This is a genomic window from Bartonella sp. WD12.1 (assembly GCF_002022415.1).
In the GTDB taxonomy this organism is placed as follows: domain Bacteria; phylum Pseudomonadota; class Alphaproteobacteria; order Rhizobiales; family Rhizobiaceae; genus Bartonella.
Genome location: NZ_MUBG01000001.1, coordinates 230,685 through 461,370 on the forward strand (window position 1 = coordinate 230,685; position 230,686 = coordinate 461,370).

181 protein-coding genes, 3 tRNA genes and 11 pseudogenes (2 of these 195 only partly in view) are annotated in these 230,686 nt (G+C 36.1%); 127 read left to right on the forward strand and 68 right to left on the reverse strand.

Going from position 1 to position 230,686, the window contains the following annotated elements:
* Both nrdE and nrdF read left to right on the forward strand, forming a co-directional pair.
* A protein-coding gene (nrdE, locus tag BWD121_RS00800) for a class 1b ribonucleoside-diphosphate reductase subunit alpha (protein ID WP_078662974.1) crosses the window boundary here: on the forward strand, positions 1-1,215 show its 3' portion. The gene continues 936 nt to the left of window position 1, outside the view; the window shows 1,215 of its 2,151 coding nt (coding positions 937-2,151); its start codon lies off the left edge, out of view; the stop codon is at positions 1,213-1,215.
* A gap of 14 nt (positions 1,216-1,229) precedes the next feature.
* Positions 1,230-2,204 (forward strand): class 1b ribonucleoside-diphosphate reductase subunit beta, encoded by a 975-nt coding sequence (nrdF, locus tag BWD121_RS00805; protein ID WP_078662975.1) that lies wholly within the window; start codon positions 1,230-1,232, stop codon positions 2,202-2,204.
* On the opposite strand, the gene prmC is transcribed toward nrdF, so the two are convergent.
* From prmC to secA, 4 genes are all read right to left on the reverse strand, one after another.
* Complete coding sequence (gene prmC / locus BWD121_RS00810; RefSeq protein ID WP_078662976.1) at positions 2,201-3,067, reverse strand: peptide chain release factor N(5)-glutamine methyltransferase; 867 nt, start codon at positions 3,065-3,067, stop codon at positions 2,201-2,203. The two genes, nrdF and prmC, sit on opposite strands and share 4 nt — an antisense overlap.
* Entirely contained in the window at positions 3,064-4,143 is a 1,080-nt protein-coding gene (prfA, locus tag BWD121_RS00815) for a peptide chain release factor 1 (RefSeq protein ID WP_078662977.1), read from the reverse strand. Before prfA ends, prmC begins: the two co-directional genes overlap by 4 nt.
* A gap of 183 nt (positions 4,144-4,326) precedes the next feature.
* A complete protein-coding gene (locus BWD121_RS00820) occupies positions 4,327-4,743 on the reverse strand; it encodes a Fur family transcriptional regulator (protein ID WP_078662978.1) in 417 nt (138 codons plus the stop codon).
* 15 nt (positions 4,744-4,758) lie between these two features.
* Entirely contained in the window at positions 4,759-7,476 is a 2,718-nt protein-coding gene (gene secA / locus BWD121_RS00825) for a preprotein translocase subunit SecA (RefSeq protein WP_078662979.1), read from the reverse strand.
* Positions 7,477-7,888: 412 nt separating this feature from the next.
* Between secA and BWD121_RS00830 the strand changes: the two genes are divergently transcribed.
* The 4 genes from BWD121_RS00830 to BWD121_RS00845 all read left to right on the forward strand — a co-directional run bounded on the left by BWD121_RS00830 (position 7,889) and on the right by BWD121_RS00845 (position 12,543).
* A complete protein-coding gene (locus tag BWD121_RS00830) occupies positions 7,889-8,839 on the forward strand; it encodes a peptidylprolyl isomerase (protein WP_078662980.1) in 951 nt (316 codons plus the stop codon).
* Between the two features lie 100 nt (positions 8,840-8,939).
* Complete coding sequence (gene argJ, locus BWD121_RS00835; RefSeq protein ID WP_078662981.1) at positions 8,940-10,178, forward strand: bifunctional glutamate N-acetyltransferase/amino-acid acetyltransferase ArgJ; 1,239 nt, start codon at positions 8,940-8,942, stop codon at positions 10,176-10,178.
* A gap of 133 nt (positions 10,179-10,311) precedes the next feature.
* Entirely contained in the window at positions 10,312-10,725 is a 414-nt protein-coding gene (gene mutT, locus BWD121_RS00840; protein WP_078662982.1) for an 8-oxo-dGTP diphosphatase MutT, read from the forward strand.
* Positions 10,726-11,187: 462 nt separating this feature from the next.
* A complete protein-coding gene (locus BWD121_RS00845; protein WP_078662983.1) occupies positions 11,188-12,543 on the forward strand; it encodes a cation:dicarboxylase symporter family transporter in 1,356 nt (451 codons plus the stop codon).
* A 31-nt stretch (positions 12,544-12,574) separates the two neighbouring features.
* On the opposite strand, the gene BWD121_RS00850 is transcribed toward BWD121_RS00845, so the two are convergent.
* A complete protein-coding gene (locus BWD121_RS00850) occupies positions 12,575-13,453 on the reverse strand; it encodes a methyltransferase domain-containing protein (RefSeq protein WP_078662984.1) in 879 nt (292 codons plus the stop codon).
* A 233-nt stretch (positions 13,454-13,686) separates the two neighbouring features.
* Here BWD121_RS00850 and BWD121_RS00855 point away from each other — a divergent pair, with 233 nt between their 5' ends.
* Entirely contained in the window at positions 13,687-14,433 is a 747-nt protein-coding gene (locus BWD121_RS00855; RefSeq protein WP_078662985.1) for a ComF family protein, read from the forward strand.
* Positions 14,434-14,480: 47 nt separating this feature from the next.
* Positions 14,481-14,735 carry a glutaredoxin 3 gene (gene grxC, locus BWD121_RS00860; protein ID WP_010703447.1) on the forward strand — a complete coding sequence of 85 codons (255 nt, stop codon included), beginning with the start codon at positions 14,481-14,483 and terminating at the stop codon, positions 14,733-14,735.
* A 22-nt stretch (positions 14,736-14,757) separates the two neighbouring features.
* On the opposite strand, the gene ubiG is transcribed toward grxC, so the two are convergent.
* A complete protein-coding gene (gene ubiG / locus BWD121_RS00865) occupies positions 14,758-15,504 on the reverse strand; it encodes a bifunctional 2-polyprenyl-6-hydroxyphenol methylase/3-demethylubiquinol 3-O-methyltransferase UbiG (RefSeq protein WP_078662986.1) in 747 nt (248 codons plus the stop codon).
* Between the two features lie 187 nt (positions 15,505-15,691).
* Between ubiG and BWD121_RS00870 the strand changes: the two genes are divergently transcribed.
* Positions 15,692-16,945 carry an aspartate kinase gene (locus BWD121_RS00870; RefSeq protein WP_078662987.1) on the forward strand — a complete coding sequence of 418 codons (1,254 nt, stop codon included), beginning with the start codon at positions 15,692-15,694 and terminating at the stop codon, positions 16,943-16,945.
* A 384-nt stretch (positions 16,946-17,329) separates the two neighbouring features.
* Here the strand turns inward: BWD121_RS00870 and nhaA are convergent.
* Positions 17,330-18,690 (reverse strand): annotated as a pseudogene (nhaA, locus tag BWD121_RS00875) (Na+/H+ antiporter NhaA).
* Positions 18,691-18,815: 125 nt separating this feature from the next.
* A complete protein-coding gene (locus tag BWD121_RS00880) occupies positions 18,816-20,507 on the reverse strand; it encodes a hypothetical protein (protein WP_078662988.1) in 1,692 nt (563 codons plus the stop codon).
* 358 nt (positions 20,508-20,865) lie between these two features.
* Here BWD121_RS00880 and BWD121_RS00885 point away from each other — a divergent pair, with 358 nt between their 5' ends.
* From BWD121_RS00885 to BWD121_RS00920, 9 genes are all read left to right on the forward strand, one after another.
* A complete protein-coding gene (locus tag BWD121_RS00885) occupies positions 20,866-22,638 on the forward strand; it encodes an SLC13 family permease (protein ID WP_078662989.1) in 1,773 nt (590 codons plus the stop codon).
* A 96-nt stretch (positions 22,639-22,734) separates the two neighbouring features.
* Positions 22,735-22,896 (forward strand): hypothetical protein, encoded by a 162-nt coding sequence (locus tag BWD121_RS08275; RefSeq protein ID WP_158078242.1) that lies wholly within the window; start codon positions 22,735-22,737, stop codon positions 22,894-22,896.
* A gap of 742 nt (positions 22,897-23,638) precedes the next feature.
* Positions 23,639-24,310: a tetratricopeptide repeat protein gene (locus BWD121_RS00890; RefSeq protein WP_078662990.1), complete on the forward strand. Its 672-nt coding sequence runs from the start codon at positions 23,639-23,641 to the stop codon at positions 24,308-24,310.
* A 4-nt stretch (positions 24,311-24,314) separates the two neighbouring features.
* Positions 24,315-25,724 (forward strand): ribosome biogenesis GTPase Der, encoded by a 1,410-nt coding sequence (gene der / locus BWD121_RS00895; protein WP_078662991.1) that lies wholly within the window; start codon positions 24,315-24,317, stop codon positions 25,722-25,724.
* Between the two features lie 1,199 nt (positions 25,725-26,923).
* Positions 26,924-27,346 carry an AtpZ/AtpI family protein gene (locus BWD121_RS00900; RefSeq protein ID WP_078662992.1) on the forward strand — a complete coding sequence of 141 codons (423 nt, stop codon included), beginning with the start codon at positions 26,924-26,926 and terminating at the stop codon, positions 27,344-27,346.
* Positions 27,347-27,353: 7 nt separating this feature from the next.
* Positions 27,354-28,112, forward strand: coding sequence for a F0F1 ATP synthase subunit A (locus tag BWD121_RS00905; RefSeq protein WP_078662993.1), 759 nt, complete (start codon positions 27,354-27,356; stop codon positions 28,110-28,112).
* A 52-nt stretch (positions 28,113-28,164) separates the two neighbouring features.
* A complete protein-coding gene (locus BWD121_RS00910) occupies positions 28,165-28,395 on the forward strand; it encodes a F0F1 ATP synthase subunit C (RefSeq protein WP_007477984.1) in 231 nt (76 codons plus the stop codon).
* A 136-nt stretch (positions 28,396-28,531) separates the two neighbouring features.
* Positions 28,532-29,107, forward strand: a complete 576-nt coding sequence (locus tag BWD121_RS00915) for a F0F1 ATP synthase subunit B (RefSeq protein ID WP_078662994.1) — start codon at positions 28,532-28,534, stop codon at positions 29,105-29,107.
* On the forward strand, positions 29,104-29,598 hold the full coding sequence (locus BWD121_RS00920; RefSeq protein WP_078662995.1) for a F0F1 ATP synthase subunit B: 495 nt from the start codon (positions 29,104-29,106) through the stop codon (positions 29,596-29,598). Before BWD121_RS00915 ends, BWD121_RS00920 begins: the two co-directional genes overlap by 4 nt.
* 359 nt (positions 29,599-29,957) lie before the next feature.
* Here BWD121_RS00920 and glyS read toward each other — a convergent pair.
* The 4 genes and pseudogenes from glyS to BWD121_RS00940 all read right to left on the reverse strand — a co-directional run bounded on the left by glyS (position 29,958) and on the right by BWD121_RS00940 (position 36,020).
* Positions 29,958-32,179 (reverse strand): annotated as a pseudogene (glyS, locus tag BWD121_RS00925) (glycine--tRNA ligase subunit beta).
* Positions 32,179-33,123: a glycine--tRNA ligase subunit alpha gene (locus BWD121_RS00930; protein WP_078662996.1), complete on the reverse strand. Its 945-nt coding sequence runs from the start codon at positions 33,121-33,123 to the stop codon at positions 32,179-32,181. The pseudogene glyS and the gene BWD121_RS00930 overlap by 1 nt, the downstream one beginning before the upstream one ends.
* 61 nt (positions 33,124-33,184) lie before the next feature.
* Positions 33,185-34,909 carry a tetratricopeptide repeat protein gene (locus BWD121_RS00935; RefSeq protein WP_078662997.1) on the reverse strand — a complete coding sequence of 575 codons (1,725 nt, stop codon included), beginning with the start codon at positions 34,907-34,909 and terminating at the stop codon, positions 33,185-33,187.
* 94 nt (positions 34,910-35,003) lie between these two features.
* The gene (locus BWD121_RS00940; protein WP_078662998.1) at positions 35,004-36,020 is read right to left on the reverse strand and encodes a polyprenyl synthetase family protein; all 1,017 of its coding nucleotides are present in this window, start codon (positions 36,018-36,020) and stop codon (positions 35,004-35,006) included.
* Positions 36,021-36,268: 248 nt separating this feature from the next.
* Here BWD121_RS00940 and BWD121_RS00945 point away from each other — a divergent pair, with 248 nt between their 5' ends.
* From BWD121_RS00945 to BWD121_RS00980, 8 genes are all read left to right on the forward strand, one after another.
* Positions 36,269-37,060, forward strand: coding sequence for a methyltransferase (locus BWD121_RS00945; protein ID WP_078662999.1), 792 nt, complete (start codon positions 36,269-36,271; stop codon positions 37,058-37,060).
* A 96-nt stretch (positions 37,061-37,156) separates the two neighbouring features.
* Positions 37,157-38,008 carry a S49 family peptidase gene (locus BWD121_RS00950; protein WP_078663000.1) on the forward strand — a complete coding sequence of 284 codons (852 nt, stop codon included), beginning with the start codon at positions 37,157-37,159 and terminating at the stop codon, positions 38,006-38,008.
* Between the two features lie 80 nt (positions 38,009-38,088).
* Positions 38,089-38,268, forward strand: a complete 180-nt coding sequence (locus tag BWD121_RS00955) for a hypothetical protein (RefSeq protein WP_078663001.1) — start codon at positions 38,089-38,091, stop codon at positions 38,266-38,268.
* Positions 38,265-39,173, forward strand: a complete 909-nt coding sequence (locus BWD121_RS00960) for a 4-(cytidine 5'-diphospho)-2-C-methyl-D-erythritol kinase (protein WP_078663002.1) — start codon at positions 38,265-38,267, stop codon at positions 39,171-39,173. The genes BWD121_RS00955 and BWD121_RS00960 overlap by 4 nt, the downstream gene beginning before the upstream one ends.
* Before the next feature lie 629 nt (positions 39,174-39,802).
* Entirely contained in the window at positions 39,803-40,474 is a 672-nt protein-coding gene (locus BWD121_RS00965) for a ribonuclease HII (protein ID WP_078663003.1), read from the forward strand.
* On the forward strand, positions 40,471-41,433 hold the full coding sequence (locus tag BWD121_RS00970) for an L-threonylcarbamoyladenylate synthase (protein ID WP_078663004.1): 963 nt from the start codon (positions 40,471-40,473) through the stop codon (positions 41,431-41,433). Before BWD121_RS00965 ends, BWD121_RS00970 begins: the two co-directional genes overlap by 4 nt.
* Before the next feature lie 2 nt (positions 41,434-41,435).
* Positions 41,436-42,845: an FAD-binding oxidoreductase gene (locus BWD121_RS00975; RefSeq protein ID WP_078664036.1), complete on the forward strand. Its 1,410-nt coding sequence runs from the start codon at positions 41,436-41,438 to the stop codon at positions 42,843-42,845.
* A gap of 144 nt (positions 42,846-42,989) precedes the next feature.
* On the forward strand, positions 42,990-43,520 hold the full coding sequence (locus tag BWD121_RS00980; protein ID WP_078663005.1) for a DUF6101 family protein: 531 nt from the start codon (positions 42,990-42,992) through the stop codon (positions 43,518-43,520).
* 396 nt (positions 43,521-43,916) lie between these two features.
* On the opposite strand, the gene purD is transcribed toward BWD121_RS00980, so the two are convergent.
* Positions 43,917-45,191, reverse strand: coding sequence for a phosphoribosylamine--glycine ligase (gene purD / locus BWD121_RS00985; RefSeq protein ID WP_078663006.1), 1,275 nt, complete (start codon positions 45,189-45,191; stop codon positions 43,917-43,919).
* A gap of 90 nt (positions 45,192-45,281) precedes the next feature.
* Here purD and ubiA point away from each other — a divergent pair, with 90 nt between their 5' ends.
* Positions 45,282-46,286 (forward strand): 4-hydroxybenzoate octaprenyltransferase, encoded by a 1,005-nt coding sequence (gene ubiA / locus BWD121_RS00990; RefSeq protein ID WP_078663007.1) that lies wholly within the window; start codon positions 45,282-45,284, stop codon positions 46,284-46,286.
* A gap of 91 nt (positions 46,287-46,377) precedes the next feature.
* On the opposite strand, the gene pdxH is transcribed toward ubiA, so the two are convergent.
* Positions 46,378-47,001, reverse strand: coding sequence for a pyridoxamine 5'-phosphate oxidase (gene pdxH, locus BWD121_RS00995; RefSeq protein ID WP_078663008.1), 624 nt, complete (start codon positions 46,999-47,001; stop codon positions 46,378-46,380).
* A gap of 324 nt (positions 47,002-47,325) precedes the next feature.
* Between pdxH and BWD121_RS01000 the strand changes: the two genes are divergently transcribed.
* The 7 genes from BWD121_RS01000 to BWD121_RS01030 all read left to right on the forward strand — a co-directional run bounded on the left by BWD121_RS01000 (position 47,326) and on the right by BWD121_RS01030 (position 55,880).
* Positions 47,326-48,228 (forward strand): J domain-containing protein, encoded by a 903-nt coding sequence (locus tag BWD121_RS01000; protein ID WP_078663009.1) that lies wholly within the window; start codon positions 47,326-47,328, stop codon positions 48,226-48,228.
* 125 nt (positions 48,229-48,353) lie between these two features.
* Positions 48,354-49,172 carry an enoyl-ACP reductase FabI gene (gene fabI / locus BWD121_RS01005; protein WP_078664037.1) on the forward strand — a complete coding sequence of 273 codons (819 nt, stop codon included), beginning with the start codon at positions 48,354-48,356 and terminating at the stop codon, positions 49,170-49,172.
* A 143-nt stretch (positions 49,173-49,315) separates the two neighbouring features.
* Positions 49,316-50,410, forward strand: a complete 1,095-nt coding sequence (gene aroC, locus BWD121_RS01010; RefSeq protein ID WP_078663010.1) for a chorismate synthase — start codon at positions 49,316-49,318, stop codon at positions 50,408-50,410.
* Positions 50,411-50,420: 10 nt separating this feature from the next.
* Positions 50,421-51,533 (forward strand): 3,4-dihydroxy-2-butanone-4-phosphate synthase, encoded by a 1,113-nt coding sequence (gene ribB, locus BWD121_RS01015; RefSeq protein WP_078663011.1) that lies wholly within the window; start codon positions 50,421-50,423, stop codon positions 51,531-51,533.
* Positions 51,534-51,540: 7 nt separating this feature from the next.
* Positions 51,541-51,795, forward strand: coding sequence for an exodeoxyribonuclease VII small subunit (locus BWD121_RS01020; RefSeq protein WP_078663012.1), 255 nt, complete (start codon positions 51,541-51,543; stop codon positions 51,793-51,795).
* A gap of 222 nt (positions 51,796-52,017) precedes the next feature.
* Entirely contained in the window at positions 52,018-53,940 is a 1,923-nt protein-coding gene (dxs, locus tag BWD121_RS01025; RefSeq protein WP_078663013.1) for a 1-deoxy-D-xylulose-5-phosphate synthase, read from the forward strand.
* A gap of 695 nt (positions 53,941-54,635) precedes the next feature.
* Positions 54,636-55,880 carry a class I SAM-dependent RNA methyltransferase gene (locus tag BWD121_RS01030; RefSeq protein WP_078663014.1) on the forward strand — a complete coding sequence of 415 codons (1,245 nt, stop codon included), beginning with the start codon at positions 54,636-54,638 and terminating at the stop codon, positions 55,878-55,880.
* A 71-nt stretch (positions 55,881-55,951) separates the two neighbouring features.
* Here BWD121_RS01030 and tldD read toward each other — a convergent pair whose 3' ends face one another.
* Both tldD and BWD121_RS01040 read right to left on the reverse strand, forming a co-directional pair.
* Entirely contained in the window at positions 55,952-57,370 is a 1,419-nt protein-coding gene (tldD, locus tag BWD121_RS01035; protein WP_078663015.1) for a metalloprotease TldD, read from the reverse strand.
* A 112-nt stretch (positions 57,371-57,482) separates the two neighbouring features.
* Positions 57,483-58,019: an invasion associated locus B family protein gene (locus BWD121_RS01040; RefSeq protein ID WP_078664038.1), complete on the reverse strand. Its 537-nt coding sequence runs from the start codon at positions 58,017-58,019 to the stop codon at positions 57,483-57,485.
* A 398-nt stretch (positions 58,020-58,417) separates the two neighbouring features.
* On the opposite strand from BWD121_RS01040, the gene cyoE reads away from it, so the two are divergent.
* From cyoE to rnhA, 4 genes are all read left to right on the forward strand, one after another.
* The gene (gene cyoE, locus BWD121_RS01045; RefSeq protein WP_078663016.1) at positions 58,418-59,353 is read left to right on the forward strand and encodes a heme o synthase; all 936 of its coding nucleotides are present in this window, start codon (positions 58,418-58,420) and stop codon (positions 59,351-59,353) included.
* Between the two features lie 180 nt (positions 59,354-59,533).
* Positions 59,534-60,550, forward strand: coding sequence for a 4-hydroxy-3-methylbut-2-enyl diphosphate reductase (gene ispH / locus BWD121_RS01050; protein WP_078663017.1), 1,017 nt, complete (start codon positions 59,534-59,536; stop codon positions 60,548-60,550).
* 40 nt (positions 60,551-60,590) lie between these two features.
* A complete protein-coding gene (locus tag BWD121_RS01055; RefSeq protein WP_078663018.1) occupies positions 60,591-61,550 on the forward strand; it encodes a homoserine kinase in 960 nt (319 codons plus the stop codon).
* Positions 61,551-61,555: 5 nt separating this feature from the next.
* Entirely contained in the window at positions 61,556-62,023 is a 468-nt protein-coding gene (gene rnhA / locus BWD121_RS01060) for a ribonuclease HI (protein WP_078663019.1), read from the forward strand.
* 26 nt (positions 62,024-62,049) lie between these two features.
* Here the strand turns inward: rnhA and BWD121_RS01065 are convergent, their stop codons facing one another.
* Positions 62,050-62,928: a protein-disulfide reductase DsbD domain-containing protein gene (locus BWD121_RS01065; RefSeq protein WP_078663020.1), complete on the reverse strand. Its 879-nt coding sequence runs from the start codon at positions 62,926-62,928 to the stop codon at positions 62,050-62,052.
* A gap of 71 nt (positions 62,929-62,999) precedes the next feature.
* Here BWD121_RS01065 and BWD121_RS01070 point away from each other — a divergent pair, with 71 nt between their 5' ends.
* Complete coding sequence (locus BWD121_RS01070) at positions 63,000-63,584, forward strand: YqgE/AlgH family protein (RefSeq protein ID WP_078663021.1); 585 nt, start codon at positions 63,000-63,002, stop codon at positions 63,582-63,584.
* Between the two features lie 35 nt (positions 63,585-63,619).
* Here the strand turns inward: BWD121_RS01070 and BWD121_RS01075 are convergent, their stop codons facing one another.
* From BWD121_RS01075 to BWD121_RS01090, 4 genes are all read right to left on the reverse strand, one after another.
* Entirely contained in the window at positions 63,620-66,514 is a 2,895-nt protein-coding gene (locus BWD121_RS01075; protein ID WP_078663022.1) for an EAL domain-containing protein, read from the reverse strand.
* Between the two features lie 451 nt (positions 66,515-66,965).
* Positions 66,966-68,258, reverse strand: coding sequence for a pitrilysin family protein (locus tag BWD121_RS01080; RefSeq protein WP_078663023.1), 1,293 nt, complete (start codon positions 68,256-68,258; stop codon positions 66,966-66,968).
* An 82-nt stretch (positions 68,259-68,340) separates the two neighbouring features.
* Positions 68,341-69,738, reverse strand: coding sequence for a threonine synthase (gene thrC, locus BWD121_RS01085; RefSeq protein WP_078663024.1), 1,398 nt, complete (start codon positions 69,736-69,738; stop codon positions 68,341-68,343).
* Between the two features lie 282 nt (positions 69,739-70,020).
* On the reverse strand, positions 70,021-70,713 hold the full coding sequence (locus BWD121_RS01090) for an HAD family phosphatase (RefSeq protein WP_078663025.1): 693 nt from the start codon (positions 70,711-70,713) through the stop codon (positions 70,021-70,023).
* Between the two features lie 315 nt (positions 70,714-71,028).
* On the opposite strand from BWD121_RS01090, the gene BWD121_RS01095 reads away from it, so the two are divergent.
* On the forward strand, positions 71,029-72,165 hold the full coding sequence (locus BWD121_RS01095) for a site-specific DNA-methyltransferase (RefSeq protein WP_078663026.1): 1,137 nt from the start codon (positions 71,029-71,031) through the stop codon (positions 72,163-72,165).
* A gap of 81 nt (positions 72,166-72,246) precedes the next feature.
* Here BWD121_RS01095 and mutY read toward each other — a convergent pair whose 3' ends face one another.
* On the reverse strand, positions 72,247-73,305 hold the full coding sequence (gene mutY, locus BWD121_RS01100) for an A/G-specific adenine glycosylase (protein WP_078663027.1): 1,059 nt from the start codon (positions 73,303-73,305) through the stop codon (positions 72,247-72,249).
* A 74-nt stretch (positions 73,306-73,379) separates the two neighbouring features.
* On the opposite strand from mutY, the gene BWD121_RS01105 reads away from it, so the two are divergent.
* The 4 genes and pseudogenes from BWD121_RS01105 (at position 73,380) to BWD121_RS01120 (ending at position 78,881) form a co-directional block, all read left to right on the forward strand.
* Positions 73,380-73,880, forward strand: coding sequence for a DciA family protein (locus tag BWD121_RS01105; protein WP_078663028.1), 501 nt, complete (start codon positions 73,380-73,382; stop codon positions 73,878-73,880).
* Positions 73,881-74,003: 123 nt separating this feature from the next.
* The gene (locus BWD121_RS01110; RefSeq protein WP_078663029.1) at positions 74,004-74,618 is read left to right on the forward strand and encodes a DsbA family protein; all 615 of its coding nucleotides are present in this window, start codon (positions 74,004-74,006) and stop codon (positions 74,616-74,618) included.
* A gap of 195 nt (positions 74,619-74,813) precedes the next feature.
* Positions 74,814-77,479, forward strand: a pseudogene (gene ppdK, locus BWD121_RS01115) (pyruvate, phosphate dikinase).
* 1,327 nt (positions 77,480-78,806) lie between these two features.
* Positions 78,807-78,881 (forward strand) — tRNA-Gln (locus BWD121_RS01120).
* A gap of 163 nt (positions 78,882-79,044) precedes the next feature.
* On the opposite strand, the gene BWD121_RS01125 is transcribed toward BWD121_RS01120, so the two are convergent.
* Positions 79,045-79,290 (reverse strand): hypothetical protein, encoded by a 246-nt coding sequence (locus BWD121_RS01125; protein WP_078663030.1) that lies wholly within the window; start codon positions 79,288-79,290, stop codon positions 79,045-79,047.
* A gap of 762 nt (positions 79,291-80,052) precedes the next feature.
* Between BWD121_RS01125 and BWD121_RS01130 the strand changes: the two genes are divergently transcribed.
* Positions 80,053-80,655: a superoxide dismutase gene (locus BWD121_RS01130; RefSeq protein ID WP_078663031.1), complete on the forward strand. Its 603-nt coding sequence runs from the start codon at positions 80,053-80,055 to the stop codon at positions 80,653-80,655.
* 81 nt (positions 80,656-80,736) lie between these two features.
* Here the strand turns inward: BWD121_RS01130 and BWD121_RS01135 are convergent, their stop codons facing one another.
* The gene (locus BWD121_RS01135) at positions 80,737-82,830 is read right to left on the reverse strand and encodes a S9 family peptidase (RefSeq protein WP_197684869.1); all 2,094 of its coding nucleotides are present in this window, start codon (positions 82,828-82,830) and stop codon (positions 80,737-80,739) included.
* Positions 82,831-83,707: 877 nt separating this feature from the next.
* Here BWD121_RS01135 and BWD121_RS01140 point away from each other — a divergent pair.
* Positions 83,708-84,145: a MucR family transcriptional regulator gene (locus BWD121_RS01140; RefSeq protein ID WP_010703499.1), complete on the forward strand. Its 438-nt coding sequence runs from the start codon at positions 83,708-83,710 to the stop codon at positions 84,143-84,145.
* A gap of 99 nt (positions 84,146-84,244) precedes the next feature.
* Here the strand turns inward: BWD121_RS01140 and BWD121_RS01145 are convergent, their stop codons facing one another.
* Both BWD121_RS01145 and BWD121_RS01150 read right to left on the reverse strand, forming a co-directional pair.
* Entirely contained in the window at positions 84,245-84,652 is a 408-nt protein-coding gene (locus tag BWD121_RS01145) for a SufE family protein (protein WP_078663033.1), read from the reverse strand.
* 108 nt (positions 84,653-84,760) lie between these two features.
* Positions 84,761-85,144 carry a DUF5330 domain-containing protein gene (locus BWD121_RS01150; RefSeq protein WP_078663034.1) on the reverse strand — a complete coding sequence of 128 codons (384 nt, stop codon included), beginning with the start codon at positions 85,142-85,144 and terminating at the stop codon, positions 84,761-84,763.
* Between the two features lie 1,245 nt (positions 85,145-86,389).
* On the opposite strand from BWD121_RS01150, the gene BWD121_RS01155 reads away from it, so the two are divergent.
* From BWD121_RS01155 to BWD121_RS01215, 13 genes are all read left to right on the forward strand, one after another.
* A complete protein-coding gene (locus tag BWD121_RS01155; protein ID WP_078663035.1) occupies positions 86,390-87,250 on the forward strand; it encodes a peptidoglycan-binding protein in 861 nt (286 codons plus the stop codon).
* A gap of 1,184 nt (positions 87,251-88,434) precedes the next feature.
* The gene (locus BWD121_RS01160; protein WP_078663036.1) at positions 88,435-88,671 is read left to right on the forward strand and encodes a hypothetical protein; all 237 of its coding nucleotides are present in this window, start codon (positions 88,435-88,437) and stop codon (positions 88,669-88,671) included.
* Positions 88,672-88,691: 20 nt separating this feature from the next.
* Complete coding sequence (locus BWD121_RS01165) at positions 88,692-89,360, forward strand: response regulator transcription factor (RefSeq protein WP_078663037.1); 669 nt, start codon at positions 88,692-88,694, stop codon at positions 89,358-89,360.
* Complete coding sequence (locus BWD121_RS01170) at positions 89,357-90,769, forward strand: sensor histidine kinase (protein ID WP_078663038.1); 1,413 nt, start codon at positions 89,357-89,359, stop codon at positions 90,767-90,769. Before BWD121_RS01165 ends, BWD121_RS01170 begins: the two co-directional genes overlap by 4 nt.
* A 636-nt stretch (positions 90,770-91,405) precedes the next feature.
* Complete coding sequence (locus tag BWD121_RS01175) at positions 91,406-92,134, forward strand: tetratricopeptide repeat protein (protein WP_240536675.1); 729 nt, start codon at positions 91,406-91,408, stop codon at positions 92,132-92,134.
* Between the two features lie 191 nt (positions 92,135-92,325).
* Positions 92,326-92,823: a cytochrome c maturation protein CcmE gene (ccmE, locus tag BWD121_RS01180; protein WP_078663039.1), complete on the forward strand. Its 498-nt coding sequence runs from the start codon at positions 92,326-92,328 to the stop codon at positions 92,821-92,823.
* The gene (locus BWD121_RS01185) at positions 92,813-94,756 is read left to right on the forward strand and encodes a heme lyase CcmF/NrfE family subunit (protein ID WP_078663040.1); all 1,944 of its coding nucleotides are present in this window, start codon (positions 92,813-92,815) and stop codon (positions 94,754-94,756) included. The genes ccmE and BWD121_RS01185 overlap by 11 nt, the downstream gene beginning before the upstream one ends.
* 39 nt (positions 94,757-94,795) lie before the next feature.
* Positions 94,796-95,200, forward strand: coding sequence for a cytochrome c-type biogenesis protein (locus BWD121_RS01190; protein WP_078663041.1), 405 nt, complete (start codon positions 94,796-94,798; stop codon positions 95,198-95,200).
* 236 nt (positions 95,201-95,436) lie between these two features.
* Positions 95,437-96,942 carry a Do family serine endopeptidase gene (locus BWD121_RS01195; RefSeq protein ID WP_078663042.1) on the forward strand — a complete coding sequence of 502 codons (1,506 nt, stop codon included), beginning with the start codon at positions 95,437-95,439 and terminating at the stop codon, positions 96,940-96,942.
* A gap of 77 nt (positions 96,943-97,019) precedes the next feature.
* Entirely contained in the window at positions 97,020-97,772 is a 753-nt protein-coding gene (locus tag BWD121_RS01200; RefSeq protein WP_240536676.1) for a response regulator transcription factor, read from the forward strand.
* The gene (locus BWD121_RS01205; protein ID WP_078663043.1) at positions 97,702-99,084 is read left to right on the forward strand and encodes an ATP-binding protein; all 1,383 of its coding nucleotides are present in this window, start codon (positions 97,702-97,704) and stop codon (positions 99,082-99,084) included. Before BWD121_RS01200 ends, BWD121_RS01205 begins: the two co-directional genes overlap by 71 nt.
* A gap of 106 nt (positions 99,085-99,190) precedes the next feature.
* Positions 99,191-102,115 carry a bifunctional [glutamine synthetase] adenylyltransferase/[glutamine synthetase]-adenylyl-L-tyrosine phosphorylase gene (locus BWD121_RS01210; RefSeq protein ID WP_078663044.1) on the forward strand — a complete coding sequence of 975 codons (2,925 nt, stop codon included), beginning with the start codon at positions 99,191-99,193 and terminating at the stop codon, positions 102,113-102,115.
* Positions 102,116-102,194: 79 nt separating this feature from the next.
* Positions 102,195-102,737, forward strand: a complete 543-nt coding sequence (locus BWD121_RS01215; protein ID WP_078663045.1) for a methylated-DNA--[protein]-cysteine S-methyltransferase — start codon at positions 102,195-102,197, stop codon at positions 102,735-102,737.
* Between the two features lie 5 nt (positions 102,738-102,742).
* Here the strand turns inward: BWD121_RS01215 and BWD121_RS01220 are convergent, their stop codons facing one another.
* The 10 genes and pseudogenes from BWD121_RS01220 to BWD121_RS01265 form a co-directional block, all read right to left on the reverse strand.
* Entirely contained in the window at positions 102,743-105,061 is a 2,319-nt protein-coding gene (locus tag BWD121_RS01220) for a PAS domain-containing sensor histidine kinase (RefSeq protein WP_078663046.1), read from the reverse strand.
* 278 nt (positions 105,062-105,339) lie between these two features.
* Positions 105,340-107,966, reverse strand: a pseudogene (pepN, locus tag BWD121_RS01225) (aminopeptidase N).
* A 74-nt stretch (positions 107,967-108,040) separates the two neighbouring features.
* The gene (locus tag BWD121_RS01230; protein ID WP_078663047.1) at positions 108,041-108,871 is read right to left on the reverse strand and encodes a uracil-DNA glycosylase; all 831 of its coding nucleotides are present in this window, start codon (positions 108,869-108,871) and stop codon (positions 108,041-108,043) included.
* A gap of 430 nt (positions 108,872-109,301) precedes the next feature.
* A complete protein-coding gene (locus BWD121_RS01235; protein ID WP_078663048.1) occupies positions 109,302-110,060 on the reverse strand; it encodes a hydroxymethylpyrimidine/phosphomethylpyrimidine kinase in 759 nt (252 codons plus the stop codon).
* Positions 110,051-110,655, reverse strand: a pseudogene (locus BWD121_RS01240) (thiamine phosphate synthase). Before BWD121_RS01240 ends, BWD121_RS01235 begins: the two are co-directional and overlap by 10 nt.
* Entirely contained in the window at positions 110,652-111,425 is a 774-nt protein-coding gene (locus BWD121_RS01245) for a thiazole synthase (protein ID WP_078663049.1), read from the reverse strand. The pseudogene BWD121_RS01240 and the gene BWD121_RS01245 overlap by 4 nt, the downstream one beginning before the upstream one ends.
* 4 nt (positions 111,426-111,429) lie before the next feature.
* Positions 111,430-111,627 carry a sulfur carrier protein ThiS gene (thiS, locus tag BWD121_RS01250; protein ID WP_078663050.1) on the reverse strand — a complete coding sequence of 66 codons (198 nt, stop codon included), beginning with the start codon at positions 111,625-111,627 and terminating at the stop codon, positions 111,430-111,432.
* A 3-nt stretch (positions 111,628-111,630) separates the two neighbouring features.
* A pseudogene (locus tag BWD121_RS01255) lies at positions 111,631-112,580 on the reverse strand (FAD-dependent oxidoreductase).
* Positions 112,577-114,412: a phosphomethylpyrimidine synthase ThiC gene (gene thiC, locus BWD121_RS01260; RefSeq protein ID WP_078663051.1), complete on the reverse strand. Its 1,836-nt coding sequence runs from the start codon at positions 114,410-114,412 to the stop codon at positions 112,577-112,579. Before thiC ends, BWD121_RS01255 begins: the two are co-directional and overlap by 4 nt.
* 971 nt (positions 114,413-115,383) lie before the next feature.
* Positions 115,384-116,580: a porin gene (locus tag BWD121_RS01265; RefSeq protein ID WP_078663052.1), complete on the reverse strand. Its 1,197-nt coding sequence runs from the start codon at positions 116,578-116,580 to the stop codon at positions 115,384-115,386.
* A 328-nt stretch (positions 116,581-116,908) separates the two neighbouring features.
* On the opposite strand from BWD121_RS01265, the gene BWD121_RS01270 reads away from it, so the two are divergent.
* Positions 116,909-116,999, forward strand: a tRNA-Ser gene (locus tag BWD121_RS01270).
* Between the two features lie 625 nt (positions 117,000-117,624).
* Here BWD121_RS01270 and BWD121_RS01275 read toward each other — a convergent pair.
* The 5 genes and pseudogenes from BWD121_RS01275 to BWD121_RS01295 all read right to left on the reverse strand — a co-directional run bounded on the left by BWD121_RS01275 (position 117,625) and on the right by BWD121_RS01295 (position 123,945).
* Positions 117,625-118,419: a heme ABC transporter ATP-binding protein gene (locus BWD121_RS01275; RefSeq protein WP_078663053.1), complete on the reverse strand. Its 795-nt coding sequence runs from the start codon at positions 118,417-118,419 to the stop codon at positions 117,625-117,627.
* Complete coding sequence (locus tag BWD121_RS01280; protein WP_078663054.1) at positions 118,416-119,504, reverse strand: iron ABC transporter permease; 1,089 nt, start codon at positions 119,502-119,504, stop codon at positions 118,416-118,418. Before BWD121_RS01280 ends, BWD121_RS01275 begins: the two co-directional genes overlap by 4 nt.
* 20 nt (positions 119,505-119,524) lie before the next feature.
* On the reverse strand, positions 119,525-120,412 hold the full coding sequence (locus BWD121_RS01285) for an ABC transporter substrate-binding protein (RefSeq protein WP_078663055.1): 888 nt from the start codon (positions 120,410-120,412) through the stop codon (positions 119,525-119,527).
* 3 nt (positions 120,413-120,415) lie between these two features.
* Entirely contained in the window at positions 120,416-121,471 is a 1,056-nt protein-coding gene (locus tag BWD121_RS01290; RefSeq protein WP_078663056.1) for a ChuX/HutX family heme-like substrate-binding protein, read from the reverse strand.
* 252 nt (positions 121,472-121,723) lie between these two features.
* Positions 121,724-123,945, reverse strand: a pseudogene (locus tag BWD121_RS01295) (TonB-dependent hemoglobin/transferrin/lactoferrin family receptor).
* 245 nt (positions 123,946-124,190) lie between these two features.
* Here BWD121_RS01295 and BWD121_RS01300 point away from each other — a divergent pair.
* Positions 124,191-124,973, forward strand: coding sequence for a TonB family protein (locus tag BWD121_RS01300; protein WP_078663057.1), 783 nt, complete (start codon positions 124,191-124,193; stop codon positions 124,971-124,973).
* Between the two features lie 214 nt (positions 124,974-125,187).
* On the opposite strand, the gene BWD121_RS01305 is transcribed toward BWD121_RS01300, so the two are convergent.
* The gene (locus tag BWD121_RS01305) at positions 125,188-127,287 is read right to left on the reverse strand and encodes a lytic transglycosylase domain-containing protein (RefSeq protein WP_078663058.1); all 2,100 of its coding nucleotides are present in this window, start codon (positions 127,285-127,287) and stop codon (positions 125,188-125,190) included.
* Positions 127,288-127,533: 246 nt separating this feature from the next.
* Between BWD121_RS01305 and dapA the strand changes: the two genes are divergently transcribed.
* The gene (gene dapA, locus BWD121_RS01310; RefSeq protein WP_078663059.1) at positions 127,534-128,415 is read left to right on the forward strand and encodes a 4-hydroxy-tetrahydrodipicolinate synthase; all 882 of its coding nucleotides are present in this window, start codon (positions 127,534-127,536) and stop codon (positions 128,413-128,415) included.
* Between the two features lie 21 nt (positions 128,416-128,436).
* The gene (smpB, locus tag BWD121_RS01315) at positions 128,437-128,913 is read left to right on the forward strand and encodes an SsrA-binding protein SmpB (protein WP_078663060.1); all 477 of its coding nucleotides are present in this window, start codon (positions 128,437-128,439) and stop codon (positions 128,911-128,913) included.
* A gap of 46 nt (positions 128,914-128,959) precedes the next feature.
* On the opposite strand, the gene BWD121_RS01320 is transcribed toward smpB, so the two are convergent.
* Positions 128,960-129,628: a uracil-DNA glycosylase gene (locus tag BWD121_RS01320; protein WP_078664039.1), complete on the reverse strand. Its 669-nt coding sequence runs from the start codon at positions 129,626-129,628 to the stop codon at positions 128,960-128,962.
* A 489-nt stretch (positions 129,629-130,117) separates the two neighbouring features.
* Between BWD121_RS01320 and rpoZ the strand changes: the two genes are divergently transcribed.
* From rpoZ to panB (BWD121_RS01380), 12 genes are all read left to right on the forward strand, one after another.
* Positions 130,118-130,516, forward strand: coding sequence for a DNA-directed RNA polymerase subunit omega (gene rpoZ / locus BWD121_RS01325; RefSeq protein WP_078663061.1), 399 nt, complete (start codon positions 130,118-130,120; stop codon positions 130,514-130,516).
* Between the two features lie 123 nt (positions 130,517-130,639).
* Positions 130,640-132,868, forward strand: coding sequence for a bifunctional (p)ppGpp synthetase/guanosine-3',5'-bis(diphosphate) 3'-pyrophosphohydrolase (locus BWD121_RS01330; protein WP_078663062.1), 2,229 nt, complete (start codon positions 130,640-130,642; stop codon positions 132,866-132,868).
* A 17-nt stretch (positions 132,869-132,885) separates the two neighbouring features.
* Positions 132,886-133,464, forward strand: a complete 579-nt coding sequence (gene pyrE, locus BWD121_RS01335; RefSeq protein WP_078663063.1) for an orotate phosphoribosyltransferase — start codon at positions 132,886-132,888, stop codon at positions 133,462-133,464.
* Positions 133,465-133,559: 95 nt separating this feature from the next.
* The gene (locus tag BWD121_RS01340) at positions 133,560-134,150 is read left to right on the forward strand and encodes a DUF2062 domain-containing protein (protein ID WP_078663064.1); all 591 of its coding nucleotides are present in this window, start codon (positions 133,560-133,562) and stop codon (positions 134,148-134,150) included.
* Complete coding sequence (acpS, locus tag BWD121_RS01345) at positions 134,147-134,548, forward strand: holo-ACP synthase (RefSeq protein ID WP_078663065.1); 402 nt, start codon at positions 134,147-134,149, stop codon at positions 134,546-134,548. The genes BWD121_RS01340 and acpS overlap by 4 nt, the downstream gene beginning before the upstream one ends.
* Before the next feature lie 81 nt (positions 134,549-134,629).
* On the forward strand, positions 134,630-135,406 hold the full coding sequence (lepB, locus tag BWD121_RS01350; RefSeq protein WP_078663066.1) for a signal peptidase I: 777 nt from the start codon (positions 134,630-134,632) through the stop codon (positions 135,404-135,406).
* A gap of 9 nt (positions 135,407-135,415) precedes the next feature.
* The gene (rnc, locus tag BWD121_RS01355; RefSeq protein ID WP_078663067.1) at positions 135,416-136,123 is read left to right on the forward strand and encodes a ribonuclease III; all 708 of its coding nucleotides are present in this window, start codon (positions 135,416-135,418) and stop codon (positions 136,121-136,123) included.
* The gene (era, locus tag BWD121_RS01360) at positions 136,116-137,021 is read left to right on the forward strand and encodes a GTPase Era (RefSeq protein ID WP_078663068.1); all 906 of its coding nucleotides are present in this window, start codon (positions 136,116-136,118) and stop codon (positions 137,019-137,021) included. The genes rnc and era overlap by 8 nt, the downstream gene beginning before the upstream one ends.
* A 1-nt stretch (position 137,022) precedes the next feature.
* Positions 137,023-137,769: a DNA repair protein RecO gene (recO, locus tag BWD121_RS01365; protein WP_078663069.1), complete on the forward strand. Its 747-nt coding sequence runs from the start codon at positions 137,023-137,025 to the stop codon at positions 137,767-137,769.
* A 26-nt stretch (positions 137,770-137,795) separates the two neighbouring features.
* Entirely contained in the window at positions 137,796-138,641 is an 846-nt protein-coding gene (gene panC, locus BWD121_RS01370; protein WP_078663070.1) for a pantoate--beta-alanine ligase, read from the forward strand.
* 11 nt (positions 138,642-138,652) lie between these two features.
* Positions 138,653-139,480, forward strand: a complete 828-nt coding sequence (gene panB, locus BWD121_RS01375) for a 3-methyl-2-oxobutanoate hydroxymethyltransferase (protein ID WP_078663071.1) — start codon at positions 138,653-138,655, stop codon at positions 139,478-139,480.
* A gap of 149 nt (positions 139,481-139,629) precedes the next feature.
* The gene (gene panB / locus BWD121_RS01380) at positions 139,630-140,445 is read left to right on the forward strand and encodes a 3-methyl-2-oxobutanoate hydroxymethyltransferase (RefSeq protein ID WP_078663072.1); all 816 of its coding nucleotides are present in this window, start codon (positions 139,630-139,632) and stop codon (positions 140,443-140,445) included.
* 245 nt (positions 140,446-140,690) lie between these two features.
* Here the strand turns inward: panB (BWD121_RS01380) and BWD121_RS01385 are convergent, their stop codons facing one another.
* Both BWD121_RS01385 and BWD121_RS01390 read right to left on the reverse strand, forming a co-directional pair.
* Entirely contained in the window at positions 140,691-141,305 is a 615-nt protein-coding gene (locus tag BWD121_RS01385) for an HD family hydrolase (RefSeq protein WP_078663073.1), read from the reverse strand.
* Positions 141,305-142,171: a folate-binding protein YgfZ gene (locus BWD121_RS01390; protein WP_078663074.1), complete on the reverse strand. Its 867-nt coding sequence runs from the start codon at positions 142,169-142,171 to the stop codon at positions 141,305-141,307. Before BWD121_RS01390 ends, BWD121_RS01385 begins: the two co-directional genes overlap by 1 nt.
* A 64-nt stretch (positions 142,172-142,235) precedes the next feature.
* On the opposite strand from BWD121_RS01390, the gene BWD121_RS01395 reads away from it, so the two are divergent.
* From BWD121_RS01395 to pssA, 6 genes and pseudogenes are all read left to right on the forward strand, one after another.
* Positions 142,236-143,564, forward strand: a complete 1,329-nt coding sequence (locus BWD121_RS01395; protein WP_078664040.1) for a dihydroorotase — start codon at positions 142,236-142,238, stop codon at positions 143,562-143,564.
* A 1,174-nt stretch (positions 143,565-144,738) separates the two neighbouring features.
* Positions 144,739-146,247, forward strand: coding sequence for a cysteine--tRNA ligase (gene cysS, locus BWD121_RS01400; RefSeq protein ID WP_078663075.1), 1,509 nt, complete (start codon positions 144,739-144,741; stop codon positions 146,245-146,247).
* Between the two features lie 41 nt (positions 146,248-146,288).
* Positions 146,289-146,959 (forward strand): annotated as a pseudogene (locus BWD121_RS01405) (YetF domain-containing protein).
* Between the two features lie 123 nt (positions 146,960-147,082).
* The gene (locus tag BWD121_RS01410) at positions 147,083-148,969 is read left to right on the forward strand and encodes an ABC transporter ATP-binding protein/permease (protein ID WP_078663076.1); all 1,887 of its coding nucleotides are present in this window, start codon (positions 147,083-147,085) and stop codon (positions 148,967-148,969) included.
* 115 nt (positions 148,970-149,084) lie between these two features.
* Positions 149,085-149,783 (forward strand): phosphatidylserine decarboxylase, encoded by a 699-nt coding sequence (locus BWD121_RS01415; protein ID WP_078663077.1) that lies wholly within the window; start codon positions 149,085-149,087, stop codon positions 149,781-149,783.
* Positions 149,784-149,791: 8 nt separating this feature from the next.
* A complete protein-coding gene (gene pssA, locus BWD121_RS01420; RefSeq protein ID WP_078663078.1) occupies positions 149,792-150,631 on the forward strand; it encodes a CDP-diacylglycerol--serine O-phosphatidyltransferase in 840 nt (279 codons plus the stop codon).
* 65 nt (positions 150,632-150,696) lie between these two features.
* Here the strand turns inward: pssA and BWD121_RS01425 are convergent.
* The 9 genes and pseudogenes from BWD121_RS01425 to rpsF all read right to left on the reverse strand — a co-directional run bounded on the left by BWD121_RS01425 (position 150,697) and on the right by rpsF (position 159,666).
* Positions 150,697-151,445, reverse strand: a pseudogene (locus tag BWD121_RS01425) (SDR family NAD(P)-dependent oxidoreductase).
* Positions 151,446-151,447: 2 nt separating this feature from the next.
* Positions 151,448-152,938, reverse strand: coding sequence for an amidophosphoribosyltransferase (purF, locus tag BWD121_RS01430; RefSeq protein WP_078663079.1), 1,491 nt, complete (start codon positions 152,936-152,938; stop codon positions 151,448-151,450).
* Positions 152,939-153,058: 120 nt separating this feature from the next.
* A complete protein-coding gene (locus BWD121_RS01435) occupies positions 153,059-153,601 on the reverse strand; it encodes a CvpA family protein (RefSeq protein WP_078663080.1) in 543 nt (180 codons plus the stop codon).
* 154 nt (positions 153,602-153,755) lie between these two features.
* Positions 153,756-155,132, reverse strand: a complete 1,377-nt coding sequence (gene radA / locus BWD121_RS01440) for a DNA repair protein RadA (RefSeq protein ID WP_078663081.1) — start codon at positions 155,130-155,132, stop codon at positions 153,756-153,758.
* Positions 155,133-155,137: 5 nt separating this feature from the next.
* Entirely contained in the window at positions 155,138-156,637 is a 1,500-nt protein-coding gene (locus tag BWD121_RS01445; protein WP_078663082.1) for a replicative DNA helicase, read from the reverse strand.
* 640 nt (positions 156,638-157,277) lie between these two features.
* Positions 157,278-157,850, reverse strand: a complete 573-nt coding sequence (gene rplI / locus BWD121_RS01450; protein WP_078663083.1) for a 50S ribosomal protein L9 — start codon at positions 157,848-157,850, stop codon at positions 157,278-157,280.
* Between the two features lie 25 nt (positions 157,851-157,875).
* Entirely contained in the window at positions 157,876-158,856 is a 981-nt protein-coding gene (locus tag BWD121_RS01455; protein ID WP_078663084.1) for a hypothetical protein, read from the reverse strand.
* A 154-nt stretch (positions 158,857-159,010) separates the two neighbouring features.
* The gene (gene rpsR / locus BWD121_RS01460; protein ID WP_078663085.1) at positions 159,011-159,259 is read right to left on the reverse strand and encodes a 30S ribosomal protein S18; all 249 of its coding nucleotides are present in this window, start codon (positions 159,257-159,259) and stop codon (positions 159,011-159,013) included.
* Positions 159,259-159,666 (reverse strand): 30S ribosomal protein S6, encoded by a 408-nt coding sequence (gene rpsF / locus BWD121_RS01465; RefSeq protein WP_078663086.1) that lies wholly within the window; start codon positions 159,664-159,666, stop codon positions 159,259-159,261. Before rpsF ends, rpsR begins: the two co-directional genes overlap by 1 nt.
* Positions 159,667-160,016: 350 nt before the next feature.
* Here rpsF and BWD121_RS01475 point away from each other — a divergent pair, with 350 nt between their 5' ends.
* The 7 genes from BWD121_RS01475 (at position 160,017) to gmk (ending at position 166,217) form a co-directional block, all read left to right on the forward strand.
* The gene (locus BWD121_RS01475; protein ID WP_078663087.1) at positions 160,017-160,604 is read left to right on the forward strand and encodes an undecaprenyl-diphosphatase; all 588 of its coding nucleotides are present in this window, start codon (positions 160,017-160,019) and stop codon (positions 160,602-160,604) included.
* 74 nt (positions 160,605-160,678) lie between these two features.
* The gene (gene fabD / locus BWD121_RS01480; protein WP_078663088.1) at positions 160,679-161,623 is read left to right on the forward strand and encodes an ACP S-malonyltransferase; all 945 of its coding nucleotides are present in this window, start codon (positions 160,679-160,681) and stop codon (positions 161,621-161,623) included.
* Positions 161,624-161,641: 18 nt separating this feature from the next.
* The gene (fabG, locus tag BWD121_RS01485) at positions 161,642-162,379 is read left to right on the forward strand and encodes a 3-oxoacyl-[acyl-carrier-protein] reductase (RefSeq protein WP_078663089.1); all 738 of its coding nucleotides are present in this window, start codon (positions 161,642-161,644) and stop codon (positions 162,377-162,379) included.
* A 260-nt stretch (positions 162,380-162,639) separates the two neighbouring features.
* Positions 162,640-162,876 (forward strand): acyl carrier protein, encoded by a 237-nt coding sequence (locus BWD121_RS01490; protein ID WP_007477496.1) that lies wholly within the window; start codon positions 162,640-162,642, stop codon positions 162,874-162,876.
* Between the two features lie 114 nt (positions 162,877-162,990).
* Positions 162,991-164,253, forward strand: a complete 1,263-nt coding sequence (gene fabF, locus BWD121_RS01495; protein WP_078663090.1) for a beta-ketoacyl-ACP synthase II — start codon at positions 162,991-162,993, stop codon at positions 164,251-164,253.
* Between the two features lie 107 nt (positions 164,254-164,360).
* Complete coding sequence (gene mltG, locus BWD121_RS01500) at positions 164,361-165,470, forward strand: endolytic transglycosylase MltG (RefSeq protein ID WP_078663091.1); 1,110 nt, start codon at positions 164,361-164,363, stop codon at positions 165,468-165,470.
* A gap of 81 nt (positions 165,471-165,551) precedes the next feature.
* Positions 165,552-166,217 (forward strand): guanylate kinase, encoded by a 666-nt coding sequence (gmk, locus tag BWD121_RS01505; protein WP_078663092.1) that lies wholly within the window; start codon positions 165,552-165,554, stop codon positions 166,215-166,217.
* Positions 166,218-166,262: 45 nt separating this feature from the next.
* Here gmk and rsmA read toward each other — a convergent pair whose 3' ends face one another.
* The 6 genes from rsmA to lptF form a co-directional block, all read right to left on the reverse strand.
* The gene (gene rsmA, locus BWD121_RS01510; RefSeq protein WP_078663093.1) at positions 166,263-167,093 is read right to left on the reverse strand and encodes a 16S rRNA (adenine(1518)-N(6)/adenine(1519)-N(6))-dimethyltransferase RsmA; all 831 of its coding nucleotides are present in this window, start codon (positions 167,091-167,093) and stop codon (positions 166,263-166,265) included.
* Positions 167,084-168,097, reverse strand: a complete 1,014-nt coding sequence (gene pdxA, locus BWD121_RS01515; RefSeq protein ID WP_078663094.1) for a 4-hydroxythreonine-4-phosphate dehydrogenase PdxA — start codon at positions 168,095-168,097, stop codon at positions 167,084-167,086. Before pdxA ends, rsmA begins: the two co-directional genes overlap by 10 nt.
* Positions 168,078-169,088 (reverse strand): peptidylprolyl isomerase, encoded by a 1,011-nt coding sequence (locus tag BWD121_RS01520; protein WP_078663095.1) that lies wholly within the window; start codon positions 169,086-169,088, stop codon positions 168,078-168,080. Before BWD121_RS01520 ends, pdxA begins: the two co-directional genes overlap by 20 nt.
* A 92-nt stretch (positions 169,089-169,180) precedes the next feature.
* Positions 169,181-171,553 (reverse strand): LPS-assembly protein LptD, encoded by a 2,373-nt coding sequence (locus BWD121_RS01525; protein WP_078663096.1) that lies wholly within the window; start codon positions 171,551-171,553, stop codon positions 169,181-169,183.
* Positions 171,554-172,648, reverse strand: coding sequence for an LPS export ABC transporter permease LptG (lptG, locus tag BWD121_RS01530; RefSeq protein ID WP_078663097.1), 1,095 nt, complete (start codon positions 172,646-172,648; stop codon positions 171,554-171,556).
* On the reverse strand, positions 172,645-173,835 hold the full coding sequence (gene lptF, locus BWD121_RS01535) for an LPS export ABC transporter permease LptF (RefSeq protein ID WP_078663098.1): 1,191 nt from the start codon (positions 173,833-173,835) through the stop codon (positions 172,645-172,647). Before lptF ends, lptG begins: the two co-directional genes overlap by 4 nt.
* Before the next feature lie 398 nt (positions 173,836-174,233).
* On the opposite strand from lptF, the gene BWD121_RS01540 reads away from it, so the two are divergent.
* Positions 174,234-174,680, forward strand: coding sequence for a DNA polymerase III subunit chi (locus BWD121_RS01540; RefSeq protein ID WP_078663099.1), 447 nt, complete (start codon positions 174,234-174,236; stop codon positions 174,678-174,680).
* 200 nt (positions 174,681-174,880) lie between these two features.
* Entirely contained in the window at positions 174,881-175,105 is a 225-nt protein-coding gene (locus BWD121_RS01545; protein WP_078664041.1) for a hypothetical protein, read from the forward strand.
* Here BWD121_RS01545 and BWD121_RS01550 read toward each other — a convergent pair.
* A complete protein-coding gene (locus tag BWD121_RS01550) occupies positions 175,102-176,391 on the reverse strand; it encodes an MFS transporter (RefSeq protein ID WP_078663100.1) in 1,290 nt (429 codons plus the stop codon). The genes BWD121_RS01545 and BWD121_RS01550 overlap by 4 nt on opposite strands.
* A 508-nt stretch (positions 176,392-176,899) precedes the next feature.
* Between BWD121_RS01550 and bafA the strand changes: the two genes are divergently transcribed.
* The 3 genes from bafA to ndk all read left to right on the forward strand — a co-directional run bounded on the left by bafA (position 176,900) and on the right by ndk (position 181,210).
* Complete coding sequence (gene bafA / locus BWD121_RS01555; protein ID WP_078663101.1) at positions 176,900-179,545, forward strand: BafA family autotransporter; 2,646 nt, start codon at positions 176,900-176,902, stop codon at positions 179,543-179,545.
* An 822-nt stretch (positions 179,546-180,367) separates the two neighbouring features.
* Positions 180,368-180,550, forward strand: a complete 183-nt coding sequence (locus BWD121_RS01560; protein ID WP_143245241.1) for a hypothetical protein — start codon at positions 180,368-180,370, stop codon at positions 180,548-180,550.
* A gap of 237 nt (positions 180,551-180,787) precedes the next feature.
* Positions 180,788-181,210: a nucleoside-diphosphate kinase gene (gene ndk, locus BWD121_RS01565; RefSeq protein WP_010703579.1), complete on the forward strand. Its 423-nt coding sequence runs from the start codon at positions 180,788-180,790 to the stop codon at positions 181,208-181,210.
* 323 nt (positions 181,211-181,533) lie between these two features.
* Here ndk and pgsA read toward each other — a convergent pair whose 3' ends face one another.
* The 3 genes from pgsA to rlmJ all read right to left on the reverse strand — a co-directional run bounded on the left by pgsA (position 181,534) and on the right by rlmJ (position 185,465).
* Positions 181,534-182,115, reverse strand: a complete 582-nt coding sequence (pgsA, locus tag BWD121_RS01570) for a CDP-diacylglycerol--glycerol-3-phosphate 3-phosphatidyltransferase (RefSeq protein WP_078663103.1) — start codon at positions 182,113-182,115, stop codon at positions 181,534-181,536.
* A gap of 75 nt (positions 182,116-182,190) precedes the next feature.
* Positions 182,191-184,176 carry an excinuclease ABC subunit UvrC gene (gene uvrC / locus BWD121_RS01575; protein ID WP_078663104.1) on the reverse strand — a complete coding sequence of 662 codons (1,986 nt, stop codon included), beginning with the start codon at positions 184,174-184,176 and terminating at the stop codon, positions 182,191-182,193.
* A gap of 437 nt (positions 184,177-184,613) precedes the next feature.
* Positions 184,614-185,465, reverse strand: coding sequence for a 23S rRNA (adenine(2030)-N(6))-methyltransferase RlmJ (gene rlmJ, locus BWD121_RS01580; RefSeq protein WP_078664042.1), 852 nt, complete (start codon positions 185,463-185,465; stop codon positions 184,614-184,616).
* Between the two features lie 488 nt (positions 185,466-185,953).
* On the opposite strand from rlmJ, the gene nagZ reads away from it, so the two are divergent.
* From nagZ to BWD121_RS01620, 8 genes are all read left to right on the forward strand, one after another.
* Positions 185,954-186,988: a beta-N-acetylhexosaminidase gene (gene nagZ, locus BWD121_RS01585; RefSeq protein ID WP_078663105.1), complete on the forward strand. Its 1,035-nt coding sequence runs from the start codon at positions 185,954-185,956 to the stop codon at positions 186,986-186,988.
* A 1,302-nt stretch (positions 186,989-188,290) separates the two neighbouring features.
* Complete coding sequence (locus BWD121_RS08645; protein ID WP_346418108.1) at positions 188,291-188,398, forward strand: hypothetical protein; 108 nt, start codon at positions 188,291-188,293, stop codon at positions 188,396-188,398.
* A 209-nt stretch (positions 188,399-188,607) separates the two neighbouring features.
* A complete protein-coding gene (gene serS, locus BWD121_RS01595) occupies positions 188,608-189,885 on the forward strand; it encodes a serine--tRNA ligase (RefSeq protein ID WP_078663106.1) in 1,278 nt (425 codons plus the stop codon).
* Between the two features lie 133 nt (positions 189,886-190,018).
* A complete protein-coding gene (locus BWD121_RS01600; RefSeq protein WP_078663107.1) occupies positions 190,019-190,678 on the forward strand; it encodes a protein-L-isoaspartate(D-aspartate) O-methyltransferase in 660 nt (219 codons plus the stop codon).
* Between the two features lie 191 nt (positions 190,679-190,869).
* Positions 190,870-192,024 carry a M23 family metallopeptidase gene (locus BWD121_RS01605; protein WP_078663108.1) on the forward strand — a complete coding sequence of 385 codons (1,155 nt, stop codon included), beginning with the start codon at positions 190,870-190,872 and terminating at the stop codon, positions 192,022-192,024.
* A gap of 1,150 nt (positions 192,025-193,174) precedes the next feature.
* Positions 193,175-193,633 carry a preprotein translocase subunit YajC gene (yajC, locus tag BWD121_RS01610; RefSeq protein ID WP_078663109.1) on the forward strand — a complete coding sequence of 153 codons (459 nt, stop codon included), beginning with the start codon at positions 193,175-193,177 and terminating at the stop codon, positions 193,631-193,633.
* Positions 193,634-194,076: 443 nt separating this feature from the next.
* Complete coding sequence (locus BWD121_RS01615) at positions 194,077-194,463, forward strand: MTH938/NDUFAF3 family protein (protein WP_078664043.1); 387 nt, start codon at positions 194,077-194,079, stop codon at positions 194,461-194,463.
* Positions 194,460-195,320: a phytoene/squalene synthase family protein gene (locus BWD121_RS01620; protein ID WP_078663110.1), complete on the forward strand. Its 861-nt coding sequence runs from the start codon at positions 194,460-194,462 to the stop codon at positions 195,318-195,320. The genes BWD121_RS01615 and BWD121_RS01620 overlap by 4 nt, the downstream gene beginning before the upstream one ends.
* 105 nt (positions 195,321-195,425) lie before the next feature.
* Here the strand turns inward: BWD121_RS01620 and BWD121_RS01625 are convergent.
* Positions 195,426-197,311, reverse strand: a pseudogene (locus BWD121_RS01625) (peptidyl-prolyl cis-trans isomerase).
* Positions 197,312-197,462: 151 nt separating this feature from the next.
* Between BWD121_RS01625 and tpiA the strand changes: the two are divergent.
* The 13 genes from tpiA to BWD121_RS01690 all read left to right on the forward strand — a co-directional run bounded on the left by tpiA (position 197,463) and on the right by BWD121_RS01690 (position 210,831).
* Positions 197,463-198,227 carry a triose-phosphate isomerase gene (gene tpiA, locus BWD121_RS01630; protein WP_078663111.1) on the forward strand — a complete coding sequence of 255 codons (765 nt, stop codon included), beginning with the start codon at positions 197,463-197,465 and terminating at the stop codon, positions 198,225-198,227.
* A gap of 80 nt (positions 198,228-198,307) precedes the next feature.
* Positions 198,308-198,763, forward strand: coding sequence for a preprotein translocase subunit SecG (gene secG / locus BWD121_RS01635; protein ID WP_078663112.1), 456 nt, complete (start codon positions 198,308-198,310; stop codon positions 198,761-198,763).
* Between the two features lie 130 nt (positions 198,764-198,893).
* Entirely contained in the window at positions 198,894-200,522 is a 1,629-nt protein-coding gene (locus tag BWD121_RS01640; protein WP_078663113.1) for a CTP synthase, read from the forward strand.
* Positions 200,523-200,558: 36 nt separating this feature from the next.
* Positions 200,559-201,392: a 3-deoxy-8-phosphooctulonate synthase gene (kdsA, locus tag BWD121_RS01645; RefSeq protein WP_078663114.1), complete on the forward strand. Its 834-nt coding sequence runs from the start codon at positions 200,559-200,561 to the stop codon at positions 201,390-201,392.
* Between the two features lie 79 nt (positions 201,393-201,471).
* On the forward strand, positions 201,472-202,740 hold the full coding sequence (gene eno / locus BWD121_RS01650) for a phosphopyruvate hydratase (RefSeq protein WP_078663115.1): 1,269 nt from the start codon (positions 201,472-201,474) through the stop codon (positions 202,738-202,740).
* 121 nt (positions 202,741-202,861) lie between these two features.
* Positions 202,862-203,260 carry a TM2 domain-containing protein gene (locus tag BWD121_RS01655; RefSeq protein WP_078663116.1) on the forward strand — a complete coding sequence of 133 codons (399 nt, stop codon included), beginning with the start codon at positions 202,862-202,864 and terminating at the stop codon, positions 203,258-203,260.
* 163 nt (positions 203,261-203,423) lie between these two features.
* The gene (locus BWD121_RS01660) at positions 203,424-203,753 is read left to right on the forward strand and encodes a septum formation initiator family protein (RefSeq protein WP_078664044.1); all 330 of its coding nucleotides are present in this window, start codon (positions 203,424-203,426) and stop codon (positions 203,751-203,753) included.
* A gap of 128 nt (positions 203,754-203,881) precedes the next feature.
* On the forward strand, positions 203,882-204,922 hold the full coding sequence (pdhA, locus tag BWD121_RS01665) for a pyruvate dehydrogenase (acetyl-transferring) E1 component subunit alpha (protein ID WP_078663117.1): 1,041 nt from the start codon (positions 203,882-203,884) through the stop codon (positions 204,920-204,922).
* Positions 204,923-204,938: 16 nt separating this feature from the next.
* A complete protein-coding gene (locus BWD121_RS01670; protein ID WP_078663118.1) occupies positions 204,939-206,291 on the forward strand; it encodes a pyruvate dehydrogenase complex E1 component subunit beta in 1,353 nt (450 codons plus the stop codon).
* Between the two features lie 16 nt (positions 206,292-206,307).
* Positions 206,308-207,642, forward strand: a complete 1,335-nt coding sequence (locus tag BWD121_RS01675; protein ID WP_078663119.1) for a pyruvate dehydrogenase complex dihydrolipoamide acetyltransferase — start codon at positions 206,308-206,310, stop codon at positions 207,640-207,642.
* Positions 207,643-207,867: 225 nt separating this feature from the next.
* Complete coding sequence (lpdA, locus tag BWD121_RS01680) at positions 207,868-209,328, forward strand: dihydrolipoyl dehydrogenase (RefSeq protein WP_078663120.1); 1,461 nt, start codon at positions 207,868-207,870, stop codon at positions 209,326-209,328.
* A 76-nt stretch (positions 209,329-209,404) separates the two neighbouring features.
* Complete coding sequence (lipA, locus tag BWD121_RS01685; protein ID WP_078663121.1) at positions 209,405-210,358, forward strand: lipoyl synthase; 954 nt, start codon at positions 209,405-209,407, stop codon at positions 210,356-210,358.
* A gap of 11 nt (positions 210,359-210,369) precedes the next feature.
* A complete protein-coding gene (locus BWD121_RS01690; protein WP_078663122.1) occupies positions 210,370-210,831 on the forward strand; it encodes a type II toxin-antitoxin system RatA family toxin in 462 nt (153 codons plus the stop codon).
* A gap of 447 nt (positions 210,832-211,278) precedes the next feature.
* On the opposite strand, the gene BWD121_RS01695 is transcribed toward BWD121_RS01690, so the two are convergent.
* A complete protein-coding gene (locus BWD121_RS01695; RefSeq protein WP_346418159.1) occupies positions 211,279-212,490 on the reverse strand; it encodes a bifunctional 2-C-methyl-D-erythritol 4-phosphate cytidylyltransferase/2-C-methyl-D-erythritol 2,4-cyclodiphosphate synthase in 1,212 nt (403 codons plus the stop codon).
* A gap of 51 nt (positions 212,491-212,541) precedes the next feature.
* Positions 212,542-212,955 (reverse strand): iron-responsive transcriptional regulator RirA, encoded by a 414-nt coding sequence (gene rirA, locus BWD121_RS01700; protein WP_078663124.1) that lies wholly within the window; start codon positions 212,953-212,955, stop codon positions 212,542-212,544.
* A gap of 169 nt (positions 212,956-213,124) precedes the next feature.
* Between rirA and BWD121_RS01705 the strand changes: the two genes are divergently transcribed.
* From BWD121_RS01705 to BWD121_RS01735, 7 genes are all read left to right on the forward strand, one after another.
* The gene (locus tag BWD121_RS01705; protein WP_078663125.1) at positions 213,125-215,338 is read left to right on the forward strand and encodes a PAS domain-containing sensor histidine kinase; all 2,214 of its coding nucleotides are present in this window, start codon (positions 213,125-213,127) and stop codon (positions 215,336-215,338) included.
* Positions 215,339-215,377: 39 nt separating this feature from the next.
* Positions 215,378-216,733 carry a sigma-54 dependent transcriptional regulator gene (locus tag BWD121_RS01710; protein ID WP_078663126.1) on the forward strand — a complete coding sequence of 452 codons (1,356 nt, stop codon included), beginning with the start codon at positions 215,378-215,380 and terminating at the stop codon, positions 216,731-216,733.
* Between the two features lie 3 nt (positions 216,734-216,736).
* Positions 216,737-218,113: a Trk system potassium transporter TrkA gene (trkA, locus tag BWD121_RS01715; RefSeq protein ID WP_078663127.1), complete on the forward strand. Its 1,377-nt coding sequence runs from the start codon at positions 216,737-216,739 to the stop codon at positions 218,111-218,113.
* A 450-nt stretch (positions 218,114-218,563) separates the two neighbouring features.
* On the forward strand, positions 218,564-219,196 hold the full coding sequence (gene clpP, locus BWD121_RS01720; RefSeq protein ID WP_078663128.1) for an ATP-dependent Clp endopeptidase proteolytic subunit ClpP: 633 nt from the start codon (positions 218,564-218,566) through the stop codon (positions 219,194-219,196).
* 217 nt (positions 219,197-219,413) lie between these two features.
* Positions 219,414-220,688 (forward strand): ATP-dependent Clp protease ATP-binding subunit ClpX, encoded by a 1,275-nt coding sequence (clpX, locus tag BWD121_RS01725; protein WP_078663129.1) that lies wholly within the window; start codon positions 219,414-219,416, stop codon positions 220,686-220,688.
* 173 nt (positions 220,689-220,861) lie between these two features.
* A complete protein-coding gene (lon, locus tag BWD121_RS01730) occupies positions 220,862-223,285 on the forward strand; it encodes an endopeptidase La (protein ID WP_078663130.1) in 2,424 nt (807 codons plus the stop codon).
* A 233-nt stretch (positions 223,286-223,518) separates the two neighbouring features.
* The gene (locus BWD121_RS01735) at positions 223,519-223,797 is read left to right on the forward strand and encodes an HU family DNA-binding protein (protein ID WP_078663131.1); all 279 of its coding nucleotides are present in this window, start codon (positions 223,519-223,521) and stop codon (positions 223,795-223,797) included.
* A 458-nt stretch (positions 223,798-224,255) separates the two neighbouring features.
* Here BWD121_RS01735 and trmFO read toward each other — a convergent pair.
* A pseudogene (gene trmFO, locus BWD121_RS01740) lies at positions 224,256-225,656 on the reverse strand (methylenetetrahydrofolate--tRNA-(uracil(54)-C(5))-methyltransferase (FADH(2)-oxidizing) TrmFO).
* 176 nt (positions 225,657-225,832) lie between these two features.
* On the opposite strand from trmFO, the gene BWD121_RS01745 reads away from it, so the two are divergent.
* The 6 genes from BWD121_RS01745 to BWD121_RS01770 form a co-directional block, all read left to right on the forward strand.
* Positions 225,833-225,915: transfer RNA gene (locus tag BWD121_RS01745), tRNA-Leu, on the forward strand.
* A gap of 132 nt (positions 225,916-226,047) precedes the next feature.
* Complete coding sequence (tig, locus tag BWD121_RS01750; RefSeq protein WP_078663132.1) at positions 226,048-227,475, forward strand: trigger factor; 1,428 nt, start codon at positions 226,048-226,050, stop codon at positions 227,473-227,475.
* A gap of 121 nt (positions 227,476-227,596) precedes the next feature.
* On the forward strand, positions 227,597-229,096 hold the full coding sequence (gatB, locus tag BWD121_RS01755; protein ID WP_078663133.1) for an Asp-tRNA(Asn)/Glu-tRNA(Gln) amidotransferase subunit GatB: 1,500 nt from the start codon (positions 227,597-227,599) through the stop codon (positions 229,094-229,096).
* Between the two features lie 187 nt (positions 229,097-229,283).
* Positions 229,284-229,679 carry an NADH:ubiquinone oxidoreductase subunit NDUFA12 gene (locus tag BWD121_RS01760; RefSeq protein ID WP_078663134.1) on the forward strand — a complete coding sequence of 132 codons (396 nt, stop codon included), beginning with the start codon at positions 229,284-229,286 and terminating at the stop codon, positions 229,677-229,679.
* A gap of 83 nt (positions 229,680-229,762) precedes the next feature.
* The gene (locus BWD121_RS01765; protein WP_078663135.1) at positions 229,763-230,188 is read left to right on the forward strand and encodes a DUF2155 domain-containing protein; all 426 of its coding nucleotides are present in this window, start codon (positions 229,763-229,765) and stop codon (positions 230,186-230,188) included.
* Between the two features lie 103 nt (positions 230,189-230,291).
* Positions 230,292-230,686: the 5' portion of a hypothetical protein gene (locus BWD121_RS01770; protein WP_078663136.1), read on the forward strand. 109 nt of this gene lie beyond the right edge of the window; 395 of the gene's 504 nt are visible here — the first part of the coding sequence; the start codon lies at positions 230,292-230,294; its stop codon lies off the right edge, out of view.

Consider the following 230,686-nt stretch of genomic DNA (forward strand, 5'->3'; position numbering starts at 1 on the left):
CCTTATGACATCGAACGGGTTATGGGAAAACCTTTTAGCGACATTTCTTTGACGGAACATTATCGATCTTTTGTTGATAATTCAAAAATCCGTAAGAAGAAAATAAGTGCGCGTGTTTTTTTCCAGACATTAGCGGAAATACAGTTTGAATCAGGTTATCCATATCTTTTATTTGAAGATACAGCTAATAGAACCAACCCGATAGCGGGCCGTATTAATATGAGTAATTTATGCTCAGAAATTTTGCAGGTAAATGAAGCAAGTGAGCTGGAAGCAGATTTAACTTATCGTACAGTTGGGAATGATATATCGTGTAATCTTGGTTCAATGAACATTGCAAAAGCGATGGAAAGCAGTAATTTTGGTTGGACAGTGGAAACAGCTGTTCGTGCTCTTACTGCTGTTTCTGATATGAGTAATATTGCGTGTGTACCTTCTATTGCAAAGGGCAATTCCGAAAGCCATGCAATTGGTTTGGGACAAATGAATTTGCATGGTTTTTTAGCACGTGAGCGGATTTATTATGGATCGCCGGAAGCTATTGATTTCACTAATATCTATTTTTATACAGTGGCATATCACGTACTGCGTGCTTCCAATTTAATTGCACGCGAACGTCAGAAAGTATTTGTGGGATTTGAAAAGTCAGCTTACGCAGATGGCAGTTTTTTTTCAAAATATATTGAAATAGAATGGAAACCACAATTTCCACTTGTACAAGAGCTTTTTGAGCGTAATAACATCGTTATACCAAATCAAGAAGACTGGAAGGAACTCAAGAAATCAGTTATTGAACATGGGCTTTATAATCGCAATCTTCAAGCTATTCCGCCTACAGGGTCTATTTCCTATATTAATCATGCGACTTCTTCGATTCATCCAATTGCTTCAAAGATTGAAATTCGTAAAGAAGGCAAAATTGGACGCGTTTATTATCCTGCTCCTTATATGGATAATACAAATTTAGATTTCTATCAGGATGCTTATGAGATTGGGCCTGAAAAAATTATTGATACTTACGCTGCTGCGACGCAGCATGTAGATCAAGGTCTTTCGTTGACTTTATTTTTTCCTGATACAGCTACTACACGTGATGTTAACCGTGCACAAATTTACGCTTGGAAAAAAGGTATAAAAAGTGTTTATTATATCCGTCTGCGGCAAAAGGCATTGAGTGGAACAGAAGTTGATGGCTGTGTTTCGTGCAGCTTGTAGAAGGAAAATATTATATGACACGAATTTCAACTAAAAATCCTGTTATTTGCGCTGTAAATTGGAATAAGTTGCATGATGAAAAAGATCTTGAAGTTTGGAATCGTTTAACTGGAAATTTTTGGTTGCCTGAAAAAGTACCACTTTCCAATGATATTCCTTCATGGACAAGTCTAACAGAGGAAGAGCGCAAGCTGACAATTCGTGTTTTCACGGGGCTGACTTTGCTTGATACAGTTCAAAATACTGTAGGAGCCATTTCACTTATGGCTGATGCAATAACAGAACATGAGGAAGCTGTTTTGACAAATATTGCATTTATGGAAGCAGTTCATGCACGTTCTTATTCTTCTATTTTTTCAACCTTATGTTCAACAGCAGAAGTCGATGATGCTTTCAGATGGTCAGAAGAAAATGTTCATTTACAGAAAAAGGCAACGTTAGTGCTTGAACGTTATGAAGCAAGTGATCCGTTAAAGAAAAAAATTGCTTCGACTTTGCTTGAAAGCTTTTTATTTTATTCTGGTTTTTATTTACCTATGTATTGGTCAAGTCGTGCTAAGCTGACTAATACAGCTGATTTAATCCGGCTTATTATCCGTGATGAAGCGGTTCATGGTTATTATGTTGGTTATAAGTTTCAATTAGGGTTTGCTAAACTTGATGAAGCTAAAAAGCAAGAAATAAAAGACTTTGCTTTTAATATGCTGTTTGATCTTTACAGTATTGAATGTAAATACACTGAAGATCTTTATGACGCTATCGGATTGACAGAAGATGTTAAAGTTTTTATTCATTATAATGCAAATAAGGCATTAATGAATTTAGGTTTTGAGCCTCTTTTTCCACCTGAAGTTTGTCGAGTTAACCCTGCTATTTTGGCAGCTTTATCGCCAAATTCCGATGAAAATCATGACTTCTTTTCAGGTTCAGGTTCTTCTTATGTTATTGGTAAAGCAGTTGCAACCACAGATGACGACTGGGAATTTTAAGCATTAAGTGAAAAAAGAAGTGCGCGAGGTATGCCATTTAAATCTTTGCGCATTTTTAAATATTCGAAACCATTTTTTTTAAACAAATCGCAGACTTCTTTTTGCTGAGAATATCCAATTTCAACAGCGACATAGGCTTTTTCTTTTAGATAATTTGCTGATTCATGTGCGAGTTTTCGATAAAAATCAAGACCATCTTTTCCACCAACTAAAGCACGTAGCGGATCATGCAGACGCACTTCTTTTGCAAGGTTTTGAACATCTTTTTCTGGAATATAGGGTGGATTGGAAATAATAAGATCAAATTGGCCTGTAACGGCAGTAAACCAATCACTAAGCAAAGGTGTAAAGCGTTGCGCAATGTCTGCATGCTTCGCATTTTTTGTAGCTGTTTTTAAGGCATCTTCAGAAATGTCAACGGCTATTGCATAAGTTTGAGTAATTTGTTTGAGAATAGCAATAGCAATGGCACCACTTCCTGTTCCCATATCAAGCAAAGTTGCTTTTCCTGTTTTTTCTACCTGTTTTTTAAGAATTGGCAAAACAAGATCGACCAGTGTTTCTGTATCAGGGCGTGGCTCTAATGTATCTTGAGATAAAGCAAGTGATATACCATAAAAATCTCGTTTTCCAATAATGCGATGGGTGGGTTCTCCAGCAATACGGCGCTGTATGGCTTTTTCTAATTGTGCGATCTGTTTAGAGGACAGACGCATATTTGGTTGCAGAATTCGATCAGTAGTGTTTGTGCCCGTTACCCACGCAACAAGTAGCTTTGCATCAAGATTGGCTTCAGGAATTCCTTGATATTGTAACTTTTTCTGGATTTTCCGGATGGTACTGTTGAGAAAATGATCACTCACTTGTTATCATCCATTTCAGTAAGGAGTCCTGTCTGATGATTGGAAATAAGTGCATGAATAAGTTCATCAAGATCTCCCTCCATGACACGATCAAGCTTATACAAAGTAAGATTAATACGATGGTCAGTCACACGTCCTTGTGGGAAATTGTAGGTACGAATACGTTCCGATCGATCACCGGAGCCAATTTGAATTTTACGAGATTCTGAACGCTCATTTTCTGCTTTTTGTCGTTCAATATCAAATAAACGCGCGCGTAAAATTTGGAGTGCACGTGTTCGATTTTGGTGTTGTGATTTTTCTGCTTGTACAACCATAATTCCTGTTGGAATATGGGTGATACGTACAGCTGAATCCGTTGTATTTACATGCTGCCCACCTGCACCAGAAGCACGCATTGTATCAATACGGATATCTTCTGGGTGAATTGCAATGTCAATTTCTTCTGCTTCTGGGAGTACCGCAACGGTAGCAGCTGATGTATGGATACGTCCACCAGCTTCTGTTTCAGGGATTCGTTGTACTCGGTGAACACCTGATTCAAATTTAAGTTTGGAAAATACACCTTTGCCAGAAACGGTAGCAACAATTTCTTTATATCCACCAACATCTCCATCACTTAATGAAATAATTTCAACTTTCCAATTGTGAGTATTGGCATAACGTTCATACATGCGAAAAAGGTCACCAGCAAAAAGCGCTGCTTCCGATCCACCTGTTCCTGCTCGAATTTCAATAATAGCGCTTTTTTCATCAGCAATATCTTTGGGTAGAAGAAGAATTTGGAGTTCTCGCTCAAGTTGCTCAATTTGTTGGTATAATAATAACAGTTCTTCTTGAGCAAGATTACGCATTTCCACATCTGTTTGCTTATCACTAATGATGTTTTTGAGCTCTTCTATTTCTTTGTAGAGAGCATTTAATGTGCGTATAGGGGTAACAACTAGCTGTAATTCTGCATATTCAGAAGCTAATTTTATATAAGTTTCAGCATTTGGGCTTCCAGCCATTTGGCTTTCAATTATTTCAAAGCGCTTTTCAATCTGCTTTATACGGTTTTGCGGCAAAGAAACCATGGGCAATATTAGCCTAATTTTGTTATGATATAATATTAATGGTTCGTATAATCATCATATGGTAGAAGCTTGATCAAGTAAAAAAACGTTTTTAACTATGAAAACTGTAAAATTCTAAAGCGAATTTGTGTAAAACTGATTTTGCGTGAGCAATTTCTGGATGAGGCACATAAAATCACCAATCTAGGAATTACGTTTTTTTCCATAAAGTTCGAGACGGTGGTGAATTATATCGTAACCAAGAGAATGAGCGATTTCTTCTTGCAATTTTTCAATAATATCAGACTGAAATTCGATAATGTGTCCTGTTTCTACATCAATAAGGTGGTCATGGTGTTGGCCATTTGCTTGTTCAAAACGCGATGGTCCGCCACTGAAAGCGTGACGATGAATTGTTCCGTTTTCTTCTAATGTTTTCATTGTACGATAAACAGTCGATAGTGAAATACTAGAATCTATTTTGTTTGCACGCTGAAAAATTTCAAATGCATTGGGGTGGTCATCTGTATCAGTTAAAATATCGAGAATAATACGCCTTTGGCGTGTTATTCTTAAACCTGCAGCTCGCAATACTTGTTCATAATTTTGTTTTTTGTCCATCTTAACTGTCTACTTCTATATGAAGGAGCCATGACAATGTTTATATTTTTTTGCTGAACCGCAAGGACAAAGCTCATTGCGTCCAATTTTTCCCCATGTGGTTGGATCATTGGGGTTACGTTCAGTTGGATCAACAAACCTATTTTCTTGTGTTTGAGCCCACAAGAAAGTGTCATTTTTTTCATTTTGATTATCAGAAGTAGAATGATCAGCGCCGGTTTGCACAGGTGTTGCTGGTTCTGTAGGTTGTTGAATAACTTCAAAACGCATGAGTTTAGAAATAGCATTTCTACGTAGGTTTCTAAGCATGGTTTGAAAGAGTTCAAATGCCTCTGTTTTATATTCATTAAGAGGATCCCGTTGTGCATATCCACGAAAACCAATAATAGAACGTAAATGGTCTAAATTAACGAGATGTTCACGCCATAATGTGTCAATTGTTTCAAGTAATATAGCTTTATGAAAGTAAGCTATAATTTCTGGACGATATTGTTCAGTACGCTCATTTTCAAGTTTGGTAACTGCTTCTAATACACGTTCAAAAATTTGTTTTTCAGCAACTCCATCTTCTTTTGCCCATTCTTCCACTGGTAGTTCAAGATTAAAAAGCTGATGCAACTCTTTTTGCAGAGTTTTCGTATCCCATTTTTCAGAATATGTTCCAGATGGAATGTAGGCTTCTACCAAATTATCAACCACTTCATGTCGCATTTCACTAATTGTTTCCGTCAAATTTTCTGCATTCATAATTTCCATGCGTTGCTCAAAAATAACTTTGCGTTGATCATTCATCACATCGTCATATTTTAACAGATTTTTACGGATTTCGAAGTTTCGTGCTTCAACTTTTTTTTGAGCTTTTTCAAGCGCTTTATTAATCCATGGATGGATAATGGCTTCATCTTCTCTCAATCCAAGTTTTTGCAGTACGCTATCCATACGGTCGGAACCAAAGATACGCATAAGATCGTCTTGAAGTGAAAGAAAGAATTTTGAACGACCTGGATCGCCCTGACGCCCAGAACGACCACGAAGCTGATTGTCAATACGACGACTTTCATGGCGCTCGGTAGCAAGAACATAAAGACCACCGGCAGATAATGCTTTTTCTTTAAGTTGCTTGACGTCTTTTATAATTTCTTCAATTCTAGCAGTTCGTTCTGCTCCTTCAGGGATATCCTGTAACTCTTGTCGAATTCGCATCTCAACATTACCACCAAGCTGTATGTCAGTACCACGACCTGCCATATTTGTTGCGATGGTTAATGCTCCAGGAACACCAGCTTGTGCGATAATATATGCTTCTTGTTCATGGTAGCGGGCATTTAAAACTTTAAAATTGGTAATACCTTCTTTGCGTAAGCGTTCTGCTAGTTGTTCTGATTTTTCAATAGAAGTAGTACCCACAAGAATAGGTTGTCCTTTTTCGTGAGCTTGACGAATATCACGCACAATGGCACGATATTTTTCTTCTGCTGTTCGATAGATTTCATCATCTTCATCAAGACGTTGTACCGGAAGATTTGTAGGGATTTCAACAACTTCAAGGCCATAGATATTATTGAATTCTTCAGCTTCTGTTACAGCTGTCCCAGTCATGCCAGACAATTTTTTATACATACGGAAATAATTTTGAAAAGTAATAGATGCTAATGTCTGATTTTCTGGTTGAATGGCTACATGTTCTTTGGCTTCTAATGCTTGATGCAAACCTTCAGAATAACGCCGCCCTGGCATCATACGGCCTGTAAATTCATCAATAATAACGATTTCGCCATTACGGACAATATAATCTTTGTCCTGAATAAATAGTTTATGGGCTTTCAAGGCGTTGTTAATATGGTGAACAGTAGCAACATTTTCTATGTCATAGAGGCTTCCACTTTTAAGAAGCCCGGCTTGTTCAAGCATTTTTTCAATTTTTTCAGTACCGATTTCGGTAAAAATTGTTGTTTTTTGTTTTTCATCTATTTCATAGTCTTCTGGAGTTAGAGAAGAAATAAATGTGTCAATAAGATTATAGAAGTCGGTACGATCTTCTAGAGGACCTGAAATAATAAGAGGGGTACGTGCTTCATCTATGAGGATTGAATCAACTTCATCGATAATTGCATAATGATGTCCACGTTGAACCATTTGGTTAGGGCTAAAGGTCATATTATCACGTAAATAATCAAAACCCAATTCATTATTTGTCGCATAGGTAATGTCACATGCATAGGCTGCTCGGCGAGCATCGCTATCGAGATCATGTAGAATAACACCTGTGCTTAGACCCAAAAATTCGTAAATTTTGCTCATTGCTTCAGCATCACGGCTAGCAAGATAATCGTTCACAGTAACAACATGAACGCCTTTTCCTTCTAATGCATTGAGGTAAACTGGCAAAGTTGCCATTAATGTTTTACCTTCACCGGTACGCATTTCAGCGATGCCTCGATCATGAAGAACCATTCCACCGATGAGTTGTACATCAAAAGGACGCATGTTATAAACGCGTTTTGCTGCTTCACGGACAGTTGCAAAGGCTTTCACCAAGAGCGAATCAATAGTTGCGCCTTCGGTTAATCTTTGACGGAATTCGCTAGTTTTTTGGCAAAGCTGTGTATCACTTAATTTTTGGAATTGCTCTTCCAACGCATTAATTTGTACAACTTTTTGGCGAAAAGTTTTGATGCGACGCTCATGAGCCGAACCAAAAAGTTTGCGTACAAAAACACCTAAATTGACCATTCTGGTCCTTTCTTTTATTTATTACCATTGCGCTTGGTCGCTTCAATATCAAATATATTGCCCCTATTTTGTATCTCTTAAAGGTACTTGATACAATCAAAATGTGGGCAGTATTATCATATTTTTAGTAGGTAACTTTTTTATATTTAAATTTTACCGTAGAGATAAAAGGCTAAATTCATCGTGTCAACTTTAGGAATATTATTTAGTTTATAGAGTATAGAATGATTTAGGGTATAATATGACATTTTTCACTATGGTTATGGTATATATTATCCGAGTAAAACAAGATAAAAGGATAAATTCTGTGTTTTTTTAACAAAATTGCTGATTTATTTATCATGTTAGAGATTAAAGTGCTATGATAAAAATTGAAGCCTGGAAGTACATTCATTCTTAAGGGAGTATATTTATGAAATTCAAATTAACAACGCTCTTTGTGACATCAACTTTATTGGTAAGCACGAGTTTGAGTGTAGTGGCTCAAGATCACGTAAAATCTGCACCAAATGATTTGAATACTTTGGATAAAGCCTCAGCAAAGCCGATTGCACCTTCTCACGTTATGGCCATTATTAATGGGAAGAGTATTACAGCGGGTGAATTGGATGAGCTAGCACTTGAAATAAATCCTAATTTGGCACGTCTTACTGATGAACAGCGTCGTATAACAGTTTTAAAAGCCTATTTAGATATGCAAGCGCTTGCTAAAGCAGCAATTGAGAAAGGTATCGATAAGACAGAAGTTTATGATAAGCGTATGGCAATTATGCGCGATAATGTTCTTCAGCAACTTTATTTTAAACAGATGGTTGTTGATAAAATTCAAGATGCTGATTTGCAAGCTCTTTATGATAAGGAAGTTGCTGCTTTACCTAAAGAGGATGAGGTTAAAGCGCGTCATATTTTGGTTAAAACGAAAGAGGCAGCAGAAGCTATTATTAAGCGCTTAAAGAAGGGGGAAAATTTTGAAGAGATTGCAAAAAAAGATTCAACAGATGGTTCGGCTTCTGTAGGCGGTGATCTTGGTTATTTTAGTTATGGCCAAATGGTTAAACCCTTTGAAGATGCTGCATTTAATTTGAAAGTTGGTGAATACACTAAAAAACCTGTTGAAAGCCCATTTGGCTGGCATATTATCAAAGTGGAAGATCGTCGCCCCAAACAGCCTCCTGCATTTGATGATGTTAAAGAGGTATTACGTACACAGATTATGAAAGATCGTTATCATGCGTTAATCACTGATTTGCGTAATAAGGTAGATGTGAAATATCCTGATTCTCATATTGCAAAACTCATGCAATCACTTAATGAAAATAATGCAGCTCTTCCAGGTGAAACATCCAATGAAGAAGAGGAATAATATTTTTTCAATCTAGGTATTTGATGTTTTTTCTTTTTCAAAAATTTCAGCAATTATTTAATTGTATGAGATTTTATTGATTTTGACGGGAAAATACATAATGGCTGTACAGATATCGCCTTTATCTCCCAAAACAATACAAGAGCTTCCGCCATTATCTAGTGTACGAATAGCAACGGCGGAAGCTGGGATTAAATATAAAAATCGTACAGATCTTCTTTTAATCGTATTTGATGAGCCAGCAAATGTGGCAGGTGTTTTTACACGTTCTAAATGTCCGTCTTCTCCTGTGGATCATTGTCGTGCATCGCTTTCTCATGGAGTTGCAAGGGGTGTTGTTGTTAATTCTGGGAATGCAAATGCTTTCACAGGGTGTAAAGGTAAGCAAACAACAGATGCGATAGTACACACTGCAGCAAGTATCTTAAAGGCTAGAGAAAATGAAATTTTTGTAGCTTCTACTGGTGTTATTGGCGAATTAATGGATGCATCTTGTTTATTAAATCTTTTGCCCAATATGGCTGCTGAAGCAGAGGAAGGCAATTGGTTAGAAGCTGCAAAAGCTATTATGACAACTGATACGTTTCCAAAGCTTGCAACACGCAGATTTGACTTTGGGGGGAAAATTGTGACCATTAATGGAATTGCAAAAGGTTCTGGTATGATTGCTCCAGATATGGCAACAATGCTTTCTTTTGTAGTAACTGATGCGGCAATTGCTTCGGATATACTTCAATCTATGTTATCAGAGGCAGTTCAGGGATCTTTCAATTCCATTACTGTTGATAGCGATACTTCAACATCCGATACATTGATGGTATTTGCAACAGGGAAAGTAACAGGTAATTCCCTTTGTTTGACGAGTAAATCAGATCCGCGTTATAAGGTGTTTACGAAGCAATTGGGTGATCTTTTACATGAACTTGCATTACAAGTTGTCTGTGATGGTGAGGGGGCTCGTCATTTAATTGAGGTTAGTGTAACTGGTGCTACAACAGATAGTGCCGCTAAAAGCATTGCTCTATCAATTGCAAATTCACCACTTGTAAAAACGGCTATTGCGGGTGAAGATGCTAATTGGGGGCGGGTGGTTATGGCAGTTGGAAAAGCTGGTGTTGAAGCAAATCGTGATCTCTTAACGATTTGGTTTGGCGAACATCGTGTGGCTGTCAATGGAGAGCGTGATCCTGATTATAGTGAAGAGATGATTAGCACTTATATGAAAAGCCAATACATTACGATTCGTGTTGATATCGGTCTTGGAAGTGGTAAAGCAACAGTTTGGTCTTGCGATTTAACAAAAGAATATGTTGCAATTAATGGCGACTATAGAAGTTAATTGATATAATATAAATTCAGATATTAAGTATACATTCTCTTTTAATTATTAGATGCTCAAGCTTTTGCTATTCTTTAGGTGGGGGGGATAATAGAAGAGCTTAGAGTTATTATATTACTGTTGGAGACAAGTAATGCAGATAAAACGCTCACTTCTTCTTGTCGTTGCATGTGCATTGTTGGATCAAGATAATCGAGTTTTACTTGCAAAAAGGCCTCCAGGAAAATCAATGAGTGGTTTGTGGGAATTTCCTGGTGGAAAGGTTGAAGAGGGGGAAACACCAGAGGAATCATTGATTCGTGAATTAAAGGAGGAGCTTGATATTCATGTTCAAAAAAATGATTTTTTACCTTTAACATTTGCAAGTCATAGTTATGAAACATTTCATTTATTAATGCCATTTTATATATGTCGCCATTATAGGGGCATCCCTCAAGGACGAGAAGGGCAAAATTTAAAATGGATTTTTATTAACGATCTTGATAAATATTCTATGCCCGATGCTGATAAGCCATTAGTGCAGGTGTTGAAAAATTTTCTTCTGTAATATGTTTATGAGTGGAGAAAATATTAAAAAATGGACGTTTTGTTCATTAAATATCTTGATAAAAGGAGACTTTAAATAGATCTACCTCCGAAAAGGTGTTTTGTGATTATCCTCAAGGATTTTCTTGTTTCTTTTTTAAGATCAATTGCTCAATCATTACTGTTTATGGCTTTTATATATCGTTTTTCATTGAGATGCGGTAGTGATTGCATGTAGCTTATTATTTATGGAAGAAATATTATATTCTTTAAATAGAATTTTGCAGATATGTAAAAATCAGCTTATTTATTTTCTATTTTTATATAACTGTGAATAGGTGCAAATTCGTTTCTGGCCTATAACTAATAAAAAGAATGATTTTGTAAAAATGTAGTAAGCTCTATATTTTTTAAATATTACAAGTGAATTTTAAATTATATATTATTTTTTAATGTAAAGCACAAAAAATAGTAGGCATAAGCAATGACATTTAATTTTTTTATTAATTTATTTCTATTTATTATTTTTTTATTATTGCTTTCTCAAAGTAAAAAAATCAAATGGGGTTTTGCGCTACGTGTTATGCTGGGTCTTATTGTTGGCCTGATTTTTGGAAGTGCTTTGCAGTTTATTTATGGGGAAGGCGAGTCAACACTGTTAAAATCTGTTGAATGGTTTAACATTATTGGAGATGGTTATCTATTATTGTTGCAAATGATTGTTATGCCCTTAGTGTTTATCTCTATCGTTTCAGCGGTAGCACATTTGCATTCTTCTTATGCTGTTAGCAGAATTAGTGTAGTCACAATTTCAATATTACTTTTTACAACGTGTATTTCAGCATTGGTTGGTATTTTAGTTGTTAACTTTTTTGGGTTAACAGCGAATGGTTTGGTGCATGGAGGGGAGGATATATCTGCTGTTCTTGGTGGGAATACTTTTCAAGTTGGAGAAATAAATATACCAAAATTAATTTTATCATTTATTCCCCAAAATTCATTTGCTGACTTAATGGGATCTGAGCGTACATCGATTATTAGAGTTGTTATTTTTTCAGCGTTTTTAGGATCTGCTGTTCTTCTTTTAAAGAAAGATGACCCAGATAAAGGGGAGAAAGCTCTTTCGTTTATTCAAGTTATACAGTCTTGGGTTATGTGGTTGGTACGTATTGTAATTGCGTTAACACCTTATGGTATTTTTGCTCTTATGACTAAGGTGGGTGCAACCTCAAATGTTGCTGATATTTTTAAATTACTAGTTTTTATTGTTGCTTCTTATATTGGTATTGTTCTTATGTTTGGAATTCATGGTGTGTTGCTTGGTATATCAGGCATTAACCCATTTCGTTTTTTCAAAAAAGTTGTGCCTGTTTTGACATTTGCTTTTAGTAGCCGTTCAAGTACTGCTACTATTCCTCTAAATATTGAAGCGCAAACACAATGGATTGGTGTACCACAATCAATTGCAAGTTTTGCAGCTTCTTTTGGTGCAACGATTGGCCAAAATGGTTGTGCAGGTCTTTATCCAGCTATGCTTGCGACCATGATAGCACCATCTGTTGGTATTAATTCTTTCGACCCTATCTGGATTGCTACTCTTGTTGGGGTAGTAACTTTGAGTTCTATTGGAGTTGCTGGCATTGGTGGTGGTGCTGTTTTTGCTGCATTAATTGTTTTACCAATTATGGGGCTCCCTATTGCTTTGGTAGCCGTACTTATTTCTGTTGAACCTTTAATTGATATGGGGCGTACAGCTCTTAACGTTAATGGTTCAATGTTGGCTGGAGCTATGACAAGTCAAATATTACGCACAACGAATAAGAGCATTTTTGAAAAATGATTTTTCTATAAAATTTGCGGTTTTTTCATTGTTATTTTGATTGTTTTTCTAAAACATCAACAAGGGATATTTGCGCTGAACCAGGACGTAAGGGTTTTTGTTGATTTTGATCAGGCGCCCAGCCGGATAACCATATAAAAGAAAAATGCGCGCGAATACGACCATCTGGGTCACTAAATTGTTGTGCGTAAATTTCAGCAGCGCGAAGAAAAAAGCGCTTAGATACAGGGCGTTGTGAGCGGTTAATTAACGCATTTTGCATCCCCATGGCTTTAAGGTCATGCATGAGATCGAACATTGTATTATAGCGTATTGTGATATTTTCGACATCCACTACGGGTATAGCAAAACCAACACGTTGTAAAACAGCTCCTACATCACGAATATCGGCAAAAGGATAAATTCTTGGGCTAACTCCTCCATAAATTTCAAGTTCAGCTTGAAGCAAACTTTCTCGTAATTCTTTTAATGTTCCAGCTCCAGCCATAACTGCAAGGAATAGACCGTCTGGTTTAAGAATGTCCTTTATTTGTTTTAAAACACCAGGGGTATCATTGGTCAATTGTAGTGAGAGGAGCGAAACAATAAGATCGCAATAGTGTGGTGGAAAATCAAGAAATTCTCTGTGACGCAAATGAAATTTTTGATCATGACTTTGGTAAAGCATGTCAGTTTCAACACGTTCTATAGAGCTAATTTTGCCAGATTTTTTTAAGGCTTGTACAGCAATGTCTGTATGGCTATGTAAATCTAGAGCTAATGTGAATTGACGGTCAACAGTGCTTAAACGTTTATAAAGATCTTCAGCAACATAGGATAATAAAAAATCATATCCCTCTTTTGCTTTTTTAAAAGCGCGTTTGCGAAATTGTTCAATGCGGATATGGTCAAAAATAAAAGGATGAGACATATCGCTTACCATTTCCTGTTTTGGGGATATAGTTTTAAATAGGTTTATTATGATGCAATGCTATATCAAGCTTATGAGGAAAAAGGAACGACGAAATAGCTTGATAAAACTGAGTATTTTTGAAAAAATAAATTTTATAGATTTTGAAACGTAAAAAATTGTCTTATGCTACGAAGTTATAAAAGAATAAACTGATGAAGTGATACTTTTAAGATTTTTTTGAATAGGGGGGTATGTTGGGTAAATTCATTGAGTACTTAATAAAAATTTTATATCCACCGACTTGTCCTGGATGTAAGAAAATTGTTTCTGCTTATAGTACGGTTTGTTCTGATTGTTGGAAAGATTTTCAATTTATTACAAAACCTTATTGTCCTGTTATGGGGATTCCTTTTGCTTACGATATGGGAGAAGGTTTTCTTAGTGGTGAAGCAATTCAAGCTTCTCCTCCTTTTTCACGTGTTCGTTCAGTGGTTGTTCATAAGGGGTTAGCGCGACTTTTGACAATCCAATTGAAATATAGTGATCGTCTAGAATTAGCACGTTTTATGTCTAATTGGATGGTACTTGCAGGACGTGAGCTTCTTGATGATTGCGATGTTATTATTCCTATTCCATTGCATTTTCATCGTTTTTTCTGGCGACGTTATAATCAATCTGCTGAACTTGCCCGTTATGTTGCAGCAGCACGGAAAAAACCTTTTAAACCTGGCTGGCTTGTTCGTTGTCGGCATACTCGTCCACAGGTTGGTTTATCTGCTAAGGAACGAAAACTCAATGTGCAAAGCGTTTTTAAGGTACCTCATGAAATTAAAAAGCATTTAAAAGGGCGTTCTATTTTGCTGATTGATGATGTTTTGACAACAGGTGTGACAATTACTGCAGCAGCTGCAACATTAAAACATGCAGGTGCACAACAAGTTGATGCATTGACATTTTCGCGCGTATTGAAAGACGTTCCTGTTTTGTCTCACTCTTGAGAAGTGATTAAAGATTGATTATATCAAAAAAATATTGGAGAAATATTATGAAAGAAATAACACTTTATACACGTCCCGGTTGTCCTTATTGCACAAAAGCGCGTGCTTTATTTGATAAAAAGGGTGTCAAATATACAGATATTGATGCATCAACTTCCCTTCGTCAACAAATGGTACAACGAGCGAATGGGCGTAATACATTTCCTCAAATTTTTATAGGTGATTATCATGTTGGAGGTTGTGATGATCTTTATGCTTTAGATGCTGAAGGTAAACTCGACTGTTTACTCAAAAGTGCCTAATAGTTATCTGTTATGGTGGGCTTTATTTAAACCTTTTTGCAAGAAGCATATAGTTAACGTCCATATCTTTTGAGCGATTCCAACTATCATTCAATGGATTATAAGTAATGCCAATTTCATCAATAACGGTTAGAGTATTTTGAGATAATAGCTTTTTTAGCTCTTGAGGTTTTAGAAATTTTTTATAGTCATGAGTTCCTTTTGGGAGCCAACGTAGAATATATTCAGCACCGACAATCGCTAGTCCCCAAGCTTTCCATGTACGGTTAAGTGTTGCAACAAACATAAGTCCTTGTGGTTTGAGCATTTTGGCAGTGGCCGATATGAAAAGATTAACATCGGCAACATGCTCAACAATCTCCATGTTGAGAATCACATCAAATTGTTCTTCTTCATCTGCAAGTGTTTCTGCAGTGGTGGCGCGATAATCAATTGAAAGACCGCTTTGGATTGCATGGGTTTTTGCTACCTCGATATTAGTTTGCGAAGCATCAGCTCCTATAATAGTGGCTCCAAGACGTGCCATTGGTTCACATAACAGCCCCCCTCCACAGCCAATATCAAGAATCCTTAAACCTTCAAAAGGAGTAAGAGACATAGGGTTTCGATCAAATTCTAAACAGATTTTTTCTTTAATATAAGCAAGGCGTGTTGGATTGAATTGATGGAGGGGGCGAAATTTGCCTTGGGGATTCCACCATTCAGAAGCAATTTGTGAAAAATGATCAATTTCACTCTGATCAATCGTAGTATGAGCTTTATTTATCATATCACTCTCCTTTTGTTTTCATATTAACAAGTCAGGTAGATTTTTCTAAAGTCAAGAGTAAATTAACATAATCACGCTGGGCTTGCGAAAATTATAGATATTGGTTATGTCGAAAAGGAATTTGATACGGCGACAGGACCTTATTCTAACTGTCTCATTTGAAATAAGAAATATAAGAGTGTTATAAATGGCACGTATTGTCATGAAATTTGGTGGCACCTCTGTAGCAAACATTGAATGTATTCATAATGTTGCCCGACATGTCAAAAGAGAAGTAGATGCGGGTAATGAAATTGCAGTAGTAGTATCTGCAATGGCTGGTAAAACAAATGAGCTCGTTCAATGGACGCGTGAAGCTTCATCCATGCATGATGCTCGTGAATATGATGTAATCGTTTCTTCTGGCGAACAAGTAACAGCAGGTTTGTTGGCTATTACACTCCAAGCGATGGGAGTGAACGCTCGTTCATGGCTTGGATGGCAAATCCCTATTTATACTGATAATGCGCATAGTGGTGCACGGATTGTAGATATTGATGGATCTTTTTTGATACAGCGTTTTCAAGAGGGGCAGGTAGCGGTTATTGCTGGTTTTCAGGGATTAGCTCCAAATAATAGAATTTCTACCTTGGGACGTGGTGGATCAGATACAAGTGCTGTTGCAGTGGCGGCGGCTTTGCAGGCTGATCGTTGTGATATTTATACAGATGTAGATGGTGTTTATACAACTGATCCGCGGGTTGAACCTAAGGCACGTCGCCTACCAAAAGTGGCTTTTGAAGAAATGCTTGAAATGGCTTCTCTTGGGGCAAAAGTTTTGCAAGTTAGGTCTGTTGAATTGGCTATGGTCCATAAAGTTCGTACTTTTGTACGCTCAAGTTTTGAAGATCCCGATGCTGTGGACATGTGCAGTTCAGTTGATCCCCCTGGAACACTTATTTGCGATGAGGATGAGATTGTGGAACAACAAAATGTTACTGGTATTGCTTTTGCTAAAGATGAAGCACAAATTTCATTACGCAGGCTGGCAGATCGTCCGGGTATTTCTGCAGCAATTTTTGGTCCTTTGGCTGAAGAGCGTATCAATGTTGATATGATTGTGCAGAATATTTCTGAAGATGGTTCAAAGACTGATATGACTTTTACTGTACCATCAGCTGATGTAGATAAGGCTGTTGCACTTCTTGAGAAAAATCGTGCAGAAATTGGGTTTGATGTTATTCAGTCTGAGAGTGACCTTGCAAAAATTTCTGTTATTGGTGTTGGTATGCGCAGTCATGCAGGGGTTGCAGCTACAGCATTTAAGGCTTTGGCTGAAAAAGGCATTAATATTCAAGCAATTACTACGTCAGAGATTAAGATTTCTGTTTTAATTGATAGTGCTTATACTGAACTTGCAGTAAGAACCTTGCATGCTGTTTATGGTCTTGAGATAGGGTAAGTATTTTTAATTTTAAATATTTTCCCCGTAATTAGGCATATTTGGATTTTGTATATACAGTAGCTAAGAGCCTTGCTAAGATCGCTCCTTATTTTTTACATCAGATATTATGAGCATAAAGTTTTTCTTTATTTTGTTCTAAAATATAGAAAAGATATCTATTATTAAAATGTTATGTGATTTATTTACGCTTAATCAAGCTACATTGGTGTGAATGCAAATTATATGCACTTTTAAGAGATTCTTGTAGGTATAAATTACACTTTTTATTGCCTATGATGAGTGACAAAATCAAAAAACAATTATATGCAGTCATTCATTGAATGTAATTAAAGCCTTAAACTATTTTCAAAGGTTTAGCTTAAAGTAAAATCTATAGCTTGATTAATTGCAATTTGTGACACGCTTTTTATTATTTTTGATGTAAAAGAGGCCATATCCAAGGCCAATAAGGGCAGAAAGGCCAGACCCACAAAGTACACCAATTTTTGCAGAATCAAGTTGAACAACGTCTTTAAAAGCAAGCATTGAAACAAAAATTGACATTGTAAAGCCAATACCTGCTAAAAATCCAATTAATAATATACCCGCCCATGCTACATTAGGGGGAAGGCGGCATAGACCTGATTTTACTGCTAAATAGCTAGCTGCAATAATACCAAGCGGTTTACCAATACATAGTCCCATGATAATGCCGAGAACAATCAGCAATGATTTGTCGGAAGAGAGGTCAAAGTTTGCAAAGTTAACGCCAGCATTTGCAAAAGCAAAAATTGGCATCACGCCGTATGCTACCCATGGATGTAATGCTTTTTGAATCCGTGTTACAGGTGCGATTATATCGCGTTGTCCTCTACGCATTTTTTTTAATGTGGTTGAGATATGGTGAAGATCTGTGCTTGTGTTTTTTTCTTGAAGTGTTTCAACTGCGTTGCTTAACATTGTAAGCGGAGCTACAAGATTACGGGTAGGTAAAACTGGGGTCATCATGCCTAAAATTACGCCGGCAAGTGATGGATGAGCGCCTGTTATCATTAATCCCCACCAGATGATTGCACCAGGCAAAATATAAAGCCATGCTGATGCAAATCCAATCCATTGAAAAAATAAGACTAAAACAATACCTGCTGCTGCGATAGCTAAACCACTGGGATCTAAATTAGTTGAGTAGAAAAAAGCAATAATAAGAACAGCGATAATATCATCAATAATTGCTAATGATAAAAGAATGATATGAAGATTAGAAGGAATTGCTTTCCCAAGAAGTGCGAGAATACCTAGTGCAAAAGCAATATCGGTAGCTGTTGGCACAGCCCAACCATAAGTATCCCCCCATTTAGGTTAATGCTAAGATAGATAATTGCAGGAAGACAAACTCCACCTATTGCTGCTACAATTGGTAAAATTGCTTGTTTTAAATTAGCAAGAGCACCTTCGTGAATTTCACGCCGAATTTCTACTCCTGCTACGAGAAAAAACACAGTCATAAGAGCATCATTAATCCAAAAATGTAGATCCCATGATAAATTAAAATAGCCAAAATTAAAGCCAAGAGGTGTATGCCAAAATGCTTCATAGGAAGAAGAATATTTAGAATTAGCAAGTATGAGTGCAGTTGCAGCTGCCAATAAAAGAACAATACCACTTACAGCTTCAATGTGGAGAAAACGCTCAATTGCGGAAAGTGCCCGATTTGTGACAAGAGAGGCTCGATTTGGTAAGCGATTTGAGGATAAATCAGGCATAAAAAAACTCCAAATATCAATTTATTCATATATGCTTTGTTTATAAGCTATTCTCTGTATCGCTTATAGTATTTATATGAAAAAAAGGGGATGATAATTCTCCAATTTTAAAACCAATTATGTTTTTAATGAGATACTTCATTTTTAATAGTGAGACTCATTTTATTAAGAACAGCTGATAGATTATTTTGCAAAGCGGCTTCAAGATCAGATACTGTAAGCCCTTTATTATCTTTTGCTGCTATTTTTATTTTTAATGTTTGTGGATTTCTAGCAAAATTACCAAGGGCTTTCGAAATATTTTCAGCTTCATCATGATTTTTTAACAATATTTTGGGACTTTGGGTCATGATTAAATAAAAATTATCATAAAGTTCTTGTTTGAGATTATGGTTATTATCGTTAAGATTTTGTGCAAGATAAGAAAAGATTTTATCAATGAGACCAGTGTCTGTATAATATATGTCAATTTCAGAGATGCCAAGATTTTGAGAAGCAGCAATGATTGCATCTTTTTGACCAGAGAAGAATGTTTTATCAACATCAGTAACTGTAGCTGAGATTTTTCCAGAGCCAATGTTTTGTACGTTAAAAGACATTGCATTAAGCGAAAGGATACGCTCTTTTTCATTGTAAGAGATATCAAGCTTTCCTGAAACATCAAGGTATTCAAAGCCTGTATTTTTAAGAAAATCTAAGCCTTTTCTCTCCATTTTTTTAGGTAAGATTGAAAGGCCATTAAGGGAGAGCAAAAGATTTTCTGGTATGGCTTGTTGCCATTGGTCTGATTTTAATTGGAATGATTCAAGAGTTGTTTTTATCTGTGGTAGATCAACAACTACTTTATCAATTTTAGCGTCAGCTGAGGTAATAGCTGAAAGGCCGTTTATGAGAATGGCATTTTGTGCTGTTTGATTATTTGTTTTTTTTGCGTTGAGGTAATCTTGAACAAGTTTTTTTAGAGGTTGATTGAGAGGTTGTATTTTTAAACCAGATGTTTCAAATTTTCCAAAAGAGAAAGAAGCATTTTTTTCTTCTCCTTCAAAAATATTAGCTACTACATTACCCAATGTAATAGGTCCAATAACGGTTTTGCCTTGATTCTTGACGTTGTTTTTATCAGAAATGATAGAATAAGCATAACCCACATCAATATCATGGGCTTTTATTGGGTTACTTTTAACGGTTAGATATATCTGTTTGCTACTATCTGCAGCCGTCTTTGCAAGACTTATATTAGTAATTATATTTTTGATACCAACAGAATGAATACGTCCATTTTTAAGATTAGAAAGCTGAAAATTCTTTATATTAATTTTTTCAGTTGGTTTATTCTCATCCTCTATGAAAAGTAATATATTTGGTGCATTAATTGATGAAATATCAACACGCATAAACGATTGCAAAAAGGAAGACGTAATTGTAGCGTCTTTGTTTTTCAAGGATACATTATTAATAGAAATTTTGGGAACTTGTAGACGGAAATTCTTATATGTTAAATCAATATTATAAAGTGTGAAAGCACCAGGAATGAAGGCAATGGGAGGACGTCCTGAAATAGAACCAATTTTAAGTGATGTATCAGCAGGGGTTGGTACAGTGACATTAGTCAAATTGATTTTACCTAGAATACTGACTTCAGATGTTTCTGCATTGATAGAACGACGGGCTATTTCTTTTTTTACAAAGCTATCAAGGTGGGGTTTTGCCATATAAAAACCACCAATAACTATGATCGCTAAAATAGCAACAAATCCAATAATATACGTCAACCAATATTTTAGGTTATTGCGATACCAACTATTAAAATTGATCATTATTTTTTCTTTCAGTTTTGTTACTATATGCTGAGAGTATAAATAAATTTCTTTAAACAACGATAAAAGTTCAGATATGATGTATATCAACTAAATATCTGTCTATTTTCTTTGATGTAAGATCATCATAATTTTTTTTTCAACAAGCTTTTGTCAACTGTCACCAGTTTTTTTCAATATTTTACATGAAACTATAACCATAAATAAGGAACTATGCACTAATTATGACCTTATTTATCATGTTTAATCATTTTTAAGGAGTAAGTAATGTGTCGTTTTTTATGTCACTGACTAAAAGAACGATTAAAGAGAATATATGATGTTGGTGATTATAAGCTAACAGGGAGTCGTTAGTGTTATGACAGAAGATCAAATAATGGCTTTTTCTATTATTGGTCTCATGATGGCTGTTTTTATGTGGGGTCGGTTTCGTTATGATATCGTTGCTGTTTGCACATTGTTAATTGCTTGCACTCTCGGTCTTGTTAATCCGAAGGAAGCATTTAGTGGTTTTAGTAGTGATATTGTTATTATCGTAGGCAGTGCGTTTATCATCAGCACAGTTATGTCACGCTCTGGCATTGTGGAATATATTATTCAACGAATGTGGCCTGATGTAAAGTCAGTAAAACTTCAATTAGCTTTTTTAGTTATTTCTGTAGTTCTTTTATCAATGTTTGTTAAAAACATTGGGGCTTTAGCCATTATGCTTCCGATTGCTTTCCAATTTGCTCGCCGTTCTCGTGTTTCACCATCTGTGTTTTTGATGCCAATGGCATTTGGTTCTTTATTGGGTGGTCTCATGACGCAGATAGGCACTTCTCCCAATATTGTTGTTTCAGCTATGCGAGAACGTTTAGAGGGAATCCCGTTCACTATGTTTGATTTTATACCGGTTGGTGCAACAATTGCTGCTGTTGGAGTCTTCTATTTGGTGTTTTTTTCTTGGCGTTTACCTATCCGTACGCATTCAAACACATCATTTGATGATGCTGTTGATATTTGTAATTATGTTTCAGAAGTGCGTATTCCCGTTAATTCTCCCATTGTCGGAAAAACTATTATTGATCTCATTAAACCATCAGGCGGCGAAGTTATGGTTATTCAGGTCATTAGAAATGAAGTGTCCATTTCGCCATTACCAGATTTTGTTTTTGCCAAGGATGATACCATTTTGCTGGAAGGTTCACATACAGGGCTAGATACTGTGATTAATTCAGCTCGCTTAGAATTTGCTACTGGCCGTACTCTTTCTGTAAGTGATAAAGGTAGTCAGCTTGATATTGTTGAGGCTGTTATTACAGATAATTCTCCTCTTATTGGTATCAGTGCTAAAAGACTTTCGTTGTTTGATCGCTATGATGTAAATTTACTTGCTTTAAGTCGTCAATGTGAAAGGGTACGTGGTAGGCTTGGTGATGTTGTTTTCCGTCTCGGGGATGTAATTGTTTTGCAGGGGCAGGATATGGTTATTCCCAGCTTGTTACGGGAATTGAAATGTCTTCCTTTGGCAAAGCGCAATATTATGTTCGGTAATTTACGGCATGGACTTATGTCTTTAGCTATTTTATTTATAGCAATTATTACGACAGCTTTTCAAATTGTTCCGGTTGCATTTTCTTTTTTTTCTGCAGCTATTGCGATGGTTGTTTTTCGGATTCTTCCAATGCGAGATTTGTACCATGCTTTAGATGGACAAATATTGGTGTTATTAGCAACTCTTATTCCAGTAAGTGAAATATTGGAAAAAACAGGGTGCACGGATTTGATTGGTGGTTGGCTTAGCCAAGTAGCTGTATTTTTACCACCATCTGGTGCATTAGCACTTATTTTAATTACAGCAATGCTGATAACGCCATTTTTAAATAATGCAGCAACAGTGATGGTTATAGCACCAATCGCGTCAAGTTTTGCTCATTCTCTTCATTATAAACCTGAGGCTTTTTTAATGGCTGTTGCGATAGGCGCTGGGTGTGATTTTCTTACGCCTATTGGGCATCAATGTACTATGTTAGTAATGGGGCCTGGTGGTTATCGTTTTAGTGATTATGCACGTTTTGGTGCTCCGTTGGCAGTGTTGATAGCAATCGTTTCGGTTCCGATGTTAATGTGGGTTTGGCCATTACAATAGAATGGTAGGAAAGCCTTTAAATAGATTTTTTTCTGAGGTGAGGATAGGTAGAAAAGCTATGTTTTACGCAGAGATATTGTTAAGATGGGAGGATCTATGATAAAGCGCAAGCGTTTCCTTGGTATTATAGCAATGTTTGTCTATCTTTCTCCAGATATTCTTAGCTATGAAAAGCTGGGTATGTATAAATTGGTGAGGATTTTAATGAACATTTTAATTGTAATGTTGGCAGAGATAAGAATGATGTTTGTTGGTTGAAAATTTAATGATTACATCATTTTATAGAGTTGTTTCTCTAATTTGAGGCTATTGTAATTCACACTTGATGTATGAAAAACTATATTTTATACGTTGATTTTTAATAATATTTTTCTAATAGAAGCTATGGAGAGATGCAGTGTAATAGCTGTTATTTTAGGGTTTTAAAAGTTGTGATGTACATATAGAGTTTTAATACAGCTAAACAATGCTGCCCGCGAGATTGGTACTTAATCTATGCGTGTTAGATATTAAGGTGATTGTTGTTTAAATAGGTATATTGTTTCTGCATTGTTCTAACAAGTTTAATATTTTTTTTGTCTTTTTGTTATTTTGTAAATGCAAATAGATGGAATTTACAAGTTGCGAACACAATTGTTAGGTGATTATCTGGGGGGGTATAGTATGTTTGCAATTATCTGGTAGGTAATATAGAGCAGTATAGGCCAGATATTTTTCTTTTGTTTTGAGTTAGCAATAAGTTTACGTTAATGTGTAATAGGAGTTGAAGTGATTGAAAGTAACTTTACGCTTTTCAATAGGAATGAAGGGTGTAAAAAATCATGTCAATCAAAAGATAATCGCGAAGATTTTTTCGGTATAGTTATAAAAACAGTTGATAAGGGTGTATGTTAATTTAAAATCAACTGACAAAATTTAGGATTTTTAATGGATAGAACTCTATCTTTGTTCATTTATACGTAATAGTGTAGGAATTAAAATTCTTTCCAGGGTAGGGTACATGTCGTACGATAGTTTTATTCGTGAAGTTAATGAAGAGCTCCGTCAGGAAAAAGTCCGTGCTTTTTGGGAGCGTTATAGTTTCTTGATTATTGTTTCAGCTATTATTTTTGTACTAGCAATAGCTGTTTATCAAATTTATCATTATGGGCAGATGAATAAAGCTAGCAAGATTGGTGATACATTTATAACAAGTCTTAATTTGGCGGACTCACTTCAATTTGATAAGGCGATGAATCAATTAGAGAGTGTCAAAACATCTGATTTTGGAGGGTATCCTTTTCTTGCTCGTTTACGTGAAGCTTCTTTGTTGATGCAGCAAGGCAATGCTGTTAAGTCAGTAGAGGTTTTTGATGCGGTTGCGGCTGATAAGAATGTACCGCAGATATTACAGAGAGTTGCAAAAATTCGAGCGGCTTATATTTTAGTTGATATAGGCACATTTGATGATGTAAAAAAACGTGTCAAAGATATGGCAAATGATATCGATCCTATGCGCATGTCTGCAAGAGAAGTTTTAGGTTTAGCTGCTTATAAAGCTAATAAGATAGATGATGCGATTTATTATTTTCAAAAAATTTCTGAAGAAAATGTTTTAGGACTAAAAATAATTGATCGAGCAAAAATTATGCTTGAGCTTATTCAGTCTGAAAAAAAGGTGAATAAGGGGTAAATTAATGAGCCTCACCATTGCTATAGTTGGCCGGCCCAATGTTGGGAAGTCAACATTATTTAATCGTTTGGTTGGGCAAAAATTGGCTTTGGTTGATAATAAGCCAGGTGTAACACGTGATCGACGTGTCCATGAGGCAAAGCTTCAAGATTTACGTTTTAATGTAATTGATACAGCCGGTTTGGAAGATGCAAGTGATCAAACACTTGAAGGTCGTATGTTTTTTCAGACAAAGGTTGCTATTAAAGAAGCGGATCTTATCTTATTTGTACTTGATGCAAAGAGCGGGGTAACACCAAGTGATTGCAGTTTTGCTTCATTGGTTCGCAAATCAGGAAAACCGATTGTGCTTATTGTCAATAAATCTGAGTCAAAAATGGCAATAGAAGGAGGATATGAAGCATGGTCTTTAGGTTTAGGTGAGCCTTGCGCAATATCTGCTGAACATGGTCTGGGTTTTTCGGATCTTCGTGATGCAATTGTGAATGCTGTTGGTAAAGATAAAGCTTTTGAGCAAGTAAAAGAAGAAAAATGTGCTCTTGCACGGTCCATGTCTTTGGATAATGATTTTGATGATTTGGAAGAAAAAGATTTTGTTTACGATGAAAGCAAACCTATTCGGATAGCAATTGCTGGTCGTCCCAATACTGGAAAATCAACACTGATCAATAGTATGTTGGGGCAGGATCGTTTGCTGACAGGGCCTGAAGCTGGTATTACGCGTGATTCTATTTCTGTAGATTGGGAATGGCGTGGTCGTTGTTTTAAACTCTTTGATACTGCGGGATTGCGTCGAAAATTAAAAGTTCAAGAAAAGTTAGAAAAACTTTCTGTTGCAGATACTTTACGCGCAATCCGTTTTTCAGAAGTAGTAGTGATTGTTTTTGATGCAACTATGCCTTTTGAAAAGCAAGATTTACAAATTGCCAATCTTGTGATTCGTGAGGGGCGCGTTCCAATTATAGCTTTCAATAAGTGGGATCTTATTGAAAATTGCCAAGAAGTATTAGCTGATTTACATGAAAAGTGTGTTCGTCTTCTTCCTCAGGTTCGCGGTCTAAGAGCTGTCCCTTTATCAGGCCAGTATGGTAAAGGGATTGATAAACTTATGGAAAATATCATGATGATTCATCGTGTGTGGAATCGTCGTATTCCTACAGGGAAACTTAATCGCTGGCTTGAAACTATAGTTACACACCATCCACCACCAGCGATTTCTGGGCGTCGACTTAAGATTAAGTATATAACACAAATTAAGACACGTCCTCCGGGGTTTATGATTTCTTGTTCACGGTCAGATGCAATGCCTCAATCATATTTACGTTATCTATCTAATGGGTTGCGTGATACATTTGATATGCCAGGGGTACCCATCCGTTTGTTACTACGAACATCTGTTAATCCTTTTGTATGATAGAAAAAAGTGACAATTTTTTTCATGTTCTGAGTCTTTAAAAAGATTAAAAAATGGGCATTTAATAACTAGTTTTTAAAGAAGATTACTATTTCTTTGAAAGTTGTTAAATTTGTGAAACAGAAGTGAATATGTAAAATAAACGAACAAAAGTATTGTGTTCATCATAATCGGAATGGGAAAAATTATTTTTTTACGTGTGAAAAAAGCACGTTTACCCGGTTTATTTACGTATTTGTATAAAGTAAATGCACGTTGAAGTAATTTTTTCAGTTTTGAAGATTTTGTAAGATTTGGAATGATTATGCAATATGTATTTGTTGTTTCAAAATTATTAAAATCAGAAGGGCCATTTTATGTAGCGCTCTAATTGTTTAAACTAAAAAGCACCTTTATCTTTATAGTTTATATTTTGCAGACTACACTGTTTATTATAAGTATTGTTCTTTTTTAAAAAGCGAGAAACTGTAATTTTATCAAGAAATATTCAAACGAATTCATAGCATGAAATATGAAGCTATATGCTTTTTATTGTTCGAACAAATTTACAGTAGTGGGTATACATTTTATATGTGCTGTTTCTAGGTGCTAAGGATATCGTTGGAAACGTGGTATTCAAGATTACAATCTTAAAAATTATATCAAGTACAAACGCTATAGAAAAAGTAGCCAACCTTTATTAAATTAATCACAATAGATATAAAATATATTTTCGTTAAATAGCTAAAAATCAAAAATTTTATAATTAGTTTTGAAATACAAAACAAATGTTGTGTTGAAGCTATTTATTTAAAGTACGATATGGGAATACCAAGAAAAATGATTGTATGGTGGCTAAAATATACACGAATCAAAAGATTCCAATGGATAATTGTTCAATAGATTTTTAAAACTATACAGCACAATATAGCTTTTTAAAGTGAGAGCGGAAATACAATTTATTGGTTCTAAGATAGCTATCTTATTGTTTGATAGTTAACGTTGATAAAACTGGCATGCCTATTATAGAGTCCGTAGTGTTAACCAGGAGTTGAGTCATATTATTATGTTTTTCGATGATAAATCATTATTGTTTTATTTATTGGTAAAATCCTTGTGATAGACGCTTTTGGGTAGCTTGACGAATGAATTGAGTAACAATATGTTGCAGGCAGCTTTAGATGTATTTTGATTTTGCTTTTAATTAAGGAGAGCCAATTATGGCAAAGGGCGATAAACCCGTTATGCCACAAAAGGAGGCTGAAGAGAAAAAGCAAAAAGATTCTTTTCATTTAGAGGATTTAGAATGGCGTAGTCAAAATTTGGGATTGGCTTTAATGCGTAAGAAAGCATTAAAGGAACAGGATCTTAGAACAGAGAACAGAGAGTCACAAAACAAGGTAGGGCATGCCGTTAAGTTGTCGAGTGAATTTCTAGCAAGTGTTATTGTAGGTATTGTTTTAGGGTTGGGATTTGATAAATTAACAGGTTTATTGCCATGGGGATTGATATTTTTTCTTTTTCTTGGATTTACTTCTGGTATAATAAATATTCTTCGGTCTTTAGGGCACATTTCTCCTAGTCAATTAGGAAAAAATAGCGTATCGCATCAAAATAAAAGGGTCGATAAATTTAATAAATGAGGTTAAAGTGACAGCGCACGCTCCAGATCCTATTCATCAGTTTGAGGTTTCACGGTTGATTAATATTTCTATAGGGAATATGGATTTATCGTTTACGAATGTATCATTTTTTATAATCATTACGGTTGTTTTATCTTCAGTATTTCTTTTTCTCTCATCATCAAGTCGTAGATTGGTTCCAACGCGTATGCAGTCTATTTCTGAAATGGCTTATGAATTTGTAGCGTCGACTTTGCGTGAATCAGCTGGTGTACAGGGAATGCGCTTTTTTCCTTTAGTATTTTCATTATTTATTTTTATTTTGGTCGCTAATTTTATTGGTCTTTTTCCTTACTTTTACACTATTACCTCTCAAATTATGATCACTTTTTCATTGGCGATGTTGGTTATCTTGACGGTGATTGGTTATGGTTTTTATAAACATGGGGTTTGTTTTTTAAAACTTTTTGTTCCTAGTGGTGTGCCTGTTATGATTTTGCCTTTAGTCATAATGATTGAGCTTATTTCTTTTTTATCTCGCCCTATTAGTCTTTCACTTCGTCTTTTTGCTAATATGCTTGCTGGTCACATCACGCTTAAAGTATTTTCTGGTTTTATTGTTTCAATGGTTGGAGTAGGGGTTATAGGTATTGGTGGTTCTATTTTACCTCTCATTATGACTGTAGCAATTACTGCTCTTGAATTTTTGGTAGCATTTCTACAAGCTTATGTCTTTACGGTTTTAACTTGTATGTATCTTAGTGATGCTGTTCACCTGGGACATTAATAAATGATAATTTTTCGTCAAACAATGCAAATTCACTTCAAAGGAGAATAATATGGAATTAGCACTTGCAGCAAAATATATTGGCGCTGGTCTTGCATGCTTTGGTATGGCTGGGACAGCATTGGGGCTGGGAAATATTTTTGGTAGCTATCTTTCTGGTGCTTTACGTAACCCATCAGCAGCAGATAGTCAGTTTGGTCGTTTAGTTTTTGGTTTTGCTGTAACGGAAGCTTTAGGCATTTTTTCGTTGCTTATTGCTCTTTTGCTTCTTTTTGCAGTTTAACCAATTTAAAAAAGGTATGTCTGTTTTTGTGCAAAGAGCAGATATAGTCTTGCGGTTTTTAATAAAAGGGAAATGACTCAGTTATTATAGGTTCTACATAAAGGGCCTGAGGTAGTTGTTTGAAGGATAAAATAGGATGCTTATTTCCAGTGCTTATGCACAAGCTGCTGAAACGCCTGTAGAACATATTGAGAATGCGGTAAAGCACGCAAATCGCGTGTTTCCACCTTTTGATTTTGTGTATTTTAGTTCTCACCTTTTTTGGTTGGCAATTTCTTTTGGTTTTTTTTATCTTTTCATTGCTCGGGTGATTGTACCTCGTATTGGAAATATCATTGAAACGCGTCGTGATCGGATTGCATCTGATTTAGATCAGGCTATGCGTATGAAGCAAGAAGCGGATACTGTGATTGAAGTTTATGAGAAAAAACTAGCAGAAGCTCGTTTACAGGCGCGTATTGTAGTGCAAGAGGCAAGAGATAAAATTAAAGAAAAGGCTGATCTTGAACGAAAAGAAGTTGAAAAAAAATTAGAGAAAAAGCTAGCAACTGCTGGAAATCAGATAGCAGAAATTCGAGATAAAGCTATGCAAAATGTTGGTTTAATTGCAGAGGAAGTAACTCGTGAAATTGTTAAGAAATTGCTTGATATTGATGTGAGTGAAGAGGTTGTCAATTTAACTGTTAAAGGCTGTAAGGAATCACAAAGATGACCGATACGTTTTGGGCTTTTATTGGATTGGTTCTTTTTTTAGCGCTTTTAGTTTATTTTAAAATTCCAACTATGGTAGCACATAGTCTTGATATGCGAACAAAGCGTATTACAGACGAACTTGATGAAGCTCTTCGTCTTCGTGAAGAAGCGCAGGAGATACTAGCTGAATGTCAGCGCAAATGTGTAGAAGCAGAAAAAAATGCTCAAGAAATTATTGCTGCTGCTAAGAATGAAGTTTCAGTTATTGTTTCTGAAGCTCGCGCAAAAACAGAAGAATATGTTAAAAATCGCAAAAAAATGGTAGAGCAAAAAATTGCTCAAGCAGAGGCAGATGCAATTCGAGTTGTTTCTCTATCTGCTATTGATTTAGCAATTTCTTCCTCACGTACGCTTATTAATAAGGAATTAGATTTTAAGGAATCTAAAGACCTTATTGAAAAATCTCTCACTAAAGAGTCTCTTTCCAAAATGAAAGAGTACCTTAATTAATATTGTTTGAAGAATTTAAAGTGCTGGTTTTTTAGAAGCAAATCTTTTGGGGGAAGGGGTTTGCGTAAACTTCCGAGAATTTGTGCTTTTATCAAACAAAATATCTATTGAGTATGATTTTTATTTTTCGAGGTTGATCAGAAATTCCTGATTTTACCTATCTCGATTTGTGTTTTCTAAACTTTTTTACCAATTTATTAGAAAGTATAATTTATATTCGATTTTTACTGTTTTGAAATTATTTAAAGCGCTATTAACAAGTAGTTTATTATTTTTTTGAGCTATTTTCGGTATAAAAAGCATTTCAAAAATAACAAAAATTATTTTTATCATTTTTAAAATTGAAAGAACGTTAGGTTTTAGGTTGTAAGCTTCGAGAAATCCGTGACATTTTGTGTGATTAAACGGATACGTTCAAGAAGAGCAAGACGATTAGCGCGAATAGCGGAATTTTTATTGTTTACTAATACTTTTTCAAAAAATGTATCAATAGGTTTTTTTAGTGGTACAAGGGCATTGAGTGCAAGTGATAAATTAGTTGCATTCGTCTGATCATGAAGCTTTTTTTCTGCGTCAATGATTGCTTGATATAATTGTTTTTCTTCTGTTTCGCTAAAAAGTTCAGGGTTAAGTGTGTTTATTGTTGTAATATCTTTGGAGGATTGATTTTCAAGAATATTTACGACACGTTTTACAGAAGCTAAAAATCATTTCCATCATTTGTGTTGATAAAAACAATGAGTGATTCAATACAACGTGCAACTAACAAAAAGTCATCAGCATCTTTGGTTAAAACTGCTTCAATAGCATCATAGCGAGCTCCTTCATCTTTAAGATAAATTTTCAAGCGTTCATGTAAAAATGACAAGAGATCTGATAAAATATCTTTTTTTGTTTCTGAAAGAGTATTTTGTTGTTGTTTAGGTTCTATTTGGGGTGAGGTATATTTTATTTTTTGTTGTAAAAAAAGATCTGCTGCCTGATAAAAGAGTGGCATAAGGTTAATTTTCCAGTCACGTGAAAGCACAAGCTTTATGATTCCTAATGCTGCCCGCCTTAATGCATAAGGATCTTTTGAACTGGTTGGTTTTTCATTAATAAGCCAAAAACCAACGAGTGTGTCAATTTTGTCGGCTAATGCAACAGCTATAGCGATAGGTTCACGCGGGATGCGATCTGTTGGTCCTAGAGGTTTGTAGTGATCTTCGATTGCTTCAGCCACGTGGGGATCTTCTCCTTGGAGAAGTGCGTATTTTCGCCCCATCAGCCCTTGTAGTTCAGGAAATTCAGCGACAATTCCTGTTTGCAGATCAGCTTTTGCAAGTATTGCTGCACGTTTTGCCAATAGAGGATCTGCTTGCACTAAAGGTGCAATTTTTTGTGCTAAAGCAGCGATCCTTTCTACCCTTGCACCTTGTGTCCCTAATTTGGCATGGAAGGTCACATTCAAATAATCTAATTGTGCTATTCGCTGATCAAGAGGTTTATTTAAATCAAGATCAAATTTTGCAGCAGAATCTTTCAAGTATGTGATATCCGGTAAATCATGCTGATCTGTTTGCCAAAAATAAAGTGCATCGGAAAGACGAGCGCGTACAACTTTGCTATTGCCCTTGGTAATTTCTTTACCACCATCATTTGCAAGAACATTAGAGATGAGGATAAAATGATTAGATAATTTAATTTTTTCACCCTGTTTGCGAGTTACAAAGCATTTTTGATTAGCTCGAATAGTTAAGCGGATAATTTCTGGAGGAATATTAAGAAAAGTCTTATCGAAATCACCCATAAGAACGACAGGCCACTCAACAAGTCCTGCGACTTCTTCCAAAAGAGCGTTATCTTCAACAAGCTCTAAACCATTAGCAAAACAAAGATTTTGGGCATCTGCTAAAATAATATTTTTTCGTCTTTCTGTATCCAGAATAACTTTGTGGGCTTCAAGCAGAGTGATATAGTCATCAAAACGGCGTATTTGGATAGGTTTTCCATCACTTAAGAAACGGTGACCATAGGTTAAATTATTACTTTTAAGAGAGCCAACTGAAAATGGGACAATGTGTGTTTCACCAATTTCTGGTCCGAAAACACAAAGAATATTTTGTAAAGATCGGACCCATTTCAAGGCTCCAGTTTGGGCTGAATCTTGGCCCCAACGCATAGATTTTGGCCATGGAAAGTTACGAATAATATCAGGCAAAATATCAGCAATAATTTCTTCTGCAGCTCGACCTTTTTTGGTGATTTTAGCAACATAAAAATCACCTTTTTTACTATCATGTACAATATGTGCTTCAGAAATATCATTAAGGCCAGTGGCACGCAAAAAACCATCAATCATATGCTGTGGTGATTTTGTGCTGGGACCTCTGCGTTCCTCATGGGTATCTTGTGAGCTTGTAGAAAGACCACGTATATCCAACGTTAATCGACGGGGTGTCCAATATTCACAGGCAGCTTTATAAGTTAATCCTGCATGAACAAGTTGGTCAGTAACACACTTTTTGAGATCACAAGCAGCTTTACGTTGCATCCGAGCAGGGATTTCTTCACTAAAGAGCTCGAGAAGAAGATTAGACATTAGATTTCACCTTTCGTATGAGCTTGACCAGCCTCAGTTGATAGAAAGGCTTCACCACAACGGCGTGCTAGATCACGGATACGAAGAATATAACTTTGTCTTTCGGTTACAGAAATAACACCACGTGCTTGAAGAAGATTAAAAATATGACTAGCTTTAATGCATTGATCATAAGCTGGTAAAACACATTGATGATAGCTATTTTCTTTGTTTGGTTTTCCAACTTCAAGAAGTGCAATACACTCACGTTCTGTATCAATAAAATGTTGATGTAGCAATTTGGTATCAGCAAACTCGAAATTATAATGCGAATATTCCTGTTCTGCTTGTAAAAAAATATCTCTATAACTTATTTTGTTTGCGCCATCTAAGCCATTAAAATTAAGATCATAGACGTTGTCGACTCCTTGAATGTACATTGCTAAACGTTCAAGCCCATAAGTAATTTCTCCTGAAACTGGCATACACTCAATGCCACAAATCTGTTGAAAGTAAGTGAATTGAGAGATTTCCATTCCGTCGCACCAGCATTCCCATCCAAGTCCCCAAGCTCCAAGTGTTGGGCTTTCCCAATCATCTTCGACAAAACGAATATCATGTAATTTTGTATCGAGGCCAATAGCTTGTAGAGAGTTAATGTAAAGCTCTTGTAAATCTGGAGGAGAGGGTTTGAGAAGAACTTGAAATTGATAATAGTGTTGTAAACGATTTGGATTTTTGCCGTATCTACCATCTGCTGGACGCCGGGAAGGCTGGACATAAGCCACTTTCCAAGGGCGTGGTCCTAATGAACGCAGTGTTGTAGCTGGATGAAAAGTTCCAGCGCCTACTTCCATATCATAGGGTTGCAGAATTGCACATCCATATTGAGCCCAGTAATTTTGCAAAGTTAAAATAAGCCCTTGAAAAGAACATGTGGGATTGAGATGCTCAGGGAAGTTCACGTTTGATACTCTTAATATGTGATTAGTAGATAAATCAAAGAAATTTAATCTTTATTACTGTCTATTGCTTCACATGGTCAAGCGTTGTTGTGTCTTGCAAACCAAATTTCAGTTTTTCTTTGATTTTTTCTAAATTTTCTGGTTGTCCATCAATAGCGTGATTCCATTGAAATACTGCTTCACGTTTACGCCCAACTTTCCAATAAACATCGCCCAAATGATCATTCAATGTTGGGTCTTGAGGTTGCAATTTGACAGCAGTTTCCAATATTTTTACAGCCTGATTATATTGCTTTAGTTTATAATGGGCCCATCCTAGAGAATCAAGAATGTAACCATTTTTTGGCTGTAATGCTGAGGCTTTTTGAAGCATAGATAATGATTCTTCAAGTTTTTGATTACGATCAATAAGTGTATAACCTAGGTAATTAAGCACGTGTGGCTGATCAGGGAATAATTCAAGTGCTTTTCGTAAATCAGTTTCGGCTTTTGTCCAATGTTTTAAACGTTCAAATGCTATGCCGCGTTGATAAAAAAGTTTCCAATCATCTTTTTGAAAATCTGCTGTTTGTACAATAGCACGATCCATAATTTTAATAGCTTCAGCAAAGTTATTTTTTTGCATATAAATAGCAGACAGTGTTATATAAATAGTGCGGTCATTGGGATTTTTTTTCTCTAATGATGTTAATAACTTAATAGCTTCAGTGTGTTGATTATTATTGGCAAGCGTTAGTGCGAGCTGCAATTGCCCTTCTCTATAATAAGGAGAGTGTGGTGATAAGGCGCGATAAAGTTTAATTGCTTGATGAGGGTCATTCAATTTAGCAGAGACGTTTGCTAGTTGGAACAATGTAGCATCATTTTGAGGATATAAGGCTCGAGATAATTGTTTGAAAATACGTGCAACATGTTCTGACTTTCTTCGATTGAGTGTTGTTCCAAAGTCATACAATATTTCACCCGCTCCTTGTTGAGGTGTTGTAACGGGATTTTCTAAATTAGCACCTTTTTCAACTTTTTGTCGGATGTTTTTAAGTATCTCCCTGCCTGACAACATCTTTTCGCCGTTCTGGATAGTTTGAATAGCTTGGCTACGCATTTTTTGACGCAATTGGAATGAGGCATAGGCTATGATAATACGTTCATAGGTGTCAGGAGAGACCATGGCACCTTGTTGATTGTTTAATGCTTGCATAAAATATTTTTTTGCCTCTTTTGGGCGTTTTGCCAGATCACTCATAAGAGCGAGATGGTAGTGTATGAAAAGATTATACCAAATAGGCCCTAAAAGCTTTTTAAGATCGGCTATTGCTTGAGAGTGATTACCTGATCCAAATGTAGCCCAAGCGCTTATCACATCAAACGCCGGATTATTGATGGAAGGAGATGTTTTTAATTGTGGAAGGGGTTTAATGTCTTTATAATTTTTTTTGATGAGGTTATCTATTGACAATGTCAGGGAAATAAAAGGATGGCTAATATTTTGTGCTTCCAATTTTTTTGCTTGTTTGACAGCCTCTTTAAATGCACCTACTGAAAGCATTGCTTCAAAGATTTCTTTTTGTGCATCAATGTTATTGGGGTTATAGGTGAGTGCTTGTTTAAAATAATTAATAGCAAGATTAGTTTCATTTTCATGATTTGCAACTCGCCCTGCTAGATAGGCACCTGTAAATGATCTTGCATCAATAGCTGAATCGATTTTGCTATAGACGGGTGAGGACGTCAGCACGATTCCCGCTATAGCAAGAGTAAAAAAGCAGGGCCTTATTGCACAGTGCATAGAGCTCATCCTTCTTAAAAATCATGAATTTATGATATGATTTATAAACATATTAGGTTTCTTTGTAGAAAAGAATTATTATTCTTGCAAATAATCAGTTTACGCGTGCAATACAAAAATCAACAATTTCAATGAATGCATTTTTTTGAGGGTTTTCTTTTATTGAAGAAAGAGCGTCGATTGCTTGTTTTCCATAGATGTGTGCTTGTTCTATTGTATCGGTTAGGCTGTCATATTTTTTCATTAAATGTTGTGCGTGTGCTAAAGCTTCATCGTTGTTATTATTGTTTTCAAGAGCTTGTTTCCAAAATACTTTTTCTATTGCATTACCGCGTGTGTATGAGAGGATAACGGGCATAGTAATTTTGCCTTCTCGGAAATCATCTCCTATATTTTTTCCTAAATGTTCAGCATTGCCACTATAATCAAGTGCATCATCAACCAATTGAAAAGCTAATCCTAATGATGTGCCATATTTGCGTAATGCTAAACGTTCTTCGTGTCCATATCCAGCAATGATTGGTCCAACTTCAGCGGCAGCTGAAAAAAGTACGGCTGTTTTTGCATTAATGATTTTAAGATAATCTGAAGCAGTGGTTTCTATATTTTGGGCAGCGGCAAGCTGCATGACCTCTCCTTCAGCGATAATTGCTGCGGCGTTTGCTAAAATAGCGAGCGCTTCCATAGAACCAACATCTACGATCATTTTAAAAGCTTGCCCTAGAAGAAAATCACCAACAAGTACACTTGCTTTGTTTCCCCAAATCATTCGTGCAGTAGATTTTCCACGGCGGAGATTACTTTCATCAACTACATCATCATGTAATAAAGTTGCTGTATGCATAAACTCAATTGCTGTTGCAAGCTTTATATGTCCATCACCTTGATATCCAAACATATCAGCTGCAGCTAGTGTAATCATTGGACGTAACCGTTTTCCTCCTGATGAAATAAGATGATTACAAATTTCAGGGATCATTTCGACATCAGCTTGAACCATAGAGATAATTAATTGGTTTACACGTTCCATATTATCTTTGGTGAGGTTGATGAGAGCTTGGGAAGAAACTTGGTTATTTTTTTTATGGTCTTGTTTTATGATAGCACCCAATTGGTTTACTCCTAGAGTATTTTCAATAAATATAGATAAGCTTTATTTTCTATTTGTAGCATAAAGCGGGATTACTTTTGACTCAAGCTTTGATACTGCCTTGAAGTAGAAGTTTTTTAAATGTTTATAGAGTGTTTTTTTTACGCTTAGGGAATATAATTATTATAATAGGGCAATAATTTTGAAATTAAGATAATTTAATTACATTTGGAAGAAGGGCGATATAAGGACCAATATTAGGCTTACAGATGGATAACGCGACGAATCATAATGATGAGACAATTGATGAATTTCATCGTGGGAAGTTTTACTTAGTTCAACCACGTTTGCAAGGGCATCGTTCTGGTATGGACGCTATGTTGTTGGCTGGTCTGGTTCCTGATAACTTTAAAGGAAAGGTTGTTGATTTAGGCGCGGGCGCGGGCGCAGCGGGATTAGCAGTTGCTTCACGTTGTTTTGAAACTCATGTTACATTAGTTGAACGATCAGCTTTTATGATATCTTATGCTCAAAAAACGCTTGCGCTGAAACAAAATAAGGAACTAGCTAGCCGAGTGTGCTTATTAGAAGCAGATATTGCTTTAAAAGGCAATGCGCGCTTAAAGGCAGGTCTGATGGATAATGTTTTTGATTTTGCGATTATGAATCCACCTTTTAATAATCCTATGGATCGTAAAACACCTGATGAGCAAAAGTCTGAGGCACATGTTATGCCTGAAGCAATGTTTGACAATTGGTTACGCAGTGCAGCTGCAATTGTTAAACCAGGTGGATATCTAGGGTTGATTGCACGTCCCCAATCGCTTAATGATATATTACACGCTTTAGAGGGGCGTTTTGGTAATATATGTATAATTCCTGTTCATTCTCGAGCTAAAACGGCCGCAACTCGTATGTTATTTTATGCAAAACGGGGAAGTCGAGCAGCTTTATCTATATTGCCGGCGTTAATTGTGCATGAAGATGGAGGTCATGCTTTTTCACCACGGGTTGATGCAATCAATAATGGGTGTATAAGCTTGTGGGAACTTTTTAAATGATGTCTTGTATTTTTTAGCTTATTTTTTAAATTCGGATTAAGCTTTTTATTTATTTTCGAGTTATGTTTTCTCGATTTCTTATAGGGAGATTTTGTTTTGATTAACAGTGTTAAAAATCTTATTCCACGCCGTTTTCTTTCCAATAAACTTGAAATTCCTGTAGTACGACTTCATGGGGCAATTATGGACTCAAATTCATTTATGGCTCGTACGCTTTCGTTAGGTAGGTGTGCTCCCCTTTTAGATAAGGCTTTTGCCGATAAAAAAGCACCAGCTGTTGTTTTAATTATCAATTCTCCCGGTGGTTCACCTGTACAATCGCGTCTCATTTTTCAGCGTATTCGGGATTTGGCAAATGAGAAAAATAAACAAGTTCTCGTATTTGTTGAAGATGTAGCAGCATCAGGTGGTTATATGATTGCTTGTGCTGGGGATGAAATTTTTGCTGACCCTTCTTCTGTTGTGGGTTCTATTGGGGTTGTCTCAGCTTCTTTTGGTTTTCCTGAGCTTTTGAAGAAAATTGGTGTGGAGCGGCGTGTTTATACAGCAGGAAAAAACAAAGTTGTATTAGATCCATTTCAGCCAGAAAAAAAGATGGGTGTTGAGCATTTGAAATCTTTGCAACTTGAAGTTCACCAAACTTTTATTGATTTGGTCAAAGAACGGCGTGCATCGAAATTATCAGATGATTCAGATATTTTTACAGGAATGTTTTGGAGTGGAAAGAAAGGTGTTGAGCTTGGCTTGGTTGATCAGTTGGGTGATGTACGCTCTGTTATTAAAGATCGGTTTGGTCATGATACAAAGCTTCGGTTAATTTCTCCTTCCAAAAGTTTTTTGGGACCTAAAATGCCTTCGGGGATTACTACTGATATGGTTTATACAGCAGTTGATAGTGCATGGATGGCAGCAGAAGAACAGGCACTTTGGCAACGGTACAGTTTGTAGTTGGGAGACCATTTCAGTCTATGCTTAATTTGATTAGAAAGTTTGCTTAGAGACTATTGTGAGAGGAAAAGGGATTTAAAATGATCCGACTTATTTTATTCAGTTTCATTGGTGTGATGATTCTTTATATTTATTATTTATTTAAGCGCCAGTTACACTGGGTATTGCAACGTGCTTGCCATACAAGAGTTAAATCACGTACAAATGTGAAAGGAACTCTTGTGAAAGATCTTCGTACAGGTGAATATTACGTTAAATGATATCAGATGTGCAGGCTTCTCTTAAAGAGGGTTTTCATCTTTCAACGCCTATTAAGTTGAATCTAGCTTTGCATGTTGTGGGGCAGCGTGCTGATGGTTATCATTTGTTAGAAAGTTTGGTCTATTTTAGTCTCAGTGGTGATTGTTTAAGCTACACACCTTTTGCAAAAGATCACTTTGTTGTAAGAGGTCCTTTTGCTAATGGGCTTGTTTCTGATTCAGATAATCTAGTTATTCGCGCTCGTAATTTGATGCGCAAGATGTTCCCTAAAAATGCTAAACCTGTCTTTTTTCAGCTTATTAAAACGTTGCCTATTGCTTCGGGTATTGGTGGTGGATCGGGAGATGCTGCTGGGGTTTTCAGTATATTGCGCCGGCAATGGAATCTTGATTGTTCGTGTGAAGAATTAGCGGCAATTAGTCTAGCACTTGGTGCTGATGTACTAATGTGTCTTTTTGCGTTAGAATATCAGCAACCGCTTTTTGTTCAAGGAATTGGCGGTGATATAACGCGACTAAAAGAAGCCTGTTCTATTGCAATGGTATTGGTAAATCATGGTCAACAAATTGAAACATCCGCTATTTTTCAGGCTTTAGAAAAGCGTGATCATCCTCCTTTAAAGATTGATCCAGCGGCTTTAAAGACGGTTTTTTCATTGGTTGAAGCTTTAAAAGAAACGCGTAATGATCTTTTTGCTCCTGCATTAAAAATTGCACCTCGATTGGCTGAGGTTTTATATGCATTAGATGAAAGTGGAGCTCTTTTTTCTCGCATGTCTGGTTCAGGTGCAACTTGCTTTGGCATTTTTAAAGATCAACAAGCAGCTCAAAAAGCGGCTTTCCTTATTAAATCAGCACATCCAAATTGGTTTGTTCAATCAATTATGACTGTAGGAAAGCTTTGATAAGCAATGTGAACATTAAGGATTGTTGTTTATAGTGATAATTAACTAATTTATGTTGCTACTCTTTAATATTAAATTCTTTATTCATATCCAAATACATTTTGGAAAAGAGCAATAATTCCTTTATGGTATTTGAAAAGGGTAGCTTAAAATAATTTTCTTAGTCGAGTGATATGCATTTTAAAAAGCGATGTTAGCAGTAATATGTTGTGTAGGTAGTTGTGTAGGTAAAAGACATGGAGCTACTCTTTAATTGATATTATCATCACGATAGTTTTTTGTTTAGAAGGTGGAAGTGTTTACGTGAGAAATTTTAATACCTCTTTTAAACAAACAAATAAGGGAATTTTGATTATATTTTTCACAAAGTTTTTTATTGAGATGATTGATATTGTAATAACTTCATTGTGTACAAGAGTAGGGGATAATCAATGAAATTTTCGTTTTTATTCTCTAGGTTTGATTAAAGCATGTAAGAATATGTAAAGAATAATTTTATTGGAAAACTAATATTTCCCCTAGACTTGAATCTTTTTGTTATCATGTTGTTTGAGAGCTAAAAAATATTGGAGTCAACTATTTTTACTATGGGGCTTGCGGAAAATAGGTGGTAATGCAAATATGAATGTATGTTTTGTCGTGTTCGCAATTTGTCAAATGTATTTAATATGCCACTTCAACCGGATTTTTCGCACGAATTGGATTTACACAAACAAGGCTTCTTTTATATAGCGGGTGTTGATGAAGTTGGACGAGGACCTTTAGCTGGTCCTGTGGTAACAGCAGCAGTTATTTTAGATAAAAACCGCATTCCTGAAGGGTTGAATGATTCAAAGAAATTTTCTACTCAACAGCGCAATCAACTTTATGGTAAAATTTTGCAAAATGCGTTGGGAATTTCAGTTGCGAGTATTTGTGCCCGTGCAATTGATCAATCTGATATCAGAAAAGCAACTTTAGAAGCAATGCGCCGTTGTGTTGTAGGACTTTCCATTCCAGCTCATTATGTATTGGTTGATGGGCGTGATATTCCACCTCTTTTGCCATGTCCAGCAACTGCTTTGATCAAAGGTGATCAGCGTTCGGTTTCAATTGCGGCAGCATCCATTGTTGCGAAAGTAACACGTGATCGAATGATGGAATGTGCTGGGCGGGTTTATGAAGGTTATGGTTTAGAAAAACATGTGGGTTATGCAACAGTAGCACATCGTGCGGCTATCGCTAAATATGGGCCCATTTTAGGATTGCATCGTTATAGTTTTGCACCACTGAAAGAAAATTATAAGGATGACATTTCATGACAATCCTACCTTTAAATAGTGCTTCAATAAAAGAAGCAGTTGAGGTTCTTAAGCAGGGTCAATTAGTGGCTTTACCAACAGAAACTGTTTATGGATTGGCTGGTGATGCAACTAATGGAAAAGCAGTTGCTTCTATTTTTGCTACAAAGAGGCGGCCGCAATTTAATCCTCTTATTGTTCATGTGAGTAGCATTGTTATGGCAGAACATTATGTGGAAATTGATTTGCTTTCACGTCGATTTATGGAAGCATTTTGGCCTGGGCCTTTGACATTAGTTTTACCATTAAAGGTTAATCATAATATTCATCCTTTAACGACCTCTGGTCTTGATACATTGGCTGTTCGTTTTCCTGTGGGCGGTTTTGCAGAAGTTGTTCAACATTTTGGTCGACCTTTAGCAGCTCCTAGTGCAAATCAGTCGGGAGGCCTTAGTCCCACTTCAGCTGCATCTGTATTTGCATCTTTAGGGGCATCAGTGCCTTTAATTATTGATGGAGGAGTTTCTAAGATAGGGCTTGAATCAACGATTATTAAAGTTTGTAATAAAAATATCTATCTATTGCGCCCTGGTGGGGTAACTGCTGAAGAAATTGAAGAAGTGGCAGGGCAGTCTTTAAAACAATTAGATCAGCGTGCTGCAATTGAGGCACCAGGTATGTTAAAATCACATTATGCTCCTAATGCTTTAGTACGTTTAAATGCACAACAGGTGGAGAGCGACGAAGCACTTTTAGCATTTGGTCCTAATCGCATTGTAGGCGCTGAGAATGCTATCTCTATTTTAAATTTAAGTGAAAGTGGTCAATTGGAAGAAGCTGCATTTCATTTGTTTGACTATATGAAACAGTTGGATTCATTAAAGGTGAAATGCATTGCAGTGGAGTCTATCCCATTTTACGGATTAGGTGTAGCTATTAATGATCGTTTAATGCGTGCTGCAGCACCAAGAGGAAAATGAAGGTGGAGCAGAATTTAATTGAGTGTTTTAGAAAAATTGTTGGTTCTGCGAATGCTATTACAGATCAATCTTTGATTGCACCATATTTACTTGAAAATCGTGGACTTTTTCATGGAAAAACGCCATTGCTTTTACGGCCATCTTCAACAAATGAGGTGTCGTCTATTATGCGTTTGGCTAGCAAAACACGCACACCAATCGTACCTCAAGGAGGAAATACTGGTCTTGTTGGTGCTCAACAGCCAGATGATAGTGGGTGTAGTGTTGTTTTATCTATGGAACGTTTAAACAAAATTCGACTAGTTAATCCTGAGGGTAATTTTGCTGTTGTAGAGGCTGGTGTTATTTTACATACCTTACAAAAAAAGGCAGATGAAGTAGGTCGTTTTTTCCCTCTTTCTTTAGGCTCAGAAGGTTCCTGTCAAATAGGGGGGAATCTTTCGTCTAATGCCGGAGGGACGGCTGTGTTAGCTTATGGTAATATGCGTGAGCTTTGTCTTGGTTTGGAAGTTGTTTTGCCTGATGGGCGTATTTTAGATGATCTGCGTTTTGTTAAAAAGGACAATAGCGGTTATAATTTGAAAGACCTTTTTATTGGTTCGGAAGGGACCTTAGGGGTTATTACTGCAGCAGTTTTAAAGCTTTTTCCAAAGCCTAAAGGAAAAGCAGTTGCTTTTGTAGGTTTATGCAGCCCAGCTCATGCTCTTAAATTTTTAGCTCTTGCTCAGTGTTATGGGGGGCCATTGTTAACTGGTTTTGAGCTTATGGGAAAACTCAGTTTACAAATGGCTTTAAATTATACGATGCATGCTAATTCACTTTTTGAACATGAACATGAATGGTATGTTTTGATTAATATTTCATCGTCACGTAGTGATGATGAGGCGCTATCGGTGTTAAATGTTATTTTAGAAACAGCTTTAAAGGATAATATTATAGAGGATGCAGTTGTTGCACAATCGTTAAAACAGCAAGATTTTTTTTGGCAATTGCGTGACAATATGTCACTAGCACAGAAGTTAGCAGGAGGGTCTATTAAGCATGACATTGCTGTACCTATTGCCTCCATTCCTGACTTTATTGCTGAAGCTGCTCTTATTGTTGAAGAGATTGCCCCAGGTGCGCGGGTGGTGTGTTTTGGTCATATGGGTGATGGGAACCTCCATTATAATATTACACAACCCATAGGTGCTGATACTGCATCATTTTTGCAATTATATTCACAAATGAATGACCGGATCCACTGTTTAGTGATGCATTATCAGGGTACATTTTCTGCAGAACATGGAATTGGGCAGCTTAAGCGGAGAGAATTGCGTACTTTTAAATCACCAGTTTCATTAGAAATTATGGAAGCGATTAAAAAAATATTTGACCCTTTAGGAATTATGAATCCTGGCAAAATATTATAAATTGAAATGATGAGTATTTCTATTCTTATTGAGATTGTGATAACCGAAAAGAAAACAATTTTTTTACCTAAAGCTTAATAATTCAATGATAAAAAAAGGTATTATATAGAGTATGTTTTATTGAAGTGAATTGGGAAAAACTATATGGCTAATCAATGTTTTAATCGGGCAAAAATGGGGTCTGAGTTTCGGTTAGATCCATGCCATTTGCCACAAACGGCGACATATTTTGTATCAAAAACGGGAAATCACATGATTTGTTCGTTGAATGAACGCAGTGTTTCTCTGAAAGTTGATAATTCTTCCAGTCTGTCACGTTTGATTCCAGTTTATCACTTCAAAGGAATTGCAGCGCGTATAGTAGAAGCTCTTACAGGAGAAAAAGCTGTCGCATTAGAATTGCTCCATACAGATGAAGAAGCTTGCATTCCACTTTTAGTTTCTAGAGATTTAAATAATGTTTTTTTAGACTGGCGATTATGGGGAAAGATTTATAATCTACCGATGTTTATGATCTGTGAAAATGAGAATATTATTACTATCAAAGATCATTCTATTTTACGTCAATTTTTTTATATGACATCACCATCCTCTAGGAAAAAGGGTTTTTTACTTCGTTGTGGTGATTCATTAGGTTTACGTTTAACGATCACCAATCGGATTGTCTCACAGTAAATTGATATAGATTAATTTTTTGTTGTATGGGTAGACACGTTTATTTCAAAGGCATTCTATACTTTTCATTGATTGTGGTAGAAAAGTAGCTTTAGCTGTATGATTAGGAAAAAATCTTTTTTTCGATTTTTACATGCCTTCTACAACCATCTGTGTTTTTAGGGCATTATATTATTCCGTTCTGATGGTGTACAAAGCGTATCACTTCGTGGAAAGTGATTGGCAAATTGGTTGCAAAAATAAATAAGACAGTAAGATAATCACAAGATTTGTAGTTTTTAGATTTGGAGCATCTACTCTTTTCATCTGAAGTTTTTATGAATAAAGAATAATATAAACAAATCAATTTATCTTTCTACTGTGTGAAATAACTCACTTCAAAAAAGCTTAAAAGGTCTAATTTTTTTGTGCAATAGCACGCCATCCAATATCCCGGCGAACAAAGCCTTGTGGCCAATCAATACAATCAACCGCTTCGTAAGCACGTTTTTGTGCATGTGTAACAGTTTCTCCTATTGCTGTTATATTTAAAACACGTCCACCATTGGCGATTAATTCTCCATTACATAAAGCTGTGCCCGCCTGGAAAACTTTTACATCAGGAAGAGCATTTACTTTGTCGACATTGCGGATAATGCTGCCTTTTTGAGGAGCATTTGGGTAACCTTTAGCAGCCATAACAACTGTTAGAGCGGTTTTTTCAGACCATTGAATGTGTTTATTTTTAAGGTTTCCTTGAGCTGCTGCAAGGAGAAGTGGTAAAATATCATCTTTTAAGCGCATCATTAAAACTTGGCATTCAGGATCACCAAATCGTACATTAAACTCAATTAATTCAGGCCCTTTTTGGGTTATCATTAATCCGATGAAGAGAATACCTTTAAAAGGGGCTCCCATTGCGGACATATCATGCAAGGTGGGTTCGACAATTTCTTTAAGAGTACGATTAACCATTTTCTCAGTCATAATTGGAGCTGGTGAATAGGCTCCCATGCCGCCAGTATTGGCTCCAGTATCGCCATCACCAACACGTTTATGATCTTGTGCTGATCCAAAAGGGATGGCGGTTTTACCATCACAAAGGCAAAAGAAGCTTGCTTCTTCACCTTCCAGAAATGCTTCGACAACAATTTTCTTTTTTGCATCGTCAAATGTATCTTTAAAGCAGGCATCAACGGCGTCAAAGGCTTCTTGCATTGTCATAGCCACAACAACACCTTTACCAGCAGCCAGGCCATCAGCCTTAATAACGATAGGGGCACCTTGTTGACGGATGTAGGATTTAGCTTGTGAGGCATTGTTAAAGCATTGATAGATGCTTGTAGGAATGTTATTTCTATAACACAAATCTTTTGTAAAGCTTTTTGAGCCTTCTAATTGAGCTGCTTTTTGAGTAGGGCCGAATACACAGATGCCAGCAGCATTAAGAGAATCAGTTATACCTTCAACTAATGGTCCTTCTGGCCCAACAATGACGAGGTCAATAGAATGTGCTTTACAGAAATTAATAACAAGAGGGTGATCATTGATGTTTAAATCAATATTTTCACCTAATTCTATTGTTGCAGGATTTCCAGGAGCGCAATATAATTTTGTAAGTAGCGGTGACTCTGCTATTTTCCATGCTAAAGCATGTTCTCGTCCACCTGATCCAATAAGAAGAACGTTCATGATTTGCTCCTACCATAAAAGATGATTAAATCAGTTTTCTTTCATAAGAATGAAATGGTTCTATCGCAAGACCAAAGGTGAAATCATTTGATGAAAAAAAGTAAAAATATTTTACATATTCAATCCTGTGAAAATCAAGGACGAGTTATGGATGCCCCCCCTAAACAATGGGTTTACTATTTACTTCCTTGTTCTTTGTGGCTTTATGCTCAATTGGCACGTTGGGATAGACCTATTGGGTGGAAATTGTTGATGTGGCCTTGTTTTTGGTCAACAACCATGGCTATGCTTTCCTATGAGAAGCCCCAAGTACCCCTTTTGTCAATTATAATGTGTTGGATTTGGTATCTTTTTCTTTTCTTTTTAGGTTCCATAGCCATGCGAGGTGCAGGCTGCACTTGGAACGACCTTGTTGATCACAAAATAGATTCTCAGGTAGAACGAACACGTTCTCGTCCATTACCTGCAGGTCAGGTAAGTCGGTTTCAAGCAAAAATTTTTATATTAGTGCAGTGTTTCATAGGCTTAGGTGTTTTATTACAGTTTAATGCATTTAGCTTTTTTTTAGGTATTTCGTCCTTAGTGGCGGTCGCAATTTATCCTTTTATGAAACGCATAACAAATTGGCCACAATTTTTTTTAGGCGTTGCGTTTAATTGGGGCGCGTTAATGGGATGGGCAGTTGTGTATGGAAGTTTGAGTTGGGCACCAATTGCACTTTATGCAGGGTCAATCTTATGGACGATTGGATATGATACGATTTATGCTCATCAAGATAAACAAGATGATGCTATTGTTGGTGTGCGTTCTACAGCACGCCTCTTTGGAAAAAGCACCAAATATGCACTAGTGGTTTTATATAGTGGTTTTATAATGCTGGTCAGTTTGGCATTTTATTTAGCGCAAGTATCCATTCTCAGTTTTGTAGGGGTTTTTATTGCTGCCATCCATATGTTTATTCAAATCAAAGTCATCGATATAGATGATAGCTCACAATGCTTAAAACTTTTCAGATCCAATTCATTTGTTGGTTTTTTTATTTTTGCTGGTTTAGTGTGTGGGGGTATTTGGATGATATTACATTCTGGAATTTAAGAACAATCTAGTTTAGAAACAAGGTCATATATTCTGTAATAGTAGAGCAGAAAGCATTGTTATAAAAGTAAAGGCTTCATAAAGATAGTGATTAAGGATAGAGTCTTTGTTTTTGCCAGTTATCTTGTTCAATAGAGTCACGTGTGAAAAGTAAGCGATCATGTAAACGAAATGGCCGATCGCACCAAAATTCAATAAAAAGAGGTTTAATGCAAAAACCAGACCAATAAGGTGGGCGAGGAATATTCCCTACTGCATAACGTGTAGCATATTTAGCAACTGCTTTTTTAAGAATAAGGCGGTTTTCTAATGGCTGAGATTGTTTAGATGCCCATGCACCGATTCGACTTTTTCGTGGTCGCGACTGAAAATATGCATCTGCTTCTTCAGTGCTTACTTTTTCAACAATGCCTCTAATTCTAATTTGACGGCGAAGTGATTTCCAATGAAAACCTAAGGATGCTTTCATTGATCCTAAAATTTCTCGTCCTTTACAGCTTTCATAGTTGGTATAAAAGACAAAACCTTTAGGACTAAAATCTTTAAGAAGAACCATACGAACATTGGGTAAACCTGTTTCATCAACTGTTGCTAGTGCCATAGCATTGGGATCGTTTATTTCGCTTATTTTTGCTTCTTCAAGCCAATTTTCAAAAATTGCAAAAGGATTTTGTGTTTGTATAAAATTATCATTTATTTGTGTTTTATTATTCATGATATACCCCACTGTTAGTTAGTGTGAGTGAGAAATTCTTTGATTTATTTTTGCCGTCAAAAATAAAGTGTTGTTATTCTTTTGTTTTAAAAACCAATGACTTTATATATTTTTATTATGGTGTTTCAATTATGTTTATCTTTAATATAGGGTGTCATAGGCTATATTGGATTAAAAATATCCATTTTATCTGGTATTTTGTTTTTTTATAAACATATAGATAAGAAAAATGATTTTATTGAATAGCTTGATGAAGTAATAAAAAATATTTAACAATATTACTGGTTGATATTTGAAAAACGGGAAGGCTAGAAAGAGGACAATATGCGTGATCCCTATACGGTTTTGGGTGTGGCACGTACCGCAAAACCGCAAGAGATTAAATCTGCATTCAGAAGATTAGCAAAGCAGTATCATCCAGATCATAATATGGGTGATGCTAAAGCTAAAGAAAGGTTTTCTGAAATTAATCAAGCTTATGAAATTATAGGCGATAAAGATAAAAAAGCACAATTTGATCGTGGTGAAATTGATGCAGAAGGAAAACCACTTCACCAGGCTTATGGCGCTGGGGAAAATTTTAGGAGCAGACAAAATCCTTTTACTGGTGGCACAAGAGGATTTGATTTTGGATCTTCAGGTGCTGCAAGTTTTGATGCAAGCGATATTTTTCGTGATTTATTTGGAAGAGGAAGGGATTTTTCAAGCTCAACACAATATACTCAACCTCAACAAGGGGCTCATATTCGTACCAGTCTTTCAATTACATTAGAGCAGATGGTAGGTGCAAACAAGGTAGAAGTAACTTTTCCTACTGGGAAAAAATTAAAAATTAAATTACCAGACTATGTTGAAGATGGGCAAACCATTCGTTTAAAAGGTCAGGGAGAAGAGGTGGCGTATGGGCAAGCAGGGGATGCTTTAGTAACTATTCGTATTCAGAAACATCCTCGTTTGCGAGTTGAAGGGCGCGCACTTCATCTTGATTTACCGGTTTCTCTTAAGCATGCTGTTTTAGGAGCCAAAGAAGAAGTTGACACTTTGGAAGGACGTGTAGTTTTGAAAATTCCCCCATGGTCGAGTTCTGATCGTGTTTTACGGTTGAAAGGAAAGGGGCTTCGTTTAAAAAATGGTGAAAGAGATGACCTTTATGTGCATGTTCGTATCATGTTGCCAGAAGGTGGAGATGCTGCATTAGAACAATTTTTGCAAATGCAAAACAATTAACATCTTTTTTCTTATACAAAAGCATAACTTAAGTTTGATTTTAAACCAATTGCTTGAAGAAAAAGGTAACCTGTGTCATAGGCATAGAGATAATGTTGATGTCAAATAGCAATGAGGCGATGCTAATGACGAAGAGTAATGGTTTATTGTACGGGAAGCGTGGCTTAATTTTAGGATTGGCAAATAATCGCTCTATCGCTTGGGGAATAGCAAAGGCGGCCAATGCAGCAGGAGCCGAGCTTGCTTTTACCTATCAAGGTGAAGCAATGAAGAGACGTGTTGAGCCTTTGGCTCAAGAGTTGAACGCTTTTGTTTGCGGTCATTGTGATGTTTCTGATAGTGCATCTATTGATGCAGTTTTTAACGCAATAGAAAAAAAGTGGGGCAAACTTGATTTTTTAGTTCACGCTATTGGTTTTTCCGATAAAGATGAATTAAATGGTCGTTACGTTGATATTAGTGAATCAAACTTTATGATGACGATGAACATTTCTGTTTATTCGTTAACTGCTCTTACACAGCGTGCAGAAAAATTGATGCCAGATGGCGGTTCAATTTTAACGCTGACTTATTATGGTGCAGAAAAGGTTGTTCCTAATTATAATGTAATGGGGGTTGCTAAAGCTGCTCTTGAGGCTAGTGTGAAGTATTTAGCTGTTGATTTAGGGCCAAAAAACATTCGTGTTAATGCTGTGTCTGCAGGGCCAATTAAAACATTAGCTGCTTCTGGTATTGGTGATTTTCGTTATATTCTAAAATGGAACGAATATAATGCTCCTTTGCGCCGTACAGTGACAATAGAGGAAGTCGGTGACTCTGCCCTTTACTTTCTTTCAGATTTATCGCGTTCTGTTACAGGTGAGATTCATCATGTTGATTCTGGGTACCATGTTATCGGTATGAAGGCTGTTGATGCACCTGATATTTCTGTTGTTAAAGAATAAGACTTGGTTCATAAAGTTTTATATGTTAGCGACAATTTGATTTAAAGTTCAGACAGTCAATGACACCTTTGGATGAAATCGTATTGCGCGGTTCAATCCACACTATAGTTGCGTGTATTTGAAGAAGAAATGGATCTTTCTCCATGTCGCATAATACATTTGGTCATTTGTTTCGTGTAACAACATGGGGTGAAAGTCATGGCCCTGCTCTTGGTTGTGTTATTGACGGTTGTCCTCCAGGAATTGCTTTCACTCTTACTGAAATTCAGGCATATCTTAATAAACGTAGACCCGGGCAATCAAAATATACAACGCAGCGTCAAGAGTTAGATCAAATAGAAGTTCTTTCAGGAGTTGTGACTCAAGATAACGGCACGATATTGGTAACGACAGGTACGCCGATTTCGCTATTTATTCGAAACATAGATCAATGCTCTAAAGATTATGGTGAAGTTGTTTATCAATATCGGCCAGGTCATGCAGATTACACCTATGATATTAAGTATGGCATTCGTGATTATCGTGGTGGTGGTCGTGCTTCAGCACGAGAGACGGTAGCGCGTGTCGCAGCAGGTGCTCTTGCCCGTAAAATTGTTCCTGGTTTGATTGTGCGAGGAGCTGTGACGGCGATAGGCCCTTATAGTATTAATCGTGACCGTTGGGATTGGTCAGAGGTTGATAACAATCCTTTTTTTACACCTGATGCAGAAGCAGCACGTATTTTTGCTGATTATATGACTCAATTACAAGAAAGCGGTTCATCAACTGGTGCTATTGTTGAGATTGTTGCAGAAAATGTTCCAGTAGGTTTAGGAGCACCTATTTATGCAAAACTTGATCAAGATATTGCATCATTTTTAATGTCAATTAATGCGGTTAAGGGTGTTGAAATTGGCGATGGTTTTGCTGCAGCTCGCTTGACTGGTGAACAAAATACAGATGAAATGCGAATGGGAAGTGACGGTAAACCGCTTTTTTTATCTAATCATGCCGGGGGTATTTTGGGTGGGATATCAAATGGACAGCCGATTATTGCACGTTTTGCTGTTAAGCCCACTTCATCAATTTTGGCTCCTTGTCGTTCAATTGATGTTAATGGTAACAATGTGGATGTGGTTACAAAAGGGCGTCATGATCCATGTGTTGGAATTCGTGCTGTGCCTGTTGGTGAAGCGATGGTTGCTTGTGCTATTGCTGATCATTATTTACGACACCGCGGTCAGATCAGTTGTAGTTGAAAGGTAAACGATGGCTTATAATCAGAAAAAAGTTGTTGCTGCTATTCAGGCTTTCGAACGCGGTGAAATTGTTGTGGTTACAGATGATGATGACCGTGAAAATGAAGGTGATTTAATTGTTGCGGCGGTTCATTGTACAGAAGAAAAAATGGCATTTATTATTCGCTATACGTCGGGTATTATTTGTACACCAATGCCAAAAGAAGAAGCACAACGATTTAATCTTGCTCCTATGGTATCGGATAATGATTCGGCGCATCGTACAAAATTTACTGTTACCGTAGATTTTAAACATGGAATAACAACAGGTATTTCAGCATATGATCGTACATTGGCTGTTCGTAATTTAGCTAATCCCAATGCAAGTGCTAACGATTTTGTCCGTCCGGGACATATTTTTCCTTTAATTGCGCATGAAGGTGGTGTTCTCATGCGTTCAGGTCACACTGAGGCAGCTGTTGATTTGTGTAAATTGGCTGGTTTGCCACTGGTTGGTGTTATTGGTGAATTAGTCAATGATGATGGTAGTGTTAAACATGGAGATGAAGTTACAAAATTTGCACAAGATAATCAGTTGCACATCATAACTGTTGCTGATCTTATTGCTTATCGTCAGCGTAAAGAGACACTTATAAAATATATTGGAGAAATGTATATTGAAACATTTGTAGGTCCAGCTGTAGTCAAAAGTTATCAACTTCCTTGGGAAACAGTTCAGCATGTAGCAATTGTTTTTGGTGATATTCGTGATGGGGAAGATATTCCGGTACGCTTGCATCGCGAAAACATTCTGAAGGATGTTTTTGGTCAATCACCAGATATTGAGGTTATCATGCGACGCATGGTAGAAAAAGAAAAACGTGGTGTATTTGTTTATTTGCGTGAAGGATCTGTTGGTGTTGGTTCTCAATTAGCTGTTTGTGATCAGAAAATGGCAATGGTAGGTTTAGAAAATCATGCACAAGCAATTGAACGTGCAGAAGAATGGCATCAAATTGGTCTGGGAGCGCAAATTTTGAAACATTTAGGGATTAGTTCTGTTATTGTTTACTCTTCTAAAGAGCGTCATTATGTCGGTTTAGAGGGTTTTGGAATTCGCATATCTAGAACAGATATCTTGTGAGGGTTATATGAAGAAAGGTATGAAAAAGGGAGATATTGCTACGTTAAGTTTTGAAGAAGCACTAAAGCAACTTGAAGTGATTGTTGAAAACTTGGAACGTGGAGATGTTCCTTTAGAACAATCAATTGATATTTATGAGCGAGGTGAAGCTCTTAAAAATCATTGTGATAAACTATTGAAAATGGCTGAAGCTAAAGTTGAAAAAATTCGACTTTCAGATACAGGTCATCCGGAAGGTTTAGAGCCACTTGATTCTGAATAATGTTCAGTAATCGTTTAATTATTATTGAATGTAAAAAATAAGAATTTTGATTTATTAGAATAACTTATCAGTCTTATTTCTTATGAAATGAATGAAAAAGAAGAGAATCTGTAGATAATCTTAAATAAGTAAAGTATTTCAATGGATAATACGTCATATTCTATACAAAATAATAAAAAATGTGTGCCTATATAATATTATTGGTAATATAAGGAGTTTTTTTTGTCTCGGTCATTAACGCCATTACTTGATCGTATTTGTTTTCCACAAGATTTACGGGCATTTCCTGAGTCTGATTTAGTACAGTTAGCTAATGAATTACGAGCTGAAACAATTGATGCAGTTTCTGTAACAGGTGGTCATCTTGGTGCGGGGCTTGGTGTTGTTGAGCTCACTATTGCACTGCACTATGTTTTTAATACACCTGACGATAAGATTATCTGGGATGTTGGTCATCAAACTTATCCTCATAAAATTTTGACTGGCCGTAGGGATAAAATTCGTACTCTGCGCCAAGAAGGTGGCTTATCAGGTTTCACAAAGCGTTCAGAAAGTGTGTATGACTCATTTGGTGCGGGCCATTCTTCTACTTCTATTTCAGCTGGCCTCGGGATGGCAGTGGCGAGTATGTTAAAAGCAGAAGAAAGACGGAACATCATTTGTGTGATTGGTGATGGGGCTATGTCTGCTGGTATGGCTTATGAGGCAATGAATAATGCTGGTGCTTTGGATGCACGTTTAATTGTTATCCTTAATGATAATGATATGTCTATTGCGCCCCCTACAGGTGCTATGAGTGCTTATCTTGCAAGATTAGTTTCTCGTCCTTCTTATCGTAATTTGCGTGAACAAGTAAAAGTATTAAGCAAGAAGTTACCGAAATTCTTCTTAGATAAAGCACGGCTTTCAGAAGAGTTTGCGCGTGGTTTTTTAGTTGGGGGAAGTTTATTTGAGGAGCTTGGCTTTTATTATGTGGGGCCTATAGATGGCCATAATATGAATCATTTGTTGCCTGTTTTGAAAAATGTCCGCGAATATCCTAATGGTCCTGTTTTAGTGCATGTGGTAACGCATAAAGGGAAAGGGTATGCACCTGCAGAGGTGTCGTCTGATAAATATCACGGTGTTAATCGTTTTGATATTGTTACGGGTAAACAGGTTAAAACACAAAGTAAGTTTCTTCCTTATACTAAAGTGTTTTCTAAGGCTTTAATAGAAGAAGCCGATCATGATGATAAGATTGTTGCTATAACAGCTGCAATGCCGACAGGAACTGGCCTTGATTCTTTTGCTGAAAAATTTCCCACAAGGATGTTTGATGTTGGTATTGCTGAGCAACACGCTGTAACTTTTGCTGCAGGTATCGCCTGTGAAGGGTATAAACCTTTTGTTGCAATTTACTCTACTTTTTTACAGCGTGCTTATGATCAGATTATTCATGATGTATCGATTCAAAAATTACCTGTGCGTTTTGCGATTGACCGCGCAGGGTTTGTTGGCGCGGATGGTGCAACACACGCTGGAAGTTTTGATATTGTTTTTTTGGCGACTCTTCCTGAGTTTGTTGTAATGGCTCCTTCTGATGAAGTTGAACTTATGCATATGGTGCGCACAGCGGCAACTTATGATCAAGGACCTATTTCTTTTCGTTATCCACGTGGTGAAAGTGGTGGTATAGATTTACCACAACGGGGTGAGATTCTGGAGATTGGTAAAGGGCGAATTTTGTGTGAAGGTAGCAAGATAGCTTTAGTTTGTTTTGGAACTCGGTTATCTGAAGTGTTAATAGCAGCTGATGAGTTAGCGGCAGAAGGGTTATCAACAACTGTTGCAGATGCACGCTTTGCAAAGCCTTTGGATAAGGATTTAATACGTCATTTAGCACGTGAGCACGAAGTATTAGTGACAATTGAAGAAGGGGCAATGGGTGGATTTGGGGCGCATGTACTGCAGTTTTTGGCACAGGAGGGATTATTAGAGCGCGGTTTAAAGGTTCGCACATTAAAATTTCCTGATGAATATTTAAATCATGGTTCACCAAATAAAGTGCTTTCGAGTATTGGGCTTGATGCAACGGGTATTATTAATACTGTTTTTAATGCTTTGGGGCGTGAAATACGAATAATACCGCAAATTCAAATATGACAATAAGGTAGTTCATAAAAAGGTTGATGCCTTTAAGTTACTGCTACAATGTGTTTACGAGCATATAATGCAATTATATGATAAACAGTTAAGATTGATGGAAAAATACTTTTTAAATTGAGAGAATAATTTCTAATAATATAGAACTTATAGTTTGTTATTTTGTGCAGAGTTATGTTTTATGTGCTGCATTACAATTGATAAATGCATTGTATAGTGAATCAAGTGATGATTATAATATTGGTATGCCAATAATGATTTTATGCACGTTCTCTTAAGATGTGAGTGTAGGTCTATAATTATTGCTTCTGATATCAATCATAATAGTTTAATGCACGTTTAATCTAGTATTAGTGTGGATAATATTATGAACATTTAAATGTAGAGATTTAAGACAGTAGTAGTTGTAAAATTAATTTCACTATATCGAATGTCAATTCACTTCTCTTAACTTTGTATTGTTACTTGTTTTATCTTCTTTCAAAAAGAGAGCCCAATTGTTTTGTTAGTAAAATCTCAATTTGAAATTGATGATAAGGGTGGGATATTAAAAGATCCATCAGTTGCAAGAAACTTTAAAAGTACTTTTTTGATAAATTGAACCTTCAAAGGAATAAATAAAAAAGTTTCCTTTTTTCAATCAATTATAAACGATGGTAAGCATTAGAATATTGATTATTCGGAGAAAAACAAGAGTGAGTGATAACGTTATAATTGATCATATTGGAGCTAATGGTCATGGTGTAGCAAAAACACCGCGTGGCTTGGTTTATATACCTTTTACCTTACCGGGAGAGGTTGTTAAAGTTGATCTTCATGGAAAATACGGCACACCCATTGCATTAATGAAAAAATCATTAAAACGCATTGATGCTGTTTGTAAACATTTTAAAGAATGTGGAGGATGTATGCTTCAACATTGGCATGTTGACGCATATCATTCTTGGAAACGACAATTGGTTGTTGATACACTTAAAAAATACCAGCTTGATGTAGTGATTTCTCCTTTAGTAAAGTGTGAACATTATAGCCGCCGGCGAATCATTTTAACGGCATCTATGACAAAGCAAGATCATATCATTGGTTTTAATCGTCATCTTTCACATGATGTTGTGGCTATTGAGGAATGTCCGGTTACTCGGTCACAGATTATATCGAAATTAAGTGATATTAGAGCGATATGTGCTCTTTTAAGCAATCATGCTAAGCAATTTCATGTAACAGTAACATCTGTTGATAATGGTTTTGATGTCGCTTTAAGTGGTTGCATCGTGCGCGATAAGCTTATTCGTCAAAACATGATACATGCAGCTCTTGTATGTGGAATTACGCGCCTATCTATTGAAGGTGAAATTTTAGTTGAGCAAGAAAAACCATTGATTTACTTTAATGATGTCTGTGTTGAACTTCCTTCTGGAGGTTTTCTTCAGGCAACTTCTGAGGCAGAAAATGCCATAAGTCATATTATTTTAACTCATTTTAAAAAAGCAAAAAGTGCTGTTGATTTATTTTCAGGGGTGGGAACTTTTTCTTTACGTATGGCTAAGACAATGAATGTTCATGCAGTAGAGAATGATGAAACAGCGTTGGCAAATTTAGAGCGTGCAGCACGTTTTGCTTCTGGTTTAAAAACAGTTACTTGTGAAAAGCGTGATTTATTTCGTCGTCCACTTTCTGCAAAGGAACTTGAACGTTTTGATAGTGTTGTTTTTGATCCGCCACGCGTTGGTGCAAAAGAACAAGTATATGAGTTGGCAAAGACGACAATACCACGTGTAGTAGCTGTTTCGTGCAATCCTGTTACATTTGCTCGTGATTTGTCCATTCTTGTTGCAGGCGGTTATATAGTAGAAAAGGTTATACCGATTGATCAATTTTTGTGGTCGCCTCATGTTGAAATTGTTGCAATTTTAAGCAAACACAAAACAAAAATGCGCTAAGAAATTTAGCTAAAATAAAAAAGCTATTTTAAATATATTGAATTTTTTTATTTAGCTTAGCTTGATTGATGTTATGAAAGTGTTGTTCCACCGATCGTCATATTATTAATTCGTAAATGGGGTTGTCCGATGCCAACAGGAACGTTTTGTCCCGCTTTTCCACACATACCTAGACCATTATCCAGTTTGCTGTCATTTCCAATCATTGTAATGCGTTTCATGGCATCTGGCCCATTACCAATCAGGGTCGCACCTTTGATTGGAGCTAAGATTTTGCCATTCTCTACTCGATAAGCTTCGGTACATTCAAATACAAATTTTCCAGAAGTAATATCAACTTGTCCTCCACCAAATGAAACTGCATAAATACCACTTTTTAATGAAGATAGAATTTCTTGAGGCGTTTTATCTCCCCCTAGCATAATTGTATTTGTCATCCGTGGTATTGGTGTGTGTGCGTAAGACTCACGTCGCCCATTTCCAGTTGGATTAACCCCCATGAGACGAGCATTTAATCTATCCTGCATAAAGCCTACGAGTTTACCGTTTTCAATCAGAACGTTATGTTTTGATGGTGTTCCTTCATCATCGATGGTAAGTGATCCGCGGCATTGAGGAATTGTACCATCATCAACAATAGTTACACCTTTTGCGGCAACTTGTTGCCCCAAAAGCCCAGAAAAAGCGGATGTTTTTTTGCGGTTGAAATCACCTTCCAAACCGTGTCCAACAGCTTCATGTAGCATAACACCAGGCCATCCATTAGCCAAAACAACATCAAATGTTCCTGCTGGTGCTGCTTGTGCCTCTAAATTGACTAAAGCCATGCGTAAAGCTTCATCAGCAGCCATTTTCCAATTTTCTTCACTAATGAATTGGTTAAATGTCTGTCGTCCACCACATCCATAAAATCCATTTTCACGTCGGTTATTATCAGAAACTACCACAGATATAGTAAGTTTAACAAGGGGACGAATGTCATGAACGAAGTATCCATCACCACGTAAAATTTCAACATGTTGGAGTGAACCGGAAAGAGCGACGGTAACTTGATGCAATTTATTATTTTTTTCACGTAAATATGCGTCAATTTTTTGTAAAAGTGCACTTTTCTCTTTAAATGATGGAGCATCAAGAGGATTGTTTGGTTGGTATAATCTTTGCTTTGGTTGTGAGGGAGCTGCACTGTAAGACCCTGTATGATTATTATAGGTTACAGCTTTAGCAGCTTCAATGGCGCGTTTGAGTGCAGCGGCTGATAATTCACCGGAGTGAGCGTATCCAGTAGCTTCTCCAGAAACAATGCGTAAGCCAAATCCTATATCTTGCTGAAATGCCCCATTTTTAAGCTGGTTATTATCAAATAAAAGTACCTCACTTTCTGTGTATTCAAGATAAAGTTCACCATCGTCAGCATTATGAAGAGCTTCTTGAACAAGAGACTGTACTTTGGACGAAGCAATATCAAAATGATCAATCAGTGATTTCATAGTAGTTATCCTATTTGCATTGGTGCCGGCAATGTTTATTTTCTTTATTTAAGAAGGTTTCTAAAAGAGTTATTGGATGCACTGATCATTTAGTATTTGCAAATACTTTTTGTTATTTCGGTAAGTCTGCGTAAGCTTCATTCAGTCCACGCAAATCAATAAGACCACCGACTCCTTGCTCAGGGGTTGTAAAGATAAAATAAGTGGCTGTTTTGCCATTTAAAAAGAGTTTTAATATATCTTCTTTAAGGAGAGCTTCAGCAACACAGTTATCGCCCAAGCAACGCCGATATTCTATTTTTCCTATATTTTTATCATCGATTTTGATGCCAATACCAGGGCGCAATTCCACACGAATAGGAACGAAAACCCGCATCAAAGTTTTTTGATTTTTAGGCAATTTATGAAATGTAATCCGAAAAGTGATATCGCGGCGGTCTTGTGTGCGCACATCTTGTATGATTTCACATTGTATATTAGGAGTACCTGGTGGTAGTGAGCAAACTTTTGTCCATGCACCATAAGTTTGTGGGGCAGGGACATTTTGTGTATTGGGTATTTGCGCAATAGCATAATTGGTAAAAATAACAAAAAATACGCAAATAATAATACTAAAGAAGTTTTTTTTAAGAAATTGATAAAGTGTCATGGAAAACCCTGCCCAAATTGTTATTATGTTATTGTGCATAGGTTTTTATGAAAAGTAAATCCTTGTCTTAAAAGTGTAACATAAAACCAATTCTTTTCTGGAATATATTTATGCATATTTCATATGAGTGGAACAGAAGTACAAAATAAAAATAATATTTTACGAGAGTAGGATCTTGTGGCATTTAGTAAAACCTATTTATTTTTGTGATGCCTTATTTTATATAAAGGATAACATTGATTGGAATTAATGTAAGTATTTCTATCTGTTTTGAAAGTACATATAAATAAGATAGATATTATATGGTCTCGAAAATACTATAATATTAATGGATCATGTTCATATATTAAATAGTATTTTTTTGTGAGTGATACTGATAGAAAAGGTTCTTTAGTGGAATGTGTATTTTAGAAGAATTATCAGCTAAAAATAGTCAGTCAATTCCACCAAAAGCCAGTCTTTATGATTATATTACATTATTGAAACCCCGAGTTATGTCACTTGTTGTGTTTACAGCTCTGGTTGGGCTGATGGTGTCACCTGTTACGATAAATCCATTTCATGGTGTATTAGCAATTTTATGTATTGCTGTGGGGGGAGGTGGTGCGGGGGCACTTAATATGTGGTATGACGCTGATATTGATGCGGTAATGAAACGTACGCGACAGCGCCCTATTCCTACTGGTAAAATTAGCCGTAAGAAAGCATTTGTTTTTGGTTTGGCTCTTTCTGTGCTTTCGGTTTTGGTTATGGGAGTTTTTATTAATTGGTTTTCAGCGATTTTTCTTGCTTTCACAATTTTCTTTTATGTTGTTATTTATACGATCTGGTTGAAACGTGTAACACCACAAAATATTGTTATTGGTGGTGCAGCTGGAGCCTTTCCACCAATGATTGGATGGGCAGCTGCGACAGGGGCAATAAGTATTGAAAGTTTCCTATTATTTTTGATTATTTTTATGTGGACTCCACCACATTTTTGGGCTCTTTCTTTATTTTCATCTATTGATTATGATGCAGCAGGTATTCCTATAATGCCCAATGTACGAGGTGAATATTCAACCAAGAAACAAATTTTAGTGTATACTGTGATTATGGCGTTATGCGCTGTTGGGCCTTATATTATAGGTCTTGCCGGTATTACTTATGGTATTTGTTCAGCACTTTTAAGTGTTACTTTTATTTATCTTTCTTATTGTTTATGGAAAGTTGATACACGTGATGAAACCATTTCTATGGCAAGGAAGGTGTTTTTCTTTTCATTGTTTTATTTAGCCGCTATATTTGGAATTCTTTTAATTGAAAATCTTATTTTGTATTTCATTGTCCTTTAATGTGATTTAAGTCGAGGAGCAAAAATTAATTCGCATCAATAGAATAATAATGTTCTATAGGTGCAACTCTTTATATAAAAAGGTGATATTTTAGTTTTTCTCTATACATTTTTTGTATAGTAGTGCCTAACAACAGTGTGTTTGGATACATGGAAAAAGTCATAAAATGAAGGATAAATTATGTGCTTACTCCCCCCTTTAACAATGCGCCTTTGTAGTCCACGTGGTTTTTGTGCTGGGGTTGATCGTGCTATTCAAATTGTTGTTCTTGCATTAAAAAAATATGGTGCTCCAGTGTATGTTCGCCATGAAATTGTGCATAACCGCTATGTGGTTGAAGGGTTGCAACAGCGTGGAGCCATTTTTATTGAAGAACTTCATGAAATTCCAGAAGAACATCGCAATCAACCCGTGGTGTTTTCTGCTCATGGTGTGCCAAAATCTGTACCAGAAGAGGCGCATCGTTATAATTTATTTTATATCGATGCAACATGTCCGTTGGTTTCTAAGGTTCATAAGCAAGCGATACGGCATCGACGTTATGGTCGTCATGTCATATTAATTGGTCATTCTGGCCATCCTGAAGTGATTGGAACAATGGGACAGCTTGAAAAAGGAGCTGTTACATTAATTGAAACAGTAGAAGATGCTTGGCGTTATCAACCGGAAAATCCAAATAAATTGGGATTTGTGACACAAACAACGCTTTCTGTTGAAAATACAGCTGAGATTTTGGATGTTTTGCAAAAACGTTTTCCTACGTTAGAAACACCGGCTGCCGAGTCAATTTGCTATGCTACGACCAATCGACAAGAAGCTGTTAAGGCAGCAGCATTAGGGAGTGATTTATTTTTAATTGTTGGTGCTCCAAACTCATCTAATTCGCGGCGTTTGGTAGAGGTTGCTGAAAGGTTTGGTGCGCAGCGATCTATTTTAGTTCAATGTGCTGATGAAATTGATTTTGATAATTTGGGTGCTCTTTCCGTTGTTAGTCTTTCAGCTGGTGCATCTGCTCCTGAAATTATTGTCGATGAAATTATTACAGCTTTTCATAAGCGTTATAATGTCAAAATAGAATTGGCTGAAACTGCGTTAGAGACAGAAACATTTTTGGTCACTCGCGAGTTGCGTGATGTTGTTTTAACCCCTCAAGATATGGCTTTTGTTAATGGTTATGCTAAAAATACTAACAGATAGAAATTATAATATTACTAGTGCTTAAAACGAAAGCAAAATAATGGCAGTTCATACTGATGTACATCAGAGCGATTTGGAAGAATTTTTAACGCGTTATTCAATAGGTTATCTTCTATCTTACCAAGGGATAGAAGAAGGTATCGAAAACTCAAATTTTATACTTCATACGACAAAAGGAAGGTTTATTTTAACACTTTATGAAAAACGTGTTTCAAAAAGTGATTTACCTTTTTTTTGTAGTCTTATGCAGCATTTAAATCAGCGTGGCATTCCTTGTCCTCAGCCAGTTTTCCAGAATGATGGGGCAACAATTGGTAAGTTAGCGGGGCGTCCTGCTGTTATTGTTACTTTTGTGGAAGGGACATGGGTGCGTAAGCCTAATGTATATCATTGTTGTGAAGTAGGTACTGGTTTGGCACAGTTGCATTTAGCTGGGCAAGATTTTGTACCCAAACGTAGAAATACTCTTTCTATTGTAGATTTAAGACCATTGTGGGCGAGTTGCCAAACAAAAGAAGATACTTTATTGGAAAAGTTTGGGAAAAAAATTGATACAGAGTTAGCATTTTTAGAAAAAAACTGGCCATTATATTTACCAACAGGCGTTATTCACGCTGATTTATTTAATGATAATGTGTTTTTTTTGGACCATTGTCTTTCTGGTATTATAGATTTCTATTTTGCTTGTAATGATTTTTTTGCTTATGATTTAGCAATCTGTTTGAATGCTTGGTGTTTTGAAAGCGATTATTCTTATAATCTTGTTAAAGCGCGTGGATTATTAGAAAATTATCAAAAAATTAGGCCATTGATACCTTTAGAATTAAGCGCGATTCTTTTATTAGTGCGTGGTGCAGCTTTGCGCTTTTTACTAACACGCCTTTATGATTGGTTTAATACACCTGCTGGTAGTTTTGTTGTTAAAAAGGATCCGTTGGAATATTGGCATAAACTTAGTTTTTTTAGTAGTGTGGATTCGTTGACTGAATTGGGTTTTTAGATTTTATGTTCAATCGAAAAAAAGTCATTGAAATTTATACAGATGGTGCTTGCTCTGGAAATCCGGGACCTGGGGGATGGGGGGCAATTTTACGCTGGAATGGTCGTGAACGTAAACTGTATGGTGGAAAAGAATATACAACTAATAATCAAATGGAACTTATGGCAGCAATTTGCGCGTTGAATGCTCTTAAGGAATCTTGTTCAATTGATCTTTATACAGACTCAGTCTACGTGCGCAATGGAATATCTATGTGGCTTAAAGGCTGGAAGAAGAATAACTGGCGCACTGCATCGAATGATCCTGTTAAGAATGTGGAGTTATGGCAGGCTCTTGATGATGCTTGCTCTCGACATGATGTCAGATGGCACTGGGTAAAAGGGCATGCTGGCCACCCAGATAATGAACGCGCAGACGCTCTTGCACGTCAAGCACTTGCTGAATATCGCAAAAACGGGCATTTTTCTACATAATTTTATGAAATAGCCTTTCTAATGTATTATGGAATGACAGTGGAATTTGATTGCGTGTTTATTATGAATGTTCCACTCAAGGCGTGATTTTGAGAAGAAATTGCATAAAAAATTGTTTGGTTTAGCTCGTCTGGCGTGAAATATATAGGTGCGCTAAAGAGTATATATTCTTTATAATCATTTACTTTTTTTGCTGGTCCAATTTGCATGTCTCCTCCATCTAAAAAGAGAGATAGGACTTTGATTTTGCTGTTGTTTTCTATTTTTATAAATAAGGTGTTTTTATTTTTTTCAGCACTTATTTTAAATTCATTATTCATTGCACGAGGAAGAGAATCTTGGGCATGCTTTAATAAAGATGGAGAGAGATATGTATTTTTCTGAGTGGATGAAGAAAAATCAAACTCAACAGTAAAAGGGATACAGATTTCATCACACAGTCCAAGGGTTAAAGAGCCACTAAGATTTTCACTTGAACCGGAAACACTAAATGGTAATACAACTTTATTTTTATAGCCTAAGGACCAATCATTTTCTGTTTCATAAAGTTGTGGCACGGGATAAAAAATTTCATAAGAGACTTGTTGGTTAAAGTTAAAAAATGGTGCCATACCGGAGTTTCCTGGATTGCGCCAATAAGTTTTCCATTTTGGCTTAAGCATAACTTCAATAAAACCGTTTCTTATTCCAGAAGGTGAAGGTTTGGTGAGTGCCAATCTCACACTGCCACCTTCTGATTCATACCAAGGCGTCGCAAGAAGTTGTGATTCTTGTTCTTTTTGAGCAGCAATGGTGAAATTGGATGAGCTTAAAAGAACGAGTGTTAAGCTAAAAATGATTAAAAACTTTTTATAAAAGATATTTGAAATTCTTTGTAAATTTAGAAATATTTGAATTTTTTTCATCTAGTTTTTATTTTCTTCTTGTACTGCCTGAATTGAAGTTTAACATATAGATTATGGAAAATGTCAAATTAATGAAGCAGCGTGATGGATTTTTAAATGGAAAATTGCTCATAGCAATGCCTGGAATGAGTGATAAACGCTTTGTTCGTTCTGTTATTTATGTTTGTGCTCATTCTAATTCTGGCGCTATGGGAATTATTCTCAATCAATTGCACAGCATTGATTTTCCTGAGCTTTTACTTCAGCTTGGAGTGGTCGAGCAAGCAAAAAAAAGTTATCTTTCTGAATCAATAAAAAAGTTTCCAGTACGCTATGGTGGGCCTGTTGATCCTTCTCGTGGTTTTGTACTTCATTCGGGTGATTACACTTGTGAGGCAACTATTTCTGTTACAGACAAGATTTATCTTACTGCAACTATTGATATATTAAAAGCAATCAGTTGTGAACAAGGCCCTCAACATGCGCTGGTAGCATTGGGTTACGCTGGGTGGAAAGCAGGGCAGCTTGAAACAGAGATTTCTGCAAATGGTTGGTTGATCAGTTCTGCATCGCCTAGTTTTATTTTTGAAAGTGATTTAAGCAATACGTACGATGAAAGTTTTACTCGCATGGGCATTAATCCAACTTATCTTGTTTCTGAAATAGGTCACGCATAAACGTATTTGCTATTTTCTCTGGGTTTTATAAAAGCCTATGAGGCTGATTTATTTTTATAAGAAAATTGATTTTGAATAAGAGTAATTAATTCTTCAGCAGTGATTGGTTTAGTGATAATTGTACTTTGAATGTATTTGCAGCCTTCTTGACGTAGGAAGAGAGCCACTTTTTCATCTTCGACACCCTCTGCAATAACCTGTAAATTAAGATCAGTAGCCATATTAATAATTGATTTAAGAACAAGCTTTTTCTTAGGTGAATCAAGAGAGACAAATGAACGGTCTAATTTAACCATGTCAAATGGATAACGAACGAGATAAGCAAGTGATGAATAGCCTGTTCCAAAATGATCTAATGCCAGATTCATTCCTAATGCTTTAATCTGCTCAAGGAAATGAGCTGATTGTTCAGGATTTTTTCTCAAAACAAATTCTGATACCTCTATCATCAAGCGCCCTTTATTAAGTGGATTGCGAAGAAGGGTAGAGCGCAATTGATTTATAAAATTAGGGTGAATCATTTCTGCACTTGGCAAATTGATTGAAATGAAGAAAGGCTGTTGAGCGCATTTCTTTTTTATGTTGATAAGATCAGCAATAGCATTATCAATGATAAATTGTGTCAGATCTGTAGTGATCTGTTCGCTTTCTACGATTTTAATGAAATCATTGACATTTAAATTTCCATGATATGGATGATGCCATTCTACGATTGCTTCAAAACCTATAATTTGTCCATCTGATAGATTAAAAATAGGATGGTAGAGAATTTTTATTTCATTATGCTTGATGGCAGAATGAATATCATGTTCAATGTTGTTATGTTTAAGGCCTAAAGTACGAAAATTAGGGCGAAAAGGTACAATGTCATTACCACCCATTTGTTTTGCTTGAATCATTGCCAGTTCACTATCATGGAAAATATCTTTAGCATTTAATCTACATTCATTCCATGTAACTAGTCCAATTGATGTTGAAAGCGATATTTCTTGTTCTGCAAGTGAAATAGGCGCTGAAATTGTTTTGTGCAGATGATTTACAAATGCTGCGATTTTTTGTGGTTCAATTTCACTGAGTAAAATAATTGCAAAACGATCTGCGAAAAGACGAGTTAAGGTATCTTGGGTATTAATAAGACGGCTCAAACGTCGTGCAATGATCAAAAGTACAGTATCGCCAACAGCTATACCTAACTTGTGATTGATTTGACGGAAATTATCGAAATCAATCATCAAAACAGTTGGTTTAATTTTTATATTTACTTTAGCAAGAGAAATATAGTGCTGTAATCTGTCCAAAAAAATTTGTTTGTTAGGAAGACCAGTTAAGTTGTCATAAATTGCACTATGTAGTAAACGTTCTTCGGCTTTTTTGTGATTGGTAATGTTGATAATAGTTCCAATCACACGGGTAACTTTTCCATCTTTTTTAACAATAGCTGGACTTGCGCGAAGTGAAAACCAATGATAATGGCCACCACCGCAAGAAAGTCGAAAAATTTGGTCAATGCGTCCTTTTTTGTTTTTAAGAATGATGTCTAGCATAGAGTGAAAGTGTTCACGGTCATCATGATGCAAGGCTGAAATCCAGTCATTCATGGTACCATTAAGTTTGTGTGCTTCAGTACCAAAGAGGGGTGTCATATCCGGATGAACAATAATACGATCACGCTTAACATCCCAATCCCAAATGATATTCCCGGCTCCTTTTGCTGCAAGTGCTTGTTGTTCAAGGTCAGAAAAAATTCCTTCATAGAAAGCATCATGGGAAAAAGTTTGTTGCATAATGGTAAAGCTGATAAGAAGAACAATAAGCACCAACCCTCCTGCTAGAGCTGGTTGAATAATATCGTTATCTAAATATCCTTCTATGCAGGCAAAAGCTCCAATAGACCAGAAGCTGATGAGCAACCATGTTGGGATAAGCATAATTGCACGATCATAGCGGCGAATTGAAAAATAACTGATTAAGATAATACCAAGTATAGTAGTAAGACCAAATGATACACGTGCAATACCAGCAGCTTTGGTCGGATCATAAATAGCAAATGTTCCCAAGCCACAAAGAGCTATAATCCATATGATGGCTCCGTAGCTAAAATGATAATGCCAGCGGTTCAGACATAAATAGGTAAAAAGGAAAATGAAAAGTGTTGCTGCAAGTGCAATTTCTGTACTAGCACGCCAAATTGGCTCTATTGTTGGTGTAATTGCAAAGAGTTTATTCAAAAAATTGAAGTCAATACCAATATAGAAAAGAATTGCCCAAGCAACAGCAGCTGTTGCAGGAAAGAGACCTGTTCCACGAACAACGAATAGAACGGTTAGTAAGAGTGCTAAAAGACCCGATATACCAAGGAGGATACCATGATAGAGCGTATAGGAATTAATTGTATCTTTATAGGCTTCAGGTTTCCATAAATAGATTTTTGGCAAATTTGCAGAGTTAAGTTCTGCAACAAATGTAATGACAGCGCCAGGGTTGAGTGTAATACGAAAAATATCGGAATTTGTGCTAGCTTGACGGTCAAGAGAAAAACCTTCATTTGGAGTGATAGATTGAATCCGTGTTGATCCAAGATCTGGCCAAAAAAGACCTGAGTTAGCTATACGATAATGAGGTGCAACAATGAGGCGGTCGATCTGTTCATCTGTTGGGTTTGCAAGGGCAAATACTGCCCAGCTTCCAGAAAAATTTTCATTGTTAGCCTGTACTTCAATACGCCATATAATACCATCTGGTCCTGGTGCAGTACTTGTTTGAAAGATGGGGCTGTTTGTGTGGTGAATTTCAATTGCTTTTGATAGATCAATAGCCGTATCTTGAGGAGAAATTTTAATTGGTTCAATGGCTTGTGCTGATGTAAGTTGAACAAAAAAGCTAATGATTATAACAATGATAATATTGATTATCTGATGCAAACTTTTCACAACGTCTCACTCTCAGTATTTTAAACTGTTTAATTTTAGATTATATTTTTGGAAAAATACATTCATCGTTTAAGATTTATTTTTATAAGAAGTAGCTATCGTTTTCTTTAAAAAAGAATAGTTTTATACAAAGATAAACCAGATATCTATTCTTATAAACGAGGCTTAAAACTGGTGTTTATGTTTTAAAAAGACAAGCTTAAGCTATGGGTTTTCAAGATTTTACTAATATATCTTTGCTTATTGATTTTCTATCACATGAAGCGTTGGTTGAGTAGCTTTACACACTTTTTAAATTCATCTTTCCAAAACTTATTTAATGAGCAAAACTCTTGTGGTGATTTTATAATTAAAAATGCTTAATAGATGGTGTTAATATCAGCTACTTATATAATCGCTTTATTCATTACAAAGGCGATGAATTGAAATTTTGGAAAGGATTCTGTTTAGTTTATTTACTTTCAGAAGGAGCGGTTATATTAGACAAAAGAGTTGATGTTAAATCATCAAAGTTTATAAGCCGGCCAACAGGACCAATAGCTGCTAATGTTGGTTTTGAGTTGGTAAAAAGGTGGGTAGCAAGTTCAGTTAGTCGTTTTGGGGTAATAAGCTTTAAACGTTCAATCATTTCAGACATTGGAATTGGTCGATCATAAAGAAGCATTTGGCGGGCAATAAGATGCGCTTGGCTGGATGGGTTTTCTTGTGATATTGTGAAGTTGGCACGATATTGTGCCCGCGCTCGTTGAAGTTCGCTTTCGTGAATATTTTTACTGGCTTTAGAAAGTTCATCGAGAATAACAGGCAAAAGTGTTTCTAGCCCTTCTTGTCCGGTAGCAGCATGGATACCAAAAAGACCAGTATCTGAAAACCCCCAGTGAAAAGAATAAATAGAGTAACATAATCCACGTTTTTCTCTAACTTCTTGAAATAAGCGTGATGACATGCCTCCTCCAAGAATAATTGAAAGAATCTGAGCTGTATAGAAATCACGTGCATGATATGGGCGTCCTTCAAAACCAAGAACAACTTGTGTATCCATTAAATCACGGTATTCACGAAAGTCACCACCGATATAATTGGCAAGGTTGGTAAAAGAGGTCGTTGAATGAGAGCGAAAAGTACTCAGACGGCTTTCAACCTCACGCAAAAAGTTTTCATGATTCACAGCTCCTGCAGCCACTACAATCATGCGGTCTGCACTGTAGTGTTTATTCATAAAACTATGTAAGTCAGCAGACGTAAATGATTGGACTGTCTTTGGTGTTCCTAAAATAGAGCGCCCAAGGGACTGATGGCGAAAAGCTGTTTCAGTAAAATGATCAAAAACAATATCATCCGGAACATCATAGGTAGCACCAATTTCCTGAATAATCACTTGTTTTTCTCGCTCTAATTCGTCTTCATCAAATTTTGAGCATATCATGATGTCAGATAGAATATCGATAGCTAGCGGGATATCGTCTTTAAGCACACGTGCAAAATAGGCAGTTGTTTCAATACTGGTATGGGCATTAATTTCCCCTCCAACATCTTCAATGTCAGCTGCAATTTTAAAGGCTGTACGGTTTTCAGTTCCTTTAAAAGCCATATGTTCAAGGAGATGGGCAATGCCGTGTTGTGTAAAAGTTTCGTTACGTGAGCCAACTTTAACCCATATTCCAAGTGCGACACTGTCAATGTGTTGCATTGTATGCGTGGCAATAGTCAAACCATTACTAAGGCGGCTGATATCTACACCCATGCTTTATGACTCCGTTAAACAAACTAAATGCCCAATCATAAGGACATTACATATTTTTGATTTGGATAGACGCAGTTAACATCTAATGCGATGTACGCGATTTTAAAGAGATATAATCTTTGACTATTTTTTCATCATTAGCAAGACTTGTAAAGTGTTCTTCGCTCTGCATTAAATCATTTAGACAAGATGGCCATGGTGCATTAATACCACAAGCGCTTTGGATAGCATCAGGAAATTTAGCGGGGTGAGCGGTAGCAAGGACGATCATTGGAATAGGTGATTGCTTCTTTTCTCGGGCTACTTTCAGTGCAACTGCTGTGTGTGGATCAACCAGATAACCACTTTCTTTATAAACACTATTAATTGTTTGTGCTGTTTCAGTTACACTACTTTTCCCAGCAGAAAACAAAGTGCAAATATTTTTAAGTTGCTTTTTATCAAGGTCAAACCAGCCTGATTGGTTCAAATTTTCCATTGCATTACAAATCCATAGTGGATCACGATTGCAACTTTCAAATAATAAACGTTCAAAGTTGGAAGAGACTTGAATATCCATCGAAGGAGATGTGGTATGTATTGTAGGACGTATTTTGTAAGTACCACTGGTTAATGCACGATGAAGAATATCGTTATCATTTGTTGCTATAACCAATTGAGCAATAGGTAGCCCCATACGAGCAGCAACATAACCTGCAAAAATATCGCCAAAGTTTCCAGTGGGAACGGTAAATGAAACAGATCTATCGGGTGCGCCAAGGGAAAGTGCAGATGAGAAATAATAAACAATTTGTGCCATGATACGCGCCCAATTTATAGAATTGATTCCTGAGAGCGCTGTTTTTTGACGGAAATTATGATCATTAAACATTGCTTTGACGAGTGCTTGGCAGTCATCAAAATTGCCTTGAATAGCTATAGCGTGAACATTAGTACTGTGATTAGTGGTTATTTGCCGTTGCTGCACTGATGATATGTGCCCTTTAGGAAATAAAATAAAAATATCTGAGTTCTCTCTCCCAGCAAAGGCTTGGATTGCAGCACCGCCTGTATCACCTGATGTAGCACCAATAATTGTTGCACGTTTATTTTTTTTAGTCAGGATGTGGTCCATCAGTCTAGCAAGAAATTGCATTGCAACATCTTTAAATGCCAAAGTAGGACCGTGGAAAAGTTCGAGAATAAATTCATTGGAGCCGGTTTGCTTCAATGGACAGATTGCTGGGTGACGAAAAACTGCATAAGATTCAGTAATTATATTTTCAAAAGTTATGCGCTCAATCTCATTACCTATAAAAGGCCAAAGAACAGTTTTAGCAATTGTAGTGTAAGATTGACCACGCAGCGCTCGTAGTGCATCAGGTGAAAATTGAGGGAATTTTTCTGGAAGATAAAGACCACCATCACTAGCTAGACCCGTCATAATTGTGTCAGTAAAGTTTAAAGCAGGAGCCTTGCCTCTTGTACTGATATATTTCATAAGTCTTCGCTTTCATTTATTTTAGGCAAATAGGCAATTTTTATATTTTACTTTTTTAATAATATTTAAATTATCAAATGAGTGAAAGTGCGTTTGTTCATTTTTATACAAAACGAGAAAAGTTACGCTAAAAATCCAGGTATTAATAATAAAATATTGAATATTTAAAATATGCTAGTTTATAGACAAAATATCTGTATTAATTGTGGCTTGTACAACCTTATCTCGTTGTTTAAAACTGAAGAAAAGATCACGATAATTCTTCCCGAGAATATCTTTGTATTATAAATCTTGCCATATTGCCATTGCTTCTAAAACTTCCGGTAAATGTGCATGTTTAGTAATCACTGTTTCAGCTCCAGCATCTGTGAGAGCATTGGAGTGGCTAAGATAACTGTGCGATCCTCCCGTAAAGCCAACAACGCGCATCCCCGCTGCTTTTGCTGCATGTACGCCATGAATAGAATCTTCTATAACAATAACATTTTGTGGTTGTACACATAATTTTTGTGCAGCAAAAAGAAAAATATCGGGTGCAGGTTTTGGTTTTTGAGTTCCAACTTCGAGTGCAGAAAATATTTTGTTTTCAAAAAGGTCATAAAGATTAACAGCGGTAAGCATCTGTTTTATATCTGTACTCATTGCATTAGAGCAGATACAATAGGGGTATTGAAGTTTAATAGTTTCTATTGCTTTTCTTATACCATCAATGGCACGTAATTTAGTTGTTATTTGTGCACGAAAAAGGTTTGACATTTGATCTATAAGGCGAGCGGAAATTGGTTTTTTTATTTCCTGTTCGACTTTTTGAAGAATATCACGAAAAATAAGCCCTGCATAGCGTTCACTTAATTCTTCAGGTGATATTTCATATCCTACTTCTGTCAGTAATTGCGCACCAATTTCTGCTGCTAGATATTCAGAATCTACCAAAACTCCATCACAATCAAAAATAATAAGGTCGATTTGAGGCATAAGATATTCCTATTTATGGCTTAAAAGCTTGTAATAAAACAATATAAAGGGATCCTTTTTATAAAAGTATATTTTGCAAGATATGCCCTATTAACTTAATAAGGTAAGAGATGTCTAAACTATGCACTGAAGAAAAGGAAAATAAAAGTTAATAGATATGAAATTATTTTACCTGATTTTAAAGAAAAAAGGCAATTAGTTTTAAAATAGTTTAACGATCCTTTTACTCTATTTTGTAAATATAAAAGGCATAATATCAAATCCGTAAATCATTTTGATTATAGGATAGTCTCAGTTCGTATTGTTGAATATTTTATGACAGTTGTTCAGTTTCAAAAAGATCTGGTTTGTACGTCTTTACAAACACAGTGGTGCAATAAAATCCTCAAAGGTGATTGTGTTGCAATGCTGGAAAAGCTTCCTAAGCATTCGGTTGATATGATTTTTGCAGATCCACCTTATAATTTGCAGTTAGAAAATACATTATATCGTCCAGATCATTCACGTGTTGATGCAGTTAATGATTCGTGGGATCAATTTGAAAATTTTGCTGCTTATGATGCTTTTACACGTGCATGGTTATTGGCTTGCCGTCGCGTATTAAAACCCAATGGAACACTTTGGGTTATAGGGTCTTATCATAATATTTTCCGGGTTGGTACGGCGTTACAGGATTTAGGTTTTTGGTTGCTCAATGATATCATTTGGCGCAAAAATAATCCTATGCCTAATTTTCGTGGGCGTCGCTTTCAAAATGCCCATGAAACTCTTATTTGGGCTGTGCGTGATCAACAAGATAAGAAGTATACATTTAATTATAAGGCATTAAAGGCTGCCAATGAAGATGTACAAATGCGTTCAGATTGGCTTTTTCCTCTTTGTACAGGCAGTGAGCGTTTAAAAGATGAAGTAGGGCGTAAGTTACATCCAACACAAAAGCCGCAAACATTATTAGCACGTATTATTATGGCTTCTAGCAAGCCAGGTGATATTATTCTTGATCCGTTTTTTGGTTCAGGAACGACAGGAGCTGTTGCCAAACTTTTAGGGCGTAATTTTGTGGGTATTGAACGCGAGCAGAGCTACATTGATGCGGCGCATGAAAGAATTGCTATGGTTAAGCCTCTAGCTGAATCGCAATTAACAGTTTTAGCAAATAAAAAAGCAGAACCGCGTGTAGCATTTACTAATTTACTTGAAGCAGGTTTGTTACATCCTGGAATGATTCTTTATGACCGGAAGAAACGAGTATCTGCTACTGTGAAAGCTGATGGTACGATTATGTATGGCGGTGAAGCTGGTTCTATTCATATGATGGGAAAAAAAGCTCAAGCTTCACAAAGTTGTAATGGCTGGACATTTTGGTATTATGAAGAAGATGGTCAGTTGAAATCAATTGATGATTTAAGAATGATAATCCGTTCACAAATGTTAAAAACTGGCATTATGTGAGCAATAAATCACATTTATTTGTCTTTCAAATCTCAATAAATTAGCACTAAATTAAACACTAAAGCTTTTATGCAAGCAAAGCTATTTTAGTTTAAAAGAGTTGGGAATTGCTACAGAAATGGCTTTTTTCATAACGGTAGGAAGTGCCTCTTTGGAAAGATCATGCATATCACACCACCAGCCGTTTTTGAGTTTCGTTTCGCTAATATTGTCGATACAATAGACATTAAGTTTCAGAGAAAAATGAGTAAAAATATGTGTAACTTGTCCTTTAAATTGCCAATTGGCGTGGAAAGGTGCATTTTGGAGTTCATTTTCACCATTTGTTCCAATATGATTGGGTATTTGGGTCATTCCATTGAGTAGTCTGTTACTCTGTTGTTTTTCTAAGTAAATTTGCTTATTTTTATTGAGTACTACAAAAGCAACGCCAGTTTTAAAGGGTCGTGCTTTTTTAGGTGCTTTAACTGGAAATGCTTCTGTTGTATGCATTTTCTTTGCTTTGCACAGATTTTGAAGAGGGCAGAGTAAACAAGATGGTTTACGTGGTGTGCAAATTGTTGCACCTAAATCCATCATGGCTTGTGCAAAGTCACCAGGACGATTTGAATCAGTAATTTTCTGAGTTTTTTCTTTTATTTCAGATTTTGCTTTAGGTAATACTGAAGTAATAGCAAATAAACGGGTTATAATGCGTTCAACATTACCATCAACAACAGCCACAGGGTGTTCAAAAGCAATTGCAGCAATAGCTGCTGCAGTATAATCTCCGATACCGGGTAAAGTACGTAATATTTTTACAGACTGAGGAAATTCACCTTTATAGTTTTCAAGGAGTTGATGAGCACAATTTTTAAGGTTGCGTGCCCGCGAATAATAGCCAAGGCCAGCCCATGCTTTCATAATATCATCTTGTGATGCTTGTGATAGGGAAGAAAGATTAGGCCAGAGCTTTAGAAATTTTTTAAAATAAGGTTTAACTGTTTCAACAGTTGTTTGTTGAAGCATGATTTCAGATAGCCAAACTTTATAAGGATCAGGGCGAATACCTTCCATTTGTTCTTTAGGGGTAATACGCCATGGCAAATGCCGATGATTTTGATCGTACCAGGAAAGAAGGCGCGAAGAAATTTCATGCATCATTGTCTTCAATCATAGGAATATATAAAATACAAAGAAAAAATTGTTATAATTTAGTAATAATCTGGTATGAAATGAGCAAAACATCTCAAAAGCACCATTTTTATTCTCTTTCTAAAACAGTATCCAGTATGCTTGATCCGATTTTACGCAGGCGGACGGGGCTTAATATGGCGCTTATAGAACACTGGTCGCAGATTGTAGGCTACGATATTGCTGAATCCACAATACCACTCAAAATTATTTGGAAACGTCGTGCAAATCAAGATGAGCTTTTTAAGCCTGCAACACTTGTCATAGCATGTGAAGGATTTACTGCGTTAAAATTGATCCATGAAACAGAAGAATTGATTCAGCGAATTAATGGTTTTTTTGGGTATGTCGCTATTGACCGTATTAAGATAGAGCAAAAGCAGGTATCAACTCTTACTAAGCAGCTAAGGGCAGAGCCAGCTGTGAATGAAAAAGATAAACAACACGTGAAGAAAATGCTTCAATATGTTGAAGATGAAAACCTCCGTCAATCGCTTTATGAACTTGGATGTTGCATTTTTGCAGAAAAAAATAATAAATAAATCAAAACATTTTTGTATATTTTTACTATTATCTTTAATATATAAAAGCACTGAATTTCTACATATCTAATAATAACAGAAAAGTTTTGTTATGCTAAACTACCGTTCTTCTTTTTATTTTGTATGGTGATTTTGATCTCGGCTATCACTGTACAGATTAATGCGACTATAGCTTCAGCTAGTAAAGTTAAATCAGTTGCAACTGTTGATATGGCTAAGCTTCTTCAGGAGGGTAAGGATAGAGTTGAAGGTGATATTAATGCGCCAGTGACTATTGTTGAATATGCTTCAGTTACCTGTGGTCATTGTGCTGACTTTTATAATAATGTGCTGCCCAAAATTCGGAAAAAATATATAAAAACAGGTAAAGTAAAGCTTATTTTTCGGGAATTTGCTTTTGATCCTCGTGCAACAGCAGGCTTTATGTTGGCGCGTTGTGCACCAGAAGATCGCTATTTTCCTTTGATAGAAGTTTTATTTCAAAAACAGAGTGAGTGGGTTTGGGTAGAGGATTCTTTAACGCCATTGAAAAAAATTAGCTCACTAGCTGGTTTTACAGATGAGAGCTTTGAGGCTTGTCTAAAAAATCAGTCTATTTTAGATGAAGTGAATGCATCTTTTGAGCGTGGGAAAGAATTTGGTGTTACAGCAACACCTACCTTTTTCATTAATGGTAATAAGTATGAAGGTTTGATGTCAGAGGAAGATTTTTTCTCAATTATTGATAGTTTTCTTTGAACACACACACATTCTGCTAAGAAAATAAGCAATTGATAATTATGGCGGTTCTCCTTCTTTCTATAAAGGGTTACTTTCGTGCGTCTATGAAACAACGTTTTGTTTGGTTAAGCGAATTTTGGATTGAATGATTCCTTTGGATAGTTAGCTTAGGTCAAATGATACTTTAATGCTGATAATGGGAGAATTTGTACAGTGATAAAATGGGTTTATAGTTTTGGTGATGGTAACGCAGAGGGAAGCGCAAATGAGCGTAATCTCCTTGGTGGCAAAGGGGCTAATTTAGCAGAAATGAGCAAGCTTGGCTTACCTGTTCCTCCCGGCTTCACTATTACAACAGAAGTTTGTAACTTTTATTATACGCATAACAAGGCATATCCAGAGGAATTGCAAGGAGCTGTCAAGCAGGCACTCAAACGCATTGGTGAACAAACAGGCCGCGAGTTTGGTAGTAAAAGCATACCGCTGTTACTTTCTGTTCGTTCTGGAGCTCGGACTTCTATGCCAGGAATGATGGATACAATTCTTAATCTTGGTATGAATGATGAAACAGTAAAAGCAATCGCTTTGCAGACTAGTAATGAGCGCTTTGCTTATGACAGTTATCGCCGTTTTATCCAAATGTATTCCAATGTTGTTTTAGGTTTGGATCATTCGTGCTTTGAAGAGATTCTTGATGAGGTAAAAGTATCCAACGGTTATGATGTCGATACAGAAATGACAGCCACTGATTGGAAAAACGTTATTATTTCTTACAAAGCATATGTTGAAGAAATGTTAGGTGAGCCTTTTCCACAAGATCCTGAAAAGCAACTATGGGGTGCAATTGGTGCAGTTTTTTCAAGTTGGATGACTGCTCGTGCAATCACTTATCGTCGTTTGCACAATATTCCTGAAAACTGGGGGACGGCAGTTAATGTGCAGGCCATGGTCTTTGGTAATATGGGTGAAGATTCTGCAACAGGTGTTGCATTTACACGCAATCCATCAACAGGGGAAAAAGAGCTTTACGGTGAGTTTTTAATCAATGCACAAGGTGAGGATGTTGTCGCAGGCATTCGTACTCCACAAAATATCACTGAGGTTGCACGGATTGCTGCTGGTTCGAATAAGCCATCACTAGAAAAAATTATGCCGGAAGCTTTTTTGAGGTTTTGTCAAATTGCACAGAAACTTGAAAAGCATTACTGTGATATGCAAGATCTTGAATTTACAATTGAAAAGGGTAAATTATGGATTTTGCAAACCCGCTCAGGAAAGCGAACGGCGCGTGCAGCCTTAAAAATGGCAGTACAAATGGTTGAGGAGGGGTTGATCAGTCATGAAGAGGCGGTGATGCGAATTGAACCAAAATCTCTTGATCAACTTTTACATCCAACTCTTGATCCCAAGGCAGCCCGTTTTGTTATAGCACGTGGTTTACCTGCTTCTCCAGGTGCAGCAACTGGTGAAATTGTTTTTACTGCAGAAGAGGCAGAGGCAGCATCAAAAGAAGGCCGTAAAGTTATTTTGGTGCGTGTAGAAACAAGTCCAGAAGACATTCATGGTATGCATGCTGCAGAAGGAATTTTAACAACACGTGGTGGCATGACAAGTCACGCTGCTGTTGTAGCACGTGGTATGGGAAAGCCCTGTATTTCTGGTGCAGGTAGTGTACGAATTGATTATACTACAAATACAATGATTGTTTCAGGAGAGACTTTTCAAAAAGGAGATGTCATTACAATTGATGGTGCAAGTGGAGAGATTCTTAAAGGAAAGGTTGCAATGTTGCAGCCCGAGCTTTGTGGAGACTTTGCTCAATTAATGGAATGGGCTGATAAAATACGGCGTATGAAAATTCGTGTTAATGCTGAAACACCATCTGATGCACGTATGGGGCGTTCTTTTGGAGCTGAAGGTATTGGTCTTTGTCGTACCGAGCATATGTTTTTTGCTGGTGAACGTATTGTTGCTATGCGTGAAATGATTTTAAGCAATGATCAAGATGGACGTCGTAAAGCATTGGATAAGCTTTTGCCAATGCAGCGGTCAGATTTTGCAGAATTGTTTGAAATTATGTCTGGTTTACCTGTCACTATCCGTTTTTTGGATCCTCCTTTACATGAGTTTTTACCAAAAACAGATGCAGAAATTCTTGATGTTGCAATGGCTATGGGAATTCCTGCTGAAATTATTTCCGAACGGGCGCAGCAACTACATGAATTTAATCCTATGCTTGGGTTACGAGGATGTCGTTTGATCATTACTTACCCTGAAATTGCTGAAATGCAAGCACGAGCAATTTTTGAAGCAGCAGCAGATGCTGCTCAAAAGTCTGGATCTCCTGTTATGCTTGAAATTATGATACCGCTTGTTGCACTTAAATCTGAATTGGATTTTGTGAAAACCTGTATTGACGATGTAGCTAGTACAGTAATGAGGGAAAAGGGAAAGGATATCCAGTATATAGTTGGAACTATGATTGAGCTACCAAGAGCGGCTCTTCGTGCAGGTGAGATTGCTGAAACTGCAGAATTTTTTTCGTTTGGAACAAACGATTTGACACAAACTACTTTTGGTATTTCACGTGATGATGCAGCTCCTTTTTAGCAACTTATTCTCAAAAAAGAATTTTGGAACAAGATCCTTTCGTGTCAATTGATCGTGATGGAGTAGGGGAACTTATCGCTATTGCTGCGCAACGTGGGCGTTCTCAGCGTGCGAAAATTAAATTAGGTATTTGTGGTGAACATGGAGGAGATCCTGATTCTATCGCTTTGTGTGAGGAAAATAACTTAGATTATGTTTCATGTTCACCTTTTCGAGTACCAATTGCACGTTTAGCTGCGGCACAAGCAGCAATTGCCCAAAAGTCATAAGAATCTAAAGATATCATTCTTTACTTTAATGGCTTTGGTATATTGGGATAATATTTTAATACTTTAATACATTGCTAAAGGTAGAAAGTAATTTCTTAAGGTGTCTTGTTTGAGTTATGTATATGGAAGATAGCATTGCTTTTGATATATTTTATGAAAAATGGTTAAGGTACAATAGCATGTTATGCATACATGCTGTATCTTATGATGCATAATATTAAGATATTAGATTACAAGTTTTTATTGAATGCTAATAGTAATTTTTGTTGTCTGTAAAATACCAGGCGAATATATTAAAGAGACAAAAATGCACTGATTATTGCTTCTACAAATTACCAACAACTACCGAAAATGAATGTTGTGTAGAGTAGTATATGATCTTATAAATAAGTATTTACTTGTGTCATGTGATTAAAATCTCTCCATAGGATACGAAATTGGAAGAGAATTTTTTTAAAAAGCACTTTGCAATTTGTGACTATATAGCACTCATAGTGGAATAGAAGCTCTAAGAGGGTAATTTTTATTAGTTACTATTACTTCATAATGCTGCTTATTTAGTTTTTGTTTGTTTTGCTCCTTCCATCCACGATGGATCCAAACTAATACACAAAATTCCAACTTTTTATACGATATGTTTTAGAGATTTTTATCATTGAAATTTTTTGAGCATATTTTCAATGTCTTAGAAGGAGGGGTGATTTGTGGAAGGTAATTATTTATAGTTGGGGGTAAAGTGTATCATTATGTATGAGCAGTTTATTTAGTGATAGCGCGTGATCTTTTATTGAATTTTCTAAATCCAGCTGCGATAATATTTATCTATGATAGAATAAATAAAAGAAAAATTACTATTTTTGTACACGGAGACTTTATATAATTTACTGTATAGCTAAGTATTTCTCTGTTATTGTTATGTGATAAATATAGTTTATTGATATATTATCAATTGTATTAAAAGTATGCTAAATTTTTATTTTAAATATTAAAATCAATAATAGTTAAAGTTATGGATCAGTGTAGTTTGAAGTATTTGTATTTATAAATGATGGAAAAGTATTACCAGTTTTACACTGTGAAATGATAATATTTTACTTTAAGAAAACGATAATAGCTATAATGTGAGCTAAAACTATTTAATTAAAAGAATAAACGTATAGATTTTTTTGGTCTAGTTCTTTTAATATTTGTGGTGTATTGATCTGTCTTATTGTAATGCTTAAAAAGCTTTTACAAGAAGAAAAATGAAAGCTTTAGCTTTCAGATGTTGCGTACAATTACAAGAATCGGTATAAGGCGCGAGCATAGTGTAATAGTTTTCTTTTTTTGGGGTATAGCCAAGCGGTAAGGCACCGGTTTTTGGTACCGGCATTCCCTGGTTCGAATCCAGGTACCCCAGCCAAATATCAATAAAATAAATCGGTTAGTATAAAGATAAGGGGATTTGTACTTATTGATTCTATTATCTTATTTTCGTTATCCTGCACTTTTTTGAAGTTTTTTAATTGTTTCTATGGTGAGTTACTGTCTTTGTATGAATGATGCCATTTCATTTTCAGTCCGTTTTAAAAGTGCTTTAAATTGTAAAATCGTAACACCTGCATGACAGCTCTTTTTGCTGGTAATTTTCTCAATCCATGGGCTGATTTCTTAACGCCAGCTGTATTATAAACATTTCTAAACAGCTTACCAAGGCTTTCTTTGGTTGATTTTTTTGCTTTCCCAAAAATAAATGTCTTATTTTCGGTGGAGCCCATTCCGAATGTTTTTGCTAATTCAGGTGAAATGGGAGCAAAAAGCAGTACAACCATTACAAGCTGTAGAAAGCATACTTTCTTTGTAGCTGATAATGGTTTACTAGATCAATAATGAAGGCGAGCTGCTCGCCTATTGGTTTTGGTAAAGTCGATAAAACGATTTTTGAACTCTACCATGATTTGCTATCGATGATATGAAACGTGCATTAATCTGGTCTGTTCACAGAATCTATTTTTCAATTAATGACGATTATTATCGGAATACAATATTTATGTTTATGATTGGATCTTACCAATATGGAGGTGTGATTAGAGGGCATAATAAGCCAGTGGAATGTAAAAATCTTATGTTAATATTCTAACCGATTTGTGAAAAGAATGACTATAGTTGATATATTTACGTGCTTACTCATTTTATTAATAGCATAAAATACAAATTTAATTTTATGTGTGCATTTGGTAAGATTTTCATTGAGTGCGGTGTATTATGCTGTTTAAAAATATATTCAGACGTAGACTATTTTTATTAAATAAGGAAGATAAGAACTTTTTTGGTTTATGATTTTTATCTTTTTTGATTGTTTTTTAAGGACTTAGTAGAAGAACAGTTTTCTACAAATTGGTATGGCATATTTTTCTTATTGATGTCATTATAATATTCAGTTTCTCATTAGCTTTTAGTTGATTTGTCAAAATGGCTATTAACGCTAAATTGATTGTAAACAAATGTTCAATAACATTTGCTTTTAAATGCTGTAAGTGCCAAAGTAGGCTTTGGGAGAGAGCTTAATAATTAGAATCGAGGAGATTTTTGAAATGGCTTTTGAATTAGCTGAATTGTCTTATGATTATGACGCCCTTTTACCTTATATGTCACGTGAGACGCTTGAATACCATCGTGATAAGCATCATTTCGCTTACCTTACTAATACAAATAATTTTGTAAAAGATTTAGGTTTGGAAAATAAGAGCCTTGAAAATATTATTAAGGAAAGTTTTGGTAAAAATCCTGGTTTGTTTAATAACGCAGCTCAATCTTATAATCATCATCATTTTTGGAATTGGATGAAAAAAGGTGGTGGTGGTCAAAAACTACCTGGAAAATTAGCAAAAGCTATTGAGTCTGATCTTGGTGGTTATGAGAAATTCCGTACAGATTTTATCGCAGCTGGTAGTACTCAATTCGGTTCTGGTTGGGCATGGGTAGCTGTTAAAGATGGCAAGCTTGAGATTATGAAAACCCCCAATGGCGAAAACCCTCTGATTCATGATGCTCAACCTATTTTAGGTGTTGATGTGTGGGAGCATTCTTATTACATTGATTATCGTAATGCACGCCCAAAATATCTTGAGGCTTTTGTGGATCATTTAATTAATTGGGATTATGTTTTAGAGTTATATGAAAATTGCGGATTTTAAGCAGTTTATAGAGCTATTGATCCTATAAAAGATAAAGGCTTCATAATTTATTGAATTATGGAGTCTTTATTAATCAGGTGTTTAAGTATCAAGAATTTTTCCGACTATTTTTAGGATGTATGCGTATATATATGCGGTTTCTTCCAATTTTGAGAAACGTCCAGCCGCACCTGCATGGCCTGAATCCATATTTATACGCAATAAAATTGTATTATCATCTGTTTTAAAATCACGCAGTTTTGCTACCCATTTTGCAGGTTCCCAATAGGTTACACGGGGGTCTGTTAATCCCGCAATGGCGAGAATAGGGGGATATTCTTGGTGTTTGATGTTATCATAGGGTGAGTAAGAAGCAATAAGGTTATAGTCTTCTTTTGATTCAAGAGGGTTACCCCATTCAGGCCATTCTGGAGGTGTTAGGGGCAATGAAGCATCTAGCATTGTTGTTAAAACATCAACAAAAGGAACATTAGCAACGATGCCGGCAAAATCCTGAGGGGCCAGATTTGCTATAGCTCCCATCAGCATTCCTCCTGCTGAACCACCTTGGGCGATTAGCCGATCATGGGCAGTAAATTTATGATTTACGAGATGACGTGCACAGGCAATAAAATCATAAAATGTATTGCGTTTAAAAAGATGTTTTCCTTTTTCATACCATTCAGTGCCTTTTTCTTTTCCACCACGAATATGAGCAATGGCATAGATAAAGCCTCTATTGACTAATGAAAGTACATTACTATTGAAACTTGCAGGAATAGAAAATCCATAAGCGCCATAACCGTAAAGTAGACAAGGTGCATTACCATTAAGTGCAGTAGTTTTATGGTAAACAAGAGAAATAGGAATTTTTTCACCATCATTTGCAACTGCTGTAATACGCCGTGTTACATAGTCGTCTTTATTATGCCCAGAAGGGATTTTTTGTATTTTTAAAAGCACTCGTTTACGACTTTTTACTTCATAATCAAAAATTTGATTAGGCGTTGTCATAGACGAATAAGCAAAACGAATGGTTTGACTATTATATTCTGCAGCCCCTTGTAGGTCTAAAGAATATGCTTCTTCTGTAAAGGCAATAGAATGAATTTGTTTGGTTGAGTGCTCCATGAGTTGTATAGAAGGAAGCCCTTCAAATTGTTCAAACCAAATAAGAAAATCTTGATAGGCATCGTGAGATAGGATCAGTCGTCCGGGTTGATGAGGTATAAGCTCAGACCAGTTTTCTGATTGCGGAGATGAATATGGGGCGACCATGATTTTAAAGTCTTTTGCATTATCCTGATTGGTGAGAATATAGAAAACATCGCCTCCTTCTGTAAGCGAATATTCAATGCCTTTTTGTCGTTTTTGTACACATTGGGGTGCTGTAAGGGGCGCTTTAGCAGGGATAAGCCAGGTTTCTGATGTTTCATGGTCATGAATGTTAATATAAATAAAGTCATTAAGTTTAGAGCCACTTACATGTAAGAAAAATCCGGGGTTATCTTCATGAAAAATAAGTTTGTCTTGAGATGGATCAGTGTTTAGTTGGTGGTAATAGAGTTCTGAGGGGCGGTGGTTTTTATCCATTTTAGTGTAGAAAAAGCCTTCAGATTTGGCGTCCCAGACGAGTTGTCCGGATGTATTTATGATTGTATCTGTGTAGTCGGATAATGTTTTAAAGCTACGAATTTTAGCTGTATAGAATTCAGAACCCTTATCATCATAAGTCCACGCAACATGTGTATGATCGGGAGATACATGGACTGAGCCAAGATTAAAATAATCTTTGCCTTCAGCCAAAACGTCACCATTAAGGTAAACGTTTTTTTTACCTCCATTTCTTGGTGTACGAAAATAGTGTGGCTGTTCTCCCCCAGTTTTATAGCATAGCCCATAGGCAAAAGGGCCACGTTTTATAGGAACGGAACTATCATTTTCTTGAATGCGGTTTTTCATTTCTGCAAAAAGCAGATTTTGTAATGTTTTTGTATCGGCCATCTGAGAAGTTTGATAAGCGTTTTCTTCTTCAAGGTGGCGTCGAATATTTTCATCAAGACAACTAGGGTTTTTTAAGACATCTTGCCAATTAGATGCACGCAGCCAATGGTAAGGATCATCGCGGTAAATACCGTGATACATCTTTTTATAAATGATTTTAGATGCTTTTGGGGGAAGTTTAGGTAGATGCATCATACCATGGTCCTATAAAATCTGATGGTTTTATTCATATGTTAGAGCAACACCATTCATGCAAATAGCATAAACTTGTAAATTCTAATTTACCTGTAAAAATGGTTAAGTTGATTTTTACAGTTTGTGCAGTGTATGTTTATTCGTTGTATGTTATAGATATTACCTTCTATCACCATAATCATATCTTTATTAATTAAGTTAAAAAATTAGCTAGTGTTAAAATTGAATTTGACCTCTCCATGGTGAAGTAAAATTCTATCATATACACAATAAGATTATACTGAAAATAAGGATACCAAAATCTGAATAAAAAGAGTTCTTTAGATATTGTATTGATACGTGATGTTATATTTTTCTGGTATTAATGAGCATACCATTTTTAGTTTTTTTGTACGTTTTTGATTTTTATTTTATCCACCATGTTCTTTTTTTGCTGAGCTTGGAAAATTGTTTAAGTCACTTTTTGTGTTTTAAAAAAGTTGGTTATTTATATCAGTATTGAGATTTGCATGGTGGATATAAAACTATGAAGTTATCATTGTTTAATATAAAATTCGTTCTATATATCATAATTTTATATTAAATATCTTTATAAATTCAATGAAAAATAACTAATTTTGTGCTATATTTTGTGTTTATAGATGATATTTTATAACATAAAATTAGCTTGCAAAAGGAACAAGTTGAGTTTTTATAATATAATATGTCAAAAAGGAGAAGTTTATTTGTTTTTTCTGTGTTGAGATGATTTTATAAAATAATTGAATTGACAAAAAAGATTTTTGTACAATATGAAACTTATATGCATTAAAATTTCAATGTCATGAGTGTAAATGCGAATATTGCCTCAATTTTAAAATTAAAGGAAACAAGGATGGAACATCACCCAGTCCTAGAGACTGAAAGCAATTTAGTTATTACGTTAGTTGCTGATATTGTTGCTGCTTATGTAAGTAATAATTCAATTCGGCCGACTGAAGTGCCAGGTCTAATTGCTGATGTTCACGCTGCTTTTTTGAAAGTAGGGAATGCTGCATCGGCAGAAGCTGGAGTTGAAAAGCAAAGGCCTGCTGTTAATCCAAAACGTTCGATTTTTCCCGATTATCTTATTTGTCTTGAAGATGGAAAGAAGTTTAAATCTTTAAAGCGTCATTTGATGACACATTATAAAATGTCTCCTGAGGAATATCGTGAAAAATGGCAATTGGATAGCTCTTATCCTATGGTTGCGCCTAATTATGCAAAGGCCCGTTCAAATTTAGCTAAGGAAATGGGACTTGGGCGCAAACGCCAAAAAAAGAAAACTAAGTAATCCATTTAAAAAAAACACTCTTCAAATTTAACATTTCAAAATACTTTTTTGGAAAGTATAGTGTTTATATGATTGTTAATATGAAAGTTTTAGAGGTTATCAATAGCTTTCAGCACGAATTCGTTCAATCATGGATTTAAAACCATTCGATCGTTGTGGTGTTAACTGTTCATTTAAACCGAGTGTTTTAAGCAATCCCTCAGCATCAGCTATACGAATTTCAGAGGCTTTTTTACCTGAATAAAAGGCGAGAAGAATATAAATTAGCCCGCGAACAATATGGGAATCGGAATAGCCTTGAAATGTTAATGTAGGATCTTCTGAATTATCACGTGAAAATAAAAGCCATACTTGACTGACACAGCCAGGAACTTTGTGAGCATCATTTCGTGCATTTTCTGGAAAGGGTGGTAATTCGTTGCCGAGTTCAATAATGTAACGATAACGATCTTCCCAATTATCAAGAAAGGAAAAATTCTCTATGATATCATCAATCGTTTCTGCCATAACTTCAATCCTTGTTTTGTTTTTGTGATTGTATAGTACATTGAGTTGACAGATACGTATCTCTTTCTTGTAAAATACAAAGAACGGTAAAAGTTAAGAGTTTTTGTTTCAAGGTAGTTCTATATAATCTTGTTTGATTTGCTTTTCTGCGGGGGGTAAAGTTTTGTCTTCTGAGATAGTATTTTCAGATTGAATGGTATTTTTATTACTAAACATACTATCAAGGTATTCATAGGCTATTTTTGCACCATCACGTGCGCGTTCACCAAGTGGGTTAAAAAAGGATTTTCCAGTTTTACACACTTCTACATTACGTTCACAGAATTTTCCTAAATCAGTAATTGTATTTTTTAAAGCGATAATTGCATCACTTGCTGTTATATTGTCTTCTAGGGTGGAAGAGTGATTATCCTTTGGTTTTGCGGAAAAAAATGAAATAACTACAAAAATAACAAATAGAAAAAATACTGATTTGATTAAAAAACGTATCATAGAACACCAACATACTGTAGTTACAAATGAATAAAAAATAATTTATGTTATTTTCCTTGATGAAAGATTTATATAACACTGACTTTGTAAAATTTCGCATTCATTTCTAAAATTGTATTATTAGCTTTGTTGCAAAAATATATTGTAGTCTCGTGTACAGGCCTTATTTATTTTCTTTTCATAAAAAACTAGATATCTAATTTGTTTTGTAAAAATTCTCTCATTCTTTAGTAAATACATAGGAATAAATACAGTTACAAAAGGAAAGCAATATAATAATTACATCTTTGAATTAGGATAATGAATTGATATTCGAGGTATTATATAACTATTTGTTTTAACGTTTTATTATGAAAGAAAATTTCAAACTTATAAGTGTTTTAATGGATTCTATGTACCTTAAACTGAATTATATTTTTACGTTTTTTAGATGATTTGGGTGAATGTAAAAAGAACCAATTGTAATTTGTGTTCATAAGGTAGACCTTATACATTTTGTTTTTATGCTATTTAATGCGTGATGTAAAAGTTTAGATAAGATCTTTCATTTCAGTATTTTTGATTATTTTTTCGATTGTTTGTTGTTGTTTTAGGTGGTAGCTAATTTTGTGGCTTATGTTGAGGAAGAATGAAAAGCCGAAAAAATAAACATGCAATTTCACTGAGAAGGTTAAATAGTTTTTGTTACCCTTCAGATGCTGTGAATAGAATCCGGAATAAGTCTTATAAGATTGAGCAGGATATTAGTAGATAAAATTGCTATCAACGTGTAATACTATATTTGAATTTGTATTGATAAAATCATTACGTCGAAAGTGTAAGTTCATAAATGAGCTATCTAGGAAAAACTATGCTGCAAAGTTGGTTTTTAATATTATGAAATATATCTCAATGTGATTTCATTGTAGCATGTAAGCACACGAAAGGTGTGATTTGTGTTAAAGTAGTTGCTAGAAGGTGTTTATATGCAATAGTAAGATTGAGATGAAAAAATGTTATATAAACTAGATATCTCTTTACACATTGCTAAAAATATTGTGGCATATGAAGTTGAGAAAAGTAGATTAAAACTTATCTCATTGTGTTTGTAAATTTGTATACCGGTATCTGGTATAATGAGCATATTGAGTCTAGCTTAAAAAGCACAAATGATGGCAGTAGGTACTACGCTTTTCTAGATGAAAATGATAGTAAGTCTTATTTTATATGGAAAGCAATTACAGTTAAAAATAAAAAATTGAAGTAATGGCAAAAAAACGAAAAACGCGTAAAACGAAAGTCGTAAAAAAGCGTAGTATTATTATAACATTTTTCTTAATAAATTGCCGTTTTCTACTTTGGTTAGTAAAATGGCTTTATCGTCGTACGCGCATAAATGCTTTATTGGTTATAGGTTTTTTCTTTTTTATTATCAGTTTTGGTTTTTTTGCTTTCAATGCTTTATTTTCACAAATAAAAATGCGTCAGAATAGCTTCGTTGAAATGAGTGTAGCGGCAGTTCCAACTGTTATACAGAATTTTATTTTACTTAAAGAACGCGCTACATCTCAAGAAAATACTTTTGTTATTCCTGTACCTGCTGCAAAGAGTTTGCATCAAAATTTATCTTTCAATTCTTTGCAGAGTGCTTTACCAGAGGATTTGTTGGAAATACAAAAAGAATTAGCAGAACTTGGATTGTATGATGGTCCTTTAGATGGCGTAGATAATCTTAAGATGCATCGTGCTATAGAGCTGTGGAAACAACAAACTGCTAATAAAACTTTGCCAGTGCAAAGAGATAAAGATATTGTGTCAAAACATCCGAAAGATGAAGTTGCTGCACTTATTGAGCGTAGCGAAGTAGAGATGGCAAATAATCCAATAACAACAAATGATTTAACTCACTCAGAGGAAGTTATTTTAAAGCCTCTTGTTACAGATATTATACGGGTACAGGAAGCATTACGTATGTTTGGTAACCAAGAGGTGACAATCACTGGCATAGAAGATGAAAAAACTATGCGTGCTTTAAAACAGTTTCAAAAAATATTTAATCTTCCCATGACAGGTAAGATTGATCGTAAAGTTTTGCTCAAAATGCATGAAGTTGGTTTACTGAGTTGAAAATAATTCTTTTTATAGATTCCTTATTTTTTGATTTGGGTTTTATAACTTATAATTTGGATTTTATAGAAATAAATTGAGACTAAAATATAAATATTGTCTATCTAAAATTTTTGGATATCTTCTCTTGTTTATTCTATTAGAAATAAAGCTGAGGATACTATTGAACATAGTATGTTTTAAGTAAAGTAAGAAGCAGTTTTCAGCTTTGTTTATTAGTTATAAATGTTTATTGATTTGCATTTACACAGGACAATTTTCATTTCTTTAAAAGGGTATTTTAAAGACCTTATTGAGGTTTTGATTTAAGGTAAAGATCTTATGTTGTCGAAAAATGAGAACAAGAAGCTATATGTAATTTCTATTTGTAGTTGATCAAAATTGAAAATTATCATTCTGATATGCTTCTAGTTACTTTTAATAGAAATAGAATTGTTGTGCAGTTGAAGGATGATATGATTTTTGTTTATTGTAAAAAGTTGCAGCTGAGGAGAGATTTTTTACAAGTAGGGGAGGGTAAAATACATAAAAGTAATGCAAATTGTATTCAGTTTTTAAGTTACAGAAATTGAAATAATATCACTTTTTTAATTTTTGATTGCTTGAATTTTACTATTTGCACAAAATTCTCAATGATAAGATCGGGTATAATGTAAAACACTATTCAGGCATTAAAGTTGCAGAAAATAATACCTTTATACGTGTAGAATGATAGTGGCCAAAATTGTATTATTTTTAGACTGGTTAAATAAGCTACGCCCTTTTCAAGATTAAACTTATAGTCTTTAAGAAGAAAAGGGATCAATATGTTTATGTTAGTGAGGAAGCGATCGTTTGGATCTAGATAAACAAGTTGATAGGGTTTTTTCACTTTGTCTGTATAGTGTTTTGCGCGTAATAAGATGCCGACAATAAAATACAAATATGAATAATAAGAAGTATCGATATCTTTAAAAAGAGAAGCGTAAATAAATTTAGTTACGGCTTTTATTTTTTGGGATTAAGAGTTTGTTCTATACGTGGTGTAGGAAGTGTGTGTTATGTTGTTGTAGAGATAATTAGGGTATCATATAATTCGATTTTTGAGTTTGTCATAGCAAGTCAGATACTACGTTATGATTTTGTGTAAATAAAAAATTCTATTGTTCATTTTCTATTCAGGTAAAGCAGATTATAAGCTATTTATGATAAAAAAATTTTTCTTATTTATAATGTTCTTAAGTGTCATCAGTGTGGATTCTGTTTTAGCTGCCGATTGTACTGAGGTAGGTAAAAGAATTGCTAGCCGTCAAGGCGGAACGTTGACACGCTCAACGCCAATTGTGCGAGATGGTCAAAATATGTGCGTGGTTGTAATCGTAGTGCCTGCTCATAATGGTAAGAGACCACGTCGTGTTGAAGTAGTTATTCCTGCTGATTAATTTTTTGTGCAGGTATAGTGATGCGCATTCTAATTGTTGAAGATGATCGAGATCTTAATGATCAATTAGCAGAAGCTTTGAAAAATGCAGGATATGTTTTTGATTGTGTTTTTGATGGTGAAGAAGCTTATTTTTTAGGAAGTACAGAGCCTTATGATGCTGTGATCCTTGATATTGGTTTACCACGCATGGATGGGATTCGTGTTGTTGAGAAATGGCGCCAAGAGGGGTTTTTGATGCCTGTTTTAATGCTAACAGCACGTGATCGTTGGTCTGATAAGGTACTTGGCATTGATGCAGGTGCTGATGATTATGTTGTTAAACCGTTCCATATAGAGGAGGTAATAGCACGGTTACGGGCATTAATTCGTCGAGCTGCAGGCCATGCAACAAATTCATTATCCTGTGGGAGTGTTTTGTTGGATACTAAGACTTCTCGTGTTTTTGTTGGTGGTCAATTAATTAAATTGACGTCACATGAGTTTAGGCTTCTTTCTTATCTTATGCACCATTGTGATCAAATCGTTTCAAGGACAGAGCTTATCGAACATCTTTATGATCAGGATTTTGATAAAGATTCAAATACGATTGAAGTTTTTGTGGGGCGGTTACGAAAAAAGCTTGGGGTAGATTTGATAGAGACTATTCGTGGAATGGGTTACCGGGTGAAAACATTAGGTGATAAATGATAGCTTTGAAGAACAATAGCCAGCTTAAGAAGTTATTTTATTTTGTTGGTAATTCTCTCAGCTTACGTGTTATGATTTTATCTACATTGTGGGTTACTATTTCGGTTTCATCTATTTCAGCAATCAGTATTTTGTTTTATCAGCGTTCAAGTGAACAAAGTCTATGTCGTATTCTTTCTGCTCAGCTTTATAGTCTTATTGCGACTGTAACTGTAACACCTGAGGGGTATTTAAAAGGAGGTCTTGGATTTGATGATATTCGTTATTCAGATTCCACATCAGGGTGGTATTGGGAAGTAGTTGCTGTATCACCTGATTTACATGGAAGATTGGTATCACCGTCATTGGGAACTAAAAAGATTTTTTCACCAAGCGATGTTGATGTGCCTTTTGACAATCAATTCTTTCGTTCTTATCGAGTAAAAGGGGATGATGGTAAGAACCTACAGGTTGTTGAAAGCGATATTGTTTTAGATAATCAGAATAGGGTTGCACGTTTTCGCCTCGTTGGGAATATTGATGAAGCGCATGCGCAAGTAAAAGAGTTTAAGCAAACTTTACAAATTTTTCTTTGGAGTTTTGGTATAGGTAGTGTTCTTATCAATATTGCTGTTATTTTTTTTAGTTTTCAACCATTGAAACGAATTCGACAAACATTGAATGATATTCGTGAAGGTAAAGCTGATTATGTTAATACGGATTTATTGAGTGAAGTTATGCCGTTGGCACAAGAAATGAATGCTCTTATTAATAATAATCAGCGTATTATTGAACGATTTCGGACGCAGGTTGGTAATCTTGCTCATTCATTGAAGACACCTTTATCAGTTATCATGAATGAAACTAATAAAATGAGCGGAAAACAGGCTGTTTTATTATGTGAACAAGCTAAAATAATGCAGGCTCAAATCAATCATTATCTACAGCGTTCTCGGATTGCAGCGCAGTGCAACAGTATTATTAATCACACATCTGTTCGCAAAGTGCTCGATCGTTTGGTGCGGGTTATGGAAAAGCTCAATCCTGATAAACATATTCAATTTATCATGGATATTGATGATATTGTTTTTTCTGGTGAAAGGGAAGATTTAGAGGAAATTGTCGGTAATTTGATTGAGAATGCTGCTCAATGGTCTCGCACTCAAATTTTAGTTTGCTGTGGTTTAGAAGAGGGCGTTGAAGAGGAAGCATTCTTTAATATCATTATCGAAGATGATGGTCCTGGTTTAACAGAAGAGCAAATGGATAAAGCTTTAAAAAGAGGACAGCGACTTGATGAAAGTAAACCGGGAACAGGATTAGGATTAGCGATCGTTTCAGATATAGTCAGTGAATATGGGGGGAGTCTTTCTTTATCACGTTCTAAATTGGGTGGATTATATACAAAAGTTTTATTGCCAAGACGGTAAATATATTTTTTTCTAAGAGGCGCGTATATTAGAATTAATCAATGGAGTAGTATTTTCATACAACGCATTGAGGTAAAAAATCATTTTTTGTATGTTAGAATGGTGTTTGTATACACTAAAGATCTATAAATGGAGTCTTTGTATATGTGGGTAAAATTAAAATGAATTTTGCTCAATCATAATGCAAAGGTGGCTTTGTTTTTATGGGTTTTTTAATGCTTTTATTTTTGGCAAGTCATTACAAAATTTGTAAAGGATATAATGTTAGAGGATATTGGATGCTGCAAAAATCACTTGAATATTTATACGAGGGAAATATTCCTAAAAATGGTGATACTAGGATTATTTTATCCAAGTTGGTTTGAAAATTGTTATCAATACAGTTTTTTATCCTCAATGATACGCTGTAAATGGTTTATAGTAATACATGTCGCAATTCTAATGGAAACTAGGAAATTTCTTGCATGAATTACGGAGTAAAGAAGAACAAATTATAGCTTTTTAATTATTATAATGATATTACAGTAATATGCTATTATTAATTTTAGCTGCGTTTTTTCTCATTCTTTTAACAATTGTTATCTTTTTTTTCTGCATTTTGACTACGGATTTAAAAAAGATAGGCAAGTTCTGATTATGGATAAGGGCAAAAACCAGATTCATAGAATTGAATCTGGTTTTGAACATAACTTCATTGATAAAGAGCGCATACAAGAAGTACATCTTGAATTACCCAGTACAGCCATTTCTGTTGAAACACAGAGTGGTTTTGTACAAAAACCTTATAAGCATCATAAGAGCATTTGTGCCTTAAAGGCATTTGTTATTTTATTTGTTCCATTTGTAACATGCGGTATTTATAGTTTAACAGGCAGTCCGGGAGCCAAAAGTTATTTTTTTAATGAATTAATGGATAAAGATCCACAAACGTTAAATAGGCATGAGAAACTTGTACGTTTACAAACGCTTTTTTTTCGCATGCCGAATGATGGCAAGATAGCAGATATTTTAGCAATCAGTTATTTTGAGGAAGGTCTTTTTCAGGACGCGGTGAATATTTATTTAGATGCACTTCGTTTGAATGGAGAAACAGCTCCAAGGTTGATGGGGTATGGTCTAGCGTTGGTTGGTTATGAAGGTGGAATAATTACACAAGAGGCGCAGAATGCTTTTCAAAAGGCTGCAGATTTAGCTCCAGATGATTTTTATCCTCGTTTATTTTTAGCTGATGCACTTTGTCAAGCTGGTAAGCCTGAACAGGCAGTCCAGCTTTTACAAAATTTTCTCAGTACAATGTCTAAGGATGTTCCAGGACGATCCCGTATTGAAGAAATGATAGTTCAGTTACGCAATACATGTAATTAGAATGTCAAAGAAGTGTATTGGAACAGCTTAGGACTATTGAAACAAATGGGCTTATTGAGTAGTAAAATTATAAGCAAATTGATTAATGTACAGGATACGGAAAAAGCTATCTAAAAAGATAAAGTATATGAATGATTAAATTGTACTTATTATATCATGTAATTTATAAAAATATTTTTTGTAAATAGGCTATGAACAGTCAATCTTTAAAGAGTCTCCCTTCACTTAAACTTATTTTAAAAAAGCGGAAAAAAAAGCGTTTGCTACTCATTTTATTATGTCTTTTTATAATGGCAATTGCAGCAGGCTTTTTATTATACGCAATGCGTAATGCTGCAAGTTTTTTCCGAACGCCGTCTGAGATCACTAGGGAGGATATTTTAACAGGTCACTCTTTGCGTCTAGGTGGTTTTGTTGAAAAAGGGACTGTTGAATACAGTGACAAGATGAAAGTAACTTTTTTCGTGACTGATCATTCAAAGCGTCAAAAAGTAGTTTTCAATGGTATATTACCAGATCTATTTCGTGAAGAGCAGGGTGTTATCGTAGAAGGATATTTTGACAAACAGGGGCTTTTTATAGGCACACGTGTTTTGGCAAAACATAATGAGACTTATATGTCTAAGGAAACAGCTGGTCAGGTAAAAAAGCGTCATAGTATGGAGAGGGCATTTGATCATGCTCGTTGAATTGGGTCATATTTTTTTAGCTTCGGCATTTACGGTTAGTTTATTGCAGGCTTTTTTACCTATTTTGGGTATTTTATGGGCAGAGCGCTCATTGATGCGGATAGTGGAACCGCTGGCGTATATCATCTTTATATTATTGTTCTTGTCTTTTTCAATTATTGTGCATGCCTATATGGTATCCGATTTTTCTGTTCTGAATGTTGTTGAGAACTCTCATTCAGAAAAACCAATGTTTTATAAAGTCATTGGTGTTTGGAGTAATCACGAAGGATCAATGTTATTATGGGTTTTAATTCTAGCTTTTTTTAGTGCATTGGTGGCATTGTTTAGTCATCAACTGCCAGAAAAATTTAAAGCATTAGTTTTAAGTTGCCAAAGTTGGATTACAAGTGCTTTTCTTTTATTTATTCTTTTTTTATCCAACCCATTTGTACGTATTGATCCACCAGCATTACAAGGAAATGATCTTAATCCTCTTTTACAGGATAATGCTTTAGCAATTCATCCACCATTTCTTTATTTAGGTTATGTTGGTTTTTCAGTTTGTTTTTCTTTTTCAATAGCTGCATTAATTATAGGGCATGTTGATAGAGTTTGGGCACGTTGGGTACGACCATGGATTCTTCTTTCATGGTTTTTTTTAACACTTGGGATTATGGTTGGTTCATATTGGGCTTATTATGAACTTGGCTGGGGTGGTTATTGGTTTTGGGATCCCGTTGAGAATGTTTCACTTATGCCTTGGCTTTCAGGAACGGCTTTTTTGCATTCTGCTATTGTTCTTGAAAAGCGGAATGCCTTAAAAAGTTGGACTTTGTTTTTAGCCATTCTTACTTTTTCTCTTTCTCTTATGGGGACTTTTCTTGTTCGTTCAGGTATTTTAATGTCTGTTCATAGTTTTGCTATTGATCCAGCACGTGGGCAGGCAATTCTTGCTATTTTGCTTTTTTTTATAAGTGGAGCTTTTTTACTCTTTGCTTTGCGTGTACCTGTTTTGAAAATAGGTGGATTTTTTCAACCAATTTCGCGTGAAGGTTTTATTGTTTTAAATAATTTATTTCTCATCACGGCGACAGCAACAGTGTTAGTTGGTACAGTTTATCCTTATTTTATTGAAGCATTAACTGGACAAAAAATTTCTGTAGGTGCTCATTTTTTTAAACTTACATTTGGGCCTTTAATGGTGGTGCTATTATTGTTGGTTCCATTTGGGCCAATGATAGCATGGAAGCGCGGCGATTTTCTTGCAGTTTTTGAGCGGTTGTGGTTTGTTTTTGTATTAGCTTGCATGGCCTGTTTTATAACATTTTATACAACGTCTTGGCGTGATATTTTTGCAGCTTTGGGCGTTGGGCTTTCAATTTTTGTTTTCTTAGGTAGTTTAGCTGGTCTTTGGGTGAAGAGCGGTCATCGAAAAACACCCGTGCTGATACGAGCTAGGAGATTTTTTGGATTACCGTGGTCTGTTTTTGGAGCTGCATTGGCACATATGGGATTAGGGGTCACATTATTTGGTATTGTTTGTGTTGCAACTTTTGAGCAAGAACAGATGTTAACCATGCAAATAGGGGATACGGTTACAATAGCTGGTAAAACTATTCGTTTTGATGCATTACGTAATGTTGCTTTCTCAAATTATTCTGAAATGCAATTTGATTTTAAAATATATAAAAATCAGAAATCTGTGCGCAACATAACGGCATCAAAAAGATTTTATTCAAGTAAAAATATATCAACGACAAAAGTTGGTATCAAAAGTTGTGGTTTTTCTCAATTTTATGTTGAGCCAGGTCGAATAGGTGATCAAGGTCTTGATGTACATATACGGTGGAAACCTTACGTGATCTGTATTTGGTTTGGTGCATTGATGATGGCAATTGGTGGCTGTTTTTCTTTTTTAGGTTATTGGTTGCGTATAAGGATGCATCAATGAGTAATTTCCAATTTTAAATATTTTTGAAAGAGTATTGCAGTGAAAAGGTTTTTCTTTTGGGCTTTTATTTTTTGTGTTATCTTTTCTCCTATACAATTTGTGATAGCAGTAGAGCCACATGAAATTTTAGAAGACCCAATACTTGAATCACGGGCTCGTAATATTTCATCACAGTTGCGTTGCCCAGTTTGCTACAATCAATCGATTAATGATTCAGATGCTCCATTGGCACATGATTTACGCCTTTTAATACGTGAACGTTTAAAAGCAGGTGATAGTGATCAACAGATTATTGATTTCCTTGTTGAAAGATATGGTGAATTTATTTTGTTGGAGTTATCATTCAATAAAATAACATGGTTTTTATGGTTGTTTCCTCTGATATTTCTTATCATTGGTATAAGTGTTATATTTTTTCAGATAAAACGCCGTAAACGCTCTTAATCGCTTTCAAAACTAATGAATAGGGACCATTAAAAATGTTTATCAAAATGAAGTAAATTATATACAGAAAAGAAGTTTGGTCTGTTTAAATTAATGCTTTGTCTCTATCTATTATTATGAATTGTTGTTTGTCTAACCTTACAAAACTTTAACGATTTAGACAGAAAACGGTAAGGTCTGTTGTTTTATTACTAATTTCATAAAGACCTCAATATTACTAAATAGGAGCACACAAAATGGTTAAACCAATCTTCCGTATGATATCACCGGCAATAGGTCTTTCTACGGTTTTAGCAAGTACAATGTTTTTGAGCGGATCAAACTTTTGGATGACAGCAGCTCATGCAGATCCTGTATTCGTTCCATCAGTGCATCAGCAGGGGTTTGCAAATATTGTGTCTCAAGTAAAACCTGCAGTTGTTTCAGTGCAGGTGAAGAGCAATGCAAAAAAAGAAGAGTGGTTCTTTGATGGCTTTTTTAGTGCTCCAGGTATTGATCAATTACCAGATCAACATCCTTTAAAAAAATTTTTCAAAGAGTTTTATGACCGTAGTTGGCCTAACAATAAGCATTCTCATCGTTCGCATAAACCCCGTCCTATAGCTTTTGGATCTGGTTTTTTTATTTCGTCTGATGGTTATATTGTGACTAATGATCACGTAATTTCTGATGGAACAAGCTATTCTGTTGTTCTTGATGATGGTACAGAACTTAATGCCAAACTTATTGGAACAGATTCTCGAACTGATTTGGCAGTGTTAAAGGTGGATGATAAACGAACATTCCCATATGTTGATTTTGCTGATGATTCAAAGCTTTATGTTGGCGATTGGGTTGTTGCTGTTGGTAATCCATTTGGTCTTGGTGGGACTGTAACAGCAGGGATTGTTTCAGCACGTGGACGTGATATCGGTGCTGGTATTTATGATGATTTTATTCAGATTGATGCTGCTGTTAATAGGGGTAATTCTGGTGGGCCAACTTTTAATCTTAATGGGCAAGTTGTTGGAATTAATACAGCAATTTTTTCTCCCTCTGGAGGAAACGTTGGAATTGCATTTGCTATTCCTGCGACAACAGCAAAACAGGTTGTAAAGCAGCTTATTGAAAAAGGTTCAGTTCAACGTGGTTGGCTTGGTGTTCAGATTCAACCAGTGACTAAAGAAATTTCTGATTCAGTAGGTTTAAAAGAAACCAAAGGTGCTTTAGTTACTGATCCGCTTAAAGGGCCTGCAGAAAAGGCTGGTATTAAAACAGGTGATGTAATTATTGCAGTAAATGGTGAAAAAGTTACTGATGCGCGTGATTTAGCACGGCGTATTGCGCATATTAGACCAGGAGAAACAGCAGTTTTGAATGTTTGGAGATCTGGCAAAGAAGAAAAGATTAAAGTTAAGCTTGATGCGATGCCAGAAAGTGAAAATAAGAAAGAAACTTCAAGGTCTTCAAGTAAGCAACAGAGTTCGAATGAACCGCTAGAAGATTACGGTTTGATTGTAACTCCTTCTGATGACGGTCAAGGAATGGTTGTAAACGATGTGGATTCAGATTCAGAAGCAGCAGAGAAGGGAATTCGCCCTGGTGATGTAATTGTAACAGTTAATAATAAACTGGTCAAAAAGGTATCTGATATTACTGATGCAATTAAGAATGCACAAAAACTAGGACGAAATGCAATATTGTTGCAAGTACGTACAAATGATCAAAATCGTTTTATTGCTCTTCAAATTGTTAAGAAATAACGTCTGTTAACAGTGGGACAGAATTTTTATAAATTTCTGTCCCATAATCGTTTAATAAAATAATTGGAGAAGCGTTTATGAAGATACTTGTCATTGAAGATGATCGTGAAACAGGACGTTATCTTGAAAAAGCATTTTTAGAAGTAGGATATACGGCTGATATTGCTTGTGACGGGGATACTGGTTATTCTTTGGCTGAGACAGGCAATTATGACGTCATGGTTGTTGATCGGATGCTACCGCATCGTGATGGTCTGTCTATTGTTTCTGAATTACGTGCAAAAGGCAATGAAACGCCAGTTCTTATTCTTTCTGCTTTAGGGCAAGTTGATGATCGTGTAACGGGTTTACGTGCAGGGGGTGATGATTATCTAACAAAACCTTATGCATTTTCAGAACTTCTTGCACGGGTTGAAGTATTGCAACGGCGCAAAAGCCCTAAAGAGGCAGAAACTGTTTATTGTGTAGGCAATCTTGAACTTGATCGGTTAGCACATACAGTAAAACGTGGTGGAATAAATATCATATTACAACCACGCGAATTTCGTTTGCTTGAATATTTAATGCGGTATGCTGGCCAGGTTGTTACACGCACTATGCTTTTGGAAAATGTTTGGGATTATCATTTTGATCCGCAAACGAATGTAATTGATGTGCATATATCTCGCTTGAGGGCAAAAATTGAAAAAGACTTTGATATTCCACTTTTACATACGGTCCGTGGAGCTGGATATATGCTAAAGGCTCCAGATAAAAAATATGAACCGTTTAATCAATATAATGCGCACAACTGCTTTAAGGCTTTCTGCGCTTTATATTTTATTGTTTAGTTTGGTTGCAGCTGGTCTTTCTATTTATATGACAGCATTTGCTGTTTCATTGTTAACAGATCAAACTGAACAAGCTTTACGTGAAGAATTAAGGAATATTGAAAGCGCTTATAATTATGGCGGATTGTCTTTATTAATGCGTACTATTGATCATCGTTCGCGACAACCGGGGGCTTTTCTTTATCTTGTTACTGATCCTATGGGGCGTATTTTAACAGGCAATGTTGCTCGTATTGAGCCTGGTCTGCTTAAATATAATGGCTTTCTTTCGGACTCTTTTTTATATTCACGTTTTGGAGAACATGGCAAAACAAGTGAGCACCGTGCTTTAGCAGTTGTTGTTGATTTGCCAAATGCTATGAAGCTTCTTGTTGGACGGGATTTAGATGAACCAGAACGTTTTGCAAAGGTTATTCGTAAAGCTGTGATGATTGCTCTTATAGCGATGGTTGGAGGGGCTTTATTAATATGGTTTTTTGTTGGCAGACGGGCGTTGCAGAGGATTGATCGTGTCACGGCTGCATCCCAACATGTAATGGATGGTGATTTTAGTGAGCGCTTACCTGTTTCTCAAGCAGGTGATGAGTTTGATCGACTGTCAGCTAATCTCAATGTTATGTTAGACCGTATTGAAGAATTAAATATTGGTTTACGTCAGGTATCAGATAATATTGCTCATGATCTTAAAACGCCGCTAACACGCCTTAGAAATCGTGCTGAAGAAGCGCTGTCAGGACAAAAAACAGAGCTTGAATATCGGCAAGCGCTGGATGATGTTATCGCTGAATCAGATCAGCTTATTCGTACTTTTAATGCCATTTTGATGATTTCACGCATTGAAGCCAGCAGTTCGATTGCACACCTTGAGCCAATGAATGTGAAGCTAATTCTTGAAGATGCGGTTGAACTTTATGAGCCTTTTGCTGAAGAAGCGGGTATTTTGCTTCGATTAGGGCATGTCTTTGATAAAGAGCTTCAGCTCAATCGTGAGCTTATTGCACAATCGATTTTTAATCTCATTGATAATGCAATCAAATATGCACCTAGTGGTGAAAAAAATACAGAAATTTCTTTGTCAATGGAATACCGTGGCGAATGTTTGCTCGTTGTGGTTAGTGATAATGGTCCGGGAATTGCAGAAGATAAGCGTGAAAAAGTAACAGAACGGTTTGTTCGTCTTGAGAAAAGCCGCACACAACCTGGTTGTGGTATTGGTTTAAGTATAGCAAAAGCTGTTATGAAATTGCATGGGGGAGAGCTGTTACTTGAAGATGCAAATCCAGGGCTTAGAGCTGTTTTGATGTTTCCTTAAATTTGTTTACTTCATCACTTTATTTGATGTGTGTAAGATTGTTTTTTAAAGTCTATAATGTGAATTAATAAAACAAAATTCAAAATTCTTTCTCAAGGAAATGTAGATGAAAAAAGCTTTTTTAAAAACACAGCTTCTCTCTTTATGTCCACTTGATGAAAGTGGTTCTCAATGGTTGAAGGATATTACAGAACAAGCAAGAAAAGAAAATTTAGAATCTTTGGTTTCCTATATTACAGTTGGGGGAGAGCAGGTTGACTTCATTAGTGCAATTATGACTTTATCTCCTTTTTTGCGTGAAGTTTTGATTGCCAATCCATCTTATCTTAATTCCTTATTGGATGTTGATATAGAAACAAGGCTTAGCAAAATTATAGAAGATATTGCAGCTATCGATAGAGTTGAAGGTATTCATGAAGCTTCATTAATGGCTGCTTTAAGACGCAAGAAAAAAGAAGCACATGTTCTTATCGCTTTAGCTGATTTAAGTGGTATTTTTACTTGCGCAGTATCATGTGCATGGTTAACACGCTTAGGTGAAGCGGCTTTAGGGGCAGCTTTACGTTTTCTTTTGAGAGAAGCACATGATCATGGAAAGATTAGTTTGCTTAATCGTGACAATCCAGAACAAAATTGTGGCTTGATCATTTTAGGTATGGGAAAGTTTGGTGCAGGAGAACTTAATTATTCTTCTGATATAGATCTTATTATTTTTATTGATGACACATTGCCTCATATTGGTGATTTTTATGAAAGTGTCGATGTATTCTCTAAAATAGTACGTCGATTGATTCATATCATTCAAGCCCGTACTGCTGATGGATATGTTTTTCGGCTTGACTTGCGACTTCGTCCCGATCCGGGTTCAACGCCTTTAGCATTACCGGTAAGAGCAGCTTTGCGTTATTATGAAGGGCGTGGACAAAATTGGGAACGTGCAGCTATGATTAAGGCACGTCCAGTGGCTGGTGATATTATTGCAGGTTTTAATGTACTTAAAGATCTTTCACCTTATATATGGCGAAAATATTTAGACTATGCTGCTATTGCTGATATTCATTCTATCAAACGTCAAATCCATGTGTATAAAAATTATGGTCAAATTGCTGCTTTTGGCCATAATATAAAATTAGGAAGGGGTGGTATTCGCGAGATTGAATTTTTTGTTCAGACACAACAGTTAATTGCAGGTGGACGCTTTCCTCAATTGCGAGGACGTGAGACAGTTGCAATGTTGAAAGAACTTTATAATCTTGGTTGGATTGGTAAGGAAACCAGAGATAGTCTTATAAAAAGTTATACTTTTTTACGTAATGTTGAACACCGTATTCAAATGCTTGCAGATGAGCAGACGCATATTTTGCCAGAAGATGTTTCTCAATTCACTAGCGTTGCATATTTGATGGGGTATAAAAAGAAAGACTGCTTTATTAGCGATTTATTAGAAACACTTAAAATAGTTGAAAAACATTATGCAGCGCTATTTGAGCATGAACAAGAACTTGGCTTGGAAATTGGCAATTTAGTTTTTACAGGTGAAGAAGATGATCCCGAAACACTTGTCACATTAAGTCGTTTAGGTTTTGAAAGGGCTAGTGATATTTGTCGTATTATGCGCACGCTGCATTGTGGGCGTTATAAAGCCACTCAATCTGCTGAAGCACGTGAAAGGTTAACGGAACTTACACCAGCACTTTTGAAAGCTTTCGGTGCTACTAAAAGAGCTGATCAGGCGATGTTGCGTTTTGATAGTTTTTTGCAAGGTTTACCTTCAGGGATTCAACTTTTTAGTTTATTGCAATCTAATCCATCTCTTTTAAATATGTTGGTACGTATTATGGGAGCAGCTCCACGCCTTGCGGAAATTATTACACGTAAACCACATGTTTTTGATGGAATGCTAGATCCAACAATTTTTTCAGAATTGCCAACAAAAGCTTATCTAGAAAATCAAATTGATTATTTCCTTGAGGGTGTAACTGCTTATGAAGATATTCTGGATCGTTTAAGAATTTTTGCAGATGAGCAACGCTTTTTGATTGGTATCCGACTTTTGAACGGTACAATTACAGGAGATAAAGCAGGTTTTGCTTTTGCTCTACTTGCAGATCTTGTGATTGCGAAAACGATTGCTGTTGTTCAAGAAGAGTTTTCTCGTTGTCATGGTCATGTTAAAGGAGGATGTATTGGTATATTAGGTATGGGTAAACTTGGAAGCTGTGAATTAACTGCAGGTTCAGATGTTGATCTTATTGTGCTTTATGATCATGATGAAGATGCAGAAAAATCTGATGGAGAAAAGCCTCTTTATGTTTCTCAATATTATACTCGTCTAACACAACGTTTTGTTTCTGCTTTATCTTCTTCTACAAGTCAAGGTGTTCTTTATGCGGTTGATCTACGATTGCGACCATTGGGCAATAAAGGGCCTGTTGCTGTTTTTTTTGAAGTTTTTGCAAAATATCAGCGTAAGGAAGCATGGATATGGGAACATCTTGCTTTAACCCGAGCGCGGGGTATAGCTGGCGATGCTGATTTTTTGCAAAAGTTAGAAAATGAGGTTTGTGCAATTATTGCACTTCCTCGCGATAAAAAAATGATCACAAAAGAAATACGTGAAATGCGTGTCTTAATTGAGCAAAAAAAACCACCGAAAAATCGATGGGATTTAAAAACTATACCTGGTGGAATTATGGATCTTGAATTTATTGCTCAATTTGCTCTTATAACTCATATGATTGAATTCCAGATTGGAATGACGACTGCTGATATTCTTTCTCATTTGCCGAAAAGTTTTCTTGATCAATCACTTATTTCTGAATTACATCACGCTTATTGCCTTTATACAAATTTGAGTCAAATTATACGCCTTTGCTTAAATGATTATCTTAATCCTGATGATATGCCACCTGGGCTAGGTGATCTCTTGTTGCATAGTGTTGGTGAGCCTGATTTGCTACGTGTCGAGAAATTGATTGACGAAACAGGGCAACTGGTACGTTCAATTTTTACACAGGTGTTAAAAGATTGAACACGCTTTATCATAAAATTTCCATTTTGTCAGAAGATTAAATTGTATAAAATGTTAGTTCAATTCTCACAAGGCGTTTATGATAAAGCTTAAAAATGAGAATTCGCAAGATGCGGTGGTTGTTATCTTGAAAGAGACATCAATAGGGGTGCTCTTAATTGCAAAATCTCTCAAAGGTATTTGTAATATAGCTTTAGGCGATACTGCTGAACAGTTATTACAGGAATTGAAAATATGCTTTACCAATGTGCAATCCAATATTGATGATCATATATTAAATAGAGAAATTGCACATATTATAGCGATGGTAGAAACCCCTAAATTAGCAGAATATTGTGATTTACAATTAGATATTAAAGGTACAGCTTTTCAGAAAAAAGTATGGGGTGCATTATGTGAAGTGCAATGTGGGGAAACAATTTCTTATAAAGAATTAGCGCAACATATCGGTATGCCGAAGGCTGTTCGTGCGGTTGCAAATGCGTGTGCACATAATAAGTTAGCATTAGCCATTCCTTGCCACCGTGTGATATACACAAATGGTGCTATTGCAGGTTATCGTTGGGGTATTCAACGAAAACAAACTTTGCTTCATCGAGAACAGCAAGAATGTTTTGTTTAAAAATTTTAATTTTGTTGAATTGGCATTGTAATAGTTACAGTTGTACCTTTTTCTTCTTCAGAAGTAATTTCAAGTTTTCCTTTGTGCAGTTTAACGAGAGAACGAGAAATAGCTAGCCCAAGGCCTGAACCGGTATGAGTTTTAGTAAATTGATTTTCAACTTGTTCAAAAGGTTGCCCAAGTTTTTTGATTGCTGCTTGAGGAATACCAACTCCTGTATCTTTTATTTTAAAGATAAGGTTATTTTCTTTTTGGAAGGCACAAACATCAATATTGCCACCAGAAGGCGTAAACTTAACAGCATTAGAAATGAGATTAAGGAAAATCTGTCTTATGGCACGGCAATCAACTTCAGCATGAAGCTCTGGTGCAATATTCTCTGTAACGGAAACCTTTTTTTCTTGTGCTTGTGGGGTAAGTGTTCGAACTGCTTCACTGATAATTGGTCCAAGATCAATATTTTTACAATCAAGAGTAAATCTTCCAGCTTCGATTTTTGACATATCAAGGATATCATTGATGAGAGTTAGAAGATGAGTTCCTGAATTGTGGATATCACGCATATATTCTTTGTAGCGCTGTGAGCCAAGAGGACCAAAGGTGGATTGCAACATGATATCTGAAAAACCAAGAATAGCGTTAAGAGGGGTGCGTAATTCATGGGATATATTAGCTAAAAATTCTGATTTAGCTTTATTAGCACTTTCAGCTCGCTCTTTTTCTGCTTGCAGACTTTTGTTAAGTTTTTCAACCTCTGTTGCACGTTGCTGGGCATTTCCTCGTGCACGTTTGAGTTCTTGAATGAAGGAAAAAAGACTCTTTTCACTGTTTTTAAATTTTTCTTGTTGTTGTTTAAGTTCGGAAATATCAGTGCCAGTGCAAACAAGCCCTCCGTCTTGTGTACGTCGTTCATTAATTTTGAGCCAGAACCCATCTGCAGTTTGGCGAATACTGGTTAGATTACCAGCTCCATCTTCTTTAAGGAGATATTCACTAATAGCAGGACGTGCCATAGCTTCGACAGTTGCACGTTGAATACCTGATTGCAGCATTTGTTTTGGGATAGCTGCATATTCGCAAAATTTACTATTGGACATAACTAAACGCCCTTCGGAGTCCCATAATACAAAAGATTCTGAAATATTTTCAATAGCATCGCGAATACGAAGATCAGCTTGTGCTGTTTGTTCGGCAAGTTGACGTTGCTCGCTAATATCAAAGGAAATACCAACTAAATGAGGTTCTTCTCCTTCAGTAACTTCGGCACGAAAACGCATCCATATATAATGACCGTCAGCATGGCGCATGGGAATATTAATATCGATGTGTTTTTTTTCACCACTCATTAATTCCTGAGCAAGATCAAAAAAATTAGTATCAGTTGGGTTGATAATGGCAGTAATTTGAGAAATCGACAGCAATGCATCTTGAGGCACATAACCAAGCATTTCGTACATAGCTCGTGACCAATATACTCGCCCGCTTGCCATATTCCAATCCCACAACCCACAACGTCCACGCATCATTGCCATATCAATACGGTTTTGATTTTTTTCTGAAACCAGATCCATATTATGTGTACGTAAAACTTGGTTGTAATATGCATAAAGAAGAGCCAGTATAATACCGGTAGTTCCTATGAATAAGGTCATATTTAATGAGAAGATTTTACGCCATTCCATATAGATGTCGTGTGTTTTCTCACTTATAAATACGCTATATTGGCTGTTTTTTGTTTGGCTGAGTAAAGCTAAGACAAGCTCTGTTCCTATTTTGATTTGTGTAGTGCCAGTGTGCTGTCTAAGAGACTCTAAAGCGGTATTTTCAGAGATGAAATTTTTTAAAGGTTTTCCTAAGATTATCTCTGAACTAGATGAAACTAGAACGTTTTCATTTTGATCGACTATAGCAATTATAGTATTGGTATTGACAAGGTTTTGGTTACGCAGATCGACAAGAACATCTTCTAAATGACTATAAGAAAGACCAGTAGCTTTTCCTTGTTTGGTAATGATAGATAAGTCACGATCAATCGTATTTATGATGTGAGCAGCTAATAAATTCATTGTAGAGCGCGTATCTTTATCAATCGTATGGCGTAAATCATAAATTGATACAAAGCGAACAGCTGCTAACACAATGAGGAAAAGAATGATGATGAATGGGATAGACCGACGTAGCCAAGGTTCAATCGATAAAAGTTTTTTATAAATTGAACCAGAAAGCAAATCAATATACGCTTCCTGTGCCTTGCGATTTTGAACGCTCGGTTTTGAATCGGAATATATTCCTGTGGGCGCATTATATACGTCCAATTTCTCCATTTCTGGTTCCTCTAATCATGAATAATATGACTGGAAAACTATTTCTGTACTCATAACAAACCAGTAGGTACAGTGAATCAAAACAGGAGTCTTCTGTCTAGTCTTTTTTTTAGGAGAAAGTAATTTTACTGCTATGAACGTAAATTATTGGATATTACAGACGTTTTAATATTGCTCATAAACAAGCTTTCACGACTTGTTTATGAGTTTACCGTTATTGAATAGATGTTTCTAATTTATCTTTAAAATATCTTATAATATATTGATTATAAATATTTTTAACTGAGCATACGGTTAATGATATCTGCTACATCACTTGACAATTTAGGTGCGGCTGCAATTGTTTTTAATGCAGTTTCAAGTTTCTGCTGTCGAATGGGTTCCCATTGTCGCCAAGAGCGCATAATTGTTAATAATCTCGAAGAAAGTTGTGGATTCTTTTTGTCAATTTCTAAAATGATTTGGCAAAGGAAATGATAAGCTGCTCCATCAACTCTATTGAAACCTGTTTGGTTTCCTGCTGCAAAGGCACCAATCAGGGCACGAACTCGATTGGGATTATCCTGTGAAAAGAGCGGATGTTTCATGAGTTTTTGAACCTGGCTAAGTGTTGCCTCTCCAGCAACCATCGCTTGAATAGAAAACCATTTATCCATAACCAAAGGATCATGACGATACCGGTTTTCAAAATCATTTAAGGCGTCTTGTGCTTGTTTACTTTCATTAAAGCGTTGCACTAAAATCGTTATGCTGGCCATGCGGTCAGTCATGTTATCAGCCATTGCATATTGGGTAGCAGCACGATCTGGTTTGTTTTCTGCAATAGAAAGATAGTCTAATATAATATTGCGTAATGCTCGTTTTCCAATTTGTGCAGTGTTTGGTGAATAGGGCTCTTTTATCTCCATCTGTGTGTAGATTTCTGTTAAGAGCTCTTGATGAGTGTGTGCGATAGAAGATAAAAATTGATTACGCACGTGATGAATACGATCTGGATCGACATTTTCAGCGAGTGTGCGAGCAAGTTCAACTTCGCTAGGTAAGCTTAAACAAAATGCGCGAAATTCAGGTTCAAGATTTTCATCTTTAACGATCATTTCGATGAGTTCTAACAAATTAGAGGGCATGCCACTCTTTTCTAGCGTTTTATCTTTAATCACTTGAATAAGGGCTTGCGTTATCAGATGGTTGAGTGATTGCCAGCGATTAATTTGATTACTATCGTTTTTAGCAAGAAAAATCAGTTCATCTTCATTAAATGGGGTTTGTAAAGTAATAGGAGCAGAAAAATTTCTGAGAAGTGATAAAATAGGCTTTTCACGCAATCCTTTTAATGTAAAGGTTTGAGTTTCCTGAGACAGCATCATAACATCTGCTTGAATATTTGCATCAGATTCATAAGTTAATGCTTCTCCCTTATGCCCCAGTAAGCCAAAGGCGATAGGAATGAACATAGGTTTTTTTTCGTTTTGTTGTGGTGTTGCTGGAATATGTTGCTTCGCATGAATCGTTAAAACGCCATCATTATAATGACTATCGATTTTCACATTGGGCGTACCAGCTTGTTCATACCACAACATAAATTGTGAAAAATCTCTACCAGAAACTTCAGCAAAACAAGCGATAAAATCTTCAATGGTACATGCTTGTCCATCATGGCGCTGGAAATAGAGATCCATACCTTTACGAAACAGAGTAGGGCCTAAAATAGTGTGCACCATGCGGACCACTTCTGCACCTTTTTCATAGATAGTCGTAGTATAAAAATTGTTGATTTGACTATATTGACGAGGTCGTACAGGGTGAGCCAGTGGACCAGAATCTTCAGAAAATTGTGTAGCTTTCAGAGTTTTTATGTTTTCAATTCTCTGTAGGCTGCGTACATTTTGATCTGCAGAAAATTCCTGATCGCGATAAACAGTTAACCCTTCTTTTAAACAAAGCTGAAACCAATCACGGCACGTAATACGATTTCCAGTCCAATTGTGGAAATATTCATGTGCAATAACACGCTCAACATTTCGGTAATCATGGTCGGTTGCTGTTTCATGGTCTGCAAGAACATATTTGTCATTAAAAATGTTTAATCCTTTGTTTTCCATTGCACCCATATTGAAATCTGAGACAGCAACAATATTGAAAACATCAAGATCATATTCTCGTCCAAAGCATTGTTCATCCCAACGCATGGAGCGCTTGAGTGCATCCATCGCATAGATTGCTCGTTTTGTTTTTCCTTTTTCTACATAGATGCCAAGTTTGACCCGCCGCCCAGATTCAGTGGTAAAATGATCTTCTAACTCATCAAGATCTCCACCAACTAGAGCAAAGAGGTAAGATGGTTTCGGATAAGGGTCTTCCCAAATAGCAAAATGGCGGTTGTTATCAAGGGTTCCTGTTTCAACAAGATTACCATTAGAAAGCAAGATAGGAATTGTGTGAGAATCTGCTTCAATTCTTACTGTATAAGTGGAAAGAACATCTGGGCGGTCATAAAAATAAGTAATACGGCGAAAACCTTCCGCTTCACACTGTGTGCAATAAACACCGTTTGAAAGGTAAAGCCCCATGAGTTTGCGGTTATTTTCAGGGTTCAGTTCTGTAACCAATTGCAATGTAAAAGGAGAAGTAGGTGGAGTTGTAATTTCCAAATATGAAGGGGTGCTTTTGTAAGCATTATCGGCTAATTTTTCACCATTTATAGCAACAGAAATTAATGTAAGTTCGTCACCAGAAAGTACCAAGGGTGTTAATTTTTTATATTTTCACGAGGCTCAATCAGTAATGTTGCTGTAACACGAGTTTTTGTTGGTTCCAAGCAAAAATCAAGTTGCGTTTTGGGTATAGCATAAGGTGTGGGCTGATAATCTTCCAAACGATAAGTGGGAATAGTTGGTTGTTTCATAATTTTTTCCTTATTGTATTTGGGAATATGAGTAATTAAACGTTTGTGTTTTAAAAAGAAGGAAGATCAATGAGTTATAAAAGATTATTGAGACGGTCTTTTACTTCTAGAAAATCCATCCATGTAAGCTTTTTTTGACTAGGGGTTCGTAAAAGATAAGCAGGATGAAAAGTTGGCATAACAGGTATTTTAACGTTATTTGCGCTCTCATAGATTTGCCATTTTCCCCTTATACGGATAATTCCGCCTTGAGCCCCCGTAAGAAATTGTGCAGCAGTTCCTCCTAGCGCGATAAGAACACGAGGATTAGCCAACTGAATTTGCCGTTCAATAAAGGGGCGGCATAATGCGACTTCTCTTGGTGTTGGTGTGCGATTTCCAGGTGGACGCCACGGAACAGTGTTTGCTATGTAAACATTTTTTCTTGTTAGACCAATAGATGCCAATATTTTGTTCAGTAGCATTCCTGCTTTTCCAACGAACGGAATTCCTTGTATATCTTCGTCTCGTCCTGGTGCTTCTCCTATAAGCATAAGTGGACTTCCTGCTGTTCCATCTGAAAAACAGGTGTTTTTAGCTGTCAATTTCAATGAGCAACCATTAAAAGCGAGGAGGGCAGATTTTAATTCGTCAAGTGTATGAGCACTATTTGCTATCTCTATGGCTGAAAGCGTGTCATGTGTTTTATTGTCAAGATTGTGTGGTGGCTTGTTATGCAGTTTTATAGGCTGTGAAGTCTGTTTATGCTGGATGATGTCAACTGCTTGTTTTGATTTTTGCTCTAAAATAGCAGATTGGCTAAAACGGTCAATTGGCGTATCATTAAGCGCAGCATCTACACCACTTTCTTTATAAAAGCTTAATAGTTCTTCATATGAGATTAAACATTGAGTTTGTTCTGACATTTCACTTTTTTATTTGTAACCAGTTCATTAATGGATAAACTAAGCAGAATTATTCTTCAAGCTTTATAATGTATTTTATTATGAATGAAGGTGCAGTACGTACTGTTTGGTGATTTCTTAGCAACTGACTTTAATGAAATTATAAGATTCAGTAACTGAAATTCATAGTTTTTTCGGTGTGCAAATGACTGGGCCTTTTATCTGTAACTCTATTTGGTACACAGGTTTTCTATATGATTTATGCGATATGCAAGATACTAAGGCATAATTTATATTTTTTATTTGCCTAAGTAGGCGGTAGATTATCTCAATGCATTTATACATTTTTATATCACGCGATTACTCTAAAACCAGTTATTTCATTATAGGCAGATCTTATGTAAAAACGATCAAAACAATTTTTAAAAGAAATATAATTGGTATTAAAATTTTAATGATATTTTTGAGAGTGATTTAAAAGTAATGTATAAAGGTACTCTTTTGATTTTTTTACAGCTGTCATTATAGATTTGTTGAATGCCAAATGTGCAGTAATGGCGCTTGAAAGGATGCAACCTGTTCCACGCATTTCTCCTTTTAAACGTGGGGCGGAAATATTTGTTACTTGGGTTTTATCGATTAAAATGTCAGTTGCAAAGGTGCCATCCGCATGTCCACCTTTTATCAATATATAGCGTGGACCAAATGGAAGAAGTTTTTTGGCCTGTTGTATTGCTTCTTCACAATTAGAAGCCAGTGGACTTTGGCTAAGGAGAGCCAATTCTTCCATATTAGGTGTTAAAAGTTCAATATGAGGAAGCAGTTTATTAAGCATAATTTCTGTAGTTTTTTCTGTTGTAAGTTTCCCCCCTGATGAAGCAGTAAGAACAGGATCAAAAACAACAGGAATATGGGAATAGTCTTCTAATACATTGCAGATTGCCACTATAATTTCTTGAGTACCTGTCATCCCGATTTTGATTGCGCGTATAGGATTGGCTTCTAGGGCTACTTGCATTTGTGCGCCAACAAATTCTCCACTCATAGGTACAATTTTAGCAACATGGGTGTCGTCTTGCACATTAACACAGGTGATTGCTAAATTTGCTTTTGTTTGAAAAAATGCAGCTGTCTCTATATCGCGAACAATGCCAGCACCACCTGTTGGATCAGTACCAGCAACAATAAGAATAGAAGGAATTAACGCCATTTTTGAGTCACCTTTATCCACTGTTGGGTACGCTCTTCTGGTTTTTTATGTAAAATAATATCGGTTACAACAGCAGCGCTATTGGCTCCTGCCTCCAAAACATCAGTTGCGCGTTCTGGTGTTAAACCACCAATACCAACTAAAGGCAAAGGGCCAATCCGTTTCTTCCATTGTTTGATTTTTTCTAATCCTTGAGGAGCCCATTTCATTTTTTTAAGATTGTCGGATAAATAGGACCAAGTGCAATATATTCAGGAGAAGCAGACATACTAATATCCAATTCATGTTCATCATGAGTACTAAGACCAAATTTGATACCATTTTTACGGATTGCAGGAATATCAGCGTTGCATAAATCTTCTTGTCCAAGATGAATAAAATCGCACTTTTCATCGATTGCTATTTTCCAATAATCATTAATGACTAATTGTGCTCCAAATTTATCGCATATATTTTTTGCTCGTTTTATATGATGATTGATTGTTTCTATATTTTTGTCTTTCATACGTAATTGTATAAGTTTAACCCCGAGAGGAACCAAGCGTTCAACCCAATCGGCATTGTCAACGATGAGATAAAACGGATCAAGTTTCATGAAAATACTGCTTGTCCAATAACTGGTGTTGAAGGCACAGCTACATTGCGTGCTTCAAGGATTCCTGCTTTGTAACCCATACGTCCTGCTTTTATAGCTTGAGAAAATGCTTCAGCCATTAGTACAGGATCACCTGCTTTGGCAACGGCTGTGTTGAGCAATACTGCGTCATAGCCAAGTTCCATAGCGATAGCGGCATGTGATGGCCGCCCAATGCCTGCATCAATAACAAGAGTAAGATCAGGCAAATAAGCACGGATAGAACGCAATCCGTCAGTATTACAGGGGCCTTTTGCAGATCCAATAGGAGCACACCAAGGCATAATGACACGGCAGCCCACTTCTAAGAGTTTTTCAGCTACAATGAGATCATCTGTTGTATAGGCAAAAATTTGAAACCCTTCATTGTTTAGAATTTTTGCTGCTTCGACTAAGGCAAAAACATTTGGCTGTAATGTATCTGAATTGCCAATAACTTCGAGTTTAATCCAAGGTGTTTTAAAAAGGTCTCGTGCTAATTGGGCTGTGGTAACAGCTTCTTTGACAGTGTAACAGCCAGCAGTATTAGGAAGTACTGTGACGTTAAGTTCTTTTAAAAATTGCCAAAATTGTCCGCCCTGTTTTCCGCCTGCAGTTTCTCGACGTAATGAAACTGTCACAATTTCTGTGTTAGATTTACGAATGGCTTCACGAAGGATTGCAGGTGAAGGATATTGAGCTGTTCCCAATAAAAGGCGGGAAGAGAACTGAGAGCCATAAAAATTCAACATAGTTTCAACCTCCTTGCATTGGGCTTAGAATTTCAATTCTATCTCCTTCATGCAAAACAAATTGATTTCGTGAATCTGCAGGAACAACTTCAGAATTTACAGCAGTTGCTAGCCAATTTCCTTCATAACCTAATTCTTCAAGAAGTAAATTGAGATAAGTTACTTCTGTTTGGAGCATTTGACCATTGACAAATATTTGCATGCTTTATTCCAATGCTAGTTTTACTGCTTGTTTTGCCATTTCTGGAGACAAAAGAAAACCATGTCTATAAAAACCATTAATAAAAATATGATTACCATGTCTGTTAACGCAAGGTAAATTATTAGGATAGCATGGACGTACACCAACGCCAGATTCTATAATTTCTGCTTCTGCAAAAGCAGGATGCAAAGTATAGGCAGCATTAAGAAATTCCATCATTGATCTTGCCGAAATTGCACCACTAAAGTCACTTTCAATCATTGTTGCTCCAACCATAAAAATATTATTTTCTCGGGGAACGATATAGAGTGGAATACGTGGATGGAGAAGACGAATGGGGCGAGAAATTTGAACATCTGTACTGCGTATTAAAAGCATTTCGCCGCGTACTCCACGTATATTTTTGTCTTTTCCTAAACGTGCTATTCCTGTTGCATCAATAATAATGTCAAAATTCTTTTCAGGTACTCCTATATCAACAAAACATGCACCGTTTTTTATGAGGGTTTCTTTTAAAACAATCAACGCTTTACGAGGATCGATATGTGCTTCATTTTCATAAAAAAGTGCACAATTAAAACGTTCTGCAAGATCAGGTTCAAGACGAGCTATTTCTGAACCTTCTATGGTTTTGTGATTATTGGTGCGCACTGAAAATTGTTTAAGTTCTATTATATCTCGTGTGGGTGCAATGACTAAAGTGCCTTTTTCTATCACAATTTCAGGGAGTATTTCCTTCCACCATTGTACACCTTGTATGCCCAAATCTTCGACAATTGGTTCAGAGCTTTCCCTTTCACAATAAGGTGCTAGCATACCTCCTGCATACCAGCTTGCAGTTCCTATGGGGGAATGGGGGGAGCTGATACAGTAACAGCTGCACCTTTTTGTTGTAACATAAAGGCAACCGTTAAACCGCCCACACCTGCGCCTTTTACAAGAATATTTTTCAACCGTTTACTATTTCTTTTTTTGTAGGAACAGTTTCTATATAGAGATCACCGTTCTTTCGATATTGTTCGGCCATGGCGACCATGCCTTCATCTTTCACTTTTTTTATTTCTACTGCATTACGGATATCATGAGAGATGCGCATTGAGCAGAACTTTGGTCCACACATAGAACAAAAATGAGTTAATTTATGTGCTTCTTTAGGCAGAGTTTCATCATGAAAAGCACGTGCTGTGTCTGGATCAAGTGAGAGATTAAATTGATCATACCACCGGAAATCAAACCGTGCACGCGAAAGAGCGTCATCGCGCACTTGAGCTCTAGGAAGGCCTTTGGCGAGATCAGCAGTATGGGCAGCAATTTTATAAGTGATAACACCAGTTTTTACATCATTTTTGTCAGGTAGTCCTAGATGCTCTTTAGGTGTTACATAGCAGAGCATGGCAGTTCCAAACCAACCGATCATAGCAGCTCCAATTGCTGATGTAATATGGTCATATCCAGGGGCAATGTCAGTTGTAAGGGGACCTAGGGTATAAAAGGGAGCTTCATGACAAAGAGCTAGTTGTTGTTCCATATTTTCTTTAATTTTATGCATTGGCACATGACCAGGTCCTTCAATCATAACCTGTACATCTTTTTCCCATGCAATTTTTGTTAACTCTCCTAAAGTCTTAAGCTCAGCAAATTGAGCTTCATCATTAGCATCAGCAATAGAACCAGGACGCAATCCATCACCTAATGAAAGAGAAACATCATATGTACGCGCAATGTCACAAATTTCATCAAAATGTTCATATAAAAAATTTTCTTTGTGATGATACAAACACCACTTAGCCATAATAGATCCACCACGTGAAACAATACCTGTTACGCGATCAATAGTAAGTGGAATGAAAGGTAATCTTACTCCTGCGTGAATAGTAAAATAATCAACACCTTGTTCAGCTTGTTCAATGAGGGTATCGCGAAAAATATCCCATGTTAAATTTTCAGCAATACCGTGCACTTTTTCGAGAGCTTGGTAAATTGGAACGGTTCCAATGGGAACTGGGGAATTTCGAATAATCCACTCACGAATATTATGGATGTTACGCCCTGTTGAAAGATCCATAACTGTATCTGCTCCCCAGCGAATAGCCCAAACCATTTTTTCAACTTCTTCTGCCATAGATGAAGTGACTGCTGAATTGCCGATATTGGCATTAATTTTAACACGAAAGTTGCGCCCAATAATCATTGGTTCGCATTCTGGATGATTGATATTTTTAGGAATGATAGCTCGTCCGCAAGCGACTTCGTTGCGCACAAATTCTGCAGTATAGGTTTCTGGTATTGATGCACTAAATGCTTCATTTAATGCTGTTTTCTGTTGGCTTTGCTCTGTTAGACCTTCATTTTCACGGATAGCAACATATTCCATTTCTGCGGTAATAATACCTGCACGAGCATAAGCCATCTGTGTAATTGTTTTTCCATTTTTTGCACGCAAAATGGATCGCTTTTGTTCAAAAGCTGGTGTAAGGTTGTTATTGTGAGTATAGCCATTATCTTCAGGTTTGACTAATCGAGCAGGATAAGATTCAGTATCAGCACGTTCAGATAACCAAGGTTCACTGATTGCAGGAAGTCCTTTAGTGATATCAATGATAGCGTCTTTATCGGTATAGGGCCCTGAAGTATCGTAGACGTTTAAAGGTTTTTCATCACAGCCATCTGTCAGTGAAATCTCGCGTAATGGTACACGCACATTAGCAAAGAGAGGACTTTGTTGATAAATTTTGCGTGAGGCAGGAAAGGGACTGCAACTAACTGATGGAGTGTTTTTTTGCACAAACTTTTTCCTTATAAATTCATAATTAAAAAACGCATTGCAGGATTAACAGAAATGTATTCACCTAATAAGGTGCACTTTAGTGAGGTTGTATACAATATCACTTTACCCCCAACACGTGTTTATCTAATCAGGCTCTGAAGATTTCATTTTGAGAAAGCCAATAAAAACTTTTATATATTTGTTTATAATATTCCAGTCATGATTCATGATCAGAGCATTTTATTTTCTAATTATGATCAGCTTAAATGTTTATGTTGTCAATCGCAAAGATATGTTCTCAACGATTTTAGAATATTTTGGAAGGATGAAGGAAAAAATCATTGCAAATAATTAGCTAATAACATTAAGCATTCTTTCAAGAGAGCAGCATAAAGAATGTGTTATCATTAATTCACACTATGATATCCAACGTAAAAGATAGAATATTGGTTATTGCTACGTACTCATGACATATTCCTTAAAGTTTAACAATGATTGGGGTCAAGAGCTAGTAGGGCACAATACGTTTGCTAGGCAGTATTAGACTATAGTAACTCGTTATTTTGAGAAATATAGTGTGCATATCTCAATATCAAAAAACTATTAAATCCCATAAAACTGATTATTGGTTTTTAAATGGCTGTTATTGATGAATAGCCTCAACCTATGAAGATGTGCGGATAAAGCTTGCAACAGTAGATAAAGATTTTTAAGTTAACATTTAAAGGCATTCACACGATCTTAATAAGAAATTACATTGATGATCAAAAATTATTCCTAATTTCTTGTGACTTATATAGAAGTTGAGATGTATATTTATCAATACGCTATCGAATTAATTCGTATAAATATTTTCATAAAGCAACCGATTTATGTCATGTGATAATGATGAGTAAATCTAATGCTTTATGACTTTATGGGATATTTCTAAGAAGTAAAAAAACTGACAGTTTAAACTGCCAGTTTTTAGAAGCGTATTTCTTAAAATGCTAGAATGAGCGCTGGAAGCGAATCATACCTTGTAAGGCATTTTTTCCATTTAAAGCAGCTGTATAGCTTCTTTCAACATTAGTTTTGTCAGCGAAACTGCGATTGTCATTCCAAGAAACATAAGTTAATTCAGGTGTAATAGTGAAACCTGGAACCAATGTGTATGCAATATTCACAGAGGTTGAGAAAGTTTTTGCAGCACTGTAAGAAATTTGAGCATTCAGATTTGCTTTTGGTGTAATTTTATAGGTTGCACCAGTCCAAGCAGCCCATTTACCACCCCAGTTTGCATAAATTGTAGTGTTTGCTCGTGATAATATATAGTCATCACTTTCGGTGTAATAATCAAGGTTGTTTTTATAACCACCCATAGCCCAGAGGCTTAAGTAATCATTAACATTGAAGTCAACACGCATTTTACCCGCCCATTTTTTATAATAAGCGTCATAAGCGGCAACTGTTGACACACCTCCCCATTCTTGGAAAAATTTCATACCCAAAAGAATATTCGGAGTGTAACCTTTTATGCTTTTACTTGGAAGGTCAACAACATTGGTAATTGCACCATCTTTATCAACGTAGTAGTAATCATTTCCAGAAGGGCCTGAAGCATTACCTGCCTCAGCTCCGATAATAGCAGAAAAACCAGTGTTGCTATTGAAAGTATAAGAAATAACATTGGTACGTGTATTTCCTGCTGGTGCTATAAGGTCATCATTGATGACTTTACCATAAAAACCAGTCCAGTGATTGAAAATTGTGTCATCAAGACCTACACGAAAACCACCGAGCTCAATATAAGCAGAACGAAGCTGTCCACCACTTTTATCTTTTCCACTGTTCCATTCTGAACGGATCTCTGCATGTGAACGAAGTGTTCCTAATTCGGTTTCAGAAGCAGTTTGAAAAATAAGGGTCAAACGTGAGGCTATACGATAGGTTTTTTGATCATTATTTAAATCGGCATTAGTTTTTGCATCGATCTTATCACCACTTTTGAAGTCAGCACGAACATAACCTGATAAACGAATGCACGTTTCCGTTCCAGGAATATAGAAATATCCTGGACCATATGCATCACAAACACGCACATATTCTATAGGCTTTGATTGCGCAGTAACTGTTGAATCAGCTTGTGCACTAGAAATTTCTGCAAGAACTACCGCAGAACCTAAAAGAAGAGCTTTAAGATTCATAATTAATCTCCAATTGAAGTTTAGTTTAAGGGTAAAATCATGCAGTTTTTGAATTGATTAAGATAACGACATCAAAAGAGATTCGACCCCCTCATCAACTACAACATACTAGTCTTTACTCAATATACATAATACGAAATGGTTTTATTAAAAGTTATTCATGTATTATTTAGGTTGTTGTGGCAAAAATGTTACAATATATCTCCTGAGTGTTTATTTGTTAATTTTTGTCTTAAATAAGGTGCAGAAAAAAACAAAATTTTAGATTTTTTAAAAAAAATCGAAAATGTCTTGAACTTTTTGTCGATACCGTTTATGCACCGCTCTTGGAGAGGTGGCCGAGTGGTCGAAGGCGCTCCCCTGCTAAGGGAGTAGGGCTCAAAAGGCTCTCGAGAGTTCGAATCTCTTCCTCTCCGCCAGATTCTAATAAGATCAAAAAGCTATGTAAAAGCTAGGAATTTTTGATTCTGTTAACTTATTTGTTTCTATCCTACTCTTTTTGAGATTTTTTGATTACTTCTATTGTAAATTGTTTTCCACCGATTGTCTTAGATTTAGATGAAGTGATGCTATAATATTCTTAATTTAGCCCAAAAGTGCTTTCATTTGTGAAATGGTAGCTTTTGTATTAGTTGACGCGGTATTATTCATTTTCTTCATCTTATACGCTGATTTTTGATATTTGCTTAAGTTAGGCTTTATAAAATAATTTATAAAAGTTTTGCATAATCAGTTTTGTGCCTTTTCCAATAAATAAAGACGTGGTGTTAATTGGGATAATTTCAAATATTATAACTTATCCATACCAAATTGACGAAATAGCTGTTTAAGATTAGCTCTTTTTTATTTTTATCAATTTTTATTGTAAAATATTACTCTTTTAAAGCAAGTGTGGTGTCTTTTTAAAGATAAGTTGAAAGTTTTATATTCTAAGTTTATTATAAAGCTCAAGCCATTAAAATATCAAAAAACAATATATTACGGTATTTATGCTTTAATTTTTCTATTTAATAAAATATATCAGAAAAATGTACTATTTTATATTTATAAGTAAGTTGCTGTCTGTGGTAATATAAAAGGGATATCTGCTTTAGGTAATGTAGAAACGCTTACAGGACAGTGATAAACATCGCGCAAATTTTGCGTCGTTAAAACAGAGGAAGCATTTCCTTCGCAATAAATTTTTCCCTGACTAAACAGTATCATTTTATCTGCATAGCAGGCAGCTAAATTAAGATCATGCAGGACAGCAAGAACACCACCACCACAACGAGCAAAATTTTGAGCAATATTCATAACAATGAGCTGATGTTGGATATCAAGGTTAGCAATAGGCTCATCTAATATTAGCCAACGAGGAATCTCATTATAAACAGGTGTCCATACTTGGCAAAGTACACGAGCAAGCTGCACTCTAGCTTGTTCTCCACCTGATAATTCATGATAATATCGGTCACTATAGTTAGCTAAACCAACACGTTCTAAGGCTTTTTTAGGCAAAATTTTTAATTCTGTTTTTGTTATATCGTGTTGGTGAACAGAAAGGCCGAGTTTTACCACTTCATGAACTAAGAATGGAAAAGCTAGTGTTGTTGATTGTGGTAGGACTGCACGCATCATTGCCATTTTACAAGTTTTTGTCTTAGTAATATCATGACCATTCAATGTCATTTTTCCTCTATAGGGAATCTCTCCACTCAATGCTTTAATGAAAGTACTTTTTCCAGATCCATTTGGGCCAATAATGACAGTGAAAGTACCACTTTTAATTTGAAGATTAATGTGATCGATAATGTATGTTTTTCTGCGTTGAATGCAAAGATTAATTGCCTCAATCATAAAACATTTATCCCCCGTTGATATATGAGAATCCAAAGAAAGAAGGGGGCTCCAAAGAGTGCTGTAACAATCCCAATTGGTAATTCTGCGGGAGCAATAGTAAAGCGCGCAAATGTATCAGCAGAAATAAGCAGAGCTGCTCCTAAAAGAGTAGAACAGGGAATAAGATAGCGATGATCAGGCCCAATAAGTAGACGTAAAATATGTGGGACTACAATGCCAATGAAACTAATGCCACCGCTGACAGCAACTGCACCACCGCACATGAGAGCAACCAGTAGAATAGAAATATTTTTAACTTTTTGAATATGAAAACCAATATGACTAGCAACAGCTTCTCCAAGAGACAAAGCATTCAGTGCACGTGATAAAAACGGGGAAAAAAAGAGACCAATTCCAACAAAAGGTAAAATAAACCCAACTTTTAACCATGTCGCACCCGCAAGGGATCCAAGGTTCCAAAAAGTAATGTCACGCAATTGTTGGTCGTTTGCGATAAAGATTAAAGCTCCAACGATAGCACTATTTAAAGCGCTGAGAGCAATTCCTGCAAGAAGCATTGTTGCAATAGAAGTACAATTATGACGTGTTGCAATTGCATAGAGAGTAATTGTTGATAGAAGTCCACCCAAAAAAGCGCTTATAATGACTTTATAAGATTCTAGAAAAGGTGAAAATAAGGGAGGGAAAGTAACACCGACAACAATTGCTAAAACAGCACCAAGACTTGCACCTGCTGATACACCTACAATTCCAGGATCAGCAAGGGGATTACGAAAAATTCCCTGCATAAGAACACCAGAAACAGCTAAAGCTGAACCAACTAATAAGCCCAAGATGATACGGGGAAGTCTTATATCAATAAGCACAAGATAATCATGGGTTTTACTGCTTACTGAAAAGTCTTGTGTAAGAATCGCATGAATAAGATTAATAAAAGAAACATTTGACGCACCGTTTAATAGCCCTACTAAAATGCTAAAAATAAGAAATATTATTAAACTTAATAATGCAATTTTTCCTCGAGTTTCATGCTTTTCTTTTTTAATTTCAGGCACTTGTACTGTTGAGATGCTATTGATCATTTTTATTAGCTCTTACCATTTTAATTCTCACTATAAAGCAGATTAATCAGTTCTTTCGATGCTTCTGCAGTACGTGGACCAAAACTTAAAAAATACATAGCATCTATTTGTTTAATAGCGTTATTTTGTGCTGCAAGTGTAGCTTGAATTGCTGGTATAGCTAAAATTTGATCAATTTGGGATAAATTTTTAGGATGTGTCATAAGCAAGATAACATCAGGGTTTGATTTTAATAAGGCTTCATTATTTAAAGGTTTATATCCTTTATAACTAGAGATGGCGTTAATACCACCTGAAAGTTTTATCATACCATCAGCAGCTGTATTTGTTCCAGATACCATAAGACGCCCATTTTGCATTGAAAGAATAACAAGAACGCGTTTTTGTTTAGTTACCTTTGCCAAAAGCGCATTATTATCCATAAAGCTACGATTTAGCTTTTTAATCAATGCAGCTGCCTGTGTTTCTCGATGCAGTGCTTTGCCAACAAGGCGAATTTTTTCTATTACATTTTCGCTAGAAAAGTTTTCTGGTACAATCACTAACGGTATTGGCGTTTTTTTGAGAATGTCAATTGTTAAGGGAGGACCACTTCCTTCGATTAGCAATATACCTTCTGGGGTGAGTGATAAAACTCCTTCGGGTGAAAGGGCTCGCATATATCCAAGCTCAGGAAGTTTGAGTGCTTCTTGGGGGTATATGCTTGTGCTATCACGAGCAACAAGCTGATCTTGAGCTCCTAACGCATAAACAATTTCTGTGAGAGATCCACCGATAGAAACAATTCGTGCATTTTTAGGAAAACTAGTTGTAAGTTCAGCAATTGCTTGGTGAGAAAAAGAGGTAAAATAAAATAAAATGGAAATAAAAATAAGGTTTGATAATCTGCGCAAAAGAAGTGTGGACATTTCTTATCTTACCTTTTTAAAGTGATTGTTGTTTTCTAGTATAGAAGGCAAATCATTTAATAAAGAACGCCAATCTTCACGTTCTTTTTGGCCTTCTTTTCTTATGCCAAAAAATTGAACAATCATCTCCCCATTTTTATCAAAAACTTCAAGTGAACTGACATAGCCATCACGAGTAGGTTTACGAACACGCCATATTTTATCGATACCAGAAATAAGCATATGAAGGTTAAATTTTTCATCAAGAATGTTAAGCCAAGGGCCTATTTGTTTAATATTTTTGATTTGTCCACTGAAAATTTGAATGCATCCTTTATTGCCAACAAAACACATAATTGGTATTTTTTGTTGTGCGATTTTGTTTAGCATCATTTCAAGAGATTCTACGCTTAATTCATCAGCAAATTCATTACCAGCGTATTTTACAGCATCATGTCGATTGATTTTAAACTCTGAAATAATTTCATGGAGTTGATGTACATCAGTCATTTGTCGCCAACGATCGCGGAATTTTTCAACATTTATATTTGCGGTATCATGTGGTGTGGGGGTAGGAGAAGGTTGAATTTCAAGATTAGGTAACTGATCTTTACTGAGCAATTTTTTAACAAGTATATTCCACTCCTCCATATTTGTTGTATCTTTAGAATAGATTTTTAAAATAGCAACACCATACGGATCAAAAAAGTGCAAACTTTTAGTAGGTTTTCCAGAAACAAGCATTTCATATTCAAAACCGAATTTCCATTGTTTTGGAAAGATACGCAAATCGATTTCACCAAGCGTTATAGGAACATGTTGGTTTTGCACAATTTTTTCAAAACATCCTATTTTTTCGTGAACAGCATATTCATTACGTGTTAATACCATAACTGTTCCAATTTTGGGAGCATTTTTAAGGAGAGTAGTCACATCAGCATTTAATTTTTTTGCTTTTTCGGTAGTGCAATAAGCAGCAATAAGCTCTGCTTCAGATATACCAATCGAAGTAGCAAAATCACGATTGCGCATTTCTTTTTTTTCTCGCAATCTAATAATTTCTTCAGCTGTGTAGAACATAAATTTCCCTTGAGTTACTTATTTGAAGTAGACTTTCCATATTTTATAATCTTAAAACGATAAGCTGAACTATAGCGTTGCAATAGTTCAGCTTACCATCAAACAAATCTTTATTATCGATAATAGAACAACCAAAACCAAGTAAATTAGAAACATTAAAAGCGCTTATATCATTTTGTTTCAGGAAAATAGAAAGTAAAGCGCAATATTTCTCCTTTTTAATATGATTTTTGAAATTTCTAATAGAAATAGTTAAAATTTTTGCACAAGCGATACTTTAAAGTTACGACCTGGCTGACTGAAATAGTCTTTAGGTGGTGGTGCTACACCGCTATGTGAAGCAGAAGGAAGATCAGTTGCATTCCAATATTTTTTATTGAAAAGGTTATAAATACCAACCCTTATAATAGGACCTTTTTCACCAAAAGGCTCCCACCACCCCAATATATCAACTAAATTATAACTTGGAGTTTTTGCATAATCGGAATTCTTTTCTACTTTATCACGTTTAGCGGCTAAAGTAAGCATAATATCAGCTCCCCAAGTCTCTTGTGCATACCCAAATCCTATAACAGCTTTTAAAGCTGGGATTGAGTTGAGGTATTCATTTTTATCAAGATCTTTTCCTTGTGCATATGCAAAGGAAAAATTACTATGAAAATTTTGATTAAGAGCTAAATATGTTTTAGCTTCGATACCAGAGATACGAACATGAGCACGATTTATATAATGCTTGCGCGCTAACATAAATTCTCGTGATGGCCCTTTATCTATAATATCAATAAAGTTTTTATATTGATTGGTGAAGACGCTGATAGAACCGTCAAAATTTACATTTCCGTATTTTATACCAATATCATATCCATTACTGATTTCTGGTTTAAGACTAGGATTACCAGCCATATAGTAAAAGGAAGGATTGATATAGGTGAGGTAGAGTTCTGAAACACTTGGTGCACGGAAAGCTTGCGCCCATTGGCCATAAAATGTCACTTGATCATTAGCATCCCATTCTATACGCAATTTGGGGGAAAAATGTGAACCACTATTTTCTGTAAGCTGTTTTTTAGAATCCACTATTTCCTTATAAGAAAGCGTTTTTTGCGGGACGTGTTTATACTCGTCATAGCGAATTCCAGGTGTAATGCGAACATGATTATTAGAAAAACCAATTTCATTTTCGAAAGCTAAACTAAAACCATGGCTATGAGTATCTGGTGTATCAGATTGATTGGTATGTAAAAAAGCACATCCACGCGCATTCTCTCTCAAGTGACAATTATCTTGACCAGACGCATATTGATGAAGCTTTGATGCAAAGATATCAGTAGAAAATTTCAATGTATGGCTGATAGCACCTATATCAATTTTTTTGAGACTATCGGCATTAAAGCCATAATTAATATTACGTATAAGGTTATCTCTTAGATAGCTCCCTTGTGGCTGTTTGATACGATGCCCTTTTAAAACTTGGTTATTTGATAGTTTCTGCCAATAAAGTTGCCCATGAAATACATCAAAAATTGCATCTCCATTACCATTATAATCGTAAGAAACCGAAAAACGCTCACGATATTTATTATTCTTATCATAAACTGAGCCTGGAGCATATGTTGTAGAGGAAGCATTTAATGAATGAGTGTCTTTATTATAAAAAAAACGTTCTGCTGTAAAACCAACTTTATGATCGCTATTAAAATATTGATGTATTTTAAAAAGCAGATTATTTTGGTCAAAATCAGCAGGATTTGCGCGTGTACGCTCACTTCCGTAAGTGTCTACAGTTCCCATATTTTTACGTTCATGACCTCCTACACGAGATCCTTGGAAAAGTAGAAAGGTTTGGTAAGCTCGTACTGCAAAAGCTTCATCTATATGCCAGCTACTATCGGCAGAATTATAACTGCCCTTTGTAAGACTACCCCAATTTTTTTCTTCTGTGAGAAGATCTTCAGGATCAAGAGTACGTAAAGCAACAATTCCACTTAGTGCTCCAGAGCCGTAACGGCTAGAATCTGATCCTCGAATTATATCAAGTGTAGAAAGGGCATTAAGGTCAAACATTGAACTCCCACCCTTAACACCACGTACTCCATCATTAAGCCACGGAAGGGGAATACCATCCATTGTCACGAGAACGCGATTGGCACTTAAACCACGAATTACAAAACTATCATTATTTGAATTATAGGTTATAGCTGGATTAAGACGCCCAATATCGTGAACATCGTTTATTTGTTTTTGTTCAATATCTCGAGCAGTTTCACGATCAGTTAAAACTGTTACTGTATCCAGAGGATTTACGGTTTTCCTTTTTCAATCACAATTGGATTGAGCTCAATTATGGTGTTCGAATTGCTGTTTTGTGAAAAAATAATATTGCTGTTTTGTGCAAAAACGAAAGAAGGTACCCAGATTGATAATGCGCTTAAAGCTATACAACTTTTATAAATACTTTTTGGTTTTATTTGCATAAGACACCATTAAAATTTTTTAAATTTCTCTTAAATGCCCCGTAACTTTAAAATATTTCACACCACAAAAACCCCGTTCCCCAACCACAAAGATTAGTTAACCGAGCCCTAATGATCCCAATATGAAGTAAAAGTAATATATTAAACATGATAAAAAGCGTCAAGAAAAAAGTTGTAATTTGAAAAGGATCAGTTTTAATACAATTTGGTGCTAATTTAATGTAGAATACTAATGGATAGAAATGATGAATTTTACAAATACTGGGCGGTTATCAATCCTTTGGGTAGGGGCGTTTATGAGCGCTCTTTCTTTACATGCTGCATTGGGGATACAGTTTTATTTTCAAAATATTAATGTGAGCGATAATGTATTTTCATCGGCGATTATGCTGACTCTTGCGCAAGAAATCTCACACCCTAATGTTAATACTAATACGGATTTGGAAATGTTGCAGTCTAGTGTTTTAGAGCAAGAACAAAAGATATCAGAACTAGCACTCAATGAGGTTCAATCGATGGAATCTCAATTTTCAGAAGAGATACAATCCTCGCAAGAACTCCAACCTGTTATAGAAAAAAATGATCTTATAGTAGAAAAAACTTTGAAAAAATCTCAGACTTCTAAAATGGCACATAAAGAGCCTGTCAAAAAAGCATTATCAGTGTCAAAAATTTCAACAAAGCAAAGTGATGCAAAATCAGTACACTCGTTTGCTATTAGTAAGGGTAATTATACGAAGCTTGATGATGCATTATCTATGCAGTGGTTGGCAAAGGTACAAGCACAATTAGAAAGGCAAAAAAATTATGTTATGAGGCATCGTACTACTCATGCAAAAGGGGTAGTGCAATTAGAATTTAAAGTGCATAAGCAGGGAAATATTTTTTCCAGCCGTATTGCACTTTCTTCTAATGATCAAGAACTTGATCGATTAGCCATGGCAGCACTTCAGCGTGTTGGTATTCTTCCTCCTCCTCCATCTTCAAAAGAGAATAAAATTATTAGAATATCTTTAATATTCACCTGATTTTACACAGTTTTATTCGTAAATAGAGCATATCTTGTACAAAAAAGATTAGATTAAAGTGCATTGATATTCATTCAAAACAAATAGATTTTGTTATATTGGGCTTTTGAAGCAGCTTTTATGGTGTATATTTTTAAAATTAGTGTGGCACTGTAATTTATGAAATAAATAGTAGCCAAAAAACTTTTCTTTAAATGAATTAAATTTATGATCTTCAGTGTCCAGTAACAAGGTGCGTTTTAATATCTGTTGTTCCATGAAAACGTGTTTTGTAAACTACATAATTTTCCATAACGCGCATTACATAGTTACGTGTTTCTGGATAAGGAATCCGCTCAACCCAATCGACAACTTTATCGAGAGATTGTCCTCTAGGGTCGCCATAACGTTCTATCCATTCATTTGCACGACGAGGCCCTGCATTATAACCAATAAAAGTTAATATATAAGATCCATTGAAACGTTCCAACTGTTCACCTAGAAAATGGGCACCTAATGTAGTATTATAACTAGGATCGTTTTTAAACTTTTGCGGTGACCATGCAATCGAATATTTATCTGCAAGTTCTTTTGCTGTTGTTGGTAATAATTGGAGCATACCTTGGGCTCCTGCTTTTGATGTAGCTATTGGGTTAAATTCACTTTCTTGGCGTGCAATAGCATAGACGAGAGCTTTTTCTGTTGCAGAAATGTTAGCAGATGGTGGAATGGCACCGATAGGGTGGGATAGTGCACCGACATTTTTACCTTGAAAAACAGCAGTTTTACCTATTTTAAGACTGGTATGATAGTCGCCCTTTTTTTCTGCCATAACAGCCAAAAGAGCTAATTCGCCAGGACTCTCTATTTCTTTACTAAGTTCTCTATAGAAAATGTTAGCAAGATTAGCATACTCGGCAGCTTCAAGTCGTTGAATAATTTTTACAGCTTTTCGTGTGCTAAAACGCTGCCGTTCAGCAGTTGTTGGTTTAGGGAAGGAAATGCTAAGCTTTTTTTGATTCAGTCGTGAAGCTGCTAATTGACCATAATAAGTTATATTAAAACGGGCAGCACGATGAAAATAATGCCGAGCATTTTCATGATTACCTAAGATTTCTGCTGTTCGTCCCATCCAATAATAACCGCGGGATTTTAAAAAATGATGTGGAGATAACTGAGGGATACGTGTAAAATGGTGCATTGCCAATTTAGGATCATGAAGAAATCTTAATGCATACCATCCTGCATGAAATTCAGCATCAGCTGCTGATGAAGGTGTTAAACCGGTGTAAGTTGCAACCAGTTGATAAGCAATTTTAGGTTTATTTAAGTCGAGCATTTCGCGGGAAATAGTGCGCCGTTCTATCCACCATGCATCAGGGTTAATAAGATTTGCTGCATCTCGAGGTGCTTTCATCATGAGTGTTGCAGCAGCACTGTATTGTCCAGTTCGTCTAAGATAGCGAATATGAGCAAATTGTAAGAGAGGATCTTGTTTCCAAGATCGATCAACAGCTTGTAATTTTTGTGCAGCTCTAGGGTCATTATTTGTAACTGCAGCAAAGGCGTTAAAAAGAGATTGGGCACGAGCTAGCGTTGCGATTCGCCCAGCTGAATCAATACGGTTTTCATAAAGCATAATCTGCATGCGTTTTAGATGGTCAACAGGTTTTAGTGCGGCGCTTGCGTTTTTAAGGATGAGCTCTTCTTCTTTTGCACTAAGTTGTGCTTTATACCACCATGGTGCAATAATTTGTCGTGCACGTGTGGTTTTTCCAGTTGCTATAAGCGCTTTAGCAAGTGCAGCTATACCCTGTACGGTAAGGGGATGTGTGTGTGCAAATTTTTGAATGATTATTTGTGAAGAATTAGTTTCATTGATAAAAGCACGTTCAGCATTACGTTTCATAATGGATATGCCAGGCCACCCTTTTAATTCATTAATTGCATTAAATAGTTCAGAACTGGGTATGTCAGTATGATTTGATGTGTTGATTGCCCATGTTAAAATATGGCGGTCAAGGCTATTTTTCGCCATTGTATTACGAAGAGCTATTGTTTTTACAATATTTTTGTTTGAAAGGGCATCTAAACCTAATTTAAGTTGATTGACTGAAATGATATTATTAGTCGTAAGCTTGTTGTTAACTGTATTGTTGGTTAATTTAAGTTGGTTCTTAGGTTTTTCTGTTATTGCAAATGGGTAAGGTCGAGCTAAAGGGATTGGTAATTTTTTTGGTGGCAAAACTGTTTGAGAAAACGCATTTGAGCACAAAATTGCCAATATTAATGTAATAAAAATTGGCATGAAAAAATGGACAGAAAATACACGCATCGAGAAATCTTAAGATTTTGCTTTTTTAAGCATTTTATAAACTTTAAAACAAAAAGCGTGAAAGACACGTTAACGAATTATAGTATTTTTAAGAAATATTCTAAATTGAAAAAAGTAATATATTAACGTTGTGAAAGCATTTATGGAATTCTTCTTGTTTCAAGAATAGAGCAGGACTATGCTCTATAATGAGTAGTTTAAAAGACAATTGTTTTTAAGTAAAACTTAAATTACGAGGAGTTTATCATGCTCGAGGGAGCGTTGACTGCACTTATCACACCATTTGATGAAAATGGTGATGTCGATGAAAAAGCGTTTTGCAATTTTGTTGAATGGCAGGTTATACAGGGTATTAATGGTGTGATCCCTGTTGGAACAACGGGCGAGTCACCAACTTTAAGCCATGAAGAACATAAGCGAGTTGTAGAGTTATGTGTTGAGCAGGTTGCTAAGCGTATTCCTGTTGTTGCAGGGGCAGGGTCAAATAGTACAGATGAGGCTGTGGAACTTGCCCAACATGCAGAAAAAGCAGGTGCTGATGCAGTTTTGGTTGTAACTCCTTATTATAATAAACCTAATCAAAGAGGGTTATACGCTCACTTTGCAGCTATTGCGAAAGCTATTTCTATTCCGATTGTAATTTATAATATCCCTGGGCGTTCCATTGTTGATATGAGCGTAGAAACCATGAAAAATCTATATCAGGATTTTAACAATATTATTGGTGTCAAGGATGCGACAGGAGACATTGAACGGGTAAGTCAACAACGCAAAGGATGTGGCAAGGATTTTGTGCAACTTTCCGGTGATGATAGTACAACATTAGGTTTTAATGCACATGGCGGCGTGGGGTGTATTTCAGTTTCATCCAATGTTGCTCCAAAACTTTGTGCACAACTTCAAGCTGCTTGTCGTCGTGGTGATTATAAAATGGCATTAGAATTAAATGATCGTTTAATGCCTCTAAATTATGGAGTGTTTATTGAACCAAATCCAGCAGGTATTAAATATGCTGCTGCAAAATTAGGGCTTTGTCGTGATACTGTTCGTTTACCGATTGTTCCATTAGAAGATACTACAAAAAGAATTATCGATGCGGCTTTACAACATGCTGGTCTCATCCAATAATAAGATTGTATTGGAATAACCATGAACAGAAAAAAAAATGCACTGGCGCGTACAGTAATTGCTCATAATCGTAAAGCTCGTTTTAATTTTGAAATTTTAGATAATCTTGAAGCTGGGCTTGTGCTTCATGGAACTGAAGTTAAATCTTTACGTTCCAATAATGCTAATATTTCCGAAAGTTATGCTAGCTTTGAAAATGGAGAGTTATGGTTGATCAATGCCTATATTCCTGAATATACGCAAGCTAATCGTTTTAATCATGAACCACGTCGTTTACGTAAGTTATTGATTTCAAAGCGTGAAATGGCACGTTTTTTAAATGCAGTTTCTCGTGAAGGAATGACTATTGTTCCACTTCAACTTTATTTTAATGAAAAAGGATGCGTGAAGTTAGAGATTGCTGTAGCGCGGGGTAAAAAACTTCATGATAAACGTGAAACAGAAAAAAAACGTGATTGGGGACGTGAAAAAGCAAGATTGTTGAAAAGGTACGGATAGTTTGGTTGGTTTGTATTTTCTTTTTTATAATAATACTCAAGGAATTTCAGCATTGATCTAAATAAGTTTTCGCTGTTTGAAAGATTTGATGAAACATAGCAGCTGTCAAACGGTTAGTATTAGTATTATAGCGGGAACAGTGATAGCTTGAGAAGATGCGTAATCTACCAATATTGTTTATTGCTCCGTGACCGAAAGGGTGTTCTGGGACTTTTGCATTTAAAGCACGTATGGTTGAATGATGAGCAATGGCGCCAAGGGTAATAACGGCTTTGAGTTGAGGAAGATTTGTTAAAAGAGGTGCGAAAAAATATCGGCAAGTGTTAATTTCTGCGCTGGTAGGTTTATTTTCTGGGGGTACACAACGAACTGAGTTAATAATTGCTGCATCAATCAATTCAAGACTATCATCAGGTCTTTCTTCAAAAGTTCCTTGGGCAAAACCAAATTTTTTTAAAGTAGAGTAGAGCAGTAGACCAGCGTAATCACCAGTAAAAGGGCGTCCAGTTCGGTTTGCTCCACGCAATCCAGGTGCAAGCCCGACAATAAGAAGGCGTGTTGTTGCGGCACCTTTAGAGGGGAAGAATGGGCTTACAGGTGCATTGTGCCAATGGGGTTCTTTCATACGCCAGCTGGAGATAAAGTTGTGTAAACGGGGGCATAAGTCGCAATTTTGCGGTGGTTCTGGGCAAAATGTTGTTAATTGACTGTTCATGGTTGTAAGCATTCGTCATCTTTATAAAAAATTTTTGAATTATTTTATTGGGTATACGGTAGATATTATTTTTGTAAATAACTTAATGATTTGTTTGATGGCTAAAGTATTGATTGGCACAATGTTAAATAAATTCAAAGCTTGTATTTTAGATCAATACGGTTATAAATAATACATTACAGCGTTGTAATTCAAAAGATTTTTAAGAAATTTGAATGATTATAAAGTTTCGAAGTTTTAGAATCCGAAAGAGATTCACTTTTAATAAAGGGTATTTTTGCATTTAAAACCAATATCATTTAATTTATTTTTTTAAGAGTCTTATTAGTCATTTAAGCTTAATTGATTGTGTTCTTTTTATACAATTGTGTTAGCAAGAAATTTCTGCAAAAAAATGCTAAAGCTTGATTGTTTGTCTTGTTTTTTGTTTTGATTATTGTATATACTCTAAATGAATATTGGATTTTGAACTTTAAGAAAGGGGCGTAAATGGCCCGCGTAACGGTCGAAGATTGTATTGATAAAGTTGATAATCGTTTTGAATTGGTGCTTTTAGCCGGGCATCGAGCGCGCCAGATTTCACAAGGTGCACAGATTACAGTTGATCGTGATAATGATAAAAATCCAGTTGTAGCTCTACGTGAAATAGCAGATGAAACTTTATCACCTGCAGATTTAAAAGAAGATCTTATTCATTCATTGCAGAAGCATGTGGAAGTGGATGAACCGGAAACGGTTAATGAATTTATTTCTCATTCAAGTGAATCTGAAAGTGCTTTTAGTACATCACAGGAAGAGGAGAAATGTTCGTTTGATTGTATATCGGAAGAAGGTCTTTTAGCAGGTATTGAAGGTTTAGTTGTGCCTGAAAAAAACGACGATTATTAATTTTGTAGTTTATTGAAAAAGTATTATATATACTTTATCCCAGAGTGTATATTTTATTTTTAGTCTTTTTATTGATAGAATATTCAATAATTTAAATTATGAAATTTCTGAGGATATGCCTACATGATGCGTCAGCATGAGCTTATTGAGCGGGTGCGACGTTATAAGCCTGATGTAAATGAGGCTTTATTGAATAAAGCCTACGTTTATGCAATGGAAAAGCATGGACATCAAAAGCGTGCTTCGGGTGATCTTTATTTTTCTCATCCTTTGGAAGTTGCTACTATTTTAACAGATATGCGTTTAGATGAAGCAACAATTGCTGTTGCTCTTTTGCATGATACAATTGAAGATACAAACGCTACACGAACAGAAATTGATCAGCTTTTTGGATCTGAGATTGGTAAGTTAGTTGAAGGGCTAACAAAGCTTAATAAGCTTGATTTTGTCTCGAAAAAAGCCGTACAGGCAGAAAATCTTCGTAAACTTCTTATTGCTATTTCTGATGATATCCGTATTCTTTTAGTTAAACTTGCAGATCGTCTTCATAATATGCGCACTCTTGGTGTTATGCGTGATGATAAGCGTCGGTGGATTGCTGAGGAGACGATGGATATTTATGCACCGCTTGCTGGCCGTATGGGTATGCAGGATATGCGTGAAGAATTAGAAGATCTTTCTTTCTTTTATTTAAATCCAGAAGGTTACCGTATTATTACTGACAGAATTTCTGAATTATCGAAGTGTAATCAGGATTTACTTTCCACAATCGAAAACGAATTGACAAGACTTTTTTCTCAGCATGGTATTAAAGTTGATGTTAAAAGCCGTCGGAAAAAATCTTATTCAATTTTTCGCAAAATGGAAAGCAAGGCATTATCTTTTGAGCAATTGTCTGATATTTTTGGATTTCGTGTGATTGTTGAAACAGTGGATGATTGTTACCGTGCTCTTGGTATTATCCATACTACATGGCCAATGGTACCTGGTCGTTTTAAGGATTATATTTCTATACCTAAACAAAATGAATATCGTTCAATTCATACGACAATTGTTGGGCCTTCAAGGCAACGTGTTGAATTGCAGATTAGAACCAATGCGATGAATACAATTGCTGAATATGGTGTTGCAGCACATTCCATTTATAAAGATTATGGTTCTAATTATTCAGTTTCGAAATTGTCGAGAGAAACCAATGCGTATGCGTTGTTGCGTCAAACAATTCAATCTTTATCAGATGGAGATAATCCGGAAGAGTTTTTAGAGCATACAAAGCTTGAACTTTTTCAAGATCAGGTTTTCTGCTTTACACCAAAAGGGCGGCTAATTGCCTTTCCAAAAGGTGCCACACCTATTGATTTTGCTTATGCAGTTCATACCGATATTGGTGATTCTTGTGTGGGAGTGAAAATCAATGGTCGTATTATGCCTTTAATGACCAAATTAAAAAATGGTGATGAAGTTGATATTATACGTTCGCAAGCTCAAGTTCCACCGGTAGCATGGGAATCTTTTGTTGTAACGGGGAAGGCACGTTCCGCAATTCGCCGGGCAACACGTGCAGCAGTGCGTAAGCAATATTCAGGTTTAGGTTATAATATTCTTGAACGTTCGTTTGAATGTGTGGGAAAACAATTTTCAAAGGATATGCTTAAACAAGTTCTACCACGTTTAGCACGCAAAGATGTGGAAGATGTATTAACAGCTGTTGGGCGTGGTGAATTATCTTATGTTGATGTGGTTAAAGCAATTTATCCAGATTATCAAAATCACAATGTAATGCATCAGTCGTTTTTAAAATCTGAGGAAAGGGGCCGGTTTAATATTGAAACCTCTCAAAGCGTGGTCTTTAAAACACCTGAAAATAAACAGGAAGAAACTTCAGAGAAGCAAGATCAATACAGAGCATTACCTATTCGGGGGATTAGTGGGGATATTCCAGTGCGGTTTTCTCCTGAAGGAGCTGTACCAGGAGATCGAATTGTTGGTATTATGCAACCGGGTGCGGGTATTGTTATTTATCCAATACAGTCTTCAGCTTTAATGGCTTATGATGATCAGCCAGAACGGTGGATTGATGTATGCTGGGATATTGATACCGAAATAAGCGAACGTTTTCCTGCTCGGATAAATATTTGGGCTGTTAATAGTCCTGGCTCTTTGGCTAAAGTAACTCAGGTTATTTTTGCAAATGATGCCAATATTCAAAATTTATCTTTGATCCGTATGGCTTCAGATTTCACGGAAATTGTGCTTGATTTAGAGGTTTGGGATCTAAAACACTTGAATCGTATTCTTTCTCAGTTAAAAGAAACAGGCTCAGTTAGTGCGGTGAGTCGGGTGCATGGATAAAGACACGAGATTTTGCAATGAATACACAAGATGTAATTGATATTTTTAAACAGGCAGATGCGATTCTAGAAGGGCATTTTATTTTAACATCAGGTCGCCATAGCGCTACTTATATGCAGAAGGCGAAAGTATTCATGCATGCTGATCTAACCGAAAAATTATGCTGTGGTTTGGCCAAAAAAATTAGGGACTGTGTTGCAGGAAAAATTGATTATGTGGTTGGTCCAGCGATTGGTGGTCTTATTCCTGCTTATGAAACTTCACGTCATCTTGGTGTACCTTCTATTTGGGTAGAGCGCGAAAATGGCATGTTTCAGTTGCGTCGTTTTGAAATCGAAAAAGGGGCAAGAGTTGTAATTATAGAAGATATTGTAACAACTGGTCTTTCTATTCGCGAGACAATTGAAGCTTTAATTACGGCAGAAGCTAATGTAGTGGCAAGTGCGTGTATCCTTGATCGTTCTGGTGGTAGAGTTGATGTTGGGGTTCCGTTAATTGCGCTTGCAGAATATGAAGTGGCATCTTATGCCGCTGATGCACTACCTCCTGAACTTGCTTCCCTTCCTGCAATTAAGCCAGGAAGTCGCAATATTTAATGATTTAAAATATGCTTTTGTGCAAAAACTTTATTGAAATTAATTTGAATAACAAAGATTGTTTTGTATGAATAGTATATATATATGAGTATCTTATGCTTTTTTATCATCAAAAATTAGTGGATTTTGGAGAGCGGATTCGGCTTTGGCTTTTATCGCGTCGCTCATTTTGTTATATGCACAAGCGTATTTTGCGCATATCAGAAACGCCACATAAAGTAGCGTTAGGAGTAGCTATTGGCATTTTTTCAGCTTGCTCGCCCTTTTTAGGATTGCATATTATTTTGGCACTATTTTTTTCTTGGGTTTTACGCGGTAATTTTACTGCAGCAATTATTGGAACTGTTTTTTCAAATCCACTAACATTTTTGCCTATTGTTATGATTGATTATAAAATAGGCTATCTATTTTTATCACTTTTTGGAAATGTAGGTGAAATTTCTTTTTCCCAAATTCGTACTATATTTGGTGACTTGACGTTTTCGAAGGTATGGATAATTTTTGGCAATACATGGGATTCTATTATGCTACCAATGATTTTGGGCGGTATTCTTTTAGGTTTTGTCTTTGGAGGTTTGTCTTATATAGGTGTTTACAAGGCAATAGGTCGTTTCCAGCAAAAAAGGTATCAGAAGATGATGCAAAGAGTGCATTTGCAGCAAGAAAATTCAAGTAATGTTTTATGATTATAGGTCTTGGCAGTGATATAGTTGATATAAGGCGAATTGAGAAAATGTTGGTTCGTTATGGTGACTATTTTACCCAACGCATTTTTACAGATATTGAACAAACCAAATCTGAAAATGTCCAAAAAAGTTCTTTTTCTTACGCTAAAAGATTTGCCGCTAAAGAGGCATGTGCTAAAGCTTTAGGGACAGGTATCGCTTGTGGTGTTAGCTGGAAAGATATGGAGGTCGTTAATTTGCCGTCAGGAAAACCGACTATGCAATTAACAAATTGTGCGCAGTTGCAATTACAAAAGTTATTACCTCCTCACCATAACGCTTTTATTCATCTCAGTATAACAGATGATTTTCCTTGGGCGCAAGCAGTTGTTATTATAGAAGCACTTCCACGTGGATAGACGGGGGAAGAGATTGTGCTTTTGTTATTTGAGCATTATGATGAAAAATGAATTTTATTTGTAATGAGAAGGCAGTGTATGATGAGTCAAAAAGAAAAAGTACAAAAAGAGAAAGGTGGAGTCTTTGAATTGATTTCTGTTCTCATTCAGGCTCTATTTTTGGCTGTTCTTATTCGCACACTTTTTTTTCAACCCTTTACAATTCCTTCTGGTTCTATGCGTCCTACTTTACTTGTAGGGGATTATCTTTTTGTTTCCAAATATGCATATGGATATTCTCGTTTTTCCATTCCTTTTTCTCCTCCTATTTTTTCAGGACGTATTTGGACATCTCAACCTAAAAGAGGGGATGTTGTAGTATTTCGTTTACCTAGCGATCCAAGTGTTGATTATATTAAACGCGTCGTTGGATTACCAGGTGATTATGTTCAGGTTCGTCAAGGTGTTCTTTATATCAATGATAAAGCTGTTTCACGCCAATTAATGGGGCAGATTGATGATGCTGACGTAACAGAGCTCAACCGCCCTGTGGATGTTTATCGTGAGACAATGTCTAATGGTGTAAGTTACAATACACTTGATTTAGGTTTTTTTCCACAAGTTGATAACACAAAAGTTTTTGAGGTTCCTCCAGGGCATTATTTTATGATGGGTGATAACCGTCATAATTCAGATGATAGCCGTTTGGGTGTAGGTTATGTTCCAGAAGAAAATCTTATTGGTCGAGCAAATTTAATCTTTTTTTCTATAAGTAATGGTTCAAGTGCATGGCAGATTTGGCGCTGGCCATTTGATGTGCGCTGGGCACGTTTGTTTTCTTTTGTTAACACTATTCACTATTTTCCACTGACTAAGTAGGGGCTAATGATGAAGCGTCATATCATTGATCGGCTTGAAAAGCTGACGGGGCATCGCTTTAAGAATGAAGATAGATTAAAAAGAGCATTAACACATTCTAGTGTTCAAGGGTTAGCGGAAGGCAATTATGAGCGATTGGAATTTCTAGGTGATCGCGTTCTTGGGCTTTTGGTTGCAGAAATGTTGTATCAATTTTTTCCACACGCTAGTGAAGGTGAATTGTCGGTACGTTTAAATGGCTTAGTAAATACGCAAACGTGTGCTGATATTGCATTAGAAATGGGTTTGCCTGATATGATTCATGTTGGTTTTGAAATGAAAAACTTAGAGAATCGCCGGGTAGCTAATATGTATGCTGATGTCATTGAAGCATTAATTGCTGTAATGTACCTTGATGGGGAGTTAGAGTGTGTACGGTCTTTCATTCGAAAATATTGGCAAGATCGTGCAAGGAAGATGGATGCTGGTAGGCGTGATGCCAAAACAGAGTTGCAAGAATGGGCTCATACACAAGATGGTGCACAGCCGCAATATCGGGTTGTAAAGCGCTATGGACCAGATCATGATCCCATTTTTATGGTTGAAGTAAAAGTTTTTGGTTTTGCACCTGAAATTGGGCAAGGCAGTTCTAAACGACATGCTGAAAGAATAGCTGCTGAAAAAATTTTACGACGTGAAGGTGTATGGCAATCAATAGAGAAAAGTGATCATGAATGATGTTATCAAAACACGCTGTGGTTTTGTTGCGCTCATTGGGGTGCCCAATGCTGGTAAGTCGACATTAGTTAATCAGTTGGTTGGAACAAAAGTGTCAATTGTAACCCATAAGGTGCAAACAACACGAACTTTGGTACGTGGTATTGTCATTTATGAGAATACTCAAATTGTTCTCATTGATACCCCAGGTGTTTTTCGTCCTCATAAGCAATTAGAGCACGCTATGGTTTCTGCTGCTTGGAGTGGTGCTAGAGGTGCTGATATTCTGTTAATTTTAATTGATGTTCAAAATGGTCTTTCGGATGAAGTTGATGTAATGTTAAATGTTCTAGAAAATATTAAACAGGATAAAATTCTTGTTCTTAATAAGATTGATACAGTTGCAAGAACATCTCTTTTAGCATTAACTGCTAAAATTAATGAACGAATGAAGTTTTTGCAGACATTTATGATTTCAGCTTTAAATGGTTCGGGTTGTGAGGATTTACTTCATTATCTAAGTACAATGATGCAAGAGGGGCCATGGTACTATTCAGAAGATCAAGTTTCGGATATGCCTATGCGTCAACTTGCTGCTGAAATTACGCGTGAAAAACTTTTTCTTCGTCTCCATGAAGAAATTCCTTATTCCTCTACAGTTGAAACAGAAAATTGGGAGGAACGTCCAGATGGATCAGTTAAAATTAATCAGGTTATCTATGTAGAGCGTGATAGTCAGAAAAAAATTGTTTTAGGAGCGGGAGGTGATACAATTAAAGCGATTGGTCAAGCAGCGCGTAAGGAATTAATGGAAATCATGGAACAAAAGGTTCATCTTTTTCTTTTTGTGAAAGTGCGTGATAATTGGAGTACTAATCCAGAGCGCTACCAAGAAATGGGATTAGATTTTTTAAAATAAAATGAGATGGAAAGAGCAGGCTATCATCCTTGGCACTCGTCAGCATGGTGAAACGAGCGTTATTCTTGAAATTATGACACGTCAGCATGGTCGTTATATGGGAATGGTAAAAGGAGGGCGTTCTCGTAATATGGCGGCTCTTCTTCAACCTGGAAATTTTGTTGAAGCTGAATGGTGGGCACGTTTGGATGAGCATTTGGGGTTATTTAAGCTTGAAGCACTTGATTTACATGCTTCACGATTAATGCTCATACCAGAAGCACTTTATACTTTGCAGTTGATGGCTTCTCATTTACGACTTCTTCCTGAACGTGATCCTCATCCTATTTTATATGATATGTTGCATATTTTTATGCAGAATTTTGGTGAATGGTTTGTTATCGCTGAATTACTTATACGTTTTGAAATGCGTCTTCTTAAAGAACTTGGATTTGGCCTTGATTTATCTTGTTGTGTTGTAACAGGTTGTCAGGAAAATCTTCATTATGTATCACCAAAATCAGGACGTGCTGTGTGCGAAGAAGCAGGCTACCTTTGGAGAGATAAGCTTTTACCTTTACCACAGTTTCTTATACAAAGAGCCAGTCGTCCTATTGATTTTAATGATATGAAAAATGGGTTTGCTCTGACAAATTTTTTTTTAACGCGTCATGTTTGGGAGCCAAGAAGGATACAACAACCATCGGTTCGCGTTAATTTAATAAACTTATTTGAACGGCGATTTTGTATGAAAGAGTCAGTTTACTGATTTTATGAAATGGGTATAATTTAAATATGCAAATTTTAAAAAAAATTGTTGAAGTACAGCAATGTATAGCAAAGGAGAAACGTTTAGGATTATCGATTGGTTTTGTTCCAACTATGGGAGCATTGCATAGTGGTCATCTTGCTTTGGTGCAACAGGCAAAAGCAATGTGTGATCGGGTGTTAGTTTCTATTTTTGTTAATCCGAAGCAATTTGGCCCTCATGATGATTTTGATACGTATCCAAGGGATTTTGCAGGTGATTGTGCTTTGTTGAAAAAAGCGGGTGTTGAATATGTTTTTGCACCTTCTACAGAAGAGATGTGGCCACTGGGAAATGAGACAGTTGTAAGGGTAGAAAAATTATCACGTGTTTTAATAGGAAAATTACGTCCAGGACATTTTTGTGGTGTGACCAGTGTTGTTGCGAAGCTTTTTAATATTGTGCAGCCAGATAAGGCTTTTTTTGGGGAAAAAGATTTTCAGCAGCTTCTCATTATTCGTCGCATGGTTAAGGATTTAGCTTTTCCTGTTGAAATTGTTGGTGTACCTATTTTACGTGATGCAGATGGTGTGGCCAGCTCTTCGCGCAATCAGCTTTTAACATTAGAAGATCGCAAAGCTGCAAAAATTATTCCTAAAAGCGGTGAGGCTGTTGTAAGACTTTATAGCCAAGGCGAACGATCAGTTAGTAAACTGTGCAAAATTGTCCATGATATTTTGCAACAAGAACCGCGTGCTATCATTGAGTCAATAGATTTAAGAGATATGGAAACTTTATGCATGTTTAGAGGAAAACTGAATAAACCTGCGGTTTTATTACTATGCATCCGCTTTGGTGAGGTCAGGCTTATTGATCAATATATTTTACAATAGGAAATACAACAATGACTTCATATAAAACTATCAATCGTATTACTGCTTCTGAAATACAATCCAAAAAGGGTAAAGAACCAATCGTTTCTTTAATGGTTTACCAGGCTTATAGTGCTCGAATTGCTGATCCATATTGCGACTTTCTTTTAGTGAGCGACAGCGTTGCTATGATTGTACATGGGTTTGATACAACATTACCTGTTGATGTAGATATGATGATTTTGTACGGAAAAGCCGTTATGCGTGGTTCTCAAAGAGCGCTTGTGGTTGTTGATATGCCTTTTGGTTCTTATGAAGAAAGTCCACAGCAGGCTTTTAGAAATGCTTCACGGATTATTGCAGAAACAGGTTGTGGTGCAGTCAAACTTGAAGGTGGTGTTCATATGGCTGAAACGGTTAGGTTTTTGCATAGACGCGGTATTCCAGTTATATGTCATATTGGTCTTATGCCACATACAGTTCGTTTAGAGGGGTTTAAGGTACAAGGGCGCGATAAAAAGAGTTGGCTCCAGATTGAAGCTGATGCATTGGCAGTTGAAGAGGCAGGAGCTTTTGCTGTTATGGTGGAGGCGGTAGTAGAACCATTAGCAGTAAAGCTTACAGAGAAGCTCTCTATTCCTACTATCGGTGTTGGTGCGTCCAATCAGTGTGATGGGCAGATTTTGGTAATGGAAGATATGTTAGGCTATAATACTTGGTTAGGCTATGGTAGTTGGATGCCTAAATTTGTGCGTCGGTATGGTTCTTTTGAGGAAGTGGTGGATACAGCAGTCAAAAATTATGCAAATGATGTTAAATTACGTACTTTTCCAGCTGATACAGAGGTTTATAAGCATTAAATTGGTTTTTAAAAGCTCTATAAAAGCGTATTTGATGCTGAAATCACATACAAAAAGGCTTTTTTGTGTATTTTACGGTTTTATTGCTGACTCTTAATTTTGGTAAAGTCAGACTTATTGGTTAATGTGTTTTACATATGGAAACTAAAATGGGTTCACATAAAGTTATAAAACGTGTCTCTTCTTCTGACATACGGTCAAAAAAGGGACAAGAGCCAATTATTGCTTTAACAGCCTATCAGGCTTATAGCGCGCGGATTGCTGATCCATATTGTGATTTTCTTTTGGTTGGTGATAGCGTTGGTATGGTTGTGCATGGTTTTGATACAACACTGCCTGTTACTGTGGATATGATGATTTTACACGGACAAGCGGTTGTGCGTAGTTCTCAAAAGGCGCTTGTAGTTGTTGATATGCCTTTTGGTTCTTATGAGAAAAGTCCCCAGCATGCTTTTGAAAATGCATCACGAATTATTGCAGAAACAGGGTGTGGTGCAGTCAAGCTTGAAGGTGGTGTTTATATGGCGGAAACAATTGATTTTTTATGCCAGCGGGGTATCCCAGTTATGGGGCATGTTGGCCTTACACCACAAGCGGTAAATCGTTTCGGTAGTTTTAAGGTACAAGGGCGCACTAAAGATGATCAGTTAAAGATTGAGGCTGATGCAACAGCAGTTGAAAAAGCAGGTGCTTTTGCTGTTGTATTAGAGGGGATAGTAGAACCATTAGCAGTGAAGATCACAAAAAATCTTTCTATTCCTACTATTGGTATTGGTGCATCAAATCAGTGTGATGGGCAAATTTTAGTTATGGAAGATATGTTGGGTTATGGGGCTTGGGTACCTAAATTTGTACGTCGTTATGGTGCTTTTGAACAAGCAATGGATACGGCAATTAAAAATTATGCAGATGATGTTAGATCACGTGCTTTTCCATCTGATTCAGAAACTTATAAGCCCAAATAAAATTAGGTTTAAGAAGAAAACCTATAAAAATATATTAGCTGTTGAATGAAGCGTAAGATAAAGGAAATTTTCTTAAGTACGTTTTGCTTACACTGAATTTGAACTATTTTTCACATGACTATTATGTTTATACTTCATTGATTAATGAGATCGTGAAATCTTTTAGTATAGATTAAAGTATTTGTAGCAAAGAATTGAAAATCAATAATATTAATTTTTTATGGGTAAGATTAAAAAATATGAAATCATCTTTGACTATCTATATCACGAAAGCGGGTTAAAAAAGCATTTTCAATTTGTTGTGTGGAATAAGATTGCAAATTAAGTTTATCGGGCAAAATATTATTTGGAGAACCAAAATAACGCAGTGCTTCTTTTCTACTAAAGCCAGCAAGAGTGATAGCTTCGTAGAAAGCAGCAATACGATCAGCTTGTTTGATTTTTTTTAATAGCTTTTGAGCTGGGTTAACAGGTAAAGAAAAGCGTATGCAAATGGTATCTTGTATGCGTTTTTCAACGAGCTGATACTGTTTTCCTATAACAGCTTTAAAAGGTGAAATCATATCACCAATAACATATTCTGATGCATCATGGAGAAGAGCTAAAAGACATTCGTCGTTGTGGGATTGTGGAAAGAGTATCTGAAATATTTGTTCCACTAAAAGTGAATGTTGTGCGACAGAATAGGTATGCTCACCGTGTGTTTGACCGTTCCAGCGTGCAACACGAGAAAGACCGTGCGCAATATCTTCGATTTCGATGTCAAGAGGGGAAGGATTAAGTAAATCAAGTCGCCGACCAGAAAGCATTCTTTGCCAAGCACGTGCTGTTCCATCTTGTGATAATTCAGCTTTAGCCATTAGTTAGTTTCCACGGTGTTTTCAGGAAAGCTGAAGTTCATATTTTCAGCGATACTTATTGTTACAGGAAGATTTTCTATTGTAAACGGAATATGTTTGTCCATAACATCTTTAACATGGTCAATACGCATTAAAGCTAAGGCTTCATTTTCTACACATGTTCCTAATTCACCAAGTATTTTAGTACCTGCTTGAATGGTGGATCCTGGCATTAAATTATGTTGGCCTTTTACTATCAAAAAACGGCGACGAACTGCTTTACGATGATGCATTCGTGAAACCACTTCCTGCCCAATGTAACAACCTTTATTGAATGATAATCCACCGATTTGATCGTAATTAATATCATGAGGAAAGACTTTACCTATTTCATAATCTTGCCCACTTTCTGCAATTGCATAACGAATACGCATTCTGTTCCAATTATCATTATGTTTTGGAGCAAGAAAAGGTATTTTTCCATAAATACGTACAATTTTTTCTTTTTGTGGAAATCGTTTATCAATAAAACTTAAATTAAAATCACAAGTACTTATTTCATCTTTCCAAGAAACTGTTATAATTTCTTGTAATTGTTGTATAATTTCTATTTTTGTGTGTAATTTATAAAGGGTAAGACGTTGTTGAAAAGTATCAGCTAAAGGTGCAGCGATATCAATTATATAACCTTGGTCTATTTTACCGATTAGAAAATCAGCAATAACTTTTCCTTGTGGTGATAAAAGAGCACCAGGGAAGAGTTCTTGTGAGTTGATTTTTTCAACATCTGTTGTAATCAGGGCCTGTAGGAAACGTGTTGCTTCTTCACCTATAACTTTAATAATTTTGCGGTTTTTTAAGCTAATAGTGTTTTGTTTTTCGATCATGGTCCTTGCCTTTCTGTCCAGAGTTACATAATCGGTAAAGAGATGATGTCTAAGGAGTATGGCTGTGTTTAAAACATTTGATACAATTTTAAAAGGTGCAACACTTGTTAATCATGATGGAAGTGGCAAACGTGATATTGGCATCACAAATGGCCGTATTGCTGAAATTGGTGATCTTACGCGTGCATCTGCTAGTGAGGTGATCGACTGTACAGGACTTCATATTTTACCAGGTATCATTGATAGCCAGGTCCATTTTCGTGAGCCAGGGCACGTACATAAGGAAGACCTAGAAAGTGGCTCTCGTTCTGCAGTTTTAGGGGGGGTTACAGCGGTTTTTGAAATGCCTAATACAAATCCACTAACAATAACAGAAGAGATGTTGACTGATAAAGTTAAACGCGGATTTCATCGGATGCATTGTGATTTTGCGTTTTGGGTTGGGGGAACACGTGAAAATGCGCATGAATTGGCTGAATTAGAAAGACTTCCTGGAGCTGCCGGAATTAAAGTATTTATGGGGTCTTCTACAGGTAATCTTTTAGTTGATGATGATGAAGGTGTTCGTCTAATTTTGAAAAATACACGTCGTCGTGCAGCTTTTCATTGTGAAGATGAGGAGCGGCTCAATGAACGTAAAACGCTTTGCGTTAAGGGAGATGTGTCATCACATCCGGTTTGGCGTGATGAAATTGCTGCTTTGAAATGTACGCAACGTTTAATTAAAATTGCGCACGAAATGAGGAAGCGCGTCCATATATTACATCTTTCTACAGCGGAAGAAGTTGATTTTCTGAAAGATTATAAGGATTTAGCAACGATTGAAGTCACTCAACATCATTTGACTTTGACTTCTGATGATTATCAAAGGCTTGGCACATTGATCCAGATGAATCCACCTATTCGTGAAAGTCGCCACAGTAAAGCTCTTTGGTACGGTGTTCAGCAAGGTATCATTGATGTTTTAGGTTCAGACCACGCTCCTCATACGCTTGAAGAAAAGCAAAAGTCTTATCCTCTTTCACCTTCAGGTATGACAGGCGTTCAAACCACAGCAGCAATTATGCTAACTCATGTTAATACGGGAAGGATATCTCTTGAACGCTTTGTTGATCTCACTTCGCACGGCCCTAGTCGTGTTTTTGGTATAAGTTGTAAAGGACGCATTGCAGTTGGATATGATGCTGACTTAACCATCATTGACCTTAAGCGGGAAGAAATTATAACCGATGCACATATAGGTTCACGTGCAGGGTGGACACCCTATGATGGCAAAAAAGTTAAAGGTTGGCCAGTTGGGACAATTATTCGTGGAATACGGGTTATGTGGGAAGGTGAAATTGTTACACCTTCGCAAGGTGAACCTATTAAATTTATAGAAGCGTTGGCATAATAAGATTAAAAGTTTGATGTGTTATTGAATGATTGTTTGATTGTAAAAAGGATACTCATAATAATTTTGTCATGTATATATGCAAAATAACTTTAAAGCTTATTTTTCTGACTATGTTTACGCAGGATGTTGATATTATAAATATGGTGTACCAAAAGCAGTTGTTACAAGAATTTGTGGCTTAATACCGTATACCATTTATAATTTCATTCAAGTTCATGCTTCAGTTTGATATTTCAATAGAAGTAGGTTTTTATTCCTTAGTTATTAAACAAGTCGTACTATAAAATGAGCTTATAGGTGATGCATTTTGGAACAATTATTGTTTTTGTAAAGTAAATTCGAAGTTTGTCAGCATGCGTTATCTTACCTGTTTCATCGTGATAATTTGCTACGCGTTAAGAATTCATTCTTCTTTAGTTCAAGCTGTGTGATATTGACTATAGGTGTTCAGTATTCAATATTCATTATTGAAATAATAAAAAAGAGAACAGCTTTTGTTTGTATATTGAATTATCGACATATGATGATACCTACGAACGAATTCTGTAAGTAAAATGTGATGTGAAAATTACAGCTTTATTTGTTGTGCGAATGAAGGCCTCATTGGTTTAGGTAAGGCTTATGGAAATGTGAAGTGCTATGAAAGAATTGTAAATCAAGTACTATAATGATTATGCGTTCATCTACTCAAACAATATTATCTTCCATTTATTATTTTATGCCTACGATTATCAAGTCGTCACGATGTTATGTGGTGGATTTGATTGTTACCATTGAAAAGCAGGATGTTACAGGATTTTATCAAAATGTCAGAATACGGTAATTTTGAGTTTTATTTTGTTGCAGATGAAGTAAATAATTGACTTATCTGTTGCCAGATATTCTTGAAACAATATCATTTGCCAAATGAAGTGTTTTTTTATCCATTATCAAAATAATAAACAGCTTAATCTGCTTTAATTTTACGTACATATTATGTACGTATGGTGTATTTATTATGTATTTATTAATTATCGTTAATTAATATTTTTTGCATTATGTGGATCAAATAGCTCGATATTGGAAATAAAAACCAATATAGCAGTATTTTTTTTCAAGCAGTGTTATTAGCTCATAATATGAACGAGTTTTGCCGGAGCGACACCAAGTAATATCACTACGGAGTATAATTATGGGAAATCTGCGGTTTTATAACACGCTTACACGTAAAAAAGAAGATTTTACACCGATTGATGCTACTAAGGTACGCCTTTATGTTTGTGGTCCGACAGTTTATGATTATGCTCATATTGGTAATGGGCGTTCTGTAATTGTTTTTGATATTTTATTTCGTTTTTTACGTCATGTTTATGGCGAGGACCACGTGATATATGCTCGTAATATTACGGATGTCGATGATAAGATTAATGCACGAGCAATCCATAAATACCCAGAGCTTGCATTAAATGATGCTATTCGTCAATTAACAGAATGTACATATGACCAATTTCAAAAAGATATAGCAGCGCTTGGTTGTTTATTACCAACTAGCCAACCACGCGCAACCGATCATTTGGAAGAAATACGATCTTTGATTGAGAGACTTCTTGAAAGAGGGCATGCTTATATAGCAGGAAATCATATATTATTTTCTATAAGCAGTATGGGGGAATATCCCCGTTATGGTGAATTTGCAAAACGATCGCTTGATGAAATGAGAGCAGACTCACGTATAGATATTGCTATTTATAAAAAAGAGAAAATGGATTTTGTTTTATGGAAACCCTCTCAGGAATGGGAACCAGGTTGGCCATCACCAGCAGGAATCCCTGGTTTAGGGCGCCCGGGTTGGCATATTGAATGCTCAGCAATGTCGATGGCAAAACTGTTGGCTCCTTATGGTGGTGGTTTAAATTGTGATGATCCTGAAGCAAATGTTTTTGATATCCATGGTGGTGGTATTGATTTGCTTTTTCCTCATCATGAAAATGAAATTGCACAAAGTTGTTCAGCTTTTGGGACTAAGCGAATGGCTAATTTTTGGATGCATAATGGTTTTTTGCAGGTTGAAGGCCAAAAAATGTCTAAAAGCCTTGGTAATTTTATTACTATTCGTACTTTATTAGAAAGTGATTTTCCTGAATTTAATGATACTTTGACAGATGAAATAAGACAAAATTGGGCAGGTTTGTCTATTCGTTTTTCAATGTTGCAAACTCATTATCGTGAACCGTTAAATTGGACAGCTCATCGTTTAGCACAATCCAGTAGCGAATTATATCGTTGGTATGAGTTGCTTCGCGGTGAGAAATATTGTTTGGATGGTAATGAATCTATAGATGAATCTTTAATTAATACATTAAGTGATGACCTTAATACTTCAAATGCATTTACTATTTTACGAAAATTTTATAAAGAGGGGAATGCTAGATCTCTTGCACGCGGTATGGATTTACTTGGGTTGTTGCGGCAAGAGTGGGTTCAAGAAATAGAGTGCCCACTTTTTGTTAGAAAGATATACCTTGATTCAAAATTTATTGATCAGCGCATTGCCGAAAGGCTACGACTTATCCATAATAAAGAATGGGAAGCTGCGGATAAAATTCGTGATGAGCTTGCAGTAGGGGGGATCTCATTAAAAGATGAGAAAGATCCGCAGACTGGCGAGCGTATTACTACGTGGGAAATAAAACGACAATAATTCCTGTGTTTCAGCAGCTCTCATAAAAAGGAGAGAGTCTGATGGAATTTTTATACTTTTATGGATATATCGCGCTTAAATTAGTTGTGGGTCTTGCCGCCTTTTTGTTAATTTTAAGAACAACAGGTCGTGGTAATCTCAGTCAAATGACGCCAGTTGATTTGGTGAGTAATTTTGTAATGGGAGGCATTATTGGGGGTGTTATTTATAATCCAAGTATTAGTAGTATCCAGTTATTGCTTGTTTTGTTTATTTGGCAAACCTTGATCACATTTCTTAATTTTTTTGCACGGCATTCAGTTTTTTTCACCGGCTTATTGCGGGAGGGAATGTTATATTAGTTTCAGATGGTGTATTTCAAATAGATGAAATTAAGCGTTTGCGCATTAGTATAAGTGATCTAATTACCATGTTGCGCATTAAAGGCTGTAGTTTATATGAGGCAGCTTTTGTTCGTTTGGAAACCAATGGTGATTTTTCTGTAATTAAGAAAGAAGAAGGCAAAAAATCTACCATTGTGGTGCAAAATGGTGAAATTCTTGAAGAAGGCCTTAAAGCAATTAATAAATCAAAGACGTGGCTTAAAGCAGAATTGAAAAAAAAACATGCAAAAGTAGAAGATTTATTCGTAGCAGAATGGTACGAAAATATAGACAAAGGCGATAAATCTTATAGCGGATTGTTTCTTGTTCCTTTGTCGAAAATAGTCTAACCTTAAACTTCCATAAGTATATAGATTATTTAGAGGTGAAGGAAAGGTATGAATAATCTATGAAGAACAGTTTAGAACTTATTTTTTGCATGTTTATGAATAATAAAAGAAATTAAAGGCTTTATGAAACAGAATGAAAAAGTAAAAACCGTTTTAGTAGATTCAGGCCAAACTCTACGCACCCTTTATAATTTGTGGCCCTATATGTGGCCATCAGCCAGGTCTGATCTGAAGATGCGTGTGGTATGGGCAATATTTTATCTTATTTTGTCCAAACTTATTCTCATATCTGTGCCGTATTTTTTTAAATATGCTACAAATGCGCTTGATGTAGACTTTTTTCAGCTATTTGCAAAGCCTTCATCCATTTTGTTCGTGCCTATTATGCTGGTTTTGGCATATAATTTTGCACGTATAATTCAAGCTGGATTAAACCAGTTACGTGATTCTCTTTTTGCAACTGTTGGTCAATATGCTATTCGTCAACTAGCGTATAAGACTTTTGTTCATATTCACGGATTGTCTTTGCGCTTTCATTTAGAGCGGCGAACTGGTGGTCTTTCTCGTGTGATTGATCGTGGTACAAAGGGAATTGAGGCCCTTGTTCGATTTTCAATTCTTAATACGGTGCCAACCATTTTAGAATTTGTTTTAACAGCATTTGTACTTTTGATAAATTATGGGTGGGGTTATTTTCTTATCGTTGTTGTTATGGTTGGTTTGTATACTTGGTTTACAATCAAGGCGAGCGATTGGCGTATTAATATTCGGCAAGAAATGAATACGGCTGATACTGAAGCAAATACACGGGCAGTTGATTCTCTTTTGAATTTTGAAACAGTCAAATATTTTGGCAATGAAGCTCTAGAAGCAAGTCGATTTGATTCTTCTATGGCGGGATATGAAAAAGCTGCAACAAAAATCTGGACATCTTTAAGCTGGCTTAATTTTGGTCAGGCTCTTATTTTTGGTATTGGAATGACAATCCTGATGTTAATGTCAGCTTATGAAGTTTTGCATATGACACAAACTTTAGGAGATTTCGTTTTTATTAATGCGCTTTTAATACAGCTTTCCATTCCATTGAATTTTATTGGCTCAATTTATCGTGAAGTTCGGCAGAGTTTAAGTGATATTGAAGCTATGTTTGATCTTTTAGATGTTCAACAGGAAATTGTTGATAAGCGAGATGTTAAACCATTGGTGGTAAGCGATGGTACTATTCGGTTTAATCAGGTGAAATTTTCCTATGATTGCGATCGTTCAATTCTCAAAGATATTGATTTTGAAATTCCTGGAGGTAAAACAGTTGCGATTGTTGGGCCATCAGGCGCTGGTAAATCAACGATCTCTCGATTGCTTTTTCGATTTTATGATGTTGAATCAGGATCGATAACAATTGACGGGCAGGATATCCGTGATGTAACTCAAAAAAGTTTACGTGAAGCGATCGGTATGGTGCCGCAAGATACAGTTTTATTTAATGATACGATTGCGTATAATATTCGTTATGGGCGCCCTAGTGCAACAGATGAGGAAATGCACAAAGCTGCTGAAATGGCACAGATATTAAAATTTATTGAAATGCTTCCAGAAGGCTTTCAGTCTATGGTAGGTGAACGAGGTCTTAAATTATCTGGTGGTGAGAAACAACGCGTGGCAATTGCGCGGACACTTTTAAAAGCGCCTCCACTTCTTATTTTGGATGAAGCAACTGCAGCTCTTGATACAACAACAGAACAAGAAATTCAACGGGCATTGGATATTATAAGCCGTGGTCGTACAACATTGATTATTGCTCATCGCCTTTCTACTGTTATTAATGCTGATGAAATTTTGGTACTAAAAAATGGTCGTATTATTGAGAAGGGAAGTCACACCGACCTTTTGAACAAGAAAGGTTTATATGCTTCTATGTGGAATAAGCAGCTTGAGGCTTCACAGGCTGAAGAAAAATTACGTAAAATACGTGAAGAAGATGAATTAGGTGTTGTTAATCGTAAGAACTGATCTACATGGAAATCATATCTGGTTTTATATGAAGTAATCGATTAAATATACAAAAGAGAAGAGGGGAAAAACAGGAGTTTATTTATTGTTCAATCATTTGTGAATAGGAAGTTATATGCGTATTGTTCAATCTATCTGTAATAGTTTTGTCCCAATTCATAAAGAAGGCTATCCTTTTATTATAGCATTTTTTGTTGTTTCACTCGTTCTTGGTTGGATATGGAGCCCATTGTTTTGGTGTGGTCTTATTTTAACCATGTGGTGTATATATTTTTTCCGTGATCCAGAACGTGTAACGCCTATAAATTCAAATTGGATTATCTCTCCTGCTGATGGCCGTATTTCATGTATTGAATCATGTGTTCCCCCTGAAGAATTAGGGTTGGGGAGCGACGAAATGGTTTGTGTTTCTGTATTTATGGATATTTTCTCATGTCATATAAATCGCATTCCTGTGAGTGGTACAATAGAGTCTATTGTTTATCATCCAGGTAAGTTTGTGAATGCTGAGCTTGATAAAGCTAGTCAATTTAACGAACGTAATGGAGTGGTGATTAACAGTGAACATGGCAAGATTGGCGTTGTACAGATAGCAGGGTTGATTGCGCGTCGAATTGTTTGTTGGTCTCAAAAAGATGATGCCGTTATTACTGGGCAACGTTTTGGATTGATACGTTTTGGTTCTCGCCTTGATGTTTATATGCCTGCTGAAGTAAAATTACAGGTCACTGTTGGTCAGGTAGCAATTGCTGGAGAAACAGTTTTAGGTTCTTTTGGTGATGCTACTGCGATAACTGACTTTAGACGTGATTAGGATGAATCATGAAGTTTTTTTCGCTATTTTCTTCATTTGATCCTGAAGAGCAACGTGGCGATATTACGCATCGGTTACGTTCGCCTATGCCGATGCGGTTTGTTATTCCTAATATTATTACTATTTTAGCAATTTGCGCGGGAATAAGCGGTATCCGTTTAGCTTTTGAGCATCACTATGAGTCAGCTATTTTGATGGTGCTTTTGGCAGCAGTTTTAGATGGAGCTGATGGCCGTGTTGCCCGTTTGATGGATGGCAGTTCATCTTTTGGAGCACAGATGGATTCACTTGCTGATGTTATTAATTTTGGTGTTGCTCCTGCTCTTGTTGTTTATTCTTTTATTCTTGCTCAGGTTCATCAAGTAGGCTGGGTTGCAGCGCTTGTGTATTGTGTTGCTTGTTGTTTGCGGTTAGCTCGTTTTAATGTCACATTAGATAATGCTGATATACCAAGATGGCAGAGGAGTTATTTTGTTGGTGTTCCTGCACCAGCAGGGGCGTTATTGCTTTTATTACCTATTTATTTAGGGGCTCTTGGTTTGATACCCAATAGAGGTTGGGCTTTATTTTTTAGCTTGTATACTGTGGTTGTCGCTTTTCTTTTAGTAAGTCGCTTACCGGTATGGAATGCAAAAGAAATTGGTCAAAAATTAAGACGTGATATTGTTGTGCCGTGTATGCTGGTTATTGTTATTTATGTTGGTTTTCTTGCAACTTATACATGGTATACTTTATTGATAACGGCTGTTGGTTATATGATTTTTCTACCTTGTAGTGCTTTGGCGTATCATAAACGAGCTGCTTTAGAAGCAAAGAAGGTAAATATTCAACCTGACCAGGAGTCATAAGATTTTATCTAATTTTAAGAAGAAAAGTGAAATTATAGAAATTTAGTTCGATATATAAACTGTTATCAATGAGGTGTATGATAGTTTATGAACTGATTTTTACGAACGTCAAAAAGCTTACCTGTTTCTTTTAAATAAGGTGAAGATAAATGTACTATTTTTGCAGCAACTTCTTGGGGGGAAGGTAAGGTCTGAGGATTTTCATTAGGCATAGCTTGTGCTCGCATTGCAGTGCGTGTTGCACCTGGGTTAACGCAATTAACTTTGATTGGTGTTTCTTTAAGTTCTTCTGCCCAGCAACGAGCGATAATTTCTAAGGCAGCTTTAGAGGCTGCATAAGGCCCCCAGAAAGCGCGTACACAGTGAGCAACATTTGATGATAGAAAAATAGCACGTCCAGCATCCGATTTGCGTAATAAAGGTTCAACTGCTTTCATTAAACGCCATTGATTGATGAGATTTACTTGAAACACTTCTTCAAATATCGTATTTTCAATATGAGCTATTGGTGAAAGAGTTCCCAGAATTCCTGCATTTATAACCATAATATCAAGTTGTTTCCAGCGTTCAGAAATTGTAGTACTTAGAGTATCAATGGCTTGTGTATTATGTAAATCAAGTGGTACAAGCGTTGTGGAGGAACCTTTCTCCTGAATTTGGGTATCAAGCATGGTTAAATCACTAATTGTTCGTGCAAGGGCTATAATATGGGCCCCCGTGCTGCTAGTTCTAGTGCTAAATGATATCCAATTCCTCTGGAAGCACCTGTGACCAGTGCGACACGTCCAGAAAGGTTAAAATCAGATTTCCTCATTATTAGTTTCTTGTTTTCAGAACAGATAGTTTATGAACTTTTGGAATACTTTTTTGATCGGTAAGATGTGTGGGATAGTGGCCAGTAAAATAATGATCAGTAAATTGAGGGGAAGAATTATTTCGTTTTTCCCCTATAATAGCAAGATAAAGGCCATCAGTTGAAAGAAATTCTAATGAATCAGCTCCAATGAAATTACACATAGATTTTAAGTCTGGGTATTTATTAGCTAAAAGATCTTCAGTCTTAGGTGTATCGATTCCATAAAAATCAGGATAAAAAATCATTGGGCTGGAAATGCGCATATGAACTTCTTTTGCTCCTGCATCGCGGAGCATTCGTACGATTTTAGTGGATGTTGTTCCACGCACAATAGAATCATCCACTAAAATGACACGTTTTCCTTCAATAATGGAACGGTTGGCAGAATGTTTTAATTTCACACCAAAAGCACGAATTTGCTGAGTTGGTTCAATAAAAGTGCGACCAACATAATGGTTGCGAATAATGCCGAGTTCAAAGGGAATACCAATTTTTTGTGCATAACCAATTGCAGCAGGCGTTCCCCCGTCAGGAACGGGGACAACAACATCACCCTCACACGGTGCTTCTTGAGCCAATTGGATACCCATATTTTTACGAACTGCATAAACACTACGACCTCCAACGATTGAATCAGGTCGAGCAAAATAGACATATTCAAAAAGGCAAAGTTTTTCTGGTTTTTCTATTTCTGGTTTAATAGTTTTTGTAGTGATTTCACCATTGTCTTGTATTTCACATATGATGATTTCACCATTTTTGACGTCACGAACGTATTTTGCTCCAATGATATCAAGTGCACAGGTCTCTGAACAGAAGATTGGTTTACCATCAAGTTCACCTAGAACAAGTGGCCGAATACCTGTTGGGTCACGTGCGGCAATAAGCTTGGTACGTGTTAGCGCTAACATAGCATATCCACCTTCCACTTGGCGAATGGCATCAACAAAACGATCTGATGATGACTCATGACGCGAGCGAGCAATAAGGTGGAGAAAGACTTCGGAGTCTGAAGTTGATTGACATATAGCACCAGAGGCAATCAATTCATGACGTAGTGTAAGACCATTTGTTAAATTACCATTATGCGCAATAGCAATACCTCCGGCTTTTAATTCAGCAAATAGAGGTTGTACATTGCGTAATGCTATTTCTCCCGTTGTTGAATAACGAGTATGTCCAATCGCACGATCTCCAGGCAAACGGGCAAGTGTTGCAGGGTTTGTGTAGTGATCTCCAACAAGGCCTAGATGTTTTTCTTGATGAAACATCTTGTTGTGATAAGAAACAATACCAGCGGCTTCTTGTCCACGGTGTTGTAGTGCATGGAGTCCAAGAGCTGTTAATGTTGCTGCATCTTTGTGTCCAAGGATACCAAATACTCCACATTCTTCATGAAGGGTATCATCATCAAATGAAGGTTCCTGATAAGGAATATTAATTTTTGTCATCATATTACTTTCAGTAATGATGTTAAATGATTAATATTACACATACTACATATTATTTAAGACAAGTTCTCAAATAAAAACTATAATTCATTCTGTAGAGATATGTTTTGGTTAGTATTTTCAAAATCTTGCCGACAAGTCATCTTTGTTAAAGAGCTTCTCCAGTTTTTCGAGGGCATAATCGGGATCTTTAGGCAACAATTCCCAAATTTGTTGGCTTAATGAATCCAACATAGGCTTTGTTTTTGCCTCTTTTAGCCAATCAGATTGTTGTTCGGGTTTAATAAGTGCATTAATAAGTAAAATGCCAATAACTGTGATTAATAAACCGCGAAATGCTCCAAAGATAAAACCAATAGTGCGGTCAAGTTTGCCGATTCTACTATCAATGATAAAATCAGAAATTTTCATTGTAATGATAGAAATAATAATTAAAGCAATAATGAAAATCGTAACCAATGTAGCTATTAATGCGACGGTTTCATTAGAGAGGTATTGTTCAACAAAAGGCAATACAGGTTTAAATAAAAACAGTGTAATAACAGCTGAAATTACCCAAGAAAGTAATGATAAAATTTCGCGGGAAAAACCTCGGAGCATGGCTAGAAAAGAAGAAAACAGAATGATTGCAATGACAATGCCATCAAGAACTGTTACACTCATTTATTTGCTCCTTATATAGGTTATATAAAATTACGTTCTATTTTAATCAGTATAAAAGTGCGTAAGAACATTTCCTGTTATGCCAGTTTCTATTTTATAGCAAGGTTCTTTTGTATTTTATAGAAGTGATTCTATATTATTATTTGTATGACAGTCATTTTTTACTTGCAACAATAGTGGCAACAAATTCAGAAAGATCGGAAAATATTTTTTGTTGAAAGGCTGTTGATTTTATTATTTCGGTTGTTATTGCGGGCTGAACAGCACCTTGAAAGCCAAGTTTTTGAGCTTCTTTGACACGTTGTCCTGAATGAGTAACAGCGCGAATTGTTCCTGAAAGGCTAACTTCACCAAAATATACATAATGAGTTGGAAGAGGAATGTTTACAAGGGAGGATACCAAAGCTGCTGCAACGGTTAAATCAGCTGCTGGTTCTGATATTTTGTAACCACCTGCAACATTAAGGTAGACATCATGTTGTCCAAAACGAACACCACAGTGAGCTTCTAATACGGCGAGAATCATTGAAAGACGATTTCCATCCCATCCTAAAACAGCACGCCGTGGTGTACCAAGTGAAGAAGGTGCAACAAGAGCTTGAATTTCCACTAATATAGGGCGTGTTCCCTCCATTCCTGCAAAGACAGCAGCTCCTGGAGCTTTTTCATTACGTTCACCTAAAAATAGTTCGGATGGATTGGTAACTTCTTTTAGACCTTTGTCGGACATTTCAAAAACACCAATTTCATCTGTTGGTCCAAAGCGATTTTTCACAGTTCTAAGAATTCGATAACAATGACTATTCTCGCCTTCAAAATAGAGAACACCATCAACCATGTGTTCAACAACACGGGGACCAGCAATTTGCCCATCTTTTGTAACATGCCCAACAAGAACAACAGCTGCCCCTGTTTTTTTAGCAAAACGTATGATCGCTTGGGCGCTAATGCGTACTTGTGTTACGCTTCCGGGAGCTGAATCGGCTGCATCTGACCATAGAGTTTGAATTGAATCGATAATAACTAGATCAAGTTTTTTATGCGCATTTAAAGTTGTTAAAATATCTTCAACATTGGTTTCTGCAGCAAGTTTTACTGTTGTATCATCTGCACCAAGCCTTTGTGCACGTAAACGAATTTGTGCAACAGCTTCTTCACCAGAAACATAAATGACATTATATCCTTTTCGCGATAATGCGGCTGCCGTTTGTGTAAGCAATGTTGATTTGCCAATACCTGGATCACCACCAACAAGTAATGCTGATCCACGAACAAAACCACCACCGGTCACACGATCAAGTTCAGAAATACCAGAATGAATACGTGGAGCATCTTCAAGATCTCCAGAAAGAGAAGTCAATGTTATGATACGCCCTTGACGAATATTTTGCGTTGGGCCACTTCCAATGCCACTGTTCGTACCTTCTTCGACAAGGGAGTTCCATTCTCCACAAGAATCACATTTGCCAGCCCAGCGTGAGTAGACGGTATTACAATTTTGACAAATAAATTGAGTGCGATTGCGTGCCATAGTGGTTAATTACGTTGCTCTGGAAGATAATCACTTTCTGCCAGGTCACTAAAGCGTGTAAATTCTGACTGAAAAGCAAGGTGAGCTGTTCCTGTTGGTCCGTGTCGTTGTTTTGCTATAAGAATATCAGCTATTCCGAAAACTTTTTCCATTTCAGCTTGCCATTTTACATATTCAGGAGTTCCTTCTTTAGGCTCTTCATTTTTGAGATAATATTCTTCACGATACACAAAAAGAACAACATCCGCATCTTGCTCAATCGAGCCAGATTCGCGTAAATCTGATAATTGTGGGCGTTTATCAGTTCGGTTTTCAACTTGGCGTGAAAGTTGTGAAAGGGCGATAATAGGAACGTTAAGCTCTTTAGCTAAGGCTTTGAGCCCTGTAGTGATTTCTGTAATTTCTTGAACGCGATTTTCAGATGAACGTTTTGAATTGCTTGTCATTAACTGTATATAATCAATAATCAGCACGTCCAAACCGTGTTGTCTTTTCAGGCGACGTGCACGTGCAGACAATTGAGCAAGCGATATACCACCAGTTTGATCGATGTAAAGTGGAGCTTTTTGGAGGCGACGCGTTGCATTCACTATTTTTTCAAATTGTTCTTCTGAAATATTACCACGTCGAATTTCAGAGGAAGATATTTCTGTTTGTTCAGAAATAATACGCGTTGCAAGTTGTTCTGATGACATTTCAAGTGAAAAAAATCCAACGATACCTCCCTCATTTTCTTGTGGTGAATTATTCTTAGCATCATGATTATAAGCGTCGGCAATATTAAAGGCTATGTTGGTTGCAAGAGAGGTTTTACCCATACCAGGGCGCCCAGCTAGGATAATCAAATCAGAAGGCTGCAACCCTCCCATTTTTTCATCAAGTTTTTTCAGATGGGTGGCTATACCTGACAGGTGTGAAGACCGTTTTTTGGCAGCGGATGCCATATCAATAGCTTTTTGGATAGCGTCATTAAAACTTTCAAATCCACCACCATATTTTCCCGTTTCTGCCAATTGAAATAAATTACGTTCGACAATCTCAATTTGTTGGGTTGGCGTAAGTTCAACAGGAGCATCAAAAGCTGTATTTACAACTTGATTGCCAATATCAATCAAGGATCGTCGGATAAAAAGATCATAAATTACTCGACCATAATCTTCAGCATTAATGATGGTAACTGCTTCTTTGGCTAAGCGAATAACATAATTGAATACAGTGATATCGCCAATTTTCTCTTCAGCTGGAATAAAAGGTTTAATGGTAACAGGATTTGCGAGTTTTCCCTTTTTAATAATTTGTGATAAAATATCAAAAATTTTTTGATGCAATATTTCGAAAAAATGCTCTGGTTTTAAAAAATCTGAAACACGATCAAGTGCATCATTATTAATGAGAATAGCACCAAGAAGTGCTTGTTCAGCTTCAATATTATGTGGTAGTTGCCGGAAAGAAGAAGTCTCTTCTTTATGTAAAGGGTTGAAATTAAGAATACTTGTTTCTTCCATTAAGTTTTTTCCACTAAGATTTTAAGTTTAGTCATCTTAGACAACGGATTGAATGCTGTACATTAAAAGAGCAAAATTGCAAATTTCCATTTTCAATTAAAACCGTATTTTTAATTTTTAATGATACTTTTTTCAACAAATCAATTGTTTATAATATGGAACTTATATTTTTTGTATTTTATGGTTTATAATTGCAATTATTTCAGGCAAAATATCAGAAACTGTTTTTTATATAATATAATATGGGTCAAAACGATTGCAATTTGTATGCAAATTATTTGAATTTGAAAAAACGCATTTTTATCAGAGAAAAAGAATATTTTCAGAGATTATAAAAAGGTGTTACATAAAATACAAACGGACACTCTAAAGAAATTTTTCTTTCTCCCAGAATGTTTAAAAAGTATGGAGCTATGTTTTAAATATTTTTAGTGTAGTTTCAAAATTATTATCAATGATAATAAGCTTACTTTTCTCTATAATTTCCCTAATAAGAATAACTTCAGATAAAGTAGGGATACAATCGTTTTTCCCGCGGTATAGTTTTTTCTAGTTGGGATATAATATTATTAAAAAATATCAATCTGTTAAATAGTAAAGAAATAAGAACAAAAAGTCGACTAGATAAGTACAAGATCAATTAAGCTTTTTCGTTCACGCTCTTTTCATCATTGTCATCAATTTCTTCTGCTAATGGCTGTTCTTGAATACCATATATTGCTTCGATTGAGGTGAGATTTTCACCTTCTGCTTGACGTTGTGCTTCATTAGTCGAACGTGCAATATTAATTGTCACAGAAATTTGAACTTCAGGATGTAGGCTAATTGTGATGGTATGAAGACCGATTGTTTTAATTGGGTGATTAAGCTCAATCTGATTGCGCCCAACAGAAAAACCTTCTTCTGTTATAATTTCTGAAATATCACGTGTCGACACAGAACCATAAAGTTGACCTGTTTCACCAGCAGAACGGACAACAATAAACGATTGACCATCAAGTTTTTCAGCTACTTTTTGAGCTTCATTTTTGCGCTCAAGATTACAGGCTTCAAGCTGTACACGTTGTGTTTCAAAATATTTTTTATTAGCTTCATTAGCTCGTAAAGCTTTACCTTGAGGCAACAAAAAATTACGTGCATAGCCATTTTTAACTGAAACAATATCACCTATTTGACCAAGATGAGGAATGCGTTCAAGTAAAATAATATCCATAGTTTATTCCTTTCGAATAAATAAATTAATGAAGTTTGTTGTATGATTGGAAGTTGTATTGAATAGTTGCCCAAATGCCCATCAGTATGGTCATGAAAGCAATAGGTGGAGCAAAAACAACAGTCAAAGCAGCTATATAAACAAGCGATAATATAATTGTCCGTCCACTTACCTCTTTTGTAATATGATGGAGATACGCTAAGCCACTGATTAATATCACAATAGTATATGCAGTGGTAAAAACGCGTGCACCTAAATTAAGAATAGGACTGAGTTCAAGCATTGATACTATGCAAGCGACAATAAAAATAATGAGTCCAGAAAGTGGAAGACGAAAAGTTTGCCTCCAATCATCACGAGGTCTTGTCAACCACTTCATATGTCGTGCTGTTATCGTTGAAAAATAAAGATTGCCAATGAGAAAAATCAAACTGTAACCAGTAAGCGCAATAGCTGTTAAGGTGGCTGCATGTGTTGTTAAAAGTTCGCTAAAGGTAAGAATATCAGCTTCATTTATAGACTGCGATTGACGCATAATTTGCACTATATTTGCAGTAACTTCTTGTGCAACAATAGGAGTTATTGGATGCATTTGCACATAGATTCCAATAAGGGTTAATGTAAGAGCAATAAAATTGGTTGAAAGGAAAATAACTGATGATAATGGATACCATATTAGTTCATTTTCTTTTTGTGTTGATTGTGCAAGCCCAAAGAGCCAAGAGGTATACACGGCAGGAAGAAAAAACAGCAACATAAAGCCAAAACCAATATAAATATTGTTAGCTATGCTGAAGATAAAAGTGACACTTGTTAAAGCGATAAGGCTGGATAACGTTCCAAAACCGAAGGCTACAATAAAAATCGGAAGTGAAATAAAACAGCCAAGAAGAAGAGAAAAATAAGGTGCAATATTGGCAACATTAATAATTGCCATTCCTATAACAGCAGCAAACAGTCCCGCTAAAATACCAATCATTATTTTGTAAAAATGAAAATGTTCCATTTATCGCTGTCCTGCCTTTTGCAGTTAGGGGCAATGCCCCAACTTTAGGTATTTTATAGGTTTATATACTTGTATGTGAGTAGTTAATGTACTTCTAACATACCAATAAAAATAGTTTAAAAATATTCTGATTCTATTTTGTGTATGTAACAGCCTATTTAACAACATATGGAAGCAACCCGAGAAAACGGGCACGTTTGATAGCATTAGCTAATTCGCGCTGCTTTTTCTGGCTGACGGCTGTAATACGTGAAGGAACGATTTTACCACGTTCTGAAATATAACGCTGCAACAGCTTAATGTCTTTATAATCAATCTTTGGAGCATTTGCACCTGAGAACGGACATGTTTTACGACGACGATGAAAAGGACGACGTACAGGGGTTTGATTAGTTTCAATCATTATTCCATTCCTTCCGTGGTGTCTTCATGTTGGTGGCGTGTAGGACGAGAGCGATCTTCATCTTTGTTAAAGGAGTCTTCATGATTAGATCGTGAGAGCATAGGAGACTGTTCTTTTTCATGCTTTTCTACACGGATTGTCATATAACGCAAAACGTCTTCGTTAATGCGCATTTGGCGTTCAATTTCAGCAATTGCTGTAGCTGGAGCATCAATATTAAGCAATACGTAATGAGCTTTGCGATTTTTGCGGATACGGTAAGCAAGAGTGCAAAGACCCCAATTTTCAATACGCCCGATTGTTCCTCCGTGCGCTTCAATAACATTTTTATAAATTTTTAAAAGTTCATCAATTTGCTGTGGTGTGATACCCTGCCGAGCAAGAAACACGTGTTCATAAAGAGCCATTAATTTTGCCTTTCTTCAGTTCAACTTCACCAGTTTTGGCGCAAAGCCTCTGCGACTTGTCTTTTTAGGAAACCCAAAAAGAAGAAAGGACGCATTTATGATTCGAGACACCCGAGAGCGGAGATACGGGAGGTCGGAATTATTGTGTTTCCTACTGGTGTTTTCCAGCCCTCCGTTCAACCTCCAGCCAAATGCTGGTAATGTATAGCTGATGTTTACAGCTTATCTCAAAAAATAGCAAGTTGATGATTACAAAAAATGTGACTTAATTAAGTTTTGATATATTTTTATATATCTATTGCTTTAAATATATAAAATAACATCTCTGTGTGCTGTAGGAATAAATAAGAATGAATTTTTTAAATCAGATTGATGTAGCGCTTTTTGAAATACTTTCTGGCAATCATCAAATAGGGATGGTTTTTGTTTGGATTGGTATTATTTGTGCAAAGTTTTTAATTTATATTATTCCTATACATCTTTTTGTACTGTGGTTTTGCAGCGGATATATGGAACGGCGTGTAGCACTAAGTATTTGTGTTAGCATTTGTGCTGCTCTTTTTTTTAGTTATCTTATTTCTCTCATTTATTTTCGTCCACGTCCGTTTGTTGCAGGTTTAACACAATCACTAATTGAACATCGAGCAACAGCTTCTTTTCCTAGTCATCATGCTTTAGTTATTGCGTCCTACACTACTTGCCTTTATTTTTATCAGTACAAACTTGTCTCTAAGTTTGCATTAATATTGTTATTTTTGATCTGTTGGGGGCGTATTTTTACTGGCGTACATTATCCTTTTGATGTTTTAGGTGGTGCAGTTTTGGGAAGTCTAACAAGTTGGGGTGTTATTCGATTAATTGTACCATATTTTCCTGAGTTTCTATATCAAATTCCACCCTTAAAATATAATTTTAAGACAAATATCTGTTCTAAATAGGTTGCTTTGTTTTTATTTATGCTTATGTGTTGGGGCAATAAAAAATATTAATGCTCGTTTGAGGAGTTAAACTAATGGTAGCAGCGTTTACTTTTCCAGGCCAGGGAAGCCAAGTTGTTGGTATGGGCAAAGTGCTTGCAGAGCAATTTGTTGAAGCACGTATGGTCTTTGAGGAAGTTGATGATGCTTTAGGTGAAAAATTATCACATATTATGTTTGAGGGACCAGCAGATGTTCTTGCATTAACAGCAAATGCGCAACCAGCTTTGATGGCTATGTCGCTAGCAATTGTTCGTGTAATGGAAAAGTTGGGGTTAGACATAGAATCAAAAGTAAAATTTGTTGCAGGGCATTCTTTAGGGGAATATTCAGCGCTTTGTTCAGTTCGTACGTTAAGTTTGGCTGATACAGCCAGGCTTTTACGAATTCGTGGAAATGCTATGCAGAAAGCTGTCGCAGTTGGTGAAGGTTTAATGGCAGCACTTATCGGTTTGAATGAACAAGATGTTGAGGAAATTTGCAGCACTGTTTTAGGGAAAGGTGTATGTCAAATCGCTAATGATAATGGTGGTGGACAAATTGTTATTTCAGGTGAAGCAAAAGCAGTTGAAGTGGCAATGAAAGCTGCTTTAGAAAAAGGCGCTAAGCGTGCACTTCTTTTACCAGTTTCAGCACCGTTTCATTCAGCTTTAATGCAACCTGCTGCTGATGTAATGAAAGATGCGCTTTTAGCTGTTGACAAAGTAGCACCTATTGTTCCTGTTGTTGCAAATATTTCTGTTGCACCAGAGAGTGATCCAGAGCGTATTTTTATGCTACTTGTTGAACAAGTGACTGGGCGAGTGCGGTGGCGCGAAACGGTTGAGTGGTTTGGATCCAATGGAGTTGATACACTTTTTGAGGTTGGTTCTGGAAAGGTGTTAACGGGTTTAGCCAGACGTATTAATAAAGACATTAAAGGGTTAACAATTGGTACGGCTGAGGAAATTGAGAGTGCATTACAGGTACTAGGTGTTTAATTTTAGGAAGTTTGAAGAATGTTTAAATTAACAGGTCGTAGAGCTCTCGTAACGGGAGCATCAGGGGATATTGGTGAGGCAATTGCGCGTTTTTTTCATGCGCAAGGAGCAATTGTTGGGCTTCATGGAACACGTGAGGAAAAGCTCAAGGAAGTTGCTGCAGATCTTGGTCGGGATGTTTTTGTCTTTCCTACTAATTTTTTTGAGCGTGAAAGTATTAAACAATTGGCTGAAACAGTAGAAAAAGAGATGGGTGGTGTCGACATTCTTGTTAACAATGCTGGCATTACTCAAGATGGTCTTTTTGTGCGTATGCAAGACCAGCAGTGGGATGATGTGTTAGCTGTCAATTTGACAGCTACTTTTACTCTAACGCGTGAGTTAGTACATGCTATGATGCGGCGTCGCTATGGGCGTATTATTAATATAACATCTATTGTTGGTGTTGTTGGTAATCCTGGGCAAACAAATTATTGTGCTGCAAAAGCTGGTGTAATAGGCTTTTCTAAATCATTGGCACAGGAAATTGCATCACGAAATATAACTGTTAATTGCATTGCTCCAGGATTTATTAAATCTGCAATGACTGATAAACTTAATGAGAAACAGAAAGATGCAATTATGGCTGCTATTCCCATGAAGCGTATGGGGATAGGTGAAGATATAGCTTCTGCAGCTGTTTATTTGGCGAGTGATGAGGCAGCATATGTCACAGGTCAAACGATCCATGTTAATGGTGGTATGGCAATGATCTGAGTATTTACTTTATTCTACATTGATTTATAAGTTTTATTATTTTAGATAATAACAAGTGAAATAAAGCAATGCGTTTATTTCTTTGACGGGGTGGTTGCTCAATCTTATATCTACGATGCAAAATTAGTTCATTTTTAAGGGATATCCACAGAATGTTCTAAAAATCATCGTTAAAATTTGGAGTAATGCATCTATTGCTTGATTAGGTAAACCTATATCGCTAACCAAATAGGGAAACAATATAGAATTGTGAGGATAATATGAGTAATACAGAAGAGCGCGTTAAGAAGATTATCGTAGAGCATCTTGGAGTTGACGCAGATAAAGTTGTAGAGAATGCAAGCTTTATTGATGATCTAGGTGCAGATAGCCTTGATACGGTTGAGCTCGTTATGGCTTTTGAAGAAGAGTTCGGTGTAGAGATTCCAGATGATGCTGCCGAAACGATTTTCACAGTTGGTGATGCTGTAAAATTTATTGATAAAGCTTCTGTGTAATTTGATGTAAAGGGCAAGAGTGGTAGAATGCTTTTGCCTTTATTCTTTACTTAAAGCCATTTGAATTTGAACATATGGCTTTGAGGGGTGAAGGGTTAATTCAAGGTTAAAAATATGAGACGGGTTGTTGTTACTGGTTTGGGGTTAGTATCTCCATTAGCTGGTAATGTCGAATATAGCTGGAAGCGGCTTCTTGAAGGGAAAAGTGGTGTTCGACGTATTACTGAGTTTGATGTAGATGATTTACCGTGTCAAATTGCTGCACGTATTCCCTTGGGGGATGGAACAAACGGTACATATAATGCTGATTTGCATATGGAGCCTAGAGAACAGCGCAAAGTGGATGCATTTATTACTTATGCAGTAGCTGCTGCTGATCAAGCGCTTGCAGATGCTGAGTGGTATCCCAAAAATGATGAAGACCAAATTCGTACGGGTGTGATGATTGGTTCTGGTGTTGGTGGTATTGAAGGCATTGTTGAAGCTGGTTATACACTTCGTGATAAAGGGCCAAGGAGGGTTTCTCCTTTTTTTATTCCAGGGCGTTTGATTAATCTTGCATCTGGTTATGTTTCTATTAAATATGGTTTACGTGGTCCTAATCATTCCGTTGTAACAGCTTGTTCAACGGGCGCGCATGCGATTGGTGATGCGGCTCGTTTGATTGCGCTAGGTGATGCGGACGTAATGGCAGCAGGTGGTGCTGAATCCCCAATTAATCGGATATCTCTTGCTGGTTTTGCTGCTTGTAAAGCTCTTTCTACTGGTCGTAATAATGATCCTGAACGTGCATCACGCCCTTATGATGCAGATCGTGATGGTTTTGTTATGGGAGAGGGGGCTGCGGTTGTCGTTTTAGAAGAGCTTGAGCATGCAAAAAAGCGAGGTGCTCGCATTTATGCTGAGGTTATTGGTTACGGTTTGTCTGGCGATGCTTATCATATCACAGCTCCTTCCGAAAGTGGCGAAGGTGCTCAGCGTAGTATGGTAGCTGCTCTTAAGCGTGCACAAGTGGATGTATGCGATATTGATTATATTAATGCTCACGGTACATCAACAATGGCTGATGTTATAGAGCTGGCAGCTGTTGAACGTGTTTTGGGCAACCACGCATCGCAGGTATCAATGTCATCGACAAAATCATCTATTGGGCATTTGCTTGGTGCGGCTGGTGCTGCTGAGGCTATTTTTTGTATTTTAGCAATACGAGATAATATAGCACCAGCTACCCTCAATCTTGATAACCCGTCGATTGAAACACAAATTGATCTTGTGCCACATAAACCACGCGAACGAAAAATTGATACAATTCTTTCTAATTCATTTGGTTTTGGGGGAACAAATGCATCTTTGGTGATGCGACGCTTTGGAGAATAGTAAACATTTTTATTTATTATTATCGCTTCTTGAGCTTTTTTCTTTATAATAAGTTTAGGGTGAGAAATGATAGAATAATATTTAAAAGTTACAAAAATTGATAAATCATGTCCGATGCGAAAAATGAAATACCGCCACAGGACGTAAATGATTCTTTATTGAATCATTTGCTAAATAATAATGGTGTATTACCGTATAAAAAGCGGAAGAGGTCGTCTATTTCTCGTAATCCATTTGTTATTCTCGGTAATTTTTTTTTAATGTTGATAGTAGTAATTATTTTGGCTGTCAGCATTCCTCTTTATATTGGAAAAAGTATATTTGAAGGAAAAGGAACGGCTGAGCAAGAAGAAATTATTTTGATCCGTCCTGGAACAGGTATACGTGAAATTGCGTCATTTCTTGAACAACGTGGTCTCATTCGATCGTCTGATGTCTTTGTTTATGGGGTTGGTTATCATCAGAGTACGACACGTCTTAAAGCAGGTGAATATTTAATTCCAGTTCATGCTTCGATGAAAGATATCATGGATATTCTTGTGAAGGGAAAGTCTATTGAGCATACATTTACAGTACCAGAAGGTTTAACGGTTCAACAGGTTTTTGACCGATTAGCTGCTAATGAAGTTTTAGTTGGTGATCTTCCTGAGGTTTTGCCTCCGGAAGGGAGTTTGATGACTGATACTGTGCATTTCATTCGTGGTACAACACGTGCAGAGATTATAAAGAGATTGCGTGAAGAACAAACAAAATTAATTAATGCGATATGGGAATCTCGTTCACCCAATTTACCAATCAAGACTATTGACGAATTTGTTATATTGGCATCAATTGTTGAAAAGGAAACGGGAATTGCTTCAGAGAGACCTCAAATTGCTGCAGTATTTTATAACCGTCTTTCTAAAGGTATGCGCCTTCAATCTGATCCAACAGTAGTCTATGGTATTTTTGGTGGAAAAGGTAAACCTTTAGGTCGCCCGATTTATCGCTCGGATCTTGAGAAGGAAACTCCATATAATACCTATAAAATTAATGGATTACCGCCAACAGCTATTGCAAATCCAAGTCGTGATTCTTTAAAAGCAGTAGCGCATGCACCAAAAAGTGATGCGCTCTATTTTGTAGCTGATGGTTCGGGTGGGCATATTTTTTCTAAAACTTTAGATGAACATAATATAAATGTTCGTAAATGGCGTGCATTAGAGAAAGTACGTTAGATCTTTTTAGATCTGAAAATTCATGACTGAAATTTTAACGTACAGTTTTAGAAAAAAACTTTAAGAAAAAAGAGTGACATGATGGCATTACTAGATAGTAAATTAAGTGCTCAAATAACAAATAAACGTCGTGGTTTTCTATTTATTCTCTCTTCACCTTCAGGCGCTGGTAAGTCAACCCTTTCTCGGTTAATGCTGAAAGATAAACAATTAGAATTATCTATAAGTGTAACAACACGACAAAGACGTCCCAGTGAAGTAGATGGTCTCCATTATCACTTTATTTCAAAGGAAGAATTTGAACATAAGCGTGATAAAGATGAGTTTATAGAATGGGCTGAAGTTCACGGAAATTATTATGGAACTTTACGTAAAAATGTTGAAAATGCACTGATAAATGGCCAAGATATGTTGTTTGATATTGATTATCAAGGGACCGAACAGCTTCAACAAAAAATGCCAGGGGATACTGTATCTGTTTTTATCCTCCCTCCATCGATGAAAGAACTAGTTTCCCGTTTACATCGTCGAGCAGAAGATAGTCAGAGTATCATTGATCTGCGGTTGCATAATGCACAAACAGAGATACAACAATGGCGTTCTTACGATTATGTTGTGATTAACGAAGATTTAAATCAGTCCTTATTGCTTATTAAATCAATTTATCTAGGAGAAACAGTGAAACGTGAGCGTTGCAGCTTTCTTGAATCTTTCGTTAATACACTTATTACTGAAAGGATTGATTGAGGCACTTATTATTTAGAAAGTTTTTATGAGCAAAAGTTTAAACTTTTAAATGACCAAATTTGCTAAAGATACAAATTCAGCAATAGAGAGTGTTTCAGCTCGACGTGTTCCGTCAATTCCAGATTTTTCTAAAAGCGTTTCGCCTCCAATAGTTTTAAGACTTTGACGAAGCATTTTTCGCTTTTGTCCAAAGGCAGCTTTTGTCACAAGGCTTAATTTTTGTGTTGAACAGGAGAGAGGTTGTGGACGTGGAATGATATGAACAACGGAAGAAGTAACTTTAGGTATTGGTGTGAAGGCTTGTGGAGGAACATCAAAAGCAATTTTTGCAATGGCACGCCAGCCAATTAATACACTAAGGCGGCCATAGTGAGGGGAATGAGGAGTAGCAGTAATACGTTTGGCTACTTCACGTTGGAACATCAGTGTCATTGATTTATAAAAAGGAGGCCATGGTTCAGTTAAAATCCAGTTTAATAGGAGCTGTGTTCCAATATTATATGGAAGATTTGCGATGATATGTGGTTTCTCTGGACATGTTTCAAAAATTTCTGAAAAATTTTGCTTTAGTGCATCATTACAAATAATCTTTAATTTTTGCGGATAGTGCTTTTCTATATCTAATAATGCTTGTAGACAGCGTTCATCACGTTCTATTGCTGTTACAATAGCACCTTTTGCGAGCAGGGCACGTGTTAAACCTCCAGGGCCTGGGCCAACCTCAATAACAGATTTTCCCGCTATATTTCCTGCTTGTTGGGCGATTTTAGATGTTAAATTAAGATCAAAAAGAAAATTTTGACCAAGAGATTTATTAGCTTGCAGTCCGTATGTATTAATTACTTCACGCAGAGGGGGGAGGTTATCTATTGGCATGTTGTAAAATTATTTTTAGCAAGTTGATTTGCAAGTATAAGAGCAGCAATAAAACTTTCAGGAGAGGCTATTCCCTTGTTGGCAATATCAAAAGCAGTTCCATGATCTGGAGATGTTCGGATAAAAGGTAATCCTAAAGTGATATTAACGGTGGTATCAAAGTCTAAAGTTTTAACGGGAATAAGGGCTTGATCGTGATACATACAAAGAGCAACATCATACATTTGTCTTGCACGTTGGTGGAACATTGTATCGGAAGGTAGAGGACCTATGATGTTAAGTCCTTTTTTCTTAAGATATTCAACAGCAGGAGAGATAATTTCAATATCTTCTTTTCCCATTGTACCATCTTCTCCGGCATGCGGATTAAGACCGGCTACAGCTAAACGGGGTGCAGTGATCGCAAATCGCTTTTTTAAATCATTTTCAACGATTAATGCAGTTTGAATGATTAAGTTACACGTGAGGTGTGAGGGAATTTCATTGAGTGGAATATGGATAGTAATAGGTACTGTTTTTAATTGCGGTCCAGATAACATCATAACCGGGTGATAATGTTTATTTGAAGCTTTATGGGCAAGATAAGCAAGAAATTCAGTATGGCCTGGAAATTTAAATTTAGCATCGTAAAGGCTTTTTTTTGCAATAGGGCACGTGATTAGTGCGCATGCATAACCATCTTGAATCAATTGAACACCGCGTGTGATAGCTTCAATTATTCCAGCGATATTGTTTGATGAGGGCATTCCTAATTGGTCATTTTGCCGATTTTTTAATGGCATTACAGGAAGGGCCGTTTGGAAATTTTTGACAAGATTATCTACAAAAACAGTTTCTATATCAACGTTGAGTTGTAAGAAAGAAGCACGTGAACGAATAACTTCAGGATCAGCCAAAAGAACAAACGGTGGAATATGTCGTATATTACGCATACTCCACGCTTTTAAAACTATTTCAGGGCCAATACCTGCTGGATCACCGCTACTAACGACTAGTGGAGCCATGATGATTTTGAATATGCGCTCTTTGTCGCAATTCTTTCAAATATTTCTCACTTAAAGCTTCAAGTTTTTGAGGAGTCCTTTTTTGACTGTCTTGAATAGAAAACATAAGTTGGGCAACACGATCGTCAGAAACTTTTTTTATTTGGCAGACAGCAAGTGCTTCAATACCATATGGAGTTTCGTGTGGTTGGGTCATTTTTCCAGCAGGTGTTGCACGGATAGCTTGTTCCCAATCTGTAGGGAGTTGAGGTTCCAAAAATTTACCTAAATTACGAACAGTAACATCTAAAATGCCTCGTGTTTGTTTTTTAGTGTTATCGCATCCTCGGAAATGTGCACGGAAATTATTTATTTCTTGTGTACGTTTTGTGAGAAGTTCTGCACGACGGTGGGCAGGAATAACAAAAATAATTTGCTGTAGTGTATATTCATTTGTTGAAGGTTTTATACCACCATTTTTTAATATTCTATGTGCGGCTTCTTGTTCACTAAGGTACCCATCTTCAGATTGATAACGCGCATTAACAAGACGCCCCCATCCCATTTGTCCACTAATATATGCTTTAAAGTGCTCTTCTGTAACCTCAGTTTGATTCAACATTTCACGAAGCTGATCAACGGTCATATTATTTTGTTCTGCAAAATTTGCAAAAGCGCTATTAATCTCATTATCACTAACATCAATATTAAGACGTTGTATTTCAATTTTTTTAAGCATCTCATCAATGAGTTCATTTCTGGCTTGTGCAGAAAGATCGCCTTGTTTTTGTTGTAATTTGAGAAAAGCGATGCGTCTTTGAATATCGTAATTTGTAATAGGATTACCATTGACTGTGATAGCAACTGTTGTTTGCGCAAATACTGATGATATAAAAAATGCGCCCATAAAGCTACTTACACCCAAAACAGCGATGCAAAAGGCCAAAATAGAAGTGTAAAATAAAACAAAAGAACTATTTTTAGATCTGTTCATATAAGTAAAATTTCGCATTGTTTATCAATTTTCATTGGCAAATAAAATATATGTTTTCCTACATAAAAACAATGATAAGTTAAAGCATTTCTACATTATTGCTACATTCATTATAAATCTAATTTTATCTTTTGCCCAATATCTGTGATTGTACGTAATGAAAGAGAGAAATTAAAGTTCTGCAAAGGTGCATTTTTTCCTGGATTAACTATTTGTTTATAGCCGATTTTTATTTCAAAACATTCATCTTTATAATTTAAATTTATTTCCCGTTTTACAAATGTACTAGATACTAAGTCATAACTAACATTATTATATATAGACCAATATTTAGAAAATTTAATACCAGTTTGAAAAGAAATTTCTTGGCGATCCTGTATATATTCATAATTGGGTTGGCTTTGGATATAAGCATATTGTAAGGATGCTCTAAAATTTTCCCATTTTTGAGATGCTTCTACTTCACCACGGCGGATTTGACCTGTTTTTTTATCAAAACGTCCACGAGATTCTAAAGCAAAACCACTATCATGGTTTGCATTAAACATTGCAACATAATCTGAACGCGATGTTTCAAGACCAGAATTAGCACTTACATTGACAAAGTTTTTTTCTGCAAAAGAATTTTTTCCTGCGAGATGAAAAGATTGTCCAACAAGACCATAAAGTGACCAATCATTGTTGAAGCTTCCGGAATATCTTAGGCCTATATTTGCTCTTGTTCCACCTTCAACACGGTCATAACCAGAGAATTTGTCGCGTTGAAATAGAGTAGTTGCATCAAATACCAAGCTTTGGGTATCTTCATTTGGTAACAGTCCGGCATATTGTTCATTATTGCGTATAAAGAGTTGTGCTGTTGGCTCTAAAACATGTGTAGAAATGCCAGAAGTTACAAGGAGGGGGTAACGTAACTCTAAACCTGCTGTTGCCATGCCTCGAATAGTTGGTGAGGCAATGTTAAATTTTGTCGACGAGTCATTTGTGAGATGGTCAGGATAATTTTCCCGGATATTTGTCATTGTATCAGTACGTAATGCGAGAATAGGGGTTATTAGTAATCCGTTTTGTGTATTAAAACGCTTTTTCCATTCTATTTCACCTGTTAACCGAAAACTATTTCCAGGTATATCAGAAGGCCGAGAGATATAAGGAGGATGTTCTTGCCAATCGGTATAGTTGAAGTCAGAGTGATTACGATAAATTGATTGCATATTGCCATGAAAAGTAAGTTCCCCAGTGTAAACTTCTTTGTCTGGTGTGAAAAAATAATCGATACGGGGTAAAACCCATGCTTGCTGAGAATGACGTTTGTTAATGGTATTTGTAGGTATCAAATCTTGGACTGTGAAATGGTAAAAACGCGTATCAAAGTAATTTTTTCCTCCAAGGCCGTTCAAATAAAGCTGAGAAAGTTGTACAGGATTACTATAGTTTTCAAGTTTATATGTACGGCTAAAATGCCTATCTGATTGGGCAAAAATATCCCAACCATAAGTCCAGCGTGAATTAATACGGAAATCGCCTTTTGTTGCCACCATATAACGGTTATTTTTTTGCGTATCAATTGTGTCATTATCGAACTTATGAGGATTAATTTGATATATATGAGCAAAACGGATGTTATAATTTCCTGTTTTTAAACGCTGACGCCATTCTCCTTCAGTTAAAAGTCCTTGTTTTGTGTAGAAAGTAGGGGAAAGTGTAAAGTCATAATGAGGTGAGAGATTCCAGAAATAAGAATTCTTAATACCAATACCAAGATGATCAGTATAAGAAAGGTGAGGAGTAAGTAACCCGCTAACGCGTTTTACATTTGGATCAGGCAGTTCAAAAATAGGAAACCGGGCGATTGGCACACCAAAAACTTCAAAATGACCGTCTTCAAATTGAATTGTTTTAGTGGTGTTATTCCATATGATCTTTTTTGCTTTAATTTGCCAAAAAACTTCATTGTCTGATTTGTGATAATGAGGTTCACATGCTGTATAGACAGCATTATTGAAGATTGTAAGCTGACTTCCTCTGCGTTCAGCATTTTCAGCTACAAAATGTGTGTTGTTAATAGCTTCAACGCGTAAAAAATTTACAAATCCTTCACCAAGGTCTTGAGTCATGTCAATATAATCAGAATAGACTTTATTACCATCCTTTTGAACAATTTCAACATTTCCTTGTGCTATAATACGTCCTGTTTTTTGATTGTAAGTGACTTTCTGGGCAATAACTTTATTGTTATCATATTCAATTTGAACATTTCCTTCAGCAGAGACAGTATCTGCGTCATGGTTGTAAGTGAGTTTGTCAGCAGAGAGTAAAAGGGGGGATGCTAGAGATTGAATGTGGTTTTGAGGAGAAAGATTAGAATTTTGTGCTATTGCAGAATAAGATAAGGTTATGCCTAAAACAAAACTAATAGCACTTTTAAAAACCAATATGTTCAGTTTTGTCAAAATTATCCTCTTACTTGTAAGCAATTTCACCTAGCCGTCCTCTTCTTTATGAAGTAAAAAGGAAACTCCAAAAAACAACGCAATAACAACTGGTGTCCAAGCAGCAATAATTGGAGGAATGTATCCAGCATTACCAAAAGCTTGAACAAGTACGGAAATGACATAAAGCATGAATCCAGCGATTACACCACCAAGAATTAATGCTTTAGATTGTCCGAGGCGTGTAAATTTTAGCGATACTGTCGCAGCAATAAGAGTCATTGCTACAAGTAATGCTGGTAATGCAATCAATGATTGCAAATACATATCGAACTTATTTGCAGAATAACCAAATGATCGCGCAGCTGAAATTTTTTTTGGTAATTTGTAAAATGGAATAGTTGCAGGATCGGCTAAATATTCAATTAAAAACTCAGGTTTTAGATTTGTTTTTATCCGAAATTCAGTAAATTTTTCAGGAACATAACCTGTTTTATAAATTGTTCCATTCGTTAACAGCCAAGCGTCATTTGTTAATGTTGCTTGTTTTGCGTGGATCCAGTTCTTAACTGTTGTGTTATCATTATATTGCACAAAGGTTGCATCAATAAGAGAGAGACCTTGCTGTGTGATTGATCTGGCCCCAATAGTTGTTATTCCTAGATTTGTATGTTGCGTTAACCATGGGATACGATTCTTGTTGATAGATGTTTGAACATTATTACTACGCCATTCAGCAATCATTTTTTCTGCTTGAGAAGATCCCCATGCGGCAAGTGGATTTATAAAAAGAATCGAAAACAATCCAAAAAGAAAAGCTCCAAGACAAGCGGGTATAAGAAACTGCCACGCAGAAACACCAATTGAACGAGCAACAACAAGCTCAAATGTTTTGTTAAGTGATATTAGCGTGGTCATTGCAGAAAATAGTGCAATAAAAGGAAAGAGTTGCTGCATAATAAAAGGGACACGCAACGCTGAAATGAGAAGTGCACCTTTTGCTGTATAATGGGGAAGAGAAGCTAATCGACCAGAATTTTCCGTAAAGTCAATTAAAAGGGCAAGTATAAAAATACTCAATACAAAATAACAGGTTGTTTTGATATAACGTACAAAAAAATATCGTCCAAGCGTCCATCCAATCATGATGTTTTGTCCGAAGAATAGTGAGATTTTCGATATTTAGATTTGTTCGTCATTTTCTGAAGAAGTGCTTGAATAGTATCGTTAAATCTTGCGGGTATACTAATTTTACGGTTTGTCAGTAGCATAAAAAAAATTAATACGCTTACTCCTATTGGAGTAATATAGAGTAGAGGAACGTAAGTGAGATCATTCTTTGTTTTTTCAGCAAAAAAATATTCTATCCAATAAATCAGTAAGGAAGAAGTAATTGTAAAAACAATTGCTGATGTGCGTGCTTGTCGATGTGAACGCGCATCTCCTGCTGCAGCTACTGCAATTAAAGCAAAAACAATTGGGTAGAGCCACTCTGTGAGTCGACGGTGAAATTCAGCTTTGTATTGAAGCGGGTTACGCTGATAATAGGGATCATATGAATCAGGATGCAATAAGTAAGAAAGAGGCCTGTCTTTAGGGTAAATAGTTGGTACTCCATTATTGGGGATGAATTCGCTTAAGCTAAAAGTATAGGAGTTAAATTTAACAATCGAAACACTATCATTTTGATAATTCACTCTTTCAATTTCACCGTCATTGAGGACTAAAAAATTTCCATTTTTATTACTAACAATTGCGCCTTTTTTTGCATAATAGAGAAGATCAATTTTAGAATCGCGCTGATCGGCAATGAAAAGACGTCCAATGGTTCCATCTGGGTACCGTTCACCAATTTCTATATAAAGATTGTTTGTTAGTGCTTGAAAGCTGCCTTCGCGAATAAAAAGATTAATGAAGTCCGAATGAGTGCTTGCCAGCATTTGTCGCATATTAAGGCGTGCTTGAGGAGCAACAAAATTAGCGATTGAAAAAGATATACATGCAGTAAAAATAGCTAAAAGAAGAATTGGTTTTAAAACAGTGTTTTTGGAAAAGCCAGAGGCGCTGATAATAGCTAACTCTGAATCTTGATTCATTGTTGAAAGGATAGTTGTAATTGCAATCACTAGTGCAAATGGGATGATAAGGGAAATAACAGGAGGAACTAATAAGGATGAAAAGTATAAAACTGTTAGGAATGTTTGACCACTTGTTGTAAGAAAATCAATTCGTGCAAGGACTTGCACTGTCAAACTAATACCAATTGCTGCGGCCATCACAGCGCTAAATAGAATAAAAACACGTTTTAGGATGTATAACTCAATAATGCGCATAAATTGGGTAACATCCTTAGTTTTAATTTAAAGAAGATACTATATAATGTGCCAAATGAAGACATAGTGGTCAAAATTAAAAGACAACCTCTTTGTGCTCTTTTTTCTAATAAGCAACAAGAGATAATTCAATAATTTTAATTCATTTTGTTATGTTTTTTCAAGTATGGTATCAAGAAAAGCTAAGAAAATGGCACAGAATAAATTTTTTCATTTATTAAAAAAATTACGATTTTTCTTGTTTCTCTTTGCTATTATTTAATACATAAAAAAAGACAATGCACATAAAAAAAGAGGGAATTATAGTGTTCCAAGCCATTCCTTCTCTATTTAGAAATATAGAAATATTTCCAAAAGAGTGTTACACTTTTTCGATAAAGAGTGATGAGGATTAAGAGGTGGATATTCTATTCTATCATTTAACACAATCAACACTAGAAGATATTTTACCAGTATTGATAGAACGTGCAGTTGCGCGTTTTGGCAGAGTAACAATACAATGTATGAGTGAAGAACAGCGCGATGCCATAGATACTCGTTTATGGGTTTACGCTGAGGGGGCATTTATTGGGCATGGAACTGAATGTGATAAATATCCAAATTTTCAGCCTGTATTTCTCACTACGGGGCATGAGAATCCGAATGATTCAAAAATACGCTTTCTTGTAGAGGGAGCGGTTTGTCCGGATATTAATATTTATCAACGACTTGTAGTGATATTTGATGGTCGTAATGACGAACAATTAAATCTCGCTCGTGCACAGTGGAAGGAATATGGAACAGAAAACCATAATTTAACTTACTGGAAGCAGACTGAAAATCGCGGTTGGGAAAAGCAAATTTGATATGCATAGCATTTATTATTCTAATTTATTGGTATTGTCTGGATAATTAATAAAGAACTCTTTTATTATGAAAAAATTAGAAGGAAAGTCATTATTTTATTGTTATTTTTCTTTTGGAGAGCGATAAAATATTACCTGTAATCACATATTGGAATGGAATAGCGGTGGTTGATCGGATTTTACTTGCTTTATGGTCAGTAATGCTGGCTTTTTTTTGTGTTTCATGGTTGGGTACAACGCATATTCTATCACAAATATTTTCTATCATTCATGTTGATTATATTGCAGATATTTTATTCTTTTTTCTTTGTGTATTGTTTGCTGGGATATTATGGTGGAGTGTGCCTCGACCAATGTCTTTAAAAATAAAATTGGCGGCATTTCTGCCGCCAGCGTTAATTTTATTATATTTTATTGTATCTTAGTAAGATATCTCTTTATCTGTAAAGCAAATAAAGCAAATAAGTGAAATAAAAGCAGAAAAGAGAAGATAATAGCCAACGTAAGTTACATCAAAATATTGTACCAGAGATTCTGCAATATAAGGTGCAAAAGATCCGCCAACAATACCAGCTAAGTTGAAGGTTAAGGATACACCAGTGTATCGAATAGCTGTTGGGAATGGTGATGCAAGAATGGTACCCAACGGGCTATATGTAATCCCTAGAAGCATTAAGCCAATGATAGACATTGCAAGAACGCCTACAATTCCAGAATGTAGGAAGTAGGGAATTGCAAAAGAGTAAATACCAGTACTTATTGTTACCCAAATCATCAAAGTTCTGCGCTTAATACGATCAGCGAATTTTCCAGTGAGGGCAATAGAAAGGCCAAAAACAATAGCTCCAATCATCTCTATTTGCAGTGTTTGATTAAATGGTAATTGCAGATGATTTTTTGAGTAACTTAATAAATAGGCAGTGACCAAATAAAATAAGACAAATGCTGTCATGCTGGCAAATGTACCAAGAAGCACAATCCGCGGATGTTTGAAGAACACATTGATAACAGGTACTTTGACACGCTCTTCATGATCAAGAGCTTTTTTAAATTCAAGTGTTTCACCAATTGAAGTACGCACCCATAATCCTAAGATGACGAGAAAAGCTGAAGCAATGAATGGAATACGCCATCCCCACGTGAAAAGTTGGTCAGAGTCAAGGCTGTTCCACAGCCCAAAATAAACTGCAATAGATAAAAGTAAACCAGCTGGAGATCCTAATTGAGGAAACATTGCATACCAACCACGTTTTTCTGGTGGAGCATTTTCTGTTGCAAGTAGAATAGCTCCACCCCATTCTCCTCCCAATCCAATTCCTTGACCAAGACGGCACATAGTTAAAAGAAAAGGCGCCCACCAACCGACTGTTTCATAAGTGGGAAGAATGCCAATAATAACTGTTGAAATACCCATTGTGAGAAGAGCAGCGACAAGTGTTGCTTTCCGTCCGATTTTGTCACCAAAATGTCCAAAAATAATAGATCCGAGAGGACGGGCAAAAAAAGCAACACCGAAAACAAGGAAAGATTGTAAAATAGCAAGTTGATTGTTTTGCTGTGGAAAAAACAAATAAGGAAATACAAGAGCTGCAGCAGTTGCAAAAATGTAAAAGTCAAAATACTCAATTGTTGTGCCAACAAGGCTTGCAAACAAAATTCGAATAGGTGAATTTGTTTGATTTACGCGCTGTCTTTCTACGCTTATGGACATGAATAGGATATTCCTTTTATATAGATAATTAAAATATTAAGATAAGATTTTAATAGTTATAAGAATTTCATATTAGTGTCGAGTCAGTATTGTTACGATTTAATTGTATAAGAATAATAATAGGGCATGATAAGAGTGAGGGAAAATGTATTGTTACTACTGATCATGCTATTTATTAAATTTAGCGTTAGATTAAATGTAATAAAAAAGCTTTTTTTAAAAGCAGCAGGGGGATAGAAGTATATCATTCTACATAAACGGCTTAAGCTCTCAATTGTTTCATTTTGTATTTTTAAATGAAAATATTGTTTTCATTTTTTCTACACAGTTTTGCTTTTACAAGCTAAAGAAATCGGCCAAAAAGCGCTTTAGCAATTTCTGATTAAAATTTATTATCGCTGCATATAAAACACATTACGACATAAATAAAACACATTATGATATAAACAGGAGCAGTCTGTTAAGAAGGAGGAGTGTTTATTTAATTATTGATAATGGAATGTAGATTGTGCAGCACAAATACAGACTAAATGTTTCGATATTATTAATGAGTAGTCTTCTCATACAAAATATAAATGCACGTGAAAAAATCACTGAAAATGTGAATGAGCTGTTGAAAAATTTAGTGATTGATAAAGGAGGGACACAGAGAAACGTACGCACTATTTGGGGTATCAGTCAGAATACTAAAATTGAAAGAGGTGAAATCAAAATTGTTGAGTACGGAAGCTCAGTGAATGCTACTGTTACCGAAGGTGGAAAACAGGTAGTTATGGGTGGAGCAACTGCAATGAATACTAAAGTCGAAGGTGGTAAGCAATTTGTTTTAGGAAGTAGTGATTTTCAGAGTAAGAAGAGTAGTGCTTATCATGCTATAATTTCTGGGAAAGATGGAGTTTTTGGGCAACAGAATGTATATGATGGTGGAGAATCTTGGTATACAAAAATTATGAAAGGGGGAGAGCAAAATGTTTATAAAGTAGTGCAAACAAAAAAAGGTGGTACTACATCAAATACTGAAGTTTCTGAAAATGGTAGGCAGCGCATTTTGGCAGGGGGTGAGGCTAAAAATGTTACTCTAAAAGATGATGCTGTTCAAATAGTATATAGGGGTGGGGTTGTAGACAATCTAACAATTAGTGATTCTGCCAATTCATGGGTATATGTTGGCGCAACATTAACAGGAAAAACAATAGTTAATAATTCTGGGCATCTTCATCTTTATGCTGGTGATCCTACAAGCCATATTACAAGAGAAGATATTATTGTGACTGGGCAGCCAAGTATATCATTGTTTTCTGTTGGTCCGTGGAGCGATGAAAGTAACTCTCAAATTAATATTGAAAATTTAAGTGGGAATGGAACTGTTAGTGTTTCTTCTGTTGGGTATAACCATCATCATTTACATCTTTATGTTAAGAGTCTTTCAGGTAGTTTGCATTTCCAGTTTAATTTGAGTAATATGGGAGGCCGTAGCGATTACCTTTTAATTGATAATGGTACGGGTAATCATAAAATAAGCGTTACTGATTCAGGTACTGAAATTGCAAATTTTTTCTTACAAAAGAATCATGTAGTTACCGGACTCAATTTAATTACCGATAAAAGTAGAAAAGCTAAGTTTACTTTAGTAAATCGATCTGGTCAAAATACTAATGCTTTTGATGGTGGAACCTATATGTATGGTTTGTATTCTAGAGAAAGCGTGAAAAATGGAAAAAATGAAAAAATTTGGTATTTGGGGGCAAACATTCCTAAAACACATCGGATCCGATCTCGTCGGTATGCGGGGCAGCATGATTTCGATACTTCAGTGCTCAGTTCAGAAAGTTCGCAGGTTTCTGATGTATTAACTTCTCTATTTCTGGAAGATCGGGTTGCTGAACCTAAATCTCGAAGACGTCCTCCTCGGCATGTGAGACAGCATGAGCCTGATATTTCAGTACTTAGTTCAGAAAGTCCGCAGGTTTCTGATGTATTAACTACTCCGTCTTTACAAGATCAAACCACTGAACCTAAACCTCGAAGACGTGCTCCTCGGCATGTGAGTCAGCATGAGCTTGATATTCCAGTGCTTAATTCAGAAAGCTCGCAGGTTACTGATCCGTCAACTGCTCCATCCTTAGAAGATCAGAACACTCAGCTTAAATCTCGAAAACGTTTTCCTCGGCATTTGAGTCAGTATCAGCCGAACTCTTTGGAGTTTGATTTAGAGGAACCGCAAGCTTCTGATTTTTTAACCACTCCTTCAACTGATGCAGTACTATCTCTAGCGGTTGCTCCTGAACTTGTTTTTAACAATGAGTTACAAAGTTTGCGTGCTGGAAGGGGTGTTTTAGAGAAAAATAGGGAGAATACGGCTCTCTGGACATATACGATCAAGAACAAAGAACAAATTGCTACAGGTCATACACACTTTAAGTTGGATCAAGCAGGGATAATGTTGGGTACTGATTGGGTAACACAGTTACTATATGGAAAGCTCTATATTGGTGGTTTTGGCAGTTATGATCAAGCACGTATTAATCATGCTCGTCGTGGTGTCAGTGGTATGAATACTTATAGCTTTGGAACTTATGCGACCTATTTAAATGAATATGGTTGGTATTTGGATAGTATTGTGAAATATAATCGTTACCAAAATCATCTTAAAGCAGTTTCTACAAGTGGTTTGGCTATCCAAGGAGATTATAATCAATGGGCGATAGGTACATCCTTGGAAGGAGGTTATCGTTTTCAAACAGGGCAAAGCACTTGGGTGCGACCTTATAGCCAATTCACGTGGTTACAGGTTAAAGATAAAGAAATACAGCTTTCCAATGGTATGATAGGTGATATAAGTTCATCTACTTCATTACGTAGTGAGGTTGGACTGTCTATTAGGCATGCATTTAACTTTAATACAAATGTTTCTTCTTTAATAGGTTATGTGACGGCCGCTTGGTTGCGTGAGTATATAGATAATAATCATACAATGATTAATAAACGGCATAAATTTATCACTGACTTGTCTGACAATGCAGGTAAATTGGCAATAGGTTTGAATAGTTTTGTCAGCAAAAACTTAACATTTTATACAGAGGCTCAATATCTTAAAGGTCATAAAATGACGCAGTCACTTCAGGGGATTTTGGGTATACGCTACAGTTTTTAAGTATGCGATTATTTGTTCTCTGATCAACTTTAGATATGTATCTGTTTATTGCAAATAAATGCTTCAATGTGAGACCTATTTTCGAAAGAGTGTACTTTATAAGCTTTAATGTATTATTGTGTGTTGTGTTTTTGTATTTTGTCCTCCTATTTAATCCTTGATCTTAGAGGCATATTTTAGAACAAACGGAGTATTCTTAAGTCAAATAAAATCTTATGGAATGAAAAAGGAGTCTTTGTTTTGCCTGCTTTTGAAACATATGAGTGATTTGACCTAATTAATTGATCAAGATAATTGAGGATGTAAAGAAGTATCTCTTTTATAAAAGAAAATAGAAATAAAATAGCAGTGTCTTTAATTCTTATGTCTATTTGTATTTCGTGTTGATAAAGCAATGTAAATTTAGTGCATTTGGAATTCTTTTATTTTTTTATGTTTGTGCATATTTTATAATTTTTTCAAGAAATAGGTTATGAAAATAGGTAAAAGCTCATTCTTCATTGAAATAAGCAGTTCGTTTATTGAAAATGCTTATTGATGCTTTGGTTCTGGCTATTTATGTGTGTGATGATACAAGATTGGAATGTTTTTAACGGTGCCGTTTTGTTGGTTGTTCTTACAAAAGCAACTTTGTTCTCTTGGAGAAGTTAAGAACTTCTATTAACAATGTATGAATAGCAATAATACATATAGGATTAATTTCTATTTTTATTTTAAGGAAAAGATTAGCATATTTTTTGTCGTGGCTAGAACAATTTCAAGCAAAGATTGTTTAGTTGTTTGTACTTCTTAGATAACTTGTTCAATTCACTATTTTAAGACATGATGATATTACCACTTTATGGTAGGGAGGTCGCCTGTGATAGCGTGAAAAAGATTAATTTCCAATTAGTTATGATGGTAGATTCAGTTTTTGAAGCAATGGGATGGGAAAGCGATGTTGGAGCGGTGATCAATCAAAAATATCTGGCCATCCGTATTGCAATATCATTAGATATTAAATGAAATGAGAATCTTCCTTTTTGTATGGATTTTTAATCAACACGATTAGATTTGACCTGTAGAAAATAGAAGATGATTTTGTAAGTGTGAAGTCATTGACCGATAGCATTTCTATTTTATAGAGGTAAGCTTTGTAAAAATATGCAATTTTAAAATTGATATAAATTCACTAACGGTTACTTGGCAAAAGGCTTCTTATAGAATAACAAGATAATTTTTTATGAAATTAAAGGTAATCAAATGGCTGTAGAACGTACTTTTTCGATGATTAAACCCGATGCAACGCGTCGTAATTTGACAGGAGCAATTACTAAAATGCTTGAAGATGCAGGTTTACGTGTTATTGCATCTAAACGTGTGTGGATGAGTCAACATGAAGCTGAAGGGTTTTATGCGGTTCATAAAGAACGCCCTTTCTTTGGAGAGTTAGTACAATTTATGTCTTCTGGTCCAACTGTTGTTCAGGTTTTGGAAGGAGAAGATGCAATCGCGAAAAACCGTGAAGTTATGGGGGCTACGAATCCTGCTGATGCACAGGAAGGGACAATTCGTAAAGTATACGCCTTGTCGATTGGTGAAAATTCTGTTCATGGTTCAGATAGTGCTGAATCTGCAAAAACAGAAATAGCTTATTGGTTTTCCGATATTGAAATCGTTGGTTAATGAAAGCATGTGCGAAAATTAGAAAATCCTGAAATAGTGTTCAGGATTTTTTCTTGCTAAGTGATAAATCTCTATTCAAAAATTCATAACATAAATATCATATAAATTTTTCGATTGTTTTAAGATAATACTCCATTTCCAATATATGCAATGGAGTATTTTATCACGACAAAAGCTCAAAAATGCATAATTGTAATCGATGGCTTTATTATTTGCATATTTTCCGAATTTTACCATTGATATTAAAAAACATTACATTTCAGTACAATAGTATCGGATATTTTTCTAACCGCTAATTAAGCTACAATTTTATCATTTATCTTTTATGTAATAACGTGTTTTAAGCCTGCACGAAAATAATCCCATCCTGTCCACAATGTGAGAAGAGCTGCAATCCATAGCATAGTTATGCCAAATTCCATTGTATAAGGAAAAATTTTATTACCAGCTGGGCCTGCTAAGAGAAAGATAATGGCTACCATTTGTACAGAAGTTTTCCATTTTGCAAGACAAGAGACGGGAACACTAACTTTTAATTCAACCAAATATTCACGTAATCCTGATACAAGAATTTCCCTACAAAGAATGATAATGGCTGCCCAAAGTGTCCACCCAGCAATAGTGCTATCTGCTGCAAGCAACAGCAAACAGGATGAAACAAGCAGTTTATCTGCAATTGGATCTAACATACGACCAATGTTGGATGTTTGTTTCCAAATACGGGCAAGATAGCCATCCAAAAAATCTGTAATAGATGCAATCACAAAAATAAAAACAGCGATCCAGCGTCCAATATCGCTTGATTGTAGCCGTCCTTCTAAAAAAAAACACGCAACAACTAATGGAACTGCGACAATTCGTGCGTAAGTCAGAATATTTGGAAAAGAGAAAGTATGATTTTCCATTGAGCCGTTTTCAATCCTTTGTGAAGTACAGCATGTTTTATAAACGTAACAAGGCAATGAATATGAAGCAAGTCCTTATTTTTCATTAAAATGGTTATGAATTTTTTGTGCCATTGCGGTAGAAATACCTGCTACTTTGTTTAAATCTTCAACAGAAGCATTGGCGATGGCTTTGGTGCTTCCAAAATGGTTAAGCAAAGTATATTTTCTTGTAGGGCCTATATTTTCGATTTCATCAAGTAGATTTTTGAATGTTTCTTTTTTTCGTTTTATTCTATGGGTTTCGAGTGCAAACCGGTGTGCTTCATCACGTAAACGTTGCAAAAAGTAAAGAATAGGATCGTGTGAGGGGAGTGTGAAAGGTAGTTTCCCTTTTATAAAAAATCGTTCACGACCGGTATTACGGTCAGCACCTTTAGCTATACCAATTGCTGTGACAAAATCATCTAATCCCAATTGAGATAATAATGTACGAACGACATTTATTTGTCCTTCACCACCATCAATTAGGATAAGATCAGGCCAAATGGGAAAAGAATTATCACTATCATTTTTTGTATCTTTGTTCCTATTAGGCAAGCCATGTTCTTTAATAAGACGTGAAAATCTTCGTTCAATAACTTCTTTCATCATACTAAGATCATCACCAGGTGTAATATCAGTCGAACGAATGTTGAATTTGCGATATTGATTTTTAATAAATCCTGTTTGATCAAAAACAACCATTGCACCTACCGCATTGGTACCCATGATATGTGAATTGTCATAGATTTCTATGCGGCGTGGGGTATGGGGTAGTTGAAATGTTTCAGCAACACCTTGAAGGAGTTTTATATGTGTTGCTGTTTCAGCAAGTTTACGTCCCAGAGCTTCATAAGCATTGGTATAAGCGTGATTAACAAGAGATTTGCGTTCACCTTTTTGCGGTAAGGATAGAAATATTTTGTGATTTGCTTTTAGATTTAATGCTTCCGTAAGAAGTGCTTCTTCTTCAATTTTTTCCGATAAAAGAATGAGTTTTGGAATTGGTTTATCATCATAAAATTGGGTGATAAAACTCGTTAAAATCTCAGCATTAGAGAAAGATGAATCTGCTTTTGGAAAATAAGCTCGATTTCCCCAATTTTGCCCCATGCGGAAAAAAAACACTTGAATACAGGTCATTCCTCCTTGTTGTGCAATTGCAAATACATCCGCTTCTTTTACCGTTTGAGGATTAATGCCTTGATGGCTTTGTATATGAGAAAGGGCTGATAAACGGTCGCGATAAGCAATAGCTTGTTCAAAATCAAGATTTTCTGAGGCTTTATGCATAGCTTGAGCCATATCTTTTTTTACCGATTGGCTTTTCCCAGAAAGGAAAGCTTTTGCTTTTTGAACCAGTTTTATATAATCGCTATCATTGATTTCATGTGTACAAGGGGCTGAACATCGCTTGATTTGATAAAGCAAACAAGGTCGTGTGCGATTGTTAAAAACTGAATCAGCACAAGTTCTTAATAAAAAAGCGCGTTGTAAGACGTTGATTGTTTGTGCAACAGCACCGGAAGAGGCAAAAGGACCGAAATAATGGGCTTTTCGTGTTCGAGCGCCGCGATGTTTGTAAAGTGCAGGTGCTCGGTGATCATCAGTAATAATGATATAGGGGAAGCTTTTGTCATCGCGCAGTAGTACATTAAAACGCGGGTGTAATCTTTTGATGAGATTAGCTTCTAAAAGTAATGCTTCTGTCTCTGTATGGGTAACAACAAATTCCATATGATATGTTGCACTAATCATACGAATAATACGGTTATTATGCCCTTGTTCACGGGTATAGCTTGAAACGCGTTTTTTTAAATTCCGTGCTTTACCAACATAGAGAACGTCACCATTTTCATTAAACATTCGATAAACCCCTGGTTTGTGAGGAAGGTGTTTAACAAATTCTTGTATAAGTGCAGCTCCTTTGAGTTGATGGTTATCATTTCTTTGGTGAGCATTGTCCCATATGATATTAGACAGAAAAGATAGTTTTTTTTCTTTATTTGGAAGACAGGATGTATCGTTTTTCAGGGTCATTCAATTTTTCCAACAAGATTTTGCGTTTGCCACGTGAAATGTTGTTTTCTGTCAAATATTATTATTCGTTTGTTTGAAGTTTTATCTCCCAATAAATAGACGCATTATAGTATAAATTCTATGATTTTTAATTATCATTTTAGACCAAAGATCATCAAGTTAATTCCATAAGGCAATTTATGAGCTGGTCTATCCTACCTATAAATTAATTGAAAGAGTGAGTTTGATTATAGCCTGATTACCAGAGATTTTTAGAATGGTTTTGGAAAAAGAAAATCAAATTTATATTGTTAGCCGTCATATTCATTTCTGTTTTATAATCAATCTTCAAAAGTTGAGTAATCTGTAATGGAGTAAGTTCTCTTGCTAATCAGCTTGATAGCTTTATCTTCGTTGTGAAGAGTGCTTTATTAAAGTGGAATGCCTTCATATTATAACTATTCTTTATGGAGCCATTTATAGGTAATTTGCGCACTCTTATCCTGTCCAAGACGGTTAATAAGGAAAGGAGTAAGTTTTTGCATTTCTTCTTCAAGAAGATAAGGAGGATTGATAAGAATCATACCACTCCCATTCATTGTAGTTGGTGTTATTTTTTTTCGAATACGCATTTCAAGCTGGAGAATTTTTGGAATTCCCGTTTTATGTAGAGCATGAAGAAAATTCTCGATTTCTTCATTATATTTAACAGGATACCATAAAGCGTAAGTGCCTCCAGAAAAACGTCGATATGCTTTCACCACCCCATCAATGAGACGAGAAAATTCATCAGGTTTTTCAAAAGGTGGATCAACAAGAATAAACCCACGTTTTTCTTTTGGTGGTAAGTGAGAATTTAAAGAGAGCCAACCATTTAAATGCAAAATTTTTGTTTGATAATCGCCGGCAAAGTTGTTTACTAAGGTTTGGTAATCTTCCTTATGTAATTCAATAGCAGTGAGCCGGTCTTGCTTACGCAATAGTTGACGGATAAAAATAGGTGATCCAGGATAGAATATAAGCTCTTTATTTCCTTTATTTATTGTATTAATGACATTACACCATGGATGTAAGAGTGTTTTCACATCTTCCGGAATGGGTGTTGACAAAAGCCTTCCCACGCCATCACGCCATTCTCCTGTTTTATGTGCTTCTAGGGAAGAGAGATTATAAAGTCCAATTCCTGCATGCGTATCTATAACGCGAAAAGCTTTTTCTTTACGTTTGAGGTACTCTACGATGCGTGTGACAATAATGTGTTTAAAAACATCAGCAAAATTGCCAGCATGATAAATATGCCGATAATTCATAACCAAATTTTATCATATATATGATTGATTGACCAAAATTCTTTTATTTCTTTTTAAATCTTTTTTTGATGTAAAATAACAATTTTATGTATCAGTGAGAGCTCTATTATAAAAGCAATATATTGATTAAAAAGGCTGATGCATCTAGAAAACTTCACTATGCATTGGCGTTTATCCATTATATTATTTTTTACATCGATGCGATTTATATAAATGAGGTTTATCGTTAGTATTTAGGCTATTTACCAACCCAATGAAAAATTAGTGCTTGTAAAGTAAACACAGTTATTTTGTCGGAATTTTTTCAAATTATAAGATCATACTGGGTAAAATCTCTATCTTTTATTAACATGATTATCTCGTGCTAAAATAATAAGATGATTGTACATAATATTTGTCTTTAAAATTAGTATGGGTTTGAAAGCATTTCAATTCACTCAAAATATATTGATAAATCATTATCAAATAAATATTAAGGTTTTATAATAATGTTAGAAATAAAAGCCATGATTACCGGTATTTCAGGTCCGGTTCTAACAAATGATGAAAAGGCATTTATTACTGAGCATAAGCCTTGGGCTTTTATTTTATTTGCGCGTAATATTAGTACCGCAGACGATATCAAAGCACTTACTGCATCTTTATGTGAAGTTAGTGAACGTGATGATATTTTTATTTTCATTGATCAGGAAGGGGGAAGGGTGCAACGCTTGCGCCCACCTTTAGCACCTAATTATCCAATGGCTGCAACTTTAGGAGCTATTTATAAAAAAAATCAGGAAGCAGGTCTTCGTGCTGCTTGGATTATGTCACGGCTTCATGCTTTTGATTTGATGAAGCTTGGCATTAATGCAAATTGTCTTCCGTTGTTAGATGTACCGGTGGTAGGGGCTCATGACGTTATTGGAACGCGCGCTTATGCTCAAGAACCAGAAACGGTTACTGCTTTAGGGCGTGCAGCTGCTAGGGGGCTTTTAGATGGTGGTGTTTTACCAGTAATGAAACATATTCCCGGACATGGTCGGGCATTGTGCGATACGCACTTAAAGATGGCACGCGTAGATGCAACCTTTGATATTTTAGAACAATATGATTTTATACCTTTTAGAAATTTAGCGGATTTTCCAGCTGCAATGACTGCTCATATTGTTTATGAGGCAATTGACGATAAAGTACCTGCAACATTGTCTAAGAAAGTTGTAGAGGATATTATTCGTAAAAAGATTGGTTTTGATGGTCTTTTAATGACAGATGATGTGTCAATGAAAGGTCTTTCAGAGAGTATATGTTCGAACGATCTTTCAGATTTAACACATAAAATTTTTGCAGCAGGTTGTGATATTGTTCTTCATTGTAATGGTAATTTGGAAGAAATGCTTGTTATTGCTCATGCTACTCCGTTTTTATCAGGAAAAGCCTTAGAGCGTGCTTGTAATGCCCATGCTAGGGTTGGAAAGCCTGATGTGTCAGATGAGGTTGCTTTAAGAGAAGAATTTTCAAGTCTCTTAGCTTTTGTTAAATAAATATGTAATTTTGAGTTGGCTTGATTTATTAAATATGTTGCATAAGAGTGAAAATGGCATAACAATATTAGCTTGAGACAATCGATGTTTTGTTACGTTTCATTTAGAAAAGAAATGTACAAATAAGATATAATTATATTTAAAATATCATTTATATAGTGAGTGTTCATGCTATGAAATTGAAGTTGGTTTCAACAATTTCAATTGTTATCAGTAAAATTTGCAAGTCAAATGCCAAAAGAAATTCTTCTTTTTTAAAAACAGGAAAAAGCCTGTTTCTAAAAAGTAATATATGAAATCACAAAGACGAAATCATAATTTTAGCATGAATCATTTTAAGTGAGAAAGTCGAGTCTAAACAATGTGTAGGATGTGGGATTAATAGGGCAAAGTTTTTAATTATCTTATTTGTTTTTATTATTGTAGTTGAATTAAAAAATTGGCCTAATGTATAATAATAAAGGCCAAGGCATATATACGTTTGACGGCCAATAAATCTCAACATCAGTTTGATGATACAATAAAATAAACTGAATTGAATAATTTGCAAAAGACATTATCAAATAACAAAAATTCCTAATCCTTACAAAGAATTAACGATTTTTTTTGATTCAATTCATGATGTATTGAAGGATATCCAAGATAATCTTGATGTAAATACGATATTTCATAAATTGGAACAAGATAAAGGCGTTTTTTACATGCGCTAAAAAGCATTGAAATAAAGAATTAAGGGTATTTGTTATTCATAGTTATAAGCTATAGGTATAACTTCTAAAGATAGGAAAAATAGTAAAAACGTGTCGTAAATTTAAAAAAGATAGAATTAACACCAGTGTAGCACCGTTTTTAGAGCACTTACGTTAAATTACGTTAGCAAGTTATTGCATCTCTAATTGCATTTTTATCACATTTTATAATGTGTTTTCTCCCTCAAGGATTATTTTTGTATTTTTTGATATAGCCTTATCAGTGGATGATAAAGATATAGGGTGGTGATCCTGAAAATATTTGTTTTCAATCAGCGCAAGTATAGGAAACTTTTTTACGAAAATAAAACTTTCCGTTTTGGGATAGCCATTTATCATTTGCCTATATGGCTTCAGCTTTATAATTTAGAGTGCCAGGGCTTTAAAAATAAGCGTCTGACTTTTTCACCATTTCTTATCAGTGCGCCGTTTTTTAATTGGGGTGCATTTGTTTACGGTTTATTAGCACCTTATGATACTTCGGTTTAGCCTCTCTCTGAATCTTCATTGAAGAGTAAAGTTTATAGCGCGTATCTCTAGTTATCTGAACTTTGTGACTTCATTTATCTGGATTTTTGGTTTGATTTTTCAATTATCTCTTATTGCTAGGTTATTAATGAAAATTGGATTGTTGACATCTCATATGTTGCCGTCCAAATGAAAGTGGGTCGTCCTGATTTCTTTTATAATTGCGGTTATGGTAACACCATCGGATTTTTTTCTATGTTTGCAGTAGCTTTACCGACGATAATTCTCTATGAAATATCAATTTTAATTGCTTGCTGGATAGGAAAAAGAAATCCTCTTAATAGAAGTTTATATTTTGTATAATAAGCAATCAAATAAAAACGATGTAAATAAGGAGTTCTAATGCTCGATATTAAATGGATCCGTGAAAATCCTGAAAAATTAGACGCAGCTCTAAAAAATAGGGGGATTGAACCACAAGCTCAAAGGTTGATAGAGCTTGATCTTGAACGTCGATCGCACGTTGCAAAAATACAATGTGCACAAGAACGTCGCAACGTGGCTTCAAAAGAAATAGGGCAAGCTTTAGCTGCGGGTGATCAGAAAAATGCTGAACGTATTAAAGCTGAGGTTGAGGAAATTAAAGATTTTCTTTCTTCTGCTTCAATGGAAGAAAAGCAACTAACGGAAAATCTTGAAAAGACTCTTTCAGCTATACCAAATATTCCATTAAGTGATGTTCCGGAAGGCAAAGATGAAAAAGCTAACGTTGTTGTTCGGCACTTTGGTACACCTACGACGTTTGATTTTACACCGAAGGAACATTTTGATCTTGGTCAGAATCTTCAACAGATGGATTTTGAACAGGCAAGTCGTTTATCTGGTGCACGCTTTACAATACTTTCAGGGGCATTGGCACGGCTTGAGCGCGCATTAGGTCAATTTATGCTTGATATGCATGTAGATGAACATGGTTATACAGAAGTTTCAGTACCTCTTCTTGTACGTGATGAAATTGTTTATGGAGCAGGACAATTACCAAAATTTTCTGACGATCTTTTTCGAACTACAGATGGCAAATGGCTTATTTCCACAGCGGAAGTGCCATTAGTTAATTTAGTAAATAGTGAAGTTCTTGATATATCAGATTTACCTTTACGGTTTTCTTCTCTTACACCTTGTTTCCGTTCAGAAGCAGGGGCAGCTGGGCGTGATACACGTGGGATGCTGCGTCAGCACCAGTTTTGGAAGGTAGAAATGGTATCAATTACTACCGAAGAACAATCCTTAAGTGAATTAGAGCGTATGACAGAATGTGCGGAAAATGTATTGAAGCGGCTTGGGTTGCCTTTTCGTACTGTGCTTCTTTCTACTGGTGATATGGGGTTTTCTGCTCGTAAAACTTATGATATTGAAGTTTGGCTTCCGGGGCAGGGGTGCTATCGTGAAATTTCAAGTTGTTCAGTTTGTGGGGATTTTCAAGGACGACGTATGAATGCTCGGTATCGTACAAAAGGTGAAAAAACATTACACTTTGTGCATACTCTGAATGGTTCTGGTACAGCTGTTGGTCGTTGCCTTATTGCTATTCTTGAAAATTATCAGCAGGCTGATGGATCAGTTATTGTCCCAGATGTTTTGCAGCCTTATATGAAGGGAATAAGTCGTCTCACTATTTAACTTGTGTGAATAAGCACCAATACACGTTTATTATTGATAAATGATAATAGCGTTTATTAGAAAATTTGAATGCTTTTAAAAAGTAATGCACGTGTAAATAGAGTAATCGTTACATTAAAAATCGAATGATATTATGGAGCAGAAGAAAAATTTACAATTTCGTGAGGAATTGGCAAGCCTTGTACTGAAAATGCGCAGTAAAGGGGTTGATGATCTACGCTTTTTTGCTGCGTTTGAGAAAATTCCACGTCATCATTTTGTCGCTGTTCCTTGGCTTAAGGGTGCATATGATAATAAAATTATTCCAATTGAGTGTGGTGAGTATATTGAGCGTTTAGAAGAACAGCTTTTAATTCTCGCTGCGTTATCGTTGAAAAAAAAGCACCGTGTTTTAGAAATTGGTACAGGTTCTGGTTTTTGTACTGCTCTTATGGCGTGTCTTAGTGATCGAGTGATAACGATTGATCGTTATAGAACACTTGTTGAATTGGCACGGCAAAGATTTCAAACTTTAGGGCTTGACAATATTGTTGCACAGCAGATTGACGCAAGTAAAGGTATTACGAGTTTTGGATCGTTTGATCGTATTCTTATTTGGCCATCACGCTCTGATGAACCGGAAGAATTTTTAGAAATTTTAGCTGGGAATGGAATTCTCATTCAAGCTATTGGGCCAGATGAAGGGGTGCAAACTGTTATGCGTTATACGAAAATTGGTAGCCAATTTGAACGTTCAGAAATGTTTCAAGTACGTTATCAACCCTTTATTGAAAACGTTGCAGAAATACTTTGATTTTTTAGGTTAAGAGGTTGTGAAGAAACCTATGTGCTCTATTTATAACAAATTCATTTTGGTCTTTTTGTGAAATTTTTATAGGTAAAATATTCAATCTTTAACTCTTAGGTAATATTAGCAAGATTTAATAGAATGAGTTGGGTATTGGCCAATAAATAAACCATATATTTGAATTTTTGAGTAACATTATGCGGTATAGTCTTCAGGGGATAGTTCTTTGGGTTGTAGTAACGATAATAACGGGTTGTAGTTCTGGTACACAGCGTTTTTATGATGGTTTTTATAAAGGTCCTGCTCAGTCGACTACACTCACAACAATGTCTGATGATCCACAAATGTTATCAGAAGGTGGGATAATACAAAGCAGTGAGCTACCACCTGTGGAGTCACCTTATGATTCAGGAGTTAATGATAGTTCGTATGATTCTCTAGAACAGGGAACCACATCTTATTCTGATAAGCACAGAGAGTTTTCCTCTGATGGGCGAATTATGGGCTCTCCACCGCAAAATCTTGGAACACTTTCTCATTCACAAGTGAATAATCCTCCTACTTCTAGGCGGGGATCTTATATTGTACAAAGTGGTGATACCCTGTTAAGTATTGCACGGCAAATAGGAGTTAGTGTTGAGGCGTTAAAATTAGCAAATGGTATGAATAATCATTCTATCCATGTTGGTCAGGTGCTCATTATCCCAGATGAACGCACAAGTGTACCTTCAAATGCTTCCAATAATACTCAAGTAACATCACAAACTCCATCTTCAACTCCATCTAAAGTTGTATCCTCTGTTGAAAGTAAAAAGGATCCATCATCTGTGTATGGAACTTCTGTAACAACTACATCTGCGAGCAAGACTGATTCCTCAAATGTTAAGCAGGATTCTTCTCTGCAAAAGCCTGTAACTGCTTTATCGGATACAGTGGTTGATTCAGATGATGTTGTTGCTCCGCAAGCAACAGGGATTTCTAAAATGCGTTGGCCAGTACGAGGGCGTTTGTTAAGCCACTTTGGTCAAAAGAAAGGAACAGTAGTTAGTCGAGGAATAGAAATTACTGTACCTGAAGGTTCATCAGTAAAGGCAGCGGAAAATGGTGTTGTTATCTATGCAAGTGATGGATTAAAAGAACTTGGCAATGTTGTCATGATTCGGCATGAAGACAATATTATTACTATTTATGGACATAATAATAAACTTGTTGTTAGTAGAGGGCAAAAGGTACGGCGTGGTGATGAGATTGCTAAGTCTGGTGTTTCAGGAGATGCTACAACACCGCGCGTTTATTTTGAGGTCCGTAAGAACACTGTGCCTGTCGACCCTATCAAATATTTAGAAAATTAACGGAAGAGTCATTTTATTATATAAAATTAAAGGTTGTCTAAGTTGTTTTTAATTGTATATTAAAACAAAGGCTTATTTAGGGCCGTTATTCAGGTTCTTGTCTGTTATAATTTTGCTATTTTTATAGTATTAGAATGATTTTCGTATGTTATTGCTCTTTCTAAGATGTGATTTATGAGTTTTTTAAATTATTTTGTAGTTTATTATAAAAAGAGTACTATAAGTATTCATCATATTATAATGTGATTTTTTACTGCAATTTATAAAGAAGCTAAAAACTAGAGGTGATTAGAGAATCATCTTTTTATAGCTGTACAGAAATAGTAATAACTATAAAGTACGTGTTGTCAGTTATATATGGTAGCCATAGATGTTACCTTTTTGATGTTGCATGAAACATGATATTTTGAAAGTGTTTTTGACACTATTATCAAAGTAGTTTTTAAAGCTTTAGATAATGGATTGTTATAGTAAATAAAAACTATTACAGAAGATGATAAGGTGATATTTCTTATTTTAAAGGGGTTCATTAAAGTAAGAAGGGCGATGCTGTTAAACAGTATTTTCAATAAGTTTAAGAGTTTTTTCGATATCCAGTATATTTGGATTACACTATATAATTTATTGAATCACTAATGACTAACCTGTGTTGTATATGTTCGGCAGTCCCATAAAATGGGCTGTTCTTGAACAGATTATTACATATTTTCAGTGAGATGTCCTTGATATTAAAGATTGCAAATAAAGTTTATGTCAACTCAATTGATGTTATTAACAAACCCGAAATATAATTTACTGGAATTTAGCAAAGTAATCAGCTCAGGTAGCATTTAAACGAAAGATATTATACGATTAAGATTGGCGATCAATTGATCTAATTTTGGAAACAAAAAATTATTTTACATTAGTTGTTTTTTCAATTTATGAGAGATCTTATATTTTTTGTATGTATTGGACAGAATGAAATCGTTTTTTAGAAGTATTTATTTGTTGTGTTTTAGCTTTTAAGGTTTTATTTCCTTTGGAAAAGCTAAAACTGTATAATGTAGTGGTTAGGATATATAGTATCTAAGAAATTTTTCTTTCTCTAAGCCAAAAGCTTATTTTAGTAGAGGGGAAATATATGAAGTTTAATCTATAGGAGATCAAAATGTTTATTACTAACGCTTATGCTCAGGCTGCAGGCGGCATTTCTGGTGGGTCGTCGCTTATTACCTTTGTTCCTTTCATTCTGATTTTTGCTATTATGTATTTTTTGATTATTCGCCCACAGCGTACGCAAATGAAAAAGCGGCAGGAAATGCTTAATGCTGTACGCCGTGGTGATACAGTTGTGACGGGTGGCGGTATTATCGGTAAAGTTACAAAGGTTTATGATGAGCAGGGTGAGTTAGAGGTTGAAATTAATGACAGTGTATGCATTCGTGTTGTTCGTTCAACTTTAGCTGATGTTCGTATTAAAGGTGAGCCACTTTCGGAAGAAAAGCCAAAATCTACTGCTAATGCAAAGGCACCAAAAAAACCCGTAGCTAAAATTGCAAAGAAAACAAGTACGGTAATAACGAAGAAGGAGAAAGTTGCACCAAAGGGGGATAAACCGAAACTGTAATTGCACTTGTAGAATTTTCACCCTTATAGAGGTAAAATGGCTTTTCATAGAAAAGCCATTTTATTTTAGGGGTCTTTATAATCAATAATAAAGATTGTATCTTTGGTTATTATTCTATGAGAATATATTTTATTTGAATAGTCGTTGTTAAATTAATAAAGGGTTAGAACGGTTTTAGCTATTAATATAATTGTTATATGACTGAAATTACTTATTTTTTGAGCAAATAGGCTAAAATAAGTCTTCCTTTTGAAGCATAGTTATTTAAATATCATTTGTAATATTTTTTTGTATATTCACCTGTTTTGTTTGATGATTTTGATAAAAGATTTTGTGTCAGTGTTGTTATAGGAGCTATTATAGCAGCCTAATTTATTATTGGTCTTTTGTTAGTTTTTGGGGGAGGAAAAAGGACAGTTGGGTTTTTAAAAAAGGCGCTTATTATGTTTCATGCAATTCAAATCCGTGAAGCACATTTTCCAGGACGCACACCTATTGATGCTTATGGAAATGGTGGTTTTCGTTTCGCTGATATGTCACATCGTGGTTCTATTATGTGTGTACCATCGGGCGTTTACGGTATTAATATGGTAGAGCCTATACCCACTCGGGATGATATTTCTCGTATTTTAGAAGAAGCAGATCAGATTGAAGTTTTATTAGTGGGTACTGGAGTCGAATTATTGCGATTACCTGAAACATTACGAGCACTTTTACGAGAAAAGCATATTTCAACAGATACTATGAGTACAGGAGCAGCAGTGCGTACATTTAATATTCTTTTAGCTGAAAATCGTGCAGTTGCTGCAGTGTTGTTTGCAGTAGAATGACAAGTTTTCTCCCTTATTGTTTTGATATTTTACGTGCTACAGACCGTGATCGCTATATATCAGTTTTATTTGCACCCAAAAACAAGCGCAGGGCATTAGCTGCTCTTTACGCTTTTAATGCAGAAATTGCTCGTATTCGTGAAAGTGTGCACGATCCACTTATTGGTGAGATACGATTACGTTGGTGGTATGATTCTATTGCCAATGGTGAAATAAAAAATAATAAACATAATCCAATTTTGGATGATTTATTGACAACAATTGCTCTGTTTAATTTACCTAAGACAGCTTTTTTACGTTATTGCGATGCACGGGTTTTTGATCTTTATAATGATCCAATAATAACCATTCATGATCTTGAAGCTTATTGTAGTAAGACAGCAAGTACAATTTTACAGCTTGCATGCCAGATATTAGATTTTGATGCAGCACAAAATTTCACAAAAGCATACGAACATGGAGGAATTGCTCAGGCAGTGAGTGGTATATTGCGTCTTTTATCGTTTATGCAATCACGATATCAACGCTATTTTCCTTCTGATATGCTAAAGGTTATGGGGATGGAAAGGGAAGAGTTGGAGTTCAATCATATCAATAATGAACAAAAACATGAGATCATTAAAGCTATGGTAGCGTTATCAAAAGACCATTATCTCAAGTTTTACGAACATTCTATCACTTTACCTAAAACACTCAAACCAGCATTCCTTCCATTGTCAATTACACCAGCATCTCTTCAAAGAACGATGCAATTAGGAGCGAAAGTTTTTCAAGAGAATGTAACTTTATCTCAGCTTCATCGTTATTGGTTGATAACAAAAGCAGCGATGAGTGGCCATTTTCCAAAATTATTATAAATCAATGTCATCTAAGAAGGAGTTTATTTAACTTTTTCCATTGTTAAGCAAAACGCTTATTACAATTTTGTCATTGAATACGTAAAATCATTCATAAAATTTTCATTAAAAAGTATTGAAGATGCGATTATAGTTAGAATTGTTAATTTTCACTGGGTGTTCTTTATTCGCAACTTGGAGTATTTCTAGCTTTAAATCTTCTCTTATCATCATATTCAGATTATTACGAACATCAGATGAAATGGTTTGAGCGGTGATATTGTCAGGTATCGCTGAGGCCGTTATTTTATAGACGATGCGGTTTGTTGTGAGTGTACCTTTAGCGATGCCATAGTGACCTTTAGGGTTAGAAAATAATGCTTTAATGTCTTCAGATCCGAAAATTTCTGATGAATCTTGGCGCCGTAAAGCTTGAGTCGTTTGTTTTTTAACGCCAAATTCAACAGCAAGAGAATCAAGGCTTTTTCCTTTATTGAGCTGTTTGAGAGCATTTTCAGCTTTTTCATCGAGAAGGCGTTGGATTTCTTCACTTTTCCATTGAGTAATGGCGTCTTGTTTTACTTCTTCAAGTGTTCTGTCACGAGCAGGGATGATCGTATCTACTTGATACCAGAGATATCCTCCTTCTTGAAGAGAGAGCAGGTCAAGCTCGGTTTCTACATTTGCTTGATAGATAGCATCTAACAAGATATCTTTTTCAGGTAAATCTGTTAGTGTTATCCCTTCAATTGTTTTTCCTTGTTTATCGATAGTGATTTTACGCAGAGGCAAGTTATATTGGTCGGCAATTTCTTTAAGAGAGGCTCCTTCAAAACGGGCATTTTCAATTTCTGTATACTTATTGTGTATATCAGTAGCAGCACGGTTTTGTGTAAGTGTTTGGCGAATATTCTTTTCTACAGTTTCAAAAGGAATAGAACTTGAAGGTGTAATATCTATAACACGAATAATTACAGGACCTTGCAAATCATCAATGACAGTACTAACTTGTCCTTTTTTGAGTTCAAAAATCTCAGATTCCAGGTGATTAGGACGTTCACTTTTTACTAAGGGTCCTTTTTTTATATCATTGAGAGTCTTTTTTTCAGCTTTAACTAAGTCATCAAAACTTAAACCATCAGCTATTTTTTTTGCAGCTTCATCAGCCGCTTCGCGTGTAGGGAAGCGTAATTCTTCAATTATACGTTTCTCAGGAGTTGTAAAACGTGAGATATTTTGAGTGTAATAAGCTTTGGCTTCATCTTTAGAAATATCTTCTAATTGCACAAACTTTTCTGGTGTTATAGACAATAAAGAGACAGTGCGATATTCTGGGGCACGAAATGCATTTTTGTGCGTATCAAACCATTTTTGCAAAGTTTTTTGATCGGGATCGGCAGTTATTTCTTTTTCTTTTAAATCGACAATGAAATAATCAGCAATACGCGTTTCTTCCTGATAAATAGCAAAGGCTTTATAGAAAATATCTGGCACCTTCATACCAGAAAGTAAAGCTAGAGTGAGCTGATTGCGTTTTTCTTTTTGAGTGTAATAATCAAAGAAATCATTTTGGTTAACACGTAATTGCTGAAGAAAATTGAGAAATAAATCTCGACTGAAGGCTCCATTTTCTTGAAAAATATTGTCAGCACTAATAGCCTGGGCTATCATGTCTTTTGAAAGATTAATTTTCATTTTACGTGCTTGTTCATTTAAAAGTACATCTTGTTGTAATTGAGTAAGAACAAAAGCAGGGATTCTATATTGCTGTATTTCCTCTGGGGTAAACATTCGTTCAAGATGGGAATTGAGCGCTAAACGTAAGCTCTGATCAGCAAGTGCAAGGCGGTAAGTATCAACAGTTGTTGTTGACTTGCCAGAGGTGAGTAAATCTCTCTCACCTTGTGTGTATAACTGTGGTACACCCCATAAAAAAATGAAACATAAAAGTAAAACAGCAAAAAAAGCCTAGCAAACCAAGAATTTTTAGCGCTTCTTAGGGTATCAAGCATCGTTTAATTCCATTTATATGCACAATGATTATCAAAGCAGTGATCGAATTTGCAATAAAGATGCACAAGATGCAAGCTTAAAGACTTGCTTTCGTTTCATAATTTGGTACTTAAAGCGATAATTTTTTTTTAAAGCTCTTGAGGTAAAGACATGACTCCAAATATTCGGCCTTTAATTGCTGGAAATTGGAAAATGAATGGAATGGGTGAATCTCTTAAAGAGTTACATGCCATCGCTACTGGTATTCGCTCTGATTTGGGTTGTTTATTTGAAGCGCTTATTTGTGTTCCAGCAACGCTTTTATCGCGTGCTTCTGATACGTTGAGTGGTGAAAAGTTGTTTTTAGGGGGGCAGGATTGTCATTTCAGTGATAGTGGTCCTTATACTGGAGATATTTCAGCTGCTATGCTTAAAGAGGCAGGGGCCAGTCACGTTATTATTGGACATTCAGAACGTCGTACGGCTTACCATGAAAATAATGCGATTGTTTGTGCTAAAGTACAAGCTGCATGGAGGGCAAATCTTGTTGCTCTTGTTTGTATCGGTGAGACATTAGAAGAGCGTGAAAATGGCAAAGTATTAGATGTAATCGCGCACCAGCTTGAGAGTTCTTTACCAGATAACGCGACAGCACAGAATATAATTATTGCTTATGAACCTATATGGGCTATAGGTACGGGTAAAACTCCTACTTCAGAGGATGTTGCACAAGTGCATAATTTTATTCGTGATAAGATCAGTTATCGTTTTGGTAACGAAGGGTGTCACATGCGTTTGCTTTACGGTGGATCTGTCAATTCATCAAATGCACTTGAATTTTTGAGTACTAATCATGTTAATGGTGCTCTAATTGGTGGAGCAAGTTTAAAAGCGATTGATTTTTTAACTATTTGCGATGTTTATCGTCAATTATAAGAAAAGAATTCATAATTATCTCTTGGATTATGCGCAATTTGTATATAAATAACTATAAGTGTTTATAAAGAGCAGAGTTTATGCAAACAGTACTACTTGTAATTCATTTTTTGATTGTTATCACTTTGATTGGCGTTGTGTTGATTCAGCCTTCAGAAGGTGGCGGGCTTGGTACGAGTAGTGGTTCGGGGTTTATGAGTACTCGTGGGACCAAAAACATGTTGACACGTTTAACGACTATTTTAGCAATTTGTTTTTTTACAATGTCCATTGTACTGGTTGTAGTTGGAAATATATCAAACTCTGATTCTGATATTCTTAATCGCATTCCGATTAATTCAGAACAAAATCCGGCGAACAAAAGTACGACAGAAGAGGGTAAACCATCATCTAATCAAAGTTCCAAGCCTTCTATTTTCGAACAATTAGGTGGTGCTTCGACATCTTCTCAAAAACAAAGTAAGCCTACTGCCCCTGCAGTTGAAAATCCAATTCCATCACCAGTTGAAAATCCAAGTGATAATGGCGTCAACTAATTTTTAAAAATTTAATATGGATTTTAAAAAGATTGTTTTTGCACCTTTTTTACTTTGCAAAAATAAAAATTTCTTTTTAGCATTTTTTTGACTAGAAAAATTATAATAAACTGCTTATTACCGTAAGCTCATGGCACGTTATGTTTTTATTACTGGTGGTGTGGTTTCTTCTCTTGGGAAAGGCATTGCTGCGGCAGCTTTAGCTGCGATATTACAGGCACGCGGATATCGTGTACGGATCCGTAAGCTTGATCCTTATTTGAATGTTGATCCAGGCACGATGTCGCCTTATCAACATGGTGAAGTATTTGTTACTGATGATGGCGCAGAAACAGATCTTGATCTTGGTCATTATGAACGCTTTACTGGGCGTTCTGCTAATAAACAGGACAGTATCACGGCAGGGCGTATTTATCGCAATATCATTGAAAGAGAACGCCGCGGTGATTATTTAGGGGAAACAGTTCAAGTTATTCCTCATGTTACAGATGAGATTAAGGCATTCATTACTACAGGAAATGAAGAATTTGACTTTGTCTTATGTGAAATAGGTGGAACTGTTGGTGATATTGAGGCAATGCCTTTTTTGGAAGCGATTCGTCAGCTACGTAATGAGTTGCCAAGGCAAAGTGCTGTTTATATGCACCTTACGTTAATGCCTTATATTGCTTCTGCAGGTGAATTAAAAACTAAACCAACACAACACTCCGTTAAAGAGTTACAATCAGTTGGTATAGCTCCTGATATTTTATTAGTGCGTGCAGACCGACCTATTCCAGAATCAGAACGGCGCAAGTTATCACTTTTTTGTAACGTTCGTCCAAGTGCAGTTATTCAGGCGTTAGATGTTCTGACTATTTATGATGTTCCTGTAGCATATCATAAAGAGGGTTTAGATTCAGAAGTTCTTTTTGCTTTTGGAATTAATTCAGCGCCTCAACCCAATATGGATCGTTGGGAGGATATTACATATCGCATTCACCATCCTGAAGGGGAAGTAACGGTCGCAATTGTTGGGAAATATATAGGCCTGAAAGATGCTTATAAATCTCTTATCGAGGCAATTGCGCACGGTGGGTTAGCTAATAAAGTGAAGGTTAATATTGAATGGATTGAAGCGGAGCTTTTTGAAAAAGAAGATCCTGAACCTTATTTACAAAAAGTTCATGGGATTTTGGTTCCTGGTGCTTTTGGTGGACGTGGTGCAGAAGGTAAAATCCGAGCAATTCAATTTGCACGAGAACGTAAAATTCCATTTTTTGGCATTTGTTTTGGTATGCAATTAGCTTGTATCGAGGCTGCTCGCAATATTGCAAATATTGTAAATGCTTCATCGAGTGAATTTTGTGAGACAAAGGATGCAGTTGTAGGTTTAATGACGGAATGGCTTAAGGGGGATTTGCTTGAAAAACGCACAGCGTCTGGAAATCTTGGTGGAACAATGCGTCTTGGTTCTTTTGCAGCTCAATTAAAAGAAGGTAGCCATATCTCCAAAATTTATGGAACAACAAATATTTGCGAGCGACATCGCCATCGTTATGAAGTCAATATTCATTATAAAGAAAAGCTAGAACAACTTGGATTTATTTTTTCTGGTATGTGTCCAGATGGTATTTTACCAGAAACAATAGAATATGTAGATCATCCGTGGTTTATTGGTGTTCAATATCATCCAGAGTTAAAGTCACGTCCATTTGATCCGCATCCACTTTTTTCTTCTTTTATTGAGGCTACTTTGGAACAGAGCAGGTTGGTTTAGCTTTATAAATTACGTGCTCACTTTTTGAGGAATACAATGTCTAAACCAAATGTTTCTGTTAAAGTTGGAAATATCGTTTTTTCCAATGATGCGCCTTTGTCTTTAATTGCAGGTCCTTGCCAAATGGAAAGTAGAGATCATGCTTTTGAAATGGCAGGTCGGCTTAAAGCAATTACTGATCAAATTGGCATTGGGTTTGTTTATAAATCTAGTTACGATAAAGCTAATAGGACGTCTCTTAATGCAGCACGTGGTATTGGTCTTGAAAAAGCAATGATTATTTTTTCTGATCTTAAGAAAGAATTTGGCTTTCCGATATTAACTGATGTACATACAGAAGAACAATGTGAGGTAGTTGCTTCAACAGTAGATATTTTGCAAATACCAGCTTTTTTATGTCGTCAAACCGATCTTTTAATTGCGGCAGCTAAAACGGGGCGTATAATCAATATTAAGAAAGGTCAGTTTTTAGCTCCTTGGGATATGGAGAATGTCTTAAAAAAAGTAACTCAAAGCGGTAATCCTAATGTTATGCTTTGTGAACGTGGTACTTCATTTGGTTATAATCGTCTTGTTTCTGATATGCGCTCATTGCCAATTATGCGTTCATTTGGAGCGCCTGTTATTTTTGATGCAACACATTCTGTTCAAGAACCAGGTGGAAAGGGTGATTCATCTAATGGACAGCGGCAGTTTGTTGAAGCATTAGCACGCGCAGCTGTTGCTGTTGGTGTTGCAGGTGTTTTTTTGGAAACGCATCAAGACCCAGATAATGCTCCATCTGATGGGCCTAATATGATTAAAATTGATAGTTTACAAAGATTGCTTGAAATTTTGATGGATTTTGATTGCTTGGCAAAAAAACATTGAATATTCGAGTGTAGATAATTTCTATGAATGACGTTAAGAATAACGTGAATCAAAATATTCATTGTATAAGAGAATTTGTATGACTGTAATTGTAGATATCATTGGGCGTGAAGTGCTTGATAGCCGTGGTAATCCAACTGTAGAGGTTGATGTTTATTTGGAAGATGGAGTTCTTGGTCGTGCCATGGTTCCTTCAGGGGCATCAACTGGTACGCATGAGGCAGTGGAGCTTCGTGATGGTGATACGCGCTATCAAGGCAAAGGTGTTCAAAATGCTGTTGCTGCAATTAATGGCGAAATTCTTCAAGAACTTGGTGGGAGAGATGCAAGAAATCAAATAGCAATTGATCAAGCAATGATTGCTTTGGATGGAACACCTAATAAAGCGCGTCTTGGTGCTAATGCAATTTTGGGTGTTTCATTGGCAGTTGCAAAAGCAGCGGCAACATCATTAGGTCTACCTTTATATCGTTATATTGGTGGGACGCAAGCTCACCTTCTTCCTACACCAATGATGAATATTATTAATGGTGGTGTTCACGCTGATAATCCAATTGATTTTCAAGAGTTTATGATTGTTCCAGTAGGGGCGCCAACACTGAAAGAAGCGGTTCGCTATGGTGCTGAAATTTTTCATACACTAAAAAAACGTTTACAGAATGCAGGTTGTAATACCAATGTTGGTGATGAAGGTGGTTTTGCACCTCATTTTAAAAGTGCTGAACAAGCAATTGATTTTATTATGGAATCTATTGCTGCATGTGGGTATAAACCAGGTGAACAGATTGCTATTGGATTAGATTGTGCTTCAACAGAGTTGTATAAAGATGGTTCATATTTTTATGAAGGTGAAGGTAAGTGTCGTAATGTACACCAACAGGTGGAGTATTTAGCTCAGCTTGTTGATGCTTATCCTATAATAACGATTGAAGATGGAATGGCTGAGGATGATTGGGAAGGCTGGAAGCTTCTTACTGATTCGATCGGCAAAAAATGCCAGCTTGTTGGTGATGACTTATTTGTAACAAATTCAGTGCATTTGCGTGATGGTATCAAGATGGGCGTTGCCAATTCTATTCTTATTAAAGTCAATCAAATTGGCACGTTGAGCGAAACACTTGATGCTATAGAAACAGCGCATAAAGCAGGTTATCGTGCTATTATATCTCATCGTTCAGGTGAAACGGAAGATTCTTTTATTGCTGATCTTGCTGTTGCAACAAATTGTGGACAAATTAAAACTGGTTCACTTGCACGTTCGGATAGATTAGCAAAATATAATCAACTTATTCGCATTGAAGAAATGCTAGGAACACAGGCCCGTTATATGGGCGATTTACATCGTTAATAGCTGTTAGGCAAAATTATTATATTCTTTATATTAACAGCATTTTTAAATTTTACTATTTTATTAATAGTTTTACTATTCTATTAATAATTGAGTAAATAATAATTTATAGGTGGTGGTGATGAGAGGAAGAATTATTAGTCAGGAACAGGGGACGTATCTTATTTCAGGTGATGATGGTGAACGTTATCGATTTGCACTTTGTGATTGGTTAGGAAAAAGCTCACCAAAAGTTGGTGATTATCTTGACTTTGTAGGTAAAGATGGCGCTGCTACTTCTGTTTTTCCATTGGTAAAACAACAATATTCAAAATTAGTTCTCGCACTTGTTTGTTTTTTTATAGGTACTTTTGGTGTTCATCGTTTTATAGTTGGTAAAACTGGAACTGGTGTTTTTATGCTTATCGTATCTTTATCTATTTTAGGATTACCTATTGCTGGAATTTGGGCATTTATTGATTTTATCGTCATTTTAGTAGGAGGGTTTACTGACAAAGATGGAAATAAAATCAGAAGTTAGCGGATGTTTTATGTTTCGGTATAGTCGGTATAAAATGTGACATTTTTATTTTTGCGGGTAATATAAAGTATAAAATAGGCTGCGTACGATTGTTTTGATAATAAGCTGTTAATCAAAGTCATGCATAAATTAGATAGAATATTTTAAAAAGATCATGACTGTTATGTGGACGAAACAAAAACGTAGATCAATTACAGCGCGCTTTATTCTACCATTTATGACGGTTGGGGTTTTAGGCTATTTTGGTTATCATATTTATCATGGTGATTACGGACTTTCTGCACGCAGTAAAATTATTCAGCATATTGCTGAATTGGAGGAGGAGCTTCATAAAGTAGAAGTTGAGCGAACATCTATTGAAAAGCGTATTTCTCTTTTACGTGATGGGCATATTGAAAAAGATATGTTGGATGAATATGTGAGAAAGAATTTAAACTTTTCCAGACCAAATGAATTGACAATTTTAATTTCTCCTGACGAGATTAAAAATTAATTAGAAATCGATTAATCTAAAAAACAATTTAAAACAGTCACTTATGGCGAAATGTGAACTGATTTTATAATACTTGTAACTTTTGTTCGTAGAGGTTATTTCTAGATAATCATCGAAGGGAGTTTAATATGGCAGAACGGGCTAAAAAAAAATCTGCGCCGGTAGTGCAAGCCACATTGTCAAATGTTACCAAAACAGCAAAGAAAGCTAGTTTTACAAAAGATGAAACAATTGCTGCTTATCGCGAAATGCTTTTGATTCGTCGTTTTGAAGAAAAAGCAGGTCAACTTTATGGTATGGGCTTAATTGGTGGGTTTTGTCACCTTTATATCGGGCAAGAAGCCGTTGTTGTTGGTACATTAAAAGCGGCAAAAGAAGGTGATCAGGTCATCACATCTTATCGTGATCACGGTCATATGTTAGCAGCTGGTATGAGTCCGCGTGGTGTTATGGCGGAATTAACAGGACGTCAGGGAGGCTTTTCCAAAGGAAAAGGTGGCTCAATGCATATGTTTTCCAAAGAAAAGAATTTTTATGGTGGGCATGGTATTGTTGGTGCGCAGGTTCCAATTGGTACAGGTTTGGCTTTTTCGAATCAGTATCTTGGTAAAGATAATGTGACATTGGTCTATTTTGGTGATGGTGCTGCAAATCAGGGGCAAGTTTATGAAAGTTTTAACATGGCCTCACTTTGGAAGCTGCCTGTTGTCTATATTATTGAAAATAATCAGTACGCTATGGGGACGTCAGTTTCTCGTGCATCTGCGGAGACGGATTTTTCCCGTCGTGGTCTTTCTTTTGAAATTCCAGGTATTGTTGTTGATGGTATGGATGTTCACGCAGTAAAAGGTGCTGGTGACGAGGCAATTGCTTGGGCACGTTCGGGAAAGGGGCCGATCATTCTTGATATGCAGACTTATCGCTATCGTGGTCATTCCATGTCTGATCCAGCAAAATATAGATCAAAAGAGGAAGTACAAAAAATAAAAGAAGAGCAAGATCCGATTGATCAAATAAAACAACACGTTATTAAACAAGGTTGGGTTAGTGAAGACGATTTGAAGTCTATTGATAAAGAAGTCCGTGCAATTGTCGCTGATGCAGCAGATTTTGCACAAAATGATCAAGAGCCAGATGCTTCTGAGCTCTATACTGATATTCTAGTTTAAAGTGGGGAACGTGAATATGTCTATTGATATTTTGATGCCAGCACTTTCACCAACAATGGAAGAAGGTAAATTGTCTAAATGGCTCAAGAAAGAGGGTGATAACGTCAGCTCCGGTGATGTGATTGCTGAAATTGAAACTGATAAAGCAACAATGGAAGTAGAAGCTGTTGATGAAGGTACTATTGGTAAAATTTTAGTTCCTGAAGGTACTGAAGGTGTAAAGGTTAATACTGCTATTGCTATATTATTAGAAGAAGGTGAAGATGTTGCAAACATTTCACAAACCACAACTAAAAAAATAGAGAAAGCTCCTTCTTCTTTATCAATGCCGGTTTGTCCTGTTTTTGATGTTGAAAGTGATCCTGATATCCCTGCGGATGTTGAAATGGTTACGATGACGGTACGTGAAGCACTGAATCAAGCTATGGCTGAAGAAATGCGACGCGATGAGGCGGTTTTTTTAATGGGTGAGGAAGTAGCGCAATATCAAGGTGCTTATAAGGTCAGCCAAGGTTTATTGGAAGAATTTGGTACGCGCAGAGTTATTGATACACCAATTACAGAACACGGTTTTGCAGGATTGGGTGTTGGTGCAGCATTTGGAGGTTTGCGTCCTATTGTTGAGTTTATGACATTTAATTTTGCTATGCAGGCGATTGATCAGATTATTAATTCAGCAGCAAAAACTCGTTATATGTCTGGTGGACAAATGTCTACTCCTATGGTTTTTCGTGGTCCCAATGGTGCTGCAGCACGTGTTGGAGCTCAGCATTCACAGTGTTATGCTGCATGGTATAGTCATATTCCGGGTCTCAAAGTTGTTATGCCTTACAGTGCAGCGGATGCAAAAGGTTTGCTAAAGGCTGCTATTCGTGATGACAATCCTATTATTTTTCTTGAAAATGAGATTCTTTATGGTCATCAATTTGAAGTTCCTAAAATGGATGATTTTGTTTTACCCATTGGTAAGGCGCATATTCATAAATCTGGTCAGGATGTGACAATTGTTGCTTACGGGATTGGAATGCATTATGCAGTTCAGGCATTGCCGGAAATTGAAAAGCTTGGCATTGATGTTGAATTAATTAATTTGCGTACTATTCGCCCAATGGATCTTCCGACAATTCTTGCTTCAGTTAAAAAAACTGGTCGTTTAATAACGGTTGAAGAGGGGTATCCTCAGTCGTCTGTTGGTACTGAAATAGCAACACGTGTTATGCAGCAGGCCTTTGATTATCTTGATGCACCAGTTTCTACAATTGCTGGCAAAGATGTTCCAATGCCTTATGCTGCCAATCTTGAAAAATTGGCTTTACCGAGTATTACTGAAATTGTCGAAGCTGTTAAGGCTGTGACTTATCGAGCATAACGAAGGAAAAAGCACTATGCCTATTAAGATTACAATGCCTGCGCTTTCTCCCACAATGGAAGAAGGAAATTTATTAAAATGGAATATCAAGGAAGGTGATAAGGTCTCTACGGGTGATGTTATTGCTGAAATTGAGACAGATAAAGCAACAATGGAAGTAGAAGCTGTTGATGAAGGAACGGTTGCAAAAATTGTTGTTCCTGCTGGAACGCAGGGAGTTAAAGTTAATACTTTAATCGTGGTTTTGGCAGAAGAAGATGAAGACTTAAATGAAGTGGCTAAAATTGCGGAAGATAAGTCTTCTTTTGTTTTAGAGAGAGCACCAGTGGATGAAAAGAAGGTGGTATCAAAGGATGTGGATATACAGGTTTCTAATGCACTACAAGCTCAGATATCAGTGCAGAAACATGAAAATAATATACGTCTTTTTGCATCACCTTTGGCGCGGAGGCTAGCGGCTCAAGAAGGTCTCAATTTATCACTTATTTCTGGTACAGGTCCTCATGGCAGGATCATTAAGCGTGACGTGGAAAAAGTTCTAAAGGATGGCGCTCTAAAAGCTTCTTGTTCATTACAAGTTGGTCAGCCAATGGCAACTGGCGTTATGGACGAACAAATAATAAAACTATTTAAAGAAGGTGAATATATACTTACACCTCATAATAGTATGCGTAAAACAATCGCTAAGCGTTTGACTGAATCAAAACAAATGGTGCCGCATTTCTACGTAACAGTAGACTGTGAACTTGATGCGTTGTTGGCGTTACGTGCACAACTTAATGCTGCTGCTCCAATGGTTAAAACGCAAGAAGGTACTAAACCCGCTTATAAATTATCCATAAATGATATGGTTATTAAAGCTATTGCACTTTCTTTGAAAGCTGTACCTGATGCCAATGTGTCGTGGCTTGAAGGTGGAATGCTTTATCACAAGCATTGTGATGTTGGTGTTGCTGTTTCTATTCCAAATGGGTTAATTACACCAGTTATTCGCCATGCAGAAGAGAAATCTTTGCCTATTATTTCTAATGAGATGAAGGATTTTGCAACGCGTGCTCGTGAACGTAAGTTGAAACCAGAAGAATATCAAGGGGGCACAACAGCAGTGTCAAATATGGGTATGTATGGTGTAAAAGAGTTTTCTGCCATTATTAATTCACCGCATGCAACAATTTTTGCAGTTGGTGCGGGTGAAAAGCGAGCAGTTGTTAAGGATGGTGCATTAGCAATTGCTACTATGATGTCAGTTACACTTTCCACTGATCACCGCGCTGTTGATGGTGCATTAGCGGCAGAACTTGCTCAGGCCTTTAAAAGGCTGATTGAAAATCCACTAGCCATGTTAATGTAGTGATTATTAAGTACTTCACATAAATTGTGTATGTAGCAAGAGTGGTGATATGGAAAAGTGGATCTGAATAGTCTTAAATGATAATTTTACGGTTTCTTTTGATTTAATGAAGGTGTTCATGTGGTTTCTTAGAACAGGATATAAAAAAAGATTTATCCTGTTGCCTTTCTGTTTTAAGCTCGGATAGTCTGGATCCGTTTTGTATATGTCCATGGAGGGATTACTGTGGCAAATCTTTATGATATAATTGTGATTGGTTCAGGACCGGGCGGATATGTCACTGCAATTCGCGCGGCACAATGTGGTTTTAAGACTGCAATTGTTGAGCGTGAACATTTAGGCGGTATTTGCTTAAATTGGGGTTGTATTCCAACAAAAGCTCTTTTGCGTTCGGCGGAGATGAAACATTTTGCTGAACATGCAAACGATTATGGGTTAAAACTTAACGGTTCAATTGAAGTAAATATTAAAGATGTTGTAGCACGTTCACGTGGGGTTTCAGCACGTTTGAATGCTGGTATTGGTTTTCTGATGAAGAAAAACAAGATTGATATTATTTGGGGTGAAGCAAAGCTAACTAAGGCATCTAAAGGTAGCCAACTCGCAGAAATTGTGGTTTCTCCATCATCCAAAGCAATTGTGCAGCCCCAAAATCCAGTGCCTAAGGGAACATTAGGTGAGGGGACTTATCAGGCAAAACATATAATTGTTGCTACTGGAGCTCGCCCACGTTCTATTCCCGGTATTGAACCAGATGGGAAGCTCATTTGGACTTATTTTGAAGCAATGGTACCACATACACTACCAAAGTCACTGTTGGTGATGGGGTCTGGAGCGATCGGTATTGAATTTGCTTCTTTTTATCATGATATGGGTTCTCAGGTGACTGTCGTTGAAATGATGCCTCAAATTATGCCTGTTGAGGATGTTGAAATTTCAACATTTGCGCGTAAACAGTTAGAGAAAAAAGGCATACGCATTTTGACTGATGCAAAAGTAATAAAGGTTGAAAAAGCTGTTAATTCTATTACAGCGCATATCGATGTTAAAGGTAAAACAGAAACCATAACAACTGATCGATTGATTTTAGCTGTTGGAGTTCAAGGTAACATTGAGAATCTTGGATTAGAAGCATTAGGTATCAAAACTGATCGTGGATGCATTATAACTGATGAATGGAGCTGGACAGGTGTGGAAGGGATTTATGCTATTGGTGATGTTGCTGGTCCCCCTATGTTGGCTCATAAAGCAGAAGAAGAAGGTGTAATTTGCGTTGAGCGTATTGCAGGCTTGAAAAGCGCTCATGCACTTGATAAAGGGAAAATTCCTGGATGTACCTATTGTACACCACAAGTTGCTTCTGTAGGGCTTTCAGAGAAAGCGGCAAAAGAGGCTGGATATGATATACGTGTTGGTCGTTATTCTTTTTCAGCTAACGGTAAGGCAATTGCTTTAGGTGAAGATCAAGGGTTGGTTAAGACTATTTTTGATAAAAAAACAGGACAGCTTCTTGGTGCCCATATGGTGGGAGCAGAGGTAACAGAACTCATTCAAGGTTTTGTTATTGCCATGAATCTTGAAACAACTGAAGAAGAATTAATGAGTACTGTTTTTCCACATCCGACATTATCGGAGATGATGAAAGAAAGTGTATTAGATGCGTACAATCAGGTTTTAAATGCTTGATAATTAGGTTATATGAAAAATTTTGCATTTTGTGATTTTTCATAAGCATTTGCTATTGGGAAGGCAGAGATCTTAGATGGTTACGGTGGTTGATAGAGTTACGAATAGACGTGTTCGTCATCCTGAAAAGGCGCATCGTCCAGATACGGTCATTCAGAAAAAACCAGATTGGATTCGTGTAAAAGCGCCAACATCACAGATCTATAAAGAAACCCATAGTATTGTACGTTCCAATAAATTGGTGACAGTATGTGAGGAAGCGGGTTGCCCAAATATTGGTGAATGTTGGAGCCAGCGACATGCTAGCTTTATGATTTTAGGTGAAATATGTACGCGAGCTTGCGCTTTTTGCAATGTTGCAACAGGCATTCCGCTTGCGGTTGATGATGATGAGCCAGAACGTGTGGCAGATGCTGTTGCACAGATGGCGTTAAAACATGTTGTCATTACATCTGTTGATCGCGATGATTTGGTTGATGGTGGTGCACAGCATTTTGCGAAAGTTATTCACGCTATTCGTCAAAAAACTCCTGCAACAACAATTGAAGTTCTTACACCTGATTTTCGCCATAAGGATAATGCGTTAGAAATTGTAGTTGCTGCTAAACCTGATGTTTTTAATCATAATTTAGAAACAGTTCCATCAAAATATTTGAAGGTTCGTCCAGGAGCACGTTATTTTCATTCAATTCGGTTGTTACAACGCGTTAAAGAACTTGATCCAACAATTTTTACAAAATCAGGAATTATGGTTGGGCTTGGGGAAGAACGGAATGAAATTTTTCAATTGATGGATGATTTGCGTTCTGCTGATGTAGATTTTATGACAATTGGACAGTACTTGCAGCCTACACGAAAGCATCATCCTGTCATTCGTTTTGTAACTCCTGATGAATTTGAATCTTTTGCCAAGGTTGGTAAGGCGAAAGGTTTTTTACATATGGCTTCCAATCCTCTGACACGTTCATCTCACCACGCTGGAGATGACTTTAAAGCTTTACAAAAAACACGTGCTGAAAAATTTGCCTAATAGAGAGAGTTATGCCAACTTTTACAACACATCGGCAAATTGCCCATACTGCTCATGAAATGTTTAATCTTGTTGCAGATATTGAATCTTATCCTGAATTTTTACCAATGTGTGAGGCTTTAATAATACGTTCTCGAAAGGAGTATGAGGAAAAAACACTGCTCCTTGCTGATATGACAGTTGGTTATAAAATGATTCGAGAAACGTTTACGACACAAGTGCTTCTTCAACCTAAGAAAAATCTTATTGAGGTTAAATATATTGATGGTCCATTTAAATATCTTGAAAATCATTGGGTATTCCATCAAATTCAAAATATGAATGCATGTAATGTAGAGTTTTTTATTAATTATGAATTTAAAAGCAAAATGTTAGAACTACTAACGGGATCGATGTTTGATATTGCTTTTCATAAATTTACAAATGCTTTTGAGAAGCGTGCTCATCAGATTTACGGTGTTTTAGAGATGTAATAGTTGAGCTGCTTGGATGCGAAAAAGCATTGCATTTTGTGTGCTATACTATAACAAGATCAAAAATTGAAAATTGGATGTAGGAGAATATTCTGAAAAATGCACAAATCTCATAGATTTATTGAGGTGCTATTTTCAAAATTTTTCATGTTTATAACAGAAATTGAAATTATAATCTTTTGAGTGTTTTTTCATTTTTACATATTGTAAAAACAAATTTTTGCAAAATGACATAATACGTTATAAATTTAGTGCATATAGCTACAGATTTATTTTAATTTCTTTGAATAAACAATGAATTTACCAATCAGATCTATCTAATGATTTTACAATATCGGTAGGATTTGCGACGATGATTTCTCTATAAAGATGCTACAATTGTACGTAACAGATCTTTTGAACAACAAGTTGTTAGAACTGCACGAGTTTGCATTTCACGAAAGCATATCATTTTAAAATTTCTCCTGGATAAATAACAGTAGCCGTTGCAAGAGAGGCAATGCCTTCTTCACGGCCAATGAATCCTAGTTTTTCATTAGTTGTTGCTTTAATAGAAATACGATCGGCTGAAATTGTGAGTATATTCATAAGGTGTGTTACCATCCTATGACGATAAGGACTGATTTTAGGTTTTTCGGCAATAAGTGTGATATCAACATTAGCAATACGACCACCTGCTTTCTTAATAATATTAACGGCGTGGCGTAGGAAGATTTCTGATGATGCATTTTTCCATTGGGGATCAGAGGGAGGAAAATGGGTGCCTATATCTCCAGCACCTTGAGTAGCTAAAAGAGCATCTGTTAGTGCATGAAGAGCAACATCAGAGTCTGAATGCCCATTTAATTTCTTTGTAAAAGGGATTTTTACGCCACATAATGTGATATAATCACCATCTACAAAAGAATGGACATCATAACCATTTCCAGTACGAATATCAGGGAACATAGGTGCTCTTTTCTGGAGATATGAATGTGCGGTTTCAAGATCTTCCGGCCATGTAATTTTTATATTATTAGGATTTCCAGGAATGATTCGCATAGGAATACCAAACCATTCGGCAATTGCTGAATCATCGGTGAAATTTTGTTTGCAAGATTGTATTGCTTTTTCATGAGCTGCTAAAATAAGCGCAAATGGAAAGCACTGCGGAGTTTGTGCACTATAGAAATTGGTACGAGGAACTGTTTCTACAACATAGTGTGCATTATTTACACGTTTAAGAGTATCGGAAATGGGAAGAACAGGCAGAACACCTTCTTGATGGTTGACAGTAGTATGAATTTGCTCAAGGAGCTTGCTTTCGACAAAAGGGCGTGCACCATCATGAATATGAACATAGTCTGGTTTAATATCTTTGAGTGCATGAAGTCCGTATAAAGCGGATAATTGACGTGTAGTACCCCCTTCTACAATGATGAGATTTTTCTTAAAATCAGCTATAGCATTTTCACATATTTGATGGTCATCTGGGTGAATGACTAAAATAATGGTTGTGATAGCTGAATGTTGCAAAAAACAACGCACAGTATGATAAATAACCGGCTTATGTCCTAAAAGTCGGTATTGTTTTGGACTATTTTGTAAAGATCCTGCTCTTTCGCCACGTCCAGCGGCTAATATTATAGCTGCAATAGAAATACTTAATTCCTTTTTCAGTTTGGTTTAAGCTAATTGTTTTATTATTTTTTTTCTATGATCAACTCTTTATTAACGTTGTAATAATGGTTGTTGTAAATCAGAAATGGATGTGGTTGATAACACATCGAAAAAAGCATTTAATGCATTTTTGAGTACGATATTTAAGTTACAGGAATTAACCAGTGGGCAATTAACTTCTGTTTTATCAAAACATTCTGCCATAGAGAAATTGTCTTCTATTATTTTTACGACATCAGCCACCGAGATCTCTGTTGCTGGCTTAGCCAATTTGATGCCACCATTGCGTCCACGTACTGTTTGTAAAAAGCCTGCTTCCACTAATGGTTGAAGAATTTTAAATAAAAAAAGCTCAGAAATAACATATGTTTTAGCAATTTCGGGGATAGAACTTAAACTATCTTGATTAGATGCGCAGTACATGAGTATTCGGAGAGCATAATTTGTTTTTTTTGTTAATCGCATGACATCTCCTTGAAAAGTATTAATCAAACATACTTTATTTTAAAACTGTTTCAAAAATGTAGAAATTCTTTCTTAATTTTCTGAATTAGTTATATTGTAAACATAGCATTGCCAATTTTTATCACAAAGGGTTGTGTGAGAACAAGGAGATAAGTAACGTAAGATCACCATGAATACAACATCTGTGACAAATATCCAGGATATAAACCAAAATACTTATAGCGATGAGTCGCGTCGTTTAAGTAATGTATATACATTTTGGGGTATCACAATTATTGTATTAGCTTTGCTAACAGCTTCTATTTCATTTATTATTCTTGTCGGGTTAACTTCTATTGTACCTAATAGAGTTGTAACACTAGTCCTTATAGGAATTAATAGTATTTGGGTTTTGGGGCTGGTAGTCATTGTTCTATATGAAATAATTCCTATTATGCGTGCGTGGCGGTTAAGGCGTGCTGCTTCACGTCTTCATGTACGTCTTATTTCATTGTTTGCACTTGTAGCAACATTGCCGGCTGTTGCTGTTGCTCTCGTTTCAGGGCCTGCTCTTAATTTAGGGCTTGATCGGTGGTTTGATACAACAACTCGGCAAATTGTGGGCTCTTCCATTGATTTAGCTAATGCTTATGCGGATGAAATGCTCCAAAATTTGAAAAATTTATCTTATGCTATGGCATTTGCGCTTGATAATAAAAAGCTCCTGGCACACAATCCAGTTGAATATCGGTTACAATTAACACGTCATGCTGCAGGTCGTAATCTTCGTGGTGCGTTTTTGTTAAGCTTGACAGGGACTATTTTTGCTTCAAGCGATCTTGGTGATGAAGATAAATTGCCTATACCACCATCTCATCTTATCGCTCAAGCAACCAGTGAAAGGCCTTTTTCTTTTCAGCCAGGAATTCACGATTATTTTGGTATTGTTTTGAAATTTACGAATATCTCAAATACGTTTTTATATTTGGTACGTGATGTTGATAAAGATGTATTATCTGCTTTGCGTTTAACGGAAATCAATACAGATCGTTATCGTGATTTGAATGAAAATCGTCTGCCAACGCAAATTGCTTTTGGTATGCTTTATTTATGTCTTTTTTTAAGTTTATTTTTATCAGCTATTTGGTCTGGTATCGCTGTTGCTGATCGTTTGGTACGTCCTATTCGGCTTCTTATAGGTGCTGCTGATGATGTGGCATCTGGAAATATGGAAGTTTTTGTGCCTGTACGTGCGAAGGATGGGGATATTGGGCAGTTATCAAAAACTTTTAATTACATGGTCAGCGAACTTAAAAGTCGGCGTAATGAGTTGATAGCAGTTCGCGATCAAATCGACGAAAGGCGGCGTTTTTCTGAAGCTGTTTTATCGGGTGTAACAGCAGGTGTGGCTGGAATTGATGATAATGGGAATATTACAATTATTAATAGGTCTATTGAAACAATGTTTGGTATTAATTCTGAACAAGTTATAGGACACAGCCTTTTATCATTAAGTGCTGAAATCGGGAAGGTTTTTGAGTTTGTTCGTTTGTCAGGGCGCAGAAACCATCGTGAGCAGGTGACTTTAAATGTTGCAGAGCAAGAGCGCGTCTGTAATGTACAAATTACGATGGAAGAAGATGATGGGCAAGGACAATCTTGGGTTTTAACAATTGATGACATTACAGATCTTGTAGAAGCACAACGTTCATCAGCATGGGCAGATATTGCGCGCCGTATTGCGCATGAAATTAAAAACCCACTTACACCTATTCAGTTATCGGCTGAGCGTATTCGTAGACGCTACGGCAAAGTTATTATGCAAGATCAGGAGGTTTTTAATCAATGTGTTAATACAATTATTCGACAAGTTGGTGATATTGGGCGTATGGTTGATGAATTTTCTTCTTTTGCACGTATGCCCAAACCACACATGAGTTTTTCTGATGTACGTGGGTTACTGCATGAGGCATGTTTTTTGATAGAAGTTGCACGACATGATATCCATTTTGAGCGAGATTTGGGAGATGTACCGCTTATAGGTGAGTTTGATAATCGTCTTATTGTTCAGGCATTTAGTAATGTTATTAAAAATGCGAGTGAGGCGATTGATGCAGTTGTGCGAGAAAAAGGTGTGCATGGCCATATTTTGATACGTTCTTATCGTCAAAGGGAACACTTGGTTGTGGATGTTATTGATAATGGTAAAGGGCTTCCTAAAGAACAAAGACAAAAATTATTAGAGCCTTATATAACAACACGTGAAAAAGGGACAGGGCTTGGTTTAGCCATTGTCCGTAAAATTATTGAAGATCATGGTGGCTACATGGAATTGCATGACGCATTAGATAGTTTTTATGAAGGTCGTGGTGCGATGATTCGTATGGTATTTCCGGCGGTTTGAGCAAGAAGTGTGGCACAAATCATAAGATAAGGGAATGAGATGGTAGCAGATATCTTAATTGTTGATGATGAAGCAGATATTCGTGAGCTTATTGCTGGTATTTTGAATGATGAAGGTTATGAAACACGTGTTGCGTGTCATGCTGATGAAGCATTAGCACAAATTAATGAGCGTGTTCCAAAGCTGATTTTTCTAGATATTTGGTTGCAAGGAAGTCGTCTTGATGGTTTGGCATTGCTTGATGAAATCAAAGCTCGACATCCCTCTCTTCCAGTAGTGATGATTTCGGGTCATGGTAATATTGAAACAGCTGTTTCTGCTATAAAGCGAGGTGCGTATGATTTCATTGAAAAGCCTTTTAAAACTGATCGCCTTATCTTGGTTGCTGAACGAACTCTTGAAAATTCAAAATTAAAACGTGAGCTTTTAGAATTACGGCAACGCTCAAGTGAGATACAAGAATTGCTTGGAACATCGACTGTTATGAAGCATTTGCGCCAAGTTATAGAAAAAGTAGCGCCGACTAATAGTCGTATTATGATTACAGGTCCTTCAGGGGCAGGGAAAGAAATGGTGGCGCGTACTATTCACGCACTTTCAACGCGTTCTAATGGACCATTTGTTACGATAAATGCCGCAACGATTGTTCCCGAAAGGATGGAAATAGAATTATTTGGCAATGAAATAGAAGGCAGTGAACGCAAGGTCGGTGCATTGGAAGAGGCTCACGGTGGAATATTATATATTGATGAAATTTCTGATATGCCGCGTGAAACTCAGGGTAAGATTCTTCAAGTGTTAACGACACAAACATTTGAGAGAGTTGGTGGTACAAAGCGTGTCAAAGTGGACGTTCGTGTAATTTCTTCAACAGCACAAAATATTGAAAATTTAATTTCTGATGGGCGATTTAGAGAAGATCTCTTTCATCGTCTTGCAGTTGTTCCCATTGCTGTTCCACCACTTTCTGCACGTCGTGAAGATATTCCTGAGCTTGTTCGACATTTTGTTAGAATCATATCACATCAACTTGGTATTAAACCACGTGAAATCAGTGATGATGTTATAGCTGTTTTGCAAGCACATACATGGCCAGGTAATGTGCGCCAATTACGTAATAATATTGAGCGTCTCCTCATTCTTGTGCGTGATGATGAACCAATAACAACAGAGTTACTTCCTGTTGAAGTGAGTGATTCTTTTCCACGTGTTAAAATAGATACAGATGAAAATATAATGGATTTACCATTGCGTGAAGCACGTGAATTATTTGAAAAGAGATATTTAGTAGCACAGATCGGACGTTTGGGTGGGAATATATCTCGTACTGCTGAATTCATAGGTATGGAACGCTCAGCTTTACATCGTAAACTTAAAGCGCTTGGAGTTTCATAAATTATGCGTGTTATTATTTGTGGGGCAGGGCAGGTTGGTTATGGGATAGCAGAGCGTCTTTCTGCTGAGAATCATGATATAACTGTTATAGATGTTGAAGCGAGATTGGTTGAAAAAATTCGCGATGCATTAGATGTTAGAAGTTTTGTTGGTCATGGTTCACACCCTGAAGTTCTTTTGGCTGCAGGTGCTGATGAAGCTGATATGCTGATCGCAGTAACTTTATTTGATGAAGTCAATATGGTGGCTTGTCAGGTGGCACATTCATTATTTAATGTTCCAACTAAAATAGCTCGTATTCGTTCACAATCGTATTTAGATCCACGTTATAAAACTCTGTTTGCAAGGGAGAATATTCCTATTGATGTCGTTATTTCGCCAGAAGTTGAAGTTGGGGAAATGGTTCTACGACGTATTGCTTTGCCTGGGGCGGTAGATGTTCTCTATTTTTGTAATGATGATGTCGTTGCGTTTGCTTTGGAGTGTATGGAGGATTGCCCAGTCATTAATACACCTTTACGCCAGTTAACGGAGCTTTTTCCCGATCTTAGAACAACAGTTACTGCTATTAAACGTGGTTCAGAATTACTAGTAGCGCATTCAGATACGCAATTGCGCGTTGGTGATGTTACTTATCTTATTGCGGCTCGCGATCAGGTACGTCGTGCAGTTGGACTTTTTGGTCATAAAGAACAGGAGGCACATCGCATAATTATTGCAGGGGGTGGTCACATTGGTTTATACGTTGCTCAGGCTATTGAAAAGCGTCTGCATAAGTTAAAATTGAAAATTATAGAGGCAGATAAAGAAAGAGCACTAACAATTGCCGATCAACTCGAAAAAACAACTGTTTTATATGGTAATGTGTTAGATCCGGTAATTCTTCAAGAAGCTGGAATTGACCAAGCTGATTTGATGATTACATTGACTAATCAAGATCAGGTTAATCTTTTAAGCGCTATTATAGCTAAAAGACTGGGGTGCAAAGCCAACATGGTTTTGATTAATAATGTTACTTATCAGGAATTTAGCCGTACAGTTGGTGTAGATGCGCACTTAAATCCTCGTAGTGTTACTGTATCAAAAGTTTTACAGCAAATGCGTCGTGGACGTATTCGTGCAGTCCATTCTGTTTTTAATGGTGCTGCAGAAATTATTGAAGCTGAAGCAATGCAGACTTCCTCACTAATTGGTAAGTCCTTATCAGAGCTCAAGTTATCAGATGGTTTAAGGATTGGTGCAATTTATCGCAATAATACAATTATACAGCTTTTAGCAGATACGCGTATTTTACCGGGTGATCGAGTAGTGATGTTTGCTCTTACTGATAGTGTTCGTGATGTTGAACAATTATTTCGTGTAAGCTTAGAATATTTTTAAGTACCTAATTAATAAAAAAGAAAAATGCCTAATTCTACCAAGAAGGTTTGGAATAACGATACCTGGCAATGATGGTATTGCATGATTAACTAAATAATATAATTTTTTCATAAACAAGAAAATTTTATTATTAAATAGGGTGCAAAACTGAGAGGGTTTTTAATTTAGCTTTTAATTTTGAAATAGTGAATAAGCTAGCTTGTAAAAGTTTCATTATACAAAATGTCAGAAATATCTTATTCAAGGAAAGAGTTTTTAGCATTAGGCAAAATTGCGCATGTTTGATGCTCATAATTTGTTGAGGTAGGGTTCTTATAACTATTTTAACTATTGGAGTTTTAATACTATTTAACCATGGTTAATTGTGGCTTGCGTTAGGGAGTATTAGCTAGCCTATGACTGAGACAATTATATGCGTCAATAGCAATTTTTATTAATGGAAGTAAAAATATGAGCGATCCAATAAAAACAGCACTAAATCTGGTTCCTATGGTTGTTGAACAGACTAATCGTGGTGAACGTGCTTATGATATTTTTTCCCGTCTCCTGAAAGAGCGAATCATTTTCATTAATGGTCCTGTTGAAGATGGTATGGCAATGCTTGTGTGCGCTCAATTGCTTTTTTTAGAAGCGGAAAACCCTAAAAAGGAAATCAGCCTTTATATTAATTCACCAGGTGGTGTGGTAACATCTGGAATGGCGATTTATGACACTATGCAGTTTATTCGTCCTCCTGTTTCTACTTTATGCATGGGGCAAGCAGCATCTATGGGGTCATTACTTTTAACAGCTGGAGCAAAAGGTCACCGTTTCTCGTTGCCAAATGCACGTATCATGGTACATCAACCGTCTGGTGGTTTTCAGGGGCAGGTCTCTGATATTGAACGGCATGCGCAAGATATTATAAAGATGAAACAACGTTTAAATGAAATTTATGTTCAACATACAGGTCAGGATTATGAAATTATTGAAAAAACTCTTGATCGCGATCATTTTATGACAGCAGAAGAATCTAAAAAATTCGGTTTAATTGACGATGTTATACAATATCGCACGGTAACTGAAAAAGAAGAAACAGATTAAGAATTTTTATAGAAAAAGTAGCTAATTGTGAAGTACATAAAAATTGCCTTTAAAATAGCTATTTTAAAATATAGATTTTATAGAATTTGTCATAAAATAATAAGAAAACACCCAAAAATATTGTGATAATTGTAGTTTTGTATATATTTGGGATTGTCGTTATAAAAAACCTCTTTAAGAAGATAAAGTTCAGATATTGAGGTGAAAGGAAAATGAGATGAGCAAAGTTAGCAATAGTGGGGGCGAATCGAAAAATACTCTCTATTGCTCATTCTGCGGCAAAAGCCAGCACGAAGTGCGTAAACTCATTGCAGGACCTACTGTATTCATTTGTGATGAATGTGTAGAACTTTGTACAGATATTATCCGTGAAGAAAATAAATCTTCAGGGGTCAAAGCACGTGATGGTGTTCCTACTCCACAAGAAATTTTAACAGTTCTTGATGACTATGTTATTGGTCAACGGTATGCAAAGCGTGTTCTTTCTGTTGCTGTTCATAACCATTATAAGCGCCTTGCACATCAATCTAAAAATAATGATATTGAATTATCTAAATCGAATATTCTTCTTGTTGGTCCAACAGGATGTGGTAAAACCTATCTTGCACAAACATTGGCACGCATTATTGATGTGCCCTTTACTATGGCAGATGCAACCACTTTGACTGAAGCAGGTTATGTGGGTGAGGATGTTGAAAATATTATTTTAAAACTTCTACAATCTGCAGATTATAATGTTGAGCGTGCACAACGTGGCATTGTTTATATTGACGAAGTTGATAAAATTTCTCGTAAAGCTGACAATCCTTCTATTACAAGAGATGTTTCAGGTGAGGGGGTTCAGCAAGCATTGTTGAAAATTATGGAGGGGACAGTGGCTTCTGTTCCTCCCCAAGGTGGGCGTAAGCATCCACAACAAGAGTTTCTTCAGGTTGATACGACAAATATTTTGTTTATTTGCGGAGGCGCTTTTGCTGGTTTAGAGCGAATTATTTCAGGGCGTGGTGAAAAAACTTCAATAGGTTTTTCTGCTACTGTGAAGGCTCCCGATGAGCGTCGGGTTGGTGAAATTTTTCATGATTTAGAGCCTGAAGATCTTGTAAAGTTTGGTTTAATACCAGAGTTTATTGGCCGTCTTCCTATTATAGCTACTTTAGAAGATTTAGATATTAATGCGCTTGTTCAAATTTTATCGCAGCCAAAAAATGCGTTGGTTAAGCAGTATAAACGTCTTTTTGAGATGGAAAATGTTGAATTAACATTTCATGAAGATGCTTTACGCGTTATCGCCAATAAAGCGATTGAGCGTAAGACTGGAGCACGCGGTTTGCGCTCTATTATGGAAAAAATTCTTCTTGATACTATGTTTGAATTGCCAACTCTTGAAGGGGTTCAAAAGGTGGTGATCTCAAGTGATGTAGTTGAAGGAAAAGCTCGCCCTCTTTACATTTATTCGGAGTGTACAGAAGATAAAGAAAACGTATCAGCATGACGTTATAGTAAATATCGTTAATGAGTACTATTTTAAGTGGATCTTCTGAAGTATTATAGCGTAATGCTTGATTTATTTATTCGTAATTACTACTTCATTTATTATAGAGAAGCTGCTATTTTCTAGAGATAAGCTTATGTGGGGGTGAATTATAGGCTCCAGAAAGGAAAAATATGCAACATATTGATGAAAAGACAAAAAAGGTAACAAAAGAACTTTACGCTGTTTTACCGCTTCGTGATATTGTTGTTTTTCCACATATGATTGTTCCGCTTTTTGTTGGTCGAGAGAAATCAATTCACGCTCTTGAAGAAACGATGATAGTAGATAAGCAGATATTATTAGCCACACAAAAAAATGCTTCTGACGATGATCCAAAATCAGAAGATATTTATGATATTGGTACTTTTGCCAATGTTCTTCAACTTTTAAAACTTCCTGATGGAACTGTAAAAGTTTTGGTTGAGGGGACTGCGCGTGCGAAAATTAATCAATTTACTGAAAATGAAAATTATCATCAAGCTTATGCAACTATTATAGAAGAGTCTGAAGAGAATGAGGTTGAGATTGAAGCTCTTTCTCGATCAGTGGTTGTTTATTTTGAAAATTATGTAAAACTTAATAAAAAAATTTCTCCTGAAGTTGTAAGTGCTATCAGCCAGATTGATGATCCTTCTAAGCTTGCTGATACTATTGCTTCACATTTGGTGATAAAACTTTCAGAAAAACAAGAAATTTTGGCATTGTTATCTGTTCGTGATCGTCTTGAACGTATACTTTTCTTCATGGAAGGGGAAATTTCTGTTTTACAAGTTGAGAAACGTATTCGTTCACATGTCAAACGGCAGATGGAAAAAACTCAACGGGAATATTATCTCAATGAGCAAATGAAAGCTATTCAGAAAGAACTGGGAGCGGGTGATGATAGCCGTGATGAGTTATCTGAATTAGAAGATCGTATTAAAAAGACAAAGCTTTCAAAAGAGGCACGTGCAAAGGCTGGTGCAGAGCTCAGAAAACTACGTAATATGTCTCCTATGTCTGCGGAAGCAACAGTTGTACGTAACTATCTTGATTGGCTTTTAACTATACCTTGGGGCAAGAAGTCGAAGATTAAAAATGATTTGAATTTTGCTGAAAAAGTCATGGACAATGAGCATTTTGGTCTTGAGAAAATTAAAGAACGAATTGTTGAATATTTAGCAGTACAAAGTCGATCAGCCAAAATAAAAGGTCCTATTATTTGTCTTTTGGGTCCTCCTGGTGTTGGAAAGACATCACTTGCACGTTCCATTGCAAAGGCAACAGGCCGTGAATATGTCCGCATCTCATTAGGAGGTGTTCGGGATGAGGCAGAAATTCGCGGGCATCGCCGAACTTATATTGGTTCCATGCCTGGAAAAGTTATTCAATCTATGAAAAAGTCTAAAAAGACTAATCCTCTTTTTTTGCTTGATGAAATTGATAAGATGGGGCAAGATTTCCGTGGAGATCCCGCTTCAGCTTTATTGGAAGTACTTGATCCTGAGCAGAATAGTACATTTATTGATCATTATTTAGAAGTGGAATATGATCTTTCTGATGTGATGTTTATTGCAACTGCAAATACGCTTAATATTCCAGGGCCGCTAATGGATCGGATGGAGATTATTCGTATTGCTGGTTATACTGAATGTGAAAAGGTAGAGATTGTTAAGCGACACCTCTTGCCAAAGGCATTGAAAGATCATTCTTTATCTAAAAAAGAGTTTAGTGTTTCTGATGGTGCTATAAAATCGGTTATCCAGTTTTACACACGTGAAGCCGGTGTTCGTAACCTTGAGCGTGAATTAATGAAGATGGCGCGTAAATCGGTTACAAAAATTCTTAAAACGAATCAAAAATCTATAGAAATTACAGAAGATAATATTAATGATTTTTTGGGAACGAAGCGTTATCGCTTTGGTCAGATTGAGGGTGAAAATCAAATTGGTGTTGTTACTGGACTTGCGTGGACCGAAGTTGGTGGAGAGCTGTTGACTATTGAAGGTGTTATGATGCCAGGTAAAGGCAAAATGACTGTTACTGGGAATTTGCGAGATATCATGAAAGAATCAATTTCTGCGGCAGCATCTTATGTGCGTTTCCGTGCCGTTGATTTTGGTATCGAGCCACCTCTTTTTGATAAGCGTGATATCCATGTTCATGTTCCAGAAGGTGCTACGCCAAAAGATGGTCCATCGGCTGGAATTGCGATGGTAACGGCAATTGTTTCAGTATTGACAGAGATCCCTGTTCATAAGGACATTGCTATGACTGGTGAGATTACCTTACGTGGGCGCGTTTTGCCGATTGGTGGATTGAAAGAGAAATTACTTGCGGCTCTTCGAGGAGGTATTAAAAAGGTACTTATTCCTGAGGAAAATGCAAAAGATTTGATTGATATTCCTGATGACGTCAAAAATAATATGGAGATTATTCCAGTAAGTCATGTGAGTGAAGTTCTTAAACACGCTTTGGTTCGTTTTCCTGAAGCAATTGAATGGACAGAGCCTTCTACAGTGTCTACATCTATCAGAACGGAAAGCGATAATGAAGGGGTACCGGTAGCGCACTGATTCTTATTTTGTTTTATAATTTGTAAATTTTAAAGACCGTGAAGTCCATTTTTAGGGTTACTACTTTATTTATTTTAGAAAAAAAATGAAAAATTCCGTGAATAACTGTGATTAATGCTAAAAAACAATATTTTCAAAGAAAATAAAACTTCTGTTTGCTGCGCTTTTCAATAAACTTATTGAAGATCGGGTGAATTATATTGTCCGACTAATATAGGGAAAGGAAATATTCAATGAATAAAAGTGAATTGGTTAATTCTATTGCTGAAAAAGCAGGTGTTTCAAAAGCACAGGCTGGTTCAATTCTTGATGCTTTTATCGCTTCTGTAACAGAAGCTTTAGCTTCAGGAGGTGATGTTCGTCTTCCAGGTTTTGGTTCTTTTGAAGTTTCTAAACGTGCTGCTACAAAAGGGCGTAACCCTTCAACAGGTGCTGAAATTCATATTCCAGCGCGCTCTGTACCTAAATTTTCCGCAGGTAAAAGCCTTAAAGAGGCCGTTAATAAAAAATAATTGAGCTACATGAAAAAACCCGATTTATGTATAATCGGGTTTTTTTAGTACTTTTGCATGACTTTGCAGAAGCAAGGGCGGTTTATATTATTATTAGGGCTATTTATTAAAAAGGTCCTTTTAAATATTGAGATGGGGTAATAGCTGTATATTCAAAAATATATTTACCTTATATTTTAAATAAAGCGCTCGATTACAAGTTATATATCTATTATGAATAATAGTTGATAATTCAAGTTGTGTTAATAATTATCATGAGTTTATTCATACAAGCGATCTATTGAAGTACTGAAATATTAGATTATAGGCAGATCTAGAATAGCTTTTTAACTCTATTTAATACTGCAATGTATTGAATGACCCGCTGTTTTAAGGTTAATTAAAGTTTGTTTAATGGGCTAAAGACAGAAGTAATGAGTGCTTTACTAAGATTAAAAAGATAATGATTAGTTTAGAGATTATTTTGATTCTTCATGTGTTAACCACTGAATACAATCATTTAAGGCTCGTGTAATTATAGCTTGTTTTTTCGCTAGTTTTTTTTCTTTGCTAGATAAACGTTTTTCTAAGTGATGAACGCAGTCAATAGGTGGAAAAAGACCAAAATTGATATTCATTGGCTGGAAAGATTGTTTTCCTGTTTCTTGAGTCGCAATGTGTCCACCAGTAATATGGTTTAAAAGAGCTCCAAATGCTGTAGTTTTTGGTGGTAAAGAAGGACAGGTATTCTTATATTCAGCAACGGCAAAACGCCCAGCTAAAAGTCCAATTGCAGATGATTCTACGTAACCTTCACAACCTGTGATTTGTCCAGCAAAACGTAATTGAGGCCTTTGTTTTAAACGAAGACTTTTATCAAGAATGATTGGTGAATTGAGATAAGTATTGCGGTGCAGACCACCAAGGCGTGTGAATTCTGCTTTTTCAAGTCCAGGTATTGTCCTGAAAATACGAATTTGTTCACCATATTTTAGTTTTGTTTGAAAACCAACCATATTGTAAAGAGTTCCAAGTGTGTTGTCTTGACGTAATTGAACAACAGCATAGGGTTTAACTGTAGGATTATGAGCGTTCGTTAGTCCTATAGGTTTCATGGGCCCATATCTGAGGGTTTCAAGGCCACGTTCAGCCATCACTTCAATTGGTAGGCATCCATCAAAATAGGGTGTCTTTTCAAATTGACGAAATTCTATTTTTTCTGCACTTTTCAGTGTTTGAACAAATGTTTCATATTGTTTTCTATTAAGGGGGCAGTTAAGGTAATCTTTTTCAGTTTTTTCAGGGCCGATTTTGTCATAGCGAGATTGATGTCAACAGATGTCCATATTAATGCTATCAGTATAAATGATAGGTGCAATAGCATCAAAAAAAGAAAGTGCTTCTGTTCCTGTTATTGCTTGTATTGTTTGTGCAAGTGCTGGTGAAGTAAGGGGACCTGTTGCAATAATAATATTATGCCAGTTTTCAGGAAGGTTATGAATTTCTTCGCGTTCTATAGTTATAAGGGGATGATTTTCAAGCGCTTCTGTAACAGTTTGGGAAAATCCATCACGGTCAACAGCAAGAGCACTTCCTGCTGGCACTTTATTAGCATCTGCAGCCGTCATAATTAGGGATTTGGCTAATCGCATTTCAGCATGTAAAAGACCAACGGCATTTGTGGATGAATCATCTGAACGAAATGAGTTTGAACAGACAAGTTCTGCAAGTTTATCTGTTTTATGAGCATCGGATTTTCTTTTTGGTCGCATTTCATGTAAAATGACAGGGATTCCTGATTGGGCAATTTGCCAACTTGCCTCACTGCCAGCAAGGCCACCACCGATGATATGAATTGGAATGTTAAATTTATTTGACATAATCTCCTTTTAATGGAAGTAGTGCTATCTGAAAAGCATAGATTTTACTTCTGTAATTTATAAGAAGTATATATATTTGAGTTTTTAATGTATTTACTTTCTTTTTTGCTTTAATTGGTTGGGATTGAGTGGTATAGAAGCGCCGCTTATATGAGGTTATTGGTTGACGGGTTTAAGCGGATGTGGCGAAATTGGTAGACGCACCAGATTTAGGTTCTGGCGGGAGACCGTGGGGGTTCGAGTCCCTCCATCCGCACCAAAATAATCCTTACGTACCACGGGTTTTTGCATATGTGAAAATCCGCTTCATGTAGATCTAACACTACAGTGTTGGGGTGTAATTGTTACCGGAGTGGATTTATCCATTCCTCAGAAATATGAAAGTTGTTCGATGCAAGTTACCGAAACGCTTAATGAAGGACTGAAGCGCGAAATTAAAATCGTAGTTCCAGCAAAAGATTTAGAAATAAAATTGAATGAACGGTTGGATGAAACCAAAGATAGGATTAAACTTAATGGTTTTCGTCCCGGTAAAGTGCCCGCTAGTCATTTGCGGAAAATGTATGGTAAATCTTTTATGGCTGATGTTCTTAATGAGATTATTAAGAATGCTCCAAGCTCCATTTTGGCTGACCGCAATGAACGTTCTGCAACACAGCCGCACATTGATATAAAAGAGGATAAAGAAGTTCTGGATGGCAAGGCTGATTTTGTTTTTAATTTGAAGTATGAAGTTTTACCAAAGTTTGATATTAAAGACTTTAAGAACATAAAGGTTATCCGTGAGCTTGCAGATATTCCCGAGAAGGAGATTGATGAACAGGTAAAGAATGTTCTTTCTTCTACTCGTAATTATTCTGAAAAAAATGCTCCTGCTGTAGAAGGTGATCGCGTTACAATCGATTATATTGGTAAACTTGATAATGTTCCATTTGATAATGGAGCAGGTAATGATGCGCAATTGATTCTTGGTTCGAAACAATTTATTCCTGGTTTTGAGGAGCAATTAGTTGGTGTAAAGGCGGGCGATACAACAACAATTTCTGTTAAATTTCCTGATGATTATAGTGTTGCGCATTTAGCTGGTAGAGATGCTGTGTTTGATATTACTGTTAAAGCTGTATTCAAACCAGATGAATTGCAGGTTAATGATGAATCAGCCAAAAAACTTGGTGTAGAGTCTCTTGATCGTTTACGTGAAATTGTGCGTGGACAAATTGAGAGTAAATATGGCTTAATGACACGTCAAAAAATTAAGCGTCAGATTCTTGATGCACTAGATGCTGATTATAATTTTGAAATTCCTAAATGCCTTTTGGAAGTTGAATTTAATAATATATGGGGTCAGGTTAATAACGATTTACAAAAAGCTGGTAGCAGTTTTGAAGATGAGGGTACTACAGAAGAACAAGCACGGCAAGAATATCATATGCTTGCTCAGCGTCGTGTTCGTCTTGGTCTAGTACTTTCTGAGATTGGGGTGCGAGCCGATGTTAAAGTAAGCGAAGATGAGTTACAAGCAGCAATCTTTGATCAGGTTCGTCAATATCCTGGGCAAGAGAAAGAAATTATGAATTTTTTCCGGAATACACCGGAAGCTGTAGCGAGCCTACGTGCACCGATTTTTGAAGAAAAAGTCATTGATTATTTGTTGGCACAGATAAAAATCACAGATAAAAAAGTGACTGTTGAGGAGTTAATGAAAGAGGATGACGAATTAGATTTAACTAAGAAGAGTGTAACTAAGAAAAAATCCGCAGTGAAAGAAAAAGGTGTAAAAAAAGTTTCCGCTAAAAAGAAAGCACCTAAAAAGGATTAATTGTATATAATAAAAGTAGTCTAATCAAACTAGGATTTTATTAGACTTATATTCTTAAGTTTGCACTTATGATAATTTTAACCGGCTTGAATGTATTTTCAATATTGATAGTGGATTAGCAATGGAAATCGTTGATACTCGTACCCCTGATCCTAGGCGTTTTATTTCCGGAGCTACAGGCGATTGGGAAGTTATCATTGGCATGGAGGTCCATGCGCAGATTATATCAGATTCAAAACTTTTTTCGGGTGCATCAACTAAATTTGGTGCGGAGCCAAACAATCATGTGTCGTTTATTGATGCGGCTATGCCTGGTATGTTGCCTGTTATTAATCAAGAATGTGTTCGTCAAGCTATTCGGACTGGTTTGGGATTAAAGGCTAAAATTAATTTAAAATCTGTTTTTGATCGTAAAAACTATTTTTATCCGGACTTGCCGCAAGGCTATCAAATTTCGCAATTTCAGTATCCGATTGTAGGGGAGGGGAAAGTTGTTATCTCTGTTGGGCCGGATTCAAATGGTCAATTTGAAGATATTGAAATTGGAATTGAGAGGTTGCATCTTGAACAGGATGCAGGCAAATCTATGCATGATCAGCATCCAACAATGTCTTTTGTGGATCTTAATCGCTCTGGTGTAGCTCTTATGGAAATTGTTTCCAAACCAGATATGCGTTCATCAGATGAGGCCAAAGCCTATATGACGAAATTACGCACTATTGTTCGTTATTTGGGTACTTGTGATGGTAATATGGATGAGGGCTCTATGCGTGCGGATGTGAATGTATCAGTTCGTCGTCCTGGTGAGGCTTTTGGAACTCGTTGTGAAATTAAAAATGTTAATTCCATTCGCTTTATTGGTCAGGCAATTGAATATGAAGCACGTCGTCAGATTGCGATTTTAGAAGATGGTGGTGTGATAGATCAGGAAACTCGACTGTTTGATGCCACTAAAGGTGAAACACGATCTATGCGTTTAAAGGAAGAGGCGCATGATTATCGTTATTTTCCTGATCCTGATCTTTTGCCATTGGAGTTTGATCAGGCATTTGTAGATGCTTTAGCTTCAGAATTACCGGAATTTCCTGATGATATAAAACTACGCTTTATTAATGAGATGGGGTTGACTGCATATGACGCATCCATTCTTGTAACAGAAAAAGCAATTGCTGATTATTTTGAAAAAGTAGCGCGTGGACGTGATGGAAAAATAGTTGCCAATTGGGTGATTAATGACCTTTTAGGTGCTTTGAATAAAGATAATCGTGAAATTGAAGATACACCAGTTACTCCAGATCAATTAGGGGCGATTATTGATCTTATTAAAGAGGGGGTTATTTCTGGAAAAATTGCCAAAGATTTATTTGAGATTATCTGGAATGAAGGTGGAGATCCACGTAAAATTGTAGAAGAGCGTGGCATGAAACAAATGACGGATACAGAAGTTATTAAGGGCGTTGTTGATGAAATTATTGCCAATAACTCTGATAAGGTTGCTCAAGCAAGAGAAAAGCCTGCTTTAGTTGGTTGGTTTGTTGGACAAGTTATGAAAGCAACAGGAGGCAAGGCAAATCCTCAGGCTGTCAATGAATTGGTTAAAACAAAACTAAAAATAGATTAGATATTATAGGGTGGAGGAAAGTTTATCGATATGATATTTATTTGTAATATGAAATAAGAGTTCGTTTTTCAAAAGGGGGTATGATTGAGTTTTATGATAGTTTTTTTGTTTTTTGGTAATTTCAGGTATCGTAACAATTTATTCTAAGGAGTAAGGTTATAGGTGTGCTAAAGAAGTGGAATCGGAAATGGCTGGTTTTTTAAAACAAACCTTTACATGGTGGAATGGTAATACTATCAACACACGTTTTTTTACGTGGCTCAAAGGTAAGCGTGTAGGGGAAGATCAGTTAGGAAATGTTTATTATGAAGGTGGTTACCATAAGGATGGTTATCCACGCCGTTGGGTGATTTATAAAGATTATTCTGAAGCTTCTAGCATTCCTCCAGGTTGGCATGGTTGGATTCATCATCGTTGTAACACACCACCTACGGAAGAAAATTATCAATCGCGTGAGTGGGAAAAGCCTCATATTTCAAATATGACAGGGACAAGTAAAGCATATCGGCCAAAAGGTTCTATTGTCTATAATGATGAACATATTGTTCGTAAGGATTATCATGCATGGTCACCTAAAAAATGAAGTATTTTTTTGTATGGTATGTTGTTTTTTAAATGTTGCACTATCTTATAGGTAGTTTTGTTAAATGCAGTTGATTTAGTTTGATGAAGTTTTTCCTACAGTTAGAAGTAAGACGTTTTTTTTGTGTTTATTTAATAGGAATTATAGTAATTTTGTTCTCCGTTAAGGATATGCAAGCTGAACGTGTTAGCAATGCAGTTGTTGTTTTTGCAGGTCTTGATAAGATTACTGGCCGGACTATTCGTTTTGAAGTCTCTATTGGTCAAGTTTATCAATATGGTGCTTTACGAGTAACACCACGGGTATGCTATACAAGTTCCGAAGGTGAGTCAACCCGTACTAATGGTTTTGTTGAAGTAGATGAAATAACATTGAACAAAGAAACGCGACGTATTTTTACAGGATGGATGTTTGCAGATAGTCCTGGTTTGAACGCTGTAGAGCATCCTATTTATGATATATGGTTAAAAGATTGCAAGCAGAGTTCTGATATTCTTTCAATTCAATAATTTAAAGAGTTTCTTTGTTTTTTAGTGGGTGTTTTATATAAGCTTGGCGCAAGAATAGTTTTTTAAACTATAATAATCAGATTGTGAAATTAAAGGTTCTCTCATGCTTTCGTCCTTGCGTTTAACAAGCAGATTATTTACTTTCGTATTTATAATTGTGTTAGCTGGGTGTCAGTTTTCAAGTCAGCCAACTACCAAGCATAATGATTATACGCGGGTTACAGAGATCAGTTCTGAAGTTTTTTATTATACCGATAATCCTTTAATTCTACTTGAAATGCGAGCTAAATGGATAAGCAATCAAGGTTATGTTGTTGATATCGTAACAACTTCGGTTGCTTTAGATAATCTTAATTTAAATTTAGTATGGTCTCAAAATCGCAATTATAGGTATGTTTCAGGTGGAAAATCGGCACTAGTATGCGTTGTTGGTTGTACGGTGTCTGAAAAGGGACGTTTATTTATTCCTGAAGATGAATTCCGTACATATGCACATAC

Coding starts and splice junctions, on each gene's coding strand:
- nrdF (WP_078662975.1), top strand. CDS start 1,230: ATGACACGAATTTCAACTAAAAATCCTGTTATTTGCGCTGTAAATTGG.
- prfA (WP_078662977.1), bottom strand. CDS start 4,143: ATGGTTTCTTTGCCGCAAAACCGTATAAAGCAGATTGAAAAGCGCTTT.
- BWD121_RS00820 (WP_078662978.1), bottom strand. CDS start 4,743: ATGGACAAAAAACAAAATTATGAACAAGTATTGCGAGCTGCAGGTTTA.
- secA (WP_078662979.1), bottom strand. CDS start 7,476: ATGGTCAATTTAGGTGTTTTTGTACGCAAACTTTTTGGTTCGGCTCAT.
- BWD121_RS00830 (WP_078662980.1), top strand. CDS start 7,889: ATGAAATTCAAATTAACAACGCTCTTTGTGACATCAACTTTATTGGTA.
- argJ (WP_078662981.1), top strand. CDS start 8,940: ATGGCTGTACAGATATCGCCTTTATCTCCCAAAACAATACAAGAGCTT.
- mutT (WP_078662982.1), top strand. CDS start 10,312: ATGCAGATAAAACGCTCACTTCTTCTTGTCGTTGCATGTGCATTGTTG.
- BWD121_RS00845 (WP_078662983.1), top strand. CDS start 11,188: ATGACATTTAATTTTTTTATTAATTTATTTCTATTTATTATTTTTTTA.
- BWD121_RS00850 (WP_078662984.1), bottom strand. CDS start 13,453: ATGTCTCATCCTTTTATTTTTGACCATATCCGCATTGAACAATTTCGC.
- BWD121_RS00855 (WP_078662985.1), top strand. CDS start 13,687: ATGTTGGGTAAATTCATTGAGTACTTAATAAAAATTTTATATCCACCG.
- grxC (WP_010703447.1), top strand. CDS start 14,481: ATGAAAGAAATAACACTTTATACACGTCCCGGTTGTCCTTATTGCACA.
- ubiG (WP_078662986.1), bottom strand. CDS start 15,504: ATGATAAATAAAGCTCATACTACGATTGATCAGAGTGAAATTGATCAT.
- BWD121_RS00870 (WP_078662987.1), top strand. CDS start 15,692: ATGGCACGTATTGTCATGAAATTTGGTGGCACCTCTGTAGCAAACATT.
- BWD121_RS00880 (WP_078662988.1), bottom strand. CDS start 20,507: ATGATCAATTTTAATAGTTGGTATCGCAATAACCTAAAATATTGGTTG.
- BWD121_RS00885 (WP_078662989.1), top strand. CDS start 20,866: ATGACAGAAGATCAAATAATGGCTTTTTCTATTATTGGTCTCATGATG.
- BWD121_RS08275 (WP_158078242.1), top strand. CDS start 22,735: ATGATAAAGCGCAAGCGTTTCCTTGGTATTATAGCAATGTTTGTCTAT.
- BWD121_RS00890 (WP_078662990.1), top strand. CDS start 23,639: ATGTCGTACGATAGTTTTATTCGTGAAGTTAATGAAGAGCTCCGTCAG.
- der (WP_078662991.1), top strand. CDS start 24,315: ATGAGCCTCACCATTGCTATAGTTGGCCGGCCCAATGTTGGGAAGTCA.
- BWD121_RS00900 (WP_078662992.1), top strand. CDS start 26,924: ATGGCAAAGGGCGATAAACCCGTTATGCCACAAAAGGAGGCTGAAGAG.
- BWD121_RS00910 (WP_007477984.1), top strand. CDS start 28,165: ATGGAATTAGCACTTGCAGCAAAATATATTGGCGCTGGTCTTGCATGC.
- BWD121_RS00915 (WP_078662994.1), top strand. CDS start 28,532: ATGCTTATTTCCAGTGCTTATGCACAAGCTGCTGAAACGCCTGTAGAA.
- BWD121_RS00920 (WP_078662995.1), top strand. CDS start 29,104: ATGACCGATACGTTTTGGGCTTTTATTGGATTGGTTCTTTTTTTAGCG.
- BWD121_RS00935 (WP_078662997.1), bottom strand. CDS start 34,909: ATGCACTGTGCAATAAGGCCCTGCTTTTTTACTCTTGCTATAGCGGGA.
- BWD121_RS00945 (WP_078662999.1), top strand. CDS start 36,269: ATGGATAACGCGACGAATCATAATGATGAGACAATTGATGAATTTCAT.
- BWD121_RS00955 (WP_078663001.1), top strand. CDS start 38,089: ATGATCCGACTTATTTTATTCAGTTTCATTGGTGTGATGATTCTTTAT.
- BWD121_RS00960 (WP_078663002.1), top strand. CDS start 38,265: ATGATATCAGATGTGCAGGCTTCTCTTAAAGAGGGTTTTCATCTTTCA.
- BWD121_RS00965 (WP_078663003.1), top strand. CDS start 39,803: ATGTTTTGTCGTGTTCGCAATTTGTCAAATGTATTTAATATGCCACTT.
- BWD121_RS00970 (WP_078663004.1), top strand. CDS start 40,471: ATGACAATCCTACCTTTAAATAGTGCTTCAATAAAAGAAGCAGTTGAG.
- BWD121_RS00980 (WP_078663005.1), top strand. CDS start 42,990: ATGGCTAATCAATGTTTTAATCGGGCAAAAATGGGGTCTGAGTTTCGG.
- purD (WP_078663006.1), bottom strand. CDS start 45,191: ATGAACGTTCTTCTTATTGGATCAGGTGGACGAGAACATGCTTTAGCA.
- ubiA (WP_078663007.1), top strand. CDS start 45,282: ATGAAAAAAAGTAAAAATATTTTACATATTCAATCCTGTGAAAATCAA.
- pdxH (WP_078663008.1), bottom strand. CDS start 47,001: ATGAATAATAAAACACAAATAAATGATAATTTTATACAAACACAAAAT.
- BWD121_RS01000 (WP_078663009.1), top strand. CDS start 47,326: ATGCGTGATCCCTATACGGTTTTGGGTGTGGCACGTACCGCAAAACCG.
- fabI (WP_078664037.1), top strand. CDS start 48,354: ATGACGAAGAGTAATGGTTTATTGTACGGGAAGCGTGGCTTAATTTTA.
- aroC (WP_078663010.1), top strand. CDS start 49,316: ATGTCGCATAATACATTTGGTCATTTGTTTCGTGTAACAACATGGGGT.
- ribB (WP_078663011.1), top strand. CDS start 50,421: ATGGCTTATAATCAGAAAAAAGTTGTTGCTGCTATTCAGGCTTTCGAA.
- BWD121_RS01020 (WP_078663012.1), top strand. CDS start 51,541: ATGAAGAAAGGTATGAAAAAGGGAGATATTGCTACGTTAAGTTTTGAA.
- tldD (WP_078663015.1), bottom strand. CDS start 57,370: ATGAAATCACTGATTGATCATTTTGATATTGCTTCGTCCAAAGTACAG.
- BWD121_RS01040 (WP_078664038.1), bottom strand. CDS start 58,019: ATGACACTTTATCAATTTCTTAAAAAAAACTTCTTTAGTATTATTATT.
- cyoE (WP_078663016.1), top strand. CDS start 58,418: ATGTGTATTTTAGAAGAATTATCAGCTAAAAATAGTCAGTCAATTCCA.
- ispH (WP_078663017.1), top strand. CDS start 59,534: ATGTGCTTACTCCCCCCTTTAACAATGCGCCTTTGTAGTCCACGTGGT.
- BWD121_RS01055 (WP_078663018.1), top strand. CDS start 60,591: ATGGCAGTTCATACTGATGTACATCAGAGCGATTTGGAAGAATTTTTA.
- rnhA (WP_078663019.1), top strand. CDS start 61,556: ATGTTCAATCGAAAAAAAGTCATTGAAATTTATACAGATGGTGCTTGC.
- BWD121_RS01065 (WP_078663020.1), bottom strand. CDS start 62,928: ATGAAAAAAATTCAAATATTTCTAAATTTACAAAGAATTTCAAATATC.
- BWD121_RS01070 (WP_078663021.1), top strand. CDS start 63,000: ATGAAGCAGCGTGATGGATTTTTAAATGGAAAATTGCTCATAGCAATG.
- BWD121_RS01080 (WP_078663023.1), bottom strand. CDS start 68,258: ATGGGTGTAGATATCAGCCGCCTTAGTAATGGTTTGACTATTGCCACG.
- thrC (WP_078663024.1), bottom strand. CDS start 69,738: ATGAAATATATCAGTACAAGAGGCAAGGCTCCTGCTTTAAACTTTACT.
- BWD121_RS01090 (WP_078663025.1), bottom strand. CDS start 70,713: ATGCCTCAAATCGACCTTATTATTTTTGATTGTGATGGAGTTTTGGTA.
- BWD121_RS01095 (WP_078663026.1), top strand. CDS start 71,029: ATGACAGTTGTTCAGTTTCAAAAAGATCTGGTTTGTACGTCTTTACAA.
- mutY (WP_078663027.1), bottom strand. CDS start 73,305: ATGCATGAAATTTCTTCGCGCCTTCTTTCCTGGTACGATCAAAATCAT.
- BWD121_RS01105 (WP_078663028.1), top strand. CDS start 73,380: ATGAGCAAAACATCTCAAAAGCACCATTTTTATTCTCTTTCTAAAACA.
- BWD121_RS01110 (WP_078663029.1), top strand. CDS start 74,004: ATGGTGATTTTGATCTCGGCTATCACTGTACAGATTAATGCGACTATA.
- BWD121_RS01125 (WP_078663030.1), bottom strand. CDS start 79,290: ATGGTTGTACTGCTTTTTGCTCCCATTTCACCTGAATTAGCAAAAACA.
- BWD121_RS01130 (WP_078663031.1), top strand. CDS start 80,053: ATGGCTTTTGAATTAGCTGAATTGTCTTATGATTATGACGCCCTTTTA.
- BWD121_RS01135 (WP_197684869.1), bottom strand. CDS start 82,830: ATGCATCTACCTAAACTTCCCCCAAAAGCATCTAAAATCATTTATAAA.
- BWD121_RS01140 (WP_010703499.1), top strand. CDS start 83,708: ATGGAACATCACCCAGTCCTAGAGACTGAAAGCAATTTAGTTATTACG.
- BWD121_RS01145 (WP_078663033.1), bottom strand. CDS start 84,652: ATGGCAGAAACGATTGATGATATCATAGAGAATTTTTCCTTTCTTGAT.
- BWD121_RS01150 (WP_078663034.1), bottom strand. CDS start 85,144: ATGATACGTTTTTTAATCAAATCAGTATTTTTTCTATTTGTTATTTTT.
- BWD121_RS01155 (WP_078663035.1), top strand. CDS start 86,390: ATGGCAAAAAAACGAAAAACGCGTAAAACGAAAGTCGTAAAAAAGCGT.
- BWD121_RS01160 (WP_078663036.1), top strand. CDS start 88,435: ATGATAAAAAAATTTTTCTTATTTATAATGTTCTTAAGTGTCATCAGT.
- BWD121_RS01165 (WP_078663037.1), top strand. CDS start 88,692: ATGCGCATTCTAATTGTTGAAGATGATCGAGATCTTAATGATCAATTA.
- BWD121_RS01170 (WP_078663038.1), top strand. CDS start 89,357: ATGATAGCTTTGAAGAACAATAGCCAGCTTAAGAAGTTATTTTATTTT.
- BWD121_RS01175 (WP_240536675.1), top strand. CDS start 91,406: ATGGATAAGGGCAAAAACCAGATTCATAGAATTGAATCTGGTTTTGAA.
- ccmE (WP_078663039.1), top strand. CDS start 92,326: ATGAACAGTCAATCTTTAAAGAGTCTCCCTTCACTTAAACTTATTTTA.
- BWD121_RS01185 (WP_078663040.1), top strand. CDS start 92,813: ATGCTCGTTGAATTGGGTCATATTTTTTTAGCTTCGGCATTTACGGTT.
- BWD121_RS01195 (WP_078663042.1), top strand. CDS start 95,437: ATGGTTAAACCAATCTTCCGTATGATATCACCGGCAATAGGTCTTTCT.
- BWD121_RS01200 (WP_240536676.1), top strand. CDS start 97,020: ATGAAGATACTTGTCATTGAAGATGATCGTGAAACAGGACGTTATCTT.
- BWD121_RS01205 (WP_078663043.1), top strand. CDS start 97,702: ATGAACCGTTTAATCAATATAATGCGCACAACTGCTTTAAGGCTTTCT.
- BWD121_RS01210 (WP_078663044.1), top strand. CDS start 99,191: ATGAAAAAAGCTTTTTTAAAAACACAGCTTCTCTCTTTATGTCCACTT.
- BWD121_RS01215 (WP_078663045.1), top strand. CDS start 102,195: ATGATAAAGCTTAAAAATGAGAATTCGCAAGATGCGGTGGTTGTTATC.
- BWD121_RS01220 (WP_078663046.1), bottom strand. CDS start 105,061: ATGGAGAAATTGGACGTATATAATGCGCCCACAGGAATATATTCCGAT.
- BWD121_RS01230 (WP_078663047.1), bottom strand. CDS start 108,871: ATGTCAGAACAAACTCAATGTTTAATCTCATATGAAGAACTATTAAGC.
- BWD121_RS01235 (WP_078663048.1), bottom strand. CDS start 110,060: ATGGCGTTAATTCCTTCTATTCTTATTGTTGCTGGTACTGATCCAACA.
- BWD121_RS01245 (WP_078663049.1), bottom strand. CDS start 111,425: ATGTTGAATTTTTATGGCTCTCAGTTCTCTTCCCGCCTTTTATTGGGA.
- thiS (WP_078663050.1), bottom strand. CDS start 111,627: ATGCAAATATTTGTCAATGGTCAAATGCTCCAAACAGAAGTAACTTAT.
- BWD121_RS01265 (WP_078663052.1), bottom strand. CDS start 116,580: ATGAATCTTAAAGCTCTTCTTTTAGGTTCTGCGGTAGTTCTTGCAGAA.
- BWD121_RS01275 (WP_078663053.1), bottom strand. CDS start 118,419: ATGATTGAGGCAATTAATCTTTGCATTCAACGCAGAAAAACATACATT.
- BWD121_RS01280 (WP_078663054.1), bottom strand. CDS start 119,504: ATGATCAATAGCATCTCAACAGTACAAGTGCCTGAAATTAAAAAAGAA.
- BWD121_RS01285 (WP_078663055.1), bottom strand. CDS start 120,412: ATGTCCACACTTCTTTTGCGCAGATTATCAAACCTTATTTTTATTTCC.
- BWD121_RS01290 (WP_078663056.1), bottom strand. CDS start 121,471: ATGTTCTACACAGCTGAAGAAATTATTAGATTGCGAGAAAAAAAAGAA.
- BWD121_RS01300 (WP_078663057.1), top strand. CDS start 124,191: ATGAATTTTACAAATACTGGGCGGTTATCAATCCTTTGGGTAGGGGCG.
- BWD121_RS01305 (WP_078663058.1), bottom strand. CDS start 127,287: ATGCGTGTATTTTCTGTCCATTTTTTCATGCCAATTTTTATTACATTA.
- dapA (WP_078663059.1), top strand. CDS start 127,534: ATGCTCGAGGGAGCGTTGACTGCACTTATCACACCATTTGATGAAAAT.
- smpB (WP_078663060.1), top strand. CDS start 128,437: ATGAACAGAAAAAAAAATGCACTGGCGCGTACAGTAATTGCTCATAAT.
- BWD121_RS01320 (WP_078664039.1), bottom strand. CDS start 129,628: ATGAACAGTCAATTAACAACATTTTGCCCAGAACCACCGCAAAATTGC.
- rpoZ (WP_078663061.1), top strand. CDS start 130,118: ATGGCCCGCGTAACGGTCGAAGATTGTATTGATAAAGTTGATAATCGT.
- BWD121_RS01330 (WP_078663062.1), top strand. CDS start 130,640: ATGATGCGTCAGCATGAGCTTATTGAGCGGGTGCGACGTTATAAGCCT.
- pyrE (WP_078663063.1), top strand. CDS start 132,886: ATGAATACACAAGATGTAATTGATATTTTTAAACAGGCAGATGCGATT.
- BWD121_RS01340 (WP_078663064.1), top strand. CDS start 133,560: ATGCTTTTTTATCATCAAAAATTAGTGGATTTTGGAGAGCGGATTCGG.
- acpS (WP_078663065.1), top strand. CDS start 134,147: ATGATTATAGGTCTTGGCAGTGATATAGTTGATATAAGGCGAATTGAG.
- lepB (WP_078663066.1), top strand. CDS start 134,630: ATGAGTCAAAAAGAAAAAGTACAAAAAGAGAAAGGTGGAGTCTTTGAA.
- rnc (WP_078663067.1), top strand. CDS start 135,416: ATGAAGCGTCATATCATTGATCGGCTTGAAAAGCTGACGGGGCATCGC.
- era (WP_078663068.1), top strand. CDS start 136,116: ATGAATGATGTTATCAAAACACGCTGTGGTTTTGTTGCGCTCATTGGG.
- recO (WP_078663069.1), top strand. CDS start 137,023: ATGAGATGGAAAGAGCAGGCTATCATCCTTGGCACTCGTCAGCATGGT.
- panC (WP_078663070.1), top strand. CDS start 137,796: ATGCAAATTTTAAAAAAAATTGTTGAAGTACAGCAATGTATAGCAAAG.
- panB (WP_078663071.1), top strand. CDS start 138,653: ATGACTTCATATAAAACTATCAATCGTATTACTGCTTCTGAAATACAA.
- panB (WP_078663072.1), top strand. CDS start 139,630: ATGGGTTCACATAAAGTTATAAAACGTGTCTCTTCTTCTGACATACGG.
- BWD121_RS01385 (WP_078663073.1), bottom strand. CDS start 141,305: ATGGCTAAAGCTGAATTATCACAAGATGGAACAGCACGTGCTTGGCAA.
- BWD121_RS01390 (WP_078663074.1), bottom strand. CDS start 142,171: ATGATCGAAAAACAAAACACTATTAGCTTAAAAAACCGCAAAATTATT.
- cysS (WP_078663075.1), top strand. CDS start 144,739: ATGGGAAATCTGCGGTTTTATAACACGCTTACACGTAAAAAAGAAGAT.
- BWD121_RS01410 (WP_078663076.1), top strand. CDS start 147,083: ATGAAACAGAATGAAAAAGTAAAAACCGTTTTAGTAGATTCAGGCCAA.
- BWD121_RS01415 (WP_078663077.1), top strand. CDS start 149,085: ATGCGTATTGTTCAATCTATCTGTAATAGTTTTGTCCCAATTCATAAA.
- pssA (WP_078663078.1), top strand. CDS start 149,792: ATGAAGTTTTTTTCGCTATTTTCTTCATTTGATCCTGAAGAGCAACGT.
- purF (WP_078663079.1), bottom strand. CDS start 152,938: ATGACAAAAATTAATATTCCTTATCAGGAACCTTCATTTGATGATGAT.
- BWD121_RS01435 (WP_078663080.1), bottom strand. CDS start 153,601: ATGAGTGTAACAGTTCTTGATGGCATTGTCATTGCAATCATTCTGTTT.
- radA (WP_078663081.1), bottom strand. CDS start 155,132: ATGGCACGCAATCGCACTCAATTTATTTGTCAAAATTGTAATACCGTC.
- BWD121_RS01445 (WP_078663082.1), bottom strand. CDS start 156,637: ATGGAAGAAACAAGTATTCTTAATTTCAACCCTTTACATAAAGAAGAG.
- rplI (WP_078663083.1), bottom strand. CDS start 157,850: ATGGATATTATTTTACTTGAACGCATTCCTCATCTTGGTCAAATAGGT.
- BWD121_RS01455 (WP_078663084.1), bottom strand. CDS start 158,856: ATGGAACATTTTCATTTTTACAAAATAATGATTGGTATTTTAGCGGGA.
- rpsR (WP_078663085.1), bottom strand. CDS start 159,259: ATGATTGAAACTAATCAAACCCCTGTACGTCGTCCTTTTCATCGTCGT.
- rpsF (WP_078663086.1), bottom strand. CDS start 159,666: ATGGCTCTTTATGAACACGTGTTTCTTGCTCGGCAGGGTATCACACCA.
- BWD121_RS01475 (WP_078663087.1), top strand. CDS start 160,017: ATGAATTTTTTAAATCAGATTGATGTAGCGCTTTTTGAAATACTTTCT.
- fabD (WP_078663088.1), top strand. CDS start 160,679: ATGGTAGCAGCGTTTACTTTTCCAGGCCAGGGAAGCCAAGTTGTTGGT.
- fabG (WP_078663089.1), top strand. CDS start 161,642: ATGTTTAAATTAACAGGTCGTAGAGCTCTCGTAACGGGAGCATCAGGG.
- BWD121_RS01490 (WP_007477496.1), top strand. CDS start 162,640: ATGAGTAATACAGAAGAGCGCGTTAAGAAGATTATCGTAGAGCATCTT.
- fabF (WP_078663090.1), top strand. CDS start 162,991: ATGAGACGGGTTGTTGTTACTGGTTTGGGGTTAGTATCTCCATTAGCT.
- mltG (WP_078663091.1), top strand. CDS start 164,361: ATGTCCGATGCGAAAAATGAAATACCGCCACAGGACGTAAATGATTCT.
- gmk (WP_078663092.1), top strand. CDS start 165,552: ATGGCATTACTAGATAGTAAATTAAGTGCTCAAATAACAAATAAACGT.
- rsmA (WP_078663093.1), bottom strand. CDS start 167,093: ATGCCAATAGATAACCTCCCCCCTCTGCGTGAAGTAATTAATACATAC.
- pdxA (WP_078663094.1), bottom strand. CDS start 168,097: ATGGCTCCACTAGTCGTTAGTAGCGGTGATCCAGCAGGTATTGGCCCT.
- BWD121_RS01520 (WP_078663095.1), bottom strand. CDS start 169,088: ATGCGAAATTTTACTTATATGAACAGATCTAAAAATAGTTCTTTTGTT.
- lptG (WP_078663097.1), bottom strand. CDS start 172,648: ATGATTGGATGGACGCTTGGACGATATTTTTTTGTACGTTATATCAAA.
- lptF (WP_078663098.1), bottom strand. CDS start 173,835: ATGCGCATTATTGAGTTATACATCCTAAAACGTGTTTTTATTCTATTT.
- BWD121_RS01545 (WP_078664041.1), top strand. CDS start 174,881: ATGCTGGCTTTTTTTTGTGTTTCATGGTTGGGTACAACGCATATTCTA.
- BWD121_RS01550 (WP_078663100.1), bottom strand. CDS start 176,391: ATGTCCATAAGCGTAGAAAGACAGCGCGTAAATCAAACAAATTCACCT.
- BWD121_RS01560 (WP_143245241.1), top strand. CDS start 180,368: ATGATGATATTACCACTTTATGGTAGGGAGGTCGCCTGTGATAGCGTG.
- ndk (WP_010703579.1), top strand. CDS start 180,788: ATGGCTGTAGAACGTACTTTTTCGATGATTAAACCCGATGCAACGCGT.
- pgsA (WP_078663103.1), bottom strand. CDS start 182,115: ATGGAAAATCATACTTTCTCTTTTCCAAATATTCTGACTTACGCACGA.
- uvrC (WP_078663104.1), bottom strand. CDS start 184,176: ATGACCCTGAAAAACGATACATCCTGTCTTCCAAATAAAGAAAAAAAA.
- rlmJ (WP_078664042.1), bottom strand. CDS start 185,465: ATGAATTATCGGCATATTTATCATGCTGGCAATTTTGCTGATGTTTTT.
- nagZ (WP_078663105.1), top strand. CDS start 185,954: ATGTTAGAAATAAAAGCCATGATTACCGGTATTTCAGGTCCGGTTCTA.
- serS (WP_078663106.1), top strand. CDS start 188,608: ATGCTCGATATTAAATGGATCCGTGAAAATCCTGAAAAATTAGACGCA.
- BWD121_RS01600 (WP_078663107.1), top strand. CDS start 190,019: ATGGAGCAGAAGAAAAATTTACAATTTCGTGAGGAATTGGCAAGCCTT.
- BWD121_RS01605 (WP_078663108.1), top strand. CDS start 190,870: ATGCGGTATAGTCTTCAGGGGATAGTTCTTTGGGTTGTAGTAACGATA.
- yajC (WP_078663109.1), top strand. CDS start 193,175: ATGTTTATTACTAACGCTTATGCTCAGGCTGCAGGCGGCATTTCTGGT.
- BWD121_RS01615 (WP_078664043.1), top strand. CDS start 194,077: ATGTTTCATGCAATTCAAATCCGTGAAGCACATTTTCCAGGACGCACA.
- BWD121_RS01620 (WP_078663110.1), top strand. CDS start 194,460: ATGACAAGTTTTCTCCCTTATTGTTTTGATATTTTACGTGCTACAGAC.
- tpiA (WP_078663111.1), top strand. CDS start 197,463: ATGACTCCAAATATTCGGCCTTTAATTGCTGGAAATTGGAAAATGAAT.
- secG (WP_078663112.1), top strand. CDS start 198,308: ATGCAAACAGTACTACTTGTAATTCATTTTTTGATTGTTATCACTTTG.
- BWD121_RS01640 (WP_078663113.1), top strand. CDS start 198,894: ATGGCACGTTATGTTTTTATTACTGGTGGTGTGGTTTCTTCTCTTGGG.
- kdsA (WP_078663114.1), top strand. CDS start 200,559: ATGTCTAAACCAAATGTTTCTGTTAAAGTTGGAAATATCGTTTTTTCC.
- eno (WP_078663115.1), top strand. CDS start 201,472: ATGACTGTAATTGTAGATATCATTGGGCGTGAAGTGCTTGATAGCCGT.
- BWD121_RS01655 (WP_078663116.1), top strand. CDS start 202,862: ATGAGAGGAAGAATTATTAGTCAGGAACAGGGGACGTATCTTATTTCA.
- BWD121_RS01660 (WP_078664044.1), top strand. CDS start 203,424: ATGTGGACGAAACAAAAACGTAGATCAATTACAGCGCGCTTTATTCTA.
- pdhA (WP_078663117.1), top strand. CDS start 203,882: ATGGCAGAACGGGCTAAAAAAAAATCTGCGCCGGTAGTGCAAGCCACA.
- BWD121_RS01670 (WP_078663118.1), top strand. CDS start 204,939: ATGTCTATTGATATTTTGATGCCAGCACTTTCACCAACAATGGAAGAA.
- BWD121_RS01675 (WP_078663119.1), top strand. CDS start 206,308: ATGCCTATTAAGATTACAATGCCTGCGCTTTCTCCCACAATGGAAGAA.
- lipA (WP_078663121.1), top strand. CDS start 209,405: ATGGTTACGGTGGTTGATAGAGTTACGAATAGACGTGTTCGTCATCCT.
- BWD121_RS01690 (WP_078663122.1), top strand. CDS start 210,370: ATGCCAACTTTTACAACACATCGGCAAATTGCCCATACTGCTCATGAA.
- rirA (WP_078663124.1), bottom strand. CDS start 212,955: ATGCGATTAACAAAAAAAACAAATTATGCTCTCCGAATACTCATGTAC.
- BWD121_RS01705 (WP_078663125.1), top strand. CDS start 213,125: ATGAATACAACATCTGTGACAAATATCCAGGATATAAACCAAAATACT.
- BWD121_RS01710 (WP_078663126.1), top strand. CDS start 215,378: ATGGTAGCAGATATCTTAATTGTTGATGATGAAGCAGATATTCGTGAG.
- trkA (WP_078663127.1), top strand. CDS start 216,737: ATGCGTGTTATTATTTGTGGGGCAGGGCAGGTTGGTTATGGGATAGCA.
- clpP (WP_078663128.1), top strand. CDS start 218,564: ATGAGCGATCCAATAAAAACAGCACTAAATCTGGTTCCTATGGTTGTT.
- clpX (WP_078663129.1), top strand. CDS start 219,414: ATGAGCAAAGTTAGCAATAGTGGGGGCGAATCGAAAAATACTCTCTAT.
- lon (WP_078663130.1), top strand. CDS start 220,862: ATGCAACATATTGATGAAAAGACAAAAAAGGTAACAAAAGAACTTTAC.
- BWD121_RS01735 (WP_078663131.1), top strand. CDS start 223,519: ATGAATAAAAGTGAATTGGTTAATTCTATTGCTGAAAAAGCAGGTGTT.
- tig (WP_078663132.1), top strand. CDS start 226,048: ATGCAAGTTACCGAAACGCTTAATGAAGGACTGAAGCGCGAAATTAAA.
- gatB (WP_078663133.1), top strand. CDS start 227,597: ATGGAAATCGTTGATACTCGTACCCCTGATCCTAGGCGTTTTATTTCC.
- BWD121_RS01760 (WP_078663134.1), top strand. CDS start 229,284: ATGGCTGGTTTTTTAAAACAAACCTTTACATGGTGGAATGGTAATACT.
- BWD121_RS01765 (WP_078663135.1), top strand. CDS start 229,763: ATGAAGTTTTTCCTACAGTTAGAAGTAAGACGTTTTTTTTGTGTTTAT.